The sequence below is a fragment of the Streptomyces sp. NPDC001717 genome (assembly GCF_042892775.1).
Classification (GTDB): Bacteria; Actinomycetota; Actinomycetes; order Streptomycetales; family Streptomycetaceae; genus Streptomyces.
This window is the reverse complement of the sequence record NZ_JBIAUK010000007.1, coordinates 55,180-280,759: the sequence shown is the minus strand read 5'-3', so window position 1 is coordinate 280,759 and position 225,580 is coordinate 55,180. Positions and strand designations below refer to the sequence as shown.

Below are 225,580 nucleotides of genomic sequence, written 5' to 3'. Positions count from 1 at the left end.
GAGGGTTGACCTGGTCTTGTTCTCGGGACTCATATACGCCGCTCCTTCTGAACCGGATCGAACGATGCGTGGTGGGGCCGCTCGGGCCACCTCGGACATCGTGGTGATCCCGGTCGCGGGGTGACGGGGCGCCTCGCAGAGACGTCAACGGATCGGCCCAGTGGTTCACCCCCATTGGAGGAGCCTGCGTTTGACAGAACGTCGGCGGCCCGGAGGGCCTGCCGGACCATGTCCGACGGCACTCCGGGCCGCTTGGGTTCACTGTCTGATCATCGCGCTGCTTCCGCCGGGGTCACCCGGCCGGGCGTCAGCCGCGGTGCTTGTTCCCCTTGTCGGTCCTGTGATTGGCGACCGGCTTCTTGGCAGCCTGCTTCTTGACGGCGGGCTTCTTGGCGGGAGGGTTCTTGGCGGCGGACTGGTTCCGCAGCGGCGGGCTGTCCACCAGCGGGTTCACAGGAGTCCAGGCGGCGTTGCACGTGAGGCTCGGCGGGTTGCCGGAGTTCTCGGTGCAGGAGGTCTCCCAGACCCGCCCGTCGGGGGCCACCGTCTCGACGTTGGTGATTCCACTGTGGTCGCTGACCGAGACACCGCAGGAGTTGCCCGGGAAGTTGGTGTTGTCGGTCAGGTTGTTCCACTCGAAGTTGCCTACGGTCGGGGTGAGGCTGCGGATTCCGACCCACACCTGACCGTTGGTCGAGACCCCCTTGACCTCCTCGGACGCGCTGGGCTTGTAGGAGGCGACGCCACCGTTGCACGGGCCGGTGACGCCCGTGGCTCCGGTCGCGCCCCTGGCGCCCGTGGCACCCGTCGGACCCGTAGGACCGGTGACGCCCGTCGCACCCGTCGCACCCGTGGCACCGGCCGGACCCGTCGGGCCGGTGACGCCCGTGGCACCCGTCACACCAGTCGCGCCCGTCACACCAGTCGCGCCGGTCGCACCCGTCGCGCCGGCCGGACCCGTCGGGCCGGTGTCACCCGTGGCACCCGTCACACCGGTCGGGCCGGTGGCGCCGGTGGCGCCCGTCTCACCCGTGGCACCCGTGGCACCGGTGGCGCCCGTTTCGCCCGTGGCACCGGTGGCGCCGGTCTCACCCGTGGCGCCCGTCGCTCCGGTGGCGCCCGTCTCGCCCTGCGCTCCGGTCGGACCCGTCGGACCCGTCGGACCGGTCTCGCCCGTGGCACCCGTGGCACCCGTCGGACCGACGGAGCCTTCGCCGCCCGGACCGGTCGCACCGGTGGCGCCCGTCTCGCCGGTCGCGCCGGTCGCGCCGGTCTGGCCGGTCTCACCCGTGGCACCAGTGGCACCGGTGGGACCCGTCGGACCGGTCGGTCCGGTGTCACCGGTCGCGCCCGTCTCACCCGTGGCGCCCGTCGGGCCCACCGAACCCGTACCACCCGAGCCGGGCGGGCCCGTCACACCTGTGGCACCCGTGGCACCGGCCTCACCCGTGGCACCGGTGGCACCCGTCGCACCGGCCCCGCCTGTCGCACCGGTCGCACCCGCAGGGCCCGTCGGACCCGTCGGGCCCACCGAACCCGTGCCGCCCGTACCGGCCGGACCGGTCGCACCCGTCGCACCGGCCTGGCCCGTCGCACCCGTCGCACCCGTGGCGCCGGCCGGACCCGTCGGACCCGTCGACCCCGTCCCACCGCTGCCGGCAGGACCGGTGGCGCCCGTGTCGCCCTTCGGGCCGGTCGGGCCGGTCGGGCCGGTCGGCCCCGTTCCGCCCGCGGGCGGGCACTTGTCGTGTCCGTCGTGCGGGTCGCGCCCGTCCTCCTCGTCCCAGGTCTCGTCGTCGCCGCCCAGGTACTCGTCCAACAGCTGGGCGTGCAGCGGCTTCTCGTGCGGGGGCCGGCCGTGCTCCGGCTTGTCGTGCGGCTTGCAGTCGTCGCCCCCGCCGGCCGCCGGGGCGACGGCGGTCACGCTCGTACCGGCCGGCGAGACCAGCGCGACGACGGGGCTGGCCATGCCCACGAGCACGAGGGAGAGCGATGCCAGGGCACCTCCCGCCATCCAGGCCCGACTGCGGGGAACGGGGCCAAGCGGCGACCTGGTCCGGTGCTCACGACTCATCTGCAGCGCTCCTTCGGAACGGAATGCGGGCCGGAACGGGTGACGTCCCGACCGCGAGTTCGATCTTCCTTGGGAACTTACGGGCGCGAATCAGGGCATCTTGAGCAGTTCGTCTCGGACGTCAACAGATCGGCGTATCAGACCCGCACGAACGGATGCAGGCCCGGTCGCCCCGTGGTAGAGCCATCGGGTCACGCCACCGGCGAGCCGCCACCCCCTCGGCGGCCGGAATCCCTAACGTCGCCCGCGACCCGGCCGACGAGAGGGTGTTTGCGGTGAAGCCGACCATCTGTCTGAACATGATCGTCAAGAACGAGGCGCCGACGATCCGGAAATGCCTGGAGTCGGTGCGCCCGCTGATCGACACCTGGGTGATCGTGGACACGGGCTCCACGGACGGCACCCAGGACGTCATCCGGGACTGCTTCCGCGACCTGCCCGGCGCTCTCCACGAACGCCCGTGGAAGGGTTTCGACGGAAGCCGTACCGAGGCCATCGAGCTCGCCCGCTCCAGCGCCGACTACCTGCTGTTCATCGACGGCGACGACGTGATGCAGATCGAGCCCGGTTTCCGCATGCCCGACCTGACGCTCGACGCGTACCAGGTCGCGCTGCACGACGGCCCGATCATCCACTGGCGACCCGCACTGGTCTCCAACCGGCAGCCCTGGCGGTACGTGGGCGTCCTCCACGAGTACATCGAATGCGGCACCGACTACACCCGCGAGGCCATCGAGGGCTTCAACATCCTCTCGGTGGGCGGCGGGGCCCGGCTCCGGGAAGGCGGCCAGCGGGCGAAGTACCTGCGCGACGCCGAAGTCCTCACCGAAGGCCTCGCCAAGGAACCCGACAACACCCGGTACGCCTTCTACCTCGCCCAGAGCTGGCGCGACGCGGGAGAACCGGAGAAGTCCCTGGCCGCCTACGACCACCGCGTGGCCATGGGCGGCTGGGTCGAGGAGACCTACTGCGCCCGGCTCTACGCCGCGCGCCTCGCGGCCGGCCTCAAGCGGCCGGCGGCCGAGGTGATCGACCGGTTCCTGCGCGCGTACGAGAGCCGCCCCTCCCGCGCCGAGGCCCTCGGCGAGCTCGCCCGCCTCTGCCGCCTCGAAAGCCGCTGGCCCCTCGCCTACACGTTCGCCCGGCAGGCGGTGCGGATCCCGGCCCCGGACGACATCCTGTTCGTCGAGTTCGCCTGGCACGAATGGCGCGCGCTCGACGAACTCGCGGTGGCCTCCTACTGGGTGGGCGAGTACCAGGAATCGCTGGAGTGCTGCCAACGCCTCCTGGAGGAGGGCAAACTCCCCCTGGAGGAGCACGACCGGATCCTCGCGAACCTCGAATTCGCCCGACGCAAGCTCGGCCTGGCCGCCCAGGTCCCCGCCTGACGGCCACCCCCTCCCGAACAGCGGAAAAGGCCCGCGACTCCCCCCTCGGTGTCGCGGGCCTTCCCGTGTCGCCGCAGCGGAGGTCAGTCCGCCAGCGGCAGGTACACGCGGTTGCCCGAGGCGGCGAACTCGGCGGACTTCTCCGCCATGCCCGCCTCGATCTCCTCGGCCTTCAGGTCACCGCCGTGCTCACGACGGATGTCCTGCGAGATCTTCATCGAGCAGAACTTCGGACCGCACATCGAGCAGAAGTGCGCGGTCTTGGCCGGCTCGGCGGGAAGGGTCTCGTCGTGGAACTCGCGGGCCGTGTCCGGGTCGAGGGCCAGGTTGAACTGGTCCTCCCAACGGAACTCGAACCGCGCGTCCGACAGGGCGTCGTCCCAGTCCTGGGCGCCCGGGTGGCCCTTGGCCAGGTCGGCGGCGTGGGCCGCGATCTTGTACGTGATGACACCGGTCTTCACGTCATCGCGGTTGGGCAGACCCAGGTGCTCCTTGGGCGTCACGTAGCAGAGCATCGCGGTGCCCCACCAGGCGATCATCGCGGCGCCGATGCCCGAGGTGATGTGGTCGTACGCGGGCGCGACGTCCGTGGTCAGCGGGCCGAGCGTGTAGAACGGCGCCTCCTCGCAGATCTCCTGCTGGAGGTCGATGTTCTCCTTGATCTTGTGCATCGGGACGTGCCCGGGGCCCTCGATCATGGTCTGGACGTTGTGCCGCTTGGCGATCGTGTTCAGCTCGCCGAGCGTCTTCAGCTCCGCGAACTGCGCCGCGTCGTTGGCGTCCGCGATCGAACCGGGACGCAGACCGTCACCGAGCGAGTAGGTGACGTCGTACGTCGCGAGGATCTCGCAGAGCTCCTCGAAGTTCGTGTAGAGGAAGTTCTCCTTGTGGTGCGCCAGGCACCAGGCCGCCATGATCGAGCCGCCGCGGGAGACGATGCCGGTCTTGCGACGGGCGGTCAGCGGGACGTACGGGAGCAGCACGCCGGCGTGGACCGTCATGTAGTCGACGCCCTGCTCGGCCTGCTCGATGACCGTGTCCTTGTAGATCTCCCAGGTCAGGTCCTCGGCACGGCCGTCGACCTTCTCGAGCGCCTGGTAGAGCGGCACGGTGCCGATCGGCACGGGGGAGTTGCGCAGGACCCACTCGCGGGTGGTGTGGATGTTGCGGCCCGTGGAGAGGTCCATGACCGTGTCCGCGCCCCAGCGGGTCGCCCAGGTCATCTTCTCCACCTCCTCCTCGATGGAGGAGGTGACGGCGGAGTTGCCGATGTTGGCGTTGACCTTCACCAGGAACCGCTTGCCGATGATCATCGGCTCGATCTCGGGGTGGTTCACGTTGGCCGGAAGGACCGCGCGACCTGCGGCGATCTCCTCGCGGACGACCTCGGGGGAGACGTTCTCGCGGATCGCGACGTACTCCATCTCCGGGGTGATCTCGCCCCGGCGGGCGTACGCGAGCTGCGTGACGGCGGCGCCGCCGCGACCCCGGCGGGGCTGGCGGGGGCGGCCCGGGAAGACCGCGTCGAGGTTCTTGAGCCCGCCGCGCGGCGAGGTGTGCTTGATGCCGTCGTCCTCGGGGCGCACGGGGCGGCCCGCGTACTCCTCGGTGTCGCCGCGGCCGATGATCCAGTTCTCGCGCAGCGGGGGCAGGCCCCGGCGGACGTCGGTCTCGATCTGGGGGTCGGTGTACGGACCGGACGTGTCGTAGAGCGTGACGTCCTTGCCGTTGGTGAGGTGGACCTGGCGGACCGGCACCCGGATGTCCGGGCGGGAGCCCGCCAGGTATCCCTTGTGCCAGCCGGGCTGGCGCTCGGTCTGGCCGTCGTCGTCCTGGCTGACGGCAGGCGTGCGTGCGTCGTCCTGAATGGTCATGAGACCTGATCTCCCTACGCCGGCATTACCCGGTAACAGGTTCGGCGGTCGACGCAGCCTCTTCCCGTACACATCTGTGATGTGCGTACGGTGATCAGCGCCCTCTCAGCCCGGTGCTCCGAGCTCCCGCGTTGTGCAAAGTAGCCCCCACGTTAGCGTCGTGTGTGGCGTGCTGAACAGTGGGCCCCCCTCATCTCTTGCGATGATCTGCCGGTGACGTCTTCGCTGCATCCCCCCACGAAGCCCACCGAGCCCCATGACCACACCGGCCACGAGCACCCAGGTCCAGGGCACGACTCCGGTCATGCGCCCGGCCGGGGGCACGGCCATGGCCACGGCCATGGCGGGCACGGGCACGGGCACGGCCACGGTCCGGCGGCGCCCGGCTCGAAGCACTTGCGCAAGGTCATCGCGGCCGTACTGATCCCCTTCGCCGCCGCCGTGTTCGTCGGCATGGCGGTGCTCTGGCCCGGCGGAGCACCCGCGCACGAGCGCACGGGGGTCGGTTTCGACCGGCAGACCCAGCAGGCCACGGTCGTCTCGCTGGAGCGTGTCGACTGCAAATCCGTGAACGCCTCGCAGGTGCCCCCGACGGGTGACGCGTCCACCCCCGAGGGGCGCGAGGCGCAGGCTGCGCAGACGGGGGAGTGCAAGAAGGCGACCGTCGAGGTCGGTACGGGCCCGGAGAAGGGGCGGACCTTCGTGGAGGTCGTCCAGCCGGGTGCGCCGCGGCAGTTGGAGAAGGGCCAGGAGGTGGTCGTGGCCTACGCGCCGGACGCCCCGCACGACCTCCAGTACTCGGTGATCGACGTGAACCGCAAGCTCCCGATGGCGCTGCTGGCGGGCATCTTCGCCCTCGCCGTCGTGGTCGTCGGGCGGATGCGCGGGGTGTTCGCCCTGATCGCGCTGGTCGTCAGCTTCGGCGTGCTGACCCTCTTCATCCTCCCGGCCATCCTCCAGGGATCGAACCCGCTGCTCGTCGCCGTCATCGGGGCGAGCGCCATCATGCTGATCGCCCTGTACATGTGCCACGGCCTGACGGCCCGCACCTCGGTCGCCGTCCTCGGCACGCTGGTCTCGCTGCTGCTGATCGGGCTGCTGGGTTCGGTGTTCATCGACTGGGCGTTCCTCAGCGGCAACACCGATGACAACACCGGTCTGATCCACGGGCTCTACCCGCGGATCGACATGAGCGGTTTGCTGCTGGCGGGCGTGATCATCGGATCCCTGGGCGTGCTGGACGATGTGACGGTCACCCAGACCTCGGCCGTCTGGGAACTCCATCAGGCCGACCCGACAATGGGCCCGCGCAAGCTCTACCGGGCGGCGATCCGGATCGGCCGCGACCACATCGCGTCGGTGGTCAACACGCTCGTGCTGGCCTACGCGGGCGCGGCCCTGCCGCTGCTGCTGCTGTTCTCGATCGCGAACAGCAGCATGGGTTCGGTGGCCAACAGCGAGCTGGTCGCGGAGGAGATCGTGCGGACCCTCGTGGGATCGATCGGGCTCGTGGCCTCGGTCCCGGTGACCACGGCACTGGCCGCGCTGGTCGTATCGGCCGACCGACCGGGATCCCCGGTCGCCTCGCCGGCCTCGGGACCGGTCCGCGGCGGCCGGGGCCGGCGGCGCAAGCGCTGAAAGGCGGTTCTCGCGGAACGGCTGCTCTCGGGAAACGACTGTTCTCACGAAACGGCTGTGCTCACGAAACGGAAGCGGGGAGCGTCGGCGGACGCCGGCATTCCTGTGTTTCAGGTGTGGCCGGTGTTTCACATGTTGCAGGTGTAGCCCGTATTGCCCCTGGCGCCTTTGCCCGTACTGCCGTGCAAGAGGCGTCAGCCCGCGTTCTGTTCGTTCTGCTGCGACTCGGCGAGGATCTTGCAGAGCGCCTCGTCGAGGTTCTCCTCGAAATCGCCGAGGTTCCGCTCCTGACCGAGAGGAACGAGCCGGTCGGTCCGGTCGAGGAACGCGACGAGCGGGGCCGCGCCGGCGCGGAAGAGCGCCCGGTCACCGCCCACCTGCAGCCGGATGTGGACATCGGACAGGTCCTCGGGATCGGTGGGGGCGATGTGCACATCACCGTCACCGCACGGCTTGTTGATGCCGTCGAGGAGGAGTTCCCGGCCGAACGCCCAGGTCACGGGCGCGTCTCCGGGAAGGTGGAAGGTCAGGCGGACTGCGTAGGGGTCACGTGCGTCGTACCGGAGTTCCACCGGGATCCGGAACGAGAGCTCCTCGGAAACGAGGAAGCTCATCATGACCTCTGCCTGTACCGACTCGCGCATTGCCTACCCCGCTGTGTTGGAAGTGGCCAGGAATGATCCCCCAGGGCCCTCTTGACAAGGGTGGTGGAAGCGCTAGCAGATCACAAGGAGTGAGTTTTCAGATACTGATAGAGAACGAGAGGGTGCTCAACAGCGCGCCTACTTCACTCCGTAGCCGATCGACCACACAGGGCAATCGGTCTTGCTGGTGCAGAGGAAGGGAAATCGCCATGGTTGCGGCGGTATCGCCCGCCGTGATGGGGATCGCGGCGCAGACTGTGCCGAGGGCATATTCCTGGCGTTCGGTTACTGGCTGCATTCGCCCGAGGGCGCCGATCCTGTTCTCCAGGGAACGCAGATCCCTCACGGTGTGAGCGGTGATGGCCTCGACCGGATGACGGTCGTAGTGGTCCTGGCGGGCCTCTTCGTCGAGCTGACCGAGCAGGCACTGCCCGATGGCGTGCGCGTGGCCGGTCGCCCGGAAGTCGGCCCACTCCTCGCAGGCCGGGTTGGCCGGGGTGTCCGAGACGCCCACGACCTCGATCTCGCCCTCGCGGTAGATCGCGAAATAGACGGGAGCCCCGACCGCGTCGCGGAAGTGCGCGAGGGAGTCGAGGATCATGCTGCGACGTTTCTGCTGAAGTCCGCCACCAGCGAGCCGCCCGGCGGCGTCGCCCAGCACGAACACTCCGTTCTCTCTGCGCAGATAGCCCTCGTGCGTCAGGGTGCGCAGCAGGTGGTACGCGGTGGGAAGGGGGAGCCCGGCTTCGCGGGCCAGCTGTTTCGCCGGGGCCCCCTCGCCGTGGGACCCCACTGCTTCGAGCAGCCTCAACGCCCTCTGCACCGAACCGATCAGCGTCGGCACACCGGCATTGTGAACCGAAGACAAAGCTCACCCCCAGGCGTGGCGGCGGGCCTTCGGGGAGGCCCGCCCTGCGGGGGCCGCCCCCGCACATGCCATCGCTCCTGGGGTCGTACTCAGCGGCTGTGTGACAGAACCGCAGGTCAGAGCGGAATCGCCGGCTTTTCACGCCCAGGGAGCGGCATAGAATGCCACTCTATCCGCCGATTCCTGGCCTGTGAGCGGTTTACGGCCTCGTGTTCCCTCACCTGGCGCAATGACGGAATCATCCCGTCCGTACGGTCCGCGACGTCTACCACTCGCCGGCCGAGGACTTCGAACCGCCGCGGCCGATCTTCTTCACGACGAAGACCAGACCGCCGACGAGGGCCACGAAGAGCAGCACCTTGAAGACGAAGCCGACCAGGAAGCTGAGGAAGCTGGTGATCACGCCGCCGAAGACGAACAGCACCAGCAGCGGAACAGCGACCCACTTGACCCACCAGGGCATACCCGCGAACGTCTCCCGGATCCCGTTCATGTCTCCTCGACCTCTTCCTCGTTCTCGTCCTCGTCCGTGACTTCCTGCTCTCGATGCTAGGAGTCCGCGGACGCCTCCGGGGGCCCGCGAGCCCCCGGAGTCCCCTGATCCGCCCCCTAGGGGCCGGCCGCCGGATCGGGGCCTCGACCCTGATACCGCGAGGCGCTCAACCCTCCGGCGGGGAGAACACCACCATCACCCTCAAGTCCTCGCTGATGTGGTGGAACTTGTGCGGGACGCCCGCCGGGACGTAGACCACGCTGCCGCGCGCCACGCTCGTCGTCTCCTCCCCGACCGTGATCGAGGCCCGTCCGCTCACCACGAAGTACACCTCGTCCTGACGGTGCGGCTGCTGCGGATCGCTCTGCCCCGCGTCGAGCGCGTAGAGGCCGACCGACATGTTCCGCTCACGCAGGAACTGCAGATAGGCGCCGTCGTTGGCGGCCCGCTCCGCCTCGAGCTCGTCCAACCGGAACGCTTTCATCGTCCTTGTTCCCCTTGTGCTCGGTCGTTCCCGGGTCTCCGCTGATCTGCGGATGTTCCCCCAGGATCTTCTCTGCCACGATCAGACACATGACAAATTTCGTAGTCAAGACGATCGCCAACGCGGCCGCCCTGGCCGTCGCCATCTGGCTGCTCGCCGGCATCACCCTCGACGACGGCAGCAGCCTGGGCCACCGGACGCTGAGCCTGATCCTGGTCGCGCTGGTCTTCGGCCTGGTCAACGTCATCGTCAAGCCCGTGGTGAAGCTGCTCTCGCTGCCGCTGTTCGTGCTCACCCTGGGCCTGTTCACCCTCGTCGTGAACGCCCTGATGCTGATGCTGACTTCGTGGCTGGCCAAGCAGCTCGAGCTCAGCTTCCACGTCGACGGCTTCTGGACCGCCCTCGTCGGCGGCCTGATCATCTCCATCGTCAGCTGGGCCGTGAACATGGTCCTGCCCGACAAGAACTGAACAGGCCTTCCATGTACCGCGTGTGCTTCGTCTGCACGGGCAACATCTGCCGCTCTCCCATGGCCGAGTCCGTCTTCCGCTCCCACGTCGCCGACGCCGGACTCGACGCCCTGGTCGAGGTCGACAGCGCCGGGACCGGCGGCTGGCACGAGGGGGACCCGGCCGACCCGCGCACCATCTCCGTCCTGGAGGCCGCAGGGTACGAGCAGGACCACCGGGCCCGGCAGTTCCGGTCCTCCTGGTTCGCCGGCCTCGACCTCGTCGTCGCCCTCGACGCCGGGCACCTGAGGGACCTCCGGGCGCTCGCACCCACCCCGCGGGACGCCGCCAAGGTCAGGCTGCTGAGGTCCTTCGACCCGGCGGCACCGGCCGGCGACAGCGACGTACCCGACCCCTACTACGGGCCGCTCGACGGGTTCGAGGAATGCCTGGCGCTGGTCGAGGCCGCGAGCCCCGGCCTGCTGGAGGCCGTACGCGAGGCCCTGGCCCCGAAGGAGCAGACCGCATGAACGAGCACCCCGACTCCGACAACGGACCCGACTCCGGCGGCGGCGCGGCGCCCCGGCTCGGCGACGGCACCCTCGCCGTCCGCGCCGGACTGCCGGCTCCCGTCAAGAACGAACCGACCCTGCCCGGACCGGCCTTCGCCGCCCATTTCCACCTGCCCGGCGACGTCGAGGGCCCGTACACCTACGGCCGCGACACCAACCCCACCTGGACCCTGCTGGAACGGGCCATCGGGGAACTCGAAGCCCCGGGCGAGGACGTCCACACCATCGTCTTCGCCTCCGGGATGGCCGCGGTCTCCGCCGTGCTCCTCTCCCAGACCCGCAGCGGCGACACCGTCGTCCTGCCCGACGACGGATACCAGGCACTGCCGCTGCTGCGCGAGCAGCTGGAGGCGTACGGGGTCCACGTGCGCACCGCTCCGACCGCGGACGAGGCCCAGCTCACCGTCCTCGACGGGTCCCGGCTGCTCTGGATCGAGACCCCCTCCAACCCCGGGCTCGACGTCTGCGACGTACGCCGCCTCGTGGAGGCCGCGCACGCCGGCGGGACCCTGGTCGCGGTCGACAACACCCTGGCCACACCGCTCGGACAGCGGCCCCTGGACCTCGGGGCGGACTTCTCCGTCGCCAGCGGCACCAAGGGCCTCACCGGCCACGGCGACCTGCTCCTCGGCTACGTGGTCTGCCGGGACGCCGCCCTCGCCGCCCTCGTCCGTCGCTGGCGCAAGATCGTCGGCGCGATCCCGGGACCGATGGAGGCCTGGCTCGCCCACCGATCGCTGGCCACCATCCAGTTGCGCGCACAGCGCCAGTGGGCCAACGCGCTGGCCGTCGCCGAGGCCCTGACCGGCCGCGCCGAGGTGACCGGGGTGCGCTACCCGGGGCTCCCCACGGACCCGTCGCACAAAACGGCCGCCCGCCAGATGCGCGCTTTCGGCTCGATCGTCTCCTTCACGCTGCCCGACCGCGCGCACGCGGAACGCTTCATGAACGCTCTGCACTTGGTCGAGGACGCCACGAGTTTCGGCTCCGTACGGTCCACCGCGGAACGGCGCGGACGATGGGGCGGGGACGCGGTGCCGGAGGGCTTCATCCGCTTCTCCGCCGGCGCCGAGGACACCGAGGACCTGGTCGCGGACGTCCTGCGAGCACTCGATTCCGCCGCCGGCGGCAACTGAACGGGCCCTGGAAGCGGTCCGAGCCTCCCCCCTCATGGCTCGGACCGCCCGGGTTCATCGCGGGAGAAACACCGTCGAGAACCACGCGACAAGGCTAATTGACTCTGCGTCAGAGTCCAATCACGGTAGCGACAGGGTGCTATCCGCATATTTATAGTTGAAGGCCCCCACCGAGAGGTCGAGGTGCCGCGATGGACCTGGCTCTGCTGCGCACCTTCGTCGCCGTCCACCGCGCCGGCTCCTTCACCCGCGCCGCCGCCCTCCTCGGCCTGTCCCAGCCGGCCGTCACCTCGCAGATCCGCACCCTCGAACGCCAGTTGGGGCGACCCCTCTTCCACCGCCGCGCCCGCGGCGTCACCCCCACCGCCGTCGGCGACGAACTCGCCCACAAGGCCGCCCCGCACCTCGACGCCCTGCTGCGGATCACCGAGACCGAGCGGGAGGTCGCCGGCGCCTTACGCACCCTCCACGTCGCGGGCCCCCCGGAATTCCTGGGTCTGCGGGTACTGCCCGCCCTCGCACCGCTGGTCGGCCGGGGCCACACCCTGCGCGCCACCCTCCAGCCCGGGGCGGAGGAGGCCCTCGACGGGCTCGCCGCCGGCCACCACGACCTCGTCGTCACCACCGCCCGCCCGCGCGGCGGGCTCTTCACCGCCACCGCCCTGTGCGACGAGGAGCACGTCCTGGTCGCGGCGCCCTACTGGGCCGCCCTCGTGGACCGGGACCGGCTGCGCGAGGAGGGACCCACCGCACTCGACGGCATCCCGCTCGTCGAGGTCCACGAGAGCCTGCCCCTCGTCACCCGCTACTGGGCCACCGTCTTCGAGGCGGCGCCCGACGCCGCCGCCACCGTGGTCGCACCCGATCTGCGCGCCGTACTGGAATGCGTACGATCCGGCGCCGGGCTCGCCGTGATCCCCCGCTACCTGTGCCAGGACGCCCTCGACGGCGGCGGGATCGTGGCCCTGGCGGAGCCCCCGGTACCGCCGCTGCGCACCTGGTTCCTGGTCACGCGGGCCGGCAGCCTCTCGCTCGCCCACCTCGCGCGCGCCCACGAGCTGCTGCTGCACGCCGCCGCGCACTGGTGAGTTCCCGTTCGAGACCCTTGGCGCGTTTCAGAAGCGGAGCGGTGGGCCACTCTTCTCCCATGACCGAACGTCCCGTGGTCAAACGCACCGCCCGAGCGATCCTGCTCGACGGTGACGACCTGATCCTCATCAAGCGCACCAAGCCCGGCGTCGATCCCTACTGGCTCACCCCCGGCGGCGGAGTGGAGTCCTCGGACGCCACCGTCGTCGACGCCCTCCACCGAGAGGTCCACGAGGAACTCGGCGCGAAGATCACCGATGTGGTGCCCTGCTTCGTCGACACCGTCGAGCACATCGCCGACGGCGGAGTGACCGGCGTGAAGGTGCAGCACTTCTTCGTCTGCCACCTCGAATCCATGGACCCCAGCCAACGGCACGGCCCCGAGATCGACCAGCCGGAGGGCGAGTACGAGATCGTCCGCGTGCCCTTCAGCCGGGTCGGCATCGCCGCCGTCCACCTCGTCCCGCTGTCCCTGCGGCACTACCTCGACGGCAACATCGAGGGAGTCCGCGCCATGCACGCCTCCGACCTCGGCTGAAACGGCGGCCCGAGTCCGAGAGCGACCCCCGGGACCGGCGGGACGTCCCCCGCCGGTCTCACACCGCGACGCCCGCCAGCTCCTCCACCGCGTCGTGCCGGATCCGCTCGTCGGGGATCCCGATCCGCTTGAGCTCGTCCACCCCGTTGCGGATCATCGCGGGCGGCCCCGAGATGAACGCGTCGTACGAACTCCACGGCCCGTGCTCGCCCACCGCCTGCGGAAGCTGCCCGGCCAACGCGTCGCCGACCACCGGGCGCACCGACAGCCACGGATGCGTGCGCTGCAACCCCAGCAGGGTGTCCTTGTCGTAGAGGTCGTGATCGCTGCGTGCCCCGTAGAACACCTCCACGGGCCGCCGCTCCCCGTGTTCGGCCACGTCCTCGATGAGTGCCTTGATCGGCGCGATTCCGGTACCGCCCCCCAGGCACAGCATCCCGTTCTCCGTGGTGTGGTCCACGATCATCGACCCGGCCGGCGGACCCAGCCGCAGCACGTCTCCCGGGCGGGCGTGGCGCACCAGCGCATTGGAGACCCACCCCGCCGGAACGGCCTTGACGTGGAAGGACAGCAGCCCGTCGGCGCGTGGCGCCGACGCGAAGGAGTAGTGCCGCCAGACCCGCGGCCACCACGGGGTCTCCAGGCTCGTGTACTGGCCGGCGAGGAAGGCGTACGGCTGGTCGGGGCGGACCGTCAGCACCGCGATGTCCGGGGTGCGCAGATCGTGGGAGACCACCTCCGCGTGCCACCACGCCGGCGCCTTGGCCTCGTCCTCGGCCGCCGCGTCGATCATGATCTGGGAGATCGCGGTGTACGCGCGCACCCACGCGGCCTCGGTCTCCGGCCCCCAGGTCTCGTGCGCGTACCGGGCCAATGCCCCGATCAGGGCCTCGCCCACCGCCGGGTAGTGCCCGGCCATGGTGCCGTACTTGCGGTGCCCCGTGCCCAGTCGGCGCAGGTAGGGGGCGAGCACATCCGGATTGTCGATGTGCTCGGCGGCGGTGAGCAGCGCCTTCAGCAGGCGGTCCCGCTGCACGTCCATGGCCGCGGGGAACATGCCCCGGACCTCCGGGTGTCCCGTGAACACCAATGCGTAGAAGTAGGAGGTGACCCTGCCGGCCACCGGTGCGATCTCCGCGAGGGTCCGGCGGATCAGCACGGCGTCGGGCGAAGCCTCGGGCACCTCGCCCTCACCGGGTATCCGGGCCGTTCCCCGTCTGGCCGATCTGGTGTGCGGAGCGTCCATGCGGTGCCTCGCTTCGAGCATCTCGGTCGGGTTTGCACACGCCACGGCCTGTGAATCCGTGGATCCGGGCTTCACAGCGTGCCGGCCGACTCAGAGGCCTGGGGGGAATTGCGGAAAATCCGCGTTTCGAACCCACTTTCCCCTTAAGATGCTGCAACTCCCGGGCGTGCCGACCCCGCGAGCTGATACGCCTCTCTCAGGTCCCTGCCCTCGTACACATGGGTCGCGCGCTCCGCCAGATAGGGCCGCGCATTGACCGCCACGGAGACCGCCACCGCCTCGAACAGCACGGCGTCGGTCCTCGAATCCCCGTACGCCACACAGTCGCCCCGGCTCACCCCGAACTGCTCGCACAGCCGGTCCGCCACCGTGACCTTGCCCTCCGGCGTCAGGATCCCGGCCGCTTCCACGGGCCGAGTGAACGGCACCTCCGGGAAAACCGAACCGTGCGCGGCGTGCGCTCCCCACTCCAGCAGCAGTTCCACGAAGAACGACGGCGACAGGGAGACCACCGCGCAGTAGTCCCCCCGCTCCCGGATCTCACGCCACACGTCCCGGATGCCCGCGAGCCAGGGCGCCCCCTCGAAGGCCGCCCGGACATGGGCGGGCGTCAGGTCCGCCCAGAGGGCGTGCGCCGCCACCGAGAACTCGTGCGGACCGATCTCCCCGGCGCCGAAGGCCCGCTCCAGAGCGGCGATCTCGGCGCCCACGCCGAGCTGACGGGAGATCTCGACCGGAGCCGCCGAGCCGTACATCAGCGTTCCGTCGAGGTCAAAGAGGTGCAGGAGGGTCATGGCGATCGAGGCTAGCCGGTGCCCTCCCGGCGAGACACGTGTTTCCCGGTCGATGTTTCACGTGAAACATCGCCACGTTTCACAGGGGGCACCGCCCAGCGGCAGCCAGGGGAGAAACATCAGCCCAAATCCCCTGGACTGACCCCCATCGATGATCCAGTCTGGGCCGGGTGACACCACCACACATCACCGATCTGCCGATCCGGGCGCTGAGCGTGGACGATCTCCGCCACTGCGCCGACCTGTCAGAGGACCGCGGCTGGCCACGCGAGGACCACAAATGGGGACTGCTCCTCGCCGCCGGGAACGGCTACGGCGTGGACGCCCCGGACGGCCCCGGGCTCGCGGCCGCCTGCGTCGTCACCCAGTACGGCAACACCCACGCCGGACCGGAGCTCGCCGCCATCGGGATGGTCCTGGTCGCCGACCGTTACGCCCGCCAGGGCCTGGGGCGCCGCCTCATGGAGCACGTCTGTGACGACGTGCTCAAGGGCATCCCCCTCACCCTGCACGCCACCCCCAACGGCCGCCCCCTCTACGAGCAACTCGGCTTCGACACCACCGGACGCGCCGAGATGCTCAAGGGCACCTTCCGCCCCGAAGACGCCCGCAGCACCCCCGGCGCCCACGGCACCCCCCGCGTCCGGCCCGCCAACGCCGAGGACCTCCAGCGGATCCTGCACCTGGACGCCGAGGTCTTCGGCACCGACCGCACCCACCTGATCATCCGGCTGCCCGCCTTCGCCGATCAGCTGCTCGTCGCCGAGGACCCCACCGGCGACGGCACCCTCACGGGATACGCCGCGGCCTGGCCGAACATGGACACCCATGTCATCGGCCCACTCGTCGCCCGCGACATCGGCACCGCCCGGTCACTGATCACCGCGCTCGCCCAGGGCACCGACCGGCCGCTGCGCACCGATGTCGACGTCCGCCACGAGGAACTCCTCGGTTGGCTCAAGGACCGCGGCCTCGAATCCATCGCCTTCAACGCCGTCATGACGCGCGGCATCCCCGGGCTCCCCGGTGACTGGACCCGCCGCTGGGCACCGCTCACCGTGGCCGCGGGCTGAGAAAGGAAACCCACCGCGATGAACGAGAACCCGAACGACCCCGCGAACCCGGCGGACCCCTCCGATCCCTCCGGGCTGTCCATCCGCCCGGCCGGCGAGGCCGATCTGTCCGCCATCGTCGCCATGCTCGCCGACGACCCGCTCGGCGCCACCCGCGAATCCCCCGACGACCTCACCCCGTACCGCACGGCCCTCAAGCGGCTGGCCGACGACCCCAACCAGCACCTGGTGGTCGCCGTCCGCGCGGAACGGGTCGTCGGCACCCTCCAGCTGACGATCGTCCCGGGCCTCTCCCGCAAGGGATCCACCCGTTCCATCATCGAAGGCGTCCGCGTCCACGCCGACGAGCGCGGCAGCGGCCTCGGCACCCGGTTCATCGAATGGGCGATCGAGAAGTCCCGCGCCGAGAACTGCGACCTCGTCCAGCTGACCTCCGACGCGACCCGGACCGACGCCCACCGCTTCTACGAGCGACTCGGCTTCACCGCCTCCCACGTCGGCTTCAAACTCCAGCTCTGACGGACCGGACCGGCAGGCCGGGCCGCACTGTCCGTGGCCCGGCCTACGATCGGGAGGATGAGCCCGAGCCTCCCCCTCGTCACCACCGCCGAGCGCCGCGACCGGCTCGGCCGGCGTCACCGCCTGGCCCCCTCGGCCCACGCCACCACGGTGACCCAGGCCGCCGACGCCGTCGTCGCCCTGCACGCCACCGACGCCGCGACCGTCTTCCTCTCCGCCCGCGCCCGACTGGCAGGGGGCGGCCCCGACACCATCGAGCAGGCCCTTTACGAGGACGTCAGCCTCGTGCGGCTGCTCAGCATGCGCAACACGCTCTTCGCGGTCTCCACCGAACTGGCTCCGTACGTCGACTCCTCCACCGCCCGCGCGATCGCCGTCAAGGAACGACGCACCCTCCTCAAGCACCTCGACGAGGACGGACAGGGCCTCGATGCCGACTGGCTGGCCCGCGCCGAGGCCTCGGCCCTCGACGCACTCGACGCCCGCGGCCCCTCCACCGGCGGCCAACTGTCCGCGGCCGTGCCCGCCCTGCGCCAGAAGATCACCATCGGTCGCGGGAAGAAGTACGAGGCCGAGACCGGCGTCGCCACCCGGGTCATCCGCCTGCTCGCCGCCGACGGCCGGATCCGCCGCGACCGCCCGCGCGGATCCTGGACCTCCAGCCAGTACCGCTGGGTCCACACCGACCCGTGGCCCCCCGTGCCCGCGCCCGAGGCACGCGCCGAGATCGCCCGGCGCTGGCTGCACGCCTACGGCCCCGCCACCGAGGCCGACCTCAAGTGGTGGACCGGCTGGACCCTCACCGACGTCCGTAAGGCCCTCGCCGCCGTCGGCCCGGAACAGGTCCGCCTCGACAACGGCACCACCGCCCTCGTCTGCCCCGGCGACACCGCGCCCGAGCCCGCCACCGAGCCCTGGGCGGCCCTCCTGCCCTGCCTCGACCCGACCGCCATGGGCTGGGCCGACCGCGGCTTCCACCTCGACCCCGCCCACAGGAGCGCGCTCTTCGACTACGCCGGCAACATCGGGCCCACCGTGTGGTGGAACGGCGAGATCGTCGGCGGCTGGGCCCAGCGGACCGACGGCGAGATCGTCTGGCGACTGCTGGGCAGCCCCGGGCGGGCCGCCGAGAAGGCGGTCACGGCCGAGGCCGACCGGCTCGCCGGATGGCTCGGCGAGGCCCGCATCACCCCGCGTTTCCGTACGCCGCTGGAACGCGAACTCGTGGCCTGAGCCGCGGCGACCACCGACGGCGACGACGACGCGTCAGCCGATGCCCCGCCAGCCCTGCGGGTCCACCCCGCCGGGCACCGGTGCACCCGCGTCGTACGGCTCCCGCGTGAACACGAAGGACGCCAGGTCGAGGTGGCTCACCGAGCCGTCCTCCCCGCGCACCGCCCGCAGCGTCTCCCCCGCGTAGTAGCCGGACAGCCCCGTCCAGCTGCCGTCCGCCTCGGGGCGGAACCGCGCCGACCGCCCGTTCCCGCCCAGCGGCGCCAGCTCCAGCGACCCGTCCGACTTCAGCCGCACCACCTGCGCCGAAGTGCCCCAGTACCAGGGGCCGCACAGTTCCAGTGGCACCCGGTCGGACTCCCGAAACGGCTTCCACGGCTCCGGGAACCGGGGCTCGGCATCCGCCACGATCGCCACCAGGTCCGCGGCCACCGTCGCCGCCGGCAGCCCCGACGTGCAGTTCGCGAGCACCACCGCCGCCACGTCGTCCGCCTCGCTCAGCCAGAGCCCCGCCACGAACCCGGGCAGTGAACCGCTGTGTCCCGCCAGCCGGCGCTCGCCCTGGACCGTCAGCTGCATCCCCAACCCGTACCCGACCTCGGCGAGGCCCGGCTCCGGCGGCGCCACCGCGGTGCGCATCTCCCGTACGGACTCCGCGCTCAGCACCCGCTCGTCACCGCGCAGCAGGAAGTCCGCGAACCGGGCCAAGTCCCTCGTCGTGGACCACAACTGACCGGCCGGAGCCATCAGACCCAGGTCCTCCAGCGGCTCCGGCATCATCACGTCCGCCCACGGGTGCACCGCCCAGCCGCCCGCGTTCGGCGCCTGCGGCGCCCCGCTCGTACGGCTCAGCCCCAGCGGCTCCAGCACCTCGGACCGCAGCGCCTCCTCCCACGGCCTGCCGCGCAACGCCTCGACCAGCGAACCCAGCAGGGTGTAACCGGGGTTGGAGTAGTGGTGCCGGTGTCCGGGCGCGTGCTTGAACGGCTCCGCACCCAGTACGTCGGCCAGCTCGGGCCGCTGGTCGCCCGGGGTGCGCTCCCACCACGGTCCCGGCGTCTCCGCGGCGAGTCCGCCGGTGTGCGCCAGCAGTTGGGCGATGGTCACCTCGCCGGCCCCGGTCCCGGGCAGGTGCCGCTCCAGCGGATCCGCGAGCGACAGCAGACCCTCGTCCCGCAGCCGCAGCACCAGAACAGCGGTGAAGGTCTTGCTGATCGACCCGATCCGGTACTGGACGTTCCCGTCCGGGCCGTGCCCCTCGACGGAGGTCCGGGAGCCCTCCCAGACCACCTCCCCGCCCCGCACGACGGCCGCCACCACCGACGGCGCCCGCCCGGCGCTCTGCGCCACGGCGATCCGGTGCCTCAACGCACGTCGGGTGGCAGGGAGAAGTTCCAGGTCTTCGGCAAGCTCATCCATGATCGGATGCTACGTGTTGGCCATGTCCACGAACCGCGAATAATGGCCCTGGAAGGCCACGGTGATGGTGGCCGTGGGGCCGTTGCGGTGCTTCGCCACGATCAGGTCCGCCTCGCCCGCGCGCGGGGACTCCTTCTCGTACGCGTCCTCGCGGTGCAGCAGGATCACCATGTCGGCGTCCTGCTCGATGGAGCCCGACTCACGCAGGTCGGAGACCATCGGCTTCTTGTCGGTGCGCTGCTCGGGACCACGGTTCAGCTGGGAGAGCGCGATCACCGGTACCTCGAGCTCCTTCGCCAGCAGCTTGAGGTTTCGGGACATGTCCGAGACCTCCTGCTGACGGCTCTCGGGACGGCGCGAACCACCCGACTGCATCAGCTGGAGGTAGTCGATGACCACGAGCGAGAGGTCGTTGCGCTGCTTGAGCCGACGGCACTTGGCGCGGATCTCCATCATCGACAGGTTGGGGGAGTCGTCGATGTACAGCGGGGCGGCGGAGACGTCCGGCATCCGGCGGGCCAGCCGGGTCCAGTCGTCGTCCGTCATCGTTCCCGAGCGCATGTGGTGCAGGGCCACGCGGGCTTCGGCCGACAGCAGGCGCATCGCGATCTCGTTGCGTCCCATTTCGAGGGAGAAGATCACGCTCGGCAGGTTGGCCTTGATGGAACAGGCGCGGGCGAAGTCCAGCGCGAGCGTCGACTTGCCCATGGCGGGACGGGCGGCGATGACGATCATCTGGCCGGGGTGCAGGCCGTTGGTGAGCGAGTCGAGGTCCGTGAAGCCGGTCGGGACACCCGACATCTGGCCGCTGCGGGAACCGATCGCCTCGATCTCGTCGAGCGCGCCCTCCATGATGTCGCCCAACGGCAGGTAGTCCTCGGAGGTCCGCTGCTCCGTGACGGCGTAGATCTCGGCCTGGGCGCTGTTGACGATCTCGTCGACGTCGCCGTCGGCCGCGTATCCCATCTGCGTGATCTTCGTACCGGCCGCGACCAGCCGGCGCAGCACCGCGCGCTCGTGCACGATCTCCGCGTAGTACTCGGCGTTGGCCGCCGTCGGCACGGACTGCACCAGCGTGTGCAGGTACGACGCCCCGCCGACCTTGCCGATCTCCCCGCGCCGGGTCAGCTCGGCGCCGACCGTGATCGGGTCGGCCGGCTCGCCCTTGGCGTACAGGTCGAGGATGGCCTGGTAGATCGTCTCGTGCGAGGGCCGGTAGAAGTCGTGGCCCTTGATGACCTCGACGACGTCGGCGATGGCGTCCTTCGACAGCAGCATGCCGCCGAGGACGGACTGCTCTGCGTCGAGGTCCTGCGGAGGGACGCGCTCGAAGCCGCCGCCACCGCTGCCGCCGCCGTCCCAGGAGCCGCCCTCGCGGCCCCGGTCGTGCTGATCGTCCCCGCGGCCGCGGCCTTCGCTGTTACGGCGCGGACGGGCGGGCAGACGGTCGCTCGGACCACTGTCGGCCCAGGGGTCGTCCATGGGCTCGGGCATGCTCACCGGGCCGCCTCCTCCCGTCCGCAGAGCGGACCTCGCCGTGCCACTCTTTCTACGACACGGCTCTGACATTTGGGGCACCCGAATCGGCTGTCGGCGAGTCGGGCAACGCACCACGGTAGGGCCGCGAGCGGCGTCAGCCAATCTTGTTATCCACAGGCTGTGTGGATGAGATGTGGACGACGGCGCCAATGCTGTGGGTAAGTCCCCGGAAGCTGTGCACGGACCGGGGGACGACGCTGTGGACAAAATCACCTGCCACACCCATACACCGCACCTGACCTGCAGATTCTCCTGTCACGCGGACCTTGTGGGAAAAATCTTGGCCACTGTCTCAAGATCGCCACCAATGAGGCTGCGGGAACGCCCTGATCGACGCCACGGTAAGGATCCAAAGGACCTTGCATCTATTACCTGTGGAAGATTAGATTGAGCGCATGACACAGGCCCCCACAGCGCCGAAGGCTGCGCCGAGACGACACGACCGGGAGATACTCGCCCTCGCCGTCCCCGCCTTCGGCGCGCTCGTCGCCGAACCCCTCTTCGTGCTGGCCGACAGCGCCATCGTGGGGCACCTCGGCACGTCCCAACTGGCCGGCCTCGGCATCGCCGCCGCACTGCTCACCACCGCCGTGAGCGTCTTCGTCTTCCTCGCCTACGCCACCACCTCGGCCGTCGCCCGCCGGGTCGGCGCCGGCGACCTCCAGGGAGCCATCCGGCAGGGCATGGACGGCGTCTGGCTCGCCCTCCTGCTCGGCGCCGCCGTCATCGCCGTGGTCCTGCCCACGGCCCCCTCGCTCATCTCCCTCTTCGGAGCCTCCGACACCGTCGCCCCGTACGCGGTCACCTATCTGCGGATCTCCGCCCTCGGCATCCCGGCCATGCTCATGGTCCTCGCCGCCACGGGCGTCCTGCGCGGCCTCCAGGACACCCGTACGCCGCTCTACGTCGCCGTCGGCGGCTTCGCCCTCAACGGCGCCCTGAACGCCGCCCTCGTCTACGGCGCCGGGCTCGGCATCGCGGGCTCCGCCTGGGGCACCGTCCTGGCCCAGTGCGCCATGGCCGCCGCCTACCTCGTCGTGGTCGTACGCGGAGCCCGGCGGCACGGCGCCTCCCTGCGCCCCGACGCGGCGGGCATCCGGGCCTGCGCACAGGCGGGAGCGCCGCTGCTCGTCCGCACGCTGTCCCTGCGCGCCATCCTGCTGATCGCGACCGCCGTGGCCGCCCGGCTCGGCGACGCCGACATCGCCGCCCACCAGGTCCTGCTCTCCCTGTGGAGCCTGCTCGCCTTCGCCCTGGACGCCATCGCCATCGCCGGACAGGCGATCATCGGCCGTTACCTGGGCGCGGGTGACACCGAGGGCGCCCGGGCCGTCTGCCGGCGCATGGTCCAGTGGGGCATCGGCTCCGGCGTCGTGCTCGGCCTGCTGGTCGTCGTGGCCCGCCCGGTGCTGATCCCGCTGTTCACCAGCGATCCCGCCGTCGAGAACGCCATCCTGCCCGCCCTGCTGGTCGTGGCACTCTCCCAGCCCATCGGCGGCGTGGTCTTCGTCCTGGACGGCGTCCTCATGGGCGCGGGCGACGGGCCCTACCTGGCCCGGGCGATGCTGCTGACGCTCGCCGTGTTCACCCCGGCAGCCCTGCTCGTCCCCGTCCTGGGCGGCGGCGTGACGGCCCTGTGGGGCGCCATGACGCTCATGATGCTGGTCCGCATGGCCACACTCCAGCTGCGCGCCCGCTCGGGCCGCTGGCTGGTCGCGGGAGCCACTCGCTGACCGATGTTTCACGTGAAACATGACGAAGGGCCGCACCCCGTGGGGTGCGGCCCTTCGTTTCGCGGCCCTTAGGCGGCGACGACCTCGATGCCCACGTTCGCGGCCACGTCGGCGTGCAGACGCACGGAGACCTGGTACGAACCGAGGGTCTTGATCGGGGAGCCCAGCTCGACGCGGCGCTTGTCGACCTTCGGGCCACCCGAAGCCTCGATCGCCGTGGCGATGTCGGCCGGGGTCACGGAACCGAAGAGACGACCGGCGTCACCCGCGCGGGTGGCCAGACGGACCTTCACGCCCTCGAGCTTGGCCTTGACCTCGTTGGCCTGCTCGATGGTCGCGATCTCGTGGATCTTGCGGGCGCGGCGGATCTGCGCCACGTCCTTCTCGCCACCCTTGGTCCAGCGGATCGCGAAACCACGCGGGACCAGGTAGTTGCGAGCGTAACCGTCCTTGACGTCGACGACATCGCCGGCGGTGCCGAGGCCAGAGACCTCGTGGGTCAGGATGATCTTCATTGGTCGGTCACCCTTTCCTTATCGCGCGGTGGACGTGTAGGGCAGCAGCGCCATCTCACGGCTGTTCTTCACGGCCGTGGCGACGTCACGCTGGTGCTGCGTGCAGTTGCCGGTAACGCGGCGGGCACGGATCTTGCCACGGTCGGAAATGAACTTCCGCAGCATGTTCGTGTCCTTGTAGTCCACGTACGCGGTCTTGTCCTTGCAGAACGCGCAGACCTTCTTCTTAGGCTTGCGCACAGGCGGCTTCGCCATTGTGTCTCTCCTGTGTGATCAAGAAGTTTGGATGCGAGCTGCCCTAGAAGGGCGGCTCGTCCGAGTAGCCACCGCCGGAGCCGCCGGAGTTTCCACCCCAGCCGCCCCCGCCGCCGCCCTGCTGCTGGCCACCGGCCGGCGCGCTGGACGCCCACGGGTCGTCGGAGGGAGCTCCGCCGCCCTGCTGGCCGCCGCCGCTGGGGGCTCCGCCCCAGCCACCGCCGCCGCCACCCTGCTGCTGACCGCCGCCGCCGTACCCACCCTGGCCACCGCGACCCGTGGTCTTGGCGACCTTGGCCGTGGCGTTCTTCAGGCTGGGGCCGACTTCCTCGACGTCCAGCTCGTAGACCGTGCGCTTGACACCCTCACGGTCCTCGTACGACCGCTGCCTCAGCCGGCCCTGCACGATGACGCGCATGCCTCGCTGGAGGGACTCGGCGACGTTCTCCGCCGCCTGCCGCCACACCGAGCAGGTCAGGAACAGGCTCTCGCCGTCCTTCCACTCGTTCGTCTGACGGTCGAAGGTGCGGGGGGTGGACGCGACACGGAACTTCGCGACCGCCGCACCCGAGGGGGTGAAGCGCAGCTCGGGGTCGTCGACGAGATTGCCGACGACCGTGATGACGGTCTCGCCTGCCATGGATGAACCTCTCGGCGGGGATTGCTGCTGGGCTGCTGTGCTACTCGATCCCGATTACCGCTGAACCGAAGTTCAGTGGGTCTCGGGGCGAAGGACCTTGGTCCGGAGAACCGACTCGTTCAGGTTCAGCTGTCGGTCAAGCTCCTTGACGACCGCAGGCTCGGCCTGGAGGTCGATGACCGAGTAGATGCCCTCGGGCTTCTTCTTGATCTCGTAAGCGAGACGACGACGGCCCCAGGTGTCGACCTTCTCGACCTTTCCGTTGCCCTCACGGACGACGGAGAGGAAGTTCTCGATCAGCGGGGAGACAGCGCGCTCCTCGAGATCGGGGTCGAGGATGACCATCACTTCGTAGTGACGCATGTGGAACCCACCTCCTTTGGACTCAGCGGCCACGGTCGTTCCGTGGCAGGAGGGTCGTGATGCGTGCGCACGGTGTCCGAGAACAGACACCGCGCAGCTGTACAGACTACCTGCTCGACTCCTTCCGGTTGAAATCCGGCGCCGGGGGGACACAATCTGTATCCATCGGGTGTGCTCGGTGCTATGCCCCCGGCCCCTGCCGGAGGCGGGCCCGAGCGCCGCTCTGCTTCAGCCAGGAGGTGCCTTCCGATGGCACAGGCCATGCAACCGCAGTCCCAGCCCCCTCCGATCTCGCTGCTGTCCACCGACGGCAAGCCCCACCCGCTCCAGGACACCCTGATGGCGGTCACCCTGGTCCTCGGAGCCGTGGCGTTCATCACGGCGTTCTTCCACAACCTGCACCTGCTCACCACGTGGGCGGGGCTGATCGGGATCCTGACGGGTCTGTACGGACAATTCGTCTCCGTCACGACACGCGAGCGCTTCGCACTGATCATCGGCCTTGGCGCGTCTGCCATCGGCTTCTTCATCGGCATGTTCCACGGCGGCCTCTTCGGCGGCTGACGGGGACCTGCGGGACACTCCTGCGGCGGGGCGCCGGCCGAGCAACGGCCCGGGCCCCGGCACGTCCCCCAGATGGGTGGCGCCCCTGTCGCAGTAGGCTTCGCGCCATAGCCAGCGAAGTCGCCGGAGGAGCACCCCGCATGAGCCTGTCCCTGAGGACCATCAGCCGAGAGCAGCATCTGGCGTACCTCCAGAGCCTGCCGTCGGCTAGCCACTGCCAGGTCCCGGCATGGGCCGACGTCAAGAACGAATGGCGTTCGGAAAACCTCGGCTGGTTCGACAAGTCCGACGAACTCGTCGGAGCCGCGCTGGTGCTGTACCGGCAGCTGCCGAAGGTGAAGCGGTACCTCGCGTACCTGCCCGAGGGCCCGGTCATCAACTGGTACGCCCCGAACCTGGAGGAATGGCTCCAGCCGATGCTGGCGCACCTGAAGAACCAGGGCGCCTTCACCGTGAAGATGGGCCCGCCCGTCGTCATCCGCCGCTGGAACGCCGCCGCCATCAAGGCCGGCATCCAGGACCCCGAGGTCAAGCGACTGCGCGACGTCGAGGCCTCGCACATCGAGCCCCGCGCCTTCGAGGTGTCCGACAAGCTGCGCCGCATGGGCTGGCAGCAGGCCGAGGACGGCGGCGCCGGCTTCGGCGACGTCCAGCCGCGCTACGTCTTCCAGGTGCCGCTGGCCAACCGCTCGCTGGACGACGTCCTCAAGGGCTTCAACCAGCTGTGGCGCCGCAACATCAAGAAGGCCGAGAAGGCCGGCGTCGAGGTCGTCCAGGGCGGCTACGACGACCTGCCGACCTGGCAGCACCTGTACGAGATCACCGCCGAGCGCGACAAGTTCCGCCCGCGCCCGCTCAGCTACTTCCAGCGCCAGTGGACGGCCCTCAACTCCGAGGACCCCAACCGGATGCGGCTGTACATCGCCAAGCACGAGGGGGAGCCGCTGGCCGCCGCCACGATGCTCACCGTCGGCCAGCACGTCTGGTACTCGTACGGCGCATCCGCCAACCACAAGCGCGAGGTCCGCCCGTCGAACGCGATGCAGTGGCGGATGCTCCGCGATTCGTACGCACTCGGTGCCGGCGTCTACGACCTGCGCGGTATCTCTGACACGCTGGACGAGAACGACCACCTGTTCGGGCTGATCCAGTTCAAGGTCGGCACGGGCGGCGAGGCCGTCGAGTACGTCGGTGAGTGGGACTTCCCGCTCAACAAGGTGCTCCACAAGGCGCTCGACATCTACATGTCGCGCCGCTGACCCCCACCCCACCCACACGAGAGGCACCGGACGGGCATGGCGCTCACGCTCTACGTCGACACCGCGCGCTGGCGTACGCACCAGAAGCAGGTCATGGACCAGTTCCCCGGACTGATCCCGGTCTGCAAGGGCAACGGCTACGGCTTCGGCCACGAGCGGCTGTGCGAGGAGGCCACCCGGATGGGTGCCGACGTCCTCGCCGTCGGCACCACGTACGAGGCCGCGAGCATCAAGGACCTGTTCGGCGGTGACCTGCTGGTCCTGACCCCGTTCCGGCGGGGTGAGGACCCGGTGCCGCTGCCGGACCGGGTGATCCGCTCGGTGGCCTCGCTGGACGGGGTCCGCGGCCTGGTCGGCGCCCGGGTGGTCATCGAGTGCATGAGCTCGATGCGCCGCCACGGCATCTCCGAGCAGGACCTGGGGCAGCTGCACGCCGCGATCGAGGACGTCCGGCTGGAGGGCTTCGCCCTGCACCTGCCGCTGGACCGCCCGGACGGCTCGGACGCCGTCGAGGAGGTCATCGGCTGGATGGACCGGCTGCGCGTGGCCCGGCTCCCGCTGCACACCATGTTCGTCAGCCACCTGCGGGCCGAGGAACTGGCGCGGCTGCAGCAGCAGTTCCCGCAGACCCGCTTCCGGGCCCGCATCGGCACCCGGCTGTGGCTGGGCGACCACGAGGCGACCGAGTACCGGGGTTCGGTCCTGGACGTCACGCGCGTCGCCAAGGGCGACCGCTTCGGCTACCGCCAGCAGAAGGCCGCCTCCGACGGCTGGCTCGTCGTGGTGGCCGGCGGTACCTCCCACGGGGTGGGCCTGGAGGCCCCCAAGGCCCTGCACGGCGTGATGCCGCGGGCCAAGGGCGTCGCCCGGGCCGGTCTGGCCACGGTCAACCGGAACCTGTCGCCCTTCGTGTGGGCGGGCAAGCAGCGCTGGTTCGCCGAGCCGCCGCACATGCAGGTGTCGATCCTGTTCGTGCCCTCCGACACGACCGAGCCGAAGGTCGGCGACGAGCTCGTGGCGCACCTGCGGCACACCACCACGCAGTTCGACCGGGTTCTCGACGCCTGAGACGCCCGGGACGCCCGAGACGCCCGGTTCGGGTCACGGTCCGTCGGCCGTGACCCGAACCGCTCAGGCTCCGGGGCCTGCGCCCCAGTCGACCCGCTGTCCCTCCGAGGGCGCCGCGTCCCGCGGCGCCCTCGCCGCGTCCGACAGCACGAACACGTCCTCGGCGCCGTCCAGGACGCCTCCGGAGGGGTCGTCCGAGCCGTCGCGGCGCACGACGTCGCGTTCGGGCATCAGGATGTCGCGGACCACGACCGCGCACAGGTACAGGGTGGCCACCAGGTGGGCGGCGATGGCCAGCTGGTAGCCCTCCGTGGGAAGCCCCTGGTGCTTGTCGGCGCTGGTCGTGTAGGCGAGGTAGAACCAGATCCCGAGGAAGTAGACGACCTCGCCGGCCTGCCAGATCAGGAAGTCGCGCCAGCGGGGCCGGGCCAGCGCGGCGAGCGGGATGAGCCACAGCACGTACTGCGGCGAGTAGACCTTGTTGGCCAGGATGAAGGCGGCGACGACGAGGAAGGCCAGCTGGGCGAAGCGGGGACGCCTGGGGGCGGTCAGGGTCAGCAGTCCGATGGCCCCGCACATCAGGAGCGTCAGCCCGGTCGCGTACGTGTTGGCGTCGTGGAGGGGGTTGCCCGTGCGCTGGGAGATCAGCAGCCACACGGAACCGAAGTCGATCGGCCGTTCCTGGCTGAAGGTGTAGAACTTCGACCAGCCGTCCCAGGCGAGGAGCATCACCGGCAGGTTCACTGCGAGCCAGGCGGCGGCCGCGCCGAGGGCCGCCGCGCCGAAGTCACGCCATTTCCCGGCGCGCCAGCAGAGCACGAAGAGCACCCCGAGGAGCAGCACGGGGTAGAGCTTGGCGGCGGTGGCCAGGCCGATGAAGACGCCGAAGAGCACCGTCCGGCCCCGGGACCACATGAGCATTCCGGCGGCGGTCAGGGCGATGGCCAGCAGGTCCCAGTTGATCGTCGCGGTGAGGGCGAAGGCCGGCGCGAGGGCGAAGAGCAGGGCGTCCCAGGGGCGGCGGCGGTGGGTGCGGGCGACGCACACCGCGATGACGGCGGCGCAGGCCATCAGCATGCCCGCGTTGACCATCCAGTACATCTGCTCGCGGTGCTGCATGGAGCCGCTGCCCGGCGTCAGCCAGGAGGCGACCTCCATGAAGAGCCCGGTGAGCACCGGGTACTCCAGGTACTCCATGTCACCGGGGAGCCGGTCGAAGTAGGGCGTGAGGTTGTCGGCGAAGCCGCGTGCCGCGAACAGGTGCGGGATGTCGGAGTAGCAGGCGTGCGTGTACTGCGAGCCCGCTCCCCGGAACCACGCCCAGTCGTAGCAGGGCAGCTTCTGCACCATGCCGAGGGCGAACATGCCGAGGGCGAGCAGGACCACGACGCGGACGGGCCCCAGCCAGTGCCCGCCGAGCCGTGCGTAGCGGCCGAGGGGGCCGCCGATGAACTCGCTTCCGGCTGCGGCGACCTCGTCCTGCTCCGTGGGCAGTACGGGACGGTCCTCGTGCACCTTGGTCATGGGGGTCATCCTGCCGTACCGGGCCGGACATGGGGGAAGGCCGTCGCACCGGGTGCGACGGCCTTCCTCTGTCCACGTGCCCGGGCGGGCCGGTCCCCTCACCGGGGCATCGACCGCTATCCCCCGGTGAAGCCTCCCGGCCTGCCGGGTCTGCCGCTGGTGGGCGTCGACGTCGGCGTTCCGCTGGGTCCGCCGTCACTGCCGCCGATCAGCCCTCCCGGGTCGCCTCCGCTGGGGGTCGGGGTCGGGTCGCAGTACAGCTCCCACCGCTTGCAGGGCTTGCCGCCCTTGGAGGGGGAGGGGCTGCCCGACGGCGTGGGCGACGGCGTCATCGACGGGGTCTGCGACGGCGACGGCGGGGCCGAGGGGGTCGGGGAGGGGGCACCGGAGGCGTTGGCGACGACGCCGACGTCATCGGGCTCGGGGAACTTCGACGGCTGCGTGCCCTTGACCGCTTCCATCATGTACTCGGTCCAGATCTCGGCCGGGATGTCACCACCGTGGATGGAGGGGATGTCGCCGACGCCCTTCATGGACTGCAGGGCCTTGTCGGCCGAGTTGGGGTCGCTGCGGAAGAGGACCACGGAGGTGGAGAGCTCCGGGGTGTAGCCGACGAACCAGGCCGACTTGTTCTCGTCCGTGGTACCGGTCTTGCCCGCGGCGGGCCGGCCCAGCTTCTTGACCTTGGTCGCGGTGCCGTTCTGGACCACGTTCTCCAGGACCTTGGTCACGTTGTCGGCGACGGAGTTGTCCATGGCCCGCTGGGCCTTGATCTGATCGAAGCCGGACAGCGGCACGCCGTCCTTCTCGACCTTGGTCACGGAGAACGGCTCGTGGTGCGTGCCGGAGGCCGCGAACGTGGCGTACGAGTCGGCCATGCGGATGGCGCTGGGGGTGGAGGTACCGAGCGCGAAGGAGGCGTCGTTGGCCTTGCTCATCGAGTCCGGGAGCAGGCCCGTGGACTCGGCCACCTTGCGGACCTTGTCGTGGCCCACGTCGAAGACGAGCTGGGCGAACGGGACGTTGATGGACTTCTCCATCGCCTCGTTGAGGGTCACGTACCCGTAGGCGGTGGGGCTCTCGTTCTTCTGCTTGAAGGGGGTGCCGTCCTTGCCGCGCAGCGGCACGCCGTCACGGTTGTTGATCACGGTGAGGTCGTTCGCCTGGTACTTGCTGTCGGCGGAGATGCCCTTGCCGTTGGAGTTCTGCGTGCCGTACTGCATGGCCGCGGCGAGCACGTAGGGCTTCCAGGTCGAGCCGACCGGGACACCGGTGGTGTTGGCGTTGTTGCTGAAGTACTTGTGGTCCCAGCCCGGGCCGCCGTACAGGGCCACGAGCGCGCCGGTCTTGGCGTTCACGGAGGCCGCGCCGAACTGCACGAAGGTGTCGGTGTCCGGGCGCTTCTTCTCGTCGATCAGGCCGGCGCGGGTGTCCTCGACGGCCTTGGCCAGGGCGTCCACCTTCGGCTTCTCGAACGTGGTCGTGATCTCGTACCCGCCCAGGGCCATCTGCTCGGCGGTGATGTTCTTGGTCTTCATCACGTACGCCTTGGCCGTGTCGACCAGGTAGCCGATCTGGCCGGTCATCCCGCGGGCCTGCGCCGACTCGACGCGGGCGGGGAAGTCCTTGTCCGCGTACTTCGCGCGCTCGGCCTTGTCCATCCGGCCCACCTCGACCTCGCGGTCCAGGACCCAGGCCCAGCGCTTGCGGGCGCGCTGCTCGTTGAGCTCGGGGGTGGCCGCGGTGCCGATGCCGCCGTCCGGGTTGTACAGGTTGGGGCCCTTGAGCACGGAGGCCAGGAAGGCGCACTCCGACGGGTTCAGGTCCTTGCTGTCCTTGCCGAAGTAGGCGCGGGCGGCGGCCTGGATGCCGTAGGCGTCCCGTCCGTAGTAGGCGGTGTTGAGGTAGCCGGCGAGGACGGTGTCCTTCTCCTCGGTGGTGCCCAGCTTGATCGCGATGAAGAGCTCGGTGACCTTGCGCTTGAGCGTCTGCTCGGAGTCCAGGTAGGTGTTCTTCACGTACTGCTGGGTGATGGTCGAGCCGCCCTGGGTGGAACCGCCCGTGGCCATGTTCCACACGGCGCGGGCGATGCCCATGGGGTCGACGCCCTTGTCCGTCTCGAAGGACTCGTTCTCCGCGGAGATCACCGCGTCCCTCATCGACCGGGGAATGCTGGAGATCGGCACGATCTGCCGGTTCATCGAACCGCCGGTCGCCACCATCTGTTCGCCGTCGGCCCACTTGAAGACGTTGTTCTGCGCCTGCGCGGCCTTGTTCGGGTCGGGCGTGTTCACCATGGCGATGCCGATGCCCGCACCGGCGATGATGATCGAGAAGAAGCCCAGGGCCGTACCGCAGACGAGCTTCCAGGACGGCAGGAACCGCTTCCAGCCCTCCCGGTCCGACCGCGGGTAGTTGATCAGCCGCTTGTCGGGACGGGCGCCACCGCGACCGGCGTTCCCGGCGCCCCGGCCCGCGGTCCCGGAGCCCCTGCCGCGCCCTCCGGACCCTCTCTGGCCGGCCCGGCGGGCTCCCGGTCTGCCGCCGTGCGCGGAGGGTTCCGTATAGGGGCCGCTGTGTGACGCCGCAGGGACGTCACGTCCGGTCCCGGCGCCCCTTCCGGGGCGCTGCTGGGCGGCTCGGCGGGCCTCGGCCCGCCCGCCACTCTGGGGCTGCGACGGTTTGCGGCGGTGCTCGCTCATCGAACGACTACTCCTCGGGCAGGCGAGTGGCCTGGAAGCGGCAGGTGAATTCCGGTTCCCCCGGTGTCATGGCGCACAGACTACGCACGGTCAAAACCCGACTAGTGCCGAAGTTCACCCCAAATCAGGCAACTTGCCTCGCGCGAATTGGTGATGTGATGCCGGTCACCACGTCGCCACTTGTCGACCGACTCGGCCCGTTCTATCGTCTGGATGTATCGAGCCGATACATCAGCTCGGTATAAAGACACAGGGTCGAAGGAGAGGCAGGCGGATGAGCAGGCGCTCAGGCATCCTCGAATTCGCCGTCCTCGGCCTGCTCCGCGAATCCCCCATGCACGGCTACGAGCTGCGCAAGCGGCTCAACACCTCGCTTGGGGTCTTCAGAGCCTTCAGCTACGGAACGCTCTACCCCTGCCTCAAGACGCTGGTCGCCAACGGCTGGTTGATCGAAGAGCCGGGCAACGCTCCGGAGGACGCCCTCGCCGCTTCACTCGCAGGGCGCCGCGCCAAGATCGTCTACCGGTTGACGGCCGCCGGGAAGGAGCACTTCGAAGAGCTCCTCTCCCACACCGGCCCCGACACCTGGGAGGACGAGTCCTTCGCCGCCCGCTTCGCCTTCTTCGGTCAGACCGAACGCGAGGTGCGCATGCGGGTCCTGGAGGGCCGTCGCAGCCGGCTGGAAGAGCGCCTGGAGAAGATGCGCGCCTCACTGGCCCGCACGCGGGAGCGACTCGACGACTACACGCTCGAGCTGCAGCGGCACGGCATGGAGTCCGTGGAGCGCGAAGTGCGCTGGCTGAACGAGCTCATCGAGAGCGAGCGGGCGGGACGGGATCAGAGACGACCCGGTCCGTCCGACGAAACTGCAAAATGAGGCCTGCATCTCGCAGCCCTCGTCCGAGAACAAACAGGGAGCAACCGGAATGGGTTCGGTTCGCGTAGCCATCGTCGGCGTAGGCAACTGCGCCGCCTCGCTGGTGCAGGGCGTCGAGTACTACAAGGACGCCGACCCGGCGTCCAAGGTCCCCGGTCTGATGCACGTCCAGTTCGGCGACTACCACGTGCGTGACATCGAGTTCGTCGCCGCGTTCGACGTCGACGCGAAGAAGGTCGGCCTCGACCTTTCGGACGCCATCGGCGCCAGCGAGAACAACACCATCAAGATCTGCGACGTCCCGAACGCGGGGGTGACCGTCCAGCGCGGCCACACCCTGGACGGCCTGGGCAAGTACTACCGCCAGACGATCGAGGAGTCCGCCGAGGCCCCGGTCGACGTGGTCCAGGTCCTCAAGGACCGCGAGGTCGACGTCCTGATCTGCTACCTGCCCGTCGGTTCCGAGGCTGCGGCGAAGTTCTACGCCCAGTGCGCCATCGACGCCAAGGTCGCCTTCGTCAACGCCCTCCCGGTCTTCATCGCCGGCACCAAGGAGTGGGCGGACAAGTTCACCGAGGCCGGTGTCCCGATCGTCGGCGACGACATCAAGTCGCAGGTCGGCGCCACCATCACGCACCGCGTGATGGCGAAGCTGTTCGAAGACCGCGGTGTCCGTCTCGAGCGCACCATGCAGCTCAACGTCGGCGGCAACATGGACTTCAAGAACATGCTGGAGCGCGAGCGCCTGGAGTCGAAGAAGATCTCCAAGACGCAGGCCGTCACCTCGCAGATCCCCGACCGTGAGCTCGGCGAGAAGAACGTCCACATCGGCCCGTCCGACTACGTCGCGTGGCTCGACGACCGCAAGTGGGCCTACGTCCGCCTCGAGGGCCGCGCCTTCGGCGACGTCCCGCTGAACCTCGAGTACAAGCTCGAGGTGTGGGACTCCCCGAACTCCGCCGGTGTCATCATCGACGCCCTGCGCGCCGCGAAGATCGCCAAGGACCGCGGTATCGGCGGCCCGATCCTGTCGGCGTCCAGCTACTTCATGAAGTCCCCGCCGGTGCAGTACTTCGACGACGAGGCCCTGGCCAACGTCGAGAAGTTCATCAAGGGCGAGGTCGAGCGCTAGTCGAACCCCCAAGGGTCCTCACGGACACCTGGACTTCGGCAGTTCTTCGCGGAGGGTCCCCGGGCAATGTGCCCGGGGACCCTCCGCGTATGTGACCCTTGCCCTCATGCCTGTCGTACGTGATCTGCGCGTACTCCTGCGCCTGAGGGACTTCCGCAACCTGCTCGCCGTACGGCTGCTCTCCCAGGCCGCCGACGGCGTCTACCAGGTCGCGCTGGCCACGTACGTGGTCTTCTCCCCGGAGAAACAGACCTCGCCCGCGGCCATCGCCTCGGCCATGGCGGTACTGCTGTTGCCGTACTCGCTGATCGGGCCCTTCGCCGGGGTGCTGCTCGACCGGTGGAGGCGCCGCCAGGTCTTCCTCTACGGCAACCTGCTGCGGGCCTTCCTCGCCTGCCTCACCGGGATGCTGATCGTGATCCAGGTCCCCGACTGGCTGTTCTACGCCTCGGCCCTGTCCGTGACCGCGGTCAACCGCTTCGTCCTCGCCGGACTCGCCGCCTCCCTGCCCCACGTCGTCGGCCCCGACCAGTTGGTCACCGCGAACGCGCTCTCCCCGACCGCCGGCACCCTCGCCGCCACCGCCGGCGGAGGACTGGCCTTCCTCGTCCGGCTGCTGGCCTCCGATTCCAACGCGATCGTCGTCCTGCTCGCCGCCGCCTTCTACCTGTGCTCGGCGCTGGTCTCGCTGCGCCTGGCCATCGGCCTCCTGGGACCCGACCACCCGCCGGGCGCGACCCACCCGTCCTTCACCGAGGGAATCGCCCTCACCGTCCGGGGCATGGCCGCAGGCCTGCGCCACCTCGCCTCGCGCAGGGACGCAGCCCGGGCGCTCACCGCGATGACCGTGATGCGGTTCTGCTACGGAGCGCTGACCGTCACCCTGCTGATGCTCTGCCGCTACTCCTGGTCGCAGACCGAGGCCGAGGGGCTGGCCCTGCTCGGCATGGCGGTCGGCGCCTCCGCCGCCGGATTCTTCGCGGCCGCCGTGGTGACCCCCTGGCTGGTGGGCCGGCTGGGCACCCTCGGCTGGATCACCGCATGCTCCGCGGCCTCCGCCGTCCTCGTCCCGGCCCTCGGCCTCTTCTTCGACTTCGGACCGATGCTGGTCGCCGCGTTCGTCCTCGGCCTCACGACCCAGGGAGCCAAGATCGCCACCGATACGGTCGTCCAGTCCCAGGTGGACGACGACTACCGCGGCCGCGTCTTCTCCGTCTACGACGTGCTGGTCAACGTCTCGTTCGTCAGTGCCGCGGCGGTGTCCGCGCTCATGCTCCCCGCCGACGGGCGCTCCGCGGTCCTGCTCCTCGGCGTGGGCGCCCTCTACGCGGCGACCGCACTGCTCCTGGGCCGCCAGACGCGACGTTTCACGTGAAACAGTCCCGGCCCCAGACCGGCGGGGGCGATGTTTCACGTGAAACATCGCCCCCGCCGGTCCTGGATCAGGCCTGCGCGGCCCACCACTCCTTGAGGGCGGCGACCGCCGCCTCGCGCTCCATCGGGCCGTTCTCCAGCCGCAGGTCCAGCAGGAACGCGTACGCCTTGCCGATCAACGGCCCCGGGCCCACGTCCAGCACCCGCATGATCTCGTTGCCGTCCAGATCGGGCCTGATCGCATCCAGCTCCTCCTGCTCCTTCAGCTGGGCGATGCGCACCTCCAGCCCGTCATAGGTACGGGAGAGCGCATTGGCCTTGCGCTTGTTGCGCGTGGTGCAGTCGGAGCGGGTCAGCTTGTGCAGACGCTCCAGCAGCGGGCCGGCGTCGCGGACGTAGCGGCGCACCGCGGAGTCGGTCCACTCCCCGTCGCCGTAGCCGTGGAAGCGCAGGTGCAGCTCCACCAGCCGGGACACGTCCTTGATCATGTCGTTGGAGTACTTCAGAGCGGTCAGCCGCTTCTTGGTCATCTTCGCCCCCACCACCTCGTGGTGGTGGAAGGAGACCCGGCCGTCGCTCTCGAAGCGGCGCGTCCGCGGCTTGCCGATGTCGTGCAGCAGCGCCGCGAGCCGCAGCACCAGGTCCGGGCCGTCCTCCTCCAGCGCGATCGCCTGCTCCAGCACGATCAGCGAGTGGTCGTAGACGTCCTTGTGCCGGTGATGCTCGTCACGCTCCAGCCGCAGCGCGGGCAGCTCGGGCAGCACCCGGTCGGCCAGCCCGGTGTCCACGAGCAGACCCAGACCCTTGCGCGGGTTGGCGGACAGGAGCAGCTTGTTCAGCTCCGCCTGCACCCGCTCCGCCGAGACGATCTCGATCCGGTCGGCCATCGCCTTCATCGCGGCCACGACCTCGGGGGCCACCTCGAAGTCCAGCTGCGCCGCGAACCGCGCCGCCCGCAGCATCCGCAGCGGGTCGTCGGAGAACGAGTCCTCCGGCGTACCGGGAGTGCGCAGGACGCCGGCGGCCAGATCGTCCAGGCCGCCGTGCGGGTCGATGAACTCCTGCTCCGGCAGAGCCAGGGCCATGGCGTTGACCGTGAAGTCACGCCGGACCAGGTCCTCCTCGATGGAGTCGCCGTAGGAGACCTCGGGCTTGCGCGAGGTGCGGTCGTACGCCTCGGAGCGGTACGTCGTCACCTCGATCTGGAAGCCCTCCTTCTGGACGCCGATGGTGCCGAAGGCGATGCCCACGTCCCACACCGAGTCGGCCCAGGGGCGGACGATCTTCAGCACGTCCTCGGGACGGGCGTCGGTGGTGAAGTCGAGGTCGTTGCCGAGCCGCCCGAGCAGCGCGTCGCGGACGGACCCGCCGACCAGGGCGAGGCGGAAACCCGCCTCCTGGAACCGGCGGCCGAGATCGTCGGCGACAGGAGCGACCCGCAGCAGTTCACTGACCGCGCGGCGCTGCACCTGACTCAGGGCACTGGGGTTGTCTTCATTGGCGTTCGGCACAACAGAAAAGGGTACGTGCCCGGCCCGCCAGGGGCTTCCCCGTTTCACGGCGCCCCGGTGCACCGGGAACCCGGGGCCGAGCCGATCATGTGGAGCAACCGCGCGGCACTCGCGCACAGCGGGCCTCGTTACCATGCGTGGACGCACAAAACGACGACCACTGACTTCGAGGGACGGCTAGCGCGTGGCGGAAGCGGCAGACATCCAGGGGGCGTCCCCCGCCCCTGCCCGGCGCCGCTGGCTGCGGCGCACGATGATCCTGCTCGCAGGGACCCCGGTACTCGCCGCTCTGGTCTACGCCCCCGCCCCGAAGGCCGAAGCGGCCACGGGCCCGTCGGTCGACGTCCAGCTGCTGTCCATGGCTCCCACCGCACCGGTCAAGGGCGACACCCTCACCATCGAGGGCGTCGTGGTCAACAACGGCTCCGAGACGATCAACGACGCCCACGTGGGCCTGCGCGTCGGGCCCGCGCTCGCGGACCGCTCGTCCATCGGCGAGGCCGCGGAGCGCAGCGGTTTCCGGGCGGGCAACGACCCGGGTGAGATCGACCCGGCCTACGCCGTGAAGATCGACCGGCTGGCCTCGAAGGTCAGTCGGCCGTTCACCCTCTCCGTCCCGGTCAACAAGCTCGAACTGGACAAGGACGGCGTCTACCAGCTCGGCGTCTCCCTGTCCGGCGTGAGCGACAGCCGCCCCTCCGAGCAGGTCCTCGGCATCAAGCGGACCTTCCTGCCCTGGCAGCCCGAAGCCGCAGCCAAGCGCGCCCAGCTCACCTACGTGTGGCCGCTGATCTCCACCACCCACCTGACCGCCGAGACCGGCTCGGACGAGATCCAGACCCCCGTCTTCCTCGACGACTCCCTCGCCGAGGACCTCAAGCCCGCGGGCCGCCTGGGCCAGATGGTCTCGCTCGGCAAAGAACTCCCGGTCACCTGGGTCATCGACCCCGACCTGCTGGCCACGGTCGACGCGATGACCAAGGGCTACCGGGTCCGCGTCCCGGGCGGCAAGCCCGTCCAGGGCAAGAACAAGGCCGTCGCCGAGCAGTGGCTGAGCGCCTTGGAAACCGCCGTACAGGGCAAGAAGGTCGTCGCCCTGCCCTTCGCCGACCCCGACCTGGCCTCCCTCGCCCACCGCGGCAAGGACGTCTCGGGCAGCCTGGGGCAGCTGCGACCCGCCACCGACAAGGCGAAGCAGGCCGTCGAGACGGTCCTGCACGTCCCCACGACCACGGACTTCTCCTGGCCCGTCGACGGCGCCATAGACCCCTCGATCGTCAACGTCGCCACCTCGGCCGGTGCCCACAACGTCCTGGCCCGCAGCGACAGCCTCCAGGAGAGCGGCGCCCTCGGCTACACGCCCTCCGCCGCACGGCCGATCGGCGCCGGAGCCACCGCGATCGTCGCGGACGCCGAACTCTCCACCGCCTTCGAGGGCGACATGCTGAGCGCCACGAACTCGACGCTCGCCGTACAGCGCTTCCTCGCCGACAGCCTCGCCCTCAACCTGCAGAAGACGGGGGAGCAGCGCAGCTTCGTCGTCACCCCCCAGCGGATGCCCACCGTCAGCCAGGTGCAGACGATGGCGGCAGCCCTCCGCGGCCTCCAGGCCGGCCGCTGGACCCAGCCGGCGGACCTCGAAGCCGCCGCCGCGGCCAAGCCCGACCCCGGGGCCACCACCCAGGTACCGGGCGCCGGACAGTACCCCGAGGCCCTCGCCAAGCAGGAAATGCCGGTATCGGCCTTCGAGAAGATCCGCACCACCCAAAACACCCTCGACCACTTCAAGGTGATCCTCGCCGCACCCGACCGCGTGGAGATCCCCTTCGGCAACACCACCAACCGGGAGATGTCCACCTCCTGGCGCGGCCGTCCCGAGGCGGCCGGCCCCTACCGGGACCAGGTGCAGGAGTACCTGCTCGGCCTGACGCAGAAGGTCAAGGTCGTCCCGAAGTCCGACGCCACCCTGTCCGGACACAGCGCCACCATTCCGGTCAGCGTCCAGAACAGCCTCGTCCAGGACGTCCACGACCTCGTCCTGCGGGTCAAGTCCGCCAACCCGACCCGCCTGATGTTCGGCGACAGCGGCCAGACGGAACAGCAGGTCTCCGTCCAGGGCGACCACACCCAGACCGTGAAGTTCCCCGCCAACGCCACCGCGAGCGGCCCCGTCGAGGTCACCGCGCAGCTCTTCACCAAGGACGGCATCCCCTACGGCGAACCGCGCAAGTTCACCGTCGAGGCCACCGAGGTCACCCCCACCGTCATGCTCGTGATCGCCGGCGGTGTGCTCCTCCTCGTCCTGGCAGGCATGAAGATGTACGCCAGCCGCAAGCGCGTCGCGGCCCGCGCGGCCGCCGAGGAGAGCACGCAGCCGAGTGACGAGTCCCCGGACACCGGACCGCAAAGCGTGGACGGGTCCGGCACGGGTGAGACAGTGAACCGTTGAGCGATACCGTGGCCGGCCGGCCTGGGGACGATGAGGTGGGGTTTCGATGAACGCGCCGTACGACGGTGACCGCGCGCAGGGCACTGGTGGGCCCTCGCCCGCCCAGGGCACTGCCCCGGGCACTCCGGTGCCGGGGCAGGTTCCCGCGCCCGCGCCCGCGCCGGAAAACGACCCTTATGTCCAGGACGCCTACGACAACGACCCGTACCGGGCTCAGGACCTCTCCGCCCAGGACCCGGTCGCCGAGGTGCTCTACGACCGCGCCTCGCACCCGCCGCCGCCCCCCGGCACCTTCCAGGAGCCGGGCCCGCTGTACGCGGCGCCGACCGCACCCTCCTACGCGCCCGACTCCCGCGTGTGGGCCCAGACCCCGCCGCCCGAGCCGGACGGCCCCTCCCGCCACCTGCCGTACGGCGACCACGCCACCACCACGCAGTTCGTCGGCGTGGACTCCCTGGTCACCAATGCCGCGGACGAGCAGCCCGAGCCCGACGCGTTCGCGCACCTCTACCGCGACCAGGAGGCGGCCCCCCGTACCCCCGCCGAGGACGCCCCCGTCGCGACCCCGGCACCGAGCAAGCCCGCCGGCCGCGCCGCGAGCCTCCTCAAGTCCAGCGCGCTCATGGCCGCCGGCACGATCGTCTCCCGCATCACCGGCTTCCTGCGGACCCTGGTCATCGCCGGCGCCATCGGCGTCGGCACCTTCAACGACACCTACCAGGTCGCCAACACCCTGCCCACGATGATCTACGTGCTGGTCGGCGGCGGCGCCCTCAACGCCGTCTTCATCCCGCAACTGGTCCGGGCCATGAAGAACGACGACGACGGGGGAGAGGCCTACGCCAACCGGCTGCTGACCCTCGTCGTGGTCCTGCTGGCCGCCGTCACCACCATCTGCGTCCTGGCCGCCCCGGTGTTCATCACGATGATGTCGCCGAAGATCGCCTCCGACCCCGCCCAGATGGACGTCGCGGTCGCCTTCGCCCGCTACTGCCTGCCCACGATGTTCTTCATGGGCGTCCACGTGGTCCTCGGTCAGATCCTCAACGCCCGGGGCCGCTTCGGCGCCATGATGTGGACCCCGGTCCTCAACAACATCGTCGTCATCGCCACCTTCGGCGCCTTCATCTGGGCCTTCGGCAGCTTCACCACCTCCGGCGTCAGCGCCACCACCGTCACCCCCGAAGGCGTCCGCCTGCTGGGCCTGGGCACCCTGCTGGGCCTCACCGTCCAGGCCCTCGCGATGCTCCCCTACCTGCGCGACGCCGGCTTCTCCCCCCGCCTGCGCTTCGACTGGAAGGGCCACGGCCTCGGCAAGGCCGCCCGCCTGGCCAAGTGGACGTTCTTCTTCGTCCTCGCCAACCAGGTCGGCCTCGTCGTCGTCACCCAGCTCGCCACCTGGGCCGGATCCGTCGCCGAGAAGCAGGGACACCCCGGCACCGGCATCACCGCCTACAACTACGCGCTGCTGCTGTGGCAGATGCCGCAGGCGATCATCACCGTCTCCGTCATGACGGCCGTCCTGCCCCGCATCTCCCGCTCCGCCCACGACGGCGACGCCGCCGCCGTCCGCGACGACATCTCCTACGGCCTGCGCACCTCGGCCGTCGCGATCGTCCCCTGCGCCTTCGCGTTCCTCGCCCTCGGCGTCCCCATGGCCACCCTGCTCTACGCGGGCTCCGGCGCAGGCGCCCAGAACATCGGCTACGTCCTGATGGCCTTCGGCCTCGGACTGATCCCCTACTCCGTCCAGTACGTCGTCCTGCGCGGCTTCTACGCCTACGAGGACACCCGGACGCCCTTCTACAACACCGTCATCGTCGCCGCCGTCAACGCGGCCGTCTCCACCGCCGCGTTCTTCGTGCTCCCCGCACGCTGGGCCGTCGTCGGCATGGCCGCGGCCTACGGCCTGGGCTACGCCGTGGGCGTGGGGGTCGCCTGGCGCCGCCTCAAGACCCGCCTCGGCGGCGACCTCGACGGCGCCCACGTGGCCCGCACCTACGCCCGCCTGACGGGCGCCTGCGTCCCCGCCGCCGCGGTCGCGGGAGCGGTCGCCTACGGGGTCACCCAGGCACTCGGCAGCGGAGTCGCCGGCTCGGCCGCGGCCCTCACGGCCGGCGGCATCGCCCTGGCCGCCGTCTTCCTCCTCGCCGCCAAGCGGATGCGGATCGAAGAGCTCAACGCGATGGTCGGAATGATCCGCGGGCGTTTGGGGCGCTGATGCGCACAACCGTCGCCCCCTTTCGTGTGTCGTGCATAGCGTCGGACTGTGGGCACAATTGGCATGGCTTCGCAGACTGGCCGACAGCGCGTAACGGATGGGGAGGCGGGAACGACGGTGGCGGAACGTAGCACGGCTGCCGTCGACGTGGCCGACAACAGCGGCGACGAGCCGCTGGCCGCTCAGGCGGCACAGGCCACGGCCGACGGGGTGGACACCCAGAACGGACAAGCCGCGGACGGACCCATGCCCGAAAAGGACGGCGAACGCAGCAGCGCGGCCCCCGCGGCCGCACCCGAACTCCACAGCGGCCACAAGCTCGCCAGACGCTACCGGCTCGAGGAGTGCGTCACCCGTCTGGACGGATTCAGCAGCTGGCGTGCGATGGACGAGAAGCTGCGCCGCGCCGTGGGCGTCCACCTGCTCCCCGCCGACCACCCCCGGGCCCGCTCCGTCCTGGCCGCCGCCCGCTCCTCCGCCCTGCTCGGCGACCCCCGGTTCGTCCAGGTTCTCGACGCCGTGGAGGAGAACGACCTCGTCTACGTCGTCCACGAGTGGCTCCCCGACGCCACCGAACTCACCGCGGTGCTCGCCGCGGGCCCCCTGGAACCTCACGAGGCCTACCAGCTCGTCCACCAGATCTCCCAGGCCATGACCGCCGCGCACCGCGAGGGTCTCGCCCACCTGCGCCTGACGCCCAGCGCGATACTGCGCACCTCCACCGGCCAGTACCGCATCCGCGGCCTCGCCGTGAACGCCGCCCTGCGCGGCATCACCAGCGAGACCCCTCAGCGCGCCGACACCGAGGCCATCGGGGCACTCCTGTACGCCGCCCTGACCCAACGCTGGCCGTACGAGAACGACGCCTACGGCCTCACCGGCCTGCCCAAGGGCGTCGGCCTGATCGCCCCCGACCAGGTCCGCGCCGGCGTCCACCGCGGCCTGGGCGAACTCGCCATGCGCGCCCTCGCCAACGACGGGGCCACCGCCTCCAGCCAGGAACCCGCCTGCACCACCCCCGAGGAGCTGGCCAAGGCCGTCGCCGCGATGCCCCGCATCCGGCCCCCGGAGCCCGCCTTCACGGCCCCTCCCGAGTACCAGCAGACCACCTACCAGCAGGGCAGCTACGGCCGCCCCGTCCCCGCGGGCGTCACCACCGTCCAGAGCCGCCCCGTCGTCCCGCCGCCGCCCCCGCTGCAGAGCCGCACCGGCCGCGCCCTGAAGTGGGGCGTCGCGGCCCTCCTCATCGCCGCCCTCGGCCTGGGCAGCTGGCAGCTCGCGGACACCCTCCTGGGCCGCGGCACCCAGGGCGAGAGCGGCAGCAGCAACAACCAGCCCAAGAACAACGACGCCCCGAAGGCACCGGAGCTCGTCACGCTGCCGATCAAGAAGGTCGAGGAGTACTACCCGGACGGCAAGCCGCAGAACATCGAGGGTGCCGAGAACAGCATCGACGCCGACGAAAACTCGTTCTGGCGGACCTACAAGTTCGACGACGGTCCCGACATGGGGGCGTACAAGGCGGGCCTCGGCCTCGTCTTCGACCTGGGACAGGAAGAGGAAGTGAGCGCCGCTTCCATAGCGCTCAGGTTCTCCGGCAACCGCACGACCGCGACGATCTACGCGGCACCCGACATGTCGTCGTCGACCCAAGTCAAGAGCATGCAGAAGATCGCCACCGGCACCACCTCCGGCAAGAAGCTCGACCTCGTGGCCGAGACTCCGGTCAAGACCCGCTACGTGGTCCTGTGGTTCACGGCCATGCCGCATTCCGGCGCTTCCGAATTCAGCGGCGCCGGCTACAAGCAGGGCGTCTCGAACGTCGTCTTCTCCAGAACCTCATAGCAAAACAGGCCTGCGGGGAGGCAAACCCCGCAGGCCCGCAGTACCGCCTCATGTCCGGTCAGTACGAGGCAGTCCGCGTGTTCAGGCTCGTGTTCGAGTACTGCGACCAACCCTCGGCAAACGAGTTGAGCGGATCCTTGTCATACACCATGGACGTGTAGCAGGTGTAGCTGCCGAGGGAATCGCTGTAGCTCAGGTTCGAGCAGTTGTAGGCTTTTCCATCGTTGTTACGATTGATCTGAGCCTTTCCCCAAGCGTTATCAGAAAGCCTGATGCGCGCCCACGCGGTGTGGCACTTGACGCTGTACCGCAGTTCAACCACGCCGAGCGTCCAATTCGAAGTACCGATGTACGCCGACTGCTTGGTCGTGGCGTCGGCTGCGCATCCAGCCGATGACGGGTCCTGCCCGTCCATGGAGTAGGAGGCAGCATAAGCATTACCCGGAATTGCCGCCGCCAGAAGCGGCGCCGCTATGAGAGCAGGAACGAACTTCCCAAGCTTTCGCATCGAGTCTCCCCATACCTGAATATCAACCAAAAGCAGATCCCGCAGAAGATGATCTTCGTCGTAGGGTTGCAGAATCAAGTCCGATGAGGTTGAAATGTCCGGTTACTCCTATTTACTTTCAGGGGGGAAACCGGTTCAATACCTGCACGCCGCCAACCAGAGGGGAATCATGAGGCCGTCGGCTGACGATCCCGCCTCGATCCCGGATCAGAAGCTCCTCGCGCTGCACGTCGCAGGGGATCCCGACGCCTTCGGGGAGATCGTGCGGCGGCACCGGGACCGGCTGTGGGCCGTGGCCCTGCGGACGCTCGGCGACCGTGAAGAGGCCGCCGACGCCGTGCAGGACGCCCTCGTCTCCGCCTACCGGGCCGCCCACACCTTCCGCGGGGAATCCGCCGTCACCACCTGGCTCCACCGCATCACCGTCAACGCCTGCCTCGACCGCGCCCGCAAGGCCGCCTCCCGCAGGACCGCGCCCCTCGACGACACGGACCGCCTGGAGCGCCTCCTCGAACCCCACGAGTCCGCCGAGGCCCCCGCGGAGCGCCAGGACCTCCACCGCCAGCTCCTGGCCGCCCTCGGCACCCTCCCGGCCGAACAACGGGCCGCGCTCGTCCTCGTCGACATGCAGGGATACTCCGTCGCCGAAGCCGCCCACGTCCTCGACGTACCCACCGGCACGGTCAAAAGCAGGTGCGCACGCGGCCGCGCGAAACTCGTCCCGATGCTCACTCATCTGCGCACCAATGCCGGGGATAACACCGCCACCGAGCGGGGAAGGAACCGGACGCCGGGGACTCCCGTCCCACCTGCGACAGAACCCCGGCAACCAGACCAAGACGCAGACCCAGTGAAGGGCGGAGGTGGACGACCGTGAGCCCCACAGCCGACACGACCGGCACGATCCGACACCCGGACGTCTCGGAGATCTCCGACCTCACCGAAGGCCTCCTCTCTCCGTCCCGCACCGCCGAGATCCGCAGCCACCTCGGCGACTGCTCCCTGTGCGCCGACGTCCGCGCCTCCCTCGACGAGATCCGCTCCCTCCTCGGCACCCTCCCCGGACCGGCCCGGATGCCCGCCGACATCGCGGGCCGCATCGACGCCGCCCTCGCGGCCGAAGCACTCCTCGACGCCACCCGCGACAAGGACAGCCGACGGCCCGCCCCCCGGCCCCACACCCCCGCACCCACCGATGTTTCACGTGAAACATCGGCCCCCCACCGCCCCACCGGTCACCCGACCGGCCCAACCGGACCGGGGCGGCGCCGCGCCCGCCGGCGCATCGCCGTCATCACGGGACTCGCCTCGGCCGCCGCCTGCGCCCTCGGCATCTTCCTCTTCGGCGATTTCTCCGGCCCCGCGCAGCACGACACCACCGCCAGCAGCCGGGCCTCCAGCTCCGACACCGGAGCAGCCACCGGCGCGTACACGGCACAAGGCCTCCAGGACAGCGTCCGGCGCATCCTCCCTCCGGAGCCGGGCGCCAAGACCGCGCCCGAGGAGCAGAACAACACCCTGGGCCACGAGGACTCCCCCGCCGCACCCGTCGCCCCCGGCGACCGGCGCGCCCCCGGGCCCGTCCCCGCCTGCGTCCAGCACGCCACGGGCCGCCCGGACACCCCGCTCGCCTCCGAGCGCGGCAGCTACCAGGGTGCCCCCGTCTACCTCCTCGTCCTGCCCCACCCCGGCAACCCCGCGAGCGTCGACGCCTACCTCGTCGACAGCTCCTGCGAGAACACCGGTTCGCCCACCGGAAAGCTCCTCCTGACGAACACCTACCCCCGAACCTGACCCGTTCAGGTCCACGGGGGACAGCCGGGGAATGCATGCGCCGTAGGATCCGTTGGGTGGGGTGAGAGTCCGCACCGGCCCCCGGTAGGCAACACGCAGTCCGCAGAGACGAGGAAGAAACCCGTGAGCGACGTACGAAACGTGATCATCATCGGCTCCGGGCCGGCCGGTTACACCGCCGCCCTGTACACCGCACGCGCTTCGCTCAAGCCGCTGGTCTTCGAAGGTGCCGTCACCGCCGGTGGCGCACTGATGAACACCACCGAGGTGGAGAACTTCCCCGGCTTCCAGGACGGGATCATGGGCCCGGACCTCATGGACAACATGCGCGGCCAGGCCGAGCGGTTCGGCGCCGAGCTCGTCCCGGACGACATCGTCGCCGTGGACCTCACCGGTGAGATCAAGACCGTCACCGACACCGCCGGCACCGTCCACCGCGCCAAGGCCGTCATCGTCACCACCGGCTCCCAGCACCGCAAGCTCGGCCTGCCCAACGAGGACGCCCTCTCCGGCCGCGGTGTCTCCTGGTGCGCCACCTGCGACGGGTTCTTCTTCAAGGACCACGACATCGCCGTCGTCGGCGGCGGCGACACCGCGATCGAGGAAGCGACCTTCCTCTCCCGGTTCGCCAAGTCCGTCACGATCGTCCACCGCCGCGACAGCCTGCGCGCCTCCAAGACCATGCAGGACCGCGCCTTCGCCGACCCGAAGATCAAGTTCGCCTGGGACAGCGAAGTCGCCGAGATCCACGGCGAGCAGAAGCTCTCCGGCCTCACCCTGCGCAACACCAAGACCGGTGAGACCACCGAGCTGCCCGTGACCGGCCTCTTCATCGCCGTCGGCCACGACCCGCGCACCGAGCTGTTCAAGGACCAGCTGGAGCTCGACGAAGAGGGCTACCTCAAGGTCGACGCCCCCTCCACCCGGACCAACGTCACGGGCGTCTTCGGCGCCGGCGACGTCGTGGACCACACCTACCGTCAGGCCATCACCGCCGCGGGCACCGGCTGCTCCGCCGCCCTCGACGCCGAGCGCTTCCTCGCCGCCCTCGCGGACGCCGAGAAGGCCCACGCCGCGGTCTGACCCTCACACCAGCCCCACCCCAACACCCCGCAGGAATGAAGAAGGAGGCCGCAGTGGCCGGCACCCTCAAGAACGTGACCGACGCAGACTTCGACGCCGAGGTCCTCAACAGCGACAAGCCCGTACTGGTGGACTTCTGGGCCGCCTGGTGCGGTCCGTGCCGCCAGATCGCGCCGTCCCTCGAGGCCATCGCCGCCGAGTACGGCGACCAGATCGAGATCGTCAAGCTCAACATCGACGAGAACCCGGCCACCGCCGCCAAGTACGGCGTCATGTCCATCCCGACGCTGAACGTCTACCAGGGCGGCGAGGTCGCCAAGACCATCGTCGGCGCGAAGCCGAAGGCCGCCATCCTGCGCGACCTCTCCGACTTCGTCGAGGTCAAGACCGCCTGACGCGTCACCGCTCCACGTGAAACGGGGCCGCCCCTCCCGGGGGCGGCCCCGTTTCGCGCGTTCCGGGACTCACAGCGGACGCAGCGCCGGCTCCTTCCGCGCCCTCGCCCCGCCCAACAGACGGTCCAGGGCCAGCTCGACGTCCTCCTTCCAGGACAACGTCGTGCGCAGTTCAAGCCTCAGCCGGGGATGAGAGGGATGCGGACGGACGGTCTTGAACCCCACCGACAGCAGATGGTCGGCCGGCAAGAGACAGGCAGGCCCTTCCCACCTCGCGTCGCCGAACGCCTCGATCGCCTTGAACCCCCGCCGCAGGAGGTCCTTCGCCACCGTCTGGACCATCACCCGCCCCAGCCCTTGCCCCTGATACCCCGGCATGATCCACGCCGTGATCAACTGCACCGCGTCCGGAGACACCGGACTCGTCGGAAAAGAAGCGGCTCTCGGTACGTACGCCGGCGGCGCGTACAGCACGAACCCCACCGGGACCTCGTCCACGTACACCACCCGGCCACAGGAACCCCAGTCCAACAGGACGGCGGAGATCCAGGCCTCCTTCTCCCCCTCCGAGGTCCCCGCCTTCACGGCGGCCCCACCGGTGACGGGATCCAGCTCCCAGAACACACAGCTCCTGCAACGCCTGGGCAGGTCCCGGAGGTTGTCCAGAGTGAGCGGTACCAGCCGACGACCCATGACCACATCGTAAACACAGCCCCCTGCTTCTTCGAGTGCGGACATCTCGAAGAAGCAGGGGGCTGCAAAAGGAACCTGCGGGAACTACTCCTCGGAAAGACCCTGCTCCAGCACCCGGCCCTCGCCCGGCGCCAGCGTCCCCAGAATCCGCTCCAGATCCTCCATCGAGGCGAACTCGACGGTGATCTTGCCCTTCTTCTGGCCCAGGTCCACCTTCACCCGAGTCTCGAACCGGTCCGACAGCCGCGTCGCCAGCTCACTCAGAGCCGGAGCCACCCGGGCACCCGCACGCGGGCCCTTCGGCTTCACCTTGCTCGGAGGCTCCGCCGCCATCAGCGTCGTGATCTCCTCGACCGTACGCACCGACAGCCCCTCGGACACGATCCGCTGCGCCAGCAGATCCTGCTGCTCAGAGTCCTCCACCTTCAGCAGCGCCCGCGCATGCCCCGCCGACAGCACACCCGCCGCCACCCGGCGCTGCACCGAAGGCGACAGGTTGAGCAGCCGCAGCGTGTTCGACACCTGGGGACGCGAACGTCCGATCCGGTCGGCCAGCTGGTCGTGCGTGCAGTTGAAGTCCCGCAGCAGCTGGTCGTACGCGGCAGCCTCCTCCAGCGGGTTCAGCTGCGCCCGGTGCAGGTTCTCCAACAGAGCGTCCAGCAGGAGCTTCTCGTCGTCCGTCGCCCGGATGATCGCCGGAATGCTCTCCAGGCCCGCCTCCCGGCACGCCCGCCAGCGCCGCTCACCCATGATCAGCTCGTAGCGGCCCGGCGTCGACTGCCGTACCACCACCGGCTGGAGCAGACCCACCTCCTGAATGGAGGTCACCAGCTCGGCCAGCGCATCCACGTCGAACACCTCACGCGGCTGCCGCGGGTTCGGCGTGATCGCATCCATCGGGAGCTCAGCGAACATCGCTCCCGCCACCACGTTCGCCTCGGGCACCGCCACCGGCTCGCTCACCGGCTCGACGGCAACCGATGTTTCACGTGAAACATCCGCCTGCGCCAGCGAAGCGAGCTTCGCCGCCGCGACCCCCCGCTCCGAAGGCAGCACCGGCACCGCAGACGGAGACGTCGACCCCGCACCGATCACCGGCGGCGTCTTCTCCTGCGGAGCCGCGGGGATCAGCGCACCCAGCCCCCGCCCCAGGCCTCTACGTCGATCGCTCACTGGATCCCCTCCGCCACACTCTGCGTGCTGTTCAGGCCCGCGCCCATATGGGCTTGCTGGGCGTCGTACTGCATTCCGACCCCGCGATACGCGATCTCCCGCGCCGCCTCCAGGTAGGAGAGGGAACCACTGGAACCCGGGTCATAGGTGAGCACCGTCTGCCCATAGCTCGGCGCCTCCGAGATGCGCACCGAGCGCGGGATGCTCGTCCGCAGCACCTCGTTGCCGAAGTGCGTGCGCACCTCCTCCGCCACCTGCGAAGCCAGCCGGGTCCTGCCGTCGTACATCGTCAGCAGGATCGTCGACACGTGGAGCGCCGGATTCAGATGGGCCCGCACCAGATCCACATTGCGCAGCAGCTGGCCCAGACCCTCCAGCGCGTAGTACTCGCACTGGATCGGGATCAGCACCTCCGCGCCGGCCACCAGCGCGTTCACCGTCAGCAGTCCCAGTGAGGGCGGGCAGTCGATCAGGATGTAGTCCAGGGGCTGCTCGTACGCCTGGATCGCGCGCTGCAGCCGGCTCTCCCTCGCCACCAGCGACACCAGCTCGATCTCCGCACCCGCCAGGTCGATCGTGGCGGGAGCACAGAAGAGGCCCTCCACGTCCACCACGGGCTGCACGACCTCCAGCAGGGGCCGGCTGTCCACGAGCACGTCATAGATCGACGGCACGTCCGCGTGGTGGTCGATGCCCAGCGCCGTGGAGGCATTGCCCTGCGGGTCGAGGTCGACCACCAGGACCCGCGCCCCGTGCAGGGCCAGCGAGGCCGCCAGGTTCACGGTCGTCGTGGTCTTGCCCACGCCGCCCTTCTGGTTGGCGACCACGATGACCCGGGTCTGCTCCGGCCGGGGAAGCCTCTCACCGGACCGCCCCAGCGTCTCGACCGCCAGCTGAGCGGCTCGGCCGATCGGGGTCTCGTTGTCTACAAGGGGCGCCGATGTTTCACGTGAAACATCCTCGCCCGGTGATTCAGAGCGGGGACCGGGGACCGGGTCGGCCATCGGCCCCGCGAGGTTGGCGTCGGACCGCACGGTGTCACTCTCCTCGACATCAGGCTCGCGATGAACAGAGCCTGCCATGTCACCCGGCTCGCGAACCAGCGGGGCCCTTACTCCTGTGGATGAATCCACCGATGTGGACAACTCCGTCCCCCTCGCGTCCTTCTTCTCGCGGGGGGACGCAGCCGCGCGACCGCGGCTGATGATTCCGTGCAGCAGAGAGCGACGTTTCACGTGAAACACGATGCCCGGACGGAGTCTTCAGGCCCCTACGACACTCCGAAATCCATACCTATAGGGCCCAACACCGCAGAAATCGATGCCGAACCCCAGAGGACCCCGTCACATCAGCGGCGCCGGCGCGCCCGACTCACCCGGGCGGCCTTAGCCCGCTTGGCCGCAAACCTCACCCCACCGGGGCTTTCTCCGACCTCGACCCGCACCACCGTGGACAGGGGATCCACGACACCCTCACCGACGTGAAGCACCGAGGTCTTCACCACACCGAGCTTCGCCAGCGCGGTCTTCGCGCTCACCAGCTCCTCCTCGGCGGTATCACCCTTGAGCGCCAGCATCTCCCCGTACGGACGCAGCAGGGGCACGCCCCAGCCGGCCAGCCGGTCCAGCGGAGCCACCGCACGAGCCGTCACCACATGCACCGGCTGCACCTTGCCGAGGACCTCCTCGGCACGCCCGCGCATCACCGTGACGTGGTCCAGCCCCAGCAGCTCGACCGCCTCCTGGAGGAAGTTCGTCCGCCGGAGCAGCGGCTCCAGCAGCGTGATCTTCAGATCCCGGCGCACCAGAGCCAGCGGGATACCGGGCAGACCGGCCCCCGAACCCACATCGCACACGGTGACGCCCTGCGGCACCACCTCCGAAAGCACCGCGCAGTTCAGCAGGTGCCGCTCCCACAGCCGCGGCACCTCACGCGGCCCGATGAGGCCACGCTTGACTCCCGCGTCCGCCAGCAGCTCCGCATACCGCACAGCTTCCGGGAAAAACTCACCGAACACCGCACGCGCCTCTTCGGGCGCCGGGGGAAGCTCAGCTGCCTCCGTCACGGGGACCGTCCTTCCGTACCGCATGGTTTCTCACATGCCAGGCTGACAAAGATCGGCCCCGCCTGCGACACAGACGGGGCCGAAACACTCTCGCTACCGATCAGGCCGGGAGCACAACGACGAAGCGCTGCGGCTCCTCGCCCTCCGACTCGCTGCGCAGACCCGCGGCCGCCACGGCATCGTGGACGACCTTCCGCTCGAACGGCGTCATCGGGGCCAGCTTGAGCGGCTCACCGGACGCCTTCACGTCCGCCGCCGCCTTGGCGCCCAGCGCCGCCAGCTCCTCGCGCTTCTTCGCACGGAACCCGGCGATGTCCAGCATCAGCCGGCTGCGGTCCCCGGTCTCCCGGTGCACCGCGAGGCGGGTCAGCTCCTGCAGAGCCTCCAGAACCTCACCGTCACGGCCCACGAGCTTCTGCAGGTCGCGGCTGGCGGAGTCACTGACGATCGACACCGCGGCCCGGTCGGCCTCGACGTCCATGTCGATGTCCCCGTCCAGGTCGGCGATGTCCAGCAGACCCTCGAGGTAGTCGGCCGCGATCTCACCCTCCTGCTCGAGGCGGGTCAGGGTGTCGCCACCCTCAGCGGCGGCGGTGGTGGTGCCTTCCGTCACGGGAGGGACTCCTTCTTACTTCTTGGGAGAGGGCTTGTTGGGCGACTGGCGCTGCGACTTCGACTGCCGCTTCGGCTGCTGCCGCTTCGCGGCAGCGCTGCTCGCCGCGTCCGCATCCGAAGTGGCCTCGGAACTCTTGACCACAGAGCCGTCCGCCTGGGCGGCCATCCCCTGCTTGGTCAGAGCGGTGATGAACTTGCGCTCGTTGTCGTTGCGGTCCGGGCCCTTGGCCACGATCGCCGCGACGACCTTCTTCTTGGCCTTCCCCTTGACCGCACCGTGCGTGCTGATCTGCTTCAGCAGACGGGTCAGGTACTGGTCCTGCGCCTTGCTGCCCGGGGTCGGGTTCTGGTTGATCACGTACATCTGCTGACCCATGGTCCAGACGTTCGTGGTGAGCCAGTAGACGAGGACACCGACCGGGAAGTTGATGCCCATGACGGCGAAGATCAGCGGGAAGATGTACATCAGCATCTTCTGCTGCTGCATGAACGGCGTCTTGACCGACAGGTCGACGTTCTTCGCCATCAGCTGACGCTGGGTGTAGAACTGCGACAGCGACATCAGGACGATCATGACCGCGGTCACGATGCGCACATCGGTGATCGAGGCGCCCAGGGAAGCGACCTTCTCGGCGCTGTCCGTGAACTTGGCCGCCAGCGGAGCGCCGAAGATGTGCGCCTGCTGGGCGCTCTCCAGCAGCTGCTGGTTGATGACACCAATGGTCTTGCCGTTGGCGATGCTCGACAGAACGCTGTACAGGGCGAAGAAGAACGGGGACTGCGCCAGGATGGGAAGGCACGAGGAGAGCGGGTTGGTACCCGTCTCCTTGTACAGCTTCATCATCTCTTCGGACTGACGCTGCTTGTCGTTCTTGTAGCGCTCCTGGATCGCCTTCATCTTCGGCTGGAGCGCCTGCATGCCGCGCGTCGCCTTGATCTGCTTCACGAAGAGCGGGATCAGACAGATGCGGATCAAGATCACCAGGGAGACGATGGACAGGCCCCAGGCCGCCCCGCTGTCCGGTCCGAAGACCGCCCCGTACAGGCTGTGGAACTGGACGATGATCCACGAAACAGGTGTGGTGATAAAGCTGAACAGATTGGCAATCGTGTCCACTAATCAGGCTCCTTGAGCATTGCGAGATCTACGCAACGCACTGCGCAGCTGCTCGTGCCAACGCGGGCGTTTACGGGGTGGGACATGATCCACACCACCCGGGGACCACGGATTGCACCGCAGGATCCGCCAGGCGGTCAGAACCGTCCCCTTCACCGCACCATGCCGGTCGATGGCCGTGTACCCGTAGTGCGAACACGAGGGGTAATAGCGGCACACCGGCCCGAGCAGCGGACTGATCGTCCACTGGTACAGCTTGATCAAAGCGAGCAGCGGGTACTTCATCGAGCCACGCCTCCCAGAAGCCGCGCCAGAGCGGCATCCAGGTCCCGGGCGAGTTCGTCAGGGCCGGCATCACCCGCTCCGGGCAACGCTCGTACCACCACCAGGCTACCGGCGGGCAGCTGAGACAGCCGCTCCCGGACCAGATGGCGCAGACGCCGCTTCACCCGGTTACGTATGACGGCATTGCCGACAGCCTTGCTGACGACGAAACCCGCACGCGTCGAGGGATCGATCTCCCCCGGCCCGTGCGGGTCCGTTGCACCGCTTGTACGTAGGTGGACGACAAGGAGCGGGCGACCAGCCCGGCGTCCTCGGCGTACCGCGCTCGCGAAGTCCTCGCGCCGCCTCAGCCGATTTTCGGGAGACAGCACGACGTCACGACTTCCGCGTAATTACGCGGAAAGGGCGGCGCGGCCCTTGCTGCGACGGTTCGCCAGGATCGCGCGACCGGCACGGGTACGCATCCGGAGACGGAAGCCGTGGGTCTTGGCACGACGGCGGTTGTTCGGCTGGAAGGTGCGCTTGCTCACTCGGGGGCTCCAGAGAATGAATCGTTGTGGCGGGACATCGCCTGGCTGTCACCGTGCGCCCACGAGGAGAAACTCGCGTGTTCGCCCGAGTGGCACCGCTAAATGATCACAATCAGTGATCTTCGCCCATCGGTAGGCAGGCGGCAGCAGCCATCGACAACTCGACCTCGTTACGGTACGCGCGGCTACGCCATCCGGTCAAACCGAGCCGGCCAGGCCCCACACTGTGCACAGGCTGTGGACAACGACTTGAACCGTACCCGTAGGCCTGACTACCGTTGCCTGATCCCGGTTTTTTTGTCCCGACCGTCCCAAAGAACCACACATTCGTGGGACCCCTGTGAGAGAGCGTGCCCTGTGGCTGACGTACCTGCCGATCTTGCCGCAGTGTGGCCCAGGGTGCTCGAAAAGCTCCTCGGTGAGGGACAGCCGGGCATCGAGCCCAAGGACAAGCAGTGGGTCGAACGATGCCAGCCCCTGGCACTCGTCGCCGACACGGCCCTCCTCGCCGTCCCCAATGAATGGGGAAAGCGCGTCCTCGAAGGCCGGCTCGCCCCCCTGATCAGCGACGCGCTCAGCCGCGAGTGCGGCCGTCCCATCCGCATCGCCATCACCGTGGACGACTCCGCGGGCGAGCCCGCGCCCTCCGCCCCGCCCGCGGCCCAGCCCGGCGGCTACGAGCCCTACGGCGACCGGCGCCCCGGCGGCGGCCCTGGCAACGGCGACGACCAGCTCCCCACCGCCCGCCCCGCCTACCCGGACTACCAGCAGCCGCGCCCCGAGCCCGGCGCCTGGCCCCGCGGCGGTCAGCAGGACGACTACGGCTGGCAGCAGCCCCGCCTCGGCGGCTTCCCCGAGCGCGACCCGTACGCCTCCCCGCAGCCGGGCTACCTCCAGCAGCCCGAGCCGCCCGCCTACGACCAGGGCTCCTACGAACCCCAGGGTCAGTACGAGCAGTCCCCGTACGACCAGTCGAAGTACGAACAGCAGGGTTACGAACAGCAGAAGTACGAACCCCAGCAGTACGAGCAGCAGCAGTACGAGCAGCCGGCCCCCCGTCAGGCTCCCGGCCGGCCCGCGCCGCCGCCCGCCCCGTCCGGAGGCTCCACCTCGGGCCCGCTCGAACCGACCGCCCGGCTGAACCCCAAGTACCTCTTCGACACCTTCGTCATCGGCGCCTCCAACCGCTTCGCGCACGCCGCCGCGGTGGCCGTCGCCGAGGCGCCCGCGAAGGCGTACAACCCCCTCTTCATCTACGGGGAGTCGGGACTCGGCAAGACCCACCTGCTGCACGCCATCGGGCACTACGCGCGCAGCCTCTACCCGGGCACCCGCGTGCGCTACGTGAGCTCGGAGGAGTTCACCAACGAGTTCATCAACTCCATCCGCGACGGCAAGGGCGACGCCTTCCGCAAGCGGTACCGCGAGATGGACATCCTGCTCGTCGACGACATCCAGTTCCTCGCGAGCAAGGAGTCGACGCAGGAGGAGTTCTTCCACACCTTCAACACGCTCCACAACGCCAACAAGCAGATCGTGCTCTCCTCCGACCGGCCGCCCAAGCAGCTCGTCACCCTGGAGGACAGGCTCCGCAACCGCTTCGAGTGGGGCCTGATCACCGACGTCCAGCCGCCCGAGCTGGAGACCCGTATCGCGATCCTGCGCAAGAAGGCCGTCCAGGAGCAGCTCAACGCCCCGCCGGAGGTACTGGAGTTCATCGCCTCCCGTATCTCGCGCAACATCCGCGAGCTGGAGGGAGCGCTGATCCGGGTCACGGCCTTCGCGAGCCTGAACCGGCAGCCCGTCGACCTGGGTCTGACGGAGGACGTGCTGAAGAACCTGATCCCGGGCGGCGAGGACAGCGCGCCCGAGATCACCGCCACCGACATCATGGCGGCCACCGCGGACTACTTCGGGCTGACCGTGGAGGACCTGTGCGGCTCCTCGCGCAGCCGGGTGCTGGTCACCGCCCGCCAGATCGCCATGTACCTGTGCCGGGAGCTGACCGACCTGTCGCTGCCGAAGATCGGGGCCCAGTTCGGCGGCCGGGACCACACGACCGTCATGCACGCGGACCGCAAGATCCGGGCCCTGATGGCGGAGCGGCGCTCCATCTACAACCAGGTCACCGAGCTCACCAACCGCATCAAGAACGGCTGAGCCGGGGCCTCAGAGGGCTTCATCGGGCTCTTCAAACCCATCGAGAGGGCGCTCCCGGACCACAACGGGGGCGCCCTTCTTCGTTCGTGCGCCCCTGGCTTGTTCGAATACGCCCCCTGGGAGCCAACTCATCCACAGATTCGGCGACTTTCTTCCGTCCACACCCTGGGGACGCTCCCCATCACCCACAATCTGTCCACAGGGGTGCTGGTTGAGGCCCCATCAGGGCAGGTCAGGACCCTGTGGAATTGTGCGCAAGCCCCGTCCACAGGCTGTGGACAAGATTTTCATCCACAGGACTGTCCACCACGTTGTCCACCGTCGACCCACAGGTTCGCGGATCCTGTGCACAGGATCCGATGTCTTCTCCACACCGTTGTCCACTGTTCGGCAACGCGCCACCCCCTCTCACCACCCGGAGTGAAAGCCGTCACACGGATGTGGACGTTTGGCTTGTGGAGTACCGGGGGAAAGCTGGGGACACACCTGTGGAGTAGTCGGGGGTCCCTGGGGACAGCCTGTGCAGAAGTTTTCGTTCTCCACAGAGACACCGTGTTGTCCACCGGTGCCACCCACAGGCTGTGGGGATAAAAAACCAGCCTTGACCTGGGCAGACGAGGTTTTCCACCGTTTCCACAGGCCCTACTACTACCCCCATGGAGAGTTAGGCCGGTTTCGGTTTTCAAGCAGGTCCTGTGCACAACTCGGTGGGCAGGCCTCCCCGACACCTCGCTCCCGACTTGACCGCCGGCAGCAACGACTGTCGGCGCCGTACGTCAGACTGGTCCCCGGCATCGGTCGAGGCATCGACGACCGACGACGAAGGCCGGCAGACGAGCGAGCAACAGCAGGAGGCGGTTCCGGTGAAGATCCGGGTGGAGCGCGACGTACTCGCGGAGGCGGTGGCCTGGGCCGCACGCAGCCTCCCGGCCCGGCCGCCGGTCCCCGTCCTCGCGGGCCTGCTGCTCAAGGCCGAGGAGGGCACCCTGTCCCTCTCCGGCTTCGACTACGAGGTCTCGGCCCGTGTCTCCGTCGAGGCGGACGTGGAGGAGGACGGCACCGTCCTCGTCTCCGGCCGGCTCCTCGCCGACATCTGCCGCGCCCTCCCCAACCGGCCGGTGGAGATTTCCACAGACGGTGTACGGGCGACCGTGGTCTGCGGCTCCTCGCGATTCACACTCCACACCCTGCCTGTGGAGGAGTACCCGGCACTGCCGCAGATGCCGACCGCGACCGGCACCGTGCCCGGTGAGGTCTTCGCCTCCGCCGCCGCCCAGGTCGCCATCGCCGCCGGCCGTGACGACACGCTGCCCGTGCTGACCGGTGTCCGCATCGAGATCGAGGGCGACCGCGTCACCCTGGCCTCGACCGACCGCTACCGCTTCGCGGTCCGCGAGTTCCTGTGGAAGCCGGAGAACCCGGACGCCTCCGCCGTGGCCCTGGTGCCCGCGAAGACGCTCCTCGACACCGCCAAGTCGCTGACCAGCGGTGACACGGTCACCCTGGCGCTCTCCGGCTCGGGCGCGGGCGAGGGCCTCATCGGTTTCGAGGGCGCGGGCCGCCGCACCACCACCCGTCTCCTCGAAGGCGACCTGCCGAAGTACCGCACGCTGTTCCCGACGGAGTTCAACTCCATCGCCGTGATCGAGACCGCCCCGTTCGTCGAGGCCGTCAAGCGCGTGGCCCTGGTCGCCGAGCGCAACACCCCGGTCCGCCTGAGCTTCGAGCAGGGCGTGCTGATCCTGGAAGCCGGCTCCAGCGACGACGCACAGGCTGTGGAGCGCGTCGACGCCACGCTGGAGGGCGACGACATCTCGATCGCCTTCAACCCGACCTTCCTGCTGGACGGCCTGAGCGCGATCGACTCGCCGGCCGCGCAGCTGAGCTTCACCACGTCCACCAAGCCGGCGCTGCTCAGCGGCCGCCCGGCGGTCGACGCGGAAGCGGACGAGGCCTACAAGTACCTGATCATGCCGGTGCGTCTGTCCGGCTGACGCGCTCACGTCGGGCCCGGTCTCGCATCCGCGGGGCCGGGCCCGACGGCGTCCGCCCCCGTACGCGCCTCACGGCCGGGCCGGGGCCTGACCTCGTACGGAGCCCGCCGGAGCCGGTTCGTCCACCCGGGAGCGCCCGTGGGGCCGGGTGGCACGCCCCGGCGTAGGCTCGGATCCGGTGGGCGGCCCGCGCGTTCTGAGAACACGGTCGGGGCGCCCCGGCACAGACGGCCACAACGCTTAAGGAACCACCTGATGGAGCTTGGTCTCGTCGGTCTCGGCAAGATGGGCGGCAACATGCGCGAGCGCATCCGCCGCGCAGGCCACACCGTCATCGGATACGACCGCAACCCGGACCTCGCCGATGTCCACAGCCTGCGGGAACTTGTGGACAGCCTGCAGGCCCCCCGCGTCGTGTGGGTGATGGTCCCGGCAGGTGCGGCGACGCAGTCCACGATCGACGAGCTCGCGGAGCTGCTCTCGATCGGCGACATCGTGGTCGACGGCGGCAACTCCCGCTGGACCGACGACGAGAAGCACGCCAAGGAGCTGGCGGCCAAGGGCATCGGCTTCGTCGACTGCGGTGTCTCCGGCGGCGTCTGGGGCCTGGAGAACGGCTACGCGCTGATGTACGGCGGCGAGAAGGACCACGTCGCCCGGGTCCAGCCGGTCTTCGACGCCCTCAAGCCGGAGGGCGACTTCGGCGCCGTACACGCCGGCAAGGTGGGTGCGGGCCACTTCGCGAAGATGGTCCACAACGGCATCGAGTACGCCATGATGCAGGCCTACGCCGAGGGCTGGGAGCTGCTGGAGAAGGTGGACTCGGTCACCGACGTCCGCGAGGTCTTCCGTTCCTGGCAGGAGGGCACGGTCATCCGTTCCTGGCTGCTCGACCTGGCCGTGAACGCCCTGGACGAGGACGAGCACCTGGAGCGGCTCAAGGGCTTCGCGCAGGACTCGGGCGAGGGACGCTGGACGGTGGAGGCGGCGATCGACAACGCCGTGCCGCTGCCCGCGATCACGGCCTCGCTGTTCGCGCGGTTCGCGTCGCGTCAGGACGACTCCCCGCAGATGAAGATGATCGCCGCGCTGCGCAACCAGTTCGGCGGCCACGCGGTCGAGAAGAAGTAGCTCCACCGCTCCACCACAGCAGCACAGAGCAGAGCAGCAGGAAGCCGGGGGAGGTCGGCGCCGTATGCATGTTTCGCATCTCTCGTTGGCCGACTTCCGCTCGTACGCCCGGGCCGAGGTTCCCCTCGACCCGGGCGTCACGGCTTTCGTGGGCCCCAACGGCCAGGGCAAGACGAACCTGGTCGAGGCGATCGGCTACCTGGCGACGCTGGGCAGCCACCGGGTCGCCTCGGACGCCCCGCTCGTGCGGATGGGGGCGGACCGGGCGATCGTCCGTGCCGCCGTCGTCCAGGGCGAGCGGCAGCAGCTGGTGGAGCTGGAGCTGAATCCGGGGCGGGCTAACCGGGCCCGGATCAACCGGTCCTCGCAGGTCAGGCCGCGTGACGTGCTGGGGATCGTACGGACGGTGCTGTTCGCGCCGGAGGACCTGGCGCTGGTGAAGGGCGATCCGGGGGAGCGCCGCCGGTTCCTGGACGACCTCGTCACGGCGCGCTCGCCGCGGATGGCGGGTGTCCGTTCGGACTACGAGCGGGTGCTCAAGCAGCGCAACACCCTGCTGAAGTCGGCGGCGATGGCCCGTCGGCACGGGGGCCGGTCGATGGACCTGTCGACCCTCGACGTGTGGGACCAGCACCTGGCGCGGGCGGGTGCGGAGCTGCTGGCGCAGCGGCTGGACCTGATCGGGACGCTGCTGCCGCTCGCGGACAAGGCGTACGAGCAGCTCGCGCCCGGCGGTGGTCCGCTGGGGCTGGCGTACAAGTCGTCGGCGGGCGAGGCCGTGGACAGTGGTGCGGCGCGGACCCGTGAGGCGTTGTACGAGGTGCTGCTGGCGGCGCTGGGCGAGGTGCGCAAGCAGGAGATCGAGCGTGGGGTGACCCTGGTGGGGCCGCACCGCGACGATCTCGTGCTGCGGCTGAAGGAGCTGCCGGCGAAGGGGTACGCGAGTCACGGGGAGTCGTGGTCGTACGCGCTGGCGCTGCGGCTGGCCTCCTACGAGCTGCTGCGCTCGGAGGGTGCGGAGCCGGTGCTGATCCTGGACGACGTGTTCGCGGAGCTGGACGCGCGGCGCCGGGAGCGGCTGGCGGAGCTGGTGGCCGGGGGCGAGCAGGTACTGGTGACCGCGGCCGTGGACGATGACGTTCCGGGTGTGCTGGTGGGAGCGCGGTTCGGGGTGTCCGGCGGTGAGGTGACCCGGCTGTGAGCGGTACGAGGGGTACGGGCGGTTCGGACGGCGAGCGGGCTTCGGAGCCCCGTCGGGCGGCGGAGCCCTCCGGGGTGGATCTGGCGCGGCAGGCGCTGGCGGCGGCGCGGGAGCAGGCGCGGGCTCGGGGGAACGCGGCGGGCGGGAAGAAGCGGCAGCAGGGTCCGGGGCTGCGTTCGGGGGCGCGTGCGGACGGCCGGGATCCGATGCCGTTGATGGCGGCGCTGGACCGGCTGCGCACGGAGCGCGGGTGGGAGATGCCGATGGCGGTGGCGGGCGTGATGGAGCGCTGGCCGGAGATCGTCGGTCCGGAGATCGCGGCGCACTGTGAACCGGAGCGGTACGAGGACCGTGAACTGGTCGTGCGGTGTGATTCCTCGGCGTGGGCGGCGCAGCTGAAGTTGTTGGCGCCGCAGTTGGTCGCGCGGTTGAACGCGGATCTGGGGCAGGGGACGGTGCGGGTGCTTCTCGTGCGGGGGCCTGGGGGGCGGCCCAAGCGGCACGGGCCGTGGCGGGCGCCGGGGAGCACCGGTCCGGGGGACACCTACGGGTAGGCCCCGGCGGCCGGGCCCGGTCGGGCTCGGCCCCGGGTGGGGTGAGCCCGGCTTCGCCGGGACCCGGGGCTCCGCCCCGGACCCGCGCCTCAACGCCGGCGGGGCTGGAAGTGTCCCCGGCGGGGCTGGATGTGTCCTGGTGGGCTGGATGCGTTCCGGAGGGGCGGGTTTACGCCTGGTTGAGGTGGGCTTTGCCCTTGGATGGGGCCGGATCGGGCGCGTGGTGCGGGTGGTGTCCCTCACGGTAGTGGGAGGTTGACAGGCCGAAGCGCTGGATGCCCGCGTGAGCCTCTTTGAGCCCCGTCCCGGATATGGGGAGTCGGAGAGTGGCGGTTCAGGGCGGCACATGCGGACTCAGGTACCGGCAAACCCCCATTCATGTCCGTGGTACCGGTAGACTGGAGGAGAATCCCGCCCGATTCGCGGGGGGACACCCGACAACGCAGACAACGCAGATCGACGCGGCCGCTCCTCCGGCGCACACGCTGGTCCGGAGTACGGGCTGCGCTGTGCCAGAGAGGGCGCTTCGTGGCCGATTCCGGCGACTCCAACGAGAAGAATTACGACGCCAGTGCGATCCAGGTCCTCGAGGGCCTGGACGCGGTCCGCAAGCGGCCGGGTATGTACATCGGCTCGACGGGTGAGCGTGGTCTGCACCACCTCGTCTACGAGGTCGTCGACAACTCGGTCGACGAGGCGCTGGCCGGGCACGCGGACACCATCGACGTGACGATCCTCGCCGACGGCGGGGTGCGCGTGGTCGACAACGGTCGCGGTATCCCCGTGGGCATCGTTCCGTCCGAGGGCAAGCCGGCCGTCGAGGTCGTCCTGACGGTCCTGCACGCGGGTGGCAAGTTCGGCGGCGGCGGCTACGCCGTCTCCGGCGGTCTGCACGGTGTCGGCGTGTCCGTCGTGAACGCGCTGTCGACCAAGGTCGCGGTCGAGGTCAAGACCGACGGGTACCGCTGGACCCAGGACTACAAGCTGGGCGTCCCGACGGCGCCGCTGGCCAAGCACGAGGAGACCGACGAGCACGGCACGTCGGTGACGTTCTGGGCCGACGGCGACATCTTCGAGACCACCGAGTACTCCTTCGAGACGCTGTCGCGGCGCTTCCAGGAGATGGCCTTCCTCAACAAGGGCCTGACCCTGACGCTGACCGACGAGCGCGAGTCGGCGAAGGCGACGGCGGGCGCCGACGACCCGGACGCGGACACGGCAGAGCCCAAGGCGCGCACGGTCAAGTACTACTACGAGGGCGGCATCGTCGACTTCGTGAAGTACCTGAACTCGCGCAAGGGCGAGCTGATCCACCCGACGGTCATCGACGTCGAGGCCGAGGACAAGGAGCGGATGCTCTCGGTCGAGATCGCGATGCAGTGGAACTCGCAGTACACGGAGGGCGTGTACTCCTTCGCGAACACGATCCACACGCATGAGGGCGGTACGCACGAGGAGGGCTTCCGTGCGGCGCTGACGGGTCTGGTCAACCGCTACGCGCGTGACAAGAAGCTGCTGCGCGAGAAGGACGACAACCTTGCCGGCGAGGACATCCGCGAGGGTCTGACGGCGATCATCTCGGTGAAGCTGGGCGAGCCCCAGTTCGAGGGCCAGACGAAGACGAAGCTGGGCAACACGGAGGCGAAGACCTTCGTGCAGAAGGTCGTCCACGAGCACCTGAACGACTGGTTCGACCGGAACCCGGTCGAGGCGGCGGACATCGTGCGCAAGGCCATCCAGGCGGCCACGGCGCGCGTGGCGGCCCGCAAGGCGCGCGACCTGACGCGCCGCAAGGGTCTGCTGGAGTCGGCGTCGCTGCCGGGCAAGCTGTCGGACTGCCAGTCGAACGACCCGACCAAGTGCGAGATCTTCATCGTCGAGGGTGACTCCGCCGGCGGCTCCGCGAAGTCGGGCCGCAACCCGATGTACCAGGCCATCCTGCCGATCCGCGGCAAGATCCTGAACGTCGAGAAGGCGCGTATCGACAAGATCCTCCAGAACACCGAGGTCCAGGCGCTGATCAGCGCTTTCGGCACCGGTGTGCACGAGGACTTCGACATCGAGAAGCTCCGGTATCACAAGATCATCCTGATGGCGGACGCCGACGTCGACGGCCAGCACATCAACACCCTGCTGCTGACGTTCCTGTTCCGCTTCATGCGGCCGCTGGTCGAGGCGGGTCACGTGTACCTGTCCCGCCCGCCGCTTTACAAGATCAAGTGGGGTCGTGACGACTTCGAGTACGCGTACTCGGACCGTGAGCGCGACGCGCTGGTCGAACTCGGCAAGCAGAACGGCAAGCGGATCAAGGAAGACTCGATCCAGCGCTTCAAGGGTCTGGGCGAGATGAACGCCGAGGAGCTGCGCGTCACCACCATGGACGTGGACCACCGCGTGCTCGGCCAGGTCACGCTGGACGACGCGGCGCAGGCCGACGACCTGTTCTCGGTGCTGATGGGTGAGGACGTCGAGGCGCGACGGTCCTTCATCCAGCGCAACGCCAAGGACGTCCGCTTCCTCGACATCTGAGTCGGTCTCTGCTGACCGCCTGAAAGGATCTTTGACCAGCGATGGCCGACGAAAACACTCCCACCGCCGAGAACACCGAAGAGGAGCAGCCGCAGCTGCGGATCGAGCCCGTCGGGCTCGAGACGGAGATGCAGCGCTCCTACCTCGACTACGCGATGTCCGTCATCGTCTCGCGTGCGCTGCCCGACGTGCGGGACGGTCTCAAGCCCGTCCACCGTCGTGTGCTGTACGCGATGTACGACGGCGGCTACCGGCCCGAGAAGGGCTTCTACAAGTGCGCCCGCGTCGTCGGTGACGTCATGGGCACGTACCACCCGCACGGTGACTCCTCGATCTACGACGCCCTGGTCCGTCTGGCCCAGCCGTGGTCGATGCGGATGCCGCTGGTGGACTCCAACGGCAACTTCGGCTCTCCGGGCAACGACCCGGCGGCCGCGATGCGCTACACCGAGTGCAAGCTGATGCCGCTGGCCATGGAGATGCTCCGGGACATCGACGAGGAGACCGTCGACTTCCAGGACAACTACGACGGCCGCAACCAGGAGCCGACGGTCCTGCCGGCGCGCATCCCGAACCTGCTGGTGAACGGCTCCGCCGGTATCGCCGTGGGTATGGCGACGAACATTCCGCCGCACAACCTGCGCGAGGTCGCGGCCGGCGCCCAGTGGGCGCTGGAGCACCCGGACGCCTCGCACGAGGAGCTCCAGGACGCGCTCATCGAGCGCATCAAGGGCCCGGACTTCCCGACCGGCGCGCTGGTCGTGGGTCGCAAGGGCATCGAGGAGGCGTACCGGACCGGCCGCGGCTCGATCACGATGCGCGCGGTGGTCGAGGTCGAGGAGATCCAGAACCGCCAGTGCCTGGTGGTCACGGAGCTCCCGTACCAGACCAACCCCGACAACCTGGCGCAGAAGATCGCCGACCTGGTGAAGGACGGGAAGATCGGCGGCATCGCCGACGTCCGTGACGAGACCTCGTCGCGGACGGGTCAGCGCCTGGTGATCGTGCTCAAGCGCGATGCCGTGGCGAAGGTCGTGCTGAACAACCTGTACAAGCACACCGACCTGCAGACGAACTTCGGCGCGAACATGCTGGCGCTGGTGGACGGCGTGCCGCGCACGCTGTCGATCGACGCGTTCATCCGGCACTGGGTGCAGCACCAGATCGAGGTCATCGTCCGGCGTACGCGGTTCCGCCTGCGCAAGGCGGAGGAGCGCGCGCACATCCTGCGCGGTCTGCTGAAGGCGCTGGACGCGATCGACGAGGTCATCGCGCTGATCCGGCGCAGCAACACGGTCGAGATCGCGCGCGAGGGCCTGATGGGTCTGCTGGAGATCGACGAGATCCAGGCGAACGCGATCCTGGAGATGCAGCTCCGCCGCCTCGCGGCCCTGGAGCGGCAGAAGATCGTCGCGGAGCACGACGAGCTCCAGGCCAAGATCAACGAGTACAACGCGATCCTGGCCTCGGAGGAGCGCCAGCGTTCGATCGTGAGCGAGGAACTGGCGGCGATCGTCGAGAAGTTCGGCGACGACCGTCGGTCCAAGCTGGTGCCCTTCGACGGTGACATGTCCATCGAGGACCTGATCGCCGAGGAGGACATCGTCGTCACGATCACGCACGGCGGTTACGTCAAGCGGACCAAGACCGAGGACTACCGGTCGCAGAAGCGCGGCGGCAAGGGCGTGCGCGGCACGAAGCTGAAGCAGGACGACCTGGTCGACCACTTCTTCGTGTCCACGACCCACCACTGGCTGCTGTTCTTCACGAACAAGGGCCGGGTCTACCGGTCCAAGGCGTACGAGCTCCCGGACGCGGGTCGTGACGCGCGCGGGCAGCACGTGGCGAACCTGCTGGCCTTCCAGCCGGACGAGAAGATCGCGCAGATCCTCGCGATCCGCGACTACGAGGCGGCGCCTTACCTGATCCTGGCCACGAAGGCCGGCCTGGTGAAGAAGACGGCGCTCAAGGACTACGACTCGCCCCGTTCGGGTGGTGTGATCGCGATCAACCTCCGGGAGACCGGGGACGGTAGCGACGACGAGCTGATCGGCGCCGAGCTGGTGTCGGCCGAGGACGATCTGCTGCTGATCAGCAAGAAGGCGCAGTCGATCCGCTTCACGGCGACCGACGACGCGCTGCGTCCGATGGGCCGTGCGACGTCGGGCGTGAAGGGCATGAGTTTCCGCGAGGGTGACGAACTGCTCTCCATGAGCGTGGTCCGGCCCGGTACGTTCGTCTTCACCGCGACCGACGGCGGCTATGCCAAGCGGACGCCGGTCGACGAGTACCGCGTCCAGGGTCGCGGCGGTCTGGGCATCAAGGCCGCGAAGATCGTGGAGGACCGCGGGTCCCTCGTCGGCGCGCTCGTGGTGGACGAAAGCGACGAAATCCTTGCAATCACCCTCAGCGGTGGTGTGATTCGTACGCGCGTCAACGAAGTCAGGGAGACCGGCCGTGACACGATGGGCGTCCAGCTGATCAACCTGGGCAAGAAGGATGCCGTGGTGGGCATCGCTCGTAACGCCGAAGCGGGCCAGGAGGCCGACGAGGTGGACGAGACCGAGACCGACGACACTGGGACCGACGTGGCCGAAGGACAGGCCGCGGAGGCCGCCGAAGGCACGCAGCCTTCGGTCGGGGAGCACGAGGAGTAAGTCGTGAGTGGAGCCACGGGCGCCGGACCGGCCAAGACTGGAGCGAACGGTGCCCGTGGCCCCGCCGCGGACTCCCAGGGGGGAACCGTGACGGACACCCGAGAACCGAAGCCGGCCGCCGGCGACGGTCCCGCGCAGCCGCCGTACCAGCCGCCGCAGGCCTACACGGCCCCCCAGGGCCCCGGCGCGCCGCGGACCGGCGAGGGGCCCTCCGCGCAGCGCAAGCCGCGCACAGGGGTCCGTACGGCCCCCAGGACGCGCAAGGCGCGCCTGCGGGTGGCCAAGGCCGACCCGTGGTCGGTGATGAAGGTCAGTTTCCTGCTGTCGATCGCGCTGGGCGTCTGCACGATCGTGGCCGCCGTGGTGCTGTGGATGGTCATGGACGCCATGGGCGTCTTCTCGACCGTCGGCGGCACGATCAGCGAGGCGACCGGTTCGAACGAGAGCAACGGATTCGACCTCCAGTCGTTCCTGTCGCTGCCGCGCGTGCTGATCTTCACGTCGGTGATCGCGGTCATCGACGTGGTGCTGGCGACGGCGCTGGCGACGCTCGGCGCGTTCATCTACAACCTGTCGGCGGGCTTCGTCGGCGGTGTGGAGCTGACGCTCGCCGAGGACGAGTGACCTGCGCAGACGCTGCGTGAGAACCGATTTTGGAGCTACCGCGTCTGTGCGCTAATCTTCAGGAGTCAGCGCGCGGCGCGGTAAGCGCAGCGAAGGCGGATGGGGCTATAGCTCAGTTGGTTAGAGCGCATCCCTGATAAGGATGAGGCCACAGGTTCAAATCCTGTTAGCCCCACAGTGTCGAAGACCCCCAGGCCCAAGGCCTGGGGGTCTTCTTCGTTGGGCCGATTGGTGGGCCGGCAGGTCACCGAACGGTATCGGTCCGTGTGTATTGTTGGGCGTCAGGAAGTCCCCTACGTCAACGAAAGACGAGGTCGCGCGGTGAAGAAGCTGCTCCTGGTCGCACTGGCCGCCATCGGCGGGCTCCTCGTGTACCGCCAGATCCAGGCGGACCGCGCCGAGCAGGACCTGTGGACGGAGGCAACCGACTCCGTGCCCTCTGGTTCCGGTGTGTGAGACCGAAGGCTGATCCCATGAAGCCCCGGCTGCCGCTGCGGCCGGGGCTTTGTGCTGTTCTGTGACGAAAACTTACGTTATGCAAAGATTTCGCTTGCGCTAGCAAAATCGGGGTGGACGTGGTGGGTCGGGTGCGGACGACGGCGTTGGCGGCGGCCCTGGGACTGGTGTCGGCGGCGGCCCTGCCGGCGGCGGCCCTCGCGGCCCCGGTGCCCGCGGCCCCGGTGCCCCAGCCGCTGCAGGCCTACCGCCCCGCCGACGACGCGAAGCCCGTCGAGGGCAAGCCCTCCACGGCCGACGCCCCGCAGCTGCAGGCGGGGAGCACCTACGCGGACAGGATCGCTCCGGGGGATCGCGTCTACCGGCTCGTCCTCGAACAGGACCAGTCGAACGTGTACGTCTCCGCCGTGGTGCGGCCCGACGCCGGAGCCAAGGTCTCCTACGGCGACGGCATCCAGGTGGAGATCATGACCACCGCCGGACGGTCCTGCCCGGACTCCTCGGGCCGCGCCGGCTTCGGCTACGACCCGGTGCCGATCAGCGCCGTCGGCGTGCGGTGGGGCGCGGAGGACCTCGACTGCGCGGCGGGCGGCGTCTACTACGTGAAGGTCACCCGCACCTCGGCCAAGGGCTCCGACCCGCGCGAGTGGCCGCTCGAACTGCGCGTGCAGCGCGAGCCCGGCCGCGCCCCCGGCGGCCCCACGGCCGCACCCAGCGCCTGGCCCTCGGGGCCCGCGCCCCTGCCCGGCACCGAGGCCGTGGGGCGCGGCGGCGGCACCGGCTTCAACGACGCCCGGGCGCTGGGCGCCGGGGTGTGGCGTGACGAGCTGCGGGCGGGGCAGACCCGCTGGTACCGGGTGCCGCTGGACTGGGGGCAGCAGTTGGGCCTGGGCGCCGAGCTGTCCGCGGCCACGATGACCAAGCCGTCCGGCTCGGCCTCGGGCGGGCTCGTCGTCTCGCTCTACAGCCCCTTCCGGGGACTGGTCTCCGAGAAGGACACCTCCTACGACGGCAAGCAGGCCGGGGTCACCCTGGGGAAGACCCCGCCCGTGGCCTACGAGAACCGCTTCTCCAACGACAAGGACGTGGAGCACGCGTCGATCGCCGGCTGGTACTACGTCGCGGTCACCATGGGCGCGAAGGCCGCGGAGTTCACCGCGGACGGGACGACGGTGCCGCTGACGCTGCGCGTGGACGTCGCCGGAACCCCGGGCAAGGCGCCCGCGTACAAGGAGGAACCGGCCGCGGGCGGTTTCGGGGTCGGGGCGTCGGACCGTGAGGCCGCCAAGGCGGGACTGACCGCCCCGGAGGCCGCGGAGGCCGCCGACAACGCCTCGGTGATGCGGGTCGTGGCGGGGGCCGGCTTCGGGACCGGGACGGTGCTGCTGCTGGTGCTGGGCGGCTGGACCCTGCTCGGGCGGCGGGGCCGCGGCACTACATCTGCGTGAGCGCCCAGACGCCGGCCGCGAAGCAGAGCAGCGCGGCGGCGAGCAGGGCGGCGACGGCCTTCGGGGGTGGCGGGGCGATACCGGTCCGGCGCGGCGCCGGGGCCGGGGCCGGGGCGACCGGTGGCGCGAGGTGGAATCCGCCCGTCTGGGAGGGGCCGTACGGGGTTGCCTGCGCGGGGAGTTGCGGTGGGGTGGGCGCGTACTCGTACGGGGACCCGGGCGCGGGCCCGAAGCCGGCGGAGGGTCCGGCGCCCGTCGCGGGCTCCTGCACGGGGCGGGCCGGGTAGGGGGTCGCGGGTACCGGGGCCGGGGGCGTCGCCGGGCCACGAGGGTCGGCGGGAGCGGGCCCCGGGGCCGGCAAGGGCGCGGCATGGGCGGGGCCGGAGGCGGCCGGCGGGGTTGCGGCGGCCGTGTCGGAGGCGGAGGCGATCGGTGGGGCTGCGGCCGTCGTGCCGGAGGCGGTCGGTGGGGGAGGGGCCGCGGCGCCGGGCATGCCCACGGTCGGCGACTCGGGGGTGACCGCGGCGGTGGTGTGCGGGCCGTCGGGGCCGAAACCGGCGGGGAGCGGCCCGAGTTGGTCGAAGACCTCCACCGGATCCTCGTCCGGGGCGGGCGGCGGGAGGAGCTCCACCGCCTCGGCGAGGGCCTTGCGGGCCCCCGTGGCGGTCTTGAACCGGCTCTGCGGGTCGGGCCGCAGCAGCGCGGCGAGGACGTCCCACAGCGGTGCGGGGACGCCTTCGGGGGCGTCGGGCGTCCCGTGGGCGAGGAAGTGCTCCACCAGGGCCCGGGAGTCGGGTTTGCGGCCCAGCATCAGGTACAGCCCGACCAGGCCGACGGCGAACAGGTCGGCGGGGAAGTCGGGTTCCGCGCCGAGGAGTTGTTCGGGGGCGAAGTAACCGGGCGTGCCGACCACGTAGTCGGTCTCGGTGAGCCGCGGCTCGCCCTTGCGCATGGAGATGCCGAAGTCGGACAGCCGCAGGTGCGGCCGCCCGGTTCCGGTGGCCTCCATCAGGATGTTGGCCGGTTTGATGTCGCGGTGCACGACGCCCTCCGCGTGCACCGCCGCCAGGCCCGACAGGAGCTGGTCGAGCAGCACGGACACGAAGCGGGGCGGCAGGGGCCCGTAGTCGCCGATCACGTGGGCGAGGGAGCCTCCGGCGACCAGGTCCATCGTGAACAGGACCTTGTCGTCGTCGGCCGCCCAGCTGGCCGGGGCGAGGACGTGCGGGTGATCGATGCGCAGGGCCTGCTCCCGCACGAACCGCAGCAGGGTGTGGGCGTCGCTCTGCAGGAGCACCTTCGCGGCGACGTACCGGCGACGGCGGTGGTCCCAGGCCCGCCAGACGGCACCCGCGGCACCGCGTCCGATCGGATCGATCAGCTCGTACCGGCCGGCGAAGATCTCACCCATCGCTGCGCCCGTCCCCCGTCACCCGTTGTCCCCCGCCCGCCCGCCCGCCCGCCCGCCCGGCCGGCCGTCCGCCCGGCTGTCCGCCCGCCCGGCTGTCCGACCGCCCGGCTGTCCGACCGTCAGTTCTGGTGCGCCTCGTAGTGGGCGACCGCGTCGGCGGTACGGCCCGCTCCGTACACCCGGAGGAACTCTGCCAGTTCCGGATGGCTGGGGGCCAGGGAGTCCGCCGCGTCGATGATGTCGCCGGCCGCGGAGACCGAACGCAGCAGCGACTGGATCTCGCGGACGACCCGCTTGACGGTGGGAGCGCCCGAACTGGTGGGCGTCTGGCCGCTGTTGCTGAGGACGGAACCCCCCTGGGTCTTCTTGATCTCGTCCATCCGGTCGGTCGCCTCCACGGCGCTGACGCTTCCGTCGGCCACCTGGCCGGCGAGATCCTGGAGTGCCTGGACGCGCTGCACGACGGCAGGGTTGCCGATCTTGGCGCGCTGGCCGCTCATCAGCTGGGACAGCATGGGTGCCGACAGTCCGAGCACCGCAGCGAGACGCGCCTGGTTCAAGCCGAGGTCATCTATGAGCCGGCGGAAGAGCGCGCCGAGCGGCTCCCCGTACCAACTGCGCTGAAGCTCCCTGGCTCTGGCCGTGGCCTCTTGCTGAACAGCGTCCACTCTTACTACTCCCCTTCGCTGGTGCGAACCTCGCGAGCATCTTACGGAGAGTGGTCGCGGGGCGGGAGTCCCTATCATTTTGCGAGATGAGGGGGTACACCCGGTACTCTGTTCTGCGGAACGACCCCCTTTTTTCGGGGGACAGGTGCGTCCAGTTCCGAGGGGCCTTAGCTCAGTTGGTAGAGCGCTGCCTTTGCAAGGCAGATGTCAGGAGTTCGAATCTCCTAGGCTCCACAGCAAGAGACCTCCCCGACCTGCGGAAACGCGGTCGGGGAGGTCTTTTTTCGTTGTGCCGGGCTCGTGTCAGCGCCCCGGGACGAGCTCGATCCAGTAGCGGAGCTTGGGGCCGATCAGGGTTTCGCGGAGGTCTTCCAGGACCCCGCCGTTCGCCTCGATCGTGCGTACGGACGCGGTGTTGTCCGGGTCGCAGGTCAGCAGGACCCGGTCCAGGCCCAGCAGTCGCGCCTCGTACAGGACCTCGCCCAGCGCCCAGCCGGCCAGCCCCCGGCGGCGTGCGGAGGGGCGGATGCCGTAGCCGATGTGGCCGCCCGCGTCGAGGAGGAACGCGTTGAGGTGGTGCCGGAGGTCGATGGCGCCCAGGTAGGTGTCGCCCTCGGCGATCCACCGGTACGTGGCGTGGACACGGCCCTGCTCGACGGGGGCCGTGCGGTCGGACTGGCGGTGCAGCTTCTCCACCCAGGCCGCGAACCCCTCGGAGCTCTCCACGTCGTCGTCGGAACCGAGGCCGGCCCCGTCCATGTGGGCGTCCGGGCCCCACTCCTCCTGCGCGTCGAGCCAGGAGGCGTGCAGACGGGTGGTGGGGGTGACGAGTTCGGGCATGCTCCGGACGATAACCCCGGTCGATGTTTCACGTGAAACATCGACCGGGGTCGGCCGGGCCGCGGCTGCGATCCGGAAGAGGCGGCCTAGCGCCGGGAGGCGCCACCCGCGCGGAGGAGGGTCACGGCCAGGACGATGCCGGCCAGGAGGAGTGCGGCGCCGATGCCGAACGCCAGGTGGTAGCCGCCCGTGAGGGCCTCGGCCGGTGAACTGCCGCTCCCGGTGAGGGACTCCGTGCGGGAGGCCGCGAGGGTCGAGAGGACGGCCACGCCCAGGGCCATCCCGATCTGCTGGGTGGTGTTGAACAGTCCCGAGGCGAGCCCGGCGTCGGCCTCGTCGGCGCCGGACATGCCCAGTGTGGTGAGCGCCGGCAGCGCCAGACCGATGCCGGAGACCAGCAGCATTACCGGCAGCAGGTCGGTGACGTAGTCGGCGTGCACCGGCAATCGGGTCAGCAGCCCCAGGGCCGCGACGAGCAGGCCGAGGCCGGACACCAACACGTTGCGCTCGCCGAAGCGGGCGTTCAGCCGGGCGGAGACACCGAGGGAGACCGCGCCGATCAGCAGGGCGGCGGGAAGCATCGCCAGGCCGGTGGCGGCGGCCCCGTACCCCTGCACCTTCTGGAGGTAGAGCGCGACCAGGATCTGGAAGGAGAACAGGGCGGCCACCAGCATCATCTGCACCAGGTTCGCGCCGGTCACCGTGCGGGAACGGAAGATCCGCAGCGGTACCAGCGGGGTGCGGGCCTTCGCCTGGCGCAGGGTGAAGCCGGTCAGCAGGGCCAGGGAGAGCGCCCCGAGGCCGAGGGTGCGCGCGGAGGTCCAGCCGTACTGCTCCACCTTGACCACCGTGTAGATGCCGAGCATCAGCCCGCCGGTGATCAGGAGCGCTCCCAGTACGTCGGCGCCCGCGCCGAGTCCCGGGCCCCGGCCGCCGGGCAGGGCCGGCAGTGCCAGCAGCAGGGCGGCCAGCCCGATGGGCAGGTTGATGAAGAAGATCCAGTGCCAGTCGAGGGCCTCGGTGAGCACACCGCCGAGTACCTGGCCGAGCGAGGCACCGGCCGCGCCGGTGAAGGAGAACACGGCGATCGCCCTGGCCCGCTCCCGGGTTTCGGTGAACAGGGTGATCAGGATGCCGAGGCTGACGGCGGAGGCCATCGCACTGCCGACCCCCTGGAGGAAGCGTGCGGCTATGAGGACGGTGGAGGAGCCGGCGAAACCGGCGAGCACCGATGCGCCGGTGAAGACGGCGGTCCCGGCCAGGAACATCCTCTTGCGGCCGATCAGGTCGCCGAGGCGTCCGGCGAGCAGCAGCAGGCTCCCGAAGGCGATCAGGTAGGCGTTCACGACCCAGCTGAGACCCGCGGGGGAGAAGCCCAGGTCGTTCTGGATGGCGGGCATGGCCACGGTGACGATGCTGCCGTCGAGGACCGTCATCAGCATGGCCGTCGAGAGCACGGCCAGGGCGGTCCAGCGGGAGCGCAGCCCGTGCGGCCCGCCCGTGGGCGCGGGGGGCGTGTCGGGAAGAGCGGAGGTGAGCGCGGCAGGCATCGGACTCTCCAGTCATGGGGCGGCAGTGGCCGCAGGTGCGGTGCGGCAGCTGGTGTGACCGTACCAGATGGTTTTGTTGCAGACTATTTTCTTCGGATCGAATCGCTACAGTGGATCCATGACAGCCATGGCACCCACCCGGCCCGAGCCCGACCTCTCCTTCCTCCTGGACCACGCCGGCCATGTCCTGCGCACCCGCATGGCGGCCGCCCTCGGCGAGATCGGTCTCACCGCGCGCATGCACTGCGTCCTGGTCCACGCCCTGGAGGAGGAGCGCACCCAGATCCAGCTCGCCGAGATCGGCGACATGGACAAGACGACGATGGTCGTCACCGTGGACGCCCTGGAGAAGGCCGGACTCGCCGAGCGCCGCCCCTCCGCCAAGGACCGCCGGGCCCGCATCATCGCCGTCACCGACGAAGGCGCGGCCGTCGCCGTACGGAGCCAGCGCATCGTCGACCAGGTCCACGCCGACGCCCTCGCCGACCTCGCCGAAGCCGACCGCGCCGCCCTCCTGCGCGTCCTCGGCCTGCTCGTCGAAGGCGACCTCGCCACCCCCTCCGAGACCCCCCGCCCCGCCCGCCGCGCCCGCCAGTGACGACGGTCCCCCGAACGGCCCAGTCACACGGCCGCCCGCCGCCCCGTGACGGACAGTGGGGGAAGGCACCGAGCCGAGGGGGGCAACACCCACGCCGGAGGCGTACAGACATGGGACTCTTCGACTTCCTGAAGTCCGACAAGAAGAAGCACGACGAGGCCGCCGAGAAGGCGAAGGGGCAGGGCGAGCACCGGATGGAGAGCCAGGCGGCCGACGCCGCCTCGGCCACCCGGGCCGCCGCCGAGCGCATGGCCGCCGCCGCTCCCCCCAAGCCGGCTCCTCCCAAGCCCGCGCCCCCCAAGCCCGCGGCCCCGACCCCGGGGTCGGCCGCGCACAAGGCCGTGCCCGTCGCACCCGGCCCCACCCCCATGCCGCCGAAGCCCATGGCCGCGGGCGCCGTGCCGGGCGCCCCGCACACCCCGACCCCGATGTCCGCCGCGCACAAGGCCGTCCCCGCGGCGCCGGCGTCCAAGCCGCCGGCCGCGGCCAAGAAGCGCACCTACACCGTCCAGGCCGGCGACTCGCTCTCCGCGATCGCCCGCCGCGAGCTGGGCAACGAGGCCCGCTGGCGCGAGCTCTACGCGATGAACAGGGGCGTCATCGGCGCCAACCCCGACCTCATCCGCCCGGGCCAGATCCTCACCCTCCCCAGTTGAGGGCGCGGCCGACGAAACGGGCGAGGGGCCCGGATCCCATCGGATCCGGGCCCCTCGCCCGTGCGCTGCGGTCCGTCAGGTCTGCTCGTCGTCGAAGGACGACCCCGCCTCGCGCTCCTTCTCCGCCAACTCGTCGTCGAAGCTCGCCGGTTCGGCGTCGCTCGCCGACAGCTCCGTCGCCGCCGGCGGTTCGACGAGCCAGTCCGGGTTCGCCTGCTGGTCCCACCACTTCCACGCCGCGAAGGCGCCGATCGCGACCACACCGGCGATCACGAAGCCCTTGACCCACTTGCCCGCACACGCCCGGCGCTCGTGGCGCCGCACCAGCTGCTGCACCTCCTTGGCCGACACCTGACCGCGCAACGCCGCCAGGGCCGCCACCGACCGCGAAGCCGCCTCCTCGGCCACCGGGGTGGCCGCCGCGATCGCGCTCTCGATGCGAGGCTGCGTGTAATCGGCGGCCTGGCGAGCCGCCAGCCGCGTCTGCTCGACGGCCCTCGTCGCGGCCCGGTCGACGTTCGGCGGCACGTGCGTGCGCGCGGCCCTGATCCGGGGCTGCACGTGGCATTCGTACGTCGCGCGCGCCTGCCGCGCGGCCTCCTGGGCGGCGGTTGACACCTTCGGCGCCAGGAACTCATTCGTTTCGTGCGCGTACTGCACCGCCGCGTCCCTGGCGGATCCGGCATACGGCGCCACTGCTTCCGCCGCGTACTTCACGGCTTCCCTGGCATGCTCGGCGGCCAGGTGCATGTCCTTGCGGGTCACTGGAACCTCCTCCTCGGCGGTGGACACAGCTCACCTTTCCACCCTTTACCGGATCATGCCTGGCATAAGGCCTCCCGGCATGCGCGACAGGGCATACGGGTGGAGGATTTCTGTGCCGTACAGCCCTCCGTGCGACCATCTGGACCGACAGTGATGACTATGGAAGGCAGATCCGTGGCCGAGAAGCTCTACGCCACCCTGAAGACCAGCCAAGGCGACATCGAGATCGAGCTGCTGCCGAATTTCGCCCCGAAGACCGTCCGCAACTTCGTGGAGCTCGCCACCGGCGAGCGGGAGTGGACCCGTCCCACGGACGGCCAGAAGACCACCGACCCGCTCTACGACGGCACCGTCTTCCACCGCGTCATCAGCGGCTTCATGATCCAGGGCGGTGACCCGCTCGGGAACGGCACCGGCGGCCCCGGCTACCAGTTCGCCGACGAGTTCCACCCCGACCTGGCCTTCACCAAGCCCTACCTGCTCGCCATGGCCAACGCCGGTCCGGGCACCAACGGCTCGCAGTTCTTCATCACGGTCGCGCCCACCGCCTGGCTCACCCGCAAGCACACGATCTTCGGCGAGGTCACCGACCCGGCGAGCCGGCAGGTCGTGCACGCCATCGCGTCCAGCGCCACGAACCCGCGGACCGAGCGGCCGGTGGAGGACGTGGTGATCAAGTCCGTCGTCATCGAGAAGCGCTGAACCAACGACCTCGGGGGAACCGATGGACACCGGCCGACTGCCGCGCTGCTACCGCCACCCGGAACGCGACACGGGAATCAGCTGCACCCGCTGCGAGCGCCCCATCTGCCCCGAGTGCATGATCAGCGCCTCGGTCGGCTTCCAGTGCCCCGAATGCGTCCGTGAGGGTTCCGGCACCGGGCACCGCCCCGCCGCGAACGCGCCGCGCAACCTCGCGGGCGGGGTGGTCGCCGCCGATCCCCAGCTGGTCACCAAGATCCTGATCGGGATCAACGTGGCGGTGTTCTTCGTGGGGCTGATCGCCCCGGCCGTCGTCATCCAACTGGAGCTGCTCGGCCGCTACCGCGAGTTCCCCGGCGCCCCCATCGAGGGGATCTCCACCGGCCAGTACCACCGGCTGCTGACCTCGGTGTTCCTGCACGTCGAGTGGTGGCACCTGGTCGGGAACATGATCGGGCTGTGGTTCATCGGCGGCCCGCTGGAGGCAGCGCTGGGACGGGCCCGCTACCTGGCCGTCTACCTGCTCTCGGGCCTGGGCGGCAGTGCCCTGGTCTACCTGCTGACCCCGTCGAACACCCCGACCCTCGGCGCGTCCGGCGCCATCTTCGGCCTGCTCGGCGCGACCGTCGTCCTGGCACGTCGGCTGCGCTACGAGATGCGGCCGGTGATCGTGATGGTCGTGCTGATGCTGGTGCTGACCTTCGTGCCGTTCGGCGGGGCCCTGTCCATCTCCTGGCAGGCCCATGTGGGCGGCCTGATCACGGGAGCGGTGCTCGGTCTGGCCATGCTGTGGCCCGCCACCGGCAGGAACCGCGCACTGGTCCAGTGGGGCACTTGCGCGGTGGTGTTCGTGCTGGCGGCGGCGGTGATCCTGCTCCGTACGGCAGAACTCACCTGATCACACCGGCGTCAACCCTCCACAGAGTTATCCACAGATCTTCTGTCTTTTCCTCAGGTGTGGATGACGCTGTGGATAACTCATGGGGAGAGCTTCCACCGGAGGGCGATCGGTGCTACTTCCACTGCGTGGAGACGCCGAATCCCGCCGCGATAAATCCGAATCCGACTACAATGTTCCAATTGCCCAGCGATTCGATGGGCATGCGGGTCTCGGTCACGTAGAAGACGACGATCCACGCGAGTCCGATGAGGAAGAGCGCCAGCATGACCGGAGCGACCCAGCTGCGGTTCGTCAGCCGAATGCTCTGCGGCTGCCGGGTGGGCGGCGGGGTGTAGTCGTCCTTCTTGCGGATACGTGACTTCGGCACGAGGGGCTCTCCTGTCGATGGGCTGGGGACCTTGCCTGCCCCGGGCGTCCGTTAGCGTAGTGGACCTGTGGCGTTGAAGGAGAAGGGTACGTTGAGCAATTCCGACGACTCCTCCGCGGGTCCCCGACGCAGGGCCGGAACGGTCCGGTTGCTGACGGCTGCCGTGTTCGCCCTGGCCGGCCTGCTCTTCGTCACCAGTTTCAACACCTCCAAGGGTACGAACATCCGGACCGACGCCTCGATGCTCAAGCTGTCGGACCTCATCCACGAGCGCAGCCAGGACAACGCCGAGCTGGAGCAGAGCCTCGAACCGGTACGCGACAAGGTGGACGCCCTCGCCGACCGTGACGACGGCAGCACCAAGGCGGAAGACGCCAAGCTCGCCGCCCTGCGCGCGGCCTCGGGCACCGAGGAACTGTCCGGCAAGGGCCTGACGGTCACCCTGAACGACGCCCCGCCGAACGCCACCGCCCGCATCCCCAACGTGCCCGAGCCGCAGCCCAACGACCTGGTGATCCACCAGCAGGACCTCCAGGCCGTGGTGAACGCCCTGTGGCAGGGCGGCGCCCAGGGCATCCAGGTCATGGACCAGCGGCTGATCTCCACCAGCGCGGTGCGCTGCGTGGGCAACACCCTGATCCTCCAGGGCCGGGTCTACTCCCCTCCCTACAAGGTGTCGGCGGTCGGCGACCCGGGCGCGTTGCGCAAGGCGCTGGCGGCCTCGCCGGCCCTGCAGAACTACCAGCTGTACGTGAACGCCTACGGACTCGGCTGGAAAGTGGACGAGCACAAGGCGCTGACACTTCCGGGTTACTCCGGCACAGTGGACCTCCACTATGCGAAGCCGGTCGCCCCTTCCCCCGAGACCAGTCAGTCCTGACGTCGTACTGCGCCTGGTGGTGCGGACGTTCAGCGAGGTGTGCCTGACCGCGGGCACCCTGATCGTGCTGTTCGTGGCGTACGTGCTGTTCTGGACCGGGGTCAAGGCCGACCGGGCCATGGACGGGGAGATGTCGGCCCTGCGCGACCGCTGGGCGGCGGCCCCGGCGGCCGCACCCGCGCCTTCGCCGTCCCCTTCCCCGTCCCCGTCGGCCGCGCAGCAGCAGCCGGCGCCGCCCGCGGCTCCGGCGCCCGAGGGCTACCCGGCGGGCAAGGCCTTCGCCGAGATGTACATCCCGCGCCTTGGCCGCGACTGGAACAAGCCCGTCCTGGAGGGCACCGACCCGGACGTGCTGAAGAAGGGCCTCGGCCACTACTCCGGCACCGCCCGCCTCGGCGCCACCGGCAACTTCTCCGTGGCCGGACACCGCCGCACCTACGGCGACCCCTTCAAGGACTTCCCCGAGCTGCGTCCGGGCGACGAGGTGATCCTCAAGGACGCCTCCGCCTGGTACACGTACACCGTGCGCGGCGGCCCCCTGCGCACCCTGCCGACCGACGTCGCCGTGGTCGACCCGGTGCCGGGGAAATCACCGTTCACGACCCCGGGCCGCTATCTGACCCTGACCACCTGCGACCCGGAATGGGGGCACAGCCACCGCCTCGTCGTATGGGCGGAACTGACCGGCACGCGACCCGTGGGAGAGGGCAAGCCGGAGGGTTTGACCGGCTGACCCACCCCGTCGGGCCGCTGCCTTTAGTCTGTTGGCGTACCGCCCTCCGCGGTGCGTGGAACATACGTGGACGAAAAGGAAACAGGCGGCATGTACGGCTGGATCTGGCGCCATCTGCCGGGAAACGCGTGGGTACGCGCGCTGATCTCGCTCGTGCTGGTCCTCGCGGTGGTCTTCGTGCTCTTCCAGTACGTCTTCCCCTGGGCCGAGCCGCTCCTTCCGTTCAATGACGTGACGGTGGACGAGGGATCGGGAGTCACTCCTTGAGCGCGCGCATTCTGGTCGTGGACAATTACGACAGCTTTGTCTTCAACCTGGTCCAGTACCTCTACCAGCTCGGGGCCGAATGCGAGGTGCTGCGCAACGACGAGGTCGAGCTCTCCCACGCGCAGGACGGTTTCGACGGGGTGCTGCTCTCGCCGGGTCCCGGCACGCCGGAGGAGGCGGGCGTCTGCATCGACATGGTCCGCCACTGCGCGGACACGGGCGTCCCCGTCTTCGGCGTGTGCCTCGGCATGCAGTCCATGGCGGTCGCCTACGGCGGTGTCGTGGGCCGGGCGCCGGAGCTGTTGCACGGCAAGACCTCCCCGGTGGTCCACGAGGGCCTGGGCGTCTTCGCCGGGCTGCCCTCGCCCTTCACCGCGACCCGCTACCACTCGCTGGCCGCCGAGCCGCCGACCCTGCCGGACTCGCTGGAGGTCACGGCGCGGACGGAGGACGGCATCATCATGGGTCTGCGCCACCGCGAGCACGACGTCGAGGGCGTGCAGTTCCACCCCGAGTCGGTGCTGACGGAGTGGGGCCACCGGATGCTCGCGAACTGGCTGGTGCGCTGCGGTGACGCGGGTGCGGTGGAGCGCTCGGTGGGGCTCGCCCCGGTGGTGGGCAAGGCCGTCGCGTGACCGCGGTCGCGCCGTCCGCGCCCACGGAGGGCCGGGCCGCGCGACGCAGGGCGGCACAGGAGGCCGCCAAACGCTCCGCCAGACAGAGCAGGAGGCGGGGCGGGCGGCGGCGCAGGCGGCCCGCGTCGGGCGGCCCGGTGATCGTCCTGAGCCGGCTGGGCGGGGAGCTGTTCATCACGCTCGGGCTGGTGATGCTGCTCTTCGTCGCCTACCAGCTCTGGTACACGAACCTCCTGGCCCAGCGGACGGCGGACGGCGCCGCGGGCTCGCTCCAGCAGACGTGGCAGAAGGCCCCGGGCGCGGGCGGCGCGGGTACGTCCGCGGGGGCCGCCGCGCCGCCCGTGACGGCCTTCGAGCCGGGCCAGGGCTTCGCGATCCTGTACATCCCGAAGCTGGACCTGAAGGTGCCGGTCGCGGAGGGCGTCAGCAAGCCGAAGGTCCTCGACAAGGGGATGGTCGGGCACTACGGCGAGGGCGCGCTGAAGACGGCGATGCCGGGCGACAAGACGGGCAACTTCGCGGTGGCGGGCCACCGCAACACCCACGGCGAGCCGTTCCGCTACATCAACAGGCTGGTGCCGGGGGACCACGTGGTGGTCGAGACCCGGGACGCGTACTACACGTACGAGATGACCTCGTCGCTGCCGCAGACCCCGCCGACGAACGTATCGGTGATCAAACCGGTTCCGGAGGGCTCGGGGTTCACCGGGCCGGGGCGCTACATCACGCTGACGACCTGCACGCCCGAGTTCACCAGCACCTACCGGATGATCGTATGGGGCAGGATGACGGATGAACGCCCCCGCAGCCAGGGTCCGCCGCCCGCGCTGACCAGCCCGTAGCCACCGCAGACCCTTGAGCAGCTCTAAGGACGAACCAGCAGTGTCCTCACGTGCCCCCCAACGCAGCCTGCTCGCCGGATTCCTGAGCTTCCTGGGCGAGGTCCTGATCACGCTCGGCCTGGTGCTGGGCCTGTTCGTGGCGTACTCGCTGTGGTGGACGAACGTCCTCGCCGACCGACAGGCGTCGGAGCGGGGCGACAGGATCCGCGAGCAGTGGCGGGCCCCGGCCCCGGCCGCGGGCGCTCCGGCGGAGCCGGGCGCGCTGGACGTCCAGGGCGGGGTGGGCTTCCTGCACGTCCCGGCGATGAAGAACGGCGAGGTGCTGGTCAAGAAGGGCACCGACCCGGACGTCCTCAACGACGGCGTCGCGGGCTACTACACGCAGCCGGTGAAGTCGGCGCTGCCGTGGGAGACGAAGGGCAACTTCACGCTCGCCGCGCACCGGGACGGACACGGTGCGAAGTTCCACGACATCGACAAGGTGAAGAGCGGCGACGCGATCGTCTTCGAGACGCGGGACACCTGGTACGTCTACAAGGTCTTCGCGGAGCTGAGGCAGACGTCGAAGTACAACACGGACGTGATCAACCCGGTCCCGAAGGAGTCGGGCAAGACCGCCCGGGGGCGCTACATCACGCTGACGACGTGCACGCCGGTGTACACGTCGAAGTTCCGGTACGTGGTGTGGGGCGAGCTGGTGCGGACGGAGAAGGTGGACGGGAAGAGGACGCCGCCGGCGGAGTTGCGGTGAGGGTGTTCCCAAGCTGCAGGACGCAGCTTAGGAAGAACGCAGCACCTGGAGCTGGACTCCCGCGCTCCACGCCTCCAGAAGGCCCCTGTGGACGGCTGTGACGCCTCCCTGGGCGGCGAGGGCCAGGGATTCCCGGGTGAAGGCGCACGTGGCCACGTAGAGGGCCACGTCGGCCTCGTGGATGACCTTGGAAGCGCCCAGGAACTTCTGCATCTCGCCGCTGAGCACGTGCCGGAAGGGCGCGAAGTTCTTGCACTGCACGGCGACCGTGCGGCCGTCGGCGGTGCGGGCGGAGATGTCGACGCCGCGGTCGCCGCCGTGCCCGCCGTGCAGCTCGACGTCGGTGCAGCCGTCGCGCCGGAGCAGCTGGGCGACGTGCTCCTCGAACTCCCGCCAGTTCATGGCGTCGATGGTCCCGATGATCCCGGTGAGGGCCTTGACGTCCTGGCCGCGCTGGAGGCGGCTGAGCTGGACGTCGTGCTCGACGAGCTTGATCTGGATCTGCTGGACGTCGTTGCGGAGGCTGAGCAGTTCCCTGTGGTGTTCGCCGGAGGTTTCGACGAGAGCGTTGAGCATGGGGACGACGGTCCTGCCGAGCAGCTTGGTGAAGCTCGCCTCGCTGAGACGGGTGATCCGTTCGTCGAGTGACTCGACGTCGTTGGGTGCGGGCCGCTGCCGGGGCGACTCCTCGCGGTCCAGCAGGTACGTGCGCACGCTTCGGGCGACCTCGCTGTCGCGCAGCAGCATGGCCATGTTGAGGATGGTGCGGCGTGTGTAAACGGCCAGGTGAGCGCGGCCCTGTGGATAACTCTCGTTTGAAAGGTACAGGTTGTCACTTTCAAACCGTTGCAGGTCAGAGCCGCGGAGTGTGCGCATGCCGTTCTCGGTCAGCTCTTGGCGGTGGCGCTTGACGACTTGCCGGATCGCGTTCTCGGCGACCTCGTAGTACATCGCCACCATGGCCGTCGTCACATGCAGTCCGTCCGGCAGCAGTGACAGGGCCTTCACCTTGTCCAGTACTTCCGTCCGGCCCAGCACGCTCGTGCGCATGGTCCTGGATTCCAACAGCACCGATTCGTCGATCACGGTCCGACCCTCCCTGGCGGAGCCTGATGCTCCGCCCCAAACGGATCAACGACTTCCGGCATATGAAGACACGATCGGGTTTCGTTGATATGTGCAGAGCGGGGGACCGGGCACGCAAGAGCCCGGCCCCTCGCTGGGGCCGGGCTCTGTCGTGCCTGTGGGGCGGATGCCTAGCGGCGGTTGCCCAGGCCTCCGAAGAAGCCGCCGTCCTGCTGGCCCGCCATCGTCCACACGTCGACGTTCGAGCCCGTGTTGACCGGCTGGCCGGGGCCCGGGTTGGTGTTGACGACGATCGCGTTGTCGTCCGTCGGGCCGGTGATGTTGCCCAGCTTCAGGCCGGCCCGCTTGAGCTCGTCCTTGTACTGGCCCAGGGTCCGGTTGGCCGGCGCCGGGACCGTGGTCGCCTGGCTGGCCTTGGCGATGGTCACGTTGACCGTCTTGCCGACCTCCAGCTGCTCACCCGCCGCGTACTGCTGCTGGATGATCGTCTTCGGCGGGGCGCCGGGGGACTCGGTCTCCGTCGTGCTGCCGAGCTTCAGCTTGGCCGCGGTCAGGAGCGCGACCGCCTCCTCCTTGGTCTTGCCCATGAGGTCCGGGACGGTGGCCTTGGAGACTTCCTTGGCGACGGTCAGCGTGATCACGGAGTTCTTCTCCGCCTCACCGCCCGCCTTCGGGTTCTGCTCCAGGACCGTGCCGGCGGCGCGGGGGGACTCCTGGGTCTTGCGCTCGACCTGGAAGCCCGCCTCCTTCAGCTTCGCCTCGGCCTGGTCCACCAGCAGGTCGGTCACGCTGGGGATCGCCACCTTGGGCGCGCCCGTGGAGACCGTCACCGTGACCGTGGAGTCCTTTTCGACCTTGGTGTCGGGGGCCTTGTCCTGCTTGCAGACGTTGCCCTTGGGCTGGTCCGCGCAGGGCTCGTCGGCTCCCTTGACCACCTTGATGCCGACGTTCTCGCCCGCCTTCTGCGCCTGTTCCAGGGTCTGCCCGACGAGCTTGGGCACGGACGGCCGGTTGTCGGCGCCGTCGCCCAGGAGGGCGCGGCCGATGAGGATCGCGCCGATGAGGACGAGGAGGCCGGCCGCGACCAGGAGGAAGGTGGAGGCCTTGCTCTTCTTCTGGCTCTGGCGGCGGTGCGGGCCCTGGTCGTAGCCGCCGTGGCCCTGCTCGGGGTAGCCGTAGCCGCCGTCGTTGCCGTTCATCGGCGGGAGCATGGAGGTCTGGCCGGCGTCGGTGGCGCGCAGGGCGGTGGTGGGCTGGTCGTAGCCCTGCTGGCCGTAGCCGTGGCCCTGGTCGTGCGGGTAGCCGTAGCCGGCGGCGCCCATGGCGGCGGTGGCCGCGACGGGCTGGCCGTCGAGGCAGGCCTCGATGTCGGCGCGCATCTCGTCGGCGGACTGGTAGCGGTAGTCGGGGTCCTTGACCAGTGCCTTGAGGACGATGGCGTCCATCTCGGGCGTGATCTCGGGGTCGAAGTTCGACGGGGGCTGCGGTTCTTCCCGTACGTGCTGGTAGGCGACGGCCACGGGGGAGTCGCCGACGAACGGGGGCCGTACGCACAGGAGCTCGTAGAGCAGGCAGCCGGCGGAGTAGAGGTCGGAGCGCGCGTCGACCTGTTCGCCCTTGGCCTGCTCGGGGGAGAGGTACTGGGCGGTGCCGATGACGGCCGCGGTCTGCGTCATGGTCATGCCGGAGTCGCCCATGGCGCGGGCGATGCCGAAGTCCATGACCTTGACCTGGCCGGTGCGGGTCAGCATGACGTTGGCGGGCTTGATGTCGCGGTGCACGATGCCGGCGCGGTGCGAGTACTCCAGGGCCTGGAGGATGCCGATGCACATTTCCAGGGTGCGCTCGGGCAGCAGTTTGCGGCCGGAGTGCAGGAGTTCGCGCAGGGTGGAGCCGTCGACGTACTCCATGACGATGTACGGGATGGAGATGTTGTCGACGTAGTCTTCGCCGGTGTCGTAGACGGCGACGATCGCGGGGTGGTTCAGCGACGCGGCCGACTGGGCCTCACGGCGGAACCGGGCCTGGAAGGACGGGTCGCGTGCGAGGTCGGCGCGCAGGGTCTTGACGGCGACGGTACGACCGAGCCGGGTGTCGTGGGCGAGGTAGACCTCGGCCATGCCACCGCGGCCGAGCACGTGGCTCAGCTCGTACCGGCCGCCGAGGCGACGCGGCTCTTCCATAACGTGCAGCCCTCTCCGTCAGTCCCGACCGCACCTGTGTGTGGTCCGGCGGTGTGCTGTTCGCGCAAAGGCTACCGGCCGATCGTCTGTGATCGGTTCGCGGCCACAGGCTGATACTGGACCGGTACCGTACGCTCGGATTCGGGCGGGAATGGTGATCCGAATCACATCCGTGGTGCCCCTTGCGGCTCTTGTGTGGTGTCCGGCCCCGCCCGTCATCCCTTGCCGCTGTTGAGTACGGCTTCCATGACGACCTTCGCCACCGGGGCGGCGAGGCCGGCGCCGGAGATGTCCTCGCGGTCCGCGCTGCTGTCCTCGATGACGACGGCGACGGCGACCGGCGAGCTGTGGTCGGGGAGCTCGGCGTACGAGATGAACCAGGCGTACGGGCGCTTCTTGTTGCCCTCGCCGTGCTGGGCGGTGCCGGTCTTGCCGCCGACGACCGAGCCCTTGATCTTGGCGGTGGTGCCGGTGCCGTTCTCGACGACGTTGACCATCATCTGCTGGAGCTTCTGGGCGTTCTCCGCGGAGATGGGCCGGCTCATCTCCTGCGGCTCGTGCTTCTCGATGATGTCGAGGTTGGGCGCGGTGAGCTGGTCGACCATGTAGGGCTTCATCAGCTTGCCGTCGTTGGCGACGGCGGAGGCGACCATGGCCATCTGCAGCGGGGTGGCGGCGGTGTTGAACTGGCCGATGGAGCTCAGGGCGTTGCCGTCCTTGCCCATGGTCTTGTCGTAGACGCTGCCGAAGGCGCGGACCGGGATGTCGATCTTGGTGTTGTTGAAGCCGAACTTCTCCGCCGTCTTCACCATGTTGTCCCGCCCCACCTTGTCGCCCATGTTGGCGAAGACGGAGTTGCAGGACACCTTCAGGGCGTCGTTGAGGCTGGCCTTCTCGCATCCGGCGGCGTGGTTGACCATCGGGGTCTTGGTCCCGGGCAGGATGTACGGCTCGGGGGTGTCCGTCGGCGCGTTGATGTCCGAGACGACGCCGTTCTCCAGGGCGGCGGCGGCGGTGACGACCTTGAAGGTGGAGCCCGGCGGGTAGGTCTCGCGCAGGGCGCGGTTGACGAGGTTCTTGTCCTCGCTGTCCTTCAGCTCGTTCCACGCCTGTCCGTCGGCCTTGGAGTTGCCGGCGAAGCGGGAGGGGTCGTACGAGGGGGTGGAGACGAGGGCGAGGATGGCGCCGGTGCGCGGGTCGATGGCGGCTACGGCGCCCTTCTTGTTGCCGAGCTTGTCGTAGGCGGCCTTCTGGGCGGCGGGGTTGAGCGTGGTGACGACGTTGCCGCCGGCCTTCTTCTCGCCGGTGAACATGCCGATGGTGCGGTCGAAGAAGAGCCGGTCGTCGTTGCCGGTGAGGATGCCGTCTTCGAGGGATTCCAGCTGGGTGGAGCCGAACGCCTGGGAGGCGTAGCCGGTGACGGGTGCCCACAGGGGGCCGTCGAGGTAGGTCCGCTTGAACTTGTAGTCGCTGCCGTCGGTGACCGCGGAGCCGGTGATGGGCTGGCCGCCGACGATGATGTTGCCGCGTTCGGTGGCGTACTGGGCGATCTGGACCCGACGGTTCTCCTTGCGCGTGCCGAGTTCCTCGGCCTGGACGTACTGGAGCCAGTTGGTCCGGATCAGCAGGGCGAGGATGAGCAGCCCGCAGAACAGCGAGATGCGGCGCAGGGGCTTGTTCATGACGGGCGGACCACCTGGGTCATCTCGGAGTCGGGGGACGGGGCGGGGGCCGGTGCGGGGCGGCGTGCGGTGTCGCTGATCCGGATGAGGATTGCGATGAGGACCCAGTTCGCGAGGACGGAGGAGCCGCCGGAGGCGAGGAAGGGCATGGTCATGCCGGTGAGGGGGATGAGGCCCATGACTCCGCCGGCGACGACGAAGATCTGGAGGGCGAAGGCGCCGGAGAGGCCGATGGCAAAGAGCTTGCCGAAGGGGTCGCGGGCGGCGAGGGCGGTGCGGACGCCGCGTTCGATGATGAGCCCGTAGAGCAGGAGGAAGGCCATCACGCCGGTCAGGCCGAGTTCTTCGCCGACGGTGGAGAAGATGAAGTCGGAGTTGGCGGCGAAGCCGATGAGGTCGGAGTTGCCCTGGCCCCAGCCGGTGCCGAGGACTCCGCCGGAGCCGAAGCTCATGATCGACTGGCCGACCTGCTCGCAGGCGCCGGAGGTGCCGTAGCAGGCGAAGGGGTCGAGCCAGGCGGTGACGCGGACCTTCACGTGGCTGGCGGTGGCTCCGACGACGGCGGCGCCGCCGACGCTCATGAGCAGGCCGATGACGATCCAGCTGGTGCGCTCGGTGGCCACGTACAGCATGATCACGAACATGCCGAAGAAGAGGAGCGAGGTGCCGAGGTCGTTCTCGAAGACGAGGACGAGCAGGCTCATCGCCCAGATCATCAGGATGGGGCCGAGGTCGCGGCCGCGCGGCAGGTAGAGGCCCATGAAGCGGCGGCTGGCCAGGGCCAGGGCGTCGCGCTTGACCATGAGGTAGCCGGCGAAGAAGACCGCGATGACGATCTTCGCGAACTCTCCGGGCTGGATGGAGAAGCCGCCGACGCTGATCCAGATCTTGGCGCCGAAGACGTCGGCGCCCAGGCCCGGGATGACGGGCAGGATCAGCAGGACCAGCGCGGTCACCATGGAGATGTAGGTGAAGCGCTGGAGCACGCGGTGGTCCTTGAGGACCAGCAGGACGCCGGCGAACAGGGCGATGGCGAGCGCCGTGTACATCATCTGGCGGGGCGCGGACTCGGTGAAGCCGCCGAAGGAGCGCTTGGCGAGGGTCTGCAGCCGCTCGGACTGGTCCAGGCGCCAGATCAGTACGAGGCCCAGCCCGTTGAGGAGGGTGGCCAGGGGCAGCAGCAGCGGGTCGGCGTACTTGGCGTAGCGGCGCACGACGAGGTGCGCGATCCCGGCCAGGGCGCCGAGGCCGAGGCCGTAGAGCAGCATCCCGGGGGGGAACTTGCCGTTGATCGCGAGGCCCACGTTGGCGTAGGCGAAGATCGGGATGACCACGGCGAAGCCGAGCAGCAGGAGCTCGGTGTTCCGCCGGCTCGGCAGCTCGATGGCTCCGATGGTGGTCGTGTTGGTGACAACGCTCATGGTGTGGCAGGCCCCCTGTGCCCGCGGGTGTCTACTGCTTGCCGCACAGGCCGACCACTTGCTGCTCCTGGGGAGTCAGCGTGGTGTCGGTGCCGGGTGTCTGGTTCTGCGCCTCGGCGTTGCGGCGCTTTTCGTCCTTCTGGCAGGCGGTGACCTGGATGCCGAGTTCGTCGACCTTCTCGCGGGCGCCCTGGAGGGTTTCCTCGCTGATGCTCGACTCGACCTGCTTGCGCTTGAAGGGCGGGAGGTACTTCAGTTCGATGTCGGGGCGGTCGGTCTCCACCTTGGAGAGTTCCAGCGGGCCCAGCTTCTGGCTGATGCCGCGGAAGAGCGCGACGTGGTCGCCCTTGACGCCGACGTAGTACTGGTTCTGGGTCCAGCGCCAGCCGGCGTAGACGCCGCCGCCGACGACGCCCGCGATGATCAGCAGGGTCAGGGTGCGGGTGGCCCACTTGCGGCCTTTGCCGCCGCGCCGCCTGCTGCGGGGCTTGTCGTACGTGTCCTCGTAGGCGGAGTCGCCGTTGTAGCCGTCGGCTTCGCCGAAGGTGCCGTACGCGCCGCCGCCCGGGGCCGCCTGGCCCTGGTCGGGGTAGCCGTAGCCGGGCGCCTCGCCGCTGCCGGGGGGGCCGAAGGCGCCCGCGGGCGGCGGGGCCTGGCGGCCCAGGCCCGAGGCGCGGCCGGCGGCGCTCTGCATGGCGTTGCCGCCGTCGAAGAGCTGGTGCTGGTTCTCGGCGACCGCGCCGACGACGACGGGGGTGTCGCTGACCTGGGCGGCGAGGGTGTCGCCGCTGTCGGTGTCGAGGACGTCGGCGACGATGCAGGTGATGTTGTCGGGTCCGCCGCCGCGCAGGGCGAGCTGGATCAGGGACTGCACGGTGGCGCCGGGGCCGTGGTAGTCGGCGAGGGTCTCTTCCAGGGTCTGGTGGGAGACGACGCCGGAGAGCCCGTCGGAGCAGATCAGGTAGCGGTCGCCGGCGCGGACCTCGCGGATGGAGAGGTCGGGTTCGACGATGTCGCCGCTGCCCAGCGCGCGCATCAGCAGGGAGCGCTGCGGGTGGGTGGTGGCTTCCTCTTCGGTGATGCGGCCCTCGTCGACGAGGCGCTGCACCCAGGTGTGGTCCTGGGTGATCTGGGTGAGGACGCCGTCGCGCAGCAGGTAGGCGCGGGAGTCGCCGACGTGGACGAGGCCGAGGCGCTGGCCGGTCCACAGCAGGGCGGTCAGGGTGGTGCCCATGCCTTCGAGCTGGGGGTCCTCCTCGACCATGAGGCGCAGCTGGTCGTTGGCGCGCTGCACGGCGGTGCCGAGGGAGGTGAGGATGTCGGAGCCCGGGACGTCGTCGTCGAGCTGCACGAGGGTGGAGATCACCTCGGAGCTGGCGACCTCGCCGGCGGCCTGGCCGCCCATGCCGTCGGCGATCGCGAGGAGACGGGGTCCGGCGTAGCCGGAGTCCTCGTTGCCCTCGCGGATCATGCCTTTGTGCGATCCGGCGGCGAACCGCAGGGACAGACTCATGCGCACCTCGCCGGTCGGCTCCGGGTACAACCGGTCTCGAGCCACACTGCCCACCCTCCGGTCGGGAGCGCGCGCGTGTCCGTGTCCTCGGTGGGACGGATCACCGCAGCGTGCTCGCTCCGCTCGCTCATTCTCGTACTACTTCCGCAGCTCGATGACGGTCTTGCCGATGCGGATCGGGGCGCCCGGCGGAATGGGCGTCGGGGTGGTCAGGCGGGTCCGGTCGAGATACGTGCCGTTGGTGGACCCGAGATCCTCGACGATCCACTGTCCGTCCCGGTCGGGATAGATCCTGGCATGGCGGCTGGACGCGTAGTCGTCGTCCAGCACGATCGTGGAGTCGTGGGCGCGGCCGAGCGTGATCGTCTGGCCGGCGAGGGCCACGGTGGTGCCCGTGAGGGTGCCCTCGGAGACGACGAGCTTGGTGGGCGCTCCGCGGCGCTGGCGCTGCTGCGGCGGGGCCGCCTGTCGTCCGCCGGACTGTGCGGGCGCACCCGTGTTCCCGCCGCGGCGGGAGCCGCGCTGGGTCACTCGGGTTCCGAACAGGTCACTGCGGATGACCTGTACGGCCACGATGACGAACAGCCACAGAACGGCCAGGAAACCCAACCGCATGACCGTCAGGGTCAGCTCTGACATTGCCCCCGCTTCACCCTTCGGCTTGCCGGTAAATGATGGTGGTGCTGCCCACGACGATCCGCGAGCCGTCGCGGAGCGTAGCGCGGGTGGTGTGCTGCCCGTCCACCACGATGCCGTTGGTGGACCCGAGATCCTGGATCGTCGAGGGCGTTCCGGTCCGGATCTCACAGTGCCGGCGGGATACGCCGGGGTCGTCGATCCGCACGTCGGCTTCGGTGCTTCGGCCGAGTACGAGCGTGGGGCGCGAGATCTGGTGGCGGGTGCCGTTGATCTCGATCCAGTGGCGCCGCGGGGTTCCCGAGGCGGGTACGGGGGCCGGTCCGCCCGCGGCCGGCCGGCGCGGGGCGCCCGGGGGCGGTCCTGCGGGCATCGGCGGGGCGGAGACCGGGGGGTAGCCGTAGCCGCCCTGCTGGCCCTGCGGGGCCTGGGGCTGCTGCGGCTGGGAGGTGCTGGAGGCGAGGGTGCGGCTGCGGACCCGGTAGAGACCGGTGTCGAGGTCCTCGGCCTTCTCCAGGTGGACCTTGATGGGGCCCATGAAGCTGTAGCGCTGCTGCTTGGCGTAGTCGCGGACGAGGCCCGCGAGCTCGTCGCCGAGCTGCCCGGAGTAGGGGCTCAGGCGGTCGTAGTCGCCGGCGCTGAGTTCGACGATGAAGTCGTTGGGGACGACGGTCCGCTCGCGGTTCCAGATCGTGGCGTTGTTGTCGCACTCGCGCTGGAGGGCGCCGGCGATCTCCACGGGCTGGACCTCGGACTTGAAGACCTTGGCGAAGGTGCCGTTCACCAGACCTTCGAGTCGCTGCTCGAACCGCTTCAGGACTCCCATGGGGCACCTCCTCCGTCGTTGTCGCCCTGTACTGCTTACTGATCGTATCCACGCGTGGCGGATTCGGCTGGTTCCCCATCGGTCCTGTGCGGACGAGTGTTGGTCCTCACAAGGGATCGTAGGGGCGGCCCGAGGACAGTGTCCCGCACCGGGAGGGAAGTGCGGGAGGGGCTGTCCACGGCGGGGTGCGGGGGTCCGGGGAAAGCGATGTGAATCCACCCCGTCCGACGTGCTAATGTTTCGACGTCGCCAGGGGAACGGCCCGAAAGGGAAGAACCACTGGGACGCTGCTCGGGCGAGTGGCGGAACGGCAGACGCGCTGGCTTCAGGTGCCAGTGTCCTTCGGGACGTGGGGGTTCAAATCCCCCCTCGCCCACATCGACGAAACGGTCGTCATCGCGAAAGCGGTGGCGGCCGTTTCGCTTTGTTCCGCGGTGTGTTGTGCCCACGCCCCCTGCACCGCTCTTCGTGAGCGAGCGGGCAGGTGTGACGTGGATCCCTTTCAGGTCCTGTTCAGACCCGTTCCAGGGGGCGGAACGGCCCGTCGGGGAGTTCCACTTCGATTCTGTCGCCGGGGTGGACCACGCCGTCTTCCTTCACGATGGTCATGATTCCGGCCTTGCGCACGATGTTTCCGGCTTCGTCGCGGCCGACGACCTGCTTGAGCAGTCCGTCCTGGAAGGCGTCGATCTGCAGGCAGGGATTGCGCAGGCCGGTCACCTCCAGCACTGCCGCGTCGCCGATGCGCAGCAGAGTGCCGGTCGACAGGCCGAGCAGGTCGATGCCACGGGTGGTGATGTTCTCGCCGAGCTCTCCGGGCGCCACGTCGAATCCCTCGCCACCGACCTCGGCGAAGAGTTCTTCATGGATGAGGTGGACCTGGCGCAGGTTCGGCAGGGTTGGGTCCTGCGCGACGCGGGAGCGGTGCTTGACGGTCACACCGGCGTGTACGTCGCCCTCCACTCCGTGTCCCGCGAGCAGCGTGATGCTGTCGCGGTTCGGCTTGGTGAACGAGTACGCGCCGTTGCTGCTGACTGCTGTCACTGTTGCGTTCATTGCCGGGAACCCCCTCTTCACTGGCAAAAGATCAGCCCGCACTCTAGCCGTCGGCAAACTCCGACTTTCGTCGAGCGGGGCGCGACGAAAGAGGGAGGCCGGACGGAGGCCCCGGTGTCTAGGGTCGGCGCGTGGATGTGATGGCGAAGGCGCGGGCGGGATGGGACTGGCTCAAGGGGCCCGGCCCCTGGACGCGGCGGATGCTGGCCGGTGATCTGGCCCTCGTCGTCGTGATGGGCGTGCTCGGTCTGGGCGTCGAAGAACTCGACAAGGGTTCCGGGGCGCGGATGGCGCTGTCCGTGCTGGTCGTGGCGGTGCTGACCCTGCTGCGCCGGCGGCTGCCGGGGACCACCCTCGTGGTCGGCTCGGCGGCCGGTGCGGTCCTGCCCGGGGTGTTCCTGGTGACGGTGCTGCTCGGCTGGTCGGCGGGGCGCCGGATCGTGGGGGTGGGCCGGGCCCTGACCGCGTTCACGCTGGCCTTCCTCGCGGCGGTGGGGCTCAGCGTGTGGGACCAGTGGTCGCAGATGCGGCCGTTGCTGGTGCTGGTCTTCTCCACCCTGATGTTCCTGGTGATCACGCTGATGCCGGGCCTGGCGAGCCGGTACTGGTCGCAGCGCCGGACGCTGCTGCGTGCGCTGCAGGAGCGCAACGGCCAGCTGCTGCGCGAGCGCGCCATGGTCGCCGGTCAGGCGAGGCTGCGCGAGCGGCAGCGCATCGCGCAGGACATGCACGACAGCCTGGGCCACCAGTTGGCGCTGATCTCCGTGCACACGGGTGCGCTGGAGGTGGATCCGAAGCTGACCGACCGTCAGCGCGAGGCGGTGGGGGTGCTGCGGCAGGCCTCGGTGGCGGCCATGCACGAACTGCGGGAGGTCGTCGGGATCCTGCGGGACGGGGTGGAGGCGCCGCTGCCCGCGGAGGAGGCGGCCCAGCCCGCGGCGCGCGGGGTGGCGGGCATCGAGGGGGTCGTGGAGGCCGCGCGGGTCGCGGGTACGGACGTACGGCTGACCACGTCGGGGCAGCCCAGGCCGCTGGTCGCGGCCTGCGACCACGCGGCGTACCGGATCGTGCAGGAGGCGCTGACGAACGCCTACAAGCACGCTCCCGGTGCCCCGATCACGGTCGAACTGCGCTACGAGGACGATTCGCTGGTCGTGGAGATCGCCAACGGGCCGGCGGCCGGTCCGGGGGCCGGCGACGTGGTGTCGGGCGGGCAGGGGCTGACGGGGCTGCGGGAGAGGGCGCGGCTGGTCGGCGGGATGGTGCACGCGGGCCCGGCCGAGGGGGGCGGGTTCCGGGTGGCCGGGGTGCTGCCGTACGGGGCGGGGCCGGCCGGGGCCGAGGAGGAGCCGGTCGGGGCCGAGGAGGTGGCCGACGACTTCGGGCAGCAGGCGCAGGCGCGGGGGCTTTGGGGGGCGCGGGCGCCCAAGAACGTGCCGCCGATGGACTGGGACGCGGTGGACCGGGAGTTGGCCGTGAAGGTGCGCGGCCGCTCGGGGGGCGTCGCCATGGGCTGCGGGATCGCGGTGGCGGCGTTGGTGCTGCTGGTGATCGTGCTCGGCGCCGGGATGGTGTTCCTGGTGGGGTCGGCGAACGAGGCGATGATCGACCGGGCGGAGTTCGACGCCGTGAAGATGGGCGAACCCGAGCAGGCGGTGCGGGGCCGGCTGCCCGACGGAGCCAACATGCTGACGCAGGGACTGGACCGCAAGGGGCCGCCGCGACCGGAGGGTTCGAGCTGTCTGACGCTGTTGTCGACGGAGCCGCAGGAGAACTTGACCACCGACACCGTTTTCCGGTTCTGCTTCAAGGACGGCAAAGTCGTGGACAAGCAGGTCTACGAGGTCAAGCAGTAGGAGCGCGGGTGACAGCCGAAGTGATCCGAGTGGTGATCGCCGACGACGAGCCGCTGATCCGGGCCGGGATCAGGATGATCCTCACCTCGGCACCGGACATCGAGGTCGTGGCGGAGGCGGCGAACGGCCGGGAGGCGGTGGAGCTGGCCCGTTCGCACGCGCCGGACGTGGTGCTGCTGGACATCCAGATGCCGGTGCTGGACGGGCTGTCGGCGCTGGGCGAGCTGCGGCGTGCCGTGCCGCAGGTGCGGGCGCTGATCCTGACCACCTTCGGGGAGAAGGAGAACGTGCTGCGGGCCCTGGGGCAGGGCGGTGCGGGTTTCCTCCTGAAGGACTCGGCGCCGGGCGAACTGATCGGCGCGGTGCGGGCGGCCGCGGCCGGGGACGCGTACCTCTCGCCGGCGGCGACCCGGCACGTGGTGGACCAGCTGGCGTCGGGGAAGGCCGCCGCGCGCGGCGAGGAGGCCCGGCGGCAGGTCGCCGCGCTGAGCGACCGGGAGCGCGGGGTGCTGGCGCTGCTGGGCGAGGGCCTGTCGAACGCGGACGCGGGCCGGCGGCTGCACATGAGCGAGGCGACGGTGAAGACCTACGTGAGCCGGATCCTGGCGAAGTTGGGGTGCGAGAACCGGGTGCAGGCGGCGCTGCTGGCCAGGGACGCCGGGCTGTAGATACGGTTCAGCCCGTTCGGGAAGTGATCAATGCACGGGTGATGGGTGGGGGCGGCGCGAATGGCTGCGGTTTCGACGGTTGCCGGTCAGCGGATACCGGTGGTGGCGGGCTTCGGACCGAAGGTGGCGGCGGGCTCGCCCAAGGAGGAGGGCAAGGCGCTGCGCGGCCGTGTCCCGAGGTCGGCGCACGCCCGCTTCGAGGCTCCCTCCGGGCGGCCGGACGCCGTGCGCGCGGTGGAGGAGTCCAACGCGGGGCGGGTCGCCGAGCTGACCCCGATACGCGTCGGCCGGATGGCCGCGAACCCCTTCGCCTTCCTGCGCGGGGCGGCCGGGCTGATGGCGCACGACCTGTCCGGCGGCGTGGTGACCGGCATAGGCACGCAGCTGTGCGGCGACGCGCACGCGGCGAACTTCGGCCTCTACGGGGACGCGCGCGGACGGCTCGTCATCGACCTGAACGACTTCGACGAGACCGTGTTCGGTCCGTGGGAGTGGGACGTGAAGCGACTGGCGAGCTCGCTGGTGCTGGCCGGGCGCGTGGCCGGCGCGGACGAGGACACCTGCCGGGCGGCCGCGCTGGACGCGGTGGGCGCGTACCGGCGGACCATGCGGCTGCTGGCCAAGCTGCCGGCGCTGGACTCGTGGAACGCCATCGCGGACGAGGAACTCGTCTCGCACACCGATGCCCGTGATCTGCTGGGCACGCTGGAGCGGGTCTCCGAGAAGGCCCGCAACAACACCTCGGCCCGGTTCGCGGCCAAGTCGACGGAGATCGGCCCGGACGGCGGCCGCCGCTTCGTGGACGCGCTGCCCGTGCTGCGCCGGGTCGGGGACGGGGAGGCGGCGGCCGTGGCGGCCTCGCTGGGCCCGTACCTGAGCACGCTCCAGGGGGACCGGCTGCCGCTGCTGGCCCGCTACGCGATCCACGACGTGGCGTTCCGGGTGGTGGGCACCGGGAGCGTGGGCACGCGTTCGTACGTGGTGCTGCTGCTGGACCACCGGGGCGAGCCGCTGGTGCTCCAGGTGAAGGAGGCACGGCCCTCGGTGCTGCTGCCGCACCTGCCGGCCGGTTTCGAGACGGCGCCGGTGGAGCACGAGGGTCGCCGTGTGGTGGCCGGGCAGAAGCGGATGCAGGTGGTCTCCGACATCATGCTCGGCTGGACCACGGTGGAGGGCCGGCCCTTCCAGGTGCGGCAGTTCCGCAACCGCAAGGGCAGTGTGGACCCGGCGGCGCTGGCCGCCGACCAGATCGACGATTACGGGCGGATGACGGGGGCGCTGCTGGCCCGGGCGCACGCGCACAGCGCCGATCCGCGACTGCTGGCCGGGTACTGCGGCAAGAACGACGAGCTGGACGAGGCGATCGCCACCTTCGCGGTGGCCTACGCGGACCGTTCGGAGGCCGACCACGCGGATCTGGTGGCGGCGATCCGGAACGGGCGGATCGCGGCGGAGATGGGCGTCTGACCCGTCGCCCCGGTGCGGGCCCGGCGGGTCCCGGCAGGGTCCCGCGGGCCCGCTGTGGGCGGGGTGGTGTTTCACGTGAAACATCGCCGTAGGCTGGCCGGGTGAGTGAGCACACCGAGCAGTCTGAGCAGACCGCCGACGAGCGGCCCGAGGCGCGGCTGGAGCGGGCCGTGCGGGCCGCCGAGCAGGCGCTGATCGAGTTCGAGATCGCGGTGGAGACCTTCCGGGTGGAGGTGGAGAACTTCTCCCGCCTCCACCACCAGAAGCTCGGCCCGATGTACGCGCGGCTCGACGAACTGGACGCGCTGATCGCCGAGGCGAAGGCCGCCCGCACCGGGGATCCCGAGGATCTGCGGCGGGCGCGGGACGCGCGTTCGCTGGTCATGCCGATGCCGGGTGTGGACGAGCTGTTCCACGACTGGATGGGCTCGGAAGGGATCGCCGACGACGCGGCCGCGATGCTCACCGATCAGCCCGTGCGGCCGCCGCAGCGGGTGCGGCCGACGGAGGAGGTCCGGCGGCTGTACCGCGAGCTGGTCCGTCAGGCCCACCCGGACCTCGCCCAGGACGAGGCCGAGCGGGGACGCCGCGACGCGTTCATCGTCCGGGTCAATGCCGCGTACGCGCGGGGCGAGGAGAAGGTGCTGCGCGAGCTGGCCGAGGAATGGGCGGCCGGGCCCGCGGTCGCGCCGCCCGCTCCGAGCGAGAGCGAGGAGCTGTACGCCCGCCTGGAGTGGCTCGCGCAGCGCAAGGAGCTGCTGGCGTTGGTGGCCAAGGAGCTGGAGGAAGGCGCGATCGGGTCCATGCTGAGGATGGCCCCGGACGACCCGGACCGGCTGCTGGAGGAGATCGCGGAGCAGCTGCTGGCGGAGGTCTCCGAGCGGGAGGCCGAGCTCGCCGCCGAGCTGGCCGCCGCCGCGGGCTGAGCGGGGTCGGTGGGCGGGCCGCCGCGACGTGGGCGGCCCGGGCCGGGCCCGGCTTGCCGGGGCTCCGCCCCGGACCCCACGCATCGAACTCTCCCGGCTACCGCTGGGAGGTGCCCCCTGGCGGGGCTGGATTCGGCCCCTGCCGGATTCGGCGGCGGGGCCGGATGTTCGGGCGGTCGGATAGGTTGGGGAGTCGGATCTGTGATGAGAGAAGGCGACGTATGAACTTCGGACCGCTTCCCTCGGTGGACGCCGGCTCGGTGCCCGCTGAAGGCTTCGTTCTGGACGTCCGTGAGGACGACGAATGGGCGGCCGGGCACGTCGAGGGTGCGCTGCACATCCCGATGAGCGACTTCGTGGCCCGTTTCGGCGAGCTGACGGAGGCCGTCGAGGACGGCCGCCGGGTGCACGTGATGTGCCGGGTGGGCGGGCGTTCCGCTCAGGTCACCCAGTACCTGGTGCGCCAGGAGATCGACGCCGTGAACGTGGACGGTGGCATGCAGGCCTGGGAGCGTGCCGGGCGCCCGATGGTGACGGACAGCGGGAACCCGGCCTTCGTGCTGTAGCGGTTCCCGTCACGCGAGGGGGTGGGCGGCCAGCAGGTCGCCCAGGGCCTCCTCGTGCGCGGCGGCCGGGCCGAGCTGGAGTTCCAGCTGCTTGGCCCACGCGTGGTAGCGGTGCAACGGGTAGTCGGTGTCGGCGCCGAAGCCGCCGTGCAGGTGCTGGGCGGTCTGCACGACCCGGCGTACGCCCTCCGAGGCCCAGATCTTGGCCACCGCGACGTCACCGGAGCTCGGCAGCGGCCCGCCCGCGCCCGCCGTGGCCGCTTCGAGCCGCCAGGCGGCCTGCCAGAGGGTGACCTCCATGGCCCGCAGGTCGATGTAGCGGTCCGCGGCCTGGACGGCGACGGCCTGGAAGGTGGCCACCGGGAAGCCGAACTGCTCGCGCTTGCCGGTGTACTGGCTGGTCATCGCCAGGACGCTTTCGCCGAGTCCGAGCGCGAGGGCGCAGGTCCCGGTGGCCAGGAGCTGACGCAGTGCCTCCCAGGCGCCGGGGGCGTCGATGAGGTGCGTGGCGGCCACCCGTACGCCGTCCAGGGCGAGCTCGGCGTACCGCTCCCCGTTGGTGGAGACCTGCTCGGCGAGTGCGAGGCCGCAGGCGGTGCGGGCGACGAACGCCAGGACGGCGTCCCCTTCGCCGGTGTGGGCCGGTATGGCGATCCAGTCGGCGCTCTGCGCCCAGGGGACGGCGGTCTGGGTGCCGTCCAGGATCCAGTCGGCGCCCTCCCTGCGGGCGGTGACGGCGAGTTCGGCCGGGTCGTGGCCGGAGCGGCCGTGCGCGGCGACGGTCAGGACGAGCGTGCCGTCGCCGGCTCCGGGGAGCAGGGCGGCGGTCAGTTCGGGGCCGCCGTGGGCCTGGACGGCCATGGCGGTGGCGCAGTGCTCCAGCAGCGGCACCCGGGCCAGTACCTTCGCCGCCTCGCGCAGCACCAGGCACAGGGCGATGGCGTCCAGGCCGGCGCCGCCGTGTTCCTCGGCGAGGACCAGGCTCAGCAGGTCGGATCCGGCGAGCCTGGCCCACAGCGGCCGGTCGAAGTCGTCGGCGACGGCCCCGGGGGTGAGGGCGGGGCTGGGCACGCCGTCGGCCGCGACGTCCGCGAACACGGCCCTCGCCGCCTCGACGGCCGCCTGCTGCTCCTCGGTGAAGGTGAAGTCCACTGCCTGTCCTCCCGTGCGCGCACCGGATCCGTTCGGTCTGACGGTGCGTCAAGATAGAACAGGTTCCTGTAATTGCACAGGGGGCCGGGCGTGCGGCGCCTCAGCGGTCGAAGTCGATCTCCACTTCCTCGGTCACCGCGTGCGACTGGCAGGCCAGGACGAAACCGGCCTCCGTCTCCTCGGACTCCAGCGCGAAGTTCCGCTCCATCGTGACCTCGCCCGACACCACGAAGGCCCGGCAGGTGCCGCAGACTCCGCCCTTGCAGGCGTACGGGGCGTCCGCGCGGTTGCGGAGCACCGCGTCGAGGAGGGATTCGCCGTCCTGCACCGGCCAGGTGCCGGAGCGGCCGTCGAGCCGGGCGGTGACCCGCACGTGGGAGGCGGTCGTCGGGGCCGCCGTGCGGACCGGGCCGGCGGTGTCCTCGACGTGGAAGATCTCCTCGTGAACCCGGGTCCGGGCGACGCCGAGCGCGGCCAGGGCCCGCTCCGCGCCCTGCACCAGCCCGTACGGGCCGCACAGGAACCAGCCCGTCACCTCGGCCACCGGCAGCAGCGCGGGCAGCAGGCCGGTCAGGCGCTCCTCGTCGAGCCGGCCCGTCGGCAGCCCGGCCTCCTGCTCCTCGCGGGAGAGGACCGTGACGAGCTGGAACCGGGAGGGGTAGCGGTCCTTGAGGTCGGCGACCTCCTCCAGGAACATCGTCGACGCCGCGGTGCGGTCGCTGCGGAAGAGGCAGAAACGGGCGTCGGGCCGCGCGGCCAGCAGCGAGGCGGCGATCGACAGCACCGGCGTGATGCCGCTGCCGCCCACGATCGCCGCGTAGTGCCCCGCGGCCGGGGCCGCTGCCGGGTCCAGCACGAACCGGCCGGCCGGGACCATCACGTCCAGCACGTCCCCGGCGGCGATCTCCTTGTGCGCGAACGTGGAGAACTCGCCGCCCTCCACCAGCCGCACCCCGACCCGGAGCAGCTCCGGGCCCGGGCCGTCCGGCGCCGGGGCGGGGGAGCAGATCGAGTAGGTGCGCCGGACCTCGGTGCCGCCCTCGGGGGCGGTGCGGCGCAGGGTCAGGTGCTGGCCGGGGGCGTGCCGGTAGTCCTCGCGCAGTTCTCCGGGGACCCGCAGGGTCAGGGCCACCGAGTCGTCGGTGAGCCGGTCGACTGCCGCCACCGTCAGCGGGTGGAACGCGCCGTGGCGGGGTGCGGCCATCTACAGCTCCTTGAAGTGGTCGAACGGTTCGCGGCAGGCGACGCAGCGGCGCAGCGCCTTGCACGCGGTGGAGGAGAACCGGCTGAGCAGTTCGGTGTCGGTCGATCCGCAGTTGGGGCAGCGGACGGACAGGGTGAGCGGGACCGGCCCCCCGGCCGCGTGCGGCCGGGGCGGGGCGATGCCGAACTCGGCGAGCTTGCGGCGGCCCTCGGCGCTGATGTCGTCGGTGGACCAGGCGGGGGACAGCACTGTGGTCACCCGCACCTCGGGTATGCCGTGACCGGTCAGGGCCCGCTCGATGTCGGCGGACATGGCCTCGATGGCCGGGCAGCCGGTGTAGGTGGGGGTGAGGGTGACCTCGGCGTGGCCGTCCTCGTGCATCCGCACGCCGCGCACCACGCCGAGTTCCCCGAGGGTGAGCACGGGCAGCTCCGGGTCCGGCACGGATCCGGCCAGGGCGGCCAGCTCGGCCTCCAGGCGGCTCGTCACGGTGCCGGTCCCGGTGCCCGCCGTCACCACGACGCCCCCGGATGGCTGCGGTGCAGATGCTGCATCTCGGCGAGCATCCGGCCGAACGGCTCGGTGTGCAGGCCCTGGCGTCCGGCGCCGGCAGCCCAGGCCCCGGTGCGCGGCCCCTCGGGCAGGGCGAGCCCGGCCCGCTCCACCACGTCGCCGACCGCGGCGAGCCAGCGCTGCTCCAGCGCGGCCCAGTCCACGCCGTCGAGCCCTTCCACCGGCTCGAACATCTCCCCGGTGAACTTCCACAGCGCGTCCAGCGCGGCCTGCATGCGGGCGTGGCTCTCCTCGGTGCCGTCACCGAGGCGCAGGGTCCACTGCTCGGCGTGGTCCCGGTGGTACGCGGTCTCCTTGACGGCCTTGGCCGCGAGCGGCGCGAACGGGCCGTCCCCGCGCGCCAGTTCCCCGTACAGCTCGTGCTGGTGGAAGGAGAAGAAGAGCTGGCGGGCGATGGTGTGCGCGAAGTCTCCGTTGGGCTGCTCGACCAGCTGGAGGTTGCGGAAGGCCCGCTCCTCGCGCAGGAACGCCAGCTCGTCCTCGTCGCCCGCCATGGAGAGCAGGATGCGGGCCTGGCCCAGCAGGTCGAGGGCGATGTTGGCGAGCGCGACCTCCTCCTCCAGGACGGGGGCGTGCCCGGCCCATTCGCCGAGGCGGTGGGAGAGGATCAGCGCGTCGTCGCCGAGGGCGAGCGCGGCCGACATCGTGACATCGGTGCCGATCACAGGTGGCTCACCCCCTCCGGGATGTCGTAGAAGGTGGGGTGGCGGTACGGCTTGTCGGCGGACGGCGCGAAGAAGGGGTCGCGCTCGTCGGGCGAGGAGGCGGTTATCTCCGTGGAGGGCACCACCCAGATGGAGACGCCTTCGCTGCGCCGGGTGTACAGGTCGCGGGCGTTGCGCAGGGCCATTTCCGCGTCGGGGGCGTGCAGGCTTCCGGCGTGCGTGTGCGAGAGGCCGCGGCGCGAGCGCACGAACACCTCCCACAGGGGCCAGTTCTGCGTCATACCCGTGCCTCCACGTCGTTCTGTGCGTTCCGTGCGTTCTCTGCGACGGTCTTCGCCGTCTGCTTGTCCGCGTACGCCGCGGCGGCGTCGCGCACCCAGGCGCCTTCCTCGTGGGCCGCGCGCCGCTGTCCGAGCCGCTGCTCGTTGCAGGGGCCGTTGCCCTTGAGGACGTCCCAGAACTCGGCCCAGTCGATGGCGCCGAAGTCGTGGTGCCCGCGCTCCTCGTTCCACTTGAGGTCCGGGTCGGGCAGGGTCAGGCCCAGGGCCTCCGCCTGCGGGACGGCGATGTCGACGAACCGCTGGCGCAGCTCGTCATTGGAGTGCCGCTTGATCCGCCAGGCCATCGACTGCGCCGAGTGCGAGGACTCGTCGTCGGGCGGGCCGAACATCATCAGCGACGGCCACCACCAGCGGTTCACGGCGTCCTGCGCCATCGCGTGCTGGGCCTCGGTGCCCTTGGACAGGGCCATCAGCAGCTCGAAGCCCTGGCGCTGGTGGAAGGACTCCTCCTTGCAGATCCGGACCATGGCGCGGGCGTAGGGCCCGTACGAGCAGCGGCAGATCGGAACCTGGTTGGTGATCGCCGCACCGTCCACGAGCCAGCCGATGGCGCCGACGTCCGCCCAGGTCAGGGTGGGGTAGTTGAAGATCGAGGAGTACTTCTGCTTGCCCTCGTGGAGCATGTCGAGCAGCTCGTCGCGGCTGGTGCCGAGGGTTTCGGCGGCGCTGTAGAGGTACAGCCCGTGGCCGGCCTCGTCCTGGACCTTGGCCATCAGGATGGCCTTGCGGCGCAGCGAGGGGGCGCGGGTGATCCAGTTCGCCTCGGGCTGCATGCCGATGATCTCGGAGTGGGCGTGCTGCGCCATCTGGCGGACCAGGGTCTTGCGGTACGCCTCCGGCATCCAGTCGCGCGGTTCCACGCGCTCTTCCGCCGCCACGGCCGCGTCGAACGCCGCCGCGAGCTGCGCGGTCATGCCCGGATCTGTTTCCGGGGTCACTGCCACCATCCCGGCCCCTCGTCAGTGTCTGTCCTGCCAGTGCCTACCGCCCGACCGACCGATCGTTCGGTTCATCCTCTTCAATGGTGAGACGGCGGCCCGTAGGGTGTCAACCTCTGTGGTCAACCTCTGTGGCCGGCGCTGTGGACGCCGGACGATCGGGGCGGGATGGATTCGTACGAGCACGAGAGCGCCGGAGGGGCCGCCGAGCCACCCGCTCCGGCGCCCCCGCGGGCACCGGGGATCGCCGGTCTGTCCCCCCGCTTCCGTGTCGTCGCCGCCCTCGCGCTGGGGGTCGTCGCGGTGGCCGCCTGCGCGCACCTCGCACTGGTCTTCCTGCACGTCGCCCCGTCCAACACGCTGAGCAAGCGGCACGCCAAGACGATCGACGCGTGGATCTATCCCGAGTTCGAGCAGAACTGGAAGCTCTTCGCGCCCAACCCGCTCCAGCAGAACATCGCCGTGCAGGTGCGCGCCCAGGTGCGCACCTCCGGCGGCGAGCTGGTCACCACCGACTGGCGCGACCTGAGCGCCGAGGACGGCGCGGCCATCCGGCACAGCCTGCTGCCGAGCCACACCGAGCAGAACGAGCTGCGCAGGGCCTGGGACTTCTTCACCGGTTCCCACGACGACGACAACCGGCCGAACGGGGAGCGCGGCGAGCTGTCCGAGCAGTACCTGCGGCGGATCGCGCTGGATCGGCTGACGCCGCAGCTCGTGGACCGCGACGGCGGGCGCCTGCTGCGGGTCCAGATGCGCTCGGCGACGACGGCGGTGGCCGCGCCCGAGTGGAGCGACGAGACCACCGACACCCAGACGTACTACCGGGAGCTGCCGTGGTGGACCGTGTGAGATCCGGTCTGGCGAGGGGGCTGGAGCAGGTCACCGGGCGGGCGCTGGGTCCCTACCAGAGCGCCGTCGTACGCATCGGTTTCGCCGGGACGTGGCTCTTCTTCCTGCTTCGGGAGTTCCCGAACCGGGGCGAGCTCTACGGGCCGGACGGGCCGTGGAGCTGGTCGCTCGCGGAGCGGCTGACGGCCTCCAACGGGGCGTTCAGCGTGCTGATGTGGTCCGGCTCGGCGGTGTGGTTCGAGATCGTCTACGCGGTCGCGGTGCTGGCGAGCGCGGGGTTGCTGCTGGGCTGGCGGACCAGGGCCACCTCCGTGGTGTTCATGGTCGGCGTGCTGTCGCTGCAGAACCGCAGCGTCTTCATGGGCGACGGCGGGGACAACGTCGTCCACCTGATGGCGATCTACCTGGTGCTGACCCGGTGCGCGCAGGTGTGGTCGCTGGACGCGCGGCGGGCCCGCAGGCGCGGCTCGGCGACGGCGGGCGCGGCCGGGCCGGTGCTGTGGGCCGTGCTGGGTGTCGTGTACGCGTACGGGGCGGTGACCGGCCGGTTCAGTGCCGGCTGGTTGGCGGCGTTCGCGGCGGTGTGGGTGATGTGCGGGCTGTGGTGGCTGGTGGACCGCCACGACCCGGAGGGGGAGGGGCAGGCCGTCCTGGACGTCCTGGCCAACCTGCTGCACAACGCGGGGATGCTGGTGATCATGGCGGAGGTCTGCCTGATCTACGCGACGGCGGGCTGGTACAAGATCCAGGGCTCGCGGTGGCAGGACGGCACGGCCCTGTACTACCCGCTGGGGCTGGACTACTTCACGCCGTGGCCGGGGCTGTCGGGACTGCTGGCGGGCAGCGGGACGATGGTGATGCTGCTGACGTACGGGACGGTGGCGGCGCAGGTGGCGTTCCCGTTCACGCTGTTCAACCGGCGGATCAAGAACGTGCTGCTCGGCGTGATGATGCTGGAGCATGCGGGGATCGCGGTGCTGTTGGGGCTGCCGTTCTTTTCGTTGGCGATGATCGCCGCCGATGCGGTGTTCCTGCCGACCGGGTTCCTGGTGTGGGTGGGGGCGCGGGTCGCCGTGCGGCGGCGTGCCTCGGCCGAGCCGGAGCGGGCGCTCGCTCCCGCGGAGCCGGCCCCGAGCACGACCGGCGGCTGAGCCGGCCCGTTCCCTGCGGGGCCGTGTCCCCTACCCGCCCTTCCACCGTTCCCCGGGCTCTGCCCGGACCCGTTCCGGGCGCTGCGCGCCCGTGCGCTCAAACGCCGCGCGGGCTGGAATCGCCCTGCGGGCAATCCAGCCCCGCCGGCGTTTGAGGCGCGGGGTCCGGGGCGGAGCCCCGGGGAACGGTGGAAGGGCCGGGTAGGGGATGGCCCCGCCAGCCCGGCGGCCCTCGCGGCGGCCGACAGGGCGACCGCGCGGCGGGAAGGGGCGGGCCTGGCCTTAGGGTCACGGGTATGAGCGATGGGCAGGGCAGCGGTGTGGTCGGGCGGGAGTGGCGGGAGGCCGCCTTGGACGACGGGCTCGTGTTGCTCGACGGGTTCCACGCCCTGAAGCACGCCCTGCGGTTCGGCGCCGACGTGCGGATGGTCGTCGCCGACGACCCGGACGCCGTACGGGCACTGGCCCGCGAGCTGGCTCCGGACGTCGATGAGGACGTGGCACGGCTCGTGCGCAGGGCCGACCTCAAGGTGCTGCTGCCCCGCGTGCACCCCACCGGGGTCGCCGCGCTCGCGCGGCGGCCCGACCGGGCGCAGGGCCTCGCCGGGCTCGGCCGGCTGCCGCGGCCCGCCCCGGTCGTCGTGCTCGACAACCCGCGCAACCTCGGCAACGTCGGCGCGGTCGTCCGCCTCGCCGCCGGTTTCGGCGCCACCGGCGTCGTGACCCGCGGCGACCTCGACCCCTGGCACCCGAACGTGGTCCGGGCCGGCGCCGGACTGCACTACGCCACCACCGTGGAGCGGATCACGCTGGACACGCTGCCGCCCGGGCCGCTCTACGCGCTCGACCCGGAGGGCGAGGACATCCGTTCCCTCACCCTCCCCGACGACGCCCTCCTCGCCTTCGGGTCGGAACGCCACGGCATCTCGCCCGAGCTGCGCGCCCGCGCCGATCACCTGGTGTCCCTGCCGATGCGGCCGCAGGTCTCCAGCTACAACCTGGCGACGAGCGTCGCGATGACCCTGTTCCACTGGGGCGGTCCCCGCTAGGTCGTTCGGAAAGCCGTTCGACATATCGGTCGGTAGTTCGTTCAGTGGACATTCAGGGGACGTCCACGGCTTCCCCGCATCGTGGTCGTGTCGTGAAGCCGCCGTCCGCGAGGGGGACCCGCCATGGCCACCGCAACGATCACCGGGAACGTCGTCAACGTCGATGTGGAGGGAACCTGGCCGCTGCGGCTGGGCATGTCCCTGCAGCGCCACTCCTACCGTCACTGCGGCAGCAGCCCGGCCGCCGTGGCGCTCAACAGCCTCTTCCACGCGTCGGTCGCCGACGCGACGATCCTCGCCGAGGCCGTGGAGGTCGGCGAGTTCGTCGAAGGGCTGCTGCGCAAGTCGAGCGGCAGGTGGGCGGAACTGTTCGGCAAGGACCTGACGGTCCGGTCCGGCCGCACCTATCTGGTCGACAACAGCGCCCTCAACCCCAACGGCTCGCCCAACCACTTCTTCATCACGGGCGGCACCGGGGTCTGGGCGAGGATCTCCCAGGCCGACTACCTGGCCGCCCGGGACCTGCGCCGCGTCGAGGACGAGATCTCCGCCCGCCGGCTGCGGGGTGACACCTACGACTACGTGGACCCGAAGGCGCTCCACGCGAAGTCGCGGGAGGAGGGTGGCGCCGACAACCCGGTGGTGCGGGCCGTGAACGCGGCGCGCGTCAGTCTCGCGGCGGGCTCCCGCGACCAGGCGCCGCTGATCGCTGCGTCGGGCCGCGCGGACCTGGTCGCCCTCGTCCGCGGCTGAGCGCGGCAACCTGTTTCCGGGTCCCGGGCCGTGCCGGTCGCACGGCCCGGGATGCCGGGCGGGCCTCAGGCCTGGCGGCGGACCTCCACCACGCGGAAGCGGTTGGAGACGAACGCGCCGTCGCAGAGCGCCGCGTTGGCCGCCGGGTTGCCGCCCGAGCCGTGGAAGTCCGAGAAGGCCGCGGTCTGGTTGACGTAGACCCCGCCGGTCAGGTTCAGCGAGAGCTGCGCGGACTCCTCCAGGCAGACCTCCTCGATCGCCCGCTCGGTGTCCGCGGAGGTGGTGTAGGCGCCGACGGTCATGGCGCCCTTCTCCCGGACCGTACGGCGCAGCAGGTCGAGCGCGTCCGCCGTGGAGTCCACCGCGACCGCGAAGGAGACCGGGCCGAAGCACTCCGAGAGGTACGGCGCCTCCGGATCGGGCTTGGAGGCGTCCAGCTTGACCATCACCGGGGTGCGGACCACGGCGCCCGGGAACTCGGGGTTGGTGACCTCGCGGGAGGGCAGCGCGACCTCGCCGAGGGAGGCCGCGGCCTCCAGGCGGGCCTTGACGTCCGGGTTGACCAGCGCGCCGAGCAGCGCGTTGGCCCGGGCGTCGTCGCCCAGCAGGCCGCCGACGGAGGCCGCGAGGTCGGCGACGACCTCGTCGTACGTCTTGTGGCCGGCGTCGGTGTCGATGCCGTCGCGCGGGATCAGCAGGTTCTGCGGGGTGGTGCACATCTGGCCGCTGTACAGGGACAGCGCGAAGGCCAGGTTGGACAGCATGCCCTTGTAGTTGTCGGTCGAGTCGATGACGACGGTGTTGACGCCCGCCTTCTCGGTGTAGACCTGCGCCTGACGGGCGTTGGCCTCCAGCCAGTCGCCGAACTCCGTCGAGCCCGTGTAGTCGATCAGCTTGATCTCGGGGCGGACGGCCAGGGTCTTGGCGATGCCCTCGCCCGGGCGCTCGACGGCGAGCGCGACCAGGTTCGGGTCGAAGCCGTTCTCGGCGAGGACCTCGCGGGCCACCTTGACGGTGAGGGCCAGCGGGAGGACGGCGCGCGGGTGCGGCTTGACCAGCACCGCGTTGCCCGTGGCCAGGGAGGCGAACAGGCCCGGGTAGCCGTTCCAGGTCGGGAAGGTGTTGCAGCCGATCATCAGGGAGATGCCCCGGGGGACCGCGGTGAAGGTCTTGCCGAGCTCCAGCGGCTCCTTCTTGCCCTGCGGCTTCGACCAGTCGGCCTGCGCGGGGACCCGCATCTGCTCCTCGTACGCGTAGGCCACCGCCTCCAGGCCGCGGTCCTGCGCGTGGGGGCCGCCCGCCTGGAAGGCCATCATGAAGGCCTGGCCGCTGGTGTGCATGACCGCGTGCGCGAATTCGTGCGTACGGGCGGAGATGCGCGACAGGATCTCGATGCAGACCAGGGCACGGGCCTCGGGGCCCGCGTCGCGCCAGGCGCCCATGCCGGCCTTCATCGCGGGCAGCAGTACGTCGATGTCCGCGTGCGGGTACTCCACGCCGAGCTCCGGGCCGTACGGGGACACCTCGCCCCCGGTCCAGCCGTCGGTGCCGGGCTGGTCCAGCTCGAACCGGGTGCCGCTCAGCGCCTGGAACGCGGCGAGCCCGTCGGCGGGGGCCGTTTCGCCGTACGCCTTGGGGTGCTCGGGGTGCGGGGACCAGTAGGCGCGGCTGCGGATCGCGGACAGGGCCTGGTCCAGGGTGGGCCGGTGCCGTTCGGAGAGCGCGGACAGCTGGGGGACGGTGAGCTCGGCGGCCATCAGGGACCAACTCCTCGTTGAGCCGGGCGAAGGTGAGCAGACTGGAGTTAGAGTAACCGAACGATCGGTCGGGACAAGAGGGCCCGGCAGACCTGTGGATAAGTCGGTGCGGGAGGATCAGGACATGACAGCAATCGAGCGGTCCCGCACAGTGGCGGTCATCGGCGCGGGAACCATGGGGCAGGGCATCGCCCAGGTCGCCCTTCTCGCAGGTCACCGCGTGCTGATCCACGACATCGACGCCGCGCTCTCCGCCGACGGCGTCTCCATGGTGCAGGACCGTGTCGAGCGGATGGCCGCGAAGGGCCGCCTCGACCGTGCCGAGGCCGAGGACGCGGTCGGCCGAATCGATTCGGCCGGCTCCCTCGCGGACCTCGCCGACGCCGCCCTCGTCATCGAGGCGATCGTCGAGAACGTCGCCGTCAAGAACGCGCTGTTCAAGGCCCTCGAAGAGGTGGTTTCGCCGGACGCGCTGCTGGCCACCAACACCTCCTCCCTCTCCGTCACCGAGCTCGCCGCCGGACTCGCGCACCCCGGCCGCTTCCTCGGCCTGCACTTCTTCAACCCGGCCCCGCTGCTCCCGCTCGTCGAGGTCGTCAGCGGTTTCGCGACCGACCCGGCCGCCGCCGAGCGTGCGTACCGCACGGTCCTCGGCTGGGGGAAAACCCCGGTCCGCTGCGCCGACACCCCCGGATTCATCGTCAACCGGATCGCCCGCCCCTTCTACGCCGAGGCCTTCGCGGTCTACGAGGAGCAGGGCGCCGACCCGGCCACCATCGACGCCGTGCTCCGCGAGAGCGGCGGCTTCAAGATGGGCCCGTTCCAGCTCACCGACCTGATCGGCCAGGACGTCAACGAGGCCGTGACCCGCTCGGTGTGGGAGTCCTTCTTCCGCAGCCCCAAGTTCACCCCGTCCCTCGCGCAGCGCCGGCTGGTCCAGTCGGGCCGCCTCGGCCGCAAGTCGGGGCACGGCTGGTACCCCTACGGCCCGGACGCCCAGGTCCCCGGCCCGCACACGGCCGGTCCCGAGGACGCCCCGGAGAAGGTCACCGTCGTCGGCGACCTCGGCCCCGCGGCGGAGCTCGCCGAGCTCATGGAGGAGGCCGGGATCGCGGTCGAGGCCACCCCGGCGGGCGGCCCGTACATCCAGCTGCCCGGCGACGGCCAGCTGGTCCTCGCCGACGGGAAGACCTCCGTGGAGTTCACGGACGTCGTCTACTTCGACCTCGCGCTCGACTACCGGGGCGCCACCCGGATCGCGCTCTCCGCCGGCACCGACACGAGCGAGCGGACCCTCGCCGAGGCGATCGGCCTCTTCCAGAAGCTCGGCAAGCAGGTCTCCGTCATCGGCGACGTCCCCGGCATGATCGTCGCCCGGACCGTCGCGATGCTGATCGACCTCACGGCCGACGCCGTCGCGCGCGGGGTCGCCTCCGCCGAGGACATCGACACGGCGATGCGGCTCGGGGTCAACTATCCGGTGGGCCCGTCCGAATGGCACGACCGCCTCGGCCGGGACTGGGCGTACGACCTGCTGCACCACCTGGACGAGCGCTGTCCCGGCGGCCGGTACGCGCCCTCGCTCGCGCTGTTCAAGCTGGGCTACGAGGCGGACGAGGACGAGGACGACACGGGGGAGACGGAATGACCACGGCCAAGCGGGACACCTACACGCCCGAGACCCTGCTGTCCGTCGCCGTCCAGGTCTTCAACGAGCGGGGCTACGACGGCACCTCGATGGAGCACCTCTCCAAGGCCGCCGGCATCTCCAAGTCCTCGATCTACCACCACGTCACGGGCAAGGAGGAGCTGCTGCGCCGCGCCGTCAGCCGCGCCCTCGACGGCCTCTTCGGGATCCTGGAGGAGCCGGGCGCCACGCGGGGCCGGGCCGTCGAGCGCGTCGAGTACGTCACGCGCCGCACGGTCGAGGTGCTGGTCTCGGAGCTGCCGTACGTGACGCTGCTGTTGCGCGTGCGCGGCAACACCCGCACCGAGCGCTGGGCGCTGGAGCGCCGCCGCGAGTTCGACCACCAGGTGGCGGACCTCCTCAAGGCCGCCGCGGCCGAGGGCGACCTGCGGGCGGACGTTGACATCCGGCTCGCCACCAGGCTGCTCTTCGGCATGGTGAACTCCCTGGTCGAGTGGTACCGCCCGCACCCGGGCACCAGCCACGCCCAGCTCGCCGACGCGGTGGTCCACATGGCCTTCGACGGGCTGCGCACGGCCCGCTGAGCGACCCGGCCCGGGTGCACCCGGGCCGGGCGCACCCGAGCCGGGCGCACCCGGGCCGGGCGCACCCGGAGGGGGTGCGCCGCCCGGACGGGCTATTCCTCCGAGATCGTCGGGGGCGCCGGCCGGCCCGGGCCGGGGTCCAGGAGATCCGTTTCCTCGAACACCAGCAGGGTCCGCGTCGAGAGCACCTCCGGGATGGCCTGGAGACGGGTCAGGACCAGCTCGCGCAGGGTCCGGTTGTCCGGGGTGTGGACCAGCAGGAGGACGTCGAAGTCGCCGCTGACCAGGGCGATGTGAGCGGCGCCCGGAAGCTCGCGGAGCTGCTCGCGCACGGTACGCCAGGAGTTCTGGACGATCTTCAGCGTGATGTAGGCCGAGGCGCCCTGGCCTGCCCGTTCGTGGTTGACGCGGGCCGTGAACCCGCGGATCACCCCGTCGTCGATGAGCCGGTTGATACGGGCGTAGGCGTTCGCGCGCGAGACGTGCACCTGTTCGGCCACGGACCGTATCGACGTGCGGCCGTCCGCCTGGAGCAGTCTGATGATCGATCTGTCGATCGGGTCCAGGGGTCGGGGCGCTGCCGGGGTGCCTCCCGCCGGCGCCGGTGTGGGACCCGCTCCGGCCATTTGTTCATCCGGCATTGCCCGATGCCTCCCTCTCCTGGACGTCCTGCATCCATCCCAGAGCCCCGGCGCCCGTTTGTCCACAGCCTGGAGCCGCCTGTAGCCAAATTGCGCGGACAACCGAACAATCGGTAGGTGAGGCGCCTCACACCCGAGCCGTCGCCCTGCCCGCTTCCCACGAGGAGGTGTACGCCGCCATGACGGTCCAAGAGCTGCCCGGTGCCGGTGCGTCCCACCGTTCCACCCCGCCCGCCTGGAGGCCCCGTACGGACGCCGCTCCGCTGCTGCCCGACGCCGAGCCCTACCGGGTCCTCGGCACGCCGGCGGCCGAGCGGCTGGACCCCGCGCTGATGCGCCGCTGCTACGCCGAGCTCGTGCGCGGCCGCCGCTACAACGCGCAGGCCACGGCACTGACCAAGCAGGGGCGGCTCGCCGTGTACCCGTCGACCGTCGGGCAGGAGGCCTGCGAGATCGCGGCCGCGATGGTGCTGGAGGACCGGGACTGGCTCTTCCCGAGCTACCGCGACACCCTGGCGGCCGTGGCGCGCGGACTGGACCCGGTCCAGGCGCTCACGCTGCTGCGCGGCGACTGGCACACCGGCTACGACCCCCGTGAGCACCGGATAGCCCCGCTGTCGACCCCGCTCGCCACCCAGCTGCCGCACGCCGTGGGCCTGGCCCACGCGGCCCGGCTGCGCGGGGACGACGTCGTCGCCCTGGCCATGGTCGGCGACGGCGGCACCAGCGAGGGCGACTTCCACGAGGCGCTGAACTTCGCCGCCGTCTGGCAGGCCCCCGTCGTCTTCCTCGTGCAGAACAACGGCTTCGCGATATCCGTCCCGCTCGCCAAGCAGAGCGCCGCCCCGACGCTGGCGCACAAGGCCGTCGGATACGGAATGCCCGGCCGACTGGTCGACGGCAACGACATCGCGGCCGTGCACGAGGTGCTGACCGAAGCCGTCCGGCGTGCCCGGTCCGGTGGCGGTCCGACCCTGATCGAGGCCGTCACCTACCGGATGGAGGCCCACACGAACGCCGACGACGCGACCCGCTACCGGGGCGACGCCGAGGTCGAGGCCTGGAAGGCGCACGACCCGATCGAGCTGCTGGAGCGCGAGCTCACCGCCCGCGGGATCCTCGACGAGGAGGGCGTGCGGCAGGCGCGCGACGACGCCGAGACGATGGCGGCCGCCCTGCGCGAGGGCATGAACGCGGACCCCGTGCTCAACCCGATGGACCTGTTCGAAAACGTCTACGCGGAGCAGACCGGCCTGCTGCGCGAACAGGCGGCCATGCTGCGTGCCGAGCTCGAAGCCGGGGACCAGGAGTGACGACGGTGGCGGCGAAGTCCGCGAAGTCGGGCGTCAAGCCCGCGACCATGGCCCAGGCCCTGACCCGGGCCATGCGCGACGCGATGGCCGAGGACCCGACCGTCCACGTCATGGGCGAGGACGTCGGCACGCTCGGCGGGGTCTTCCGGATCACCGACGGGCTCGCCAAGGAGTTCGGCGAGGACCGCTGCACGGACACCCCGCTCGCGGAGGCGGGGATCCTGGGCGCGGCCGTCGGCATGGCCATGTACGGGCTCCGGCCGGTCGTGGAGATGCAGTTCGACGCGTTTGCGTACCCGGCCTTCGAGCAGCTGATCTCGCACGTCGCGAAGATGCGCAACCGCACGCGCGGCGCCATGCCGCTGCCCATCACCATCCGCGTGCCGTACGGCGGCGGGATCGGCGGCGTGGAGCACCACTGCGACTCCTCCGAGGCGTACTACGTGGCCACGCCCGGCCTGCACGTGGTGACCCCGGCGACCGTCGAGGACGCGTACGGGCTGCTCCGCGCCTCGATCGCGAGCGACGACCCGGTGGTCTTCCTGGAGCCGAAGCGGCTGTACTGGTCCAAGGCCGACTGGTCCCCGCAGGCGCCGACGGCCGTCCCGGGCATCGGGAAGGCGCTGGTCCGCCGCACGGGCACGAGCGCCACGCTGATCACCTACGGGCCTTCGCTGCCGGTGTGCCTGGAGGCGGCCGAGGCGGCGCGCGAGGAGGGCTGGGACCTGGAGGTGGTGGACCTGCGCTCGCTCGTGCCGTTCGACGAGGAGACGGTCGTGGAGTCCGTACGCCGGACCGGGCGCGCCGTGGTGGTCCACGAGGCGAACGGCTTCGGCGGACCGGGCGCGGAGATCGCCGCCCGCGTCACGGAGCGCTGCTTCCACCACCTGGAGGCTCCGGTGCTGCGCGTGACGGGCTTCGACATCCCGTACCCGCCGCCGATGCTGGAGAAGCACCACCTGCCCGGTGTCGACCGGATCCTCGACACCGTGGCCCGCCTGCAGTGGGAGAACTGATGGCGCAGGTAATGGAGTTCAAGCTTCCCGATCTCGGGGAGGGCCTGACCGAGGCCGAGATCGTGCGCTGGCTGGTGGCGGTGGGCGATGTCGTCGCCATCGACCAGCCCGTGGTCGAGGTCGAGACGGCCAAGGCGATGGTGGAGGTTCCGTGCCCCTACGGCGGTGTCGTCACCGCCCGTTTCGGGGAGGAGGGCACGGAACTCCCCGTCGGGGCGCCGCTGATCACCGTGGCGGTGGGGGCGCAGGTCCTGCCGGGTGACACCGCCGCTCCTGTGGAGGGGGCGGCGGGCTCCGCGGACGCGCCCCGGCCCTTGATCGGTTACGGCTCGGACGATTCGCGCCCGGCGCGTCGGCGACGGGTGCGACCCGTCACCGCCGCGGTGTCGGCGCCGATCGCCCCGGCGGTACCGGTGGCTCCTGCGGCTCCTGCGGCTCCTGCGGCTCCTGCGGCTCCGGTGGCCCCCGCGGTGCCGGTCGCTCCGGTCGCTGCGGCAGGGCCCGTTCCGGTGATCTCGCCGCTGGTGCGCAAGCTCGCGCGGGACGGCGGGATCGATCTGCGCGGGCTGGCCGGTTCGGGGCCGGAAGGGCTGATCATGCGGGCGGACGTGGAGGCCGCGCTGGCGGCTCTGCGGGCTCCCGCGGCCCCTGTCGCCGCCGCGATCGCCCCTGTGGCGGTGCAGGGCGAGCGGGTGCCGCTCAAGGGCGTGCGCGGGGCGGTCGCGGACAAGCTGTCGCGCAGCCGGCGGGAGATCCCCGACGCCACGTGCTGGGTCGACGCGGACGCCACCGAGCTGATGGCGGCGCGGGCCGCGATGAACGCGGTCGGCGGGCCCAAGATCTCGGTGCTCGCGCTGCTGGCCCGGATCTGCACGGCCGCGCTCGCGAAGTACCCGGAGCTGAACTCCACGGTGGACCTGGCGGCGAACGAGATCGTCCGGCTGCCGTCGGTGAACCTGGGCTTCGCCGCGCAGACGGAACGCGGGCTGATGGTCCCGGTGGTCCGGGACGCCCACGCGATGAACTCGGAGGCGCTGTCGGCGGAGTTCGCGCGGCTGACGGAGCTGGCGCGGGGCGGGAAGCTGTCCCCGGCGGACCTCACCGGTGGGACGTTCACGCTGAACAACTACGGGGTGTTCGGGGTCGACGGCTCCACGCCGATCATCAACCACCCGGAGGCGGCGATGCTCGGCGTCGGCCGGATCATGGCGAAGCCGTGGGTGCACCGGGGGGAGCTGGCGGTCCGGCAGGTCGTGCAGCTGTCGCTGACGTTCGACCACCGGGTGTGCGACGGGGGTACGGCGGGCGGGTTCCTGCGGTACGTCGCGGACTGCGTGGAATCTCCGGCGGTGTTGCTGCGCAGCCTTTAGCCGTCCGGCGGGTGGGCGGGGGCGGGTTCCGCTGCGCGGAGCTGCTCCCCGCCCCGCCCTTCCTCCGTTCCCCGGGCGCTGCCCGGACCCTCCCCCGGCTACCGCTGGGAGGTGCCCCCGTCCTCAAGCGCCGGACGGGCTGAAAGACCTCGGGGCTCCGCCCCGGACCCCGCGCCTCAAACGCCGGCGGGGCTGGATTCGTCCGCGGCCGGATCGTCCGCAGGGCAATGTAGGCGCCGCCGAACTCCGGGTCAGGTCGTGAGCAGCAGCTTGCCCACGTGGGTGCTCGACTCCAGGAGGCGGTGGGCGTCGGCCGCCCGGGCCATCGGGAACGTCTCGTGGATCACCGGGCGGACCCGGCCCGTCGACACCAGCGGCCACACGTGTTCCCGTACGGCCGCGACGATCGCCGCCTTCTCCTCCAGCGGGCGGGCCCGCAGGGAGGTGGCGGTGATCGCGGCGCGCTTGGCGAGCAGGGCGCCGAGGTTCAGTTCGGCCTTCAGGCCGCCCTGGAGGCCGATCACCGCGAGCCGGCCGTTCACGGCCAGCGCCGCCACGTTCCGTTCCAGGTACTTCGCGCCCATGATGTCCAGGATCACGTCCGCCCCGGCCCCGCCGGTCGCCGCCTTGATCTCCGCCACGAAGTCCTGTTCGCGGTAGTCGATCAGGATGTCCGCGCCCAGTTCCGCGCAGCGCTCCAGCTTCTCCTTGCCGCCCGCCGTCACCGCCACGCGCGCGCCGATGGCCTTGGCGAGCTGGATGGCCGTCGTCCCGATGCCACTGGACCCGCCGTGGACCAGCAGGGTCTCCCCGGGGCGCAGCCCGGCCACCATGAACACGTTGGACCACACCGTGCACACGGTCTCGGGCAGCGCGGCCGCCGTCACCAGGTCCAGGCCCGCGGGGACCGGCAACAGCTGGCCCGCCGGGACGGCGACCTTCTGTGCGTACCCGCCGCCCGCCAGCAGGGCACAGACCTCGTCGCCGACCGCCCAGCCGGAGACGCCCGGCCCGATCGCGGCGATCCGCCCGGAGCACTCCAGGCCCGGGTAGGGGGAGGAACCGGGCGGGGGATCGTAGAAGCCCTGCCGTTGCAGGAGGTCGGCGCGGTTCACGGCGCTCGCCGCGACCTCGACGAGGACTTCGCCCTCGCCCGCGACCGGATCGGGTACGTCGGTCCAGACGAGGGCCTCGGGGCCGCCGGGCTGCTCGATGGTGATCGCATGCATGGCCCGGAGGCTACGCGACGCCGCCCGCGGCGCCCAAGCACCTGGGATGCTGGGTGGCGCTGGGCCGAGAGGAACCGTCAACTTCCTTGGAGGAAAGTCGATATGTCCGATGAACGCTTAGAGCGCAACCAGCTGGTGATCGACGAGTTCCGTGCCACCGGGGGGAAGGTGGGCGGGGACTTCGCGGAACTCCCGTTGTTGCTCCTCACCACCACCGGCGCCCGCACCGGCGAGCGGCGCACCATGCCGATGGCCTACCTGCGCGACGGGGAGCGGCTGGTGGTGTTCGCCGCCAACGGCGGCCGTGAGAACCGCCCGGGGTGGTACCACAACCTGCTCGCCGACCCCTCCGCCCATGTGGAGGTCGGCTCCGAGGCGTACGGGGTGACGGCGGTGGAGACCGAGGGCGCCGAGCGGGAACGGCTCTGGGCGCTCCAGGTGGAGCGGACCCCGTTCCTCGCGGGGTTCCAGGAGCGGTCCGGCCGTACCGTTCCGGTCATCGCGCTGGTCCCCGCGGACGGCGCCGCGTAGCGGACGACCGCCGGCCCTGGGCGCGGTGCTACTCCACCGGGCCCAGGGTCACGGCCGGCTGGCCGTGCGCGGTCGCGCGGACGATGGTGATGAGACGGTCCGTCAGCTGGAGCGGGCTCGCGTGCGGATCGTCGTAGGGCAGCAGCCGGTGCCCGCGCAGCACGCTCACCACCAGGTCGGGGGTCTCCCGTACGGACTTGCCCACCTCGGCCTTCTTCACGGGCCGTTCGATGAGGTCGAGGCCGCTGCCCTGCTGGATCAAGTCCTCCATCACGGTGCCCGCGCTCGGGCTGAGGACGGAGAGGCCCAGCAGGCGGCCGGCCGCGCTCGCGCTCGTGATGACGGCGTCGGCGCCGGACTGGCGCAGCAGCGGCGCGTTCTCCTCCTCGCGGACCGCGGCGACGATCTTCGCGCCCCGGTTGAGCTGACGGGCCGTCAACGTGACCAGTACGGCGGTGTCGTCCCGCTGGGTGGCGATGATGATCTGACGGGCCTTCTGCAGCTCGGCGCGCAGCAGTACGTCGGAGCGGGTGGCGTCGCCGACCACGCCGGTGAATCCCTCCGCGTTGGCCGTGTCGATCACCTTGGCGCTGGGATCGACGATGACGACGTGATCCCGGGGGAGTCCGGTGGCCAGCAGCGTCTGCAGGGCGGAGCGGCCCTTGGTGCCGAAGCCGACGACGACCGTGTGGTCACGCAAGTTCTTCCTCCAGCGGTTCAGCCGCCACTCTTCCCTCGTCCGCTCCGTGAGGACTTCCAGGGTGGTGCCGACCAGGATGATCAGGAACAGTACGCGCAGCGGGGTGATCAGCAGGATGTTGATCAGCCGCGCACTGTCGCTGTACGGGACGATGTCGCCGTATCCGGTCGTCGACAGGGTGACGGTGGCGTAGTAGACGCAGTCGAGGAAGTCGACGGTCTCGTTGGCGTTGTCGTGGTAGCCGCCGCGGTCCAGCCACACGATCAGGACCGTCAGGGCCATCACGCCCAGGGCCATCAGCAGGCGTTTGGACACCTGTCGCAAGGGCTTCTCGACGGTGCGCTTGGGCATTCTGATGCGCTGGGCGGCGAGTTTCTCTTCGGCGCCACGGGCCATGGCGTCGTGGCCGTGCAGTTTCACGTGAAACATCCCCCCGAGGCCCAGGGCAGGTCCAGGATCTCCAGTTCCTGCCCGGACCGCGCGCCCTTGGGCGGTACGACGGCCAGCGCGTCGGCGGCCGCCACACCGCGCAGCATCGCGGGGCCGTGGTAGCGCAGCGGCACCGCGTGCTCGTCGCCCAGCATGACCGGGACGAGCCGGGTGTCGAACGGGTGGCCCGGTACGTCGCCCTCGACCGTCGCCGTGTAGCGGGGGCGCCGGCGGCGGCCCGCGAGGGCGCGCAGCAGCGGTTCGGCGAGGGTCAGCAGCCCGGAGACCGCGGCGAGGGGGTTCCCGGGCAGCCCGACCAGGTGGCGTCCGTCGGCCCGGTCGCCGATGCGGGCCAGCAGCATCGGATGGCCCGGGCGGACGGCGACCCCGTCGACGAGGAGTTCGGCGCCAGCGCGCTCCAGGACGGGGTGGACGTGGTCCACGGGCCCGGAGGCGGTGCCGCCGGTGGTGACGATGAGGTCGGCGGTGGAGGTGGTGACCGCCTTCAGCAGGGCCTCGACCCCGGCGGGGTCGTCGCCGAGCCGCCGGGTGGAGACGACCTCGGCGCCGAGCCGGGTGAGCCAGGGCGCGAGCATGGGGCTGAGGGCGTCGCGGATCAGGCCGTCGTGCGGGAGCCCCTCGGTGAGCAGCTCGTCGCCGAGCACGAGGATCTCCACGCGGGGCCGGGGCCGGGTGGTCAGCTCGTCGTACCCGGCGGCCGCGGCGAGCCCGAGCACGGCCGGGGTGACCAGGGAGCCGGCAGGCAGCAGCAGGTCGCCCGAGCGGCACTCCTGGCCACGCGGTCGGATGTCCTGGCCGGTGACGACGGTCCGCTCGGCGAAGAGCTGGCTGCCGCACTCGCGGCTGTGCTCGCTGCGGATGACGGCGGTGGCGTCGGCCGGGATACGGGCGCCGGTGGCGATCCGTACGGCCTCGCCGTCCGCGAGGGGCTCGGGCAGGCCGGTCCCGGCGAGGACTTCGGCGCCGCCGCGGACGGTCCAGGGGCCGGGGCCGGCGACGGCCCAGCCGTCCATGGCCGAGGTGTCGAAGGACGGCAGGTCGGCCAGGGCGTCCAGGGGCCCGGCCAGCACCTCGCCGAGGGCGTCGGCGAGGGGCACCCGGTGGGTGCGGGCCCGGGCACCGTTCCCGGCGCGGACGGCGGCCTCCCGGGCCGCCGGCCAGGGGGTGGCGCGGTGGCCGGACCCGCCGGGGCCGCCGGGGCCGCCGGGGCCGGGGCCGGGGCCGTGGTCGGGGGCGCTGCGGCTGACCAGGGCCAGTGCCTGGTCGAGGGCGTGGTCGGCGTCGGTGGGGGTCATCCGGAGCCGTTCTGTTCGTCGGTCTGCGCCTCGGCGGCCCAGCGCAGCGCCAGATCGGCGGCCTTGCGGGAGGCCTCGGCGACGGCCTGGGCGGGGTCGGCGCCGGTGGCCTCGGCCTGGGCGGCCGCGTAACCGACGAGGAAGGTGGTCAGTGGAGCGGCGGGCCGGGCGACGCCGTGGGCGGCGTCACGGGCGAGGTCGAGCAGGGTCTTGGTGTCGACGGAGAGGTCGATGCCCAGCTCGTTCTTGACGGCGGTGATCCATTGGTCCAGCACGGTTCCATGCTCCCTGATCCGGGCCCGGGCGGCGGCGAGATCGTCCCAGGTGTCGCAGTCGAAGGAGGCGAGCGGCTGCGGCGCCGTGAGGCGGGTGAGGTCCAGTTCGGCGGTGAGTCCGCGCAGCGGGAGCCCTGTCAGGCGGCCGTGCTCGGTGGCGAGCAGGGCGAGCTCACGGCGCAGCGGCTCCGCCCGGTAGGCGGCGACCAGGGGCTGGTCCTTGCCGTCCGGGTCCCGCAGCAGTGCCCCCTCGGCGGCTCCGACCCCGTCGAGGAGCGCCCGTACGGTGTCGCGGTCCAGGAACGGCAGGTCGGCGGAGAGTACGAGGACCAGCTCGGCGGTGGTCCGGCGGAGCCCGGCGTCCAGTGCGGCGACCGGGCCGCCGCCCGGCGGTTCCTCACGGGCCCAGTGCACCGGGCGCGTCGTGGTCCGGCGGCCGCCGACGACCACGGTGGTGCGGGCGCCCTCGCAGGCGTCGAGGACGCGGTCGAGGAGGGTGCGGCCGCCGACGCTCAGCGCGGGCTTGTCGGCCCCGCCGAGTCGCTGCGCGGCGCCGCCTGCCAGGACGATCGCGTCGTAGGTCATGCCCCTGAGTATGCGGCGACCGTGTCCCTGGCGGGGAGCCGCGCTTATGGGGGGCTTATCCGCCGATTCGTGGGCGCGGCCCCCGCACCCGGGCGCCTCAATCGCCGGCGGGGCTGGATTTGGCTGCCGTCTGTTCGGTTCGGCTCAAAGATCGGGGCTCCGCCCCGGACCCCGTGCCTCAAACGCCGCCGGGGCTGGAATGGGGCCGGGGAAAGGGGAAGGCGGGTTCCGCGCTCCTGGGAGTGGGGAACCCGCCTTTGTTCGGGCGGCCGTCGGGGACTAGAGGTACGGGCCCGAGCGGATCGCGCCGTGGCCGTCCTCGTCGTCCGTCGGGGCTCCCGGCGGGAGGGCCCGGCGCATCTGTTCCAGTTGGGCCCGCGCCGCCATCTGCTGCGCGAACAGGGCCGTCTGGATGCCGTGGAAGAGGCCCTCCAGCCAACCGACCAACTGCGCCTGCGCGATGCGCAGTTCCGCCTCCGAGGGAATGGCCTCGTTGGTGAACGGCAGCGACAGGCGCTCCAGTTCCTCCACGAGCTCGGGAGCCAGGCCGTCCTCCAGCTCCTTCACCGAGGCGGCATGGATGTCCTTGAGCCGGACCCGGCTCGCCTCGTCCAGAGGCGCTGCGCGTACCTCTTCCAGGAGTTGCTTGATCATGCTGCCGATCCGCATGACCTTGGCGGGCTGTTCGACCATCTCCGTCACCGGGACCTCGCGCGACTCGTCATCGGCGCCGCCGACCGCCATCCCGTCCTGTCCCACGATCATGACGTGCGGGGGGCTGTCCTGCGACCGTTCACTCCTCGGCATCTCCATGCCGTTCATTCTCTCGCACACCTTCGTCAGCAGACGTGTGCCCCCGTACGAGCGTGATCCACCCTGTACGGGGGCACGAGATCAGCCTGCGGCCCGCCGGGCCAGCGCGCCGTTCGAGCGGGTGACCAGTGCGGCCAACAGCGCCGCGCCCAGCGGGACCAGGACCAGCAGGCCGCCGAGGGTCTCCCACGGCACCGAGATCGGCACGTACGGGATGTCCTCCACCGACGTGTAGCCCCTGGCGAGCCCGTACTCGTAGAGGCGCTCCAGCTCCCGCTCCTGGGTGAGCCGCAGCCCGACCGCGGGGAGGATTCCGGCCGCCGAGCCCAGGACCACGCCCATCAGGGCGATCAGCCCGCACTGGAAGCCGCTGAGCGTGCGCCGCACCCGCGGCGCCGCGCCCACCGCCGCCAGGGTCTTCAGATCGGCCTCGGCGTCGGCCTGGGCGAGGCCGGTGGCGATGCCGGCCGCGCCGATGGTGACCAGGCCGGCGAAGACGGTGAGGGCGAGCAGGGTGAGGCTGTCGTCGCCCTGGTAGCCCGCCTCGATGCGCACGGACGCGTCCGCGCCCATCCGGTCGATCTCCCCGTCGATCTTCTGCTTCTGCTCGCTGGTCGGCGTCCCGTCGAGGCTGAAGTAGGAGCCGAACGGTGCCGTGGCCAGCCCGGTGGCCTTGACGGCCGCCGTGGGCAGGACCACGTGGATGCCCCAGCCCTGGGCGCCGTCGGGCGCCTGGTGGACGGGGAGGACCCTGTCCTCGCCCGGCAGCTCCTCGCCGGGCTTGCCGAAGCCACTGGAGGCCTTCGGGTCGGTGACGATCCGCAGGGTCAGCTTGCCGTCCTTGACGTTGCGCTTGTCGAAGGAGACGGCCTGTCCGGCCTTGAGGGCGGCCACCGAGCCCGGATCGGTCACGGCCAGGACGGAGAGCAGCTTCTCGTCGGCCACGACGACTTCCTGCTGGGCGTTGTACTCGTCCCGCTTGCACCGCCAGTCCTGGCGCAGTTCCTTCGCCTGCTGCGGGGAGAAGGAGGCGGGCCCGTTCGGGGCTTCGTCGAACGGGCAGCGCTGTTCTTTCGGAGCGATGATCTCGACCCGGCCGCAGCCCGGTTCCGCGGAGTACGACTCGCAGCCCGGCTTGCCGACGACGAGGCGGTCGACGTCGGCCCGTTGGGTCAGCGGGATCTGCTTGGCGAGGGCCTCGCGCAGGGCGGGCACCTCCTTGTGGGCGCTGTTCGACGAGGTCTGCAACAGCCCCGTGCCCTGCGGCAGTTTGGCCACGTACTCGTGTCGTTTCTGCACGTCCTGGCTGTGCTCGTACGTGGCCACCGCGACGCTTCCCGCGACGGCGGCCAGTACGGCTGCCACTGCGGGGGCCGTACGCCCCCGGTTGCGCACGGCGTCACGCAGGGCGAGTCGCGGTGACAGCGGCAGCCACCGTCCGAACCGCCCGAACAGGCCGACCAGGACCGGGGTGAGGGCGACGACGCCGAGCTCGGCGATGGCGCTGCCGCCCGCGACCACGGTGGGGCTCATCCGCGCGGTGGTGCCGTACAGGGCGATCGCGGCGCCGCCCGCGACGGCGATCAGGCCGAGGACGGGCAGGACCCGGTTGGCGCGGCGGATCCCGCGGCGGCCGGTCAGCGAGGCCAGCACGGTCTGCCGGGAGGCCGTGACGGCCGGGACGACCGCGGCCAGCAGCCCGGTCACCACGGCGAGCAGGGCGATGCCGCTCAGCTCCAGCGGCCGCAGGACGAAACCGCCGAAGCGGGCGCCGAGGTAGTCCTCCAGGACCGGCCGGAGCGCGACGGTGAGTGCCACGCCGAGGGCGGTGCCGACGACGGCGGCCACGGCTCCGATGACCAGGCCGCCGGAGAGCACGATCGCGCGGATGTGGCGCCGGTCGCCGCCGTTGGCGCCGACCAGGCCCAGCTGGCGGCGCGAGCGCCGGGCGCCGACCGCGAAGGCGGGTCCGGCGAGCAGGCAGATCTCCAGCATCGCGAGGCCCACGACGGTGGCAGCGGTGGCCAGTTCGACGGGGGAGCCGCCGGTGCCGAGTTCGAATTGCTCCTTCGGCTCCTGCTGGTACAGCGGGACGTCGGAGTCGGCCGGCGGGTCGAGGGCGACGGCGCGGGAGACGACGACCAGGCTCTTGGCGTTGGCCTCCTTGACGATGTTCCACGTGAAACCATCGCCGCCGACCCGGACCAGATACGAGTCCTGGGGGTGCAGCCCGGATGCTCCGGAGGCCTTGAGGACCGCGTCGAGCGGGGCGAGGAGGGTCCCGGGCGGGGCGAGGACCTCTTCCTTCCTGAGCTCGCCGGGCAGTTCGTAGGCTCCGACGATCACGTACGAGGAGTTCGAGCCGCGCGGGGTGACCGAGGAGCCGACCGAGTAGCCGGAGTTCTTCAGGAAGGCCGTGGTGACGGCGACCTCGCCCGCGGTACCGGGCAGCCGGCCGTGGTCGACGGTGATCAGGCCGGCCGTCAGCGGGCTGTTCGTGTCGAGTTCGCGCAGCTCCGTGTCGAGCAGCCCGTGCCGGGTGCGGACCTTGGAGTAGGCGGTGGAGTCCTTGACGGCCTCGGCGCCGGCCGGGAGCGCCGGCTTCACCGGATCCGGGCCGCCCTCCTCGGGTCGGGACCCGCCGTCGTAGTCCTTGAAGCCGCCGACGGGTGCGTAGCTGGAGCCGTCGGGCTTCTGGTAAATGGGCACGCCCATGTTCGAGGAGGCCACGCGGGCGTCGGCGGCGCCGATGCGACGGGTGACGGCCTGATCGGGGGAGAGTTGGGCGCTGCGCAGCGTGAGGTCGGCCGCGCTCACCCCGATGATCGGCAGGGCGAGCATGGCCAGGACGAGGGAGCTGCGGCCCTTGGCGCGCCAGGCGTCGCGGCGGGCGATGCGCAGCGCCGCGACCCAGGAGTGGTACCAGCCTTGGAGCGAGGAGGTCACTGGGCGGCCGCCCGCCCGGAGAGCAGGGAGTCGGCCCCGCTGCGCAGGGTCTGGTCGATCACGCTGCCGTCGCGGAGGAAGACCACGCGGTCGGCCCAGGCGGCGAACCGCGGCTCGTGCGTGACGAGGATCCCGGCCGCGCCCGCGTCGCAGCGGGAGCGCAGCAGGCCCAGCACGGACTCGCCGGTCTCGGAGTCGAGGGCGCCGGTGGGCTCGTCGGCGAGGACGAGGCGGCGGTCGCCGACCAGGGCGCGGGCGATGGCCACGCGCTGCTGCTGACCGCCGGACATCTCGTCGGGGAAGCGGTCGGCGAGCGCGCCCAGGCCCATCTCCTCCAGCGCGGCGAGCGCGGAGACGCGGGCCTTGCGGGCGGAGACGCCGTCGAGTTCGCGGGGCAGGGCCACGTTCTCCGCGGCGGTGAGCGCCGGGATGAGGTTGTAGTCCTGGAAGACGTAGCCGATGCTGCGGCGGCGCAGTGCGGCCAGCTGCTTGCGGCTCGCGGTGGTGATGTCGGTGCCCTCGACGATCACACGGCCGCTGGTCGGGGTGTCGAGGCCGCCCGCGAGGGTGAGCAGCGTGGACTTTCCGGAGCCCGACGGGCCCATGACGGCGACGAGTTCACCCGGGTACACGGACAGGTCGATGCCGCGCAGGGCGTGCACCTCGGTGGTGCCGCTGCCGTGGGTGCGGACGAGCCGGTCCAACTGGAGTACGGGTTGCCGGGAATGGTGCAGTTCGGACATGAGGGTTCCCCCCTTGGAACGGTGGTTCAGCCCCGCCGGGTGCGGGCGGTACGGGGCCGTGCGGTGGCGGTCGGGTCCGGGGTCGAGGCCGAGGTCGAGGCCGAGGTCGGGGCCGGGTCAGGGGCCTCGGCCCCGGAGCCCTCGTCGGCGTGGGGCGTGGCGGCCTGGTGCGGTCCCGGTTGTGCGGCTCTCCGTTCGGCCGGCAGGGAGAGCCGGACCAGCCGGGTTTCGCAGTGGTCCAGCCAGCGGGCCTCGGCCTCGGTCTGGAAGATCAGCTGTTCCAGGACGAGCAGCCAGGCCACGTCGTCGCGTTCGCGGGACTGTCCGCTCTCGATCGCGGCGAGTGCCGTGGCCTTGAGCCGGGTGTAGTCCTGCATCGCCTTGATGGTGGCGTGCCGCTGGGACTGGATGACGGCGCGGATGTTCACGCCGGGGGCGCCGACGGCCATGGCGAGCTTGATGGACAGCTCGTCGCGGGGCGGGTTGGTGCGGTCGACGGGGCGCTCGTACCACTCGCGCAGTTCGGTGCGGCCCGTGTCGGTGATGGCGTAGAGGGTGTGTCCGGCGGAGTCCTCGCCGTCGGGTGCGACGAGGCCGTCGCGTTCGAGGCGGGCGAGGGTGGTGTACACCTGGCCGACGTTGAGCGGCCAGGTGGAGCCGGTGCGGGATTCGAACTCGGTGCGCAGCTGGGAGCCGTACCTGGGGCCCCGTTCGAGCAGGGCCAGCAGCCCGTGACGGATCGACATACTCAGTATGTATACCGAGTATGTTCATGCACGGCAACAACCCCCGGTCGTGGTTCCGGCCCTTCAGGCGCTGCGCCGCAGCCGCACTCCGAGGTAGCCCAGACCAAGTCCCATCAGGGCGAACCCGGTCCCGAGCGGCAGTATGTGCGCGGCCAGATCGGCGGCCCGCTCGTTCGGCTCGGTGCCCAGCGCCCTGACGGCCGAGGGCGGGGTCGGCACGGCCAGTGGCGGTGGCGGCGGCGGTGGTGGCGCCGGCGGCGTCCGCTCGGTCCGCGGGCGGGCCGGCAGGGGGCGGGAGGCCACCGTCAGCTCCGGGTCGGCGGGCTCACCGGGCGGCCTGCCGGGTCGCTCCCGCCCGGCCCCGGCGGCGGAGCCGGCCAGCTCCTCGAACGGCTCGTCCGCGGGGGCGGGTTCGGTGGCGGGGGCGGTGCGCGGGGCCGCGGGGAGGGGCCAGGCGTACGCGGGGGCGGTGGGCGCGAGCGCGGCGGCGGCCAGTGCGGCACAGGCCGCCCAGCGGGTCGGGCGGAAGCCAAGGATCACGGGGTGCCCCTCCCGTCCCGAGCATGCGGATCGAGCGCGCGGATCGAGCGCGCGATCGTGTGCCGATACGCGCTGCGCTCAGATTTACATAGCGGGACAAAAGCGGCATCCCGGGCGCCCCAACGGGGTGCCCGGGATGCCGGTGTGGAGCAGTGTCACCTACGCGTGGGCTACTCCGGCTTGCCGCTCGACACGGTCAGCGTGTACTGGGTGCCTTCCTTGTCGATCTTGTCCCCGGGGCGCGGGTTCTGTTCGAGCACCTGGTCCTTGCCGTACACGGCCTCGTCCTTGTAGACGACCTCGTACTTGCCGCCCGAGGCCTGGATGCACTCCTTGACCGACCTCAGGTCCTTGTACCGCAGGTCGGGCGCCGAGTACTTGCCGGCGTCGCTGAAGCTCTTCACCGGCTCCTTGCACAGCTTCGGGTCGATCGTGCGCGAGGGGTCCGGCCCCTTGGTGCTGGCCTTGGCGGAGGGAACGGTGGAGGGGGCGCTGGAGGTGCCCTGCGACGCGACGTTCTTGGCGTCCTTCTTGTCGTCGTCGCCGTTCGAGACGATCACCGCGATCAGGCCGCCGATCGCCAGCATGGCCACGGCGATGGCGCCCACGACCACCGGCATGTTCCTCTTGCCGCCGCCCGAGCCGGCGCCCGCGCCCGACTGGGACTGCGAGGGCGAGATCGTGTACGGCGGCGGGGTCGGCGCCGCGTACTGCTGCGGCGGGGGCGTGTGCGGGTACGCGTAGCCCCCCTGCGTCTGCGGCTGCGGAGCCGGGGTCGGCGGGCCGTACGGCGAGGCCGTCTGCGGCGCCTGGTACGGCTGCTGCACCGACTGCGGCGGGGCCTGGAAGCCGGAGTCCAGCGGCGGGAACACGGCCGAGCCGACGCCCGCGCCGCTGTTCGTGGGACCGAGGCCCTGGACGATGACCGGAGCCCCGGTCTGCCCGGCCGACAGCACCCGGGCGATCTCGTCCGCCATGGCGGCCGCGGAGGGGAAGCGCTCGTTCGGGTTCTTCTTGAGCGAGCGCGCCACCAGTGCGTCCATCGCCGGGGTCACCGAGCGGTTGATGGAGGACGGAGCGACCGGCTCCTCCTGCACGTGGGCGTACGCGATGGCCAGCGGTGAGTCCGCGTCGAACGGGATCCGCCCGGTCAGCAGCTGGAAGAGCATGATGCCGACCGAGTACAGGTCGGAGCGGGCGTCGACCGCGCGACCCAGCGCCTGCTCGGGCGACAGGTACTGCGGGGTGCCGACGACCATGCCGGTCTGCGTCATCGAGGTGACCCCCGACTGCATGGCACGGGCGATGCCGAAGTCCATGACCTTGACCACGCCGCGCTTGGTCATCATCACGTTGCCGGGCTTGATGTCGCGGTGGACGAGCCCCATGTCGTGGCTGGTCTCCAGGGCGGCCAGCACGTCGGCCGTCACCTTCAGCGCCTTGTCCGCCGGCATCGCCCCGTACTGCGCGATGTCCGCCTGGAGCACGGAGCCGAGCGGCTGCCCCTCCACGTACTCCATGACGATGTACGGCATGAGCGAGCCCTCGAACTCGTCCTCACCCGTGTCGAAGACCGAGACGATGTTGGTGTGCGACAGTTTCGCTACAGCCTGGGCCTCGCGCCGGAACCGCTCGCGGAAGGACTGCTCGCGTCCCAGCTCCGTGTGCAGGGTCTTGATGGCCACCTGGCGGTCGAGCGCCGTGTCGTACGCGAGGTACACCGCGGCCATGCCGCCCTCGCCGAGCAAATCCCGTAGCTGGTAACGGCCACGGGCCAGGGAACCGCCTGCGTACCGGCCCTGAGTGCCGTCCTGGCTCATGACTGTTGCTTCCCCTCGAGCTGCCGATGTCTGGCCCAGTCTGCCGGAGGGCAAGCACCAGTCAAGCCAGTGGCCCGTTCTGTGACCGGCCTGCCACAGGACGACTTGTCCGAACGGTGACCGGGTTCGAGGCTGTAGCGTTCATCGGAGCACAAAGAAGAGGACTACCGCCCAGCAGCGGCCAAGAGAGACGACGGCGAGGACTGATGGCACCCGAACCCGAGGGAAACGGCGCCGGGATGACCGATGGTCCTGAGCACTGGGGCGCCGGCGGCCTGGTGGGAGACGGCCGTTACCGGATGACGCACCGGCTCGGCCGCGGCGGCATGGCCGAGGTGTTCGCCGCCGAGGACGTACGCCTGGGCCGCACCGTCGCCGTCAAGCTGCTCCGCGCCGACCTGGCCGAGGACCCCGTGTCCAAGGCCCGCTTCACGCGCGAGGCGCAGTCCGTCGCCGGACTGAACCACCACGCCGTCGTCGCCGTGTACGACTCGGGCGAGGACCGGGTCGGCCCGAACACCGTCCCTTACATCGTGATGGAGCTGGTCGAGGGCCGCACCATCCGCGACCTGCTGATCAGCGCCGACGCCCCGGGCCCCGAGCAGGCGCTCATCATCGTCTCGGGCGTGCTCGAGGCGCTCGCGTACTCGCACCAGCACGGCATCGTGCACCGTGACATCAAGCCCGCGAACGTGATCATCACGGACGCGGGCGCGGTCAAGGTGATGGACTTCGGCATCGCCCGCGCCCTGCACGGTGCGCAGTCGACGATGACCCAGACCGGCATGGTCATGGGCACCCCGCAGTACCTGTCGCCGGAGCAGGCCCTCGGCAAGGCCGTGGACCACCGCTCCGACCTGTACGCGACCGGCTGCCTGCTGTACGAACTCCTCGCGCTGCGGCCCCCCTTCACCGGCGAGACGCCGCTGTCGGTGGTCTACCAGCACGTGCAGGACGCCCCGGTGCCGCCCTCGCAGCTGCCGGAGGGTCAGAACATCCCGCCGGAGCTCGACGGTCTGGTCATGCGCTCCCTCGCGAAGGACCCGGACGACCGGTTCCAGAGCGCCGAGGAGATGCGCGGGCTGGTCCAGTACGCGCTCCAGATGCTGCACGACCAGGGCCCGGGCACCGGCACCTGGAACACGGGCCCGGTCACCATGGCGCTGCCGCACGGCCGCGGCGGCGCGGACCGGACCACGGCCATGCCCGTGGGCGGCACGGGCGGCCGGCCGGCCTACGCCGCGAACGCGATGACCTCGCAGTTCCAGCAGCCGATGGTGCCGGGGCTGAACCCGGACGACGGCTCCGCCTTCCCCGGCGGTGGTCCGGGCATCTCGGGCCGGGGCTACGACGGCTACGAGGACCGCGGCGGCGGTCGCTGGAAGATGTGGCTCTTCGCGGTGCTGGCGATCATCGCGGTCGCGGGCGGCGTGGCCTACGCCGTCAACAACGTGACCAAGAAGGAGGGCGGAAACGCCCCCGTCACCCAGCAGAGCTCGCCCGGCGGCCAGCAGAACACCCCCGGGGCGTCGGCGAACCCGCCGTCGCAGCAGACTCCGGAGAACACGCCCTCGTTCAACGAGTCCTCGCTCGCCCCGACGCGCAGCCGGACGCCGAGCAGCACCCCGTCGACCACCCCGTCGGCGTCGGCCTCGCCGTCCCCTTCGGAGTCCAAGAGCACTTCGCCGTCGCCCACGCCGTCGAAGACCACCCCGTCGCCGACGCCGCCCACGCCGACGAAGAGCGAGGGCGGCGGCTCGGGCCCGGTGAGCGATCCGCAATAGCGGAGTCCCGGGAACCGGACCCGGAGGCGGGGACGCCGGCGCGTTCAGAGGGCGTGCTGGTATTCGCGGTCCGGATTCCCGGCGAGCGAGTGCACGGTCACGAACTGGGGTTCGATGCGCATGTAGACGGGGTCGAAGACCTCTCCGTCCACGAAATGCGGACCCGGACCGAAAAGCTCCAGTTCGGCCGTGGTCGGCTCGACGATCCGGGCCGTTCCGGTGAACTGCACCGACCACAGTCGGGGGTCCCGGGAATTGAAGTTGTCCGCCCCGTAGGCGACCACACTGCCGTTGCAGGCCTGGTGATGGCCGAAGCCGGCGTGCATTCTCAGGACGACCCTGCCGTCCACCACGATGTGGCGGGCGAGGGCGAGGAAGGGCAGCGCGCGCATGCTGGTGGCGACCCGGCCGTAAGGCACCTGGCGCAGCAGTTCGATGGCGTGGAGTTCCTCCGGTGACATGCCCCCACTCTCGGGTACCGACAGCGTGCCGGAAAGAGGAGGCCGCCCCCATGATCGGGGACGTTGGTCCCGAATGGAACGGCCCGCCCGTGGAATCCACGGGCCGGCGGGGCGTCACGTCGTGTGACCGGCCGAGGGCCGACCGCGAGGGGTCAGTTCCGCTTCTCGGCCTGGAGACGGGCCACGTAGGCCGCGGCCTGGGAGCGGCGCTCCATGCCCAGCTTGGAGAGCAGGCTGGAGACGTAGTTCTTGATCGTCTTTTCGGCCAGGTGCAGCCGCTCTCCGATGACGCGGTTGGTCAGGCCCTCGCCGATCAGGTCGAGGATCTTGCGCTCCTGCTCGGTGAGGTTGGCCAGGCGGTCGTCGCCCTTGCCGTTCTTGCCGTCGCGCAGCCGCTCCAGCACCCGGGCGGTGGCCACCGGGTCCAGCAGGGACTTGCCCGCCGCCACGTCGCGGACGGCGCTGAGCAGTTCGTTCCCGCGGATCGCCTTGAGGACGTAACCCGAGGCCCCGGCCATGATCGCGTCGAACAGCGCCTCGTCGTCGGCGAACGAGGTGAGCATCAGGCACTTGATGTCCTCGTTCTGGGAGCGCACCTCCCGGCACACCTCCACGCCGCTGCCGTCCGGGAGGCGTACGTCGAGCACGGCCACGTCCGGGCGGGTGGCCGGGATGCGGACCAGGGCGTCCGCCGCCGTACCGGCTTCGCCGACGATCTCGATGTCCTCTTCGACCGACAAGAGCTCATGGACACCCCGACGTACCACTTCGTGGTCGTCCAGGAGGAATACCTTGATTTTTCCGTCTTCGCGCACGAAGTCAGTTTCACACACTCACCCCTTCCCTGCCGGAGTTACCCGGGATAACGTGCCGTTGTTCCCGGCCCCTGCAAGGCTGTGACCAGTGGTTGTTCCCGCCACTGCGGATTTACTTGGAAATCCAAGCAAAAACGCAGGTCAAACGGGGTTTCGCAGTTATGCGGCGCACTGGGTAACGTGCATTGCGCAGGGCACTCGCCGGGGCACCTGTCACGCCTTGATCCCGTACGTGAAGCGCACCCACCCCGTGCGCTGGTACGGATCCGGGTGAGCCGCACTGGACCCCGGAGAACCCGGGTGCCGGACCGACGGAGGAGCACCAAGTGACCGTGGAGAGCACTGCCGCGCGCAAGCCGCGACGCAGCAGCGGCACCAAGCGGGCGGCAGGCGCGGCAAGCGCCGCGAAGCCCGCCGCTGCCACCGCGCAGACGCAGGACGCTGAACCTCAGCTCGTACAGCTGCTGACGCCCGAAGGGGTTCGCGTCGACGACGCGGCGAACGCCGAGTTCGCCTCCTTCGTCGCCGACATCACCACCGAGGACCTGCGCGGGCTGTACCGCGACATGGTGCTCACCCGCCGCTTCGACGGTGAGGCGACCGCACTCCAGCGTCAGGGCGAACTGGGCCTGTGGGCCTCGCTCCTCGGCCAGGAGGCCGCGCAGATCGGCTCCGGCCGGGCGCTCCGCGGCGACGACTACGTCTTCCCGACGTACCGCGAGCACGGCGTGGCCTGGTGTCGCGGCGTCGACCCGACCAACCTCCTCGGCATGTTCCGCGGTGTGAACCACGGCGGCTGGGACCCGAACAGCAACAACTTCCACCTCTACACGATCGTCATCGGCTCGCAGACGCTGCACGCGACCGGTTACGCGATGGGTGTGGCCAAGGACGGCGCGGACTCCGCGGTCATCGCCTACTTCGGCGACGGCGCCTCCAGCCAGGGCGACGTGATGGAGGCCTTCAACTTCTCCGCCGTCTACAACTCGCCCGTGGTGTTCTTCTGCCAGAACAACCAGTGGGCGATCTCCGAGCCCACCGAGCGCCAGATGCGCGTACCGCTCTACCAGCGCGCCCAGGGCTTCGGCTTCCCGGGCGTCCGCGTCGACGGCAACGACGTCCTCGCCTGCCTCGCGGTCACCCGCTGGGCGCTGGACCGGGCCCGCCGCGGAGAGGGACCGACCCTGGTCGAGGCGTTCACGTACCGCATGGGCGCGCACACCACCTCCGACGACCCGACGAAGTACCGGCGGGACGAGGAGACGGTGGCCTGGGAGGCCAAGGACCCGATCCTGCGCCTGAAGGCCCACCTGCTGGCCTCCGGGGGCGCCGACGAGGCGTTCTTCGAGGAGCTGGAGGCGGAGAGCGAGACCCTGGGCAAGCGGGTGCGCGAGGTCGTGCGCGCCATGCCCGACCCCGACACCATGGCGATCTTCGAGAACGTCTACGCGGACGGGCACGCGCTCGTCGACGAGGAGCGCGCCCAGTTCGCCGCCTACCTCGCGTCCTTCGAGGAGGGTCACTGATGGCTGTCGAGAAGATGTCGATCGCGAAGGCGCTCAACGAATCGCTGCGCAAGGCCCTGGAGCAGGACCCGAAGGTCCTGATCATGGGCGAGGACGTCGGCAAGCTGGGCGGTGTCTTCCGGATCACCGACGGCCTGCAGAAGGACTTCGGCGAGGAGCGGGTCATCGACACCCCGCTCGCCGAGTCCGGCATCGTCGGCACCGCCATCGGCCTGGCCCTGCGCGGCTACCGGCCGGTCGTGGAGATCCAGTTCGACGGGTTCGTCTTCCCCGCGTACGACCAGATCGTCACGCAGCTCGCGAAGATGCACGCGCGTGCCCTCGGCAAGATCAAGATGCCGGTCGTCGTGCGCATCCCCTACGCGGGCGGCATCGGCGCGGTCGAGCACCACAGCGAGTCCCCCGAGGCGCTCTTCGCGCACGTGCCGGGCCTCAAGGTGGTCTCCCCGTCGAACGCCTCGGACGCGTACTGGATGCTCCAGCAGGCGATCCTCAGCGACGACCCGGTGATCTTCTTCGAGCCGAAGCGCCGCTACTGGGACAAGGGCGAGGTCGACACCGAGGCCATCCCGTACGAGCTCCACAAGGCGCGGGTGGCGCGCGAGGGCTCGGACGTCACCCTGGCGGCCTACGGCCCGATGGTGAAGGTCTGCCTGGAGGCGGCGGCCGCCGCGGCCGAGGAGGGCAAGTCGGTGGAGGTCGTGGACCTGCGCTCGATGTCCCCGATCGACTTCGACGGGCTGCAGGTCTCGGTGGAGAAGACCCGCCGGCTCGTGGTCGTCCACGAGGCTCCGGTGTTCCTGGGGACGGGCGCGGAGATCGCCGCCCGCATCACGGAGCGGTGCTTCTACCACCTGGAGGCGCCGGTGCTGCGCGTGGGCGGTTTCCACGCCCCGTACCCGCCGGCCCGCCTGGAGGACGAGTACCTGCCGGGCCTGGACAGGGTGCTCGACGCCGTCGACCGCTCGCTGGCGTACTGAGGAGCCACGTTCATGACCATCCGCGAATTCAAGATGCCCGACGTGGGCGAGGGCCTCACCGAGGCCGAGATCCTCAAGTGGTACGTCCAGCCGGGTGACACCGTCACCGACGGGCAGGTCGTCTGCGAGGTCGAGACGGCGAAGGCGGCCGTCGAGCTGCCGATCCCCTTCGACGGCGTCGTGCACGCGCTCCTCTTCGAGGAGGGCGTCACCGTCGACGTCGGCCAGGTGATCATCTCGGTGCAGACCGCCGGTGGCGACGCCGCCGCCGAGGCCCCGGCCGCGGAGGCCGTCCCGGCCGCTGCCCCGGTTGCCGCCGCGCCCGCCGCCGAGGAGCCGGCCGCCGAGGCGCGCCAGCCCGTCCTGGTCGGCTACGGCGTCTCCACCGCCTCCACCAAGCGCCGCCCGCGCAAGGCGGTGGCGGGTGCGCCCGCGCAGAACGGCACGGCTCCGGCCACCGCTCCCGCGGCCGCCCCGGCCGTCCCGGTGCTCCCCGCGGTCCCGGCGCAGCCGGCCGGCGAACGTCCGCTGGCCAAGCCGCCCGTGCGCAAGCTCGCCAAGGACCTCGGCATCGACCTGGCGGCCGTCGTCCCCACCGGCGACGGCGGGGTCGTGACCCGTGAGGACGTCCACGCGGCGGCCGCCGCGGCCATCGTCCCGCAGGCCGTACCGGCCGCCGCGGCGGCGCAGGCTCCGGCCGAGACCGTCCAGGCCGCCCCGGCCCCGGCCCTCGCGGTCGAGCCGTCGGCGCGGGAGACCCGCATCCCCGTCAAGGGCGTCCGCAAGGTCACCGCCCAGGCCATGGTCGGTTCCGCCTTCACCGCGCCGCACGTCACCGAGTTCATCACCCTCGACGTGACCCGCACGATGAAGCTGGTCCAGGAGCTCAAGGACGACCCGGACCTCGCCGGTCTGCGGATCAACCCGCTGCTCCTGATCGCCAAGGCCGTCCTGGTGGCCATCCGCCGCAACCCGGACGTCAACGCGTCCTGGGACGAGGCGGCCCAGGAGATCGTGCTCAAGCACTACGTCAACCTGGGCATCGCGGCGGCCACTCCGCGCGGGCTGATCGTCCCGAACATCAAGGACGCCCACGCCAAGACGCTCGGCGAGCTCTCGGAGTCCCTGTCCTCGCTGGTCGCCACGGCCCGCGACGGCAAGACCTCCCCGGCCGACATGCAGAACGGCACCATCACCATCACCAACGTCGGCGTCTTCGGCGTCGACACCGGTACGCCCATCCTGAACCCCGGCGAGTCCGCGATCCTCGCGGTCGGCGCGATCAAGCTCCAGCCGTGGGTCCACAAGGGCAAGGTGAAGCCGCGTCAGGTCACCACCCTGGCCCTGTCGTTCGACCACCGCCTCATCGACGGCGAACTCGGCTCCAAGTTCCTCGCCGACATCGCGGCGGTCCTGGAACACCCGCGCCGCCTGATCACCTGGGCGTAGCGGCACGCACGACGCGACGGCCGACGGCCGGTCTCCTTCCCGGGAGGCCGGCCGTCGGCGTCCTGTCCCGAGGAGTAAATCGCCGGCCGGCGCCATACGGTCGTGTGATCATCGCCGGATGCTCTTCCGCGCTGCCACCGCAGACCCCGCAGACATCGACCGCGCCCTCGCCTACCCGGCCGACGGCCCCGTCGCCCCCCTGACCGCCGACCGGATCCGTGAGGAGCTCGCCGAGAACCGGTTCCGCGCCGAGTGGATCTGGTTCGCCGAGGACGAGGACGGAGAGGTCCTCGCCCGCGCCCTGTGGTGGGGGCGCGCCGACAGCGAGCGGCCCGTCGCCCTCGACTGCCTCCAGGTGCGTACCTCGGTGGCCGACCCGGCCGCCGTCGCCGCCGGGCTGCTCGCCGCCGCCCACGCCGCCTTCGGGAACCTGCCGATCTACAACATGTCGCTGCCCCGCGACTGGCGCACCGACCCGGAGCTGGCCGCGGCGGTCGCCTGGCGCACGGAGGCCGCGGGCACGGTCGGCCTGACGAGCGGGATCGAGCGGCTGCGCTACGAGTGGACCCCGGAGGCCGGCGCCCCCGAGCCCACCGGTCGGCTCGTCTTCCGCGAGGGCACCGACGAGGAGTTCCTGGACGCCTTCGCCCGGCTGTCCTCGGGCAGCCTCGACCTGCACACCCAGGCCGAGCTGCGGTCGATGGACGCGGAGCAACTGGCCCGCGAGGACGTCGCGTTCTACCTCGACTGCCCCGGCGAGCGCTCCTGGTGGCGGCTGGCCGACCTCCCGGACGGCACGCTCGCGGGCATGGCGATCCCCTCGGCGACCCCGTACCACCGCAACGTCGGCTACCTGGGCGTCGTACCGGAGCAGCGCGGCCGGGGCCTGATCGACGAGATCCTGGCCGAGATCACCCGCTTCCACGCCTCCGAGGGCGCCGAGCGGATCACCGCGACCACGGACACGGTCAACGCCCCGATGGCCGCCGCGTTCGACCGCGCGGGGTACGAGGTCACGGAGATCCGACTCGTCCTGGAGGAGCCCTCCGGGGCTTGAGCCGCGCCCGGTAGCCTCCGACCCGAAGGGGGGTCGGGGTGCCATTCGCCGAACTGCAGGTGTACTCCGTCGAGGAGGCCGACGTCACGGGCGGGGTCTGCGTCGTCCGCTGCGTCGGCGGGATCGCGCGGGCCGGGCAGGTCTACGCGGTGGGGGAGCTCCGACTCTGGCTGCGCGGGATCGAGCGGTACGGGCGGCCCGTCGGTTCCTTCGACGCCGGGCACACCGCGACGGTCCGCCTCACGGGGGCCGTGGTCGGGCTGCTCAGCCGCGGTCAGGTGCTCACCTCCGTACCGCCCGACGGGCACGCGCTCGCCGACCTGGAGGCCTGGCTGGTCACCGATCCGCCGCTGCTCGACGAGCCCGCGCCGCGCGCCCTGCGCGTCATGGCCGGCTCGCGCATGCAGGACGAGGGCCTGTCGGACGGCATCCGGCTGCGCTGGGGCCGGGTGGCGCTGGCCGCGGTGTACCGCTGCGCACGGGCCGAGGGGACGAGTGACCTCGTCAGGGCGCCCGAAGTGGCCTACGTACGCGGCTACCTGATCCGCACCTTCGGCCCGGGGCCGGGCCCTGAACGCGGGGGCGACCCGGTGGAGCTGTGCCGGGAGCTGCTGGCGCTGATCGACCTGACCCCGGCGCAGGCCGCCGCGCGGGGTCGGATGTGGCGTGACCTGCCGGCCGCGGAGATCCTGCACCTGAGGCGCATCAAATTCCTGATCCCCTGGCTGGTTCTCGTACGTCCGCACCTCGCGGACGGCGATCCGCTGGCGGGGGCGGTGGACGCGTGGGAGGCGGTGCGGGCGGAGTTGCCGTAGCCGTCGCAGGTCGATGGGGGTGACATCGACTTTCGGACGGTGTGATGATGATCCGAGTACGCGGGGGGTCGCGTGCGCCCGACTGTCGCTGGGGGAACAGGACGTCTACCAGTCGTGCGGCGCCGCAGGGTCCTTCGTGTCTCCACGTCTTCTCTTCGCGAAGGAATTCCTTCTGGTGCGTCCCACTCGTGCGACGGCCCTGCTCACCGCAGGTCTCGTCACCCTCCTCGGAGTTCCGGCCGGCGCTGCGGCCGCCGCCGGCGCTCCGGCCCATCTGTACGTGAACAATCAGGACGGCTCGAACTGCTCGGACTCGGGGTCCGGCACGCAGGCCGTCCCGTACTGCACCATCTCGGCGGCGGCCAAGGCCGTGGCGCCGGGTCAGACGGTGCTGATCAAGCCGGGCAAGCAGTACGACGAGGACGTCGTCGTCGACCGCTCCGGAGATCCGGGGAAGCCGATCACCTTCGCCGCCGACCCGGCGGCGGGCGGGCTCCAGGTGGACCTGACTCCGTACAAGCGCCTGGCGATCAGCGGTGCCTCCCACGTCGTGGTCCGCGGTCTGTTCACCCACGGGGGTGTCCAGGTGAGCCGTTCCAGCGACGTCGAACTCGACCGGATCCGCGCCTCCCGGCCCAAGGGCGCCGCCCTCGTGGTCGGCGAGGCGAGCTCGGACGTGCGCGTCAGCCGCGGCAACCTGGTCGGCATCCGGGTCGAGGGCGGTGCCCAGCGGACCGTGATCAGCCGCAACCTGCTCTCGGGCTCCACCGGGTCGCCGGTCAGCGCGGCCGACGCGCCCGGCACCGTCGTCACCAACAACACGGTGTACGGCTACTTCTGCGGGCCGATCATTGCCGTGGACGGGGCCTCCACCGGTTCAGGGGTGTTCAACAACGTGCTCGTGCCCCAGGGCGCGAGCAGCTGCGCGACGCCCGACCCGCGCCCCGGCATCTCGGTGGCACAGAGCGCGACGACGGGCACGAAGGCCGACTACAACCTGATCGTCAACGCCCCGTACAGCTGGTCGGGCACCACCTACAAGGACCGGGCGTCCTTCGAGGCGGCCACCGGTCAGGGCGCGCACGACATCGTCACCCCGACGGCCGACAACATCGGCGCGTGGGAGGGCTCCCTGACCGTCGACTCCGCCGACCCGACGGCGCCGGGCGTGCTGCCGACCGACTTCCACGGCAACCCGACCGCCGACGATCCAGGTGCTCCCAACACCGGGAAGGACGGCGGGTACCTCGACCGCGGTGCCTACGAGCTCCAGGACGGCCTGAGCCAGGTCTGGATGTCCGTCGACCGGACGTACGCCCCGGTCGGGACCGCGGTGGAGGTCCAGGCCGTCTCGAACAGCAACTGGTCCAGCACGATGACCTACGAGGTCGACTTCGGCGACGGGACGGCCCCGGTCGTCACCAAGCAGGGCACCGGGCCGCACGGCCTCGCCCAGCACGCGTACACGAAGCCGGGCGATTACGTGATCAAGGTCGCGGCGGTCAACGCCGTCGGCAAGCGGGTCTTCACCGAGCAGCCGGTCAAGGCGACTCCGGCCGTCCCGCTGACCGCGAACTTCGCCTCGGCGCCGGTCCTGCCGACCTCGGACGACCCGATCGACCGCACCAGGCCGCTCACCGTCGCCGTCGACACGGCCGCCTCGGCGACGCCGTGGCCGGTCGAGACGGTCACCGTGGACTTCGGTGACGGCACCACGTCCGCCCGGGACGACAAGCTGGGCAGCGTCCGGCACACCTACAACACGCCGGGCGAGTACCAGGTGACGCTGTCCCTCGTGGACGTCAAGGGCGCCCGGTCCAAGGTCACCAAGCCGGTCAAGGTCGACTACGCGGCGTCCGGGTACGTGGCGACCGAGCCGTTCCGCCTGATGGACACGCGGACCTCGGGCCCGCTGATGGCCGGTGTGCCGCACGGAATGAACCTGCCCGTCGGCCTGAACGTGCCGGGGCACGTCATGTCCGGCTCCATGGCCTCCGTGGTCCTCAACGTGACCGTCACCCATGCCACCCAGGACGCCTTCCTCGCGGCGACGCCGTACTACACGGAGCGTCCGACGACCTCGAACCTCAACGTCCGCGCGGGCGGCACCGTGTCCAACACGGTGACGGTCCCGGCCAGTGAGTTCGGGCAGGCGTTCTTCACGCTCAACGCGGGCCGGGCCGACGTGATCGTCGACTTCGTCGGCTACTACCAGCCGAACATCGGGCAGAGGTTCAGCCCGGTCAGCCCGACGCGGCTCGCGGACACCCGTGAGGCGGGCGGCGCGCTGGGCGCCGGTCAGACCCGTACGGTGAAGGTCGCGGGCGCGGCCGGCATCCCGGCCGGTGCGAGTGCGGTCGCGCTCAACCTGACCAGCACGGACACGACGGCCGGCACGTTCGTGACGGCGTACCCGGATCCGGCGAAGCGGCCGGCGACCTCGAACCTGAACCCGGAGCCGGGCAAGGCCAAGTCGAACCAGGTCATCGTCCCGGTCGGCCCGAACGGCACCATCACCCTCTACAACCACTGGGGTTCGACGCACCTGGTCGTCGACGTGGTGGGCTTCTACGGCAAGGAAGGCAAGGCCCTCTTCACGCCGGTCGTGCCGAAGCGTCTGGCCGACACCCGGGACACGGGCAGGCTCGCCGCGGGCGCCACCGCGACGGCGGCGGGCGTGCCGGCCGGTGCGGTGGGCGCCGTCGTGAACCTGACGGCGACCGAGTCCGCCGGTGCGGGCTACCTGACGGCGTACGGCTTCGGGGCGGCCCGTCCGGACGCGAGCAGCCTCAACACCCTGCCGGGGGTCACGGTCCCGAACCACGTGACGACCCCGGTCGGGGACGGAAAGATCAGCGTCTACAACGGCCCCTGGGGCGGTCCGACGCACGTGATCACCGACCTGCTGGGCTACTTCACCCAGGGCTGACACGGCTGATTCGTCCGGTCCCTCCGACCCCCGTCATCGCCCCTCGATGACGGGGGTCAGACCGTCCAGGAGGGCCCTCAGACCGAACTCGAAGAGCTTGTCCAGCCGCAGGTCGTAGCCGTCCTCGAAGGAGCCGACGACCTTGGCGAACACCGGGAAGCGGCCGGAGGCCACGAGGTCCCCGAGCGCGCCGGCGCGGCTGTCCATCCACTGCTCCTCCGACTGGCCCGTCGTGGCCTCCGCCTGCGCCTCCGTCTCCAGGTGCGCCGCCAGACCCTGTACGTGGCTGTAGAGCAGCACGTGGATGTCGAACACCGTCTCCGGGTCGAGGCCGTGCCCGTCGAGCGCGCCCAGCACCCACTCGCCGTGGACCATCAGGTTCGGCACGAGCAACGGGCGGGTGAGGGAGCCGAGTTGTGCCAGCCACGGGTGCCTGCGGTACAGGCGCCACAGGGTCCGCCCGCTCAGTTCGATGCGGGCGCGCCAGTCCCCGGGCGCCTCGGCCGGGTAGGACTCCTCGCCGAACGCCGCGTCGGCCATGAGCAGGACGAGGTCCTCCTTGCTCGGAACGTACCGGTACGTCGACATCGGCGCGACCCCGAGCCGGGCCGCGATCCCGCGCATGGAGAGCGCGGCGAGCCCCTCGGCGTCGGCGATGTCGACGGCGGTCCGCACGATGCGGTCGAGGCTCAACTCCCTTTCAGGGTCCGGGGCGGGTGAGGGACGCCTCCGGGGAGCGGTCGTGGTTCCGGCGACGACCGTGCCGGTCCGGGGCCGGGTCTCGACGAGTCCCTCCAGACGGAGGGTGGTCAGCGCCTTGGTGGCGGTGGCGAGCGCGACCCCCCACTCGCGCGCGATCCGCCGGGTCGAGGGGACCGGGTCCCCGGGGCCGAGCTCGCCCTCGGCGATGCGCCTGCGGATCTCGGCGACGATGCGGAGGTACGGCGGATCTCCCGCCGGGCCCCTTGCGCCTGTGGCCTTCGTCACGTTCCGCCGCCTTCCCCTCCTGTACTAGTGCAGAGCGTAGCAGCGGCGATCCGGTCCGCCCGGTAACTGAACTAGTACAGCGCGGCAGTTTGCCCAGTTGAGCGGGGTGTGCGTGCGTCGTACGGTCAGCTTGCGTACAGCGTACGAACAGCCGTGACGACGAAGGGGAACACCATGCGGACCGTACTCATCTCAGGCGGCGGAATCGCCGGACCCGTGCTCGCCCACTGGCTGCGCCACCACGGCTTCCGGCCCACCGTCGTCGAACGCGCCGAGGGCCCGCGACCCGGCGGCCAGGCCGTGGACATCCGCGGTGTCGCGCTCGACGTCGTGGACCGGATGGGCCTGCTGGAGCGGCTGAGCGGCGTCCGCACCCGGATGCGCGGCATGTCGATCCTCGACCCGGAGGGCAACGAGGTCGACCGCTCCACCGAGGCCACCTTCAGCAGCGGGCGGCTCGACGGCGAGGACATCGAGGTGCTGCGCGAGGACCTGGTGCGGATGGTGTACGAACACACCCGCGCGGACGTCGAGTACCTCTTCGGCGACACCGTCACCTCGCTCGAAGAGGACGGGACGGGGGTGCGGGTCGACTTCGCGCACCACGCGTCCCGCACCTTCGACCTCGTCGTCGGGGCCGACGGACTCCACTCCACCGTCCGGCGCCTCGCCTTCGGCCCCGAGGAGCGGTTCACCCACCACCTGGGCAGCTACCTCTCCGTGTTCGGCACCGACAACTTCCTGGACCTGGACGACTGGCAGATGTGGCTGCGCGACGGCGACGCGGGGTTCGGCATCATGCCCGTACGCGACAACACCGAGCTCCGGGTGGCCTTCGGCTTCGAGTCCGGCCCGCTCCCGGCCGGGCTGCGCGAGCGCGCGGCCCTGCGGGAGCGCGTCGTCGGCAGGCTGGAGGCCCTGCGGTGGGAAGGGGCGCGGCTGGCCGACGCCGCGCGCAGGGCGCCCGACTTCTACTGCGACGCGATGGCCCAGATCCGCATGGACGAGTGGTCGAAGGGCCGGGTCACCCTGCTCGGGGACGCCGGCTACTGCCCGTCCCCGCTCTCGGGGCAGGGCACCAGCCTGGCCCTGGTCGGCGCGTACGTCCTCGCGGACTGCCTCGCCCGGGCAGCCGGCGACCACCACACCGCGTACGCCGACTACGAGCGCCGGATGCGCCCGTTCGTCACCGCCAACCAGGCCCTGGCCACGGAGAACCCGGGCGGCCCGGCCTCGGCGGAATCCGTCGACCGGGCCAAGAACGGGCTCTCCCTGGACGCGTGACGCGGCCACGGCCGAGCGCCGCCGGACGAATGCGGGCTTCGCGGTCGGCCCTGCCGCGCACGTGCCCCCGTGTGCCCCCGCGCGACCGCGCGGACCCCCTTGACGCTCCCCGTGCCCGGGGGGACGCTCCCGGGTCTGGCATTCGAACGGTTGCGGTTGGGGGGCGTCATGCCGGAGGAACACATCCGGTCCGCAGGGGAGTTGAGGGCGCGGCTCGCGTCGCGCGGGGCGCGGTGGTCGGTCTTGGAACACCTGGCCGACGAGGAGCCCGTACCGAGGCCCTCGCTCGGTCTGGAGCCGGGGGCGAACCTGACGCCCGCCGAGGACGTGGGCCCGGTCGACCTGCGGCAGCTGATCGGGCACGCGAGCGGCAACGCGCACCTGACCCGGCGCCGCGCCGCCCACGGGCTGATCCCGGGCGCGCCGACCACGGCCGCCGCCCGGCCCGCCGCCGTCGACTGGCGCAGCCGCTGGGGATGGCCGTGGATCACCAAGGTCAAGGACCAGAACCCGTGCGGCTCCTGCTGGGCCTTCGGCGCGGCCGGCCTGGTGGAGTCGATGGCCCGCATCGAGCACGGGGTGTGGGCGGAGCGCTCCGAAGGGGACGTGCACGACGGTCTGCGGTTCAGCTGCGGGCAGGGCTCCAACCCCGAGACCGCGCTCGACTGGGTCAGGGACAACGGCGGTCTCGCCGATCCGGACTGCTGGCCGTACAGCGTCCCGCCGGACGGGCTGCCCGCCTCCCGCCGGGACGCCTGGCGGGCCGAGTACACGCCCAGTTGGGACCGTTCGGGGCGGACCGTCCGGATCACCGACTACGTACGCCTCGGCGACGTCGAGCAGCAGAAGGTCTGGCTGGACACGGTCGGCCCGCTCACCGCCTGCTTCGACGTGTACGACGACTTCTTCGCGCTGGGGGCGGGCGTCTACCACCGCACCAGCGACCACCTGGCCGGCGGGCACTGCGTGCTGATCGTCGGGTACGACGACGCGGCCGGCTGCTGGCTGTTCAAGAACTCCTGGGGGACCGGCTACCACGTGGGCGGCTACGGCCGGATCGCGTACGGCGAGGTCAACATCGACCACTGGGCCAAGTGCGGTCTGCGCGGCACCAACATCGACCCCTGGAGCAAGCGCCGCCTGCACGCGGGCAACGTCTACGAGAGCGGCAACGGCCGCGCCCACCGCAACTTCGAGCTGCTCGGGACGACCACGGGCGGCCGCCTCCAGCACTGGTGGCGCGACGGCGACTCTCCCTTCCTCTGGGCCCGCGGGGGCATCTTCGCGAACGACGCCTCCGGCCAGCCCGCCTTCACCGGCACCACCTACAACCGCAACATGGAGTCCCTGCACGTCACCACGGGCGGCCGGCTGCGCCACTGGTACTACGAGCAGTCGGCCCGCGTCTGGCGCGACGGCGGCGCCTTCGGGCCGGGCGACGCGGCGATCGGGTCGACGCCCGCCTTCATCCAGAGCGACTACGGCAAGCCGGGCAACTTCGAGGTCGTCGTCCGGACCGCCGACGGCCGCCTGAACCACTGGTGGCGGATCAACGGCGCCCCCTGGACGTGGAACGACGGCGGCCGCTTCGCCTCCGACATCGCCCACTACGGTCCGGCGCTCGTCCAGACCCGCGGCCGCCGGCTCGACCTGGTCGCCGCCCGCACCGACGGCCGGATGCAGCTGTGGTGGCGCGACGACCCGAACGGTTTCGTCTGGCGGGCCGGGGAGGTCTTCGGCAGCGGTACGGCGGCCGTCTCCGCGCCCTGCCTGATCGAGGCCCAGTACGGAGCCGCCGACGAGGACACGGCCGGGAACTACGAGCTGTGCGTGGCCGTGGCCGGCGGCCGCGTCGAGCACTGGTGGCGGGGGAACGCCTCCGGCGCGCCCTGGACCCGCAGCGCCGTCTTCGGGCACGACGTCACCTCGGTCACCGGGATGCTCCAGGGCAGCTTCGGGTTCAACCTGGAGGTGATCGTGCTGCGCACCGACCGAACCCTCCAGCACTACTGGCGGGACGGGACGGGCTGGCACGAGGGGTCGGTGATCGGCCCCGTGTGAGGCCTCGGGGCCGGAGACGGAAGGGCGTGGCGGGTGGAGGTGCGCGAGGTCGCGCTCGCGGCCGGCGAGTCGTACGAGCTGAGGCTCGCGGGGCGCGGGGCGCGCGGGTACGTGTGGACCTGGCAGGTCACCGGCGACGAGGACGCCGTCTCGGTGACCGAGGCCCCGCACGCCCCCGTGCGGGCGGCGCCGGGGGCCGCCCTGGAACGGACGTACGTGGTCCGGGGCCGGTGCCCCGGCGGGCGGGCCCGGATCCGCTTCGCGCAGGTCCGGCCGCCGTACCCGCAGGAGGCCCCGTACGACGAGTTCGTCCTGGAGGTGGAGGTCGTGGAGGTCACCGCCTCCTGAGCGCCCACCCCTGTACGGATTCCAGCGGGCCCCGCTCGAAGCGGCGCAGCCACAGCCCCGAGCCGGCGACCAGCGCGAGGGACACCACCGCCCACAGGCCCATCACCCACCAGGGGCCGCTGCCGCCGAGGCGCTCGGCCAGGCCCAGGCCGATGCCGTAGCAGAGCAGCACGCAGAGCAGGTTCTGGGCGACGTAGCAGGACAGGGCGGTGCGCCCCACGGAGCCGAGCGCCTTCGCGCCGGGCACCGCGAAACGGTCGAGGGCGGTGCCGATCAGGCCGATGTACCCGACCGCGATCAGCGGTGCGATGCCGTAGCGACCCAGCACGAAGAAGTCCTGGCCGCCGAGGGTCGCCGCCGCGCCCAGCGGCAGCCCGAGGCCCAGCCCCCAGACGGCCATCCGGACGCGGACGCGCCGTCCGGCGGCGGTCGGGGTGAAGGCGCCGGCGCGGTGCAGCCGGACCCCGAGGAGGAAGAGGGAGACGAGCAGCCCGAAGGAGAAGACGGGCTCGATGCGCAGGGCGGCGAAGTGGTCGAGCCGGAAGGCGATCTGATCGCCCCAGCCGCCGTGTGCGTACAGCCGCACGGCCTCGGGGTCCGGGGCCTTCGGGCCGGAGTCCGGCTTGGCCAGGTCCCCCAGGGTCACCAGCCCGACCAGGGTCAGGTGCACCCCCGCGGCCGTCCACAGGGCCACCCGCCGCACCCGTTCCGAACGGGCCAGGAGCCAGGCGACGAGGAGCGCGGTGACCGCGTACCCCATCAGTACGTCCCAGGCGAAGACGAGCAGGAAGTGGACGGTGCCCTCCAGGAAGAGGAAGGCGGCCCGGCGCGGGTAGCGCCCCGGCCAGGGCTCGCCCCGTCGCGCGGCGGAGTCGTACTGGATGGCCAGGCCCACCCCGAACAGGATCGTGAGCAGCGACAGGAACTTCCCGTCGGCCAGGAAGCGGAAGACGCTCTCCGCGACGGTGGCGGCGGAGGGGTCGGCGACCGGGTCGGGCGAGGTGAGCCCGCCCTGGAGGACGCTCCACTCCGAGCCGGGGGAGGCGAAGATCCAGACGTTGGTCATGAGCGTGCCGAGGACGGCGGCGCCCCGCAGGACGTCGAGGAGCGGCAGCCGGGCGGCCGTCGTGCGGTCCGCGCCGGCGAGGAGTGTGTCGGCCATGACTTCAGGGTCCCGGCGGGCGCGGCCCGGTACGTCCTGCCGGTGGACGAAGCCCCGCTACACCCTTCGATGCAGCGAGGCGCGGCGGCGTCCGCATCCTGGACGGCGCCCGGCTTGCACCCCTGTTGTATCTATGCTGTGCGCATGCCAGCCGCCGCGGTCACGAGCGCCGCCCCCGCCACCACCCCCGCAACCGCCGCCGAACGCGTCTACCAGCACGTCAAGCAGGGCGTGCTCGACCGCCGCTACGAAGGCGGCACCCTCCTCACCGAAGGCGAACTCGCCGAGGCCGTGGGGGTGTCCCGCACCCCCGTCCGCGAGGCGCTGCTGCGGCTGGAGACCGAGGGGCTGCTGAAGCTGTACCCGAAGAAGGGCGCGCTGGTCCTGCCGGTCTCCGCGCAGGAGATCAACGACGTCCTCGAAACCCGGCTGCTGATCGAGGAGTTCACCGTACGCAGGGCCGTCCCGGCGCCACCCGGCCTGCTCGACCGGCTCGCCGGACTGATCGAGGAGCAGCGCCGCCACGCCGCCGCGGGCGACCTCCCCGCGATGACGGCCGCCGACCGGGCCTTCCACGCCGAGATCGTGGCCGCCACCGGCAACCAGATCCTGGGCCGGCTCTACGACCAGCTCCGCGACCGGCAGCTGCGGATGGGCGTCGCCGTGCTGCACGCCCACCCCGAGCGGCTGGAGCGGACGCTGACCGAGCACACCGAGATCCTCGACGCGCTGCGCGCCGGGGACGCGGACACGGCCGCGGCGGCCGTGCGCGGCCACATCGGCCGGGTCGAGGCGCTGGTGCGGGGGCAGGGCCGGTGACCGGGCTGCCGAAGGACCCGCCGGGCGGGCGCCGGGCCGTCGCCGTCTGGTGCATCGGAGTCGCCGTCTACTTCGTCGCGGTGATCTTCCGTACCAGCCTGGGCGTGGCCGGCCTCGAAGCCGCGGACCGCTTCCACGTGGGCGCCTCCGCCCTCGCCACGTTCTCGCTCCTCCAACTCCTCGTCTACGCGGGCATGCAGGTCCCCGTCGGCCTGATGGTGGACCGGCTCGGCACCAAGAAGGTGCTGACCCTGGGCGCGACGCTCTTCACCATCGGCCAGCTCGGCTTCGCGCTCTCGCCCTCGTACGGGATGGCGCTCGCCGCCCGCGCGCTGCTGGGCTGCGGCGACGCGATGACCTTCATATCCGTACTGCGGCTCGGCACCCGCTGGTTCCCGGCCCGGCGCGGCCCGCTGATGGCCCAGCTCGCCGGCCTGGTCGGCATGGCGGGCAACCTCGTCTCCACCCTCGTCCTCGCGCCCGTCCTGCACGGGGTCGGCTGGACGGCGGCCTTCGCGGGCAGCGCGGTGGCGGGGCTGGTCGTCCTGGTGCCGCTGGTGCTGTTCCTGCGGGACAACCCCGAAGGGCACGAGCCGCCCCCGGCCCGGGCGCGGGGCGGGCGCGGCTTCGTACGCCGCCAGATCAAGGAGTCCTGGAGCGAGCCCGGCACCCGGCTCGGACTGTGGGTGCACTTCACGACGCAGTTCCCGGCGATGGTCTTCCTGCTGCTGTGGGGCATGCCGTTCCTGGTGGAGGCGCAGGGCCTGTCGCGGACCACCGCGGGCGGGCTGCTGACGCTGGTCGTCGCCTCGAACATGGCGCTCGGGCTGGTCTACGGCCAGATCATCGGCCGCCGCCAGTCCTCCCGGATCCCGCTCGCGCTGGGCACCGTCGGGGTGACCGCGCTGCTGTGGGGTTCGGTCCTGGCCTACCCGGGTGACCGGGCGCCGATGTGGCTGCTGGTCACGCTGTGCCTGGTGCTGGGTGGATGCGGTCCGGCGTCGATGATCGGCTTCGACTTCGCCCGGCCCGCCAATCCGCCGGAACGTCAGGGAACGGCCTCCGGCATCACCAACATGGGCGGTTTCATCGGCTCCATGACGACGCTCCTCGCGGTGGGCATCCTGCTCGACGCCACCGGGGACGACTACCGCATCGCCTTCTCGACGGTGTTCGTGCTGGAGGCGCTGGGCATCACCCAGATCCTGCGGCTGCGCGGCCGCGCCCTGGCCCGCGAGGCGACCCGGGCCCGCGTCACGATCCCCGCGCCTTCGCCGCCGCCGGTCCCGCCCCTCCCGCAACCGGACGGGGCGTCCCGCGCGTGTCCCGTGCCGGAGACCTCGGGGAACGGGTCCCCGTAGCCGAGGGGGACCGCCGGAATGTGGACCAGCGCCTCCGCCACCGCGGTGCCGGTGGCGGAGAGGTTCGAGTGGTTCAGCGACGTCGTCGCCTCCGCGCTGATCCCGACCGCCATCGTCAGCGAGCGCCACGCCGACTTCCACGCGGAGGCCTCGACGCTCGCCCTCGGCGGCACACGGCTGTCGACGTTCTCGCACTCGCCCCTGCACTCGCGCCGCACGCCCGCCCTGATCCGGCGCGGCGACCCGGAGCAGTACCAGCTGGCACTGATCACCGGCGGCCGGTGGTGGATGGCCCACAACGGCGCCGACGAGGAGTTCGGCGTCGGCGACATGATCCTGTGGGACACCTCGCGGCCCCAGGAGACCATCGCCCACCCCGGGCACGGCCCGAGCGGCTCGGTCATCGTCCACCTGCCGAAGGGCGTCCTGCCGCTGCGGCCCTGCCGGGTCGACCGGCTCCTCGGCCGACGGATCGCCGCGGACAGCGGCACGGCCGCGGTCCTGGCCCGGTTCGTCGCCTCGCTCGCCGAGCACGCCCCGGCCTGCACACCGCGCGAGCTGGCCGAGCTGGGCGACGCCGCCGCCGACCTGGCCGCGGCCTGCTTCGCGCACCGCCTCGACGTCTACGGGGAACTCCCCGTCGAGACCCGTACCCGTGCCCTGCGCGAGCGCGTCGACGCCTTCATCGAGCACCACCTCGGCGACCCGGGCCTCACCCCCGGCACGATCGCCGCCGCGCACGGCCTGTCCGTACGCGCCCTCCACGCGCTGTTCCGCTCGGCGGGCGACGAGACCGTGGCGGCGTCCATCCGCCGCCGCCGTCTGGAACGCTGCCGCACGGACCTGACCCGTCCGGCCCTGGCATCCCGACCGGTCCACGAGATCGCCACCCGCTGGTCCTTCCCGAACGCGGCCTCCTTCAGCCGCGCCTTCCGGGAGGCGTACGGGACCAGCCCGAGCGAGTACCGGCGGGTGGCGGGGGCCCGGGCCGGCGCGGTGTGAGCGCGTCACGGCGTCACGGCGTCACGACGTCACGACGTCACGGCGTCACGGCGTCACCGAGAAGTTCGCCAGGATCGCCTCCGCCAGTTCCGGGTCGCCCTCGACCTTCACCCGGTCCGCGACCGCCCGCGGTCGTACGCGGCCCGCCGCGAGGCGGACGTACGTCTCCCAGTCCAGGGCGAGGGTGACGGCGGGGCCCAGCGACGGCGACTTGTCCAGGGTCCCGCGGCCCTCCGCGTCCACGCGCACCGTCCGCATGAACTCCAGCGGGCCGTGGACGTCGATGACCACCGCGGAGTTCGCCGGCGCGCCCGCCCGCTTCGCGACCACCTTCGGCAGGCCGGCGAGGAGGATGTCCCGGGCCACGTACGCGCCGGGCGAGTCCCAGTTGCCCGGCACCCCCAGCGCCGCCCGCAGGTCCTGCTCGTGGATCCACACGTCGAACGCGCGCAGCCGCAGCGCGTGCTCCAGCGTCACCTGGTCGCCCAGCGGACCCCGCACCATGGTGTCCGGATCCCGCTTCTCGTTGCGCAGCTGGCGCGAGCGGCGGATGACGGTGTACTCCAGCTCCGAGGTCATCTCCGGCGCGGTGTGGTGACGGCGCACGTCGACCTGCACCTCCATGTACCGGCTGAACTCGTCCACCACGTGCCGCAGGTCCCGTGCGACCGTGTGGATCGGCCTCGGGTCGCCGAGCTGCTCGCATTCGACGCCGATGATGTGTGACACGACGTCACGGACCGACCAGCCCGGGCACGGTGTCGCACGGTTCCACTCGCCCTCCGTCAGGGGGAGGACCAGCTCGGATATCGCCTCGATGGAGTGCGTCCACGCTTCGGCATAGGGCTGGAGGCTGGGATGCGGATGGACGGTCAACGGGACCCCTCGCGGTGCTGTTCAGTGGCGCGTTCGGAAGCAGTGGCTCGCCATCCAAAACTACGCTGCCTGTGAGCACCCCGGCAGTGCTTTCGTGTGACGATCGTAGGCCCGAGTTGACGGCTTGAACGCCAGGACGGTGGTAATGTGCGCGCCTCGCTGATCCAAATCGCAGTGAACGAGGGCGAGTCGGTGTCTTCCCGACGTGCCCGAGTGGCCGATCTCGTACGAGAACAGTCCGGGTCGGATCTTGTCGTCCTGCCCGAACTGTGGACGGTCGGCGCGTTCGCCTACGAACTCTTCGAGACCGAGGCCGAACCCCTCGACGGCCCGACCTTCGAGGTCATGTCCAAGGCCGCCCGCGACGCGGGGGTCTGGCTGCACGCCGGATCGGTCGTGGAGCGGGCCGGCGACGGCTCGCTCCACAACACCGTCCTCGTGGTCTCCCCGGAGGGCGAGCTGGCCGCCACCTACCGCAAGATCCACCGGTTCGGCTTCGACCAGGGCGAGGCCGTGATGATGACCCCCGGCGACTCCCTCACCACGGTGCGGCTGCCGGAACAGACCCTCGGCATCGCCACCTGCTACGACCTGCGCTTCCCGGAGCTCTTCCGGGGCCTCGTCGACGCCGGCGCCACCACGATGGTCGTCGCCGCCGGCTGGCCCGCGCGCCGCCGCGCCCACTGGACCCTGCTCAACCGGGCCCGCGCCGTCGAGGACCAGTCGTACGTCCTGGCCTGCGGCCTGGCCGGCACGCACGCGGGCGTCGAGCAGGCCGGACACAGCCTGGTCGTCGACCCGTGGGGCGAGGTCCTCGCCGAGGCGGGCCCCGGCGAGGACGTCCTCACCGTCGACCTCGACCCGGCCAAGGTCGACGAGACCCGCGAGCAGTTCCCGGCCCTGAAGGACCGCATGCTGGGCCTGCGACCGCCGCGCTAGATCCCCCGGCGGCCTTATGCCGCCGTGGAGTTGCTCCTACGATCTCTCGCATGGGGGACGTGTTCACGCAGGGCGAGACCCTGGCCGGCGGCCGGTACCGCATCGACGGGTCACTCGGTGAGGGCGGAATGGCGCAGGTCTACCAGGCCTACGACCTGAAGCTCGCGCGGCCGGTGGCGATCAAGACCATGCTGCCCGGGCTCGCCGTCGAGCCGGGCCTCCCGGAGCGGTTCCGGCGGGAGGCCCGGGCGATGGCCAAACTCGCGCATCCGAACGTGGTGACCGTCCACGACACCGGCGAGGAGCCCCGCCGCGACGGGCCGCCGGTGCCGTACTTCGTGATGGAGTTGGTGACGGGGCCCTCGCTCGCGCACCGGCTCCGCACGGGCGGCGCGCTCCCGGTGCCGGCCGCGCTGCACGTCGCGGACCAGGTCCTGAACGCGCTGGGAGCCAGCCACGACCAGGCGCTCGTGCACCGCGACATCAAGCCGGCGAACGTACTGCTCGCGGAGGGCGACATCACGAAGGTCGCGGACTTCGGGATCGTGAGGGCGATCGCCGGGGCCGGTGCCGGGACCACGCTGACGGGCACCGGGATGATGGTCGGAACGGCGTACTACATGTCCCCGGAACAGGCGCGGGGCCTGCCCCTCGACGGGCGGTCGGACCTCTACGCCGTCGGCGTGCTGCTCTTCGAGATGCTGACGGGCCGGCCCCCCTTCGGCGGGGCCGACGTGTTCGCGATCGCCGTACGGCACGTGAACGACCCGCCGCCGACGCTGGCCTCCCGCGGGCTCCCGGGCCTGCCGGCGCTGGAGGCCGTCCTGGCCCGCGCGCTGGCGAAGAGCCCGGAGGACCGCTACCCGAACGCGGCGGCGATGCGCACGGCCCTGCGGGCGGCGGCCGAGGCCGCCGCAGCGGGGCCTCGGGCCCCTGGGACGTCCGACCCGTCACCGCAGCCACCGCAGCCGGCGCCGACCCGCCACCTGCCGGGCCCGGCCCGGCCCCCCGTCCGGGTGCCGCCGCCCCCGCCCGCACGCGCGGGCGTGCGGCACGGTGTTCGGCTGGGCATCTGCGCCGTGCTGCCCGTGGTCTGTTTCGGGTTCTACGCCGACGCGGGAGCGGACACCCTTTGGAAGGCGTACGTGGGTGCGGGTTTCGCCGGGATCGGGGCGCTCGGCGCGCTGCCCACCTTGATCGAGCGGAGCGGCTCCCGGCTCGGCAACCGGTACCGGGTCGCTTCCGGGATCGTGCTGGCCGTCAACCTGCTCTTCGGGTCGACGGCGCTGAGTGCCGCCGGGCAGCAGGGAGACATCGGGCGGAACGACGGGGAGCACGGGCTGTCGGCCCCCTACCGTTCCGCCTCCGCCATGCGGATCACGCACACCGCCACCGCCACCAGCAGCGCCGCGTCCGCGTCCTCGCGGATCACGTCCACCGCGTAGGTCTCGCGGATCCGGTACCACTGCCGCGAGACCAGCGCGAGCAGCTCACCCTCGTACTCGACCTTGAACTCCCGGTCCAGGATCCGACCGCTGACGTCGAGCTCCGTGCCCTCGATCAGGGTCACGAGGAAGTGGTTGCGCAGCAGCGACCATCGTTTGCGCCGGATCCGCGCCAGCCGTCGGCCGTCCCGTTCCAGCGTCATCGTGTCGCGGAAGCCGAGCAGCTTCTCCCGCAGGGTGATCAGGATCAGGCCGTCCGGGTCCTTCAGCTCCAGCGTGTCCCGGAAGCGCAGCGCCTTGCCGTCGACGAGGAAGGCGTGCCGGCCGTCCTCGTCCTCGATCCAGTAGTCGTCCCCGATGGCCAGCATTTTGTCCCGTACGAGGTATTTCATGCGCTGATCAGTGCCCGCGATAGGTTGCGGGCATGCCTCTCCTCTACGTGACCGACCTGTCGTACCCGGCGCGCGGCCGCCGCTACTGCGACGAGGACATATTCCTCACCTCCCGCCTCCGGGCCGCCGGCTTCGAGCTCGCCCTGTGCCACCCGGCCGACGCGCAGGCCCTCGCGCCCCTCGGCTTCGACGCGGTGATCGTCCGCAACAGCGGCCCGGTCCTGCACTACCAGCAGGCCTACGACTCCTTCCGCGCCGCCGCCCTCGCCGCCGGCACCCGCGTCTACAACCCGCTCGGCGGCCGCGGCGACATGGCGGGCAAGGAGTACCTCCTCGACCTCACCGCCGCCGGCTACCCGGTGATCCCGACGGTCGACGACCCGGCCAGGCTGTCCGAGCTGCCGCAGGTCCCCGTCTACGCGGTCAAGCCCAAGCAGGGCGCGGACTCCATCGGCCTCACCTTCACCGAGGACCCGCAGGGCCCGGCGGGATCGGTCCTCATCCAGCCCCGCGTCGACTTCGCCTACGAGGTGTCCTTCTACTTCGTCGACGACGCCTTCCAGTACGCCCTGTACGCCCCCGACCCGGCCCGCCGCTGGGAGCTCGTCCCCTACGAGCCCACCCCCGCCGACCTGGACTTCGCCCGGACCTTCGTCGAGTGGAACACCCTCGCCCACGGCATCCAGCGCGTGGACGCCTGCCGGGCCCCCTCCGGCGAACTGCTCCTCGTCGAGCTGGAGGACCTGAACCCGTACCTCTCCCTGGACCTCGTCGCCCCCGACGTCCAGGACGCCTTCGTGGCGGCCCTCACCGGATCCCTGCACTCCTTCCTCGGCTCCACCACCCCCTGATGTCAGACCCGGCTGCCACGCTTTCCCCATGGACAAGCAGACGTTCTGGAAGCTGATCGAATCGGCCCGCGAGCAGGCGGGGTCGGAGCCGGAGGAGGTGTCGGCGCGTGCCGCGGAGCTGCTCGCCGCGCGCCCGCCGGCGGAGATAGCCGAGGCCCAGCAGGTGCTGTGGGACCTGCTCTCCGAGTCCTACCGGGCCCCGCTCTGGGCCGCGGCCTACGTCATCAACGGCGGCTGCTCGGACGACGGATTCGACTACTTCCGCGGCTGGCTCCTCACACAGGGGCAGGCGGCCTTCGAGGCGGCCCTGGCCGACCCGGACTCCCTGGCCGCCCACCCCGCGGTCCGCGAGGCGGCGGCGGAGGGCCTGGAGCTGTGGGACGAGGACGCCCTCTCGATCGCCTGGAGCGCCTACGAGTCCGCCACCGGCGGCGAACTGCCCGCGGATTCCTTCACGATCAGCTACCCGGCCCTGGACCCGTCCTGGGACTTCGACTTCGACGACACGGCGGAGACCGCCGCCCGCCTGCCCCGCCTCAGCACCCTCTTCGACTACTCGTAGCGGTACAGCAGGGAATCCCGCTCGCTCTGCAGGATGTCCTCGATGGTCAGGTCCGGCATGTCGAGGTGGGACTGCGTGACCTCGGCGGACGTGGGGACGGCGTCGGCGGCCACCCACTGCTCGGGCTTCCAGGCGTTGCCGCGCAGGAACGCCTTCGGGCAGTGCTGGAAGACCTCCTCGACCCCCACGACGATCGCGCTGCGCGGAGGCTTGCCCACGGGCGTCAGCCGCTCCAGCAGCTCGGGGTCGGCGGAGACGCAGGCCCGCCCGTTCACGCGCAGGGTGGTGGTCCGGCCGGGGATGACGAAGATCAGTCCGGCCCGACCCGTCTCCACGATGTTGCGGATGGTGTCGATGCGCTTGTTGCCGGTGGCGTCGGGGATGGCGAGGGTGAACTCGTCCAGGACGGCCACGAATCCGGCCGGCCCGCCCCGAGGGGTCACGTCGCAGCTCCCGTCGGCCCCGGCGCTGGCGAGGAACACCAGCGAGGACCGCCCGATGACCGCACGGGCCACGTCGTGGATCCGGTCCACGGCCTTGCGCCGGACCAGCTCGCTGGGCTCCTCGTACAACGCGCCCAACTGCGAGATGCTCCGGACGGCGGTGGCGTCCAGGGCGTCGAATATGCGCCTGCTCGGCGGCGTGGTGGCTGTCACGTGAACGCACGCTATCGGACGCGATCATCGCCGTACTCGCGTTATTCGGCGTTCACAGCGGGATGGCAAGCTTGAAGCATGAACGATTCCGCCCCGGCGCCCACCCCCGCGCCCGCGCCCCGCCGTGCCCGTCTCCGTGCCCCCGAGCTGATCGGCAAGGGTGGCTGGTTGAACACCGGAGGCAAGGAGCTCACCCTCTCCGACCTGCGGGGACGCATCACGATCCTCGACTTTTGGACGTTCTGCTGCATCAACTGCCTGCACGTCCTCGACGAGCTGCGCGAGCTGGAGGAGAAGCACCGCGACACCGTCGTCATCATCGGCGTGCACTCGCCGAAGTTCGTGCACGAGGCCGAGCACGCCGCCGTCGTCGACGCCGTCGAGCGGTACGAGGTGCACCACCCCGTGCTGGACGACCCGGAGCTCGCCACCTGGAAGCAGTACGCCGTACGCGCCTGGCCCACGCTCGTCGTGATCGACCCCGAGGGGTACATCGTCGCCCAGCACGCCGGCGAGGGACACGCGCACGCCATCGCGCGGCTGGTGGAGGAGCTGGAGGCCGAGCACGAGGCCAAGGGGACGCTGCGGCGCGGCGACGGGCCGTACGTGGCGCCCGAGCCCGTCTCGACCGACCTGAGGTTCCCGGGGAAGGCGCTGCTGCTGCCCGGCGGCAACTTCCTGGTCTCGGACTCGACCCGGCACCAGCTCGTCGAGCTGGCCGCCGACGGCGAGAGCGTCGTACGGCGCATCGGCAGCGGCGAGCGCGGCTTCGGCGCGGACGCCTTCAGCGAGCCGCAGGGGCTGGCGCTGCTGCCCGACGGCCGCGTGGTGGTCGCGGACACCGTCAACCACGCGCTGCGCGTCCTCGACCTGGAGAGCGGGGCCGTCGAGACCGTCGCCGGCACCGGGCGGCAGTGGTGGCAGGGGTCGCCGACCTCCGGGCCGGCCCTCGAAGTGGACCTGTCCTCGCCGTGGGACGTGGCCTGGTGGCGGGGCAAGGTGTGGATCGCCATGGCGGGCGTGCACCAGCTGTGGACCTGGGACCCGGAGGCGGGCACCGTCGAGGTCGCCGCCGGAACCACCAACGAGGGGCTGCACGACGGACCCGCCGCCGAGGCCTGGTTCGCGCAGCCGTCCGGGCTCGCCGCCGCCGGGGACCGGCTGTGGATCGCCGACTCCGAGACCAGCGCCCTGCGTTACGTCGAGCCGGACGGCGAGGGCGACGGGTACGCGATCCGGTCCGCCGTCGGCACCGGGCTGTTCGACTTCGGTCACCGGGACGGGGAAGCGGCCCAGGCCCTGCTCCAGCACCCGCTCGGGGTGACGGCCCTGCCCGACGGCTCGGTCGCCGTGTGCGACACGTACAACCACGCCCTGCGCCGCTTCGACCCCGCCACCGGCCAGGTCTCCACCCTCGCCACCGACCTGCGCGAGCCGAGCGACGCCGTGCTCGTGGGGGCCGACATCGTCGTCGTGGAGTCCGCCCGGCACCGGCTGACCCGGCTGCGGCTCCCCGAGGAGGCCGTACGGGTCGACGCGGTCGCCCACCGCACCCAGCGGGCCGCCACCGAGGTCGCCCCCGGCACGCTCCGCCTCGACGTGGTCTTCCAGGCGCCGGCCGGCCAGAAGCTGGACACCCGCTACGGCCCCTCCACCCGCCTGCTGGTGTCCTCGACCCCGGCGGAGTTGCTGGCGGCGGGCGAGGGTGCGGGCACCGACCTCTTCCGGGAGCTCGCGCTGAACCCGGACGTCACCGAGGGCGTCCTGCACGTCTCGGCGATGGCCGCGTCCTGCGACGACGACCCGGAGAACGAGTACCCGGCCTGCCACGTCCACCAGCAGGACTGGGGCGTTCCGGTCCGCGTCACGGCCGGGGGAGCCGCCCGGCTGCCGCTGGTCCTCGCGGGCATGGACGACCAGGAGTAGCAGCGTCAGCGTCACATGCGGAAGACCCCGTCCCGGGCTAGGAGTTCGGGGCGGGGTCTTGCGTGCCGGACGGGGCGTCAGGCCTCCAGGAAGGCCACCAGGGCGTTCGCGAGGAGGTACGGGTCGTCCGCGCCGCACAGTTCGCGGGCGCTGTGCATCGAGAGGATCGCGACGCCGATGTCGACCGTCTGGATGCCGTGGCGGGCGGCCGTGATCGGGCCGATCGTCGTGCCGCACGGCATCGAGTTGTTGGAGACGAAGGTCTGCCACGGCACCCCCGCCCGCTCGCAGGCGCTCGCGAACACCGCGCGGCCGCTGCCGTCCGTCGCGTAGCGCTGGTTCACGTTGACCTTGAGGATGGGGCCGCCGTTGGCGCGCGGGTGGTGCGTGGGGTCGTGCCGCTCGCCGTAGTTGGGGTGGACCGCGTGGCCCGTGTCCGAGGACAGACAGATGGTGCCGGCGAAGGCGCGGGCCTTGTCCTCGTACGAGCCGCCGCGCGCGAAGACTGAACGTTCCAGCACATTGCCCAGGAGTGGTCCGTCCGCACCCGTGTCCGACTGCGAGCCGTTCTCCTCGTGGTCGAAGGCGGCGAGGACCGGGATGTGGTCGAGCTTGCCGGAGGCGGAGACCGCGGCCAGCGCCGCGACGCCCGCGTGCACGGACAGCAGGTTGTCCATGCGCGGACCGGCCAGCAGCTCGCGGTCACGGCCCAGGTAGGAGGGCGGCTCGATGGAGTGGACCATCAGGTCCCAGCCGGCCACCGATCCCTGCTCCAGGCCCTCTTCCTCCTCCAGGAAGGAGATCAGGTCGCCCTCGCGGACGTCGCCGAGGCCCCAGATCGGCTGCATGTGGCGCTGCTTGTCGAGCTTGAGCCCGTCGGAGTTCACCGACCGGTCCAGGTGCACGGCGAGTTGGGGAACGCGCAGCAGCGCGCGGTCCACGTTGACCAGCCGCTCGGTGCCGTCGTGCAGGGTGAGCCGCCCGGCGAGGCCGAGGTCCCGGTCGAGCCAGGTGTTGAGCAGCGTGCCGCCGTAGATCTCGACGGCGACCTGCCGCCAGCCCTGGGAGCCCGTGTCCGGCAGCGGCTTGACCCGCAGGTTCGGGGAGTCGGTGTGGGCGCCGATGATGCGGAACGGGGTGTGGGCCTCCGCGCCTTCGGGGACGTACCAGGCGATGAGCGCGCCGCCGCGGAGCACGAACCTGCCCCCGGACCCGGCATCCCAGGCGTCCGTTTCCGACAACTGCCTGAAGCCTGCCTTCTCCAGCCGCTCGGCCGCATTGGCCACGGCGTGGTACGGCGACGGACTGGCCGTCAGGAAGGTCATCAGGTCGTCGGTGTGGCCGCGGTCGAAGCGGGCGGGAGAGCTCATGTGGTTCACCTTAACGACGGTCGTGTACGCCATGGCCGGACTGCGGCGGATAGCCGACAGGACGGGTCCGGGAGGTGTGGTCCGGGGCCCGGGGCGTCTCAGCCCGGCGGACGCTCGAAGCGGCGTTGCAGCTGTCTGCGCTCGCCCCGGCGGATGCGCGGGAGCATCTCCGGGGTCTGCGCGGAGCGCTGCGCGCGTCTCTTGCGTCCGGCGCAGAAGATACAGGCCTCGCCCGGGGGCGCGTCCGGGTCGATGGGCGCTCCGGGGTGCTCGGAGCAGCCCGACGCGTTGCGGGGGCGGGAGAGCTCGCGGGCGACGATGAAGGCGCGGTGGAGGTCGTCGGCGATGCGCACGAACTCGTCGGAGGGCGAGGAGAGGCCCAGGTGGAAGCGCTGGTCCTCGACGGTGCGCAGGTACTGGCGCAGCACCTGGAGGGTGTACGGGCCGTCGGGCACGGGGTAGCCGAGGCGCCGCTGCTCGCCGCCGGCGGGCGCGGGGGCGGCCTGGCGGGCGCCGTTCATGCGCTGCCGCTGCCCGAGGCGGCGGCGGTCGTTGCAGATCAGGCAGCGGCCCCAGCCTTCGGGCGCCTCGGGGTCGAGGGCGCCGTTGGGGTGCTCGGGGCAGCCGGTGTAGCTCTTGGCGGGGGCCAGGCCGGCGGCGGTCTGGAAGGCCACGTAGAGGGCGTCGGCGATGGTCTCGTACTCGGCGGGGTGGGCGCCGTCGTACAGCTCGCGCAGGTGGTCGCCGAGACTGCCCAGGCTCGCCTGCAGCTCCTTGAGGGCGTACGGGCGCCCGGTGGGGACGGAGTACCCCCTGCTGCCGTGGTGATCCTGTGGACTCATGCTTACGAGCGTCCCATGAACGGCTGACAACGGAGAAAACCGCAGTACAGGCCCTGTACCGGACCGATACCCCTGGGCCGCGCACCCTCCAGCCCCGCCGGCGTTTGAGGCGTGGGTCCGGGCGGAGCCCGGGGAACGGTGGAAGGGCGGGTAGGGACCGGCTCCGCGCAGCGGCACCCCGGCCGGGGCCGGGCCGCAGGGTGGGCCGTCGGGGCCGGGCGTGCGCCGGGGCACCTCCTCGGGCGTCGAACCCCATGCGGCACCGGCAAGCGGATCGGGTTTCGTTCGACGCCCTGCGGGGGCGCCCCGCCGCACACCCGACCCCGACGGCGCGGGGGTACGGGCACCGGGTCGCACGACCGGTGTCCGCCCCCGCCCACGGCCGCGCCGCGCCCGTCCCCTCCGGATGCGGGCGCGGCGCGGCCACGCGGGTGCTGCCGCCGGACCCCGGACGGGCAGCGGCCGGGCCTCCGTGCGGGAAGGCCCGGCCGGGTGACCTGCGGGACGGCGCGGCCTAGAAGGCGGCCTCGTCCAGGTCCATCAGCGTGTTGTCGACGGCCTCGGCCAGCGCGCGCTGGACGGAGACGCCGGGCAGGACCTGCGACGCGAAGAACTTCGCGGCGGCGATCTTGCCGGTGTAGAACGGCGCGTCCTTCGCGGAGGCGGTCGGCAGCTTCTCGGCGGCCACGGCCGCGCCCTTGAGCAGCAGGTAACCGACGACCACGTCACCCGAGGCCATCAGCAGGCGGGTGGTGTTCTGGCCGACCTTGTAGATGTTCTTGACGTCCTCGCCGGTGGCGGTGAGGTCGACGATCATCTGGCCGACGATGGCCTCCAGGTCCACGGCGGCCTTGGCGAGCGCGTCGCGCGCCGGGGCGAGCTCCTCGCCGCCGACGGCCTCGGCCAGGAACTTCTTGATCGTCTCGGAGAGGACGTTCAGGGAGGCGCCCTGGTCGCGGACGATCTTGCGGAAGAAGAAGTCCTGACCCTGGATCGCGGTGGTGCCCTCGTAGAGGGTGTCGATCTTGGCGTCGCGGATGTACTGCTCGATCGGGTACTCCTGCAGGTAGCCGGAGCCACCGAAGGTCTGCAGGGACTGGGCGAGCTGCTCGTAGGACTTCTCCGAGCCGTAGCCCTTCACGATCGGCAGGAGCAGGTCGTTGAGGCCGACCAGCGCGGTGGTGTCCTCGCCCGCGGCCTGCTTGATCTGGATGTCGTCCTGGACGGAGGCGGTGTAGAGGACCAGCGCGCGCATGCCCTCCGCGTACGCCTTCTGCGTCATGAGCGAGCGGCGCACGTCGGGGTGGTGCGTGATGGTGACCTTGGGGGCCGTCTTGTCCATGAAGTTGGCCAGGTCCGGACCCTGCACGCGCTCCTTGGCGTACTCCAGGGCGTTCAGGTAGCCCGTCGAGAGCGTCGCGATGGCCTTCGTGCCGACCATCATGCGGGCGAACTCGATGATCATGAACATCTGGCGGATGCCGTCGTGCTTGTCGCCGATCAGCCAGCCCTTGGCGGGGTGCTTGTCGCCGAAGGTCATCTCGCACGTGTTGGAGGCCTTGAGGCCCATCTTGTGCTCGACGTTCGTCGCGTAGACGCCGTTGCGCTCGCCCAGCTCGCCGGTCTCCCAGTCGAAGTGGAACTTCGGGACGAGGAAGAGCGACAGGCCCTTGGTGCCCGGGCCGTGGCCCTCGGGGCGCGCGAGGACGTAGTGGAGGATGTTCTCCTCCATGTCGTGCTCACCGGACGTGATGAAGCGCTTCACGCCCTCGATGTGCCAGGAGCCGTCCTCCTGCTGCACGGCCTTGGTGCGGCCGGCGCCGACGTCCGAGCCGGCGTCCGGCTCGGTCAGGACCATCGTGGAGCCCCAGCGCTTCTCGACGGCGATCTGCGCGATCTTCTTCTGCGCCTCGTTGCCCTCCTCGTGCAGGACACCGGCGAAGGCCGGGCCGGAGGAGTACATCCAGATGGCCGGGTTCGAGCCGAGCAGCAGCTCCGCGTAGGCCCAGACGAGGGAGCGCGGGGAGACGGTGCCGCCGATCTCCTCCGGGATGCCCATGCGCCAGTACTCGGAGTCCATGAAGGCCTTGTAGCTCTTCTTGAAGGAGGCCGGGACCGGCGCCGTGTTCGTCTCCGGGTCGAAGACGGGCGGGTTGCGGTCGGCGTCCGCGAAGGACTCGGCGAGCTCGTTCTCGGCGAGACGGGCTATCTCGGACAGGACGTCCTTGGCGGTCTCGGAGTCCATCTCCTCGAACGGACCGGTGCCGTACAGCTTGTCGCGGCCGAGCACCTCGAAGAGGTTGAACTCGATGTCGCGGAGATTCGACTTGTAGTGCCCCATGGCGACGGCTCCGTTAAGGCTCGGGGAGACAGGTTCCTCGTACATACCAATCGGTAACGTCATGATGCTACCCGCCGGTAATAAGGCGCAACCCTTACCGCCGGGACTGTGACGACGCTCTCGGCAGCTCGCACCACACGGTTTTCCCCCGGGGCGCTCGAGCGACGCCCCAGCGCAGGGACAGGGCGGCCAGTAGGGCCAGCCCCCGACCGGACTCGTCCCCCTCTGCGGCCTGCCGCGGTACGGGCTGCGCGTGCGCGTCGGGATCGGTGAGCTCGACCCGCGTGCGGGATGCCCTTCCGGTGACGCGCAGGGTGACGGGCGTCGCCTCGCCGAGGTGGCTGATCACGTTGCTGAGCATCTCGCTGACGCAGAGCTCGGCGTCGAGGGAGTCGCCCTGTCCCAAGTGCTCGCGCACGGCGTGCCGGGCCAGGGGGACGGCCCCGGGGGTGGCGAGCAGGTGGATCGTGAGGTCGTTCACCGCGTGGCCAGGGCGGCGGCCAGTCGCTGCGCGGTGGCGGCGTTGCAGTTGCCGAGGGTGATGAGGGGTGGGGTGGCGTAGCGGCCGGCGTAGGAGAGGAGGTGGAGGTCGAGGGACGGGAGCGTGATCCCGTGCCGGGCGAGTGCGCTGCGGAGTGCCTCCAGGGCTTCCGTGGCCTCGTGGTCGCGGTCGTGCTCGCTCATGGCGGCGCCTGCCGATCCTGTGGTGGGTGCGGAGTGTGACGAACTGCTCACAGGCTGGCGGGGGTCGGCGTAGCGTGGGAAGGGTTTCGAGTCCACAGTGCGAGGTGTGGAAGGCGGGCGATCGTGGCCGCGCGTAAGGACATTGACGGCTCGGCGAGCGTGCCGGCCTTTTACGGCAAAGAGCTGCGGTGGCGCCGGGAGGCGGCGGGCCTCACGCTCCAGCAGGCCGTGGAGGGCAGTTTTTACGGGGCCAGCTATCTAAGTGAGATCGAGCTCGGCCAGCGGCGCATGCCGCTGGATCTTGCACGCCACGTCGACCGGGTGCTGGACACCGATGGATTCTTCGAGCGGCGTTGCGAGGACGTGCGGAAGGCCCGGAGCGTTGGCCACGCCAGGTATGCCGAGAAAGTGCTGGACGCGGAGAAGGTGGCCGAGACCATCGAGGAATGGTGCCCGACCGCATTTCCGGGCCTGTTGCAGACGGCTGCGTATGCGCGCGCCCTGGCTCGGGCCGAACGGCCGCTGGAAGCCCGGGAGGAGACCGATGTGAAGGTCAACGCCCGGATGGCGCGGGCTGAGCTCTTCGAAGGCGACCCTGGGACGCCGGAATACTGGGTCATCCTGCATGAGTCGCTGCTGCGGCTGCCGGTCGTACCGACCGAGCGGATGGCAGAGCAACTCGACCACGTAACGGCCCTGGTCCGCCGCAATCGGATCGTTCCACAGATCGTCCCGTGGAACGCCGGAGCGCACCCCTTCATGTCGGCCGGTACGACCATCATCATGACCTTCGCCGAAGCCCCGCCGCTGGTCTATACGGAGTCGCTGCACAGTGGCGTCACCATCGACGATCCGGCTCTCGTGAAGCGCTATCGAAGGTCGTACGATCTGCTGAGGGCCGCCGCGCTACCGCCGGAGGCGTCCCTCGCCATGATGGAGGCGGCCGCAGAGGACTACCGAAATGGCAAGCAGCGACATTGACTTGAGCGCCGCACGTTGGCGTACGAGCAGCTACACCAACAGCGACGGTGGTACCTGCATCGAGGTGGCCGACGGCGTCGCCGGTTGGGTGCCCGTACGGGACTCGAAGCGACGGACCGGGCCGACCATCGTGGTCTCCGCGGCGGCGTGGGGACCCTTCGTCGCCGCCCTCAAGGCCCACTGACCGGAACTCGGCGGCCCCGCCGCCCCCGGCCTCGGTAGGCTTCGGCCCATGTACGGCTACGACCAGAACCCGGGTGCCCAGCAGCAGTACGCCCAGCAGCCGCCGCCGCAGGGCTACGGGCAGCAGGCGCCGCTGTACCCCGAGCCCTCGCCGCCCTCCCTCGGGGACGCGGTCCGGGCGTTCACGACCGGGTCGCTGTCCGCCGAGGACTTCCAGCAGATCTTCGCCTCCTCGAAGGTCTACTGCCCGCGCGGCGACACCCCCGGGTTCCTCGCGCTGCACAACACGCAGCAGCCGGTCATCCCGATGTTCACCACGCTCAAGGAGCTGCGCCGGTACGCCGGCAAGGAGTCCAAGTACTTCGTGATCACCGGCGCCGAGGTCATCGACCTGCTGCCCACCGGCTACGGCTTCGTCCTCGACATGGAGGGCGACCACCGGATGGTCTTCGACGCGAAGGCGGTCGAGCAGATGGTCGACTTCGCGATGCGCCGCATGTATGGCTAGACGCCACTGACGAAGGGGGCGGGCGGCGCGATGCTGAGGGTGCACTTCACGACCGAGGACCTGCTCAACGTCACCTTCGCGCGCGAGCCGCTCCCGCTCGTCGAGCTCGGCATGGCGGTCGTCGCCTGGCAGCGCCGCGACGAGCAGGCGGTTTTCGGCCGCTGGCGCGGCCACGTCACCCGGGAGTTACCGGGCCGGGTGCGGCCGCTGCTGGACCTGCTGCGGCCCGACGGCGACAACCTGCAGTTCGTCGAGCCCTTCTCGCACACGCTGGAGGAGGGGCTGGCCGCCGTACGGGACGCCTCCGGGTCGCTCACCGGCGAGCAACTGGCCCGTACCGCCGCCCGCGCCCCCGGCTCCGCCTCCTGGCTGCGCGCGCTGTGGGCCGAGGACCGCGACGCGTGGCGGCAGCTCGACGGCGCGCTGCGCTCCGTGTACGAGCTGGTCATCGCCCCGCACTGGCCGCGCATCCGGCAGTCCTTCCAGGCGGACGTGGCCTGGCGCACCCGGCTGCTGGCGACCCACGGCATCAAGGTGTGCCTCGCGAGCACGCACCCCGCGGCCCAGTGGTCGGGCACGGCCTTCGAGGTGGGGCGGCCGCCGGATTTCGAGACCCGGCTGGGCGGGCGCGGCCTGATCCTGATGCCCTCGCCGTTCTGGACGGGCCGCCCGCTGCTGGCCGAGGGCCCGGGCGGGCCGGACGCTGCGCGGCTGCTGATGTACCCGGCGCTGACCCCGCTCCCGCTGGTCGGCCCGAGCGCGGCGGACGGGGCGCTGGACGCGCTGCTCGGGCGGACCAGGGCGGCGGTGCTCCAGCAGCTGGTGCAGCAGCGCACGACCAGTGAGCTCGCGCGGGACCTCGACATCAGCCTCCCGTCGGTCTCCGAGCACACCCGCACCCTGCGCGCGGCCGGACTGATCACCACGCGGCGGGACGGCAAGGCGGTGCTGCACTCGGCGACCGGCCTGGGCGTGGACCTGCTGCGCAGCGGCGGCTGAAGGTTTCGGCGACGCCCGAAACCATCGCGGGTCCCGCCGTGGCTGCCGAGTATCGGTGCTGCGGGGGAATCCACGGGGGGTCCCCCGCTCCGAGACGAGGAGGCACTGATGGCTCGTACGTCGTTACGCACGAAGCTCGCGACCGTGGCGGCCGCGGGGGTGATGGCGCTGGGTACGGGGGTCCTGGCGGCGGGCCCCGCGCAGGCCGCGGGTTCGTGGCACGGGTGTCCGTCCGGCGCGGTGTGCATCTATCCGCGCGACGCGGGCTGGAACAACGACAGGCCGTCCAACGTGTACTGGGACGGGGTCTACAAGCTCTACAACCAGGTCGGGATGCACTTCGTGGTCAACAACCAGACCGACGGCTGGGTCGACCGCATCTGCTACGACTCGTACGGGTCGAGCTGCGACTCGTACGTCCAGCCGCCCGGCACCACCTGGTGGGTCGACCTCACGCCGATGAACTCGATCAAGCTCAGCAGGTACTAGTCAGGCGGGCCGGACACGGGCCCTGAGGCCCCGGGGAATGTCCCCGGGGCCCTTTCCGTTCTGTCCGGTGGCAGGAAGTTCGAGTTTCAACTAAACTCGACGCAGAAGGAGGTCCTGACCATGCCCGCAGTGACTGTTGAGAACCCGTTGACCCTTCCGCGAGTGGCCGAGCCGCAGGCCGCCGTCGCGCGCAAGGTGCTGGCCGTCGTCGATGCTCCCGGTGGGTTCGAGGGCGAGGGTTTCCCGGTGCGCCGTGCGTTCGCCGGGATCAACTACCAGTACCTCGACCCGTTCATCATGATGGACCAGATGGGCGAGGTGGAGTACGCGCCGGGCGAGCCCAAGGGCACCCCCTGGCACCCGCACCGCGGCTTCGAGACCGTCACGTACCTGATCGACGGAACCTTCGTCCACCAGGACAGCAACGGCGGCGGCGGAGTCATCAACGGCGGTGACACCCAGTGGATGACCGCCGGTTCGGGCCTGCTGCACATCGAGGCCCCGCCGGAGTCCCTCGTCGTGTCCGGCGGGCTGTTCCACGGCCTCCAGCTGTGGGTCAACCTCCCGGCCTCCGACAAGATGATGCCCCCGCGCTACCAGGACATCGGCGGCGGCCAGGTCCAGCTGCTGACGACCCCCGACGGCGGCTCCCTGCTCCGCGTGATCGCCGGCGAGCTCGACGGCCACCAGGGCCCGGGCATCACGCACACCCCGATCACGATGATCCACGCGACCGTCAGCCCGGGCGCGCAGATCACCCTCCCGTGGCGCGAGGACTTCAACGGCCTCGCCTACGTCCTGGCCGGGCGCGGCTCGGTCGGCGAGGACCGCCGCCCGATCCACACCGGGCAGACGGCCGTCTTCGGCGAGGGCGGCTCGATCACGGTGCGGGCGGACGCGTCGCAGGACTCCAACGCCCCGGCCCTGGAGGTCGTCCTCCTCGGCGGGCGCCCGATCCGGGAGCCGATGGCGCACTACGGGCCGTTCGTGATGAACAACAAGCACGAGCTCCAGCAGGCCTTCGACGACTTCCAGGCCGGCCGCCTGGGCCGCATCCCCACCACCGCGCGCACGGGCCTCGGCCACCGCGGTACGGGCGAGGCCGAGGAGAACTGAGTACGAGCGCGCCCGGCGGGTGAGTAGCCGGGCGCCTGTGCCGGGCACGGGATCCGCGTTGGATCGGGGCATGGACGACACCCCTTCCCCCTCCGCGATCACCCCGAGCCCGGCTCCCGCGGGAGCCGAGGACCGCACCCGCCTCTGGGCCGGTGTGTCCGCGGCGCTCTTCCCCGTGGCCCTGGTGGGGGCGGTCGTCCTGCTCCTGTCGTCCGTGCGGGTGTCGGGTTGCGTGACCTACGGAGTGGAGTGCACCCGGGGGTTGCCCTGGTGGCTGTTCCCTGTGGGCGTCGGCGCCGCGGGCACGGCCTTCCTCGTCGCGCTCGCCGCGTCCCGCCCGGAGGTCCGCCGGTGGGCGCTGGGCGCCCAGCTCCTCGCGGAGTGCACCGCGATCCTGGTGGTCCTCAGCTACTACCCGGACCCGCCGGCCTAGCAAGGGCCTCGCCGTACCGGGCCCGCAGTTCCGAGGCCACCCCGAAGGCCGCCGCCGTCAGCGGTACCGCCAGCAGCATGCCCAGGACCCCGGCCGCGCTCGCCCCGGCCGTGATGGCCAGCATGACCACCGCCGGGTGCATCTGCACCGTACGGCTCTGCACCAGCGGCTGGAGGACGTACCCCTCGACCATCTGGACCAGCAGCACCAGCGCGAGCACCCACAGGCCGATGACCCAGCCCCGGTCGGCGAGGGCGACGAGGACCGCGACGGCGCCCGAGAGGAAGGCGCCGAGGTAGGGGATGTAGGCGGTCACGAAGACCAGCGCGGCCAGCCCCACCGCACCCGGCACGTCGAGTACCAGCAGCCCCGCGCCGATCAGCACGCCGTCGACCAGGGCCACGAGGGTGGTCCCCCGCATGAACCCCTCGACGGCCCCGAACGCGCGCCGGCCCATCGCCTCCATGAGGTCGCCCGAGCGGCGCGGGACGAGCGAGCGCAGGGTGCCCACGGCGCGGTGGGAGTCGCGGAGGAAGAAGAAGATCAGTACGAGGGACAGCAGGGCCGTCGCGATCATCGTGCCGACCACGCTGATCCCGGTGACCACGCCCGAGGCCGCCGTGCCGCCGAACTTCGCCAGCAGGTCCTGCGAGTTCTTCGCGAGGTCCTCCAGCGAGGTGCCCACCGCCCCGAAGTGCTCCGCGAGGCTCTGGCCGGCCCGCCGCAGGGCGTCGACGATCTGGTCGCCCGTCCTGACGATCGCGAGGACGACGACGTACGAGGCCCCTCCGACGACGGCGGTCACGGCCAGGCAGGTGAGGGCCGAGGCGAGGGTGCGGTTGACCCCCGCGCGGACCAGTCGCCGGTGCAGCGGCCCGAGCAGGGCCGTGCCGAGCACGGCGAGCAGGACGGGCGTGACGACCGTACGGAAGACGGTGCACAGCCATACGACGACGGCCAGTACGGTCGCGACGAGCAGGACGACGGCGCACCAGGCGGCGAGGCGCCGCACGGGCTCGGGGAGCAGGGAGTTCGGCACCTCGTCATCCAAGCACTTCGGATGATCATTTCGGGTGAATGGCTCGTCCCGCCGTCCTCAGCCGGCGTCCGGCCGCTTCGACTGTTCGTACAGCTCGAACCAGATCGTCTTGCCTTCGCCGCGCGGGTCCACGCCCCAGCTGTCGGCGAGCATCTCCATCAGCAGCACCCCGCGCCCGCTGGAGGCCATCTCGCCCGGGTGCCGTTTGTGGGGGAGTTCGTCGCTGGTGTCCGCGACCTCCACGCGCAGCCGGCGTTCGCCCAGCTCGCCGACGGCCTCCGCGACCAGCAGCGCGTCGCCGTCGGTGTGCACGAGCACGTTCGTGACCATCTCGGAGACCATCAGCACCGCCGAGTCCAGCTGCTCCTCGTCGGCCCAGTCGTGCAGCAGCTCCCGGATCTGCTGCCGGGCGCCCGCGATCCGCTCCGGCTCGGCCTGGGCCACGGTCAGCATGGTGCGGCGGGCCGGGCGGGACGGGTGCGGCAGCGGGGTCCCGCGGCCGAGGCCCTCGCCCTCGCGGCCCAGCAGCACGACGGCTATGTCGTCCTCGCGGCGGTCGGCCAGCGGGCCCGTGGTGTGGTGCGAGGAGGGCCCGTGCACGGCCTGGACCAGCAGGTCGGCGAGCTTTTCGAGGTGACCGCCGTCGACCGGGCCGCCGTCGAGGTGCTCGGACTCGGGGTCCCCGGGCGCGGGGGTCTCGGACTCCAGGATCGCGCGCAGCCGGGCCCAACCGGTGTCGAGGTCGTGTCCGCCGGTCTCGATGAGCCCGTCGGTGCAGAGCATCATCGTCTCGCCGGGCTCCAGGGTGAAGCGGGTCGTGGGGTAGTCCGTGTCGGGCACGATCCCGAGCGGGAGCCCGCCGGCGGTGGGCCGCATCAGGACGGTGCCGTCGGCCATCCGGATCGCCGGATCGGGATGGCCGGCCCGGGCCACCTCCAGCACCCCGGTCCGGGGGTCGCACTCCGCGTACAGGCAGGTCGCGAAGCGCGGGCTCTGCAGGTCGAGGTCCTCGTCCGAGTCGGCCTCCTGCGAGGAGCACAGCCCGGCGAGGAAACGGGAGGCGCGCGAGAGCACCGCGTCGGGCCGGTGGCCCTCCGAGGCGTACGCGCGCACGGCGATCCGCAGCTGGCCCATCAGCCCGGCCGCCCGTACGTCGTGGCCCTGGACGTCACCGATGACCAGGGCGAACCGCCCGGACGGCAGCGGGATCATGTCGTACCAGTCGCCGCCGACCTGGAGCCCGCCGCCCGTCGGGACGTAGCGGGCGGCGATCCGCATGCCCGGGATCTCCGGGCCGAGCTGGGGCATCATCGAGCGCTGCAGACCGGTGGTGAGCTCCCGCTCGGATTCGGCCACTCCGGCGCGCTGGAGCGCCTGGGCCAGCATCCGGGCCACCGTCGTCAGGACGGAGCGCTCGTCGGGGGAGAAGGACACCGGGTGCTTGAAGGCGGCCATCCAGGCACCCATGGTGCGCCCCGCCACGATGAGCGGCAGGAACGCCCAGGAGGTCCGGCCGAAGCGTTGGGCGAGCGGCCAGGTGGCCGGGAAGCGCCGCTTGTAGTCCTCGGGGTTGGGGAGGTAGATCGCCCGTCCCGTACGGACGACGTCCGCGGCCGGGTAGGCGGTGTCGAGCCGCATGTCGGAGAAGGGGCCCTCGTCGCCGGGGCCGTGCCCGTGGTGGCCGATGACCGACAGCCGGTCCCCGGCCACGCCGAAGACGGCCAGCCCGTCCGGGCTGAAGCCCGGCATGGAGAGCGAGGCGGCGACCCGCAGCACCTCCGCCGTCGACCGGGCCTCGGCCAGAGCCCGTCCCGCGTCCAGCAGGAACGCCTCGCGGGAGCGCCGCCAGTCGCCGGTGATCGGCGTGTGCGCGGCGGTGGTGCCGGGCTGCGGCTCGGCGATCTCCTGGATGGTGCCGATCAGCTCGTAGTCGACGCGGCCGTCGGCCGTCCGGTTCTCCAGGGGCTTGGAGCGGCTGCGTACGGTGCGCAGCACCCGGCCGTCCTCGTCCATGATCCGCAGCCGGGCCTCGGCGAGTGTGCCCTCGGCGACGGCCAGGTTGACGATGCCGTTGATCTCGTTCCAGTCCACCGGATGGAAGCGGGAGCGCACGGCGACCTCCGCGAGCTCCGTCGGCTCCGCGGGCAGGCCGAGGAGCCGGGCGGCCTCGCTGTCCAGGGAGACCGTCCCGGAGGCGTTGTCCCATCGCCAGAGGCCCGTTGCGATGGCGGCCAGGACGTCCTCGGTGCGCACCCGGTCATCTTTACAGGTCGTACGACTGACGTGCCTGTTCTCCGGGTCCACCGGGCGTGCCCGACCCGGCCGCTTCCCGGACGGTAACCTTGGGAGGGTTGAATCCACCCTGGTATCGCGAAGAACTGGATGACTGATGCATCGGTACAGGTCCCACACGTGCGGCGAGCTCCGAGCCTCTGACGTCGGCACCGACGTCCGGCTGAGCGGCTGGCTGCACAATCGTCGAGACCTGGGCGGCATCCTCTTCATCGATCTGCGCGACCACTACGGCATCACGCAGCTCGTCGCCCGTCCCGGCACCGCCGCCGCCGCGGTCTTGGACAAGCTCTCCAAGGAGACCGTGGTCCGGGTCGACGGCAAGGTCGTCTCCCGCGGCACCGAGAACATCAACCCCGACCTGCCGACCGGCGAGATCGAGATCGAGGCCGCCGAGGTCGAGGTGCTCGGCGCGGCCGCCCCGCTGCCCTTCACCATCAACACCGACGACGGTGTGAACGAGGAGCGGCGCCTGGAGTACCGCTTCCTCGACCTGCGTCGCGAGCGCATGCACCGCAACATCATGCTGCGCTCGGCGGTCATCGCCTCGATCCGCTCGAAGATGGTGGCCCTCGGCTTCAACGAGATGGCGACCCCGATCCTCACCGCGACCTCCCCCGAGGGCGCCCGTGACTTCGTCGTCCCGTCCCGCCTGAACCCGGGCAAGTTCTACGCCCTGCCGCAGGCCCCGCAGCAGTTCAAGCAGCTGCTGATGATCTCCGGCTTCGACCGGTACTTCCAGATCGCGCCCTGCTTCCGCGACGAGGACGCCCGCGCCGACCGTTCGCCGGGCGAGTTCTACCAGCTCGACGTCGAGATGTCGTTCGTCGAGCAGGAGGACGTCTTCCAGCCGATCGAGCGCCTGATGACCGAGCTCTTCACCGAGTTCGGCAACGGCCGCGCGGTCACCTCCCCCTTCCCGCGGATCCCGTTCCGCGAGTCGATGCTGAAGTACGGCAACGACAAGCCCGACCTGCGCGCCAAGCTGGAGCTCGTCGACATCACCGACGTCTTCGAGGGCTCGGAGTTCAAGGCGTTCGCCGGCAAGCACGTGCGCGCCCTGCCCGTCCCGGACACCGCCGCGCAGCCGCGCAAGTTCTTCGACGGCCTCGGCGACTACGCGGTCTCCCTCGGCGCGAAGGGCCTGGCCTGGGTCCGCGTCGGCGAGGACGGCGCCCTCACCGGCCCGATCGCGAAGTTCCTCACCGAGGAGAACGTCAAGGTCCTCACCGAGCGCCTGGGCCTGGCCGCCGGTCACGCCGTGTTCTTCGGCGCGGGCGAGTTCGACGAGGTCTCCAAGATCATGTCCGGCGTCCGCGTCGAGGCGGCCAAGCGTGCGGGCCAGTTCGAGGAGAACGTCTTCCGCTTCTGCTGGATCGTCGACTTCCCGATGTACGAGAAGGACGAGGAGACGGGCCGGATCGACTTCTCCCACAACCCCTTCTCCATGCCGCAGGGCGGCATGAAGGACCTGGAGGAGAAGGACCCGCTCGACATCCTGGCGTGGCAGTACGACATCGTCTGCAACGGCATCGAGCTGTCGTCGGGTGCCATCCGCAACCACGAGCCCGAGGTCATGCTGAAGGCCTTCGAGATCGCCGGTTACGAGGCCGAGACCGTCGAGCGCGAATTCGCGGGCATGCTGCGCGCGTTCCGCCTGGGCGCCCCGCCGCACGGTGGCATCGCCCCGGGCGTGGACCGCATCGTGATGCTGCTGGCCGACGAGCCGAACATCCGCGAGACCATCGCCTTCCCGCTGAACGGCAACGCGCAGGACCTGATGATGGGCGCGCCGACGGTGCTGGAGGAGGCCCGTCTGCGCGAGCTGAACATCGCGCTGCGCAAGCCGGTCGAGACGAAGGCGGCCGACGCGAAGCCGGTCGCCGAGGCCGTGCACCCGGACGCCGCGCGCTAGCGGTACCGCTTGAACGGACGGAAGGGCCCGGGGTCGACGACCCCGGGCCCTTCCGCGTGTCTCCTGGGGTCAGAAGCGCTCCAGCACGCCCTTGACCAGGGCGGCCGAGGTCAGCTCCGTGGGGGCCGGGCCGGCGTGGAAGAAGCCGGCGTTCTCGGCGTCCAGCTTGCGCAGGAAGTCGAAGGCCTTGGAGTCGTGCTCGCCGAAGGCGACGAACTGCCAGTGGATGCCGGGGGCGGCGGTGGCGGCGTCCGTGATCGCCTGGCGGGCGGGGCGGACGTTGTCGGGCGCGCCGTCCGTCTGGAACACGACCAGGGCCGGGCCCTCGCCGCCGTCCTTCTGGTAGCGCTCGACGACGGCCTCCACGGCCACGTGGTAGCTGGTGCGGCCCATCCGGCCGAGCTCGGCGTGGCGGGCCTCGACCCAGGACGCGTCGTGGGTGTCGAGGGCGAGGTCGGCCGTGCCGTCCACCTCGGTGGAGAAGAAGACCGTGTGCACGGTCGCCGCCTCGTCGAGGTGCGCGGCGAGTGCGAGGGCGTGGTCGGCGAGGTGCTGGGCACTGCCGTCCTTGTAGAACCCGCGCATGGAGCCGGAGCGGTCCAGCACGAGGTACACCTTGGCCCGCGCCCCGGCCTTGCCCTTGGTGCGGAGCACCTGTCCGGCGGCCTTGTACGCCGCGACGACGCCGGGAGCGACCCGCTTCACATCGGCCAGCCCGTGCGCCGCCGCGGCCTCCGGCTCCGCCTCCGGCGAGGTCTCCTCGGCCTCCTCGACCGGCTCCGCAGCGGCGGCGACCGGCTCGGCGGGGGTGTCGGCCGACGTCTCCGCCTCCGGCGCCTCGGCAGCAGCCACGGGCTCCGCCGGCGCCTCGGCCTCGGCCGTCTCCTGCGCCTGCGGCACGGCGGCCACGGGCTCGGCTTCGGCGTCAGCCGGCTCCGCCGGGGCCTCGGCTTCGGCCGCCACCGGCTCCGCCGGGGTGTCGTCCTGCGCCTGCGGCGCGTCGGTGTCGGTCTGCTCGACAGCAGCCGTCGCGGGCTGCGCCGCAACCTCGGCCTCGGCCGCCGCGGGCTCCGCCGGGACCTCGGCTTCGGCGGTCACCGGCTCCGCCGGGGTGTCGTCCTGCGCCTCCGGCGCGGTGGCCGGCTCTGCCGGAACCTCGGCCTGGTCCTCCGCCTGCGGCTCGTCGGTCTCGCTCTGCTCCGCAGCGGGGGCGACCGGCTCAGCCGGGTCGGCTTCGGCCGTTTCCTGCGCCTGCGGCGCGTCAGTGTCGCTCTGCTCGGCAGCCGGGGCCGGCGGCTCCGCCGCAACCTCGGCCTCGGCCGTCACCGGCTCCACCGGGGCCTCGTCCTGCGCCTCCGGCGCGGTGGCTTCGGCGGCAGCCGCCTCGGCCTCGGCGGCCACGTCGGTGTCGGGCTGCTCCGCAGCAGCCGCGACCGGCTCCGCCGCAACCTCGGCCTCGGCCGTCACCGGCTCTGCCGGAACCTCGGCCTGGTCCTCCGCCTGCGGAGCGTCGGTGTCGTTCTGCTCCGCAGCGGGGGTGACCGGCTCCGCCGGGGCATCGGCCTCGGCGGCGGCCGGCTCGGCGGGGGTGGACGGGGTGGGCTTCGCCGCAGGCGAGCCGCGGCGGGCTTCCGGGACCGTCGGGTCCGTCGTCGGTGCGGGGGCCGTCAGAAGGGCGCCCGCCTCCCGGTCCCGCGGGGCGGACTGCGGCGGAACGGACGGGTTGTCGAAGGACGCCGCAACCAATTCGGCTGCCGCGTCGAGCGGGTTACGTTCCGCCTGGTTCGGGACAGCCGCCGAAGGGGCGTCCGAAGTCTCCGGAACCGGTTCCGCAGACCGTCCGAACACCTTGCGCAACAAGCTCCGAATACCCATGGCCAGGCCTTTCGCGGGAGTGCGTGCGTCATTTGTCCGTGCTGCGCGGATGATCCCTGCCCAGAGTGGACACGTAAGGTTATCGGCCGCCGAGCGCGATCTTCGGGAGGGGCACCTTTCGTGGCGTGCGCCTTTACCACCCCACCCGGCCCTCCGCCGAACTGCCGCTCCGACGTGCCGGGTTCACCCATCGTTCATCCCTCCGCCGCCGCTTCGGCGCAACCCGCGCCTAGCGTCGCCGCTGGATTGTTCCGACACGTTGTCGGCGCCCAAGCAGCTACTCGGAGGACACTCGTGCGCAAGCTTCTCCCGCTCCTCGGCAACCCGCATGGGGGCGGCCGTTCCGCCCTCACCTGCCGCTACCGCTGCGGCGACGCATGCTTCCACGAGGTGCCCAACACCAGCGACAACGAGTACGTCGGCGATGTCATCGCCAAGGCCTACTCCCGCCGCTCCATGCTGCGCACGGCCGCCGTCGTGACCGTCGCCACCGCCGGCGGTACGGCCATCGCCCTCACCGGCCCCGGCCAGAGCGCCAACGCCACCCCGACCGGTGAGGCCGGTGCCGCGGGCGCCGCCGGAACCGGTGCCGGCGAGGCCGCCCGCGGCCTGCGCTTCACGCCCGTCGCGCCGAACACCGCCGACCAGGTCACCATCCCCGAGGGCCACGACCAGAACGTGGTCATCCGCTGGGGCGACCCGATCGTCAAGGGTGCCCCGGGCTTCAACGCCGACAAGCAGACCGCCGCCGCCCAGGCCGGTCAGTTCGGCTACAACAACGACTTCCTGAGCCTTCTCCCGCTCGGCGACAAGTACGCCCGCCAGCAGCTGCTCGTGGCCAACCACGAGTACACCGACGAGAACCTCATGTTCAAGGGCTACGACCCGGCCAACCCGACCCGCGAGCAGGTCGAGATCGCCTGGGCCGCCCACGGCCTCGGTGTCGTCGTGGTCCAGGAGGACCACCGTAGCGGCAAGCTGACCTCCGTCAGCCGCCACGAGCTCAACCGTCGCCTCACCGCCACCAGCGTGTTCAAGCTGACCGGCCCGGCCGCGGGCAGCGCCCTCCTCAAGACCTCCGCCGACCCGACCGGCACCAAGGTCCTCGGCACGCTGAACAACTGCTCCGGCGGCACCACCCCGTGGGGCACCACCCTCCACGGCGAGGAGAACATCAACCAGTACTTCGCCAACGCCGGCAAGGTCACCGAGCCCGTCCAGGCCGCCCGCCTGAAGCGCTACGGCGTGACGACCGGCGAGACCGAGCGCAAGTGGGAGCGGTTCGACAAGCGCTTCGACGTCGCGCAGGAGCCCAACGAGGTCAACCGCTTCGGCTGGGTCGTCGAGCTCGACCCGTACGACCCGAACTCCGTCCCGCGCAAGCGCACCGCGCTGGGCCGCTTCAAGCACGAGGGCGCGCAGCCCCGCCTGACCGAGGACGGCCGCCCGGTCGTCTACATGGGCGACGACGAGCGCTTCGACTACTTCTACAAGTTCGTGTCGAGCAAGCAGATGAAGAAGGGGAACAGCCGCGCGGCGAAGGAGCACAACCTGACGCTCCTCGACGAGGGCACCCTCTACGTCGCCAAGCTCACCGGTGACTCGCCGGCCGAGCAGATCGACGGCTCCGGCAAGCTCCCCAACGACGGCGAGTTCGACGGCACGGGCGTGTGGATCAAGCTCGCGACCGCGACCGCGACCGGCGCCGTCTCGCACGTCGAGGGCATGACCGCCGAGGAGGTGTACACCTTCACGCGCCAGGCCGGCGACAAGGTGGGCGCCACCAAGATGGACCGTCCCGAGGACATCGAGCCGTCGCCGCGCACCGGCCGCGTCTACGTGGTGCTGACCAACAACAGCAACCGCGGCAAGGCCGGTCAGCCCGGTGCGGACGAGGCGAACCCGCGCAACCAGAACAAGCACGGCCAGATCCTGGAGCTCGCCGAGTTCTTCGACGACCCGGCCGGCGAGGGCTTCGCCTGGCGCCTCTTCCTGGTCGCCGGTGACCCGACCGACCCGGCCACCTACTTCGCGGGCTTCCCGAAGGACAAGGTCAGCCCGATCTCCTGCCCGGACAACGTGACCTTCGACCCGCACGGCAACCTGTGGATCTCCACGGACGGCAACCAGCTCGGCTCCCACGACGGCCTGTTCGGCGTCGCCACCGCCGGTGAGCGCCGCGGTGAGCTGAAGCAGTTCCTGACGGTCCCGCGCGGCGCCGAGACCTGCGGTCCGCTGGTCCAGGACAAGCGCGTCCTCGTCGCCGTCCAGCACCCGGGCGAGATCGACGGTGCGTCCGTCGAGAAGCCGCAGTCGGTGTGGCCCGACGGTCCGGGCAAGATCGTCCGCCCGGCGGTCGTGTCGGTCTGGCGCAAGGACGGCAAGAACATCGGTCTCTGACCGGTGCGTTGAAGTCCGACAGTTGACCGTTTCACGTGAAACATCCCTTCCCGTGTGGATGTTTCACGTGAAACACCCCTCAACTCCCTCAACTCCCTCCGGGCAGGCGGCCCACGGGAAGTCTGAGCGTCGTGATCGCGCCTCCGTCCGGGGCGTTGGCGAAGCTCAGCTCGATCTCCAGCACCGCCGCCTGCCCGGCCGCGATCGTCAGGCCGAGGCCGTGGCCCCGCCCGCGGCCCGGGTCCCCGGTGCGGAAGCGCTGTGGGCCGTGCTCGATCAGTTCGGCGGGGTAGCCGGGCCCGTGGTCGCGGAGCACCACGACGGGCCCGTCCACCGTCACCTCCACCGGCGGCCGTCCGTGTTTGTGGGCGTTGGCCAACAGGTTCGCCAGGATCCGGTCCAGGCGCCGCCGGTCGGTCAGCACCTCCGTGTCACGGACCACCCGCACCGCGGCGGGCAGCCCGGTCCCGGCGACGGCCCGTTCCACCGCCCGGCCGAGTTCCATCCGGCTCAGGTCGGCCCGTTCGACTCCGGAGTCGAGCCGGGAGATCTCCAGCAGGTCCTCGGTCAGCAGGTGCATGGCCCTGAGACGGTCGTTGATCATCTCCTTGGGGCGGCCTTCCGGCAGCAGTGCCGCCGCGGCCAGCGAGCCGGTGAGCGGGGTGCGCAGTTCGTGCGCGACGTCCGCCGTGAACCGCTTCTCCGCCTCCAGCCGTTCCTGGAGCGAGCCGGCCATCGAGTCCAGCGCATGGGCCACGTCCCGTACCTCGTCGCGTGAGCCGGTCTGCAGGGGATCGTCGCTGTCCGCGGGGAAGTCCACGCGTGCGTCGAGGTCGCCGGCGCTGATCCGGCGGGCCACCGCGGCCGTGGCCGTGAGCCGTCGGCTGATCCGATTGGCGAGGAACAGCCCGGCCAGTGCCACCACCCCGGCCGCGACCACGGCGGAGGCCAGGATCGCGGTGTCGATGTCCCGCAGCCGCTTTCGGGTGTTCTCGAACGGGATCCACACCGCGAGGGCCTTGTCGTCGGCGGGTCCGGCGGCCCACATCACGGGCTTCTCCTTGTACGAGCCGACCATGCTCCCGGTGTCACCGCGCGCGACGAGCGCGCGCAGGGGTCCGGGCAGGTCGGCCGGGTCGAGGAGGGAGTTCACGTCGCCGTGCGCGGTCCCGTACTCGTAGTGGCCGAGGGCGTGGTCGAGGTCCCGGTCCGCCTCCTTACGGACCTCGCCGACGATCTGCCGGGCGACCACGTTGTGCACGAGGATGCCGAGCGCGGCGGCGACCATGCAGCACACCATCGTGGTGGTCAGGGCGATCCGCCAGCGCAGACTGCTCATGGCGCGCATCGTGCCCCATCTCCGCCGGGGCAGTCGTCGAGGGTGAGCTGGGACAGGTTCATGGTCCCGGATGCGGGGTCCCACACGTAGTCGGAGACGGCGACGTAGGCGGGGTTCGAGGTCGGCTCACGCACGGCGAGGTGCTCGGCGGCCACCTCCACGCCCTCCAGGACCGCGCGGCGGGACAGGATCCGGGCGATGCGGCCGTCGTCCCGGAGGGTGTAGACGCGGAGCTCGCTGAGGCGGCCGTCGAGGTCCAGTGCGGTGATCAGCTCATCGCGGCCGTCGCCGGTCAGGTCGTGCAGCACGGCCGGTCGGAGGGGGCAGTCGTCGTCCACAGCCTGTGTGCAGAGCGCGAGCCGCTGGAGGGCGCGGGGGTCGACGAGGCGGCCGGTGCCGCCGTCCTGGGTGACGGAGGCCTTCATGTCGGCCCGTACGACGGCCAAGGGGTCCACGCCGCGCATCCCCTTCTCGCCGGTCCCCGCCACCTTGGGTATCCCCGGGACGACCGCGGCGGTGCCGGGCTGTTGGGCGGGGTCGGGCCGGTCGGGGCGGTACTCCTTCCACAGGCTCTGCGGTGCGTGCACGGTGCCGAGGTCGCCGGAGCTCTGGAGGCCCTCGGCGTCGGCGCAGCCCGCCGTGGCCGCCAGGAGGGCGGCGGTGGCCAGGATGCGGGGGCTGCGCATGCCTCGATGCTCCCCCGCCGGCCGCCCTCCGGCCCGGCCCCACGTCTGTTCGGGCTACCCGGCACGGCAGATCCGGCCTCGCCGGCGTGTGAGGCGCGGGTTGCGGGGCGGAGCCCCAGGGAACGGTGGAAGGGCGGGTAGGGGGCGTACGAGGCCGGGTCAGGGGTCCTGGCGGGTGATGGCTCGGGCGGCCACGACCTCCTGGCGGACCGGGGCCAGGACGCTGGATTCGTCCGGGTCCAGGGGGACGTCCACATGGAACGGGGTCGTGGTCGAGCGGACGTTCTCCGCCAGCTCGCGCAGCTGCCGCGTGATCCACTCGACCTCGCCCGCCGCAGGCGGCACCGCTCCGTGGTTGACCCGCACCCGCGCCGCCGTGGTCGCGTCCACGATCCGTTCGACGGCCACCACCAGCGGCCACCACGCCGTGGCACGGGCACCCGTCGGCGGGGGCTCGGTCAGGGCCCGCTGGAACTCGCTCCGCACCCCCGACAGGTCCCGGTAGATCCGCCGCCGCGCCTGGAGACGGGCCTGCCGGACCGCCCGCAGCTCGGCGTCGTCCGCGACCGGCGCGAACGCCCGCTCCACGTACCCGGCGGCATCGTCCACGGTCCGCGCCAGCCGGTCGCCGATCCGGGTGTGCCAGCTCTCGGGCCACAGCAGGTAGCCGAAGACCAGGGTGATGGCGCAGCCGATCAGGCTGTCCACCAGCCGCGGCCGGATCAGGTCGAAGCCCTGGTGGTTGAGCAGGTCCGAGAGGAGCAGGATGACCGGGGTGATCGCCGCGGTCTGAAAGGCGTACCCCTTGGCGGAGAAGGCGGGGATGAGGGCGGCCAGGAGCATCATCACCGGCACGTCCCACCAGCCGCGCGGTACTTCCGACAGCACGGCGGCCGCGATCACCAGCCCCCCGGCGGTGCCCAGCGCGCGCAGCACGGCCCGCGAGAACACCGAACCGAAGTCGGGCTTGAGGACGAAGGTGACCGTCAGCGCGACCCAGTAGGACCGCTCCACCTCGATGAGGGAGACGAACGACTGGGCGAGACCGATGCACAGGGCGAGGCGCAGGCCGTACCGCCAGGAGGCGCCGGACAGCACCATGCCGCGCACCGCCCGCCGCGCCCTCAGTCGCAGGGCGGCGGGGCGGCCGAGGCGGTCGTCGACGTTGTGGATGTCGGGCTCGGCCAGGTACACGATGGCCGCCGCGTGCCGCAGCGCCGCGTCCACGGCCCGCTCGGCCGGGGTGTGGGGTTCGGGCAGGTCCAGCACCGGGGTTCCGGTGCGGCCCTCCTCGACGGCCGTGGCCAGGTCCCGGACCGCCGCCGGGATCGCGGGCGGTACCGGCCGGCGGCGCTGGTGCGCGGCCGGCACGGCCTCCACCAGCGGGATCACCACGTTGAGCTGGGCCAGCATCCGCACCAGCGAGGGGCTGCGGCCGTGCACCCGGGTCCGTCGGCCGAGCACGAGGTCGTAGGCCTGGTTCAGGGACTGGGTGACCTGCCGCCTGCGCTCGTCGAAGGCGGCGCCCGGCCCACCGGCCGCCTCCAGGGCGTCGGCCAGGGCCCGGTAGGTCGCGGCCACGGCGGCCCGCTCCGGCTGCCGCCCGCGCAGCGGCCAGCCCAGCAGGGTCAGGAGGAGGACGAACAGTCCGCCCGCGCTCAGCAGCAGCGGGGCGATCCACCAGGGTCGGGGCATCGGCAGGCCGGCGCCGACGACGGCGTTCAGCAGGAGCAGCAGCCCGGACGCGGAGGCGACCGTGCCGATCGACGAGATCATCCCGGAGACCAGGGCGACGAAGGTGAGGGCGCCGACCGCCACCCAGCCCTGCCCGAAGACCAGGGTGCCCAGCGCGATGCCGACGGCGCCGAAGAACTGCGGTACGGCGATGTTCAGGATCCGCATCCGGTAGGCGTCGGCGGTGTCGCTGATGACTCCGGACAGGGCGCCCATGGAGACGAGCGCGCCGTACTCGGGCTCGTCCAGTGCGAAACCGACCGCGAGCGGGACGGCCAGCGCGATCGCGGCCCGTACGACGGCGGCCCACGGGATCGGGGCCGAACTCGGCTTCAGTCCCGAGAGGAGCCAGTCGGGCGGGGCCAGCGGGTGGTGCCGGGCTCGCCGCGAAGCTATGTGTTCGGTGCGTTCGGTGCTCATTCCCGTTTCCGTGCCGCCGCTCGCGAATCGGTTCTTCTGGTGTTTTACACGTCGTTCTACGTACGTGGGTACCTTCCGAGCTTATGGGGTGCGGCGGCGTCGTCCCGTCAGCCAGGCCGCCAGCGCGGTGGCGAGGCCGACCGCGAGCACCACCCAGGAGGTCGTCCGCAGGAACGCGGTGAGGGCGTCGTACACGGCGCCGGCGGCCGCCCGGTCGATGTCGGCGGGCAGGTCGTCCAGGGTGAGCCTGCGGCACAGGTCCACCGCGACCCACAGCAGACCGGCGCCGATCGCGAGCCCCAACCCCGTGGCGATCACCGCGCTGCGCCGCCGGATGGAGACCGCGATGGCGGCGGCGGCCAGGAAGAGGGTCAGTACGGGCAGCCAGATGCCCGTGATCTGGAGCATGTGGAATCCCTTCCGCAGGGCGCCGAGGTTGTCGTACTCCATGACCTTCACCGAGATGTGGGTCACCGGGATCCGGTCGGCGAAGGGCACGCCGTCGTCGACGAGTTCTCCCTTGACCTGTGCGATCACGGGGGCGAGGTCGATGGTGACGGCGTCCCCGTGGCCGGTGGTGAGCGCTTCGAGGAAGGCGGCGTGCGCGGCGCGGTTCGCGGCGTCCCAGGCGGTCCGGTAGGCCGGGGTGCCGGCGAAGGAGCGCAGGGCCTCGCCGAGCAGGGTGTCCACGCCGCTCTGGAAGGGACCCGCGTCGATCTGCCCGGACAGGGCCCGGCCGGCCTGGGTGACGACGACGCTCCGCACGGCGGGGTCCTCGGCGAGCGGGGACATCGCGGCGGTGTACCGGTCGGCGTCGCCCAACTCGCGGTCGGCCCAGTACGCGACGGCGCTCGCGGGCACGAGCAGCGTCATGAGCACGATGAGGACCGCCGACAGGATGGTGCGCACGTCACCAGGGAAAGCGGGCGCGGGCCCGGGCGCGAGCGGTGCTGCTGCGGGCGGGTGGCGCGGCGTCCTCACGCCCGAGAACGGCGTGGCACCCTTGCGTCCAAGGGCCGCCCGCTCGCCGCCACCTCGCTCGTGGAGGAATTCCTCCTCGAGCAGCTGCACGCCGGCCGGGGCACCGAACTGCCCGCCCGGACCCTGACCGGCGTCGCCGCCCTCGCGCTGCCCGACATGCTCTTCGAGATCGACGCCGTGGCCGTGCGCGGCTGACCCGCGCGGGTGATCCACTTGCCGGTCCGAGGTGCCGGGTGTGCCCTGGATGGAGCAGAGAGGAGCCCGTCATGGCACATGCTGCACCCGCTGCCCATCGGCAGCACCGGCAGATGGCGGACATGACCCACCCGGGCGTGCTCGCCTACGCAGGGCCCTTGCTTCTCGGAATCGTCTACGGCCTCTGGGCCGCCTGGATCGAGCGGCAGGCGGGCCCGGTCACCGTGGCCAACGTGTTCTACGGGATCCTGTGCGGCGTGCTCTTCGCCGGGATCGCGTTCGGCCTCGGCCGAATGGGCCCGAACATCATGCAGGAGGTCCGCGCCGCGGCGTACGGCGCCTTCGGCGGTATCGCCGTGGGATACCTGCACAGCCTCACCGACCAGTCGATCCTCAAGGCCGTCGTGGTGGGCCTCTTCGCCGGCATAGGCGTCGGCGCGGCGGCGTTCTACCGCTTCCACACCCACGAGGACTGAGACGTCGGACTGAACAGTGGCGCCGGTTCCCGTGCCGTGGTCGAACCTCACGTGACCACCCTCCGTTGCCGAGGGCACGGGAACCGGCGCTCCCTCATTCCTGCGGGGCCTTACGCGGCCGGGTCCGCCGGGGCGGTGCCGTTCTGCTCCCGCTCAGGGTCGGAGCCGACCGGCTGAGCGGGCTGAGCGGGCTGAACCGGCTGGAGCGGCTGCGCCGGGCGGGCGGGACGTGCCGGCTCGTTCTGTCGGGCCGGCGGGGCGAAACGGGCGGCCTCGGCACGGAGCATGGCGTTCAGCGCGGCGTACGGGTCGATGGGCATGACGGAACCTCACGGTGTGCGGTGTGCGAAGTGGGGGGTGTGCGTCTGCTCTCGGGCTCGGCCCGGTCAGCAGCGCAGGACCACACTCCGCGCCGTCCCCGTGGACGGCGCCGCTTCGATGGGCCCGCACACGCCGGCGGCCCCGGGGTGTTTCACGTGAAACACCGGGAGCGGCCTCAGTCGTACGCCGGGGACGGCGCGCTCGACCGGTCGTACGGCAGCGCGCAGTTCGGGCTCGGAGCCCGGATCGGACGGCCCCTCGGTGGGTTCCGCGGGCGCGGTGGAGGCGGGCCGTGACTCGGCGGCCGTCGCGGCGGCCGGACCGGCGCCGAACACGCACAGCAGCACGACGCAGACCGCTGTCAGGGCCCGGGTCAGTGCCGCAAGCGCGCATCGCCTCCCGCTCATGCGAGGGGTGTGCCCCGGCATCGGCCGCGGCACCCGGCCGCGCCGCGAGCGTCCCCCGACCGGGGGACGAAGACCCCCCTAGCGGGTGCGGCGCTGCCCCGTGAGGCGGGCCAGAACGGCGGTCTCGCCGCCGACCAGGCGCAGTTGGGGGCGCCCCTCCTGGGCGTCGTTCGCGGAGAGCTCGCCGGGGGAGACCTCGCCGGGGGAGACCCGCACGACGGTGAACACGGCCGTACGACCGTCCGCCCGCGGGATCTCGACGGTCCGGCCCGGCCGCAGTTCGTCGAGCCGGAGCGCTGCCCCGGTGACCGCGGCGGTGCCGGCAGAGCCGGGCGCCGGGCTGCCCGAGTCCCAGGAAGCCGCCCCCCTGGCACCGGTCAGGGGCACGTCGACGCGCAGGCTCGGGATCCGCAGCCGCAGCGGCCGGGCGGCCCGGAGCGGACCGTGGACCGCACGCAGCGGTCCGGGGGCGGTCCTCGGCGACCGGGCCCCCTTGCCGGGGGTGTGTTCCCCGGCGTGTTCCAGCTGCCGGACGAGACGGCGGTGGCCGGACAGGCCCAGTGCCCGGGAGGGCAGCGAGTCGTCGGTGGTCGCGGTCGAGGTGGAGGGCCCGGCGCCCTCGGTACTCTGCAACACCCCGATGCCGGTACACAGCAGAGTCACCGTCAGCGCGGCGACGACCCACTTGGCGCGGGGCATGGCGATCCTTCCCGTCCGGCGCGGACGGCCGGTTCATATGAGCAGTGGACACCTCCTCTGCCCGTCCGCACCGTGTGAAACACCCGAGACTGACGGTGCGTCACGGGTGTCCTCGCCCGGAACCCGGGCGTCTTCGCAGATGGCGGCCGGTCCGCGGGCCGGCCGCCGTGGATGGGGGACCTGCACCCGAACGAGTGAGATGCGGGGAGGTCCTCCGGCTGCCCGTGGGCCGCGGCTACCTGAGCACCGTCACCGCGGCCGCTGCCCCCATCGCCGTCGCCGCGAGGTGTATCGCCGGATGGCCGTAGTCGCCGGACCACAGGTGCCGCACCAGCCCGCCCAGCGCGGCGAGGGAGGCGATCAGGCCGATCTGGCCGAACAGGGTGACGGCGGTGAAGGGGGCCAGGAGCAGCAGGAGCGAGTTCAGCCAGAACGGGCCGGCGCCCGTCCATCCCCGCCATTCCCTGACCGTCGTCGGCACGTACGGCACGTACGGCATGTGCTACCGGCCCCCTCGGGATCTCTTCGACTCAACTCGTCGGCTGCAAAGCCTCCTTGGGTGCGGCGGACGGCACAAGAGCGCGTTCGGCTAGAAATCCGAAGGCGAGGCCGAAAGTCGTCCACAGCGCGGTCTGGATGGCCAGCGACGCGAGGCGGAACTCCCAGATCAGCGCGGCCGGGAAGTCCGCCGGGACCTCGTTGATGCCGGGCAGGACGGCGTACGAGATTCCGACGAGCAGGACGAAGCCCAGGCCGGCGACGACCGAGGCGTTCCAGTTGCCGAGCTTCGGCGCGAGCCGGCGGCCGAGGATCAGCGCGCCCGCCGCGAGCAGGGCGCTCAGGGCGATCATCATCAGGTACAGGGCGGTTCGCCGGGCGGCGGTGTCGGGGTCGCCGACGGCCGGCGGGTTGGCGGGGTACTTGAAGAAGGGGACCAGGGTGACGGTCACGAACAGACCGGCGGTGACCAGCGCTGCCGTGGAGCGCGGGCCGAAGCGGCCGATCCGCCCCAGGGCGAAGCAGAAGACGAGCGCGGCGATGCCACCGAGCGCGACCCCGTAGAGGATCACGCCGGTGCCGAGGCCGGCCGTCGCCTGGAGGGCCCGGCTGACCGGGGCCTCCTCGGCGCCGTGGTCGTGACCGGCCGCTAGGTGGCCGGCCTCCTCGATGGCGATGGCCGCGTCGACCTTGGACTCACCGAGGAGATAGGCGACGAGGAACGCGGCCAGGCCCGCGAGGGCACCGGCCAGCATGCCCCGGACCAGGAGGATGCGGGGTGAGACGGTGTTCATCTGTGGCGATCCCCTTGCGGAGGCGAATGATCCGGCAGGAGATCAGTGGCAGGGGAAGCCGAGCAGGTGGCGGCCGTCGTGCAGCCACTCGTGGATGTTCTCGCCCTGGAAGACGGCGGTGGCGCCCTGCTCGATGCCGACGAAGTAGAGCAGGACCAGCATGAGGACGGCGACGAAGGCGGCCCAGGGGGCGAGCGCGGAGAGCGAGATCGGGGCGACGGCGGGAGCCGTCGTCGGCACGGCGGTGTTGGCCATGTCAGGTACCTCCAGAGGGAACACGCGTCCCGGTCAGTGGTGCTCGCGACGACGGTGGCGGGTCTGACTTCCCTCCCCCCGGGGGAGGATTCACAGTGGCGCGACCGTGCCGGATTCTCACCGATGCTTCCGTCGTACCGTCGTCATGCAGTTGTGTCGTCCGAGACCGTACCGCGCTTACGCTCACCTTATGAACCCCCCATTGGTACGAGTTCATCTCGTGAGATTCCCGCTCGACGCGGCTGCCCGCCAAGGACGTTTCCCAAACACGGGAAACGCGGGAAGCCAGGGGCACGAGGGGCACGAGGGCCTGCGGGGTCTGGACGCCGGCGAGTGGGCGGGACGGACCCTGGACGAGGTGGCCGCCGCGGATCCGGCCGGCGTGCACGCCTGGTTGACGGATCCCGGGTACGCGCCGCCCGGCGGGGAGTCGACGACCGCGCTGATCGCCCGCGTCGGGGCGGAGTTGGCGGCCCTGCCCCCCGGCACGCACCGGTTCACCGTGGAACAGGCCGTCGTACGGGCGGCCGTGGTGCACGCGCTGGAGCTGCCCGCGGCGGCCTTCTGGCGGCTCGACGTACGCCCGGAGTCGGTGACCACCCTCACCGGCCGCGCGGGCCGCTGGAACCTGCTGCTCGGGCAGCAGGACGGCCCGGACCCCGCGACGCGGTCCGGGCCGAACTGAAGGGAGGCCGAGGGCCCGAGGGCCCGAGTGCCGTGCGTTACGCGGTGATCCAGTCGGACGTGGCGATCACGGGCTGGACGCCGTCACGGTGGATGGTGCCCTCGATCAGGCCGTACGGACGGTCGGCCGCGAAGTAGACCTCGTTGTCGTTCTTGAGGCCGAAGGGCTCCAGGTCGACGAGGAAGTGGTGCTTGTTGGGGAGGTTGAGGCGGACCTCGTTGACCTTGGGGCAGTTGTCGAGCACGCGCTCGGCCATCGCGTTCAGGGTCTGCTGCAGCGAGTAGGAGTAGGTCTCCGCGAAGGCTTCCAGCATGTTGCGGCGGACCTTCTTGTACGACTGGTCCCAGTCGTACTCGGTGTCGTCCGCGGCGAGCGCCGAGTGGGCCCAGCGCGCGGTGACCTTGGTCGCCAGGATGCGGTCGTACGCTTCCTTCAGCGTCGTGTACTTGTCCTTGATGTAGCCGTGGAACTCGGAGTTGGTCGAGTTCATCACCGTCAGGTCCTTCAGACCCGAGATGACCTGCAGGCCGGTGGTCTCGCTGTAGGTGATCTGCGCGGTGCGCACTTCCTGGCCCTTGCGGACGAAGGAGTGCTGCTCCTTGCGGGTCGGGACCGGGATGCGGTCCCAGGCGAACTCCTCGATGCGGATCTGCGCCTCGCGGATCGGGGACTGGGAGGAGACGAAGTGCTTGGCGAGCAGGATGCCGAAGGCCTCCGGCGACTCGATGCCGTGCTCCTTGCCGAAGGCGTACACCGTGTTCTTGGTGGTGTCGGTCGGCAGGCAGTTGGCGTTGTCGCCGGTCAGGTGCACGTCGCGGAACTCACCGCGCAGCGCCACCGAGACGTTGAGGTCGCGGATCTCGGCCCAGGAACCGTCGCTGCCCTTGCGGGTCACCTTGACGATGCGGTTCTCGGCCTTGCCGTACTGGTTCTGGCCCAGGACGTGCTTGCTCATGGCTGTCTTCCTTCGGGTACACGGAGTCCGGCTGACTGGATCCCGTACGCCCGGCGTCCAGCGGTAGGCCCGCTCCCCGCCGTTCGGTCCGGAGGACCGCCCCGGGACTGACGTGCATCCCGGTCCGTAGGTGCTCTGTGTCGGATTTCAGCACGTTCACGCGTTGTTCGTAATGGCGCGGAACGTCCAAGACAGGCACCCACGGATTGGGCGACCGTACATTTACGCAGGTCAGGCCATGTGCGCATCGGCCACGGAGAGGGCCTCGTCGAGGATTTCCAGCCCCTTCGCGACGTCCTCGGCCGAAATGTTGCAGGGCGGCGCGATGTGGATGCGGTTGCCCGCGATCAGCGGCCAGAGCCCGCCCTTCTTGCAGGCGGCCCCGAAGGCGGCCATGGGCGCGTTGTCCGCCCCGGCGGCGTTGTACGGGACGAGCGGCTCGCGCGTGGCCGGATCCCGTACGAGCTCCAGCGCCCAGAAGGTGCCGAGCCCGCGGACCTCGCCGATCGAGGGGTGCCGCTCGGCGAGCGCGCGCAGGCCGGGGCCGAGCAGCTCGGCGCCGGTGCGGGCGGACTGCTCGACGATGCCCTCCTCGGCCATGACGCCCAGGGTGGCGACGGCTGCCGCGCAGGCCAGGACGTGCCCGGAGTACGTCAGACCGCCCGGGTAGGGGCGGGTGGCGAAGGTCGCGGCGACGGCGGGCGAGATGGCGACGCCGCCGAGGGGCACGTAACCGCTGTTGACGCCCTTGGCGAAGCACAGCAGGTCGGGGACGACGCCCCAGTGGTCGGCGGCGAACCACGTGCCGGTGCGGCCGAAGCCGACCATGACCTCGTCGAGGACGAGCAGGATGCCGAAGCGGTCGCAGAGGGAGCGCACGCCGGCCAGGTAGCCGTCGGGGTGGACGAGCACGCCGGGGGCGCCCGCGACGGTCTCCAGGACGATCGCGGCGATGGACTGCGGCCCTTCGAAGACGATGGTGTCCTCGAGGTGGCGCAGGGCGCGCTCGCACTCCTCGGCCTCGTTCGCCGCGTAGAAGGGCGAGCGGTAGGCGAAGGGGCCCCAGAAGTGCACGACGCCGGCGGTGGCCGTGTCGTTGCCGAAGCGGCGGGCGTCACCGGTCAGGTTGATCGCGGTGGAGGTGGCGCCGTGGTACGAGCGGTACGCGGACATCACCTTGGGCCGGCCGGTGTGCAGGCGGGCCATGCGGACGGCGTTCTCGACTGCCTCGGCGCCGCCGTTGGTGAAGAAGATCTGATCGAGCTCGCCCGGGGTGCGCTCGGCGATCAGCCGGGCCGCCTCGGAGCGCACGTCCACGGCGAAGCCGGGCGCGACGGTGCACAGCCTGGCCGCCTGCTCCTGGATGGCCGCGGTGACCTTGGGGTGCTGGTAGCCGATGTTGGTGTAGACGAGGGCGCTGGAGAAGTCGAGGTAGCGGTTCCCGTCGTAGTCCCAGAAGTAGGAACCCTCGGCCCCGGCCACGGCGAGCGGGTCGATGAGTTCCTGCGCCGACCAGGAATGGAAGACGTGCTTCCGGTCGGCGTCCTTGACTGCGTCTCGTGCTGCTGAGAGGGCGTCGGCTTCTGCGTTCATGAAACGAGGGTAGTCGTCCAGGATGTGGACACGAGGCCGTGTCCACACCGCGGGACGGCCCGGGGTTCGGCCGCCTGTCGGACGGTCGGGCTTCACACGACGTGGCGGCCGCCGTCCACGGTGAGGACGTCTCCCGTGGTGTACGCGGCGTTGACGAGGTAGAGCGCGGCCTCCGCGACGTCCTCGGGGGTGCCGACGCGGCGCAGCGGGGTGTTCTCGGTGATCCAGTCGCGCGAGCTCTCCCAGACCTGCTCGGCGTCCTCGTACCAGGGGGTGTCGATGAGGCCGGGGGCCACCGCGTTGACGCGGACGGCGGGGCCGAGCTGCGAGGCGAGGAGGCGGGTCATGTGGTTGAGCGCGGCCTTGCTGACGGCGTACGGGACCGAGCTGCCCAGCGCGCGGGTGGCCGAGACGGAGGAGACGTTGACGATCGAGGCCGACTCGGACTTGCGCAGGTGCGGGACGGCCGCGGTGATCATCTGCCAGGCGCCGATGACGTTGACGTCGAAGATCTCGCGCCAGGCGGTGGCGTCGGCGGCCTCCAGGTCGTCGAGCGGGATGAAGCGGGTGACGCCCGCGTTGTTGACCAGGATGTCCAGCCGGCCGTGGGCGTCGGCGGCGCTCCGCACGATCCGCTGCGCGTCCGCGGCGTCGGCGACGTCGCCCTGTACGTAGACCGCCCCGGGCAGCTCGGCGGCCAGCGCCCGTCCGGCGCTCTCGCTGCGGGCGGAGTTCACGACGACGCGGATGCCCTCGGAGCTCAGCCGGCGCGCGATGGCGGCGCCGATGCCGGACGAGGAGCCGGTGATGAGCGCGACGCGGCTCTCGGTCATGGTCTGCCTCCTGGGGTCCTTGATCGTGACGGGGGAGGCGATCGTAACTTGTCACATCGCGGAATATGGTTTCCGCGATGTGAAAGTTCGGTGGGCGTCGAGGGTGGGAGGGGGGAGGTCAGTGATCCGAGTAGCGGAAGTCCCCCACGGTCCAGACGCCGACGTCCGCGATGGCGATCCGGTACATCCCGCCGGTCTCGGGGATGCCCAGGGTGCCCTGGAGGATGCGGGCCACGTGGAAGTGGAGGTGGGACGGCGGCGACCCGGTGCGGTCGGATTCACCGGGGGCGCTGAAGATCTCGGAGAACGGGCCCAGTTGATCGGAATCCCGCAGGACTTCCGCGACGCGCTCGCGCCAGACGCGTTCGGGGGCGAGCCGGCCGGTGATGACGGCGCCGTGGACCACGACGGTCAGGGACATCTGATTGGTTTGCTCCGACTCGACCATGGCGGCGAGGTCGATGAGCAGCGCATCAGGAATCGACATGCCCAGGCACTCTAGCGGCATTCGGGGCGGAGGGCAGTGCGAACGGGCCGGGGTCCGCACCGAAAAGTGCGGGCCCCGGCCCGTGCGCGAGTCCGAGCGTGCGCGTGTCCGCGTGTCAGGCGGGAACGATGTTCTCGGCCTGCGGGCCCTTCTGGCCCTGCGTGACGTCGAAGGTGACCTTCTGGCCTTCCTGAAGCTCGCGGAAGCCGGACGCGGCGATGTTCGAGTAGTGGGCGAACACGTCGGCGCCGCCGCCTTCCTGCTCGATGAAGCCGAAGCCCTTTTCCGAGTTGAACCACTTCACGGTGCCAGATGCCATATGAATTCTCCTTCGTGGAATAAAGGGAAAGTATTTTCGGCCGCGATTGCGGATGTCGGAACACTAGCACGGGCGGGGTCGCGGACGCGGAAATCGAGAGCCGGGAAATTCCGGACCGGCGATAATTAATATCCGTGTCCGAAAGTCCTATGAATCGCGCCTCCGGCGCACATGCGGCCCGGGGGTGCCGAGGTGTGACGCGGGTCACGGGGAATGTCCGCGGGGTCGACCTCCTCTTCCTTCCTGAGACACCGTCAAGGAGGACCAGATGAAGCCCACTTCACCGGCCGGAAAGCGGACCGGTACGTATCTGCGGCTGTGCGGGGCCGCGGCGGCCGCGCTGCTGCTCGCCACGGGCACCGCGCCCGCCGCCTCCGCCGCCCCCGCACCGCGTCCCTCCGTGCGCGAGGCCTACGTCTCCCTGCGCGGCGCCGACGCCCCCGGACCGGCCGCCGAGGACCGCATCCGGGTGCTGAAGGCGGGCTCTCCCCGGGCCCGGCAGGTCCTGGTCCTGGAGCCGGGGCAGTTCGCGGCCGCCGGCAGCCTCGCCCCCGTGGCCCGGCAGCTGGCCGCCCGGCTGCCCGACACCGAGGTCTGGGCCGTCGACCGGCGCGAGCAGAACCTCGCCGACCTCGACGGCTTCCGGCTCCCGCCGGACCGCGCCGCCGAGCACTACCTCGGCGGGCACTACCGCTCGCGGAGCCCGCAGAGCGCCCCGTACGTCGGCGAGTGGGGCCTCGCCGTCGAACTGGCCGACCTGCGCAGGGTCGTGCTGGCGGCCCGGGACGGCGGACGTCGGCAGGTGGTGCTCGGCGGACACTCCTGGGGCGGGACCATCGCCCTCGCCTACGCCGGCTGGGACTTCGACGGCCGCCCCGGCCACCGCGACCTGTCCGGCCTCCTCCTGATCGACGCCGGGGTGCACGACGCGTTCGCCGGGGAGGGCATCACCTACCGGCTGACCGCGGAGCAGGCCGACGCCCGGCGCGCGCGGATCGAAGGCGGCGAAGTCTTCGACGAGGCACTGAACATGGGCCGCACCGAGACCTACGCGATCCTCATGCAACTCGCGGGCGGTTACGCGACGGCCGCACCCGACCGGCCCTCGGAACTCGCCGCGCACCTGCCGGCCTGGCTGCGTCCGCCCGCGGGGACCGGGGTGACCAACGCGGGACTGGTCGAGTGGCTGTACGCCACCCACCCGATGGTGCCGGACATCAGCGTCAACCCGGACTTCACCCCGCCCGCCGCCCTGGCCCGCGCCCTGGCCGCCCCCGAACCCGCCCTCTACCAGTGGTACTGGCCCAGCCGCCTCACCCTGGACCTCGAGGCCGCCGACGCCTTCGCCGACACCGACGTCGCCCGCCGGCTCGGCCTGCGGCTGCGGCACACGCGGGAGATCGACGTACCGCTGTACTCCTTCCAGACGGGCCTGACGCACGGCACGGTCAACGCGTCCGCGCGGTGGCTGGTGGGGCAGTCGCGGATCACCTCGGCGACGTACGCCGAGAACGAGGCCATGACGCACCTGGACCCGCTGTTCGCGTCCCCGGGCCGCAACGCCTTCGTGGACACGGCCGTCCCCTTCCTGGCGGGACTCGGCCGCCGGTGACCGAGAGCGCCACGGCCGCCGGTCCCGCGCGGGACGCGGGCGAGGTCGCCGCACTCGTGCGGGCCGCCCAGCGCGGCGACCGGATGGCCGCCTCGGAGCTGCTGGACCTGCTGACCCCGTACATCGGCCGGCTCTGCGGCCCGATCGCCCTCCAGGACGGCCCGGACGCCACCCAGGAGGCGCTCATCGTGATCTTCCGCAGCCTCGGCCGCCTGCGGGAGCCCGCGGCGCTGTTCGGCTGGGCGCGGGTGATCGCCGTACGGGAGGCCGTACGCGTCGCCCGCAAGGCGGCCCGCAGCGTCCCCGACCCGCTCGACGACGTCCCCGCGCGGGACGATCCGCAACTCGCCGCGGATGTCCACGACGTACTGGAGCGGCTGTCGCCGGCGCACCGGGCCGTACTGGTGCTGCGCGATCTCGAAGGGCTGGACGAGCGTTCCGTCAGTGCGCTCCTCGGCGTGCCCGAACCCACCGTGCGGACCCGGCTGTTCCGGGCCCGCCGCAACTTCCGGAAGGCGTGGGAACGTTGATGGACTCCTGGCCGGTCGCCGAACTCGACCCCGTCCGCAGGCTCCGCGTGATCGCCCGCACCACACCCGGCACGGGCCACGCCGAGCACCTGATCGACGCGCCCTTCGACCGGGTCTGGGCGCTCGCCTCCGACCTGGAACGGCAGATGCCGATGCTGATCACCGACATCCGCTCCTTCACCGTGACCGCGGCCGACGGCGAGCACCTCGAAGCCCGGGCCCGCAGTCCGCTGGGCATGCGGGCGCGCTTCGACGTGGTCCTGCGGCCGGGCTGGTGCCTGATGCAGAGCCGCTTCGTGATCGGCGGGATGGCCGCCGTACCGGAGGGGGAGGGGACCCGGTTCGGTTTCTTCGGCGGCCTGCGGCTGCCCGGCATCGGCCTCGTCGACGGGGCGCTGCGGCCGCTGCTCGCCCCGATGGGCGCACGGGCCCTGAAACGTTTCACGGACCAGCTCCGGCACGGTGACGGTTAGGCGTTGACGCGGATCAGCGCGAGGGTGATGTTGTCGGGCCCCCCGGCCTCGATGGCCGCCTTCCACAGCTCGAAGGCGGCCTTGCCGTCGTCGTGGACCCGCAGCAGCCCTTCGATCTCCTCGTCGGGCAGCGGGTCGGTCAGCCCGTCGCTGCACAGCAGGTAGCGGTCGTCCCCGGTCAGCGGGAAGGACGCCATGTGGGGGGTCACGGTGTTGTGGCCGCGGCTGCCGCCGAGGGTCTGGGTGACCAGGGAGGTGGTCCGGTGCCCCGGCTCCGGCGGCGGGCTGTCGTCCACGCTGACCTGGCGCAGCCCGCCCTTGTCCGCGTGGTAGACCCGGCTGTCGCCGACGTTGAACGCCAACAGGGACTCCCCGAGGACGAGGGCGCCCGCCACGGTGGTGCCCATGGCGGTCAGCTCCGGCCGGCCTTCGGCGGCCGAGTACACCATGCCGTTGCACAGCTCCAGCGCCTCCCCGACGCTCTCCTCGCCCTCCAGGGAGGGGCCGAGCGAGGCGAGCCGGCGTACGACGAGGGCGCTGGCCACCTCGCCGGCCGGCTGGCCGCCGAGCCCGTCGGCGACCGCGACGACCAGCGGACGGCCGAGCGGGAACAGGAAGGTCTGGGGGCTCTCGGTCACCGTCCCGCACAGCGTCCACGGCCCGACGACCAGGCTGTCCTCGTTGTGATCGCGCACCAGCCCGGTGTGGCTCAGGGCGGTCACGGCTACGTACGACACCACGGTGTCCCGCCTCTCCTCGACGGAAGCGTTCCCCGCCACCCATTGTCCGCTCGGCATGCGCCGGGCGGCCCGCCAGAGCACTCTGGTCGTGGAGCTGCCGTTCCCAGACGGGCGGCCTGGTCAGGAAGGACTGCCGGAGATGTTCGCGAGGCTCAGCACCTACCAGGGATCACCGCTTCCGGCGGAGGGGGATCTGGCGGCGAATTCGCAGGCGATCGTCGAGCAGATCCGGGACGCCCCCGGCTTCCGGGGCGCGTACTACCTCGTCGACAGGGCCTCCGGGAAGGCCAAGTCGCTCACCCTGTGGGACGACGAGGAGACCATGCTGGCGAGCGAGGACCGGGCCACCCGCCTCCGCGCGGAATCCGCCCACCGCGAGGGCCAGCGGATCATCACGGTCGAACGCTACGAGGTGGGCTACAGCTACCTGCATCCCTGAGGATCCCGATCCCGGCGGGGCCGACCCCCGCCGGGACGCCCTACGCCCGCGCCACGGCCCGCAGGGGCCCGAGGGCGGCGGCCCGGCAGGCCGGGACGACCGCCGCCGCCGCGCCGACCGCGAGGGAGGGCCCACGGCGATGCCCCCGCCGAGCCCCGTCACCCCCTCCTCTCGGAAGAGACGGCCGGCCTGCCGAGGACGAGGGCGGTGAGCAGGACGAAGGCGGCGAGGGCGGTGAGCGTGCGCAGGTCGTTGAAGAGCTCCCAGCGCCGCAGGATCTCCGCGTGGTCGGCCGGCGGCGCCGAGGTGCGGGCCCATTCCTTGATCCGGCCGTTGATCGGGACGTTGCCGAACCGGGTGATCAGGAACGACGCGAGGGTCAGCAGCCCCGCCGCACCGGCGATCAGCCGGGCGCGCCCTCGGGTGACGACGGCGAGGGCGAGGGAACCCAGCGTCGACGCGGCCATCGCCGCCTGCATGGTGATGCCGTTCGTCTTCATCAGCTCGGCGTGGAACGACAACCGCATGTCGAGCGGTACCGCGCCGAAGGTGGGGACCAGGTTGGCCGCGCCGTACCCGAACGCGCCCGCGAGGAGGCCGGTGGCGATGAGGGCGAGCCCCTGGAGGAGTCGGACGCGCGTGTGCGTCGGTGTCATGGGTGGGCCCCTCACGTCCGGGCGAGGAGGAAGCGGGCGTCCGGTTCGCCGTGAAGGTGTCCCGGGGGGAGCCGCCGTCCGAACGCGAGCAGGAGGAGGTCCTGTGCGGCGCCCGACACGGGCGTTCCGGAGCCGAAGGACCAGTCGAGGTCGGTGGCGCGGAGTTCGATGCCGCTCACGTCCGCCCCGAAGAACTTGAGGGACCTGGCGTTGACGCCCGCCAGGAGGATCCGTACGCGGTCCTCGGGCACCCGGCGGCCGAGGCCCAGCGCGACGGTGATGTCCAGGCCGTGCACCACGTCGTGGCCCAGGGCCGACGCGAGTCCGCCGACCGGGGGCCGCCAGGGGTGGTCCGCGTTGTCCGCGAGCAGCGCGGAGAGCTCGCGCGTCGTGTGCGCGGCCGCGTCCTCGCGCGCGCACCGGTCGGTCATCCGGTGGAGGCTGCCCCGGGAGCGGACCAGCTCCCGGACCATCCTGCCGAGCGGGTAGCGGAACCCCATCGTCATGTGCGCCGCGACCTCCCGGACCCGCCAGCCCGCGCACAGGCTCGGAGCGTCCCACTGCTCGGCCCGCAAACCGTCCAGTACGGCCGAGAGTTCGCGGCGTTCGGCCGCGATCGCGGCCTTGATGTCCGTATTCCCCATGGCTTCAAGGCTGTTGGCCGGCCCGCCACAAGTCCAAGACTTTGCACGTCTCGCAACTAGCATGATCCGTTATGGACATTCGGCAGCTGCGGTACTTCGTCACGGTCGCCGAGGAAGCCAACTTCACCCGCGCCGCCGCGCGTCTGCACCTGGCGCAGCCGGGTGTGAGCGCCCAGGTCCGGCAACTGGAGCGGCAGTTGGGGCACCCGCTGCTCGACCGCTCCGGCCGGTCGGTGACCCTGACGGAGGTGGGCGAGGCCGTACTGCCGTACGCGCGGGCCGCGCTCGCCGCCGTCGACGCGGTACGGGAGACCGCCGACGAGTTCACCGGGCTGCTGCGCGGCCGCGTCGGCCTCGGTCTCGTCTCGGGCGCGGCCGCCGCGGGGAGCGGCTTCGACGCGGCGACCCTGCTGGCCGGTTTCCACGAGGCGCACCCCCGGGTGGAGATCGCACTGACCGAGGACACCTCCGAGCGGATGCTCGCCGCGCTGCACCGCGGGGAGCTCGACATTGCCGTGATAGGACTCGCGGACGAGGAGCCGCCGTCGGGGATCTCCCTCCACGTCGTCGCCGACGTGCCCCTCGTGGCGGCCGTCGCCCCGGACGACCCCGCCCTCACGTCACCGGACCGTACGGTCATCGCCCTGGCCGAGCTCCGGGACCGTCCGCTGATCAGCCTGCCCCGGGGCACGGGCCTGCGCGGGGTGTTCGAGCGGGCGTGCGCGGGGGCGGGGTTCCGGCCCCGTATCGCCTTCGAGGCGAGTGCCCCGCCGTTCCTCGCGCAACTCGCCTCGCGCGGGTTGGGGGTGGCGGTGGTCCCGGCGCTCCCCGCCGACGCGGCGGCGGCCGTGGGGGTGCGGACGCTGGAGATCACCGAGCCCCGGCTGCGCGCCCGGGCCGCCATCGCCTGGCGCACGGACGGCCCCTCCGGTCCCGCGGCCGGCGCCTTCCTGGAACTGCTGCGCAGGAGCTTCCCGCCACCCGACCGCTCCTGAGGGCGGCTACGCCGCCGCGTCGGCGGGGTCGAGGCTGTCGACGTCCTCCATGAAGCTCAGCATCCGGGCGTTGACCAGGTCGGGGTGGTCGATCTGCGGGCCGTGACCGGTCGCGGAGACGATCTCGGCACGGGCCCCCGGGATCACCCGCGGCACCCGCTCCAGCTGCCGCTTCGGGTGGACCAGCAGACTGCGCTTGCCCATGATCAGGTAGAACGGCGTGCGGATGGAGCCCAGTTCGGCGTCGGACAGCGGCAGCGGGGCGGGGCGTTTGATCCGGAAGGCGCGCACCCCCGCCTGGATCCACCTGCGCAGTTCCGGGACGACGAGGACCGGCTGCTCCAGCCACTTGGCGAGGATCGGGCGCAGCGCCTTCGGGGCGAAGGTGGCGAAGAGGCTCGCGAAGATCCAGACGAAGAAGCGCAGCCCCACCTTCTCCAGGCCGCCCGGGTCGAGGGCCGTGACCGAGGCCAGGCGTCCGGGTCGCCGGTGCGCCTGGTTGATGACCAGCCAGCCCCCGTAGGAGGAGCCGACGAGGTGGACCCGGTCCAGGCCGAGGGCGTCGAGCGCCTCGTCCATCCACTGGGCGGCCCGCTCGGGCTGCCACATGGGCTCGCGGTGGACGCTGCGCCCGGGGTCGCCCGGGGTGTCGAGGGCGTAGACGGGGCGATCGGCGCTGAGCGCACGGGTGTTGGGGTACCACTGCGCGGAGCAGCCGCCGGAGCCGTGGATCAGGACGATCGGCGTACGGGACTCGGCCGCCGGGTTCGTGGGTCCGTACCGGTAGACGTGCGTGGTGCCGAAGTCGGTCTCGACGTCCGTCTCGGAGCGTAGGGGCGCTCCCATCGCGAAGAGCGCGTCGCAGGTGGCGAAGTAGCGGTCGCGCAGCTCGTCGCTGACGTAACGGCCGATGTCGCGGCGCGGCTTACGGGTCGTGTTCTCGGGCACGGGGCACCTCCGGGAAGATCCGTTCTTCGTGATACGACCGTACCATGATGTTGGTACGGCGGTACCATGAAAAAGGTCCGGGAGTCCGGACCGCTGACGAACGCACCATCGAGGACGGGCGGGGACAACGGCACATGCCCAAGCGCGTGGATCACGAGGAACGGCGCGCCCAGATCGCCGAGGCGCTCATCCGGGTCGCCGGACGGCAGGGGCTGCACGCCGTCGGCATGCGCGACGTGGCCGCGGAGGCCGGCGTATCGCTGCGGCTCGTGCAGTACTACTTCGAGACCAAGGAGAAGCTGCTCTTCTACGGGCTCCAGCACCTGACCGACCGCTTCACCGCCCGGGTCGGTGCCCGTCTCGCCGCCATCGGCCCCGCCCCCGGCCCGCGCGCGACCGTCGAGGCGCTGCTGCTGGCCTCCCTCCCGACCGACGAGGAGGGTCGCACCTTCCACCTGCTCTACAGCTCGTACTCGATCCTGTCGGTCACCGACGAGGCGCTGGCCGCCCAGCCGTTCATCGACAACCCCGACGCCGCCGAGAACGCCGTGGCCGGACTGCTCGAAGGGGCCAGGGCGTCGGGCCTCGCCGATCCGGGCATCGACGCGCGCACGGAGGCGATCAGCCTGCTCGCGATGGCGGCGACGATGGGCACCAGCATCCTCGTGGGCCAGCGGAGCCCGGAGTCCGCCATCGCGGTGCTCGACCACCACCTGGACCGGATCTTCCGGGCGGGCGGGGCGTCGGCGGGGCCTGTGTCCTGATTCATGGTCTTGAGGGATGGGCGCGCATTGACGGCAGCGGCGCTTTAGGTAAGCCTTACCTAGCTTCCGGCTGTCGGGAGTCCCGCCCGTCCGCCGTCTACCGGAGCCAGCTCACATGTCGTCCACCGCAGTCGGACCCACCTCCCGCCCGATCCGTCTTTTCGACTCGTGGTGGACGGTGGCGGCGGGAGCGCTTCTCGCGATGGTCGTGCTGACGGCCGGGGTGTGGTGTTCCCTGCACGTGCAGGCGGACGAGTCGATGCACACGGCGGCGCTCTTCGCGCACCTGGCCTCGCTCGTGCTCGGCTTCGGCGCGGTGCTGTCCGCCGACTACCACGGGCTGCTGTGGGCGACGGGACGCTGCACGCTGGCCGAGGTGGTCGGCGCGACCGCCCGGCTCCACGTACCGATCTGGGCCGGCCTCGGCGGGCTCGTCCTCAGCGGACTGATGCTGCACCCCGACATCGACTCCCCGCTGACCCTGACGAAGCTGGGCCTGGTGGCCGCGCTCACCGTCAACGGCCTCCAGGCGGGCCTCCTCGCCCGCCGCCTCGAAGCCACCGGCGAGACGATCGAGCGCAGACTGCTCGTCTGGGGCGGCACCACCGCCCTCGTCTCGCAGGTCTGCTGGTGGGGCGCCGTGGTCATCGGCTTCCTCAACAGCAACACCTGACCCGGCGGCACCACCCGGCCCGAGGGCGACACCTCTCAGGCGGCCTCCGCCCGCACCCGGCCGGCCTTGACGGCATCGAGGAGCGCCTGGTGGTCCTTCTCGTTCTGGTCCGCGTACAGCTCGGCGAAATCCGCCATCGCGCGGTCGAAGACGTCGCCCCCGCCCAGGTACGAGGCGATGGCGATGCGGTCCCCGGACCTCGCGTGGGCGCGGGCCAGCGTGGAGCCGCACAGCCTGCCGAAGTTCGCCATCCGCTTCGGTGACATCTCCTCGGCGACGGCGATGCCCTTCCAGTCCCGCAGCTGGCGTATGTAGAAGTCGCGCCGCTTCCCGTCGATGCCCTGGATGCGCTCCCAGCCGAGGAAGATGTCGCTGGTGGCCTGCATGAGGCGCTGGCCGGCGACGACGCGCTCGCCCTGGGTGCGGAAACCACTGGCGCCCACGTAGGGCGCCAGGACCGACTGGTCGGCCTCCTTGGCCTGGAGCAGGAGCGGATCCCCGTCGTCCTTGCCGAGCAGCAGGATGACCCAGCAGCGGGTTCCCACACTGCCCACGCCGACGACCTTGCGGGCGATGTCGCCGATCCGGTAGCCCTTCAGCAGGAACCTGCGGTCCGTCTGCAGGGTCTTGCCGTAGTGCTCGACCAGCCGGCTGATCTCCTTCTCCATCGGGCCGCGTTCGGCCGGCTCCAGCAGATCGTGCAGCCGCATCAGCAGCGGCGGGTCGGGAGTGATCAGGCGCTTTCCGTCGACGACCCGCGTGAGCTTGTCGAAGACCTGCAACGTGTCGTGCGCGTACGCCCGCTTCTGGGCACGGTTCCAGCGTTCGAGCTGCCCCGCGCCCACGACCGGGCCCCACTGCGCCGTGAGCGCCTCCGCGGAGTCGCTCGTGTACCAGACCTCCAGGTTGCCCATCCCGGCGAAGCTCCGCATGCGCTCGCGGTAGGCCGCCACGGCCGCCCGCACCACCGTGGCCCGTTCCCTGGCGCCGAAGCCGTTCGCCCGGCCCGCGATGACGAGGCTCGCCGACAGCCGCTTGACGTCCCACTCCCACGGTCCGGGCAGCGTCTCGTCGAAGTCGTTGATGTCGAACATCAGGCGGCGCTCCGGCGATGCCAACAGCCGGAAGTTCAGCATGTGCGCGTCCCCGCAGCACTGCACGCGCAGCCCGCTGCGCGGCGTGTTCGAGAGGTCCGAGGCCATGATCGCGGCGGCCCCCCGGTAGAACCGGAACGGCGACTCGCTCATCCGGCCGTAGCGGATCGGCACCAGCTCCGGCACCCGCCTCGCGGACTGCTTCTCGATGATGTCCACGGGGTCCGGGCGGTCCGGCGCGGGCTCGTACGCGGCATGGCTGGAGCGCGGCACTTCGGCGCGGGCGGCCTTGCCGCGGGCGGCCCGCTCCTGCGGGGTGAGGTTCCGTATCTCGTCGCCGGAGAGATGGTTCTCGGTCATGGCGGACACTCCCGGACGCTCCACGAACACGGTCGCCGACGCGCGGTACGCGTCCGCCCGATGCCCTGGTACGGCTCTCGCTTCCGCCTCCCAACGTATCCGCGGGCGGTGCCGCAGGCGACTCGGACCGGGCGTCACACGTCCGGGCCGGTCGTCGAACCTCCGGGCCCGCCGCGCGCCGGAGCCCGGCCGGTGCGCCGTCGCCCCGGCCGGGCTCCGTCACGGGTGCGGACGGTCAGAACCCTTCGCCGTGCAGGTCCTCTTCGCGCAGCAGGTCGTCCTCACGGCGGCGCGAGCTCTCCTGCGGGCCCTGTTCCTTCTGGCCCTGCTCGCGGGACTGCCGGCCCGGCTGCGGCCGCGCGGGGTCCCCGGGACGCTGGTGCCCCTGCGCCTCGCGGCTCCGGCCCGGCTGCTGACGCTTGTCGTGCTTACCGCCCATGATGGCGACTCCTCGTGATGGCTGGGGTACGGAATTCCCCCCGCAACACGCTGACACGCGCGGTGACTCCCTGCACCAGGTCGCCCATGAACCGGAGCACCCGGGTGAAACCGTCGATCCCGGCCCGAGGAGGCCGAAAGATGTCATGGGCGCACAGTGCAGCCACCCCTGACCGGCCGGCATACTGCACGGGTCCCTGGAGCCACCACATGACCGACACGCCCCCCACCCCCACGACCAAGGTCGCCCGCATCGTCACGGACGTCCTACAGCCCCGCAACGCCCTGCTCGTCGGCATGCTCGGGATCGGGCTGGCCGCGGCCGGCGACTGGACCGGCCTGCTCTGGGGCTTTCTCGGCGCCCTGTGCGCCGGGCTGATCCCGGCCGGCTACATCGAATGGGAGCGCAAGCGAGGCACCTGGGGCGACCGCCACGTCGTCGACCGCACCCAGCGCGCGCCGATCTTCTTCGTCATCCTCGGTTCCATCGGCACCGGTTCGGTGGTCATGGTCCTCGGCGGGGCCCCCAAGCCCATCCTGGTCGCGATGCTCGGCCTGTGGGTGATGACCGTCGGGCTGCTCACCGTGAACACCGTCTGGAAGATCTCGGTGGACGCGGCCGTGGCCTCGGGGGTGGTGGCCCTGCTGGCCGTGGTGCACTCGCCGTGGTGGCTGCTCGCCTACACCCTCACGGCCGCCATGTGCTGGTCCCGGGTCGCTCTGACGTACCACACGGTGGCCCAGACGATCGCCGGAGCCGCCCTCGGCGCCTGCACCACGGCCGCGTTCCTCTTCACCTGACCCACCGCCGAGCGGGACGGCGGGTCAGCGGTCGCCTTCCGCGCCGGGGAAGACGATCGGATACGAAACCGCCGGCTCCGGCAGCGGTGCCGGCCGCTCCTCCCAGGCCGGCCACGTGATCGGGTAGGCCACCGTCGACTGCGGCCGGGGTGACTCCTGGCCGGCCCCGGAGCCCGTCCCCGCGGTCGTGGTGCCGTTGCCGAGGAGGAGTGCTCCGGTCACGAACAGGCCCAGCAGCGCGGTCTCGCGTCGTGCGCCGGCCGGGAGCCGGACGTGTCCTCTCACCGGGGTGCCGTCCGAGCGCACGTAGTCCTTGATCCAGGCCACAGCCGCCTCCCCCTCGCCGATCACGTTGCGCCTCCCCGCGCAACCGCCCCATGAGAGCCCGTCACCGACAGCAGGTCACCGATCGGTGGCGAGCAGCGTCCTCCACTGAACCACTGACCCCCGCTCCTCGGGTCGAGCCCGGCTCGACCCTCACGTCAGGCCTGGACGGAGGGCGACGCCGGAGCCTCCTCCACGACACCCAGATCGGAGTGGTCCAGAAGGTCGGTCTGTGCGATGAGGTAGGCGAGCTGTGCGCGGCTGCGGCTGCCGAGGACTTCCGAGGTCCTCTGGACGTGGGTGCCCACCGTTCGCCTGCTGATGCCCAGTCGCCCCGCGATCGCCTCGTCGGTGTACCCCTCCACCATGAGCCGCAGCACGGCCCTTCGGGTCTCGTCGGTGAGGGGCGGCGGGCGCAGTCGGGAAGGGGCCTCCCCCACGGCCGCCGCACGGCTCCACGCCTGCTCGAAGCCTTTCACCAGGTACTCGATGACGCTGGGGTGCCGAATGACCAGCGCGGACTGGCGGCGGTCGTGCGGACCGGGCATGAAGGCCGTCCTCCTGTCACACACGATGAGCCGCTCGAACACCTCGTCGATCGTCCTGACCTCCGCGCCCGCGGACACCACTTGCTCGATGTAGGAGAGCGTGGGTCCGTGGGCCCGCACCGTGTGCTGGTACAGCGTGCGCTGTTTGACGCCGCGAGCGGCCAGGGCGAGATCGCGCGGCAGGGCCTCGGCGAGGAGCTCGGGCGAACGGCCGCCGTTGGGCTGGGCGGTCAGCAGCTCCTCGCGGCAGGACTCCACCGCTTCTTCCAGGGCGGCTGCGATCACGCTTGCGCCGGAGAGCACCTGGATCGAGGTGCCGCCGTCCTGCTGAGCCTCCGCGTAGACGACCTCCGCCCGGGCCATCGTGGTGCGGATCGCCATCAGGGTGTCCTGGTGCTCCGCGATGACCCGCTTGATCGGCCGGGAAAGCGAGGCAGCGGCAAGGTCCGGGGGGACCGGGGTGACAGTGCCCGGGTTGTCCGGCAGGAACCGGAGCAACCCCAGTTCGACCAGGCAGTCGGGGATGTGGTCCGCCGTGGCGCTACCCGCTTCCAGCACGTCGCGGTAGTGCTTCAGGCCGGCCTCGCACAGCTCAGGGAGCTTCGTCACCCCCATCTGGTCATGATCTGTACACATCTGTCCACCCTTCACGTTCTTGCACTGCCCACTCATGATGCCATTTGAGCCTTCACTCGCGGCGAACGGCGGGGGATGATTATGAACACCGCAACGGGGAACTCGGTTTTTGAATCCAGGGGGAATCATGATTGACCGCATTCGCACCATCTCTGTCGTACTCGGAACGGCCGCTCTGCTGGCCTTCGGCGCCGTCAATGTCCTTGTGGGAAGCGCGACGCCGGCGAATGTCGAATACGCCGCATCCGCTTCGCAGGGTGCCGGAGCCGTTGTGCTGGGCGACTCCGCGTGGGGGTAATTCCCGCCATGTTCCCGCAGCCGTCCGGACGGGATGCGTTCCGAGGGGATGAGGGCCCGAACGTCAGGGCGGCCGCGGTGAAGTCACCCACGTGGCCCGGTAGGGGAAACGCTGGTTCTCGCACCTCGCGAGAACCGGCGTGACTCGTATCCGACACTCGGCGGAGTCGGGTGGGATCCGGCGAATTCCAGCGCATCTTTGACGGCGTTCCGGATGGTGTCCGTCAGTGAAAGCGTGCAGTCCCGTGTGTGCCGGTTCGCGCGGGAATGCGGGCCGGATGGGGTACCGGGCACCCCGGGGCGAGCGTCTTCGCGACGGCGTGTTCGACGGACCGCCGTCCGGAGGGGCGCCACCGTGGGCCGACGGCATGGCGCACCGCGGTGAGCAGGTGGAAGTCCATGCGCGTTCGCCGTCAACTGATCCGCGGAGGGCGGCCCTTGAGGTGGTCCGAAGCGTCTCGGTCGATCGTCGTCGGGCAGTGTCCGACGAGGCGGCCGGTACGGCTCCGCGTGGCTCCACGTCTCGGAATTCGGCTTCACGACTCTCATTCGGTGCCGCCCGGCGGCCGGAGCCGTACGGGGCGCACGCCACTGGGCGTCGGGCCCTTCCGCGGGTTACCGACGGATGTGGGCAGTGCCCGAATGAAATGCCTGATGTGAAGGAGGAGGAGTCAGGATGACCGATCGGCCCGTGGTGGCCCTGGTCGATGCTTACTCCAGCGCGCGACTGCTCGTTCCCCCGATCCGGGATCGAGGTTATGAAATCGTCCACGTGCAGAGCACCGCGGTGATACCCGAATGGTTTGGGTCGTCCCTTCGCTGCGATGACTTTCGTGACCTCGTGGTGCACCGAGACCAATTCACGGACACGCTGGACCGTGTATCTTCCCATCGGCCGGTGGCCGTGCTGCCCGGACTCGGCAGCGGGGCCGGACTCGCCGCGGCTCTGAGCGAGGGTCTGGGCCTGCGGAACAGCGGTGTGCGGCGGAGCGTGGTTCAGCGGAATGGTGCGGAAACAGCCGGGCTGACGGGATTCAAGGTGCATTCCGTGAGTCTGGACGGGGTCCACTACATCTGCGATATCTGGGAGACGCGGCAGACCGGTTCGTTGCGAGCGGACGGACGGCCGCGCGGCGCGCGGCTGCTCGCCCGCCGGGGTGGGCGGCAGGACCGCTTGGTGGACCTGACCATGATGGGACTCGACGCGGCGGGGCTGCGCAACGGTCCGGCCTGCACGGAGTTCGAGCACACCGCGCACGGTCCGGTCCCGGTCGCCCAGAGCGCGGGCATCTGCGCGACCGACGAGCCGCTCGTCACGCGCGCGGCGATCGGCGAAGGACAGGCCGACTGGACCGTCTTCGCGTACCTCGCCCCGGAATGGTTCCGGCTGCGTGCCGCCAGGCCCTACCCGCAGCTACGGCACGCGGCCTGGGTCGCCCTGCCCACTCCGGCGTCCGATTCCGCGAGGTTCCGCGGCCTCATGCGGGAACTGAAGGCACTGGAGAGTTACCAGGGCGCAGTGGTGGGCGGAGCTCCGCCGGTGACCCGGGTGCAGTTCCTCCACGCCGACGAACAGACCGTGGAGCGCGACTACGTCGCGGCCCTGTCCTCGGTGGAACGGTACGGGGAAGAGCCATGGACGTCAGCCGGCTGAACGCCCTTCTGACCGGACGGTGTGCGACCCGAATCAGTTTGCTGTCCGCAGCACGAGACACAGTGGCGAGGATGCTTTGAATTCGACTCAGAACCGCGACGAGCACACAGTAACGCCGGACCACCAGGCGTCTCCGAGCCTCGGGGCTGTACTCAAGGCGGCGCGCAGACGAATCGGCGTCACCCAGACCCAGCTCGCCGACCTGTCGTCCGTCAGCGTCCGGACGATTCGCGATCTCGAACTCGATCTCACCCAGAACCCCCGGCGGGAGACCCTCCGCCTGCTGCTGGACGGTCTGCGGCTGACCGGAGTCCAGCGGGCGAGAGTCGAGGAGGCAGCCGCCGGCCCGTCCACTCGCGGCATACCGGCCGACTCCCTCGCCCCGCCGCCCGCCGTCCTCGAACCGACCATCGGCCGCGAGCGCGACATCGAAGCGCTCATGGGTCTGATCAGGTTCGGCGGACACCGCCTGATCCGGGTGGTCGGCATGGCCGGAGTCGGCAAGTCCCGGCTGATCCAGGAGGTCGCCGGGGCGATGGACGCCTCCGCCCAGATGCCGGTCGTGTGGGCGGAGCCGGAAGGCGGGCCCACCGGCACGCCCGCGGACCCCTTGCAGGCTCAAGTCGCCGCCCTGCTCCGCGGCGATTCCGAGCTCGACCGTCTGGCCACCGCCTTCGGCACCGACGACATCCTGCTGGTGGTGCCCGACGCCACCATGAGCCCCGGCTCGGAGGCGGAGCTCCGCCGCCTGCTGGTGCGTTGCCGGGGACTGCACGTCCTGTACGAGGCCCGTGAGGGCTCGAAGTGGGGCTGGGGCACCGACTACCCCGTCTTTCCGCTGTCCGTGGCAGAGCGTTCGGGCGGTCCCACGGGCCGTGAATCGGCCATCAGCCCTGCTCTCCGGCTGATGCTGTCGCGCTGCGGCGCCCTCGAACGCGAGGCGCAGGCCGACAGCCGGATCACGGCCGCGCTCGCCGGCATCTGCCAGAGCCTCGACGGCATCCCCCGGGCGATCGAAGCCGCCGCCGCGTGGCTGCTCCTCTACAGTCCGGACCAGCTCCTGAGCCTGGCCAGGCGCGATCCGTTCAAGCTCGCCACCCCACCCGGCAACGACACCGCCGATCCACGGGCGGTGCTCGAGGCGTCCATCACGTCGCTGCACCCGCGGGACGCCGACGTCCTGCGCCGGCTCGCCGCCCATTCGCTCCCCTGGACGATGGCCGAGGCCTTCGCCTCGACGGAGCAGGTCGGCGACCCGGAGCTGAACGCCATCCACTTGCTGTGCACCCGGGGACTGGTGCGCCCGGCCAACTGGGACGCCGGCGGCACCCCCAGGTTCACCGTGCTGAACCTGGTCCGCCATCTGCTGGCGGAGAGCGCCGCACCGGCGGCCCCCGCACTCGATTACAGGGGGCCCCTGCGTTGGCAATCCGCCGCGAGCGTGGAGTACCCGTCCTACGCGGCTTGAGTGCGTGAACGGGCCTGATCGTCGAGCGGGCCCACGGAACAGAGGAGAATCGAGGGCACGTGCTGGAGCACATACTTCCCCCCACGGTCCGGACCGCTCACTCGCCGGGTGATCGCGCCGACGCCGAGGCCGTGTTGTTCCCCGAGGAGTGGCCCGCCGTCGCCAGAGCCGTCCCCTCCCGCCGGGCGGAGTACGCGACCGTACGTGCCTGCGCACGTGACGCGCTCACGAAGCTCGGGCATCCACCCGTGGCCCTGGTTCCCGGTGCAAGAAGGGAACCTCGCTGGCCGGTCGGAATCGTGGGGAGCATGACCCACTGCACGGGTTACCGGGGTGCGGCGGTCGCGCACGATCGCGATGTCGCCGCACTGGGGATCGACGCGGAACCGAATGCTCCATTGCCCGACGGCGACAGCCTGCTGAAGGTGATCGCGCACCGCGAAGAAGCCGAACTCCTGGCGAACCTGCCCGCCTGCGGGACCGCGTGGGACCGCTTGCTGTTCAGCGCGAAGGAATGCGTCTACAAAACCTGGTTCCCACTGACCGGGCGCTGGCTCGGATTCGAAGGGGCAATCGTGAGGATCAGCCCCGCAGGAACCTTCGAAGCGCAATTGCTCGTCGAGGGGCCCACGCTGAACGGGGAAGTCCTGGAGAGCTTCAGCGGCACCTGGCTCCACAGGGACGGCCTTCTCCTGACCGCCATCGCCGTCCCGTTTCGGCGTACGAGTGAGCGTGGCGCCGGCAACGAGGCGCGGGCCGCACCGGGGACCCAACCCGATTTCCCCTCGCCCTGGAGCCGGGAAACAGGGGGCGAAGGGGCGACCGTCAGTACCAGTCGTCGTCGGGCTTCGTGACGTCGTGACGATCGTAGGGATCACCGTCTTCGGGCAACGGCGGGAGCACGAGGGCACTGGGCAGCGGTCCTTGGTCCTGCTGACGTGCGTAGCGATGCATGCGGACCCGCAGGTGCATCTTCCGTTCCTGCACCCTCAGCCGACGCCGTTCCCGCCGTCCGGCTTCATCGTCTTCCAGTTCCTGGGTGAGTCGCCGGTTCTCCCAGTAATCACGTTCCTGGTCGGCCACCTCCTCCCCGGGAGAGGGGCCTTCCCCACGGTCACCGTCATCGTCCAAACGGGCTGTCATGCGGCTCAGATTACTTGCAGCCCGGAGTCGTCGAGTGTGGTGTGCACCACCCTCGAAGAGGCAACTCGGCGCGGAAGTCGCCGCCCGGTCGCCTCTGTTGCTGCCGATCCCGGGGCGTTGGCACTCCTAAGGTCTTGATTCATCGCGCACGGCGATCAGATCGCCGTGCAGGCACGTCGGGAAATCAGCGAGCGCTCTTTTTCGAAGGCGCACCAGGCCTGTGACCGCTGCTTTCGACCATGCGCACAACATCGCGCGAGTCTTCGGCGCGGCAGGCACCAATACAGGTCGACTCCTGGGGTGAGCGCACCCCTCAGCACAAGGACATTCCTTCCGATTCGGGCAGAGGACCAATGATGTCGAGCACACTCGTGGAACGGCCCGCCTCCGTGGCCGCCACCTCCCTGACCGCCGCCTCCCTGACCGGCACCACCCCGACCGGCACCTCCCTGACCGGTAGCGTGCAGCAGCCGAGCGGTATGCCGGTGCACCGCTACAAGCCCTTCGAGGGACCGGATCTGCCGGACCGCCGGTGGCCGGCGCGCAAGCTCCGCAAGGCTCCCCTGTGGTGCTCGGTGGACCTCCGCGACGGCAACCAGGCGCTGCCCGAGCCCATGGACCTGGCGCGCAAGCACCGGCTGTTCCGGCAACTCGTCGCCATGGGCTTCAAGGAGATCGAGGTCGGTTTCCCCTCGGCGAGCCAGGTCGACTTCGACTTCGTGCGCGAGCTGATCGAGCAGGACCTGATCCCGCACGACGTGACGATCCAGGTCATCATGCAGGCACGTACCGAACTGATCGAGCGCACCTTCGAGGCACTGCGGGGCGCCCCGCGCGCCGTGGCCCACCTGTACAACTCCGTCTCACCGCTCCAGCGCCGGGTGGTGTTCGGCGCGGAGCGCGAGGACATCCTCGACATGACGGTGCAGGCGGTCCGGCTGATCACCAAGCTCGCGGCGCAGCATGTCGGCGGAGAGATCCTGTTCGAGTACTCGCCGGAGTCGTTCACCGCGACCGAACCCGACTTCGCGCTGGAGATCTGCGAGGCCGTCATGGACGTCTGGCAGCCGGGTCCGGGACGTCCGATCATCATCAGCCTGCCCGCGACCGTCGAGTGCACCCTGCCCAACGAGTTCGCCGATCAGGTCGAGTGGATGGACCGCAACCTGAGCCGTCGCGAGCACATCACCCTGTGCGTGCACCCGCACAACGACCGGGGCACGGGAGTGGCCGCGGCCGAACTCGCGGTCCTGGCCGGGGCGGACCGGGTGGAGGGCTGCCTGTTCGGCAACGGCGAGCGCACCGGCAACGTGGACCTGCTGACGCTCGGCATGAACCTCTTCTCCCAGGGTGTCGACCCGATGATCGACTTTTCGGACATCGCCACGATCCGGCAGGTCGCCGAGGAGTGCACGCAGCTGCCGGTCCATCCGCGTCACCCGTACGCGGGCGACCTGGTGTACACGGCCTTCTCCGGTTCCCATCAGGATGCGATCAAGAAGGGGCTCGACTCGATGGAGCGAACGGCGCAGAGCGTCGGGACTCCCGTCGGTGACACCCCCTGGGGCGTCCCCTACCTGCCGATCGACCCGAAGGACGTCGGCCGCTCGTACGAGGCGATCATTCGCGTCAACAGCCAGTCGGGCAAGGGCGGTGTCGCCTACCTGCTCAAGACGGGGCACGGCTTCGACCTTCCGCGCAGCCTCCAGGTGGAGTTCTCCCGCCTGGTCCAGCGGCAGAGCGAGGAATGCGGCACCGAGGTCGGCGCCGCGCAGGTGTGGGAGCTCTTCACCCGGGAGTTCCTGGCCGAGGGCCCGCGGCTGCGGGTGACCGGCACGGCGGACGGCGTGGTCGAGGCGGAACTCGACGGATCCACCCACTCCTTCCGAGCCGACGGCGGTGAGGCGTTCGCCGAGGCGCTGCGGGGCGCCGGGACGGACGTGGTCGCGCGGTCCCTCACCATCCAGCCGCCCGGCGCCGAGAACTCCTCGGTGGTCGTCTACGCCGAGTGCACGGTCGGCGGGGAGAGCGTCTGGGGTGTCGGCCTCCACTCCGACGAGGCCGGCGCTGCCGTACGTGCCATGGCCTCCGCGGTCAACCGGGCCGCCCGGTAACACCGCAGCACACCGCTTCGGACCGGGGCGCCCCGCCACGGCACCGTCAGCCCGGTGACCGGCCCATGAGATAGGCAAACCAACGATGTTCAGAGATCTCCGGAAGCGTCCCGGGACGTCCTCCAACGGGGCGACCGAGGAGCTGACCTGCTATTTCCTTCACCATGCGGGCGGTTCCGCCGCCGGCTACATGCCGCTGGCCCAGGCTTTCCCGCCTGGCTGGCGACTGCGCGCCATCGACCTTCCGGGCCGCGGCGCGGCCTCCCACCAACCGCACTGCCGTGACGCGGCGGAGGCCGTGGAGCTGCTCAAGCCCGCCATCCTGGCGGAAGTGACCGGCCCGTACGCCGTGTTCGGGCACAGCATGGGCGCCCTGATCGGATACGAGCTCGTCCGGGAGCTGGAGCGGGCCGGTCTCCCGCCGGTCTGGCTCGGGGTGTCCGCGATGCCCGCGCCCAAGCTGGCGTGCGCCCGCTTCTCGGAGCGCCGCGACCTGTGGTCGGCGGAGCAGCTGATCGGCTTCATGCGGAAGCTGGGCGGCACTCCGGAGGAGCTGCTGACCGACCCCGACACAGCGGACTGGATGGTCGGCATCCTGCGCGGTGACCTGCACCTGGTGGACACCTACGAGTACGCGGAGGGGCCGCCCGTCACGGTGCCGATGTCGGTCTTCATGGGCGTCGAGGACGAGCTGTCCACGCCCGAGCTGATCGACGACTGGCAGTCGTACTGCACCCGGCCCGTGAGGTTCCACTACCTGCCCGGTGACCACTTCTACCTGTTCGAGCAGGCAGAAAGCCTGGCGCGGTACATGGCCGAGGACATGGCGGAGGTCACGGAGACGGCAGCGCTGTGATCACAGTCCACCCGAAATACGAGATCGACCCCGACCGAGAAGGAAAGACAAGCAATGGAATCGTCACAGACGGCCGTCCAGCGGCAAGGTGAACAGGGCGGGACAGCGGAACAGCCGAACACGTGCCCTGACCCGTCCGCCCCACTCGTGCAGGAAATCGCGGAGCTGTGGGCGTCATTCCTCGACGACCGCGAGGTCGGGGCAGACGACAATTTCTTCGAGGTCGGCGGAAACTCGCTGATCGGCATCCGGATCCTCGAAAAGCTCTCGGAGACGTACGGAGTCCAGCTGTCCGTACGTGATTTCTACCTGGCGCAGACCCCGGCTCGGGTTGCCGAGCTGATCGAAAAGGGCAGGGCCCGGACGTGAGGTTGACGCCGGGCGCCGGCCGCGACGTCAACCTCGATGATGTCGATCTGCTCGATCTGGAGCTCTACGCATCGGGCGATCCGCACCGCATCTGGGACGTGATGCGGGCCGAGGCGCCGTTGCACCACCAGACGCTCGCGGACGGCCGGGAGTTCTGGTCGGTGACCCGCTACGACGACGTCTGCCGCGTGCTCGGCGACCACCGGGAATTCACCTCGGAACGCGGCACGGTGATCACTCATCTCGGGGAGGACGACGTCGCGGCCGGCGTGCTGCTGACGTCCACCGACCCGCCCCGGCACACCGAGGTCCGCAGGCCGATCGCTCCCAAGGTCACCGCACGGGCGGTGAAGTCCTGGGAGGACGGCATCCGGCGGGCGATCGTGCGGTTCCTCGAACCGGCCCTCGACGGCTCCACCTTCGACCTGGGCGAGCAGGTGCAACGCCTGCCCGCGATCGTCACGGGACCGCTCCTGGGAATCCCGGAGAAGGACTGGGACGAACTCGTACAGCTGACCTCGATGGTGATGGCCCCTTCGGACCGGCACTTCAAGCTCGGCAGCGAAGCGGCGACACTGGCCATCGCCCACCACGAGCTCGTCGACTACGTGACCCAATGGGTCAAACGGCGGCGGTCGGACGGCGGCGAGGACGGGAGCCTGCTCGACCACCTGATGAGCGTCCGCGCGGGGGGCGCGCCGCTGACCGACGAGGAGATCGCCCTCGACGGATACAGCATCCTCCTGGGCGCCAACATCACGACGCCGTACACCATCTCTGGCACGGTGCAGGCGCTCATCGAACACCCCGAGCAGTACGCGCAGGCCGCCGCCGACCTGTCCCTGGTGCCCAACCTCGTCGAGGAAGGGCTGCGCTGGACGTCGTCCGCGTGCAACTTCATGCGGTACGCGGTGCACGACGTCGAGATCGGCGGGGGCACGATCCCCGCCGGTGGAGCGGTCGTCGCGTGGATCGGATCGGCCAACCGGGACGAGACCCGGTTCCCCGACCCGCACCGGTTCGACATCACGCGCGGCAACGCGAAGCGCCAAGTCGCCTTTGGCTTCGGACCGCACTTCTGCATCGGGGCTCCGCTGGCCCGGATGACCCTGCGCATCTTCTTCGAGGAACTCCTCCAGCGGTGCGAGTCGATCCGATTCGACGGAGAGCCGGAGCATCTGCGGTCGATCTTCATCGCGGGGATGACCCATCTGCCCATCACCGTCCAGAAGAGGCGACACGACGGTCGCCACTGCGAGGGGCGGCGCGGCGCCGATTCCGCGACAGGCGGCGCCGGCGCCGCGGCACGGCCTGCCGAAACACCGGCAGCCGAGTGCCCGGCAATTGCCGATTACCTGCCTCGGTAATTGCCGATGAAGGTCGATCCCGGGTTCTAACCTGGTTTTCCGATCTTCATTCGGCAGGGCCACCATCTTTGATCTCACCCACCCACATCCCGACCGGAGCAATGATGAGCAATACCTCATTGGAAGCAGCGGAGAGTTCCGCCTGGCTGGCCGTGCACAACGAGGAAGGGCGGCACAGCATTTGGCCTGCCGGCCTTTCCATACCCCCCGGATGGAGCGAGGCCGGCTACCGCGGCGAAAAGTCCGCTTGCCTGGAATGGATTTCGGACAATTGGGTGGACTCGCGCCCGGCCGGTGTGGGGCGGGTGCAGACTTGAGCATCCGAGAAGGCGGTCGGCAATGGCTCGTCCGCGATGCCGATCCCGATGCGCGAGCCCGGGTGTTCTGCTTTCCGGTGGCCGGAATAGGCGCTTCCGCCTATCGCGCCTGGCCCACGCGGATAGGCGACATCGAGATCTGTCCCGTCCAACTCCCCGGCCGTGAGAACCGGTTCAGATCCCCCGCCCACACGTCCATGGACGTGTTCGCCAAGGACGCGGCCGACGCACTCCAGCCCTACTTCGACAAGCCCTTCGCCTTCTTCGGCCACTGCTTCGGGGCACGCCTCGGCTACGGCCTCTCGGTCGAGCTCGCCGCCCGGGGCGGTCCGATGCCCCGGCAGATCTTCGCCTCCTCCTGCCTCGCCCCCCACCGCGGCGGCTACTTCGGCGGCGGTCGCTCCGGCCCCTTCACGCCGGAGACCACGGACGAGGAGTACATGGAGGAGCTGCGCCACGGCTGCGAGCAGCGCGGCGAACCCACACCCCCGGACGAGCTGCTCGCCCTGTCCATCCAGGTGCTGCGCGCCGACATCGCCCTGACCTGCGGCTACCAGCCCTCGGGCGCGGGCAGCACCCCCTTGAACGTAACCACCATCTCCTGGACCGGGGACACGCACATGCGCCCCGAGGAGATGGACGAATGGTCGGCCTACGGAAATGTGCACCAGATCCTGCTGACCGGAGACGACCACACCCACCGATCGGCACCGGCGGACCTGCTTCAGGTCATCGCAGACGGTCTCCCCGAATGAATAGGAGTGCTCACACCGTGAACACGGACGACCGCACTGCCCTGGGCGCGCCCCTCACCCTCACCGAGCTCTTCGCCCGGTCGGCCGCCGCGCACGGCGACTCCCCGGCGGTCTCGGACGACTCCGGCCGCCGGCTCACCTACGCCGAGCTCGACCGCGCGTCGGCGGAGCTGGCCCAGCGCCTCATCGACGAAGGCGTACGCCGCGAGGACCGGGTGGGCATCCACCGCGAGCGCGACGTCGACCTCGTCATCAGCATCCTCGGCGTCCTGCGAGCCGGCGCGGCCTACGTGGCCGTGGACCTGCGTTACCCGCAGGCCCGGCGCGAGCTCATGCTCCGCGCGGCCGACGGCCGCCTGACGCTGGTCGGCCCGGGCGAGCGGGAACGGCTCGGTGACCAGGTGCGCACCATGGTCTGGGAGTACGACGCCGAACGTGCGCAGGCCGACGCGCCGAAGGCCGGCCTGCCCGAGCCCGCCCCGCAGGACGCCGCGTGCGTGCTGTTCACCTCCGGCTCCACCGGTACCCCCAAGGGCGTCGTGGTCGAGCACCACAACCTCGTGCACTTCGCGGCGAACCCGCTGCTGCCGGAGCTCAGCCCCGCCGACCGCGTGGCCCAGATCGCGAACATCTCCTTCGACACCTTCCACTGGGAGCTGTGGAGTTCGTTCTGGGCCGGCGCCGAGATCGTCATGATGCCCTCGGTGCCCGACCTGGTGAAGGGCGACCCCGGCCGCGAGCTGCGCCGCCGCCGGATCACCGCGCTGCTCTCGCCGACCATGGCCTTCAACCACATCGCGGCCGAGGACGCCGACGTGTTCTCCTCGCTCCGCGTGCTGCAGACCGGTGGCGACGTGGTCCGTCCCGCCGCCTGCCGCGACGTGCTCGCGAGCAAGTTCTCGGGCCGGCTGGTCAATCTGTACGGGCCCACCGAGGGGACCACCGCGGCCACCGCGTTCACCATCACCGACGTCGCGCCGGACGCGACGAGCGTGCCCATCGGCGCCGGTCTCGCGGGCGTGCGGCTGCACGTCCTCGACGCACAGCTGCGTCCGGTCCCGAAGGGCACACCGGGCGAGCTCCACATCGGCGGAGCCGGCGTGACCCGCGGCTATCTGCGTGATCCCGCGCGTACGGCGGAGCGGTTCCTGCCCGACCCGTTCGGCACCCCCGGATCCGTGATGTACGCGACCGGCGACCTCGTCAGCGAGCGCCCCGACGGCGTACTGGACTACCTCGGCCGGAACGACGACCAGGTGAAGATCCGCGGCTACCGGGTCGAGCCGCGCGAGGTGGAGCGTTCGCTGCTGGCCTGCTCCGGCGTTCTCGACGTCGCCGTGCTGCCGCAGGGCGAGGGCCAGGACAAGCGGCTCGTCGCGTTCGTCGTGCCCCAGGGCCGGACCACCATGCCCGAGGTGCGTGCGTACGCCGAGGCGACCATCCCGGATTACCAGGTGCCCTCCGAATTCCTTCAGGTGCCGGAGATCCAGTCCACCCCGCACGGCAAGCGCGACACGGCGGCGCTGCTGCAGCTCCTGGGCGACCGGGACCGGCGCCGCAGCGACTACGTGGCTCCGCGCACGGACAGCGAGCGCTACCTCACCAAGGTCTGGGAGGAGCTGCTCGGCACCGAGCGGATCAGCGTCAACGACGACTTCTTCGAGCTCGGCGGCAACTCGATGCTGGCCTTCCGCATGAGCCGCCGGATCAACCGGGACCAGGCGGCGGGCATCGGTCTGGAAGACGTGCTCGGCAACACCGTGCTGTCCGACATGGCGCTCGCCCTCGACGCGTCGCGGAGCAAGGGAGAAGCCGCATGACGCAGCTCCTCATGTCGGCCGCCGACATCGACCTCAACGACACCGAGGCCTTCGTCACCGGCGACCCCCACGCGTTGTGGGCGCGGCTGCGCGCGGAGGACCCGGTCCACTGGAACCCCACGCCCGAGGGCGGGTTCTGGGCCCTGACCAAGTTCGACGACGTGCTGAGGGGCTTCCGGGACACCGAGACCTTCAGCTCGGAGCACGGAACCGTCATCGGCGGCTCGTTCCGCAACGAGGTCGACACCGCCTCCGGGCGCATGCTGGTGACCTCCGACGCACAGCGCCACCGGCAGCTGCGCCGCCGGATGCACCGGGTGTTCTCCGCGAAGATGATCGAGCGGGTCACGGAGACGGTCCGCGAGCGGGTCGCCGTCGTGCTGGACAAGATGTGGGCCGACGGCGGTGGCGACTTCGCCGTCGACGTCGCCCGCGAGCTGCCGGCCGGTGGTCTGATGGCCCAGCTGAACATCGGACACTCCGACGCGCTGCACCTGCTGCGCCTCACCCAGACCATGATCGGGTACCGGGACGAGGACCACAGCCTCGGCATCGCGCACGAGGGGCTGCGGCTCGCGACCGCCCAGGCGGACGTCTTCGACTTCTTCCTGGACCTGATCGCCGAGCGCCGGGCCAATCCGGGCGACGACGCGGTGAGCATCCTGCTCCGGCCCGAGCCGGGTGAGCGTGAGCTCGACGAGGACTCGCTCCTGTTCAACCTCATGAACCTGGCCATCGGCGGCAACGAGACGACCCAGCACAGCGCCAGTGGTGGTCTGCTCGCGCTGATGGACGACCCGGCGCAGTGGGAAGCACTGCGGGCGAACCCGAAGCTGGTCGGCACCGGTCTCGAGGAGTTCGTCCGCTGGACGTCCACCGCCTCGTACGTGCAGCGGCAGCTCACCAAGCCCGTCGTGGTGCGCGGCGTGCAGATGGCCGAGGGCGACTCGGTCACGCTGTGGACGGCGTCCGCCAACCGCGACGAGGACCAGTTCCCCGAGCCGAACCGGTTCGACCTCGGCCGCACCCCCAACCGCCACGTCGGCTTCGCCAGCGGACCGCATCACTGCATCGGCGCCGCGATGGGCCGCACCGCGCTCGCCGCCCTGCTCCAGGGACTGCGCGAGCGGCCCGGGCGGCTGGTCCCGGCCGGCCCGACGGTCCGGCTCCGGTCGAACTTCATGCTCGAGTACAAGAGCGTCCCGGTCGAGGTGACCGCGGGATGACCGTCTGGACCCTGCAGCCCATTCCGACCGACGGCGACTACCTGGTCTTCGGCGTGCCGTACGCGGGCACCGGAGCGGCCTCGTTCAAGGCGTGGCCGCGCGAGCTCGGCGCGGGCCGGTTCTGCGCCGTGCAGCCGCCGGGCCGAGAGAACCGCTTCGCCGAAGCCCACGTCGGCAGCCACCAGGAGTTCGCGGAGGGCCTGGTGGCGGAGATCGCCGACCAGCTGGACCGGCCGTACGCGCTCATCGGGCACTGCGGTGCGGTGCCGTTCCTGCTCCAGATCGCGGCACATCTGGAGAAGCAGGGCCTGCCGACTCCCCGGAGGCTGTTCGCCTCCGGGTGGGGCGCTCCGCACAAGGGGCTCTACGGCAAGCTGAACTTCGTCGACCTCGACGAGGTCGACATGGTCGCCGAGATCGAGGAGCGGTGCACGGCTCTGGGCTACCGGCTGCCTCCGGAATTCGTCGAGATGGCCGCGGAGACCCTGCTCGCCGACGTGCGGCTTCAGCGCGGCTACCGGGCCGAGGCACTGCCCAGCCGGAACATCCCCGTCTCGGTGATCGGCTGGACCGAGGACGCCGTCGTCCCCGAGGCCGAGGTATGGCCCGGATGGGACGAGTGCGCCTCGAGCACGTACCACGTTCTCGAGGGCGATCACTGGGAATTCCTTCGCTTCCCCCAAGAGCTGCGCGACCTCGTCGAGCGCGAAATGAGCGCCGCGATCGGCAAGTAGACGGCCGACGCGACTCGTGACTGCCAGACACCACGCAAACGAACGCGGCGTGACATTCAGCATCAAGGCTGCGTAGACGCTCAAAGGACCACACATGCCCATTCACGTGTTGAGCCATCGAACCCCCGGGGACATCGACCAAGCGAGCGTGACGCTGACCGACCGGGAGCGCACCGAGGTGCGCGCCCTGGCGGAGGAACTGCACCGGTCTCCGGCCGCCGGGCAGGTCGACGATCCCCGCTGGCTGGCGCAGGCGCGGCGGCACAGCTGCCGGCTGCCGGTCCGGCTGCTCGAAGCCCTGCGCGACTTCCGCTCCGAGCCCGGCCCCGGCGGAACCCTGCTCGTCGGGAACCTCCCCGTCGACGCGGGTACGCTGCCCGACACTCCGTCGGTGCCGGACTCGGTGGAGCGCAGGGCCACGGTGCCCGCCACGACGGCGATGCTCCTCGGTCAGCAGCTCGGCGATGTGTTCGCCTTCCGCAACGAGAAGCACGGCGCGCTGGTGCACAACGTCGTGCCGGTCCCGGCACTGGCCGCCTCGCAGAGCAACGGCGGTTCCGTCGAGCTCGAACTGCACAACGAGAACGCCTTCCACCCGCACCGGCCGGACCTCATCGGGCTGCTGTGCCTGCGCAGCGATCACGAGGGCACGGCGGGCACCCTGTTCTCCTCCGTACGGCGGGCGCGGGTGCTGCTCGACGACGGCGACGTGGCGATCCTGCGCCAGCCCCGCTTCGTCACCGAGGCGCCGCCGTCGTTCCGTGCGGGCGACGCGACCACCGCGCACGGCGTCCTGAACGGCTCGTTCGACGACCCGGACATCCAGGTCGACTTCAACGCGACCAGGGCACTTGACGACGAGGCCGGCGCGGCACTGCGCCGGCTCGGCGCCGCCCTGGCCGAGGTGGCGTCGGAACTGGTGCTGCGGCCGGGCGACATGGCGTTCCTGGACAACCGCCTCGTGGTGCACGGCCGTACCGAGTTCACACCCCGCTACGACGGCAACGACCGCTGGCTGCACCGGGTCTACGTCCATCTGGACGGGCGACCCAGTCTGTCGCACCGGATCGGCCAAGGGCCCGTTCTGGCCTAGGGGCTCCACCGAGCCCGCGCCGGATCACGCCCACGGCCCGATCCGGCGGACGGCTCCCAGTCGATCGCCCGTGAGACTTCGAAAAGGACAAAGCGCATGAACGCAGCCCAGACGGCTGTCCTCCCGTCCGCCGAACCGGCGGCGCCGAGCCTGGTGCGACAGATGCTCCTGGACATCTGGAGCACCACGCTCAAGCACGACGTGACCGTGCACGACAACTTCTTCCAAGCCGGCGGCGATTCGCTGACGGCCCTCGTCACCATCGAGCAGATCAACCAGCGCCTCGGCTGGCGGCTCAACATGGGCGACCTGATGCGGTTCCAGACCATCGCCGAACTGAGCGCGGAGAAGGCGCAGCCGCAGGCCGCCAACTCCGAGAGCGCGCTGATCCGGATGAGCAACCAGGGTTCGCGCACTCCGATCGTCTTCGTCCACGCCGGGCACGGCATGGTCGACGGCTACGGCCGGCTCATCCGGGAGCTGGGCACGGACCGTGCCTGCTACGGGCTGCAGTCCCCCTTGCTGATCGAGGGCGCCGGGAGCGTGCCGGACGACATCCCGGGTCTCGCCGCGCTCTACGCGGACGCGCTGCAGGACGAATTCGGAGAGGACGAGTTCCATCTCTTCGGCTCCTGCGCCGGTGGCGCGCTCTGCCTGGAGCTGGGCCGCATCGCCGCCGATCGCGGGCTCACCATCGGCCGGACGATCGTGGTCGACGGCTACATCGATCGCAACCCCGACAGCGTGATGTCCGACGACGAGCTGATCGTGGACTTCTACGCGGGTCTCCTGCGCATGTCGGGCACTACGGAACAGTTTCCGGCGATGAGCCCGCAGGACGCCGACCTCGAGGTGGCGTTGCGCAACTCGGCCGCCGCCATGTTCGGCGCGGGCCTGGGCTTCGACGAGCGGGCCGAGGCGTTCTGCCGCCGCCTCTACACCTCCTTCGTCAGCACCGCGCGGGCGTCGGAGTCGTACCGCCCCGAGCCCGCCGACATCGATCTGCTCCTGCTCCTCGCGCAGGACAACAACACGCTCGATGACTGGAGTTCGGTCATCACGGGCGAGCTGACCGCGGAAGTGCTCGATTCCGAGTTCTACGGCCAGCGGCTCTGCATCGAAGAGGCCTCGTATCTCGTGGCCCGCACCATCGACTACCTGGGCGAGAACTGATCAGCATGGACAACACAGCCACCAACCCGTTCGAGGACACCGACGGCGTGTACCTCGTGCTGCGCAACACCGCCGGTCAGTACTCCCTGTGGCCGGAGTTCGTCGATGTGCCCGCCGGCTGGCACACCGACTTCGGCCCCGGACCGCGGACGGCCTGCGCCGAGTACATCGAGAACAACTGGACCGACCTGGGCCCCGTGCGTCCGGGTGCCGCGGCGGGAGAACTGGCTTCATGACCACGCAACTCGAACGCTTCGACACCCTCGTCCAGGGAGCAGAACCGGCGATCGGTCTCATCGGCCGGTTCGCGGAGCAGGTCGCCCGTGCCCCCCAGGCACCGGCACTGGTCGCCGGGGACACCGTCGTGACGTACGGCGAGCTCGACGACCGGGCCAACAGGGTGGCGCGTCGGCTGACCGACCAGGGCATCAAGGCGGAGGACATCGTCGGGATCCTCCTGCCCACCTCTCCCGATCTGGTCGCCGCGCTCCTCGGCACCCTCAAGGCCGGGGCGATGTACCTGCCGCTGGACCCCCACTACCCGCCGGACCGGCTGGCCTACATGGTGGCCGACGCCGCGCCCCGGGCGCTGATCACCACCCGGGAGGCAGAGGCCGGATTCGACGGACTCTCCGGCGTCGACACGGGCGCGGTGTTGTACCTGGACCGGCAGGAAGACCTGCACGATGACCAGCGGGACTCGGCTCCGGCCGGCACGGTCGGTCCGGACTTCGATCCGGACCGAGGCGCCTACACCATTTACACCTCGGGCTCGACGGGGCGCCCCAAGGGGGTCGTCGTCACGCACCGTTCGCTCGCGAACTTCCTGGACTGCCTGACCGACCGGTTCCAGGTGCACTCGGACGACGTCGTCCTCTCCACCACCTCGATTTCCTTCGACATCGCCGGCCTCGAGCTGTACCTGCCGCTGGTGAACGGTGCCGTGGTGCATCTGGTGCCGCGCACCACCACCGTGGACGGCGTGGCGCTGCGCCGGTACCTGGCCACGGCCGGGCCCACGCTGGTGCAGGGAACTCCGGCTCTGTGGCAGCTGCTGCGGGAAGCCGACTGGAGCCCGCGCGAACTTCCCGCCACGGCACGCCTGCTGTGCGGTGGCGAGGCGCTGCCGCAGGATCTCGCCGACTTCCTCGCCGCGGGCACGGCCGCGGTGTGGAACCTCTACGGCCCGACCGAGACCACCATCTGGTCGCTCCTGGCACCGGTGGTCGCCGGGGAGCCCGTGACCATCGGGCGCCCGATGTGGAACACCGGAGTCCACGTCCTGGACGATCGCCTGGCCCCGGTGGCGCAGGGCGGGACGGGCGAGCTCTACCTCTCCGGGGACGGCCTGGCCCGCGGCTACCGCGGGCGCGGCGCCCTCACCGCCGAACGTTTCGTGGCCTGCCCGTTCGGCGCCCCCGGAAGCCGTATGTACCGCACCGGAGACCTGGTGCGGGAACGTGCCGACGGCAGGCTGGACTTCGTCGGCCGGGTCGACGAGCAGGTGAAGATCCGCGGCTACCGCGTCGAACTCGGCGAGATCGAAGCAGCACTGCGTCGGCTTCCCCAGGTGGCCCAGGCGCGTGTGATCATGCGCGAGGACGTCTCGGGCGTGGCCCAGCTGACCGGATACGTCGTACCGACGGCCGGCCACAGTCCCACGGCCGACGAGCTGCGCCACGCCCTCGGCGCCTGGCTCCCGGCGCACATGGTGCCGTCCGGCATCGGGGTACTCGACCGCTTCCCCCTGACTCCGGCGGGCAAGATCGACCGCAAGGCGCTGCCGTCGGCGACCCGCTCGGGCACCGCGGCGGGCCGGGCTCCGGCCACCCCGCAGGAGCGCGTGCTGGCCGAGCTGTTCGGTGAGGTACTGGGACTCGGCGACGTGAGCGCCGACGACAGCTTCTTCGACCGCGGCGGCAACTCGCTCGCCGCCAACCGCCTCGTCGCCCGCATCCGCGGCGAACTCGGTGTCGAGATCCCCATCCGGGCCATCTTCGACGAGCCCACCCCGGCAGCCCTCGCGCTGCTGCTCACCGAGGCCGATCAGGCCCGCCCCGCCCTGCGCCCGATGGAGCGCGGCGCCTCGCTGCCGCTGTCGTACGCCCAGCAGCGTCTGTACTTCCTCCACCGGATGGAAGGGCCCAGCGCCACCTACAACATGCCCGTCGCGGTTCGGCTGACCGGGGAGCTCGACATGGCGGCGCTGCGCGCGGCCGTCGTCCACCTCCTGCAGCGGCACGAAAGCCTGCGCACCCGATTCACGGACGGGCCCTCCGGAGCCGAGCAGGTGGTGGTGGCCGGCTCCGACGCCGCCGTGGCCGCCGCCGCCGACATCTCCGTGCACGAGGTCACGGACCGGGAACTGCCCGCCGCCATCGACACCGCGGTGGAACACTGCTTCGACCTCACCACCGACATTCCGGTACGCGTCGACCTGTTCCGCACCGGCGAACACGAGCACGTGCTGCTGCTGTGCATCCACCACATCGCCAGCGACGGCTGGTCGCTGGTCCCGCTGGTGCGCGACCTGTGCGACGCGTACACCGCCCACCGTGCGGGCACGGCTCCCACGACGCCGTCGCTGGAGGTCCAGTACGCCGACTACACGCTGTGGCAGCGCGAACTCCTCGGTTCGGCCGACGACGCGGACAGCCTCATGGCGCGACAGCTCGCCTACTGGCGCGAGCAGCTCGACGGTGCGCCCGAGCTGCTGGAGCTGCCCGCCGACCGTCCGCGCCCCGTCACGGCGACCTACCAGGGCGACGTGGTGCCCTTCGACGTGCCGGCCTCGCTCGCGGACCGGCTGACGAAGCTGGCCAAGCAAGAGGGCGTCAGCCTGTTCATGGTGCTCCAGGCGGCCACGGCGACGTTGCTGACCAAGCTGGGCGCCGGCACCGACATACCCCTGGGCAGCGTCCTCGCCGGACGCGCCGACCGTGCCGTCGACGACAACATCGGCTTCTTCGTCAACACCCTGGTGCTGCGCACCGACACGTCGGGCGATCCGTCCTTCACCGACCTGCTGGCCCGGGTCAGGACCGCCAACCTGGCCGCGTACGAGAACCAGGACCTGCCGTTCGAGTACCTCGTCGAGGTGCTGAACCCGGCCCGCGGCACCAGCCACCACCCGCTGTTCCAGGTCATGCTGGTGCTGCAGAACAACGCCGACCCGCAGTGGCGCCTCGGCGAGCTGGCGGCATCGCACGAGGTGGTGCCGACCCGTACCTCGAAGTTCGACCTGACCTTCGAGCTGACCGAGCGGTTCACCGAGGGCGGTCGGCCGGACGGGCTCATCGGTGAGATCGAGTACGCGACCGATCTGTTCGACCGGTCCACGGCCGAGACCCTGATCGAACGGCTGCTGCGGGTGCTGTGGTCGGTGGCCGACGACCCGGCGCGTCCGCTGGCGTCCATCGACGTCCTCGGCGAAGCCGAGCGGCGCACGATCCTCCAGGAGTGGAACGACACCGACCTGGAACTGTCGGGTGCGACCTACCCGCAGCTGCTGGCCGATCAGGTGGCCCGTACCCCTGACGCCGTCGCGCTCGTCCACGAGGACACGGAGCTGACCTTCGCCGAACTGGACCGTCGGTCGAACCGGATCGCCCACTGGCTGATCTCCCGTGGCGTCGGCCGTGACGACGTGGTCGGACTCGCGATGCGGCGCGGTCCCGAGCTGCTGTGCGCGCTGCTCGGAATCATCAAGGCCGGCGGTGTGTACCTGCCGCTCGACCCGGACTATCCGCCGGACCGCCTTGAATTCATGATCGCGGACAGTGCTCCCATCATGCTCCTGACCACGAGCGACGTCGTGGCGAAGCTGACCGACGAGGCGCGCCGGCTGCCACGTCTGGAGTTCGACGACCCGGACACGGCGATCGAGCTGGCGCGGTACCGCTCCGACGCGCCGACGGACGCGGACCGTCGCGTGCCGCTGCGCCTGGACGACCTGGCGTACGTCATCTACACCTCCGGCTCCACCGGGCGCCCCAAGGGCGTCGCCGTCACGCACCGGGGCATCCCCAACCTCGCCCACAGCTACCTCGAGCGGTTCCGGCTCGAGGAGGGCTCGCGGTTCCTGCAGTTCTCCTCGATCAACTTCGACCCGACGTTCTGCGAGCTGTGCTGCACCCTGCTCGCCGGCGCGACCGTCGTGCTCACCTCGCCCGACGAGCTGCTCTCCGCCGACCGGCAGCGTGAAGTGACGGCCCGGTACCGGCCGACGCACATCACCTTCTCGCCCACCATCCTCAGCGGGATGGCCCAGGACGCGCTCGCGGACTGCGGCAATGTGATGGTCGCCGGTGAGGCCTGCCCGCCCGCACTGGCCGCCGCCTGGGCGCCGGGCCGCCGGATGATCAACGCCTACGGGCCGACCGAAGCCACCGTCGACGCCCTGTACTGGGAGTACGGCAGCGGCCCGGACGGCTTCGAGGACGCGTCGGTGCCGGTGGGCCGACCGCTCGGCAACACCAAGGTGTACATCCTCGACGCCGCGCTGCGCCCGGTGCCGCCCGGTGTCACCGGTGAGCTGTACATCAGCGGTGCCGGTCTGGCTCGCGGCTATCTCGGCAGGCCGACCCTGACCGCCGAGCGGTTCGTGGCCAACCCGTTCGGTGCCCCCGGCAGCCGTATGTACCGCACCGGAGACCTGGCGCGCTGGCGCGCGAACGGAGCGACCGGTGTGGTGGACTTCGTCGGCCGCACGGACGACCAGGTCAAGATCCGCGGGATGCGCATCGAACTCGGCGAGATCGACGCGGTGCTGCAGGACCACCAGGAGGTGGCGCAGTCCGTCGTCGTCGTCCGCGAGGACACCCCCGGCCATCAGCAGCTCGTCGGCTACGTGGTCCCCCGGGCACACGGCGGGGCCCACGACATCGAACACGTCGACAAGTGGCACCAGATCCACGAGCAGGGATACAGCGAGCAGAGCGACCTCGGCACCGAGCAGGACTTCACCGGCTGGAACTCCAGCTATGACAACGAGCCGCTGCCCCTGGAGCACATGACCGAGTGGCAGGCGGCCACGGTCCGGCGCATTCTCGACCTGCGGCCGGCCAGAGTGCTGGAGGTCGGGGTCGGTTCCGGACTGATCCTGCGGCCGGTCGCACCGCACTGCACCGCGTACACCGGTGTGGACTTCTCCGACGCCCTGATCCAGACCCTCGGCAGGGCGATCGAGGGCAGCGACCTGAACGACCGGGTCGCACTGCACACCATGGCCGCCCACGAGGTCGGCGCGCTGGCGCCCGCCCGCTTCGACACCGTGGTGATCAACTCGGTGGCGCAGTACTTCCCCAGCGTCGACTACTTGATCGACGTCGTGCGCCAGAGCATGGAGATGCTCGCTCCCGGCGGGCGGATCGTGCTGGGTGACATCCGCAACCTGCGGCTGATGCGGGCCTTCGTCACCGCCATCGTCCTGCACGACGGCGCGCACGCCGACGAGTCCCTGGCCACGGTGCGCGACATCGTCGCCCACCAGCAGGAGCTGGAGAGCGAGTTGCTGCTCGATCCGGCCTTCTTCGCCCGGATCGGCGATCTGGTTCCGGACGTCGTCGGTGTGGACGTACAGCTCAAGCGCGGTTCCTTCCGCAACGAGTTGACGGACTTCCGTTACGACGTGGTCCTGCACAAGCGGGGAGCGGACCTGGTGTCCCTCGCCGACGTGCCCGCGCGCGAGTGGAGCAGCGCCGAGGACGTCGACACCCACCTGGATACGGCCCGGCCGCAGGCGCTGCGCGTCACCGGTGTTCCCAACGGCCGGGTGACGCAACAGGTGGCGACCGCACAGCGGGTGGCTTCCGGGACCGACGCTCTCGTACGCAGCCTGTCCGAGACCACCGACGTACGGTCCGGGGTCGACCCCGAGACCCTGTGCGAGATCGGCGCCAGGCTCGGCTACACCGTGCACCCGACGTGGACCGACACCGAGGAGGGCGACCGGTTCGACGTGGTGTTCCTCGCTGCCGGCCATGCCGCGGGGCGAGGGCTGACCGATGTGTTCCTGGCCTCGGACGAGGACGAGCGTTCGCCGTGGCAGCTCGCCAACGACCCCCAGGCCGCCGATCGCGGCCGCAACCTCGCCACCGAACTGCGCCGCCACGCGGCACGACGGCTGCCCGACCACATGGTGCCCGCCGCCGTCGTCGTACTGGACGCGTTGCCGCTGACGCCCAACGGCAAGCTGGACACCCGGCAGTTGCCCGCACCCGAGTTCGGCTCCCGGGCGGGACGGCCGCCGGCCACGCCGCAGGAGGCGACGATGGCGGCACTCTTCGCCGACGTGCTCGGCCTGGCGGCGGTCGGCGCCGACGACCGCTTCTTCGACCTCGGCGGCGACAGCATCCGGTCCATCCAGCTCGTCAGCCGCGCACGCGCAGCGGGCTTCCGGATCACCCCGCGCGACGTGTTCCAGGAGCAGACGGTCGAGGCTCTGGTGGCCCGGGCCGCTCAGCACGCCGAGGCGCACCCGACGGACGACGGCGCGGTCGTGGACGTCGAGGCCTGGGAGAAGATCCTGCGGACTCCCGACCCGGCCTACCCGGTGTCCGACACCTCACCCGCCGCGGATCGGGGGCACCTCACCCGGCGCGTCGTCGGCAAGGACGCCGAGCGGCTGCTGACCGGGCTGCCGCGCCTGTACCGCTGCGGCCCCGAACACATCGCGCTGGCCGCGCTCGCTCCGGTGCTCACCGAGTGGCGCCGTACGCAGCTGCCGGCGGCCGGAGCCTGGCTGCGCCTCGACCTGGCCACGGCGGGCTCGCCGACCGCGTATCCGGTGCGTCTCAATCCGGGCACCCCGGACGTGGACAAGGCCCTGGCCGAACCGCGGGAGCTGGCGCGTGTGCTGAAGCGGGTCAAGGAGCAGGTGCGCGCCGTACCGGAAGAGGGTCGAAACCACTCCGCGCTGCTCGCCGACCCCGCGGCCGCGCAGCGACTGTCCTCGTACGGGGCTTCGCAGGTGCGCTTCCGGGTGCTGCCCGCCGGTACGGCCGGTGTCGACGGCAACGTGCGCTTCGGGGACGACGGTACGGAACCCGCTCTCGGCATCGATGTCCGGCCGGCCGATGACGGCGAGGCCCTGGAGACCGTCTGGTCCTGGGACGCCACACGGTTCACCGAAGCCTCCGTGGGGGCGCTCGCCGATCGGTGGGTGACCTTCCTGGTCGCGCTGGCAGACCTCGCGGAGCGTCCGGAGCTCGGTGGGCTGACTCCTTCGGACGTCGCCCTGGTCGATGTCAAGCAGTCGACCATCAAGCAGTTGGAGACCGACTACCCGGGCCTCTGCGACATCCTGCCGCTCACCCCGCTCCAGCAGGGTTTCCTGCTGTACACCGCCGCCGACCACCACGGCCCTGACCCCTACCAGCGACAGAGCCTGTTCGACCTGGACGGGCCGCTGGACACCGAGCGGCTGCGACAGGCGGCGCACGCACTCCTGATGCGTCACCCCAACCTGCGCGCAGGCTTCACCCACAGAGGCGTTCAGGCCCCGGTGCAGGTGGTGCAGGAACAGGTGGAGCTGTCGTGGACCGTGCACGATCTGTCCGGTCTCGCACCAGCGGAGCAGGAGCGCCGGGAGGCCGAGATCCTCGCCGCGGACCAGGGCCGACGGTTCGACCTGTCGGCGCCCGTGCTGATGCGCTTCACGCTGCTGCGCCTCGGAACGGAGCGGCACCGACTGCTCGTCGGGGACCACCACATCCTGCTCGACGGCTGGTCGAACTCGCTGGTGTGGCAGGAGCTGTTCGCCCTGTACCACGGTGAGCGGCTGCCGGCGGCGCCGCCCTTCCGTGACTACCTGGCGTGGCTCGCGTCGTGCGACCGCGATGCCGCGGTCTCGGCATGGCGAAGCTATCTGACGGACGTCGACGGTCCGACCAGGGTCCATCCCGCCAAGCCGGCGCCGGACGTCTCGCTGCGCAGCATGGCCGTCACCGTGACACCGGAACTGACCGGTTCCCTGCAGCACCGTTGCGCGCAGGCCGGGATGACGCTCAACACGGCCCTCCAAACGGCGTGGGGCATCGCGCTCGGCCGTCTCACCGGGCGCGACGACGTGCTGTTCGGCAACACCGTCTCCGAACGGCCGGCCGAACTCGACGGCGTCGAGTCCATGGTCGGGCTGCTGCTCAACACCGTGCCGCTGCGCGTGCGCATCCGGTCGGGCGAACGCGTCGGCGCGACCATGGCTCGGGTGCAGGAATCGCAGCTGGACATATTCCCGCACCGCTCCCTCGAACTCAGCGAAATCCAGCGACTGGTCGGAGCGGGCGAACTGTTCGACGCCTGCTACGTGTTCCAGAGCTACCCCGCCGATTCCCTCGAGGAGAGCGAGACCGACGGACTGCTGGTGCGTGAGCGGGGACAGGGTGCGGAGGGGCTTCCGCATTACCCGCTGAGCATCACGGTGATTCCGGGCCGACAGATCAAATTCGTCATCGGATACCACCCCCATCTGTTCGACGACGACCGGATCGACGAGATCAAGGAGTCCATCATCGGTACCCTCGAAACGATCGCGGCAGGGGAACGCGGATGAAGAACTTCCTGACGATGGTTCGTGGACTTCCGTTCGCGATGAAGGTCCTGCTGGCCTCCGCTGCCGCGCGAAGCCTGAGCTCCTTCGCGAT

General features: G+C 71.0%; 210 protein-coding genes, 3 tRNA genes, 2 pseudogenes and 1 riboswitch (1 of these 216 cut by a window edge). Of the genes and pseudogenes, 117 read left to right on the top strand and 98 right to left on the bottom strand.

Annotation, left to right across the window (positions count from 1 at the left end; genetic code table 11):
• Positions 1–307: 307 nt before the first annotated feature.
• Positions 308–2,074, bottom strand: a complete 1,767-nt coding sequence (locus ACFYZL_RS15930; protein WP_388679384.1) for a hypothetical protein — start codon at positions 2,072–2,074, stop codon at positions 308–310.
• Between the two features lie 275 nt (positions 2,075–2,349).
• On the opposite strand from ACFYZL_RS15930, the gene ACFYZL_RS15925 reads away from it, so the two are divergent.
• Positions 2,350–3,462 (top strand): glycosyltransferase, encoded by a 1,113-nt coding sequence (locus ACFYZL_RS15925; protein ID WP_384748219.1) that lies wholly within the window; start codon positions 2,350–2,352, stop codon positions 3,460–3,462.
• Positions 3,463–3,545: 83 nt separating this feature from the next.
• On the opposite strand, the gene thiC is transcribed toward ACFYZL_RS15925, so the two are convergent.
• Positions 3,546–5,336, bottom strand: a complete 1,791-nt coding sequence (thiC, locus tag ACFYZL_RS15920; RefSeq protein WP_376656169.1) for a phosphomethylpyrimidine synthase ThiC — start codon at positions 5,334–5,336, stop codon at positions 3,546–3,548.
• Positions 5,331–5,476: riboswitch (TPP riboswitch) on the bottom strand. Its footprint overlaps the gene before it by 6 nt.
• Positions 5,477–5,732: 256 nt before the next feature.
• Between thiC and ACFYZL_RS15915 the strand changes: the two genes are divergently transcribed.
• Positions 5,733–6,974: a YibE/F family protein gene (locus ACFYZL_RS15915; RefSeq protein ID WP_384748216.1), complete on the top strand. Its 1,242-nt coding sequence runs from the start codon at positions 5,733–5,735 to the stop codon at positions 6,972–6,974.
• Positions 6,975–7,168: 194 nt separating this feature from the next.
• Here ACFYZL_RS15915 and ACFYZL_RS15910 read toward each other — a convergent pair whose 3' ends face one another.
• From ACFYZL_RS15910 to ACFYZL_RS15895, 4 genes are all read right to left on the bottom strand, one after another.
• Positions 7,169–7,618, bottom strand: a complete 450-nt coding sequence (locus ACFYZL_RS15910) for an SsgA family sporulation/cell division regulator (RefSeq protein ID WP_384748213.1) — start codon at positions 7,616–7,618, stop codon at positions 7,169–7,171.
• 97 nt (positions 7,619–7,715) lie between these two features.
• Complete coding sequence (locus ACFYZL_RS15905) at positions 7,716–8,462, bottom strand: IclR family transcriptional regulator (protein WP_384748211.1); 747 nt, start codon at positions 8,460–8,462, stop codon at positions 7,716–7,718.
• A gap of 289 nt (positions 8,463–8,751) precedes the next feature.
• Positions 8,752–8,979 (bottom strand): DUF5326 family protein, encoded by a 228-nt coding sequence (locus ACFYZL_RS15900; RefSeq protein ID WP_384748209.1) that lies wholly within the window; start codon positions 8,977–8,979, stop codon positions 8,752–8,754.
• 166 nt (positions 8,980–9,145) lie between these two features.
• On the bottom strand, positions 9,146–9,463 hold the full coding sequence (locus tag ACFYZL_RS15895; RefSeq protein ID WP_384580161.1) for a cupin domain-containing protein: 318 nt from the start codon (positions 9,461–9,463) through the stop codon (positions 9,146–9,148).
• 89 nt (positions 9,464–9,552) lie between these two features.
• On the opposite strand from ACFYZL_RS15895, the gene ACFYZL_RS15890 reads away from it, so the two are divergent.
• The 5 genes from ACFYZL_RS15890 to ACFYZL_RS15870 all read left to right on the top strand — a co-directional run bounded on the left by ACFYZL_RS15890 (position 9,553) and on the right by ACFYZL_RS15870 (position 13,247).
• Positions 9,553–9,933, top strand: a complete 381-nt coding sequence (locus tag ACFYZL_RS15890) for a phage holin family protein (RefSeq protein ID WP_384748206.1) — start codon at positions 9,553–9,555, stop codon at positions 9,931–9,933.
• Positions 9,934–9,944: 11 nt separating this feature from the next.
• On the top strand, positions 9,945–10,442 hold the full coding sequence (locus ACFYZL_RS15885; protein WP_384748204.1) for a low molecular weight protein-tyrosine-phosphatase: 498 nt from the start codon (positions 9,945–9,947) through the stop codon (positions 10,440–10,442).
• A complete protein-coding gene (locus ACFYZL_RS15880; protein WP_388679376.1) occupies positions 10,439–11,620 on the top strand; it encodes a cystathionine gamma-lyase in 1,182 nt (393 codons plus the stop codon). The genes ACFYZL_RS15885 and ACFYZL_RS15880 overlap by 4 nt, the downstream gene beginning before the upstream one ends.
• 191 nt (positions 11,621–11,811) lie before the next feature.
• Positions 11,812–12,708 carry a LysR family transcriptional regulator gene (locus ACFYZL_RS15875; RefSeq protein WP_388679373.1) on the top strand — a complete coding sequence of 299 codons (897 nt, stop codon included), beginning with the start codon at positions 11,812–11,814 and terminating at the stop codon, positions 12,706–12,708.
• A gap of 59 nt (positions 12,709–12,767) precedes the next feature.
• Positions 12,768–13,247, top strand: a complete 480-nt coding sequence (locus ACFYZL_RS15870) for an NUDIX domain-containing protein (RefSeq protein WP_384748196.1) — start codon at positions 12,768–12,770, stop codon at positions 13,245–13,247.
• A 58-nt stretch (positions 13,248–13,305) separates the two neighbouring features.
• On the opposite strand, the gene ACFYZL_RS15865 is transcribed toward ACFYZL_RS15870, so the two are convergent.
• Together ACFYZL_RS15865 and ACFYZL_RS15860 are read right to left on the bottom strand one after the other, a co-directional pair.
• Entirely contained in the window at positions 13,306–14,514 is a 1,209-nt protein-coding gene (locus tag ACFYZL_RS15865) for a globin domain-containing protein (protein WP_384748193.1), read from the bottom strand.
• A 122-nt stretch (positions 14,515–14,636) separates the two neighbouring features.
• Complete coding sequence (locus ACFYZL_RS15860; RefSeq protein ID WP_384748191.1) at positions 14,637–15,287, bottom strand: HAD family hydrolase; 651 nt, start codon at positions 15,285–15,287, stop codon at positions 14,637–14,639.
• Positions 15,288–15,457: 170 nt separating this feature from the next.
• Between ACFYZL_RS15860 and ACFYZL_RS15855 the strand changes: the two genes are divergently transcribed.
• Genes ACFYZL_RS15855 through ACFYZL_RS15845 form a run of 3 tightly spaced genes read left to right on the top strand, consistent with a single transcriptional unit; the run spans position 15,458 to position 18,112 of the window.
• On the top strand, positions 15,458–16,360 hold the full coding sequence (locus ACFYZL_RS15855; protein ID WP_384748188.1) for a GNAT family N-acetyltransferase: 903 nt from the start codon (positions 15,458–15,460) through the stop codon (positions 16,358–16,360).
• 18 nt (positions 16,361–16,378) lie between these two features.
• Positions 16,379–16,879: a GNAT family N-acetyltransferase gene (locus tag ACFYZL_RS15850; RefSeq protein WP_384748186.1), complete on the top strand. Its 501-nt coding sequence runs from the start codon at positions 16,379–16,381 to the stop codon at positions 16,877–16,879.
• Positions 16,880–16,936: 57 nt separating this feature from the next.
• On the top strand, positions 16,937–18,112 hold the full coding sequence (locus ACFYZL_RS15845) for a winged helix DNA-binding domain-containing protein (protein ID WP_388679368.1): 1,176 nt from the start codon (positions 16,937–16,939) through the stop codon (positions 18,110–18,112).
• Between the two features lie 33 nt (positions 18,113–18,145).
• Here ACFYZL_RS15845 and ACFYZL_RS15840 read toward each other — a convergent pair whose 3' ends face one another.
• Positions 18,146–19,531, bottom strand: coding sequence for a serine hydrolase domain-containing protein (locus ACFYZL_RS15840; RefSeq protein WP_388679365.1), 1,386 nt, complete (start codon positions 19,529–19,531; stop codon positions 18,146–18,148).
• Between the two features lie 9 nt (positions 19,532–19,540).
• Positions 19,541–21,013, bottom strand: coding sequence for a replicative DNA helicase (gene dnaB / locus ACFYZL_RS15835; protein WP_384754965.1), 1,473 nt, complete (start codon positions 21,011–21,013; stop codon positions 19,541–19,543).
• Between the two features lie 452 nt (positions 21,014–21,465).
• On the opposite strand from dnaB, the gene ACFYZL_RS15830 reads away from it, so the two are divergent.
• Positions 21,466–22,803 (top strand): MATE family efflux transporter, encoded by a 1,338-nt coding sequence (locus ACFYZL_RS15830; RefSeq protein WP_384754944.1) that lies wholly within the window; start codon positions 21,466–21,468, stop codon positions 22,801–22,803.
• Between the two features lie 68 nt (positions 22,804–22,871).
• Here the strand turns inward: ACFYZL_RS15830 and rplI are convergent, their stop codons facing one another.
• The 4 genes from rplI to rpsF form a co-directional block, all read right to left on the bottom strand.
• Positions 22,872–23,318 carry a 50S ribosomal protein L9 gene (rplI, locus tag ACFYZL_RS15825; protein ID WP_376656151.1) on the bottom strand — a complete coding sequence of 149 codons (447 nt, stop codon included), beginning with the start codon at positions 23,316–23,318 and terminating at the stop codon, positions 22,872–22,874.
• 18 nt (positions 23,319–23,336) lie between these two features.
• Positions 23,337–23,573 (bottom strand): 30S ribosomal protein S18, encoded by a 237-nt coding sequence (gene rpsR / locus ACFYZL_RS15820; protein WP_005315025.1) that lies wholly within the window; start codon positions 23,571–23,573, stop codon positions 23,337–23,339.
• A 43-nt stretch (positions 23,574–23,616) separates the two neighbouring features.
• Complete coding sequence (locus tag ACFYZL_RS15815) at positions 23,617–24,213, bottom strand: single-stranded DNA-binding protein (protein ID WP_384754947.1); 597 nt, start codon at positions 24,211–24,213, stop codon at positions 23,617–23,619.
• Between the two features lie 72 nt (positions 24,214–24,285).
• Entirely contained in the window at positions 24,286–24,576 is a 291-nt protein-coding gene (gene rpsF, locus ACFYZL_RS15810; protein WP_015034882.1) for a 30S ribosomal protein S6, read from the bottom strand.
• Between the two features lie 249 nt (positions 24,577–24,825).
• Between rpsF and ACFYZL_RS15805 the strand changes: the two genes are divergently transcribed.
• The 3 genes from ACFYZL_RS15805 to ACFYZL_RS15795 all read left to right on the top strand — a co-directional run bounded on the left by ACFYZL_RS15805 (position 24,826) and on the right by ACFYZL_RS15795 (position 27,467).
• Positions 24,826–25,140 (top strand): hypothetical protein, encoded by a 315-nt coding sequence (locus tag ACFYZL_RS15805; RefSeq protein WP_384580194.1) that lies wholly within the window; start codon positions 24,826–24,828, stop codon positions 25,138–25,140.
• Positions 25,141–25,280: 140 nt separating this feature from the next.
• Positions 25,281–26,399 (top strand): lipid II:glycine glycyltransferase FemX, encoded by a 1,119-nt coding sequence (locus ACFYZL_RS15800; RefSeq protein ID WP_388679361.1) that lies wholly within the window; start codon positions 25,281–25,283, stop codon positions 26,397–26,399.
• 36 nt (positions 26,400–26,435) lie between these two features.
• A complete protein-coding gene (locus tag ACFYZL_RS15795; protein WP_388679358.1) occupies positions 26,436–27,467 on the top strand; it encodes an alanine racemase in 1,032 nt (343 codons plus the stop codon).
• A 63-nt stretch (positions 27,468–27,530) separates the two neighbouring features.
• Here ACFYZL_RS15795 and ACFYZL_RS15790 read toward each other — a convergent pair whose 3' ends face one another.
• Together ACFYZL_RS15790 and ACFYZL_RS15785 are read right to left on the bottom strand one after the other, a co-directional pair.
• Positions 27,531–28,991, bottom strand: a complete 1,461-nt coding sequence (locus ACFYZL_RS15790; RefSeq protein ID WP_384754955.1) for a glycosyltransferase family 87 protein — start codon at positions 28,989–28,991, stop codon at positions 27,531–27,533.
• Positions 28,992–29,107: 116 nt separating this feature from the next.
• Positions 29,108–31,693, bottom strand: a complete 2,586-nt coding sequence (locus tag ACFYZL_RS15785; RefSeq protein WP_388679354.1) for a transglycosylase domain-containing protein — start codon at positions 31,691–31,693, stop codon at positions 29,108–29,110.
• 274 nt (positions 31,694–31,967) lie between these two features.
• Between ACFYZL_RS15785 and ACFYZL_RS15780 the strand changes: the two genes are divergently transcribed.
• The 3 genes from ACFYZL_RS15780 (at position 31,968) to ACFYZL_RS15770 (ending at position 35,077) form a co-directional block, all read left to right on the top strand.
• Positions 31,968–32,570, top strand: coding sequence for a PadR family transcriptional regulator (locus tag ACFYZL_RS15780; protein ID WP_136210355.1), 603 nt, complete (start codon positions 31,968–31,970; stop codon positions 32,568–32,570).
• Positions 32,571–32,619: 49 nt separating this feature from the next.
• On the top strand, positions 32,620–33,702 hold the full coding sequence (locus ACFYZL_RS15775) for an inositol-3-phosphate synthase (RefSeq protein ID WP_384754962.1): 1,083 nt from the start codon (positions 32,620–32,622) through the stop codon (positions 33,700–33,702).
• A 106-nt stretch (positions 33,703–33,808) separates the two neighbouring features.
• The gene (locus ACFYZL_RS15770) at positions 33,809–35,077 is read left to right on the top strand and encodes an MFS transporter (RefSeq protein WP_388679349.1); all 1,269 of its coding nucleotides are present in this window, start codon (positions 33,809–33,811) and stop codon (positions 35,075–35,077) included.
• Between the two features lie 67 nt (positions 35,078–35,144).
• Here ACFYZL_RS15770 and ACFYZL_RS15765 read toward each other — a convergent pair whose 3' ends face one another.
• Positions 35,145–36,587 carry a CCA tRNA nucleotidyltransferase gene (locus tag ACFYZL_RS15765; RefSeq protein WP_384747837.1) on the bottom strand — a complete coding sequence of 481 codons (1,443 nt, stop codon included), beginning with the start codon at positions 36,585–36,587 and terminating at the stop codon, positions 35,145–35,147.
• Positions 36,588–36,771: 184 nt separating this feature from the next.
• Here ACFYZL_RS15765 and ACFYZL_RS15760 point away from each other — a divergent pair, with 184 nt between their 5' ends.
• From ACFYZL_RS15760 to ACFYZL_RS15750, 3 genes are all read left to right on the top strand, one after another.
• A complete protein-coding gene (locus ACFYZL_RS15760) occupies positions 36,772–39,036 on the top strand; it encodes a DUF6049 family protein (protein ID WP_384747840.1) in 2,265 nt (754 codons plus the stop codon).
• 46 nt (positions 39,037–39,082) lie between these two features.
• Positions 39,083–41,257 (top strand): murein biosynthesis integral membrane protein MurJ, encoded by a 2,175-nt coding sequence (murJ, locus tag ACFYZL_RS15755; protein ID WP_388679345.1) that lies wholly within the window; start codon positions 39,083–39,085, stop codon positions 41,255–41,257.
• Positions 41,258–41,374: 117 nt separating this feature from the next.
• On the top strand, positions 41,375–43,102 hold the full coding sequence (locus ACFYZL_RS15750) for a protein kinase family protein (RefSeq protein ID WP_388679342.1): 1,728 nt from the start codon (positions 41,375–41,377) through the stop codon (positions 43,100–43,102).
• 58 nt (positions 43,103–43,160) lie between these two features.
• Here ACFYZL_RS15750 and ACFYZL_RS15745 read toward each other — a convergent pair whose 3' ends face one another.
• The gene (locus tag ACFYZL_RS15745) at positions 43,161–43,688 is read right to left on the bottom strand and encodes a DUF2690 domain-containing protein (protein ID WP_388679339.1); all 528 of its coding nucleotides are present in this window, start codon (positions 43,686–43,688) and stop codon (positions 43,161–43,163) included.
• A 91-nt stretch (positions 43,689–43,779) separates the two neighbouring features.
• On the opposite strand from ACFYZL_RS15745, the gene sigM reads away from it, so the two are divergent.
• From sigM to trxA, 4 genes are all read left to right on the top strand, one after another.
• On the top strand, positions 43,780–44,487 hold the full coding sequence (sigM, locus tag ACFYZL_RS15740; protein WP_388679336.1) for an RNA polymerase sigma factor SigM: 708 nt from the start codon (positions 43,780–43,782) through the stop codon (positions 44,485–44,487).
• Entirely contained in the window at positions 44,484–45,404 is a 921-nt protein-coding gene (locus ACFYZL_RS15735; protein WP_384747851.1) for a hypothetical protein, read from the top strand. The genes sigM and ACFYZL_RS15735 overlap by 4 nt, the downstream gene beginning before the upstream one ends.
• Before the next feature lie 123 nt (positions 45,405–45,527).
• Positions 45,528–46,487 carry a thioredoxin-disulfide reductase gene (gene trxB, locus ACFYZL_RS15730; RefSeq protein WP_388679332.1) on the top strand — a complete coding sequence of 320 codons (960 nt, stop codon included), beginning with the start codon at positions 45,528–45,530 and terminating at the stop codon, positions 46,485–46,487.
• A gap of 53 nt (positions 46,488–46,540) precedes the next feature.
• Positions 46,541–46,882 (top strand): thioredoxin, encoded by a 342-nt coding sequence (gene trxA / locus ACFYZL_RS15725; RefSeq protein WP_384747855.1) that lies wholly within the window; start codon positions 46,541–46,543, stop codon positions 46,880–46,882.
• A gap of 69 nt (positions 46,883–46,951) precedes the next feature.
• Here the strand turns inward: trxA and ACFYZL_RS15720 are convergent, their stop codons facing one another.
• From ACFYZL_RS15720 to rpmH, 9 genes are all read right to left on the bottom strand, one after another.
• Complete coding sequence (locus tag ACFYZL_RS15720) at positions 46,952–47,575, bottom strand: GNAT family N-acetyltransferase (RefSeq protein WP_384747858.1); 624 nt, start codon at positions 47,573–47,575, stop codon at positions 46,952–46,954.
• Between the two features lie 84 nt (positions 47,576–47,659).
• The gene (locus ACFYZL_RS15715) at positions 47,660–48,748 is read right to left on the bottom strand and encodes a ParB/RepB/Spo0J family partition protein (RefSeq protein WP_384729486.1); all 1,089 of its coding nucleotides are present in this window, start codon (positions 48,746–48,748) and stop codon (positions 47,660–47,662) included.
• Positions 48,745–49,830: an AAA family ATPase gene (locus ACFYZL_RS15710; RefSeq protein WP_384747861.1), complete on the bottom strand. Its 1,086-nt coding sequence runs from the start codon at positions 49,828–49,830 to the stop codon at positions 48,745–48,747. Before ACFYZL_RS15710 ends, ACFYZL_RS15715 begins: the two co-directional genes overlap by 4 nt.
• 266 nt (positions 49,831–50,096) lie before the next feature.
• Positions 50,097–50,837 (bottom strand): 16S rRNA (guanine(527)-N(7))-methyltransferase RsmG, encoded by a 741-nt coding sequence (gene rsmG / locus ACFYZL_RS15705; RefSeq protein ID WP_384580225.1) that lies wholly within the window; start codon positions 50,835–50,837, stop codon positions 50,097–50,099.
• 76 nt (positions 50,838–50,913) lie between these two features.
• A complete protein-coding gene (locus ACFYZL_RS15700) occupies positions 50,914–51,426 on the bottom strand; it encodes a R3H domain-containing nucleic acid-binding protein (RefSeq protein WP_365164382.1) in 513 nt (170 codons plus the stop codon).
• 15 nt (positions 51,427–51,441) lie between these two features.
• Complete coding sequence (yidC, locus tag ACFYZL_RS15695; protein ID WP_384747864.1) at positions 51,442–52,545, bottom strand: membrane protein insertase YidC; 1,104 nt, start codon at positions 52,543–52,545, stop codon at positions 51,442–51,444.
• Positions 52,546–52,548: 3 nt separating this feature from the next.
• On the bottom strand, positions 52,549–52,830 hold the full coding sequence (yidD, locus tag ACFYZL_RS15690; protein WP_075970728.1) for a membrane protein insertion efficiency factor YidD: 282 nt from the start codon (positions 52,828–52,830) through the stop codon (positions 52,549–52,551).
• The gene (gene rnpA / locus ACFYZL_RS15685; RefSeq protein WP_376657827.1) at positions 52,827–53,201 is read right to left on the bottom strand and encodes a ribonuclease P protein component; all 375 of its coding nucleotides are present in this window, start codon (positions 53,199–53,201) and stop codon (positions 52,827–52,829) included. Before rnpA ends, yidD begins: the two co-directional genes overlap by 4 nt.
• A 21-nt stretch (positions 53,202–53,222) precedes the next feature.
• Positions 53,223–53,360: a 50S ribosomal protein L34 gene (gene rpmH / locus ACFYZL_RS15680; RefSeq protein ID WP_018547628.1), complete on the bottom strand. Its 138-nt coding sequence runs from the start codon at positions 53,358–53,360 to the stop codon at positions 53,223–53,225.
• Between the two features lie 357 nt (positions 53,361–53,717).
• Between rpmH and dnaA the strand changes: the two genes are divergently transcribed.
• The 11 genes from dnaA to ACFYZL_RS15625 all read left to right on the top strand — a co-directional run bounded on the left by dnaA (position 53,718) and on the right by ACFYZL_RS15625 (position 68,114).
• Positions 53,718–55,520 (top strand): chromosomal replication initiator protein DnaA, encoded by a 1,803-nt coding sequence (gene dnaA / locus ACFYZL_RS15675; RefSeq protein WP_384747868.1) that lies wholly within the window; start codon positions 53,718–53,720, stop codon positions 55,518–55,520.
• An 863-nt stretch (positions 55,521–56,383) separates the two neighbouring features.
• Positions 56,384–57,514, top strand: a complete 1,131-nt coding sequence (gene dnaN / locus ACFYZL_RS15670; RefSeq protein WP_384580231.1) for a DNA polymerase III subunit beta — start codon at positions 56,384–56,386, stop codon at positions 57,512–57,514.
• Positions 57,515–57,769: 255 nt separating this feature from the next.
• Positions 57,770–58,645, top strand: coding sequence for a phosphogluconate dehydrogenase (NAD(+)-dependent, decarboxylating) (gene gnd, locus ACFYZL_RS15665; protein ID WP_384747871.1), 876 nt, complete (start codon positions 57,770–57,772; stop codon positions 58,643–58,645).
• A 64-nt stretch (positions 58,646–58,709) separates the two neighbouring features.
• Complete coding sequence (recF, locus tag ACFYZL_RS15660; RefSeq protein ID WP_384747874.1) at positions 58,710–59,846, top strand: DNA replication/repair protein RecF; 1,137 nt, start codon at positions 58,710–58,712, stop codon at positions 59,844–59,846.
• The gene (locus ACFYZL_RS15655) at positions 59,843–60,400 is read left to right on the top strand and encodes a DUF721 domain-containing protein (protein WP_384747877.1); all 558 of its coding nucleotides are present in this window, start codon (positions 59,843–59,845) and stop codon (positions 60,398–60,400) included. Before recF ends, ACFYZL_RS15655 begins: the two co-directional genes overlap by 4 nt.
• Positions 60,401–60,907: 507 nt before the next feature.
• Positions 60,908–62,929 carry a DNA topoisomerase (ATP-hydrolyzing) subunit B gene (gyrB, locus tag ACFYZL_RS15650; protein WP_384747905.1) on the top strand — a complete coding sequence of 674 codons (2,022 nt, stop codon included), beginning with the start codon at positions 60,908–60,910 and terminating at the stop codon, positions 62,927–62,929.
• Between the two features lie 41 nt (positions 62,930–62,970).
• Complete coding sequence (gene gyrA, locus ACFYZL_RS15645; RefSeq protein WP_388679320.1) at positions 62,971–65,586, top strand: DNA gyrase subunit A; 2,616 nt, start codon at positions 62,971–62,973, stop codon at positions 65,584–65,586.
• A 3-nt stretch (positions 65,587–65,589) separates the two neighbouring features.
• The gene (locus ACFYZL_RS15640; RefSeq protein ID WP_384747883.1) at positions 65,590–66,210 is read left to right on the top strand and encodes a DUF3566 domain-containing protein; all 621 of its coding nucleotides are present in this window, start codon (positions 65,590–65,592) and stop codon (positions 66,208–66,210) included.
• Between the two features lie 101 nt (positions 66,211–66,311).
• Positions 66,312–66,385: transfer RNA gene (locus ACFYZL_RS15635), tRNA-Ile, on the top strand.
• A 146-nt stretch (positions 66,386–66,531) separates the two neighbouring features.
• Positions 66,532–66,666, top strand: a complete 135-nt coding sequence (locus ACFYZL_RS15630) for a DLW-39 family protein (RefSeq protein WP_208809277.1) — start codon at positions 66,532–66,534, stop codon at positions 66,664–66,666.
• A 113-nt stretch (positions 66,667–66,779) separates the two neighbouring features.
• Positions 66,780–68,114 carry a hypothetical protein gene (locus ACFYZL_RS15625; protein WP_388679317.1) on the top strand — a complete coding sequence of 445 codons (1,335 nt, stop codon included), beginning with the start codon at positions 66,780–66,782 and terminating at the stop codon, positions 68,112–68,114.
• On the opposite strand, the gene ACFYZL_RS15620 is transcribed toward ACFYZL_RS15625, so the two are convergent.
• Positions 68,101–69,525: a serine/threonine-protein kinase gene (locus ACFYZL_RS15620; RefSeq protein WP_388679314.1), complete on the bottom strand. Its 1,425-nt coding sequence runs from the start codon at positions 69,523–69,525 to the stop codon at positions 68,101–68,103. The genes ACFYZL_RS15625 and ACFYZL_RS15620 overlap by 14 nt on opposite strands.
• A gap of 119 nt (positions 69,526–69,644) precedes the next feature.
• Positions 69,645–70,193: a helix-turn-helix domain-containing protein gene (locus tag ACFYZL_RS15615; RefSeq protein ID WP_376657837.1), complete on the bottom strand. Its 549-nt coding sequence runs from the start codon at positions 70,191–70,193 to the stop codon at positions 69,645–69,647.
• 161 nt (positions 70,194–70,354) lie between these two features.
• Here ACFYZL_RS15615 and ACFYZL_RS15610 point away from each other — a divergent pair.
• Positions 70,355–70,427: transfer RNA gene (locus ACFYZL_RS15610), tRNA-Ala, on the top strand.
• Between the two features lie 69 nt (positions 70,428–70,496).
• Here the strand turns inward: ACFYZL_RS15610 and ACFYZL_RS15605 are convergent.
• Positions 70,497–71,033, bottom strand: a complete 537-nt coding sequence (locus ACFYZL_RS15605) for a GNAT family N-acetyltransferase (RefSeq protein WP_388679311.1) — start codon at positions 71,031–71,033, stop codon at positions 70,497–70,499.
• An 86-nt stretch (positions 71,034–71,119) separates the two neighbouring features.
• A complete protein-coding gene (locus ACFYZL_RS15600; RefSeq protein ID WP_384747896.1) occupies positions 71,120–72,583 on the bottom strand; it encodes an MFS transporter in 1,464 nt (487 codons plus the stop codon).
• A gap of 118 nt (positions 72,584–72,701) precedes the next feature.
• On the opposite strand from ACFYZL_RS15600, the gene ACFYZL_RS15595 reads away from it, so the two are divergent.
• Both ACFYZL_RS15595 and ACFYZL_RS15590 read left to right on the top strand, forming a co-directional pair.
• Positions 72,702–73,181, top strand: a complete 480-nt coding sequence (locus ACFYZL_RS15595; RefSeq protein WP_384747899.1) for a MarR family winged helix-turn-helix transcriptional regulator — start codon at positions 72,702–72,704, stop codon at positions 73,179–73,181.
• A 110-nt stretch (positions 73,182–73,291) separates the two neighbouring features.
• Positions 73,292–73,837 (top strand): LysM peptidoglycan-binding domain-containing protein, encoded by a 546-nt coding sequence (locus ACFYZL_RS15590; RefSeq protein ID WP_384747902.1) that lies wholly within the window; start codon positions 73,292–73,294, stop codon positions 73,835–73,837.
• A gap of 75 nt (positions 73,838–73,912) precedes the next feature.
• Here the strand turns inward: ACFYZL_RS15590 and ACFYZL_RS15585 are convergent, their stop codons facing one another.
• Complete coding sequence (locus ACFYZL_RS15585; protein WP_388679307.1) at positions 73,913–74,602, bottom strand: DUF5324 family protein; 690 nt, start codon at positions 74,600–74,602, stop codon at positions 73,913–73,915.
• Positions 74,603–74,776: 174 nt separating this feature from the next.
• On the opposite strand from ACFYZL_RS15585, the gene ACFYZL_RS15580 reads away from it, so the two are divergent.
• Positions 74,777–75,304 (top strand): peptidylprolyl isomerase, encoded by a 528-nt coding sequence (locus ACFYZL_RS15580; RefSeq protein ID WP_376657449.1) that lies wholly within the window; start codon positions 74,777–74,779, stop codon positions 75,302–75,304.
• Between the two features lie 22 nt (positions 75,305–75,326).
• Positions 75,327–76,202, top strand: coding sequence for a rhomboid family intramembrane serine protease (locus ACFYZL_RS15575; RefSeq protein WP_384752658.1), 876 nt, complete (start codon positions 75,327–75,329; stop codon positions 76,200–76,202).
• Between the two features lie 115 nt (positions 76,203–76,317).
• Here ACFYZL_RS15575 and crgA read toward each other — a convergent pair whose 3' ends face one another.
• Positions 76,318–76,572: a cell division protein CrgA gene (gene crgA / locus ACFYZL_RS15570; protein WP_384586085.1), complete on the bottom strand. Its 255-nt coding sequence runs from the start codon at positions 76,570–76,572 to the stop codon at positions 76,318–76,320.
• Positions 76,573–76,663: 91 nt separating this feature from the next.
• Between crgA and ACFYZL_RS15565 the strand changes: the two genes are divergently transcribed.
• From ACFYZL_RS15565 to ACFYZL_RS15540, 6 genes and pseudogenes are all read left to right on the top strand, one after another.
• Positions 76,664–77,452: a DUF881 domain-containing protein gene (locus ACFYZL_RS15565; RefSeq protein WP_384752661.1), complete on the top strand. Its 789-nt coding sequence runs from the start codon at positions 76,664–76,666 to the stop codon at positions 77,450–77,452.
• A complete protein-coding gene (locus ACFYZL_RS15560) occupies positions 77,409–78,185 on the top strand; it encodes a class E sortase (RefSeq protein ID WP_388679302.1) in 777 nt (258 codons plus the stop codon). Before ACFYZL_RS15565 ends, ACFYZL_RS15560 begins: the two co-directional genes overlap by 44 nt.
• Before the next feature lie 66 nt (positions 78,186–78,251).
• Positions 78,252–78,452: a hypothetical protein gene (locus ACFYZL_RS15555; RefSeq protein ID WP_329391308.1), complete on the top strand. Its 201-nt coding sequence runs from the start codon at positions 78,252–78,254 to the stop codon at positions 78,450–78,452.
• Complete coding sequence (locus tag ACFYZL_RS15550) at positions 78,449–79,087, top strand: aminodeoxychorismate/anthranilate synthase component II (protein WP_376657434.1); 639 nt, start codon at positions 78,449–78,451, stop codon at positions 79,085–79,087. The genes ACFYZL_RS15555 and ACFYZL_RS15550 overlap by 4 nt, the downstream gene beginning before the upstream one ends.
• Positions 79,051–79,929: pseudogene (locus tag ACFYZL_RS15545) on the top strand (class E sortase); the annotation flags it as partial. The gene ACFYZL_RS15550 and the pseudogene ACFYZL_RS15545, both read left to right, overlap by 37 nt.
• A gap of 40 nt (positions 79,930–79,969) precedes the next feature.
• Complete coding sequence (locus tag ACFYZL_RS15540; protein ID WP_388679299.1) at positions 79,970–80,680, top strand: class E sortase; 711 nt, start codon at positions 79,970–79,972, stop codon at positions 80,678–80,680.
• 27 nt (positions 80,681–80,707) lie between these two features.
• Here ACFYZL_RS15540 and ACFYZL_RS15535 read toward each other — a convergent pair whose 3' ends face one another.
• The 7 genes from ACFYZL_RS15535 to ACFYZL_RS15505 form a co-directional block, all read right to left on the bottom strand.
• Entirely contained in the window at positions 80,708–81,766 is a 1,059-nt protein-coding gene (locus ACFYZL_RS15535; protein ID WP_388679296.1) for a restriction endonuclease, read from the bottom strand.
• A gap of 170 nt (positions 81,767–81,936) precedes the next feature.
• On the bottom strand, positions 81,937–83,949 hold the full coding sequence (gene pknB, locus ACFYZL_RS15530) for a Stk1 family PASTA domain-containing Ser/Thr kinase (protein ID WP_388679293.1): 2,013 nt from the start codon (positions 83,947–83,949) through the stop codon (positions 81,937–81,939).
• A 215-nt stretch (positions 83,950–84,164) separates the two neighbouring features.
• Positions 84,165–85,631 (bottom strand): peptidoglycan D,D-transpeptidase FtsI family protein, encoded by a 1,467-nt coding sequence (locus tag ACFYZL_RS15525; protein WP_384752672.1) that lies wholly within the window; start codon positions 85,629–85,631, stop codon positions 84,165–84,167.
• Positions 85,628–87,052, bottom strand: coding sequence for an FtsW/RodA/SpoVE family cell cycle protein (locus ACFYZL_RS15520; RefSeq protein WP_384752675.1), 1,425 nt, complete (start codon positions 87,050–87,052; stop codon positions 85,628–85,630). The genes ACFYZL_RS15525 and ACFYZL_RS15520 overlap by 4 nt, the downstream gene beginning before the upstream one ends.
• Positions 87,053–87,083: 31 nt before the next feature.
• Positions 87,084–88,565, bottom strand: a complete 1,482-nt coding sequence (locus ACFYZL_RS15515; RefSeq protein WP_384752677.1) for a PP2C family protein-serine/threonine phosphatase — start codon at positions 88,563–88,565, stop codon at positions 87,084–87,086.
• A gap of 138 nt (positions 88,566–88,703) precedes the next feature.
• Entirely contained in the window at positions 88,704–89,204 is a 501-nt protein-coding gene (locus ACFYZL_RS15510; RefSeq protein ID WP_384752680.1) for an FHA domain-containing protein, read from the bottom strand.
• Positions 89,205–89,214: 10 nt separating this feature from the next.
• On the bottom strand, positions 89,215–90,027 hold the full coding sequence (locus ACFYZL_RS15505; RefSeq protein WP_384732370.1) for an FhaA domain-containing protein: 813 nt from the start codon (positions 90,025–90,027) through the stop codon (positions 89,215–89,217).
• Positions 90,028–90,320: 293 nt separating this feature from the next.
• Here ACFYZL_RS15505 and ACFYZL_RS15500 point away from each other — a divergent pair.
• A tRNA-Leu gene (locus tag ACFYZL_RS15500) sits at positions 90,321–90,403 on the top strand.
• A 137-nt stretch (positions 90,404–90,540) separates the two neighbouring features.
• Here the strand turns inward: ACFYZL_RS15500 and ACFYZL_RS15495 are convergent.
• Positions 90,541–91,083: an MOSC domain-containing protein gene (locus tag ACFYZL_RS15495; protein ID WP_384752684.1), complete on the bottom strand. Its 543-nt coding sequence runs from the start codon at positions 91,081–91,083 to the stop codon at positions 90,541–90,543.
• Positions 91,084–91,223: 140 nt separating this feature from the next.
• Here ACFYZL_RS15495 and ACFYZL_RS15490 point away from each other — a divergent pair, with 140 nt between their 5' ends.
• The 5 genes from ACFYZL_RS15490 to ACFYZL_RS15470 all read left to right on the top strand — a co-directional run bounded on the left by ACFYZL_RS15490 (position 91,224) and on the right by ACFYZL_RS15470 (position 96,566).
• Complete coding sequence (locus ACFYZL_RS15490) at positions 91,224–92,939, top strand: sensor histidine kinase (RefSeq protein WP_388679458.1); 1,716 nt, start codon at positions 91,224–91,226, stop codon at positions 92,937–92,939.
• Between the two features lie 8 nt (positions 92,940–92,947).
• On the top strand, positions 92,948–93,607 hold the full coding sequence (locus ACFYZL_RS15485; protein WP_384752685.1) for a response regulator: 660 nt from the start codon (positions 92,948–92,950) through the stop codon (positions 93,605–93,607).
• Positions 93,608–93,667: 60 nt separating this feature from the next.
• Positions 93,668–95,074, top strand: a complete 1,407-nt coding sequence (locus ACFYZL_RS15480; protein WP_384752688.1) for a DUF2252 domain-containing protein — start codon at positions 93,668–93,670, stop codon at positions 95,072–95,074.
• 101 nt (positions 95,075–95,175) lie between these two features.
• Complete coding sequence (locus tag ACFYZL_RS15475) at positions 95,176–96,000, top strand: hypothetical protein (protein WP_384752691.1); 825 nt, start codon at positions 95,176–95,178, stop codon at positions 95,998–96,000.
• 221 nt (positions 96,001–96,221) lie between these two features.
• The gene (locus tag ACFYZL_RS15470; protein WP_384586119.1) at positions 96,222–96,566 is read left to right on the top strand and encodes a rhodanese-like domain-containing protein; all 345 of its coding nucleotides are present in this window, start codon (positions 96,222–96,224) and stop codon (positions 96,564–96,566) included.
• 9 nt (positions 96,567–96,575) lie between these two features.
• Here the strand turns inward: ACFYZL_RS15470 and ACFYZL_RS15465 are convergent, their stop codons facing one another.
• The 6 genes from ACFYZL_RS15465 to paaA form a co-directional block, all read right to left on the bottom strand.
• On the bottom strand, positions 96,576–97,718 hold the full coding sequence (locus ACFYZL_RS15465) for an acyl-CoA dehydrogenase family protein (RefSeq protein ID WP_388679284.1): 1,143 nt from the start codon (positions 97,716–97,718) through the stop codon (positions 96,576–96,578).
• Positions 97,719–97,818: 100 nt separating this feature from the next.
• Positions 97,819–98,922, bottom strand: coding sequence for a 2Fe-2S iron-sulfur cluster-binding protein (locus ACFYZL_RS15460; RefSeq protein ID WP_384757981.1), 1,104 nt, complete (start codon positions 98,920–98,922; stop codon positions 97,819–97,821).
• Positions 98,923–99,411, bottom strand: a complete 489-nt coding sequence (gene paaD, locus ACFYZL_RS15455; RefSeq protein ID WP_384736065.1) for a 1,2-phenylacetyl-CoA epoxidase subunit PaaD — start codon at positions 99,409–99,411, stop codon at positions 98,923–98,925. It lies immediately after the preceding gene.
• Between the two features lie 23 nt (positions 99,412–99,434).
• Positions 99,435–100,139 (bottom strand): 1,2-phenylacetyl-CoA epoxidase subunit PaaC, encoded by a 705-nt coding sequence (gene paaC, locus ACFYZL_RS15450; RefSeq protein WP_384757997.1) that lies wholly within the window; start codon positions 100,137–100,139, stop codon positions 99,435–99,437.
• Between the two features lie 17 nt (positions 100,140–100,156).
• Positions 100,157–100,441: a 1,2-phenylacetyl-CoA epoxidase subunit PaaB gene (paaB, locus tag ACFYZL_RS15445; RefSeq protein ID WP_384757985.1), complete on the bottom strand. Its 285-nt coding sequence runs from the start codon at positions 100,439–100,441 to the stop codon at positions 100,157–100,159.
• Positions 100,438–101,415 carry a 1,2-phenylacetyl-CoA epoxidase subunit PaaA gene (gene paaA / locus ACFYZL_RS15440; RefSeq protein WP_384757988.1) on the bottom strand — a complete coding sequence of 326 codons (978 nt, stop codon included), beginning with the start codon at positions 101,413–101,415 and terminating at the stop codon, positions 100,438–100,440. The genes paaB and paaA overlap by 4 nt, the downstream gene beginning before the upstream one ends.
• A 192-nt stretch (positions 101,416–101,607) precedes the next feature.
• Between paaA and ACFYZL_RS15435 the strand changes: the two genes are divergently transcribed.
• The 4 genes from ACFYZL_RS15435 (at position 101,608) to ACFYZL_RS15420 (ending at position 105,244) form a co-directional block, all read left to right on the top strand.
• Complete coding sequence (locus tag ACFYZL_RS15435) at positions 101,608–102,291, top strand: DUF5819 family protein (protein ID WP_384757991.1); 684 nt, start codon at positions 101,608–101,610, stop codon at positions 102,289–102,291.
• Positions 102,279–103,442 carry an HTTM domain-containing protein gene (locus tag ACFYZL_RS15430; protein WP_388679278.1) on the top strand — a complete coding sequence of 388 codons (1,164 nt, stop codon included), beginning with the start codon at positions 102,279–102,281 and terminating at the stop codon, positions 103,440–103,442. Before ACFYZL_RS15435 ends, ACFYZL_RS15430 begins: the two co-directional genes overlap by 13 nt.
• Positions 103,443–103,738: 296 nt before the next feature.
• Positions 103,739–104,491, top strand: coding sequence for a TrmH family RNA methyltransferase (locus ACFYZL_RS15425; protein ID WP_388679275.1), 753 nt, complete (start codon positions 103,739–103,741; stop codon positions 104,489–104,491).
• Positions 104,492–104,614: 123 nt separating this feature from the next.
• The gene (locus tag ACFYZL_RS15420) at positions 104,615–105,244 is read left to right on the top strand and encodes a hypothetical protein (RefSeq protein WP_384745956.1); all 630 of its coding nucleotides are present in this window, start codon (positions 104,615–104,617) and stop codon (positions 105,242–105,244) included.
• A 65-nt stretch (positions 105,245–105,309) separates the two neighbouring features.
• Here the strand turns inward: ACFYZL_RS15420 and paaN are convergent, their stop codons facing one another.
• Positions 105,310–107,001, bottom strand: coding sequence for a phenylacetic acid degradation protein PaaN (paaN, locus tag ACFYZL_RS15415; protein ID WP_384745955.1), 1,692 nt, complete (start codon positions 106,999–107,001; stop codon positions 105,310–105,312).
• 124 nt (positions 107,002–107,125) lie between these two features.
• On the opposite strand from paaN, the gene ACFYZL_RS15410 reads away from it, so the two are divergent.
• Together ACFYZL_RS15410 and ACFYZL_RS15405 are read left to right on the top strand one after the other, a co-directional pair.
• Positions 107,126–108,649 (top strand): 3-hydroxyacyl-CoA dehydrogenase, encoded by a 1,524-nt coding sequence (locus ACFYZL_RS15410; RefSeq protein WP_388679271.1) that lies wholly within the window; start codon positions 107,126–107,128, stop codon positions 108,647–108,649.
• The gene (locus ACFYZL_RS15405) at positions 108,646–109,233 is read left to right on the top strand and encodes a TetR/AcrR family transcriptional regulator (protein WP_384586141.1); all 588 of its coding nucleotides are present in this window, start codon (positions 108,646–108,648) and stop codon (positions 109,231–109,233) included. Before ACFYZL_RS15410 ends, ACFYZL_RS15405 begins: the two co-directional genes overlap by 4 nt.
• A gap of 92 nt (positions 109,234–109,325) precedes the next feature.
• Here ACFYZL_RS15405 and ACFYZL_RS15400 read toward each other — a convergent pair whose 3' ends face one another.
• Positions 109,326–109,859, bottom strand: coding sequence for an Lrp/AsnC family transcriptional regulator (locus tag ACFYZL_RS15400; protein ID WP_384745960.1), 534 nt, complete (start codon positions 109,857–109,859; stop codon positions 109,326–109,328).
• Positions 109,860–110,053: 194 nt separating this feature from the next.
• Between ACFYZL_RS15400 and pdhA (ACFYZL_RS15395) the strand changes: the two genes are divergently transcribed.
• From pdhA (ACFYZL_RS15395) to ACFYZL_RS15385, 3 genes are read left to right on the top strand one after another with little or no spacing between them, the layout of a single operon-like run.
• Complete coding sequence (gene pdhA, locus ACFYZL_RS15395) at positions 110,054–111,187, top strand: pyruvate dehydrogenase (acetyl-transferring) E1 component subunit alpha (RefSeq protein WP_384745953.1); 1,134 nt, start codon at positions 110,054–110,056, stop codon at positions 111,185–111,187.
• A gap of 47 nt (positions 111,188–111,234) precedes the next feature.
• Entirely contained in the window at positions 111,235–112,203 is a 969-nt protein-coding gene (locus tag ACFYZL_RS15390; protein WP_384586165.1) for an alpha-ketoacid dehydrogenase subunit beta, read from the top strand.
• Positions 112,203–113,573, top strand: a complete 1,371-nt coding sequence (locus ACFYZL_RS15385) for a dihydrolipoamide acetyltransferase family protein (RefSeq protein WP_388679267.1) — start codon at positions 112,203–112,205, stop codon at positions 113,571–113,573. Before ACFYZL_RS15390 ends, ACFYZL_RS15385 begins: the two co-directional genes overlap by 1 nt.
• Before the next feature lie 251 nt (positions 113,574–113,824).
• On the opposite strand, the gene ACFYZL_RS15380 is transcribed toward ACFYZL_RS15385, so the two are convergent.
• A complete protein-coding gene (locus ACFYZL_RS15380) occupies positions 113,825–114,802 on the bottom strand; it encodes an NAD(P)H-quinone oxidoreductase (protein ID WP_384745951.1) in 978 nt (325 codons plus the stop codon).
• Positions 114,803–114,904: 102 nt separating this feature from the next.
• Here ACFYZL_RS15380 and ACFYZL_RS15375 point away from each other — a divergent pair, with 102 nt between their 5' ends.
• Positions 114,905–115,333 (top strand): nitroreductase/quinone reductase family protein, encoded by a 429-nt coding sequence (locus tag ACFYZL_RS15375; RefSeq protein ID WP_384745950.1) that lies wholly within the window; start codon positions 114,905–114,907, stop codon positions 115,331–115,333.
• Between the two features lie 28 nt (positions 115,334–115,361).
• Here ACFYZL_RS15375 and ACFYZL_RS15370 read toward each other — a convergent pair whose 3' ends face one another.
• From ACFYZL_RS15370 to ACFYZL_RS15330, 9 genes are all read right to left on the bottom strand, one after another.
• Positions 115,362–116,462, bottom strand: a complete 1,101-nt coding sequence (locus ACFYZL_RS15370) for a potassium channel family protein (protein ID WP_384745949.1) — start codon at positions 116,460–116,462, stop codon at positions 115,362–115,364.
• Positions 116,450–117,778 carry a molybdopterin molybdotransferase MoeA gene (locus ACFYZL_RS15365; RefSeq protein WP_388679263.1) on the bottom strand — a complete coding sequence of 443 codons (1,329 nt, stop codon included), beginning with the start codon at positions 117,776–117,778 and terminating at the stop codon, positions 116,450–116,452. Before ACFYZL_RS15365 ends, ACFYZL_RS15370 begins: the two co-directional genes overlap by 13 nt.
• Positions 117,775–118,638: an NTP transferase domain-containing protein gene (locus ACFYZL_RS15360; RefSeq protein ID WP_384745947.1), complete on the bottom strand. Its 864-nt coding sequence runs from the start codon at positions 118,636–118,638 to the stop codon at positions 117,775–117,777. Before ACFYZL_RS15360 ends, ACFYZL_RS15365 begins: the two co-directional genes overlap by 4 nt.
• Positions 118,639–118,917: 279 nt before the next feature.
• On the bottom strand, positions 118,918–119,451 hold the full coding sequence (locus tag ACFYZL_RS15355; protein WP_384587403.1) for a bacterial proteasome activator family protein: 534 nt from the start codon (positions 119,449–119,451) through the stop codon (positions 118,918–118,920).
• A gap of 81 nt (positions 119,452–119,532) precedes the next feature.
• Positions 119,533–122,292 carry an FtsX-like permease family protein gene (locus ACFYZL_RS15350; RefSeq protein WP_384745959.1) on the bottom strand — a complete coding sequence of 920 codons (2,760 nt, stop codon included), beginning with the start codon at positions 122,290–122,292 and terminating at the stop codon, positions 119,533–119,535.
• A 101-nt stretch (positions 122,293–122,393) separates the two neighbouring features.
• Entirely contained in the window at positions 122,394–123,140 is a 747-nt protein-coding gene (locus ACFYZL_RS15345; protein ID WP_384745946.1) for an ABC transporter ATP-binding protein, read from the bottom strand.
• 26 nt (positions 123,141–123,166) lie between these two features.
• A complete protein-coding gene (locus tag ACFYZL_RS15340) occupies positions 123,167–123,886 on the bottom strand; it encodes a helix-turn-helix transcriptional regulator (protein WP_388679259.1) in 720 nt (239 codons plus the stop codon).
• 63 nt (positions 123,887–123,949) lie between these two features.
• The gene (locus ACFYZL_RS15335) at positions 123,950–124,426 is read right to left on the bottom strand and encodes a hypothetical protein (RefSeq protein ID WP_384745944.1); all 477 of its coding nucleotides are present in this window, start codon (positions 124,424–124,426) and stop codon (positions 123,950–123,952) included.
• Positions 124,427–124,596: 170 nt separating this feature from the next.
• Positions 124,597–126,246: a protein kinase gene (locus tag ACFYZL_RS15330; RefSeq protein WP_388679255.1), complete on the bottom strand. Its 1,650-nt coding sequence runs from the start codon at positions 126,244–126,246 to the stop codon at positions 124,597–124,599.
• Positions 126,247–126,485: 239 nt separating this feature from the next.
• Between ACFYZL_RS15330 and ACFYZL_RS15325 the strand changes: the two genes are divergently transcribed.
• Positions 126,486–128,030 (top strand): protein kinase, encoded by a 1,545-nt coding sequence (locus ACFYZL_RS15325; protein ID WP_388679252.1) that lies wholly within the window; start codon positions 126,486–126,488, stop codon positions 128,028–128,030.
• 44 nt (positions 128,031–128,074) lie between these two features.
• Here the strand turns inward: ACFYZL_RS15325 and ACFYZL_RS15320 are convergent, their stop codons facing one another.
• Positions 128,075–128,491 (bottom strand): pyridoxamine 5'-phosphate oxidase family protein, encoded by a 417-nt coding sequence (locus tag ACFYZL_RS15320; RefSeq protein WP_384745941.1) that lies wholly within the window; start codon positions 128,489–128,491, stop codon positions 128,075–128,077.
• Positions 128,492–128,643: 152 nt separating this feature from the next.
• Positions 128,644–129,306 carry a response regulator gene (locus ACFYZL_RS15315; protein ID WP_384587384.1) on the bottom strand — a complete coding sequence of 221 codons (663 nt, stop codon included), beginning with the start codon at positions 129,304–129,306 and terminating at the stop codon, positions 128,644–128,646.
• Between the two features lie 326 nt (positions 129,307–129,632).
• Between ACFYZL_RS15315 and pdhA (ACFYZL_RS15310) the strand changes: the two genes are divergently transcribed.
• From pdhA (ACFYZL_RS15310) to ACFYZL_RS15285, 6 genes are all read left to right on the top strand, one after another.
• Positions 129,633–130,832 (top strand): pyruvate dehydrogenase (acetyl-transferring) E1 component subunit alpha, encoded by a 1,200-nt coding sequence (gene pdhA, locus ACFYZL_RS15310; RefSeq protein ID WP_384745940.1) that lies wholly within the window; start codon positions 129,633–129,635, stop codon positions 130,830–130,832.
• The gene (locus ACFYZL_RS15305; RefSeq protein ID WP_384745939.1) at positions 130,832–131,812 is read left to right on the top strand and encodes an alpha-ketoacid dehydrogenase subunit beta; all 981 of its coding nucleotides are present in this window, start codon (positions 130,832–130,834) and stop codon (positions 131,810–131,812) included. The genes pdhA (ACFYZL_RS15310) and ACFYZL_RS15305 overlap by 1 nt, the downstream gene beginning before the upstream one ends.
• A 12-nt stretch (positions 131,813–131,824) precedes the next feature.
• Positions 131,825–133,261: a dihydrolipoamide acetyltransferase family protein gene (locus ACFYZL_RS15300; RefSeq protein ID WP_388679246.1), complete on the top strand. Its 1,437-nt coding sequence runs from the start codon at positions 131,825–131,827 to the stop codon at positions 133,259–133,261.
• 118 nt (positions 133,262–133,379) lie between these two features.
• Positions 133,380–134,318 (top strand): GNAT family N-acetyltransferase, encoded by a 939-nt coding sequence (locus ACFYZL_RS15295; RefSeq protein WP_388679243.1) that lies wholly within the window; start codon positions 133,380–133,382, stop codon positions 134,316–134,318.
• 38 nt (positions 134,319–134,356) lie between these two features.
• Entirely contained in the window at positions 134,357–135,133 is a 777-nt protein-coding gene (locus ACFYZL_RS15290; RefSeq protein ID WP_384745936.1) for a hypothetical protein, read from the top strand.
• 175 nt (positions 135,134–135,308) lie between these two features.
• Positions 135,309–138,062 (top strand): PKD domain-containing protein, encoded by a 2,754-nt coding sequence (locus ACFYZL_RS15285; RefSeq protein WP_388679240.1) that lies wholly within the window; start codon positions 135,309–135,311, stop codon positions 138,060–138,062.
• Positions 138,063–138,095: 33 nt separating this feature from the next.
• Here the strand turns inward: ACFYZL_RS15285 and ACFYZL_RS15280 are convergent, their stop codons facing one another.
• Positions 138,096–139,049, bottom strand: coding sequence for a TetR/AcrR family transcriptional regulator C-terminal domain-containing protein (locus tag ACFYZL_RS15280; protein ID WP_384745934.1), 954 nt, complete (start codon positions 139,047–139,049; stop codon positions 138,096–138,098).
• Between the two features lie 174 nt (positions 139,050–139,223).
• On the opposite strand from ACFYZL_RS15280, the gene ACFYZL_RS15275 reads away from it, so the two are divergent.
• The 3 genes from ACFYZL_RS15275 to ACFYZL_RS15265 all read left to right on the top strand — a co-directional run bounded on the left by ACFYZL_RS15275 (position 139,224) and on the right by ACFYZL_RS15265 (position 142,742).
• Positions 139,224–140,333, top strand: a complete 1,110-nt coding sequence (locus ACFYZL_RS15275) for an FAD-dependent monooxygenase (protein WP_388679237.1) — start codon at positions 139,224–139,226, stop codon at positions 140,331–140,333.
• Positions 140,334–140,501: 168 nt separating this feature from the next.
• A complete protein-coding gene (locus ACFYZL_RS15270) occupies positions 140,502–142,394 on the top strand; it encodes a C1 family peptidase (RefSeq protein ID WP_384745932.1) in 1,893 nt (630 codons plus the stop codon).
• 33 nt (positions 142,395–142,427) lie between these two features.
• Positions 142,428–142,742, top strand: a complete 315-nt coding sequence (locus tag ACFYZL_RS15265; protein WP_388679233.1) for a protease inhibitor I42 family protein — start codon at positions 142,428–142,430, stop codon at positions 142,740–142,742.
• Here ACFYZL_RS15265 and ACFYZL_RS15260 read toward each other — a convergent pair.
• On the bottom strand, positions 142,729–143,904 hold the full coding sequence (locus ACFYZL_RS15260; protein WP_384745930.1) for a DUF418 domain-containing protein: 1,176 nt from the start codon (positions 143,902–143,904) through the stop codon (positions 142,729–142,731). The genes ACFYZL_RS15265 and ACFYZL_RS15260 overlap by 14 nt on opposite strands.
• Positions 143,905–144,048: 144 nt before the next feature.
• Here ACFYZL_RS15260 and ACFYZL_RS15255 point away from each other — a divergent pair, with 144 nt between their 5' ends.
• From ACFYZL_RS15255 to ACFYZL_RS15245, 3 genes are read left to right on the top strand one after another with little or no spacing between them, the layout of a single operon-like run.
• A complete protein-coding gene (locus tag ACFYZL_RS15255; protein WP_384745929.1) occupies positions 144,049–144,723 on the top strand; it encodes a GntR family transcriptional regulator in 675 nt (224 codons plus the stop codon).
• A gap of 5 nt (positions 144,724–144,728) precedes the next feature.
• Positions 144,729–146,084 carry a nitrate/nitrite transporter gene (locus ACFYZL_RS15250; protein ID WP_388679452.1) on the top strand — a complete coding sequence of 452 codons (1,356 nt, stop codon included), beginning with the start codon at positions 144,729–144,731 and terminating at the stop codon, positions 146,082–146,084.
• 18 nt (positions 146,085–146,102) lie between these two features.
• The gene (locus ACFYZL_RS15245) at positions 146,103–147,086 is read left to right on the top strand and encodes a helix-turn-helix domain-containing protein (protein ID WP_384745928.1); all 984 of its coding nucleotides are present in this window, start codon (positions 146,103–146,105) and stop codon (positions 147,084–147,086) included.
• Positions 147,087–147,131: 45 nt separating this feature from the next.
• On the opposite strand, the gene ACFYZL_RS15240 is transcribed toward ACFYZL_RS15245, so the two are convergent.
• Entirely contained in the window at positions 147,132–147,962 is an 831-nt protein-coding gene (locus tag ACFYZL_RS15240; RefSeq protein WP_384745927.1) for a maleylpyruvate isomerase family mycothiol-dependent enzyme, read from the bottom strand.
• Between the two features lie 147 nt (positions 147,963–148,109).
• On the opposite strand from ACFYZL_RS15240, the gene ACFYZL_RS15235 reads away from it, so the two are divergent.
• Positions 148,110–148,901 (top strand): carbon-nitrogen family hydrolase, encoded by a 792-nt coding sequence (locus ACFYZL_RS15235; RefSeq protein WP_384745926.1) that lies wholly within the window; start codon positions 148,110–148,112, stop codon positions 148,899–148,901.
• Positions 148,902–148,951: 50 nt separating this feature from the next.
• Positions 148,952–150,346 (top strand): protein kinase, encoded by a 1,395-nt coding sequence (locus ACFYZL_RS15230; protein WP_388679228.1) that lies wholly within the window; start codon positions 148,952–148,954, stop codon positions 150,344–150,346.
• Here the strand turns inward: ACFYZL_RS15230 and ACFYZL_RS15225 are convergent.
• The gene (locus ACFYZL_RS15225; RefSeq protein ID WP_384745924.1) at positions 150,253–150,738 is read right to left on the bottom strand and encodes an LURP-one-related/scramblase family protein; all 486 of its coding nucleotides are present in this window, start codon (positions 150,736–150,738) and stop codon (positions 150,253–150,255) included. The genes ACFYZL_RS15230 and ACFYZL_RS15225 overlap by 94 nt on opposite strands.
• Positions 150,739–150,770: 32 nt before the next feature.
• On the opposite strand from ACFYZL_RS15225, the gene ACFYZL_RS15220 reads away from it, so the two are divergent.
• Together ACFYZL_RS15220 and ACFYZL_RS15215 are read left to right on the top strand one after the other, a co-directional pair.
• A complete protein-coding gene (locus ACFYZL_RS15220; protein ID WP_384745923.1) occupies positions 150,771–151,589 on the top strand; it encodes a hypothetical protein in 819 nt (272 codons plus the stop codon).
• A 28-nt stretch (positions 151,590–151,617) separates the two neighbouring features.
• Positions 151,618–152,151, top strand: a complete 534-nt coding sequence (locus tag ACFYZL_RS15215) for a DUF4240 domain-containing protein (RefSeq protein WP_384745922.1) — start codon at positions 151,618–151,620, stop codon at positions 152,149–152,151.
• Here ACFYZL_RS15215 and ACFYZL_RS15210 read toward each other — a convergent pair.
• Complete coding sequence (locus ACFYZL_RS15210; protein ID WP_384745921.1) at positions 152,142–152,807, bottom strand: MSMEG_1061 family FMN-dependent PPOX-type flavoprotein; 666 nt, start codon at positions 152,805–152,807, stop codon at positions 152,142–152,144. The two genes, ACFYZL_RS15215 and ACFYZL_RS15210, sit on opposite strands and share 10 nt — an antisense overlap.
• Positions 152,808–152,885: 78 nt before the next feature.
• Between ACFYZL_RS15210 and ACFYZL_RS15205 the strand changes: the two genes are divergently transcribed.
• Complete coding sequence (locus ACFYZL_RS15205; RefSeq protein WP_388679223.1) at positions 152,886–154,733, top strand: NHL domain-containing thioredoxin family protein; 1,848 nt, start codon at positions 152,886–152,888, stop codon at positions 154,731–154,733.
• A gap of 77 nt (positions 154,734–154,810) precedes the next feature.
• On the opposite strand, the gene ACFYZL_RS15200 is transcribed toward ACFYZL_RS15205, so the two are convergent.
• From ACFYZL_RS15200 to ACFYZL_RS15180, 5 genes are all read right to left on the bottom strand, one after another.
• On the bottom strand, positions 154,811–156,103 hold the full coding sequence (locus ACFYZL_RS15200; protein WP_384745919.1) for a M18 family aminopeptidase: 1,293 nt from the start codon (positions 156,101–156,103) through the stop codon (positions 154,811–154,813).
• 98 nt (positions 156,104–156,201) lie between these two features.
• Positions 156,202–156,945 (bottom strand): hypothetical protein, encoded by a 744-nt coding sequence (locus tag ACFYZL_RS15195; protein WP_384745918.1) that lies wholly within the window; start codon positions 156,943–156,945, stop codon positions 156,202–156,204.
• 514 nt (positions 156,946–157,459) lie between these two features.
• Complete coding sequence (locus ACFYZL_RS15190) at positions 157,460–159,286, bottom strand: acyl-CoA dehydrogenase (RefSeq protein WP_384755745.1); 1,827 nt, start codon at positions 159,284–159,286, stop codon at positions 157,460–157,462.
• Between the two features lie 94 nt (positions 159,287–159,380).
• Entirely contained in the window at positions 159,381–159,767 is a 387-nt protein-coding gene (locus ACFYZL_RS15185; protein ID WP_384755742.1) for an ATP-binding protein, read from the bottom strand.
• A complete protein-coding gene (locus ACFYZL_RS15180; RefSeq protein ID WP_384755739.1) occupies positions 159,764–159,970 on the bottom strand; it encodes a hypothetical protein in 207 nt (68 codons plus the stop codon). The genes ACFYZL_RS15185 and ACFYZL_RS15180 overlap by 4 nt, the downstream gene beginning before the upstream one ends.
• Before the next feature lie 123 nt (positions 159,971–160,093).
• Here ACFYZL_RS15180 and ACFYZL_RS15175 point away from each other — a divergent pair, with 123 nt between their 5' ends.
• The 7 genes from ACFYZL_RS15175 (at position 160,094) to ACFYZL_RS15145 (ending at position 164,679) form a co-directional block, all read left to right on the top strand.
• Positions 160,094–160,951 (top strand): helix-turn-helix transcriptional regulator, encoded by an 858-nt coding sequence (locus tag ACFYZL_RS15175; protein ID WP_388679218.1) that lies wholly within the window; start codon positions 160,094–160,096, stop codon positions 160,949–160,951.
• A 1-nt stretch (position 160,952) separates the two neighbouring features.
• Positions 160,953–161,135, top strand: a complete 183-nt coding sequence (locus ACFYZL_RS15170; protein ID WP_384755733.1) for a DUF397 domain-containing protein — start codon at positions 160,953–160,955, stop codon at positions 161,133–161,135.
• A gap of 48 nt (positions 161,136–161,183) precedes the next feature.
• Complete coding sequence (locus ACFYZL_RS15165; protein ID WP_384755730.1) at positions 161,184–161,642, top strand: SseB family protein; 459 nt, start codon at positions 161,184–161,186, stop codon at positions 161,640–161,642.
• Positions 161,643–161,672: 30 nt separating this feature from the next.
• Positions 161,673–162,641 carry an ArsR/SmtB family transcription factor gene (locus tag ACFYZL_RS15160; RefSeq protein WP_384755727.1) on the top strand — a complete coding sequence of 323 codons (969 nt, stop codon included), beginning with the start codon at positions 161,673–161,675 and terminating at the stop codon, positions 162,639–162,641.
• Between the two features lie 108 nt (positions 162,642–162,749).
• Positions 162,750–163,130: a hypothetical protein gene (locus tag ACFYZL_RS15155; RefSeq protein ID WP_384755724.1), complete on the top strand. Its 381-nt coding sequence runs from the start codon at positions 162,750–162,752 to the stop codon at positions 163,128–163,130.
• Between the two features lie 120 nt (positions 163,131–163,250).
• The gene (locus ACFYZL_RS15150) at positions 163,251–164,246 is read left to right on the top strand and encodes a pirin family protein (protein WP_384755721.1); all 996 of its coding nucleotides are present in this window, start codon (positions 163,251–163,253) and stop codon (positions 164,244–164,246) included.
• 70 nt (positions 164,247–164,316) lie between these two features.
• The gene (locus ACFYZL_RS15145) at positions 164,317–164,679 is read left to right on the top strand and encodes a hypothetical protein (RefSeq protein WP_388679213.1); all 363 of its coding nucleotides are present in this window, start codon (positions 164,317–164,319) and stop codon (positions 164,677–164,679) included.
• Here ACFYZL_RS15145 and ACFYZL_RS15140 read toward each other — a convergent pair.
• Both ACFYZL_RS15140 and ACFYZL_RS15135 read right to left on the bottom strand, forming a co-directional pair.
• Positions 164,651–165,730 (bottom strand): AI-2E family transporter, encoded by a 1,080-nt coding sequence (locus ACFYZL_RS15140; RefSeq protein WP_388679210.1) that lies wholly within the window; start codon positions 165,728–165,730, stop codon positions 164,651–164,653. The two genes, ACFYZL_RS15145 and ACFYZL_RS15140, sit on opposite strands and share 29 nt — an antisense overlap.
• Before the next feature lie 45 nt (positions 165,731–165,775).
• The gene (locus tag ACFYZL_RS15135) at positions 165,776–167,971 is read right to left on the bottom strand and encodes a SpoIIE family protein phosphatase (protein ID WP_384755715.1); all 2,196 of its coding nucleotides are present in this window, start codon (positions 167,969–167,971) and stop codon (positions 165,776–165,778) included.
• Between the two features lie 136 nt (positions 167,972–168,107).
• Between ACFYZL_RS15135 and aspS the strand changes: the two genes are divergently transcribed.
• Positions 168,108–169,925 (top strand): aspartate--tRNA ligase, encoded by a 1,818-nt coding sequence (aspS, locus tag ACFYZL_RS15130; RefSeq protein ID WP_384755712.1) that lies wholly within the window; start codon positions 168,108–168,110, stop codon positions 169,923–169,925.
• A gap of 69 nt (positions 169,926–169,994) precedes the next feature.
• On the opposite strand, the gene ACFYZL_RS15125 is transcribed toward aspS, so the two are convergent.
• On the bottom strand, positions 169,995–171,671 hold the full coding sequence (locus tag ACFYZL_RS15125; RefSeq protein ID WP_388679206.1) for a VWA domain-containing protein: 1,677 nt from the start codon (positions 171,669–171,671) through the stop codon (positions 169,995–169,997).
• 423 nt (positions 171,672–172,094) lie between these two features.
• On the opposite strand from ACFYZL_RS15125, the gene ACFYZL_RS15120 reads away from it, so the two are divergent.
• The gene (locus tag ACFYZL_RS15120) at positions 172,095–174,200 is read left to right on the top strand and encodes a PhoX family protein (RefSeq protein WP_384752417.1); all 2,106 of its coding nucleotides are present in this window, start codon (positions 172,095–172,097) and stop codon (positions 174,198–174,200) included.
• Between the two features lie 88 nt (positions 174,201–174,288).
• Here the strand turns inward: ACFYZL_RS15120 and ACFYZL_RS15115 are convergent, their stop codons facing one another.
• The 4 genes from ACFYZL_RS15115 to ACFYZL_RS15100 all read right to left on the bottom strand — a co-directional run bounded on the left by ACFYZL_RS15115 (position 174,289) and on the right by ACFYZL_RS15100 (position 179,288).
• Positions 174,289–175,539, bottom strand: a complete 1,251-nt coding sequence (locus ACFYZL_RS15115) for a sensor histidine kinase (protein ID WP_384752420.1) — start codon at positions 175,537–175,539, stop codon at positions 174,289–174,291.
• Complete coding sequence (locus ACFYZL_RS15110) at positions 175,536–176,225, bottom strand: hypothetical protein (RefSeq protein WP_384752423.1); 690 nt, start codon at positions 176,223–176,225, stop codon at positions 175,536–175,538. The genes ACFYZL_RS15115 and ACFYZL_RS15110 overlap by 4 nt, the downstream gene beginning before the upstream one ends.
• Positions 176,226–176,384: 159 nt before the next feature.
• Positions 176,385–178,379 carry an FUSC family protein gene (locus tag ACFYZL_RS15105; RefSeq protein WP_384752426.1) on the bottom strand — a complete coding sequence of 665 codons (1,995 nt, stop codon included), beginning with the start codon at positions 178,377–178,379 and terminating at the stop codon, positions 176,385–176,387.
• An 81-nt stretch (positions 178,380–178,460) separates the two neighbouring features.
• Positions 178,461–179,288: a hypothetical protein gene (locus ACFYZL_RS15100; protein WP_388679201.1), complete on the bottom strand. Its 828-nt coding sequence runs from the start codon at positions 179,286–179,288 to the stop codon at positions 178,461–178,463.
• Positions 179,289–179,426: 138 nt separating this feature from the next.
• Here ACFYZL_RS15100 and ACFYZL_RS15095 point away from each other — a divergent pair.
• Both ACFYZL_RS15095 and ACFYZL_RS15090 read left to right on the top strand, forming a co-directional pair.
• Positions 179,427–179,555 (top strand): annotated as a pseudogene (locus tag ACFYZL_RS15095) (RidA family protein); the annotation flags it as partial.
• Positions 179,556–179,626: 71 nt separating this feature from the next.
• Positions 179,627–180,031, top strand: coding sequence for a hypothetical protein (locus tag ACFYZL_RS15090; RefSeq protein ID WP_384752432.1), 405 nt, complete (start codon positions 179,627–179,629; stop codon positions 180,029–180,031).
• A gap of 110 nt (positions 180,032–180,141) precedes the next feature.
• Here the strand turns inward: ACFYZL_RS15090 and ACFYZL_RS15085 are convergent, their stop codons facing one another.
• From ACFYZL_RS15085 to ACFYZL_RS15060, 6 genes are all read right to left on the bottom strand, one after another.
• On the bottom strand, positions 180,142–180,351 hold the full coding sequence (locus ACFYZL_RS15085; protein ID WP_388679198.1) for a hypothetical protein: 210 nt from the start codon (positions 180,349–180,351) through the stop codon (positions 180,142–180,144).
• A gap of 66 nt (positions 180,352–180,417) precedes the next feature.
• On the bottom strand, positions 180,418–180,759 hold the full coding sequence (locus ACFYZL_RS15080) for a hypothetical protein (protein WP_384752438.1): 342 nt from the start codon (positions 180,757–180,759) through the stop codon (positions 180,418–180,420).
• A gap of 78 nt (positions 180,760–180,837) precedes the next feature.
• Entirely contained in the window at positions 180,838–181,458 is a 621-nt protein-coding gene (locus ACFYZL_RS15075; RefSeq protein WP_384752440.1) for a hypothetical protein, read from the bottom strand.
• 235 nt (positions 181,459–181,693) lie between these two features.
• A complete protein-coding gene (locus ACFYZL_RS15070) occupies positions 181,694–181,957 on the bottom strand; it encodes a hypothetical protein (protein ID WP_384752443.1) in 264 nt (87 codons plus the stop codon).
• A 31-nt stretch (positions 181,958–181,988) separates the two neighbouring features.
• Positions 181,989–182,750 carry a CbtA family protein gene (locus ACFYZL_RS15065; RefSeq protein ID WP_384729418.1) on the bottom strand — a complete coding sequence of 254 codons (762 nt, stop codon included), beginning with the start codon at positions 182,748–182,750 and terminating at the stop codon, positions 181,989–181,991.
• A 42-nt stretch (positions 182,751–182,792) separates the two neighbouring features.
• A complete protein-coding gene (locus tag ACFYZL_RS15060) occupies positions 182,793–183,005 on the bottom strand; it encodes a CbtB-domain containing protein (RefSeq protein ID WP_384580282.1) in 213 nt (70 codons plus the stop codon).
• 220 nt (positions 183,006–183,225) lie between these two features.
• Here ACFYZL_RS15060 and ACFYZL_RS15055 point away from each other — a divergent pair, with 220 nt between their 5' ends.
• A complete protein-coding gene (locus tag ACFYZL_RS15055) occupies positions 183,226–183,690 on the top strand; it encodes a histidine phosphatase family protein (protein WP_388679192.1) in 465 nt (154 codons plus the stop codon).
• A 37-nt stretch (positions 183,691–183,727) separates the two neighbouring features.
• On the opposite strand, the gene pucL is transcribed toward ACFYZL_RS15055, so the two are convergent.
• From pucL to ACFYZL_RS15030, 5 genes are all read right to left on the bottom strand, one after another.
• Positions 183,728–184,645: a factor-independent urate hydroxylase gene (gene pucL / locus ACFYZL_RS15050; RefSeq protein WP_376660728.1), complete on the bottom strand. Its 918-nt coding sequence runs from the start codon at positions 184,643–184,645 to the stop codon at positions 183,728–183,730.
• 231 nt (positions 184,646–184,876) lie between these two features.
• The gene (locus tag ACFYZL_RS15045) at positions 184,877–186,238 is read right to left on the bottom strand and encodes an aspartate aminotransferase family protein (protein ID WP_384752451.1); all 1,362 of its coding nucleotides are present in this window, start codon (positions 186,236–186,238) and stop codon (positions 184,877–184,879) included.
• A 92-nt stretch (positions 186,239–186,330) separates the two neighbouring features.
• Positions 186,331–187,071, bottom strand: coding sequence for an SDR family NAD(P)-dependent oxidoreductase (locus ACFYZL_RS15040; protein WP_384752453.1), 741 nt, complete (start codon positions 187,069–187,071; stop codon positions 186,331–186,333).
• A gap of 118 nt (positions 187,072–187,189) precedes the next feature.
• Entirely contained in the window at positions 187,190–187,558 is a 369-nt protein-coding gene (locus ACFYZL_RS15035; protein ID WP_384752456.1) for a hypothetical protein, read from the bottom strand.
• A gap of 115 nt (positions 187,559–187,673) precedes the next feature.
• Positions 187,674–187,877: a cold-shock protein gene (locus ACFYZL_RS15030; RefSeq protein WP_376659720.1), complete on the bottom strand. Its 204-nt coding sequence runs from the start codon at positions 187,875–187,877 to the stop codon at positions 187,674–187,676.
• 268 nt (positions 187,878–188,145) lie between these two features.
• Between ACFYZL_RS15030 and ACFYZL_RS15025 the strand changes: the two genes are divergently transcribed.
• From ACFYZL_RS15025 to ACFYZL_RS15015, 3 genes are read left to right on the top strand one after another with little or no spacing between them, the layout of a single operon-like run.
• On the top strand, positions 188,146–189,489 hold the full coding sequence (locus tag ACFYZL_RS15025; RefSeq protein ID WP_388679185.1) for an alpha/beta hydrolase: 1,344 nt from the start codon (positions 188,146–188,148) through the stop codon (positions 189,487–189,489).
• Positions 189,486–190,019: an RNA polymerase sigma factor gene (locus tag ACFYZL_RS15020; RefSeq protein WP_384752462.1), complete on the top strand. Its 534-nt coding sequence runs from the start codon at positions 189,486–189,488 to the stop codon at positions 190,017–190,019. The genes ACFYZL_RS15025 and ACFYZL_RS15020 overlap by 4 nt, the downstream gene beginning before the upstream one ends.
• Positions 190,019–190,492 carry a hypothetical protein gene (locus tag ACFYZL_RS15015; RefSeq protein ID WP_384752465.1) on the top strand — a complete coding sequence of 158 codons (474 nt, stop codon included), beginning with the start codon at positions 190,019–190,021 and terminating at the stop codon, positions 190,490–190,492. The genes ACFYZL_RS15020 and ACFYZL_RS15015 overlap by 1 nt, the downstream gene beginning before the upstream one ends.
• Here ACFYZL_RS15015 and ACFYZL_RS15010 read toward each other — a convergent pair.
• Positions 190,489–191,229 (bottom strand): PP2C family protein-serine/threonine phosphatase, encoded by a 741-nt coding sequence (locus ACFYZL_RS15010; protein ID WP_384752479.1) that lies wholly within the window; start codon positions 191,227–191,229, stop codon positions 190,489–190,491. The genes ACFYZL_RS15015 and ACFYZL_RS15010 overlap by 4 nt on opposite strands.
• A gap of 4 nt (positions 191,230–191,233) precedes the next feature.
• On the opposite strand from ACFYZL_RS15010, the gene ACFYZL_RS15005 reads away from it, so the two are divergent.
• Complete coding sequence (locus ACFYZL_RS15005) at positions 191,234–191,671, top strand: hypothetical protein (RefSeq protein WP_384752468.1); 438 nt, start codon at positions 191,234–191,236, stop codon at positions 191,669–191,671.
• A gap of 158 nt (positions 191,672–191,829) precedes the next feature.
• Here the strand turns inward: ACFYZL_RS15005 and ACFYZL_RS15000 are convergent, their stop codons facing one another.
• Together ACFYZL_RS15000 and ACFYZL_RS14995 are read right to left on the bottom strand one after the other, a co-directional pair.
• The gene (locus ACFYZL_RS15000) at positions 191,830–192,327 is read right to left on the bottom strand and encodes an anthrone oxygenase family protein (RefSeq protein ID WP_388679180.1); all 498 of its coding nucleotides are present in this window, start codon (positions 192,325–192,327) and stop codon (positions 191,830–191,832) included.
• A gap of 11 nt (positions 192,328–192,338) precedes the next feature.
• Positions 192,339–192,971 (bottom strand): maleylpyruvate isomerase family mycothiol-dependent enzyme, encoded by a 633-nt coding sequence (locus tag ACFYZL_RS14995; RefSeq protein ID WP_388679177.1) that lies wholly within the window; start codon positions 192,969–192,971, stop codon positions 192,339–192,341.
• 71 nt (positions 192,972–193,042) lie between these two features.
• Here ACFYZL_RS14995 and ACFYZL_RS14990 point away from each other — a divergent pair, with 71 nt between their 5' ends.
• Positions 193,043–193,966: a LysR family transcriptional regulator gene (locus ACFYZL_RS14990; protein ID WP_388679174.1), complete on the top strand. Its 924-nt coding sequence runs from the start codon at positions 193,043–193,045 to the stop codon at positions 193,964–193,966.
• A 6-nt stretch (positions 193,967–193,972) separates the two neighbouring features.
• Here the strand turns inward: ACFYZL_RS14990 and ACFYZL_RS14985 are convergent, their stop codons facing one another.
• Positions 193,973–194,914, bottom strand: a complete 942-nt coding sequence (locus tag ACFYZL_RS14985) for an alpha/beta fold hydrolase (protein WP_388679171.1) — start codon at positions 194,912–194,914, stop codon at positions 193,973–193,975.
• Positions 194,915–195,048: 134 nt separating this feature from the next.
• On the opposite strand from ACFYZL_RS14985, the gene ACFYZL_RS14980 reads away from it, so the two are divergent.
• Positions 195,049–195,678 (top strand): TetR/AcrR family transcriptional regulator, encoded by a 630-nt coding sequence (locus ACFYZL_RS14980; protein WP_384747626.1) that lies wholly within the window; start codon positions 195,049–195,051, stop codon positions 195,676–195,678.
• A gap of 115 nt (positions 195,679–195,793) precedes the next feature.
• On the top strand, positions 195,794–196,351 hold the full coding sequence (locus ACFYZL_RS14975) for a hypothetical protein (RefSeq protein ID WP_384747624.1): 558 nt from the start codon (positions 195,794–195,796) through the stop codon (positions 196,349–196,351).
• 35 nt (positions 196,352–196,386) lie between these two features.
• On the opposite strand, the gene ACFYZL_RS14970 is transcribed toward ACFYZL_RS14975, so the two are convergent.
• Both ACFYZL_RS14970 and ACFYZL_RS14965 read right to left on the bottom strand, forming a co-directional pair.
• The gene (locus ACFYZL_RS14970) at positions 196,387–197,805 is read right to left on the bottom strand and encodes a DUF2252 domain-containing protein (protein ID WP_384747621.1); all 1,419 of its coding nucleotides are present in this window, start codon (positions 197,803–197,805) and stop codon (positions 196,387–196,389) included.
• 235 nt (positions 197,806–198,040) lie between these two features.
• Positions 198,041–198,244 (bottom strand): hypothetical protein, encoded by a 204-nt coding sequence (locus ACFYZL_RS14965; RefSeq protein ID WP_384747618.1) that lies wholly within the window; start codon positions 198,242–198,244, stop codon positions 198,041–198,043.
• Positions 198,245–198,453: 209 nt separating this feature from the next.
• Here ACFYZL_RS14965 and ACFYZL_RS14960 point away from each other — a divergent pair, with 209 nt between their 5' ends.
• Positions 198,454–199,044, top strand: a complete 591-nt coding sequence (locus ACFYZL_RS14960; protein ID WP_388679166.1) for a hypothetical protein — start codon at positions 198,454–198,456, stop codon at positions 199,042–199,044.
• A 24-nt stretch (positions 199,045–199,068) separates the two neighbouring features.
• On the opposite strand, the gene ACFYZL_RS14955 is transcribed toward ACFYZL_RS14960, so the two are convergent.
• Both ACFYZL_RS14955 and ACFYZL_RS14950 read right to left on the bottom strand, forming a co-directional pair.
• Positions 199,069–199,395: a hypothetical protein gene (locus ACFYZL_RS14955; RefSeq protein WP_384747612.1), complete on the bottom strand. Its 327-nt coding sequence runs from the start codon at positions 199,393–199,395 to the stop codon at positions 199,069–199,071.
• A gap of 131 nt (positions 199,396–199,526) precedes the next feature.
• Positions 199,527–200,531, bottom strand: a complete 1,005-nt coding sequence (locus ACFYZL_RS14950; protein ID WP_384747610.1) for a LuxR C-terminal-related transcriptional regulator — start codon at positions 200,529–200,531, stop codon at positions 199,527–199,529.
• A gap of 1,366 nt (positions 200,532–201,897) precedes the next feature.
• Here ACFYZL_RS14950 and ACFYZL_RS14945 point away from each other — a divergent pair.
• The 3 genes from ACFYZL_RS14945 (at position 201,898) to ACFYZL_RS14935 (ending at position 204,825) form a co-directional block, all read left to right on the top strand.
• The gene (locus ACFYZL_RS14945) at positions 201,898–202,503 is read left to right on the top strand and encodes a hypothetical protein (protein WP_384747607.1); all 606 of its coding nucleotides are present in this window, start codon (positions 201,898–201,900) and stop codon (positions 202,501–202,503) included.
• A 76-nt stretch (positions 202,504–202,579) separates the two neighbouring features.
• The gene (locus ACFYZL_RS14940) at positions 202,580–203,971 is read left to right on the top strand and encodes a helix-turn-helix domain-containing protein (RefSeq protein ID WP_384747604.1); all 1,392 of its coding nucleotides are present in this window, start codon (positions 202,580–202,582) and stop codon (positions 203,969–203,971) included.
• A gap of 59 nt (positions 203,972–204,030) precedes the next feature.
• On the top strand, positions 204,031–204,825 hold the full coding sequence (locus tag ACFYZL_RS14935; RefSeq protein ID WP_384747602.1) for a 4'-phosphopantetheinyl transferase: 795 nt from the start codon (positions 204,031–204,033) through the stop codon (positions 204,823–204,825).
• On the opposite strand, the gene ACFYZL_RS14930 is transcribed toward ACFYZL_RS14935, so the two are convergent.
• Positions 204,797–205,114, bottom strand: coding sequence for a hypothetical protein (locus ACFYZL_RS14930; RefSeq protein ID WP_388679162.1), 318 nt, complete (start codon positions 205,112–205,114; stop codon positions 204,797–204,799). The genes ACFYZL_RS14935 and ACFYZL_RS14930 overlap by 29 nt on opposite strands.
• 353 nt (positions 205,115–205,467) lie before the next feature.
• On the opposite strand from ACFYZL_RS14930, the gene leuA reads away from it, so the two are divergent.
• From leuA to ACFYZL_RS14860, 14 genes are all read left to right on the top strand, one after another.
• Positions 205,468–207,228 carry a 2-isopropylmalate synthase gene (leuA, locus tag ACFYZL_RS14925; protein ID WP_384747596.1) on the top strand — a complete coding sequence of 587 codons (1,761 nt, stop codon included), beginning with the start codon at positions 205,468–205,470 and terminating at the stop codon, positions 207,226–207,228.
• Positions 207,229–207,313: 85 nt separating this feature from the next.
• On the top strand, positions 207,314–208,084 hold the full coding sequence (locus ACFYZL_RS14920; RefSeq protein WP_384747593.1) for a thioesterase II family protein: 771 nt from the start codon (positions 207,314–207,316) through the stop codon (positions 208,082–208,084).
• Between the two features lie 147 nt (positions 208,085–208,231).
• Complete coding sequence (locus tag ACFYZL_RS14915) at positions 208,232–208,453, top strand: phosphopantetheine-binding protein (protein ID WP_384747590.1); 222 nt, start codon at positions 208,232–208,234, stop codon at positions 208,451–208,453.
• The gene (locus ACFYZL_RS14910; protein WP_388679158.1) at positions 208,450–209,820 is read left to right on the top strand and encodes a cytochrome P450; all 1,371 of its coding nucleotides are present in this window, start codon (positions 208,450–208,452) and stop codon (positions 209,818–209,820) included. Before ACFYZL_RS14915 ends, ACFYZL_RS14910 begins: the two co-directional genes overlap by 4 nt.
• A 101-nt stretch (positions 209,821–209,921) precedes the next feature.
• A complete protein-coding gene (locus ACFYZL_RS14905) occupies positions 209,922–210,137 on the top strand; it encodes an MbtH family NRPS accessory protein (RefSeq protein ID WP_384747585.1) in 216 nt (71 codons plus the stop codon).
• A complete protein-coding gene (locus tag ACFYZL_RS14900) occupies positions 210,134–210,892 on the top strand; it encodes a thioesterase II family protein (protein ID WP_384747582.1) in 759 nt (252 codons plus the stop codon). Before ACFYZL_RS14905 ends, ACFYZL_RS14900 begins: the two co-directional genes overlap by 4 nt.
• Before the next feature lie 17 nt (positions 210,893–210,909).
• Complete coding sequence (locus ACFYZL_RS14895) at positions 210,910–212,712, top strand: non-ribosomal peptide synthetase (RefSeq protein WP_384747580.1); 1,803 nt, start codon at positions 210,910–210,912, stop codon at positions 212,710–212,712.
• A complete protein-coding gene (locus ACFYZL_RS14890; protein ID WP_384747577.1) occupies positions 212,709–213,938 on the top strand; it encodes a cytochrome P450 in 1,230 nt (409 codons plus the stop codon). The genes ACFYZL_RS14895 and ACFYZL_RS14890 overlap by 4 nt, the downstream gene beginning before the upstream one ends.
• Positions 213,935–214,672, top strand: a complete 738-nt coding sequence (locus ACFYZL_RS14885) for a thioesterase II family protein (RefSeq protein ID WP_384747574.1) — start codon at positions 213,935–213,937, stop codon at positions 214,670–214,672. The genes ACFYZL_RS14890 and ACFYZL_RS14885 overlap by 4 nt, the downstream gene beginning before the upstream one ends.
• Before the next feature lie 94 nt (positions 214,673–214,766).
• Entirely contained in the window at positions 214,767–215,765 is a 999-nt protein-coding gene (locus tag ACFYZL_RS14880; RefSeq protein WP_384747571.1) for a TauD/TfdA family dioxygenase, read from the top strand.
• Between the two features lie 96 nt (positions 215,766–215,861).
• Positions 215,862–216,938 (top strand): phosphopantetheine-binding protein, encoded by a 1,077-nt coding sequence (locus ACFYZL_RS14875; RefSeq protein ID WP_384747569.1) that lies wholly within the window; start codon positions 215,862–215,864, stop codon positions 216,936–216,938.
• Positions 216,939–216,943: 5 nt separating this feature from the next.
• Complete coding sequence (locus tag ACFYZL_RS14870; protein WP_384747566.1) at positions 216,944–217,174, top strand: MbtH family protein; 231 nt, start codon at positions 216,944–216,946, stop codon at positions 217,172–217,174.
• A complete protein-coding gene (locus tag ACFYZL_RS14865) occupies positions 217,171–225,489 on the top strand; it encodes an amino acid adenylation domain-containing protein (RefSeq protein WP_388679151.1) in 8,319 nt (2,772 codons plus the stop codon). Before ACFYZL_RS14870 ends, ACFYZL_RS14865 begins: the two co-directional genes overlap by 4 nt.
• Positions 225,486–225,580 carry the beginning of an MFS transporter gene (locus ACFYZL_RS14860; protein WP_384747560.1) on the top strand. The gene runs 1,210 nt beyond the window's last position, so the window shows 95 of its 1,305 coding nt (coding positions 1–95); the start codon lies at positions 225,486–225,488; its stop codon lies beyond the right edge, outside the window. Before ACFYZL_RS14865 ends, ACFYZL_RS14860 begins: the two co-directional genes overlap by 4 nt.

What these genes read in the sequence shown, in the direction of transcription:
- ACFYZL_RS15790 (WP_384754955.1), bottom strand. Translation starts at nt 28,991, where the DNA reads ATGACCAAGGTGCACGAGGACCGTCCCGTACTGCCCACGGAGCAGGAC.
- rpsR (WP_005315025.1), bottom strand. Translation starts at nt 23,573, where the DNA reads ATGGCGAAGCCGCCTGTGCGCAAGCCTAAGAAGAAGGTCTGCGCGTTC.
- ACFYZL_RS15355 (WP_384587403.1), bottom strand. Translation starts at nt 119,451, where the DNA reads ATGGAGATGCCGAGGAGTGAACGGTCGCAGGACAGCCCCCCGCACGTC.
- ACFYZL_RS15025 (WP_388679185.1), top strand. Translation starts at nt 188,146, where the DNA reads ATGAAGCCCACTTCACCGGCCGGAAAGCGGACCGGTACGTATCTGCGG.
- paaC (WP_384757997.1), bottom strand. Translation starts at nt 100,139, where the DNA reads ATGTCGGCCGCGCTCGCCCTCGGCGACGACGCGCTGATCCTCTCCCAC.
- ACFYZL_RS15780 (WP_136210355.1), top strand. Translation starts at nt 31,968, where the DNA reads ATGAGCAGGCGCTCAGGCATCCTCGAATTCGCCGTCCTCGGCCTGCTC.
- ACFYZL_RS15460 (WP_384757981.1), bottom strand. Translation starts at nt 98,922, where the DNA reads ATGGCCGCACCCCGCCACGGCGCGTTCCACCCGCTGACGGTGGCGGCA.
- gyrA (WP_388679320.1), top strand. Translation starts at nt 62,971, where the DNA reads ATGGCCGACGAAAACACTCCCACCGCCGAGAACACCGAAGAGGAGCAG.
- ACFYZL_RS14990 (WP_388679174.1), top strand. Translation starts at nt 193,043, where the DNA reads ATGGACATTCGGCAGCTGCGGTACTTCGTCACGGTCGCCGAGGAAGCC.
- ACFYZL_RS15350 (WP_384745959.1), bottom strand. Translation starts at nt 122,292, where the DNA reads ATGCTCGCCCTGCCGATCATCGGGGTGAGCGCGGCCGACCTCACGCTG.
- ACFYZL_RS15490 (WP_388679458.1), top strand. Translation starts at nt 91,224, where the DNA reads ATGGCGAAGGCGCGGGCGGGATGGGACTGGCTCAAGGGGCCCGGCCCC.
- ACFYZL_RS15710 (WP_384747861.1), bottom strand. Translation starts at nt 49,830, where the DNA reads ATGGCAGGCTCTGTTCATCGCGAGCCTGATGTCGAGGAGAGTGACACC.
- ACFYZL_RS15145 (WP_388679213.1), top strand. Translation starts at nt 164,317, where the DNA reads ATGGACGACACCCCTTCCCCCTCCGCGATCACCCCGAGCCCGGCTCCC.
- recF (WP_384747874.1), top strand. Translation starts at nt 58,710, where the DNA reads ATGCATGTTTCGCATCTCTCGTTGGCCGACTTCCGCTCGTACGCCCGG.
- ACFYZL_RS15425 (WP_388679275.1), top strand. Translation starts at nt 103,739, where the DNA reads ATGAGCGATGGGCAGGGCAGCGGTGTGGTCGGGCGGGAGTGGCGGGAG.
- ACFYZL_RS15190 (WP_384755745.1), bottom strand. Translation starts at nt 159,286, where the DNA reads ATGGGGCACTACAAGTCGAATCTCCGCGACATCGAGTTCAACCTCTTC.
- ACFYZL_RS15165 (WP_384755730.1), top strand. Translation starts at nt 161,184, where the DNA reads ATGTACGGCTACGACCAGAACCCGGGTGCCCAGCAGCAGTACGCCCAG.
- ACFYZL_RS15365 (WP_388679263.1), bottom strand. Translation starts at nt 117,778, where the DNA reads ATGACCCCCACCGACGCCGACCACGCCCTCGACCAGGCACTGGCCCTG.
- leuA (WP_384747596.1), top strand. Translation starts at nt 205,468, where the DNA reads ATGATGTCGAGCACACTCGTGGAACGGCCCGCCTCCGTGGCCGCCACC.
- ACFYZL_RS15360 (WP_384745947.1), bottom strand. Translation starts at nt 118,638, where the DNA reads ATGACCTACGACGCGATCGTCCTGGCAGGCGGCGCCGCGCAGCGACTC.
- ACFYZL_RS15830 (WP_384754944.1), top strand. Translation starts at nt 21,466, where the DNA reads ATGACACAGGCCCCCACAGCGCCGAAGGCTGCGCCGAGACGACACGAC.
- ACFYZL_RS15380 (WP_384745951.1), bottom strand. Translation starts at nt 114,802, where the DNA reads ATGCATGCGATCACCATCGAGCAGCCCGGCGGCCCCGAGGCCCTCGTC.
- paaB (WP_384757985.1), bottom strand. Translation starts at nt 100,441, where the DNA reads ATGACGCAGAACTGGCCCCTGTGGGAGGTGTTCGTGCGCTCGCGCCGC.
- ACFYZL_RS15400 (WP_384745960.1), bottom strand. Translation starts at nt 109,859, where the DNA reads ATGGCCGGAGCGGGTCCCACACCGGCGCCGGCGGGAGGCACCCCGGCA.
- rplI (WP_376656151.1), bottom strand. Translation starts at nt 23,318, where the DNA reads ATGAAGATCATCCTGACCCACGAGGTCTCTGGCCTCGGCACCGCCGGC.
- ACFYZL_RS15620 (WP_388679314.1), bottom strand. Translation starts at nt 69,525, where the DNA reads ATGGGTGAGATCTTCGCCGGCCGGTACGAGCTGATCGATCCGATCGGA.
- ACFYZL_RS15520 (WP_384752675.1), bottom strand. Translation starts at nt 87,052, where the DNA reads ATGAGCGTTGTCACCAACACGACCACCATCGGAGCCATCGAGCTGCCG.
- ACFYZL_RS15385 (WP_388679267.1), top strand. Translation starts at nt 112,203, where the DNA reads ATGGCGCAGGTAATGGAGTTCAAGCTTCCCGATCTCGGGGAGGGCCTG.
- ACFYZL_RS15880 (WP_388679376.1), top strand. Translation starts at nt 10,439, where the DNA reads ATGAACGAGCACCCCGACTCCGACAACGGACCCGACTCCGGCGGCGGC.
- rpsF (WP_015034882.1), bottom strand. Translation starts at nt 24,576, where the DNA reads ATGCGTCACTACGAAGTGATGGTCATCCTCGACCCCGATCTCGAGGAG.
- ACFYZL_RS15390 (WP_384586165.1), top strand. Translation starts at nt 111,235, where the DNA reads ATGGCCCAGGCCCTGACCCGGGCCATGCGCGACGCGATGGCCGAGGAC.
- ACFYZL_RS15590 (WP_384747902.1), top strand. Translation starts at nt 73,292, where the DNA reads ATGGGACTCTTCGACTTCCTGAAGTCCGACAAGAAGAAGCACGACGAG.
- ACFYZL_RS15035 (WP_384752456.1), bottom strand. Translation starts at nt 187,558, where the DNA reads ATGTCGATTCCTGATGCGCTGCTCATCGACCTCGCCGCCATGGTCGAG.
- ACFYZL_RS15275 (WP_388679237.1), top strand. Translation starts at nt 139,224, where the DNA reads ATGCGGACCGTACTCATCTCAGGCGGCGGAATCGCCGGACCCGTGCTC.
- ACFYZL_RS15080 (WP_384752438.1), bottom strand. Translation starts at nt 180,759, where the DNA reads ATGAGCGGGAGGCGATGCGCGCTTGCGGCACTGACCCGGGCCCTGACA.
- ACFYZL_RS15865 (WP_384748193.1), bottom strand. Translation starts at nt 14,514, where the DNA reads ATGCTCGAAGCGAGGCACCGCATGGACGCTCCGCACACCAGATCGGCC.
- ACFYZL_RS15260 (WP_384745930.1), bottom strand. Translation starts at nt 143,904, where the DNA reads ATGGCCGACACACTCCTCGCCGGCGCGGACCGCACGACGGCCGCCCGG.
- ACFYZL_RS14880 (WP_384747571.1), top strand. Translation starts at nt 214,767, where the DNA reads ATGCCCATTCACGTGTTGAGCCATCGAACCCCCGGGGACATCGACCAA.
- ACFYZL_RS15775 (WP_384754962.1), top strand. Translation starts at nt 32,620, where the DNA reads ATGGGTTCGGTTCGCGTAGCCATCGTCGGCGTAGGCAACTGCGCCGCC.
- ACFYZL_RS15600 (WP_384747896.1), bottom strand. Translation starts at nt 72,583, where the DNA reads ATGCCTGCCGCGCTCACCTCCGCTCTTCCCGACACGCCCCCCGCGCCC.
- sigM (WP_388679336.1), top strand. Translation starts at nt 43,780, where the DNA reads ATGAGGCCGTCGGCTGACGATCCCGCCTCGATCCCGGATCAGAAGCTC.
- ACFYZL_RS15875 (WP_388679373.1), top strand. Translation starts at nt 11,812, where the DNA reads ATGGACCTGGCTCTGCTGCGCACCTTCGTCGCCGTCCACCGCGCCGGC.
- ACFYZL_RS14995 (WP_388679177.1), bottom strand. Translation starts at nt 192,971, where the DNA reads ATGGGGAATACGGACATCAAGGCCGCGATCGCGGCCGAACGCCGCGAA.
- ACFYZL_RS14865 (WP_388679151.1), top strand. Translation starts at nt 217,171, where the DNA reads ATGACCACGCAACTCGAACGCTTCGACACCCTCGTCCAGGGAGCAGAA.
- ACFYZL_RS15795 (WP_388679358.1), top strand. Translation starts at nt 26,436, where the DNA reads ATGGCGCTCACGCTCTACGTCGACACCGCGCGCTGGCGTACGCACCAG.
- ACFYZL_RS15070 (WP_384752443.1), bottom strand. Translation starts at nt 181,957, where the DNA reads ATGCCGTACGTGCCGTACGTGCCGACGACGGTCAGGGAATGGCGGGGA.
- ACFYZL_RS15030 (WP_376659720.1), bottom strand. Translation starts at nt 187,877, where the DNA reads ATGGCATCTGGCACCGTGAAGTGGTTCAACTCGGAAAAGGGCTTCGGC.
- ACFYZL_RS15200 (WP_384745919.1), bottom strand. Translation starts at nt 156,103, where the DNA reads ATGAGCTCTCCCGCCCGCTTCGACCGCGGCCACACCGACGACCTGATG.
- gnd (WP_384747871.1), top strand. Translation starts at nt 57,770, where the DNA reads ATGGAGCTTGGTCTCGTCGGTCTCGGCAAGATGGGCGGCAACATGCGC.
- ACFYZL_RS15840 (WP_388679365.1), bottom strand. Translation starts at nt 19,531, where the DNA reads ATGGATGAGCTTGCCGAAGACCTGGAACTTCTCCCTGCCACCCGACGT.
- ACFYZL_RS15245 (WP_384745928.1), top strand. Translation starts at nt 146,103, where the DNA reads ATGTGGACCAGCGCCTCCGCCACCGCGGTGCCGGTGGCGGAGAGGTTC.
- pdhA (WP_384745953.1), top strand. Translation starts at nt 110,054, where the DNA reads ATGACGGTCCAAGAGCTGCCCGGTGCCGGTGCGTCCCACCGTTCCACC.
- pknB (WP_388679293.1), bottom strand. Translation starts at nt 83,949, where the DNA reads ATGGAAGAGCCGCGTCGCCTCGGCGGCCGGTACGAGCTGAGCCACGTG.
- thiC (WP_376656169.1), bottom strand. Translation starts at nt 5,336, where the DNA reads ATGACCATTCAGGACGACGCACGCACGCCTGCCGTCAGCCAGGACGAC.
- ACFYZL_RS15345 (WP_384745946.1), bottom strand. Translation starts at nt 123,140, where the DNA reads ATGTCCGAACTGCACCATTCCCGGCAACCCGTACTCCAGTTGGACCGG.
- ACFYZL_RS15370 (WP_384745949.1), bottom strand. Translation starts at nt 116,462, where the DNA reads ATGTTTCACGTGAAACTGCACGGCCACGACGCCATGGCCCGTGGCGCC.
- yidD (WP_075970728.1), bottom strand. Translation starts at nt 52,830, where the DNA reads ATGAAGTACCCGCTGCTCGCTTTGATCAAGCTGTACCAGTGGACGATC.
- ACFYZL_RS15110 (WP_384752423.1), bottom strand. Translation starts at nt 176,225, where the DNA reads ATGCGCAGCCCCCGCATCCTGGCCACCGCCGCCCTCCTGGCGGCCACG.
- ACFYZL_RS14920 (WP_384747593.1), top strand. Translation starts at nt 207,314, where the DNA reads ATGTTCAGAGATCTCCGGAAGCGTCCCGGGACGTCCTCCAACGGGGCG.
- ACFYZL_RS15720 (WP_384747858.1), bottom strand. Translation starts at nt 47,575, where the DNA reads ATGGGTCGTCGGCTGGTACCGCTCACTCTGGACAACCTCCGGGACCTG.
- ACFYZL_RS14905 (WP_384747585.1), top strand. Translation starts at nt 209,922, where the DNA reads ATGATGAGCAATACCTCATTGGAAGCAGCGGAGAGTTCCGCCTGGCTG.
- ACFYZL_RS15300 (WP_388679246.1), top strand. Translation starts at nt 131,825, where the DNA reads ATGACCATCCGCGAATTCAAGATGCCCGACGTGGGCGAGGGCCTCACC.
- ACFYZL_RS15115 (WP_384752420.1), bottom strand. Translation starts at nt 175,539, where the DNA reads ATGAGCAGTCTGCGCTGGCGGATCGCCCTGACCACCACGATGGTGTGC.
- ACFYZL_RS15295 (WP_388679243.1), top strand. Translation starts at nt 133,380, where the DNA reads ATGCTCTTCCGCGCTGCCACCGCAGACCCCGCAGACATCGACCGCGCC.
- ACFYZL_RS15160 (WP_384755727.1), top strand. Translation starts at nt 161,673, where the DNA reads ATGCTGAGGGTGCACTTCACGACCGAGGACCTGCTCAACGTCACCTTC.
- ACFYZL_RS15215 (WP_384745922.1), top strand. Translation starts at nt 151,618, where the DNA reads ATGGACAAGCAGACGTTCTGGAAGCTGATCGAATCGGCCCGCGAGCAG.
- ACFYZL_RS15340 (WP_388679259.1), bottom strand. Translation starts at nt 123,886, where the DNA reads ATGTCGATCCGTCACGGGCTGCTGGCCCTGCTCGAACGGGGCCCCAGG.
- ACFYZL_RS15785 (WP_388679354.1), bottom strand. Translation starts at nt 31,693, where the DNA reads ATGAGCGAGCACCGCCGCAAACCGTCGCAGCCCCAGAGTGGCGGGCGG.
- ACFYZL_RS15410 (WP_388679271.1), top strand. Translation starts at nt 107,126, where the DNA reads ATGACAGCAATCGAGCGGTCCCGCACAGTGGCGGTCATCGGCGCGGGA.
- ACFYZL_RS15230 (WP_388679228.1), top strand. Translation starts at nt 148,952, where the DNA reads ATGGGGGACGTGTTCACGCAGGGCGAGACCCTGGCCGGCGGCCGGTAC.
- ACFYZL_RS15060 (WP_384580282.1), bottom strand. Translation starts at nt 183,005, where the DNA reads ATGGCCAACACCGCCGTGCCGACGACGGCTCCCGCCGTCGCCCCGATC.
- ACFYZL_RS15405 (WP_384586141.1), top strand. Translation starts at nt 108,646, where the DNA reads ATGACCACGGCCAAGCGGGACACCTACACGCCCGAGACCCTGCTGTCC.
- ACFYZL_RS15770 (WP_388679349.1), top strand. Translation starts at nt 33,809, where the DNA reads ATGCCTGTCGTACGTGATCTGCGCGTACTCCTGCGCCTGAGGGACTTC.
- ACFYZL_RS15895 (WP_384580161.1), bottom strand. Translation starts at nt 9,463, where the DNA reads ATGAAAGCGTTCCGGTTGGACGAGCTCGAGGCGGAGCGGGCCGCCAAC.
- ACFYZL_RS14970 (WP_384747621.1), bottom strand. Translation starts at nt 197,805, where the DNA reads ATGACCGAGAACCATCTCTCCGGCGACGAGATACGGAACCTCACCCCG.
- ACFYZL_RS15800 (WP_388679361.1), top strand. Translation starts at nt 25,281, where the DNA reads ATGAGCCTGTCCCTGAGGACCATCAGCCGAGAGCAGCATCTGGCGTAC.
- ACFYZL_RS15505 (WP_384732370.1), bottom strand. Translation starts at nt 90,027, where the DNA reads ATGGGAGTCCTGAAGCGGTTCGAGCAGCGACTCGAAGGTCTGGTGAAC.
- pucL (WP_376660728.1), bottom strand. Translation starts at nt 184,645, where the DNA reads ATGAGCAAGCACGTCCTGGGCCAGAACCAGTACGGCAAGGCCGAGAAC.
- ACFYZL_RS15525 (WP_384752672.1), bottom strand. Translation starts at nt 85,631, where the DNA reads ATGAACAAGCCCCTGCGCCGCATCTCGCTGTTCTGCGGGCTGCTCATC.
- ACFYZL_RS15180 (WP_384755739.1), bottom strand. Translation starts at nt 159,970, where the DNA reads ATGAGCGAGCACGACCGCGACCACGAGGCCACGGAAGCCCTGGAGGCA.
- paaA (WP_384757988.1), bottom strand. Translation starts at nt 101,415, where the DNA reads ATGACCGCGCAGCTCGCGGCGGCGTTCGACGCGGCCGTGGCGGCGGAA.
- ACFYZL_RS15065 (WP_384729418.1), bottom strand. Translation starts at nt 182,750, where the DNA reads ATGAACACCGTCTCACCCCGCATCCTCCTGGTCCGGGGCATGCTGGCC.
- ACFYZL_RS14960 (WP_388679166.1), top strand. Translation starts at nt 198,454, where the DNA reads ATGACCGACACGCCCCCCACCCCCACGACCAAGGTCGCCCGCATCGTC.
- ACFYZL_RS15220 (WP_384745923.1), top strand. Translation starts at nt 150,771, where the DNA reads ATGCCTCTCCTCTACGTGACCGACCTGTCGTACCCGGCGCGCGGCCGC.
- ACFYZL_RS14975 (WP_384747624.1), top strand. Translation starts at nt 195,794, where the DNA reads ATGTCGTCCACCGCAGTCGGACCCACCTCCCGCCCGATCCGTCTTTTC.
- ACFYZL_RS14950 (WP_384747610.1), bottom strand. Translation starts at nt 200,531, where the DNA reads ATGGGGGTGACGAAGCTCCCTGAGCTGTGCGAGGCCGGCCTGAAGCAC.
- ACFYZL_RS15575 (WP_384752658.1), top strand. Translation starts at nt 75,327, where the DNA reads ATGGACACCGGCCGACTGCCGCGCTGCTACCGCCACCCGGAACGCGAC.
- ACFYZL_RS15885 (WP_384748204.1), top strand. Translation starts at nt 9,945, where the DNA reads ATGTACCGCGTGTGCTTCGTCTGCACGGGCAACATCTGCCGCTCTCCC.
- ACFYZL_RS15045 (WP_384752451.1), bottom strand. Translation starts at nt 186,238, where the DNA reads ATGAACGCAGAAGCCGACGCCCTCTCAGCAGCACGAGACGCAGTCAAG.
- ACFYZL_RS15085 (WP_388679198.1), bottom strand. Translation starts at nt 180,351, where the DNA reads ATGCCCATCGACCCGTACGCCGCGCTGAACGCCATGCTCCGTGCCGAG.
- ACFYZL_RS15155 (WP_384755724.1), top strand. Translation starts at nt 162,750, where the DNA reads ATGGCTCGTACGTCGTTACGCACGAAGCTCGCGACCGTGGCGGCCGCG.
- ACFYZL_RS15305 (WP_384745939.1), top strand. Translation starts at nt 130,832, where the DNA reads ATGGCTGTCGAGAAGATGTCGATCGCGAAGGCGCTCAACGAATCGCTG.
- ACFYZL_RS14930 (WP_388679162.1), bottom strand. Translation starts at nt 205,114, where the DNA reads ATGACAGCCCGTTTGGACGATGACGGTGACCGTGGGGAAGGCCCCTCT.
- ACFYZL_RS15105 (WP_384752426.1), bottom strand. Translation starts at nt 178,379, where the DNA reads ATGAGCACCGAACGCACCGAACACATAGCTTCGCGGCGAGCCCGGCAC.
- ACFYZL_RS15320 (WP_384745941.1), bottom strand. Translation starts at nt 128,491, where the DNA reads ATGTCACCGGAGGAACTCCACGCCATCGAACTGCTGCGCCAGGTGCCT.
- ACFYZL_RS15435 (WP_384757991.1), top strand. Translation starts at nt 101,608, where the DNA reads ATGGATTCGTACGAGCACGAGAGCGCCGGAGGGGCCGCCGAGCCACCC.
- ACFYZL_RS15420 (WP_384745956.1), top strand. Translation starts at nt 104,615, where the DNA reads ATGGCCACCGCAACGATCACCGGGAACGTCGTCAACGTCGATGTGGAG.
- ACFYZL_RS15325 (WP_388679252.1), top strand. Translation starts at nt 126,486, where the DNA reads ATGACCGATGGTCCTGAGCACTGGGGCGCCGGCGGCCTGGTGGGAGAC.
- ACFYZL_RS15000 (WP_388679180.1), bottom strand. Translation starts at nt 192,327, where the DNA reads ATGACACCGACGCACACGCGCGTCCGACTCCTCCAGGGGCTCGCCCTC.
- ACFYZL_RS15270 (WP_384745932.1), top strand. Translation starts at nt 140,502, where the DNA reads ATGCCGGAGGAACACATCCGGTCCGCAGGGGAGTTGAGGGCGCGGCTC.
- ACFYZL_RS15495 (WP_384752684.1), bottom strand. Translation starts at nt 91,083, where the DNA reads ATGAACGCAACAGTGACAGCAGTCAGCAGCAACGGCGCGTACTCGTTC.
- ACFYZL_RS15375 (WP_384745950.1), top strand. Translation starts at nt 114,905, where the DNA reads ATGTCCGATGAACGCTTAGAGCGCAACCAGCTGGTGATCGACGAGTTC.
- ACFYZL_RS15605 (WP_388679311.1), bottom strand. Translation starts at nt 71,033, where the DNA reads ATGCCCGAACTCGTCACCCCCACCACCCGTCTGCACGCCTCCTGGCTC.
- ACFYZL_RS15205 (WP_388679223.1), top strand. Translation starts at nt 152,886, where the DNA reads ATGAACGATTCCGCCCCGGCGCCCACCCCCGCGCCCGCGCCCCGCCGT.
- ACFYZL_RS14870 (WP_384747566.1), top strand. Translation starts at nt 216,944, where the DNA reads ATGGACAACACAGCCACCAACCCGTTCGAGGACACCGACGGCGTGTAC.
- ACFYZL_RS14885 (WP_384747574.1), top strand. Translation starts at nt 213,935, where the DNA reads ATGACCGTCTGGACCCTGCAGCCCATTCCGACCGACGGCGACTACCTG.
- ACFYZL_RS14890 (WP_384747577.1), top strand. Translation starts at nt 212,709, where the DNA reads ATGACGCAGCTCCTCATGTCGGCCGCCGACATCGACCTCAACGACACC.
- ACFYZL_RS15015 (WP_384752465.1), top strand. Translation starts at nt 190,019, where the DNA reads ATGGACTCCTGGCCGGTCGCCGAACTCGACCCCGTCCGCAGGCTCCGC.
- ACFYZL_RS15930 (WP_388679384.1), bottom strand. Translation starts at nt 2,074, where the DNA reads ATGAGTCGTGAGCACCGGACCAGGTCGCCGCTTGGCCCCGTTCCCCGC.
- aspS (WP_384755712.1), top strand. Translation starts at nt 168,108, where the DNA reads ATGCATCGGTACAGGTCCCACACGTGCGGCGAGCTCCGAGCCTCTGAC.
- ACFYZL_RS15860 (WP_384748191.1), bottom strand. Translation starts at nt 15,287, where the DNA reads ATGACCCTCCTGCACCTCTTTGACCTCGACGGAACGCTGATGTACGGC.
- murJ (WP_388679345.1), top strand. Translation starts at nt 39,083, where the DNA reads ATGAACGCGCCGTACGACGGTGACCGCGCGCAGGGCACTGGTGGGCCC.
- ACFYZL_RS15040 (WP_384752453.1), bottom strand. Translation starts at nt 187,071, where the DNA reads ATGACCGAGAGCCGCGTCGCGCTCATCACCGGCTCCTCGTCCGGCATC.
- ACFYZL_RS15890 (WP_384748206.1), top strand. Translation starts at nt 9,553, where the DNA reads ATGACAAATTTCGTAGTCAAGACGATCGCCAACGCGGCCGCCCTGGCC.
- ACFYZL_RS15225 (WP_384745924.1), bottom strand. Translation starts at nt 150,738, where the DNA reads ATGAAATACCTCGTACGGGACAAAATGCTGGCCATCGGGGACGACTAC.
- ACFYZL_RS15195 (WP_384745918.1), bottom strand. Translation starts at nt 156,945, where the DNA reads ATGAGTCCACAGGATCACCACGGCAGCAGGGGGTACTCCGTCCCCACC.
- ACFYZL_RS15815 (WP_384754947.1), bottom strand. Translation starts at nt 24,213, where the DNA reads ATGGCAGGCGAGACCGTCATCACGGTCGTCGGCAATCTCGTCGACGAC.
- paaN (WP_384745955.1), bottom strand. Translation starts at nt 107,001, where the DNA reads ATGGCCGCCGAGCTCACCGTCCCCCAGCTGTCCGCGCTCTCCGAACGG.
- ACFYZL_RS15510 (WP_384752680.1), bottom strand. Translation starts at nt 89,204, where the DNA reads ATGTCAGAGCTGACCCTGACGGTCATGCGGTTGGGTTTCCTGGCCGTT.
- ACFYZL_RS15480 (WP_384752688.1), top strand. Translation starts at nt 93,668, where the DNA reads ATGGCTGCGGTTTCGACGGTTGCCGGTCAGCGGATACCGGTGGTGGCG.
- ACFYZL_RS14980 (WP_384747626.1), top strand. Translation starts at nt 195,049, where the DNA reads ATGCCCAAGCGCGTGGATCACGAGGAACGGCGCGCCCAGATCGCCGAG.
- ACFYZL_RS14965 (WP_384747618.1), bottom strand. Translation starts at nt 198,244, where the DNA reads ATGGGCGGTAAGCACGACAAGCGTCAGCAGCCGGGCCGGAGCCGCGAG.
- ACFYZL_RS15805 (WP_384580194.1), top strand. Translation starts at nt 24,826, where the DNA reads ATGGCACAGGCCATGCAACCGCAGTCCCAGCCCCCTCCGATCTCGCTG.
- ACFYZL_RS15330 (WP_388679255.1), bottom strand. Translation starts at nt 126,246, where the DNA reads ATGAGCCAGGACGGCACTCAGGGCCGGTACGCAGGCGGTTCCCTGGCC.
- ACFYZL_RS15470 (WP_384586119.1), top strand. Translation starts at nt 96,222, where the DNA reads ATGAACTTCGGACCGCTTCCCTCGGTGGACGCCGGCTCGGTGCCCGCT.
- ACFYZL_RS14875 (WP_384747569.1), top strand. Translation starts at nt 215,862, where the DNA reads ATGAACGCAGCCCAGACGGCTGTCCTCCCGTCCGCCGAACCGGCGGCG.
- ACFYZL_RS15560 (WP_388679302.1), top strand. Translation starts at nt 77,409, where the DNA reads ATGCGAAGCCGGTCGCCCCTTCCCCCGAGACCAGTCAGTCCTGACGTC.
- ACFYZL_RS15515 (WP_384752677.1), bottom strand. Translation starts at nt 88,565, where the DNA reads ATGAGTCTGTCCCTGCGGTTCGCCGCCGGATCGCACAAAGGCATGATC.
- ACFYZL_RS15900 (WP_384748209.1), bottom strand. Translation starts at nt 8,979, where the DNA reads ATGAACGGGATCCGGGAGACGTTCGCGGGTATGCCCTGGTGGGTCAAG.
- ACFYZL_RS15075 (WP_384752440.1), bottom strand. Translation starts at nt 181,458, where the DNA reads ATGCCCCGCGCCAAGTGGGTCGTCGCCGCGCTGACGGTGACTCTGCTG.
- ACFYZL_RS15255 (WP_384745929.1), top strand. Translation starts at nt 144,049, where the DNA reads ATGCCAGCCGCCGCGGTCACGAGCGCCGCCCCCGCCACCACCCCCGCA.
- ACFYZL_RS15595 (WP_384747899.1), top strand. Translation starts at nt 72,702, where the DNA reads ATGACAGCCATGGCACCCACCCGGCCCGAGCCCGACCTCTCCTTCCTC.
- ACFYZL_RS15910 (WP_384748213.1), bottom strand. Translation starts at nt 7,618, where the DNA reads ATGCGCGAGTCGGTACAGGCAGAGGTCATGATGAGCTTCCTCGTTTCC.
- ACFYZL_RS15090 (WP_384752432.1), top strand. Translation starts at nt 179,627, where the DNA reads ATGGCACATGCTGCACCCGCTGCCCATCGGCAGCACCGGCAGATGGCG.
- ACFYZL_RS15150 (WP_384755721.1), top strand. Translation starts at nt 163,251, where the DNA reads ATGCCCGCAGTGACTGTTGAGAACCCGTTGACCCTTCCGCGAGTGGCC.
- ACFYZL_RS15870 (WP_384748196.1), top strand. Translation starts at nt 12,768, where the DNA reads ATGACCGAACGTCCCGTGGTCAAACGCACCGCCCGAGCGATCCTGCTC.
- rsmG (WP_384580225.1), bottom strand. Translation starts at nt 50,837, where the DNA reads ATGCGGTACGGAAGGACGGTCCCCGTGACGGAGGCAGCTGAGCTTCCC.
- ACFYZL_RS15850 (WP_384748186.1), top strand. Translation starts at nt 16,379, where the DNA reads ATGAACGAGAACCCGAACGACCCCGCGAACCCGGCGGACCCCTCCGAT.
- ACFYZL_RS15845 (WP_388679368.1), top strand. Translation starts at nt 16,937, where the DNA reads ATGAGCCCGAGCCTCCCCCTCGTCACCACCGCCGAGCGCCGCGACCGG.
- dnaB (WP_384754965.1), bottom strand. Translation starts at nt 21,013, where the DNA reads ATGGACGACCCCTGGGCCGACAGTGGTCCGAGCGACCGTCTGCCCGCC.